Annotated in this window: 224 protein-coding genes, 2 tRNA genes, 2 pseudogenes and 1 riboswitch (1 of these 229 running past the window's edge); of the genes and pseudogenes, 103 read left to right on the plus strand and 125 right to left on the minus strand. The window is 69.4% G+C overall.

Annotated elements, in window-relative coordinates:
* Both E8A49_RS01945 and E8A49_RS01950 read right to left on the minus strand, forming a co-directional pair.
* A partial coding sequence (locus tag E8A49_RS01945) for a hypothetical protein (protein WP_293375798.1) occupies window positions 1-1,079 on the minus strand: 1,079 nt, incomplete at its 3' end.
* Window positions 1,080-1,158: 79 nt separating this feature from the next.
* Window positions 1,159-3,222 (minus strand): hypothetical protein, encoded by a 2,064-nt coding sequence (locus tag E8A49_RS01950; RefSeq protein ID WP_293375799.1) that lies wholly within the window; start codon window positions 3,220-3,222, stop codon window positions 1,159-1,161.
* A 237-nt stretch (window positions 3,223-3,459) separates the two neighbouring features.
* Between E8A49_RS01950 and E8A49_RS01955 the strand changes: the two genes are divergently transcribed.
* From E8A49_RS01955 to E8A49_RS01970, 4 genes are all read left to right on the plus strand, one after another.
* Complete coding sequence (locus E8A49_RS01955; RefSeq protein WP_293375800.1) at window positions 3,460-4,008, plus strand: TetR/AcrR family transcriptional regulator; 549 nt, start codon at window positions 3,460-3,462, stop codon at window positions 4,006-4,008.
* Between the two features lie 77 nt (window positions 4,009-4,085).
* The gene (locus tag E8A49_RS01960; RefSeq protein ID WP_293375802.1) at window positions 4,086-4,472 is read left to right on the plus strand and encodes a YciI family protein; all 387 of its coding nucleotides are present in this window, start codon (window positions 4,086-4,088) and stop codon (window positions 4,470-4,472) included.
* Entirely contained in the window at window positions 4,469-5,731 is a 1,263-nt protein-coding gene (locus tag E8A49_RS01965; RefSeq protein ID WP_293375804.1) for an RNA polymerase sigma factor, read from the plus strand. The genes E8A49_RS01960 and E8A49_RS01965 overlap by 4 nt, the downstream gene beginning before the upstream one ends.
* Window positions 5,732-5,770: 39 nt before the next feature.
* Window positions 5,771-7,000, plus strand: a complete 1,230-nt coding sequence (locus tag E8A49_RS01970; protein WP_293375806.1) for a pyridoxal-dependent decarboxylase — start codon at window positions 5,771-5,773, stop codon at window positions 6,998-7,000.
* Here E8A49_RS01970 and E8A49_RS01975 read toward each other — a convergent pair.
* From E8A49_RS01975 to E8A49_RS02000, 6 genes are all read right to left on the minus strand, one after another.
* Window positions 6,991-8,001: a PHB depolymerase family esterase gene (locus E8A49_RS01975; protein ID WP_293375808.1), complete on the minus strand. Its 1,011-nt coding sequence runs from the start codon at window positions 7,999-8,001 to the stop codon at window positions 6,991-6,993. The two genes, E8A49_RS01970 and E8A49_RS01975, sit on opposite strands and share 10 nt — an antisense overlap.
* Window positions 8,002-8,078: 77 nt before the next feature.
* Window positions 8,079-9,212: a helix-turn-helix transcriptional regulator gene (locus E8A49_RS01980; RefSeq protein ID WP_293375810.1), complete on the minus strand. Its 1,134-nt coding sequence runs from the start codon at window positions 9,210-9,212 to the stop codon at window positions 8,079-8,081.
* 98 nt (window positions 9,213-9,310) lie between these two features.
* The gene (locus tag E8A49_RS01985; RefSeq protein WP_293375812.1) at window positions 9,311-9,670 is read right to left on the minus strand and encodes a response regulator; all 360 of its coding nucleotides are present in this window, start codon (window positions 9,668-9,670) and stop codon (window positions 9,311-9,313) included.
* A 3-nt stretch (window positions 9,671-9,673) separates the two neighbouring features.
* Window positions 9,674-11,170, minus strand: a complete 1,497-nt coding sequence (locus E8A49_RS01990; RefSeq protein WP_293375814.1) for an HWE histidine kinase domain-containing protein — start codon at window positions 11,168-11,170, stop codon at window positions 9,674-9,676.
* Window positions 11,171-11,327: 157 nt separating this feature from the next.
* The gene (locus tag E8A49_RS01995; RefSeq protein ID WP_293375816.1) at window positions 11,328-13,295 is read right to left on the minus strand and encodes a CocE/NonD family hydrolase; all 1,968 of its coding nucleotides are present in this window, start codon (window positions 13,293-13,295) and stop codon (window positions 11,328-11,330) included.
* Between the two features lie 90 nt (window positions 13,296-13,385).
* Window positions 13,386-15,272 (minus strand): PQQ-binding-like beta-propeller repeat protein, encoded by a 1,887-nt coding sequence (locus tag E8A49_RS02000; protein WP_293375818.1) that lies wholly within the window; start codon window positions 15,270-15,272, stop codon window positions 13,386-13,388.
* Between the two features lie 343 nt (window positions 15,273-15,615).
* On the opposite strand from E8A49_RS02000, the gene E8A49_RS02005 reads away from it, so the two are divergent.
* From E8A49_RS02005 to E8A49_RS02020, 4 genes are read left to right on the plus strand one after another with little or no spacing between them, the layout of a single operon-like run.
* Window positions 15,616-17,538, plus strand: a complete 1,923-nt coding sequence (locus tag E8A49_RS02005; protein WP_293375820.1) for an efflux RND transporter periplasmic adaptor subunit — start codon at window positions 15,616-15,618, stop codon at window positions 17,536-17,538.
* 54 nt (window positions 17,539-17,592) lie between these two features.
* Window positions 17,593-20,673: an efflux RND transporter permease subunit gene (locus tag E8A49_RS02010; protein WP_293375822.1), complete on the plus strand. Its 3,081-nt coding sequence runs from the start codon at window positions 17,593-17,595 to the stop codon at window positions 20,671-20,673.
* A complete protein-coding gene (locus E8A49_RS02015) occupies window positions 20,670-23,996 on the plus strand; it encodes an efflux RND transporter permease subunit (protein WP_293375824.1) in 3,327 nt (1,108 codons plus the stop codon). The genes E8A49_RS02010 and E8A49_RS02015 overlap by 4 nt, the downstream gene beginning before the upstream one ends.
* Before the next feature lie 32 nt (window positions 23,997-24,028).
* On the plus strand, window positions 24,029-25,468 hold the full coding sequence (locus E8A49_RS02020; RefSeq protein ID WP_293376255.1) for an efflux transporter outer membrane subunit: 1,440 nt from the start codon (window positions 24,029-24,031) through the stop codon (window positions 25,466-25,468).
* 7 nt (window positions 25,469-25,475) lie between these two features.
* Here E8A49_RS02020 and E8A49_RS02025 read toward each other — a convergent pair whose 3' ends face one another.
* The 3 genes from E8A49_RS02025 to E8A49_RS02035 are packed head-to-tail and all read right to left on the minus strand — an operon-like array spanning window position 25,476 to window position 27,161.
* Window positions 25,476-26,057: a demethoxyubiquinone hydroxylase family protein gene (locus E8A49_RS02025; protein WP_293375826.1), complete on the minus strand. Its 582-nt coding sequence runs from the start codon at window positions 26,055-26,057 to the stop codon at window positions 25,476-25,478.
* Complete coding sequence (locus E8A49_RS02030) at window positions 26,054-26,566, minus strand: disulfide bond formation protein B (RefSeq protein ID WP_293375828.1); 513 nt, start codon at window positions 26,564-26,566, stop codon at window positions 26,054-26,056. The genes E8A49_RS02025 and E8A49_RS02030 overlap by 4 nt, the downstream gene beginning before the upstream one ends.
* Before the next feature lie 34 nt (window positions 26,567-26,600).
* Window positions 26,601-27,161 carry a DedA family protein gene (locus E8A49_RS02035; RefSeq protein ID WP_293375830.1) on the minus strand — a complete coding sequence of 187 codons (561 nt, stop codon included), beginning with the start codon at window positions 27,159-27,161 and terminating at the stop codon, window positions 26,601-26,603.
* 114 nt (window positions 27,162-27,275) lie between these two features.
* Between E8A49_RS02035 and hppD the strand changes: the two genes are divergently transcribed.
* Genes hppD through E8A49_RS02065 form a run of 6 tightly spaced genes read left to right on the plus strand, consistent with a single transcriptional unit; the run spans window position 27,276 to window position 32,308 of the window.
* Window positions 27,276-28,382: a 4-hydroxyphenylpyruvate dioxygenase gene (hppD, locus tag E8A49_RS02040; RefSeq protein ID WP_293375832.1), complete on the plus strand. Its 1,107-nt coding sequence runs from the start codon at window positions 27,276-27,278 to the stop codon at window positions 28,380-28,382.
* A 5-nt stretch (window positions 28,383-28,387) separates the two neighbouring features.
* Window positions 28,388-29,371 (plus strand): isoaspartyl peptidase/L-asparaginase family protein, encoded by a 984-nt coding sequence (locus E8A49_RS02045; RefSeq protein WP_293375834.1) that lies wholly within the window; start codon window positions 28,388-28,390, stop codon window positions 29,369-29,371.
* Window positions 29,371-30,501 (plus strand): homogentisate 1,2-dioxygenase, encoded by a 1,131-nt coding sequence (locus tag E8A49_RS02050; protein ID WP_293375836.1) that lies wholly within the window; start codon window positions 29,371-29,373, stop codon window positions 30,499-30,501. Before E8A49_RS02045 ends, E8A49_RS02050 begins: the two co-directional genes overlap by 1 nt.
* Window position 30,502: 1 nt before the next feature.
* Entirely contained in the window at window positions 30,503-30,787 is a 285-nt protein-coding gene (locus tag E8A49_RS02055; RefSeq protein ID WP_293375838.1) for a hypothetical protein, read from the plus strand.
* Window positions 30,788-30,797: 10 nt separating this feature from the next.
* Window positions 30,798-31,802 carry a fumarylacetoacetate hydrolase family protein gene (locus E8A49_RS02060; RefSeq protein ID WP_293375840.1) on the plus strand — a complete coding sequence of 335 codons (1,005 nt, stop codon included), beginning with the start codon at window positions 30,798-30,800 and terminating at the stop codon, window positions 31,800-31,802.
* Window positions 31,799-32,308: a MarR family winged helix-turn-helix transcriptional regulator gene (locus E8A49_RS02065; protein ID WP_293375842.1), complete on the plus strand. Its 510-nt coding sequence runs from the start codon at window positions 31,799-31,801 to the stop codon at window positions 32,306-32,308. Before E8A49_RS02060 ends, E8A49_RS02065 begins: the two co-directional genes overlap by 4 nt.
* A 4-nt stretch (window positions 32,309-32,312) precedes the next feature.
* Here the strand turns inward: E8A49_RS02065 and E8A49_RS02070 are convergent, their stop codons facing one another.
* From E8A49_RS02070 to E8A49_RS02085, 4 genes are all read right to left on the minus strand, one after another.
* A complete protein-coding gene (locus E8A49_RS02070) occupies window positions 32,313-32,807 on the minus strand; it encodes a DoxX family protein (RefSeq protein ID WP_293375844.1) in 495 nt (164 codons plus the stop codon).
* Between the two features lie 57 nt (window positions 32,808-32,864).
* Entirely contained in the window at window positions 32,865-33,170 is a 306-nt protein-coding gene (locus E8A49_RS02075) for a hypothetical protein (RefSeq protein ID WP_293375846.1), read from the minus strand.
* Between the two features lie 112 nt (window positions 33,171-33,282).
* The gene (locus tag E8A49_RS02080; RefSeq protein ID WP_293375848.1) at window positions 33,283-35,187 is read right to left on the minus strand and encodes a ferrous iron transporter B; all 1,905 of its coding nucleotides are present in this window, start codon (window positions 35,185-35,187) and stop codon (window positions 33,283-33,285) included.
* Complete coding sequence (locus E8A49_RS02085; RefSeq protein WP_293375850.1) at window positions 35,184-35,522, minus strand: FeoA family protein; 339 nt, start codon at window positions 35,520-35,522, stop codon at window positions 35,184-35,186. The genes E8A49_RS02080 and E8A49_RS02085 overlap by 4 nt, the downstream gene beginning before the upstream one ends.
* A gap of 141 nt (window positions 35,523-35,663) precedes the next feature.
* Between E8A49_RS02085 and E8A49_RS02090 the strand changes: the two genes are divergently transcribed.
* A tRNA-Leu gene (locus E8A49_RS02090) sits at window positions 35,664-35,747 on the plus strand.
* Window positions 35,748-35,959: 212 nt separating this feature from the next.
* Window positions 35,960-36,784, plus strand: a complete 825-nt coding sequence (locus E8A49_RS02095; protein ID WP_293375852.1) for an alpha/beta hydrolase — start codon at window positions 35,960-35,962, stop codon at window positions 36,782-36,784.
* 48 nt (window positions 36,785-36,832) lie between these two features.
* Here E8A49_RS02095 and E8A49_RS02100 read toward each other — a convergent pair whose 3' ends face one another.
* Window positions 36,833-37,717: a helix-turn-helix transcriptional regulator gene (locus E8A49_RS02100; RefSeq protein ID WP_293375854.1), complete on the minus strand. Its 885-nt coding sequence runs from the start codon at window positions 37,715-37,717 to the stop codon at window positions 36,833-36,835.
* A gap of 89 nt (window positions 37,718-37,806) precedes the next feature.
* Here E8A49_RS02100 and E8A49_RS02105 point away from each other — a divergent pair, with 89 nt between their 5' ends.
* From E8A49_RS02105 to E8A49_RS02115, 3 genes are all read left to right on the plus strand, one after another.
* Entirely contained in the window at window positions 37,807-38,700 is an 894-nt protein-coding gene (locus E8A49_RS02105) for an SDR family oxidoreductase (RefSeq protein WP_293375856.1), read from the plus strand.
* Entirely contained in the window at window positions 38,701-39,636 is a 936-nt protein-coding gene (locus tag E8A49_RS02110; RefSeq protein WP_293375858.1) for a ketopantoate reductase family protein, read from the plus strand.
* 128 nt (window positions 39,637-39,764) lie between these two features.
* A complete protein-coding gene (locus tag E8A49_RS02115; protein ID WP_293375860.1) occupies window positions 39,765-39,959 on the plus strand; it encodes a hypothetical protein in 195 nt (64 codons plus the stop codon).
* Between the two features lies 1 nt (window position 39,960).
* Here E8A49_RS02115 and gcvA read toward each other — a convergent pair whose 3' ends face one another.
* On the minus strand, window positions 39,961-40,890 hold the full coding sequence (gene gcvA, locus E8A49_RS02120) for a transcriptional regulator GcvA (RefSeq protein ID WP_293375862.1): 930 nt from the start codon (window positions 40,888-40,890) through the stop codon (window positions 39,961-39,963).
* Between the two features lie 139 nt (window positions 40,891-41,029).
* Here gcvA and E8A49_RS02125 point away from each other — a divergent pair, with 139 nt between their 5' ends.
* Complete coding sequence (locus tag E8A49_RS02125) at window positions 41,030-41,611, plus strand: hypothetical protein (protein WP_293375864.1); 582 nt, start codon at window positions 41,030-41,032, stop codon at window positions 41,609-41,611.
* A gap of 26 nt (window positions 41,612-41,637) precedes the next feature.
* Window positions 41,638-42,237: a hypothetical protein gene (locus tag E8A49_RS02130; protein WP_293375866.1), complete on the plus strand. Its 600-nt coding sequence runs from the start codon at window positions 41,638-41,640 to the stop codon at window positions 42,235-42,237.
* Between the two features lie 210 nt (window positions 42,238-42,447).
* Here the strand turns inward: E8A49_RS02130 and E8A49_RS02135 are convergent, their stop codons facing one another.
* Together E8A49_RS02135 and E8A49_RS02140 are read right to left on the minus strand one after the other, a co-directional pair.
* Window positions 42,448-43,203 carry an acetoacetate decarboxylase gene (locus tag E8A49_RS02135; RefSeq protein WP_293375868.1) on the minus strand — a complete coding sequence of 252 codons (756 nt, stop codon included), beginning with the start codon at window positions 43,201-43,203 and terminating at the stop codon, window positions 42,448-42,450.
* 5 nt (window positions 43,204-43,208) lie between these two features.
* Window positions 43,209-43,991, minus strand: a complete 783-nt coding sequence (locus E8A49_RS02140) for a 3-hydroxybutyrate dehydrogenase (RefSeq protein WP_293375870.1) — start codon at window positions 43,989-43,991, stop codon at window positions 43,209-43,211.
* A 146-nt stretch (window positions 43,992-44,137) separates the two neighbouring features.
* Here E8A49_RS02140 and E8A49_RS02145 point away from each other — a divergent pair, with 146 nt between their 5' ends.
* Window positions 44,138-45,292, plus strand: a complete 1,155-nt coding sequence (locus E8A49_RS02145) for a patatin-like phospholipase family protein (RefSeq protein ID WP_293375872.1) — start codon at window positions 44,138-44,140, stop codon at window positions 45,290-45,292.
* A gap of 3 nt (window positions 45,293-45,295) precedes the next feature.
* On the opposite strand, the gene E8A49_RS02150 is transcribed toward E8A49_RS02145, so the two are convergent.
* The 4 genes from E8A49_RS02150 to E8A49_RS02165 form a co-directional block, all read right to left on the minus strand.
* Window positions 45,296-45,985, minus strand: coding sequence for a response regulator (locus tag E8A49_RS02150; protein ID WP_293375873.1), 690 nt, complete (start codon window positions 45,983-45,985; stop codon window positions 45,296-45,298).
* On the minus strand, window positions 45,982-48,651 hold the full coding sequence (locus tag E8A49_RS02155; RefSeq protein WP_293375875.1) for a sensor histidine kinase KdpD: 2,670 nt from the start codon (window positions 48,649-48,651) through the stop codon (window positions 45,982-45,984). Before E8A49_RS02155 ends, E8A49_RS02150 begins: the two co-directional genes overlap by 4 nt.
* Before the next feature lie 61 nt (window positions 48,652-48,712).
* Complete coding sequence (gene argS, locus E8A49_RS02160; RefSeq protein ID WP_293375877.1) at window positions 48,713-50,485, minus strand: arginine--tRNA ligase; 1,773 nt, start codon at window positions 50,483-50,485, stop codon at window positions 48,713-48,715.
* Window positions 50,482-51,204 carry a Tat pathway signal sequence domain protein gene (locus E8A49_RS02165; RefSeq protein ID WP_293375879.1) on the minus strand — a complete coding sequence of 241 codons (723 nt, stop codon included), beginning with the start codon at window positions 51,202-51,204 and terminating at the stop codon, window positions 50,482-50,484. Before E8A49_RS02165 ends, argS begins: the two co-directional genes overlap by 4 nt.
* A gap of 129 nt (window positions 51,205-51,333) precedes the next feature.
* Here E8A49_RS02165 and ispH point away from each other — a divergent pair, with 129 nt between their 5' ends.
* The 4 genes from ispH (at window position 51,334) to E8A49_RS02185 (ending at window position 54,303) form a co-directional block, all read left to right on the plus strand.
* Complete coding sequence (gene ispH / locus E8A49_RS02170; protein ID WP_293375881.1) at window positions 51,334-52,290, plus strand: 4-hydroxy-3-methylbut-2-enyl diphosphate reductase; 957 nt, start codon at window positions 51,334-51,336, stop codon at window positions 52,288-52,290.
* Between the two features lie 55 nt (window positions 52,291-52,345).
* A complete protein-coding gene (thrB, locus tag E8A49_RS02175) occupies window positions 52,346-53,311 on the plus strand; it encodes a homoserine kinase (RefSeq protein WP_293375883.1) in 966 nt (321 codons plus the stop codon).
* Complete coding sequence (gene rnhA, locus E8A49_RS02180; RefSeq protein WP_293375885.1) at window positions 53,308-53,775, plus strand: ribonuclease HI; 468 nt, start codon at window positions 53,308-53,310, stop codon at window positions 53,773-53,775. The genes thrB and rnhA overlap by 4 nt, the downstream gene beginning before the upstream one ends.
* 75 nt (window positions 53,776-53,850) lie before the next feature.
* Window positions 53,851-54,303: a MarR family winged helix-turn-helix transcriptional regulator gene (locus E8A49_RS02185; protein ID WP_293375887.1), complete on the plus strand. Its 453-nt coding sequence runs from the start codon at window positions 53,851-53,853 to the stop codon at window positions 54,301-54,303.
* Between the two features lie 6 nt (window positions 54,304-54,309).
* Here E8A49_RS02185 and E8A49_RS02190 read toward each other — a convergent pair whose 3' ends face one another.
* The gene (locus E8A49_RS02190; RefSeq protein ID WP_293375889.1) at window positions 54,310-55,215 is read right to left on the minus strand and encodes a LysR family transcriptional regulator; all 906 of its coding nucleotides are present in this window, start codon (window positions 55,213-55,215) and stop codon (window positions 54,310-54,312) included.
* 135 nt (window positions 55,216-55,350) lie between these two features.
* Between E8A49_RS02190 and E8A49_RS02195 the strand changes: the two genes are divergently transcribed.
* Window positions 55,351-56,292, plus strand: coding sequence for an alpha/beta hydrolase (locus E8A49_RS02195; protein WP_293375891.1), 942 nt, complete (start codon window positions 55,351-55,353; stop codon window positions 56,290-56,292).
* A gap of 3 nt (window positions 56,293-56,295) precedes the next feature.
* Here the strand turns inward: E8A49_RS02195 and E8A49_RS02200 are convergent, their stop codons facing one another.
* The 3 genes from E8A49_RS02200 to E8A49_RS02210 form a co-directional block, all read right to left on the minus strand.
* Complete coding sequence (locus E8A49_RS02200; protein WP_293375893.1) at window positions 56,296-57,741, minus strand: M20/M25/M40 family metallo-hydrolase; 1,446 nt, start codon at window positions 57,739-57,741, stop codon at window positions 56,296-56,298.
* A gap of 66 nt (window positions 57,742-57,807) precedes the next feature.
* Window positions 57,808-58,221 (minus strand): GFA family protein, encoded by a 414-nt coding sequence (locus tag E8A49_RS02205; protein WP_293375895.1) that lies wholly within the window; start codon window positions 58,219-58,221, stop codon window positions 57,808-57,810.
* Entirely contained in the window at window positions 58,218-58,769 is a 552-nt protein-coding gene (locus tag E8A49_RS02210) for a cysteine hydrolase family protein (RefSeq protein ID WP_293375897.1), read from the minus strand. The genes E8A49_RS02205 and E8A49_RS02210 overlap by 4 nt, the downstream gene beginning before the upstream one ends.
* A 145-nt stretch (window positions 58,770-58,914) precedes the next feature.
* Between E8A49_RS02210 and E8A49_RS02215 the strand changes: the two genes are divergently transcribed.
* From E8A49_RS02215 to E8A49_RS02235, 5 genes are all read left to right on the plus strand, one after another.
* Complete coding sequence (locus tag E8A49_RS02215) at window positions 58,915-59,205, plus strand: hypothetical protein (RefSeq protein WP_293375899.1); 291 nt, start codon at window positions 58,915-58,917, stop codon at window positions 59,203-59,205.
* Window positions 59,206-59,302: 97 nt separating this feature from the next.
* Window positions 59,303-60,370 carry an MBL fold metallo-hydrolase gene (locus tag E8A49_RS02220; protein WP_293375901.1) on the plus strand — a complete coding sequence of 356 codons (1,068 nt, stop codon included), beginning with the start codon at window positions 59,303-59,305 and terminating at the stop codon, window positions 60,368-60,370.
* A gap of 34 nt (window positions 60,371-60,404) precedes the next feature.
* Entirely contained in the window at window positions 60,405-61,370 is a 966-nt protein-coding gene (locus E8A49_RS02225) for an oxidoreductase (RefSeq protein WP_293375903.1), read from the plus strand.
* Complete coding sequence (locus E8A49_RS02230) at window positions 61,367-62,248, plus strand: NAD(P)-dependent oxidoreductase (RefSeq protein ID WP_293375905.1); 882 nt, start codon at window positions 61,367-61,369, stop codon at window positions 62,246-62,248. Before E8A49_RS02225 ends, E8A49_RS02230 begins: the two co-directional genes overlap by 4 nt.
* Window positions 62,241-62,738: a GNAT family N-acetyltransferase gene (locus tag E8A49_RS02235; RefSeq protein WP_293375907.1), complete on the plus strand. Its 498-nt coding sequence runs from the start codon at window positions 62,241-62,243 to the stop codon at window positions 62,736-62,738. Before E8A49_RS02230 ends, E8A49_RS02235 begins: the two co-directional genes overlap by 8 nt.
* 19 nt (window positions 62,739-62,757) lie before the next feature.
* On the opposite strand, the gene E8A49_RS02240 is transcribed toward E8A49_RS02235, so the two are convergent.
* Entirely contained in the window at window positions 62,758-63,138 is a 381-nt protein-coding gene (locus tag E8A49_RS02240) for a Rid family hydrolase (RefSeq protein ID WP_293375909.1), read from the minus strand.
* A 119-nt stretch (window positions 63,139-63,257) separates the two neighbouring features.
* On the opposite strand from E8A49_RS02240, the gene E8A49_RS02245 reads away from it, so the two are divergent.
* Genes E8A49_RS02245 through E8A49_RS02255 form a run of 3 tightly spaced genes read left to right on the plus strand, consistent with a single transcriptional unit; the run spans window position 63,258 to window position 64,839 of the window.
* Window positions 63,258-63,653: a metalloregulator ArsR/SmtB family transcription factor gene (locus E8A49_RS02245; protein ID WP_293375911.1), complete on the plus strand. Its 396-nt coding sequence runs from the start codon at window positions 63,258-63,260 to the stop codon at window positions 63,651-63,653.
* A complete protein-coding gene (locus tag E8A49_RS02250) occupies window positions 63,650-64,099 on the plus strand; it encodes an SRPBCC domain-containing protein (protein ID WP_293375913.1) in 450 nt (149 codons plus the stop codon). Before E8A49_RS02245 ends, E8A49_RS02250 begins: the two co-directional genes overlap by 4 nt.
* 17 nt (window positions 64,100-64,116) lie before the next feature.
* On the plus strand, window positions 64,117-64,839 hold the full coding sequence (locus E8A49_RS02255) for a hypothetical protein (RefSeq protein WP_293375915.1): 723 nt from the start codon (window positions 64,117-64,119) through the stop codon (window positions 64,837-64,839).
* Between the two features lie 39 nt (window positions 64,840-64,878).
* Here E8A49_RS02255 and E8A49_RS02260 read toward each other — a convergent pair whose 3' ends face one another.
* On the minus strand, window positions 64,879-65,814 hold the full coding sequence (locus E8A49_RS02260) for an SDR family NAD(P)-dependent oxidoreductase (protein ID WP_293375917.1): 936 nt from the start codon (window positions 65,812-65,814) through the stop codon (window positions 64,879-64,881).
* 33 nt (window positions 65,815-65,847) lie between these two features.
* Complete coding sequence (locus E8A49_RS02265) at window positions 65,848-67,101, minus strand: MFS transporter (RefSeq protein WP_293375919.1); 1,254 nt, start codon at window positions 67,099-67,101, stop codon at window positions 65,848-65,850.
* Between the two features lie 263 nt (window positions 67,102-67,364).
* Between E8A49_RS02265 and E8A49_RS02270 the strand changes: the two genes are divergently transcribed.
* The 7 genes from E8A49_RS02270 to E8A49_RS02300 all read left to right on the plus strand — a co-directional run bounded on the left by E8A49_RS02270 (window position 67,365) and on the right by E8A49_RS02300 (window position 71,628).
* Window positions 67,365-67,877 carry a GNAT family N-acetyltransferase gene (locus E8A49_RS02270; RefSeq protein WP_293375921.1) on the plus strand — a complete coding sequence of 171 codons (513 nt, stop codon included), beginning with the start codon at window positions 67,365-67,367 and terminating at the stop codon, window positions 67,875-67,877.
* A gap of 41 nt (window positions 67,878-67,918) precedes the next feature.
* Complete coding sequence (locus E8A49_RS02275) at window positions 67,919-68,491, plus strand: DUF1285 domain-containing protein (protein ID WP_293375923.1); 573 nt, start codon at window positions 67,919-67,921, stop codon at window positions 68,489-68,491.
* Window positions 68,488-69,141 (plus strand): CoA pyrophosphatase, encoded by a 654-nt coding sequence (locus E8A49_RS02280; protein ID WP_366928773.1) that lies wholly within the window; start codon window positions 68,488-68,490, stop codon window positions 69,139-69,141. Before E8A49_RS02275 ends, E8A49_RS02280 begins: the two co-directional genes overlap by 4 nt.
* Window positions 69,134-69,424, plus strand: a complete 291-nt coding sequence (locus E8A49_RS02285; protein ID WP_293375925.1) for a hypothetical protein — start codon at window positions 69,134-69,136, stop codon at window positions 69,422-69,424. Before E8A49_RS02280 ends, E8A49_RS02285 begins: the two co-directional genes overlap by 8 nt.
* The gene (locus E8A49_RS02290; protein WP_293375927.1) at window positions 69,421-70,671 is read left to right on the plus strand and encodes a CCA tRNA nucleotidyltransferase; all 1,251 of its coding nucleotides are present in this window, start codon (window positions 69,421-69,423) and stop codon (window positions 70,669-70,671) included. Before E8A49_RS02285 ends, E8A49_RS02290 begins: the two co-directional genes overlap by 4 nt.
* Entirely contained in the window at window positions 70,671-71,378 is a 708-nt protein-coding gene (locus E8A49_RS02295; protein WP_293375929.1) for a type 1 glutamine amidotransferase, read from the plus strand. The genes E8A49_RS02290 and E8A49_RS02295 overlap by 1 nt, the downstream gene beginning before the upstream one ends.
* A gap of 115 nt (window positions 71,379-71,493) precedes the next feature.
* Window positions 71,494-71,628 carry a hypothetical protein gene (locus tag E8A49_RS02300; protein WP_293375931.1) on the plus strand — a complete coding sequence of 45 codons (135 nt, stop codon included), beginning with the start codon at window positions 71,494-71,496 and terminating at the stop codon, window positions 71,626-71,628.
* Here E8A49_RS02300 and hemF read toward each other — a convergent pair.
* The gene (hemF, locus tag E8A49_RS02305; protein ID WP_293376259.1) at window positions 71,625-72,500 is read right to left on the minus strand and encodes an oxygen-dependent coproporphyrinogen oxidase; all 876 of its coding nucleotides are present in this window, start codon (window positions 72,498-72,500) and stop codon (window positions 71,625-71,627) included. The genes E8A49_RS02300 and hemF overlap by 4 nt on opposite strands.
* A gap of 24 nt (window positions 72,501-72,524) precedes the next feature.
* Complete coding sequence (locus E8A49_RS02310) at window positions 72,525-72,998, minus strand: tRNA (cytidine(34)-2'-O)-methyltransferase (RefSeq protein ID WP_293375933.1); 474 nt, start codon at window positions 72,996-72,998, stop codon at window positions 72,525-72,527.
* 215 nt (window positions 72,999-73,213) lie between these two features.
* Here E8A49_RS02310 and petA point away from each other — a divergent pair, with 215 nt between their 5' ends.
* The 3 genes from petA to E8A49_RS02325 are packed head-to-tail and all read left to right on the plus strand — an operon-like array spanning window position 73,214 to window position 75,954.
* Entirely contained in the window at window positions 73,214-73,768 is a 555-nt protein-coding gene (petA, locus tag E8A49_RS02315) for a ubiquinol-cytochrome c reductase iron-sulfur subunit (RefSeq protein WP_293375935.1), read from the plus strand.
* Between the two features lie 3 nt (window positions 73,769-73,771).
* Complete coding sequence (locus tag E8A49_RS02320; protein ID WP_293375937.1) at window positions 73,772-75,091, plus strand: cytochrome b/b6; 1,320 nt, start codon at window positions 73,772-73,774, stop codon at window positions 75,089-75,091.
* 5 nt (window positions 75,092-75,096) lie between these two features.
* Window positions 75,097-75,954 (plus strand): cytochrome c1, encoded by an 858-nt coding sequence (locus tag E8A49_RS02325; RefSeq protein ID WP_293375939.1) that lies wholly within the window; start codon window positions 75,097-75,099, stop codon window positions 75,952-75,954.
* Between the two features lie 119 nt (window positions 75,955-76,073).
* Here E8A49_RS02325 and E8A49_RS02330 read toward each other — a convergent pair whose 3' ends face one another.
* A complete protein-coding gene (locus E8A49_RS02330) occupies window positions 76,074-76,913 on the minus strand; it encodes a hypothetical protein (RefSeq protein WP_293375941.1) in 840 nt (279 codons plus the stop codon).
* A gap of 79 nt (window positions 76,914-76,992) precedes the next feature.
* On the opposite strand from E8A49_RS02330, the gene E8A49_RS02335 reads away from it, so the two are divergent.
* Both E8A49_RS02335 and E8A49_RS02340 read left to right on the plus strand, forming a co-directional pair.
* Window positions 76,993-77,466: a hypothetical protein gene (locus tag E8A49_RS02335; RefSeq protein WP_293375943.1), complete on the plus strand. Its 474-nt coding sequence runs from the start codon at window positions 76,993-76,995 to the stop codon at window positions 77,464-77,466.
* Window positions 77,467-77,649: 183 nt separating this feature from the next.
* On the plus strand, window positions 77,650-78,390 hold the full coding sequence (locus E8A49_RS02340; protein WP_293375945.1) for a PEPxxWA-CTERM sorting domain-containing protein: 741 nt from the start codon (window positions 77,650-77,652) through the stop codon (window positions 78,388-78,390).
* Between the two features lie 43 nt (window positions 78,391-78,433).
* Here the strand turns inward: E8A49_RS02340 and E8A49_RS02345 are convergent, their stop codons facing one another.
* Window positions 78,434-78,898 carry a hypothetical protein gene (locus E8A49_RS02345; RefSeq protein ID WP_293375947.1) on the minus strand — a complete coding sequence of 155 codons (465 nt, stop codon included), beginning with the start codon at window positions 78,896-78,898 and terminating at the stop codon, window positions 78,434-78,436.
* 287 nt (window positions 78,899-79,185) lie between these two features.
* On the opposite strand from E8A49_RS02345, the gene E8A49_RS02350 reads away from it, so the two are divergent.
* The gene (locus E8A49_RS02350; protein ID WP_293375949.1) at window positions 79,186-79,998 is read left to right on the plus strand and encodes a PEPxxWA-CTERM sorting domain-containing protein; all 813 of its coding nucleotides are present in this window, start codon (window positions 79,186-79,188) and stop codon (window positions 79,996-79,998) included.
* Between the two features lie 13 nt (window positions 79,999-80,011).
* Here the strand turns inward: E8A49_RS02350 and E8A49_RS02355 are convergent, their stop codons facing one another.
* The 3 genes from E8A49_RS02355 to ychF all read right to left on the minus strand — a co-directional run bounded on the left by E8A49_RS02355 (window position 80,012) and on the right by ychF (window position 82,749).
* Entirely contained in the window at window positions 80,012-80,707 is a 696-nt protein-coding gene (locus tag E8A49_RS02355; RefSeq protein WP_366928774.1) for a dienelactone hydrolase family protein, read from the minus strand.
* 7 nt (window positions 80,708-80,714) lie between these two features.
* A complete protein-coding gene (locus tag E8A49_RS02360) occupies window positions 80,715-81,386 on the minus strand; it encodes a dienelactone hydrolase family protein (RefSeq protein WP_293375951.1) in 672 nt (223 codons plus the stop codon).
* 265 nt (window positions 81,387-81,651) lie between these two features.
* Entirely contained in the window at window positions 81,652-82,749 is a 1,098-nt protein-coding gene (gene ychF, locus E8A49_RS02365; protein ID WP_293375953.1) for a redox-regulated ATPase YchF, read from the minus strand.
* A 143-nt stretch (window positions 82,750-82,892) separates the two neighbouring features.
* Between ychF and E8A49_RS02370 the strand changes: the two genes are divergently transcribed.
* Complete coding sequence (locus tag E8A49_RS02370) at window positions 82,893-84,389, plus strand: alpha/beta hydrolase domain-containing protein (RefSeq protein WP_293375955.1); 1,497 nt, start codon at window positions 82,893-82,895, stop codon at window positions 84,387-84,389.
* Between the two features lie 30 nt (window positions 84,390-84,419).
* Here E8A49_RS02370 and E8A49_RS02375 read toward each other — a convergent pair whose 3' ends face one another.
* The gene (locus E8A49_RS02375) at window positions 84,420-85,049 is read right to left on the minus strand and encodes an ABATE domain-containing protein (RefSeq protein ID WP_293375957.1); all 630 of its coding nucleotides are present in this window, start codon (window positions 85,047-85,049) and stop codon (window positions 84,420-84,422) included.
* A gap of 142 nt (window positions 85,050-85,191) precedes the next feature.
* Between E8A49_RS02375 and E8A49_RS02380 the strand changes: the two genes are divergently transcribed.
* The 4 genes from E8A49_RS02380 to E8A49_RS02395 all read left to right on the plus strand — a co-directional run bounded on the left by E8A49_RS02380 (window position 85,192) and on the right by E8A49_RS02395 (window position 88,088).
* Window positions 85,192-85,875 carry an alpha/beta hydrolase gene (locus E8A49_RS02380; RefSeq protein WP_293375959.1) on the plus strand — a complete coding sequence of 228 codons (684 nt, stop codon included), beginning with the start codon at window positions 85,192-85,194 and terminating at the stop codon, window positions 85,873-85,875.
* A 66-nt stretch (window positions 85,876-85,941) separates the two neighbouring features.
* Window positions 85,942-86,781: an alpha/beta hydrolase gene (locus tag E8A49_RS02385; RefSeq protein WP_293375961.1), complete on the plus strand. Its 840-nt coding sequence runs from the start codon at window positions 85,942-85,944 to the stop codon at window positions 86,779-86,781.
* 36 nt (window positions 86,782-86,817) lie between these two features.
* Window positions 86,818-87,588 (plus strand): SDR family oxidoreductase, encoded by a 771-nt coding sequence (locus E8A49_RS02390; RefSeq protein ID WP_293375963.1) that lies wholly within the window; start codon window positions 86,818-86,820, stop codon window positions 87,586-87,588.
* A gap of 77 nt (window positions 87,589-87,665) precedes the next feature.
* Window positions 87,666-88,088 carry a PPC domain-containing DNA-binding protein gene (locus E8A49_RS02395; protein ID WP_293375965.1) on the plus strand — a complete coding sequence of 141 codons (423 nt, stop codon included), beginning with the start codon at window positions 87,666-87,668 and terminating at the stop codon, window positions 88,086-88,088.
* Here E8A49_RS02395 and E8A49_RS02400 read toward each other — a convergent pair.
* The 10 genes from E8A49_RS02400 to lgt form a co-directional block, all read right to left on the minus strand.
* The gene (locus E8A49_RS02400; protein ID WP_293375967.1) at window positions 88,085-88,990 is read right to left on the minus strand and encodes an alpha/beta hydrolase; all 906 of its coding nucleotides are present in this window, start codon (window positions 88,988-88,990) and stop codon (window positions 88,085-88,087) included. The two genes, E8A49_RS02395 and E8A49_RS02400, sit on opposite strands and share 4 nt — an antisense overlap.
* 283 nt (window positions 88,991-89,273) lie before the next feature.
* Window positions 89,274-89,870 carry a lipid-binding SYLF domain-containing protein gene (locus tag E8A49_RS02405; protein ID WP_293375969.1) on the minus strand — a complete coding sequence of 199 codons (597 nt, stop codon included), beginning with the start codon at window positions 89,868-89,870 and terminating at the stop codon, window positions 89,274-89,276.
* 146 nt (window positions 89,871-90,016) lie between these two features.
* On the minus strand, window positions 90,017-90,754 hold the full coding sequence (locus E8A49_RS02410) for a hypothetical protein (protein WP_293375971.1): 738 nt from the start codon (window positions 90,752-90,754) through the stop codon (window positions 90,017-90,019).
* On the minus strand, window positions 90,751-91,377 hold the full coding sequence (pth, locus tag E8A49_RS02415; RefSeq protein ID WP_293375973.1) for an aminoacyl-tRNA hydrolase: 627 nt from the start codon (window positions 91,375-91,377) through the stop codon (window positions 90,751-90,753). Before pth ends, E8A49_RS02410 begins: the two co-directional genes overlap by 4 nt.
* A gap of 35 nt (window positions 91,378-91,412) precedes the next feature.
* Window positions 91,413-92,060 (minus strand): 50S ribosomal protein L25/general stress protein Ctc, encoded by a 648-nt coding sequence (locus E8A49_RS02420; RefSeq protein ID WP_293375975.1) that lies wholly within the window; start codon window positions 92,058-92,060, stop codon window positions 91,413-91,415.
* A 131-nt stretch (window positions 92,061-92,191) separates the two neighbouring features.
* Window positions 92,192-93,256 (minus strand): hypothetical protein, encoded by a 1,065-nt coding sequence (locus E8A49_RS02425; protein WP_293375977.1) that lies wholly within the window; start codon window positions 93,254-93,256, stop codon window positions 92,192-92,194.
* Between the two features lie 116 nt (window positions 93,257-93,372).
* A complete protein-coding gene (locus tag E8A49_RS02430) occupies window positions 93,373-94,308 on the minus strand; it encodes a ribose-phosphate pyrophosphokinase (RefSeq protein WP_293375979.1) in 936 nt (311 codons plus the stop codon).
* A gap of 57 nt (window positions 94,309-94,365) precedes the next feature.
* A complete protein-coding gene (gene pgeF, locus E8A49_RS02435; protein WP_293375981.1) occupies window positions 94,366-95,136 on the minus strand; it encodes a peptidoglycan editing factor PgeF in 771 nt (256 codons plus the stop codon).
* Complete coding sequence (locus tag E8A49_RS02440) at window positions 95,133-96,203, minus strand: SAM-dependent methyltransferase (RefSeq protein WP_293375983.1); 1,071 nt, start codon at window positions 96,201-96,203, stop codon at window positions 95,133-95,135. Before E8A49_RS02440 ends, pgeF begins: the two co-directional genes overlap by 4 nt.
* Entirely contained in the window at window positions 96,190-97,062 is an 873-nt protein-coding gene (lgt, locus tag E8A49_RS02445) for a prolipoprotein diacylglyceryl transferase (RefSeq protein ID WP_293376263.1), read from the minus strand. Before lgt ends, E8A49_RS02440 begins: the two co-directional genes overlap by 14 nt.
* Before the next feature lie 121 nt (window positions 97,063-97,183).
* On the opposite strand from lgt, the gene E8A49_RS02450 reads away from it, so the two are divergent.
* From E8A49_RS02450 to E8A49_RS02465, 4 genes are all read left to right on the plus strand, one after another.
* Window positions 97,184-97,468: an accessory factor UbiK family protein gene (locus tag E8A49_RS02450; protein ID WP_293375985.1), complete on the plus strand. Its 285-nt coding sequence runs from the start codon at window positions 97,184-97,186 to the stop codon at window positions 97,466-97,468.
* 140 nt (window positions 97,469-97,608) lie between these two features.
* Window positions 97,609-98,115, plus strand: coding sequence for a YbjN domain-containing protein (locus E8A49_RS02455; protein ID WP_293375987.1), 507 nt, complete (start codon window positions 97,609-97,611; stop codon window positions 98,113-98,115).
* A 174-nt stretch (window positions 98,116-98,289) separates the two neighbouring features.
* Window positions 98,290-99,084, plus strand: a complete 795-nt coding sequence (gene proC, locus E8A49_RS02460) for a pyrroline-5-carboxylate reductase (RefSeq protein ID WP_293376265.1) — start codon at window positions 98,290-98,292, stop codon at window positions 99,082-99,084.
* A gap of 3 nt (window positions 99,085-99,087) precedes the next feature.
* A complete protein-coding gene (locus E8A49_RS02465) occupies window positions 99,088-99,777 on the plus strand; it encodes a hypothetical protein (RefSeq protein ID WP_293375989.1) in 690 nt (229 codons plus the stop codon).
* Here E8A49_RS02465 and E8A49_RS02470 read toward each other — a convergent pair.
* The 3 genes from E8A49_RS02470 to E8A49_RS02480 all read right to left on the minus strand — a co-directional run bounded on the left by E8A49_RS02470 (window position 99,774) and on the right by E8A49_RS02480 (window position 102,523).
* Window positions 99,774-100,385, minus strand: coding sequence for a class I SAM-dependent methyltransferase (locus tag E8A49_RS02470; protein ID WP_293375991.1), 612 nt, complete (start codon window positions 100,383-100,385; stop codon window positions 99,774-99,776). The two genes, E8A49_RS02465 and E8A49_RS02470, sit on opposite strands and share 4 nt — an antisense overlap.
* Before the next feature lie 66 nt (window positions 100,386-100,451).
* Window positions 100,452-101,810: an ATP-binding protein gene (locus tag E8A49_RS02475; protein ID WP_293375993.1), complete on the minus strand. Its 1,359-nt coding sequence runs from the start codon at window positions 101,808-101,810 to the stop codon at window positions 100,452-100,454.
* Window positions 101,810-102,523, minus strand: a complete 714-nt coding sequence (locus E8A49_RS02480; protein ID WP_293375995.1) for a response regulator transcription factor — start codon at window positions 102,521-102,523, stop codon at window positions 101,810-101,812. Before E8A49_RS02480 ends, E8A49_RS02475 begins: the two co-directional genes overlap by 1 nt.
* 92 nt (window positions 102,524-102,615) lie before the next feature.
* On the opposite strand from E8A49_RS02480, the gene E8A49_RS02485 reads away from it, so the two are divergent.
* A complete protein-coding gene (locus E8A49_RS02485) occupies window positions 102,616-103,503 on the plus strand; it encodes a branched-chain amino acid aminotransferase (RefSeq protein WP_293375997.1) in 888 nt (295 codons plus the stop codon).
* Between the two features lie 4 nt (window positions 103,504-103,507).
* Here E8A49_RS02485 and E8A49_RS02490 read toward each other — a convergent pair whose 3' ends face one another.
* The 7 genes from E8A49_RS02490 to E8A49_RS02520 all read right to left on the minus strand — a co-directional run bounded on the left by E8A49_RS02490 (window position 103,508) and on the right by E8A49_RS02520 (window position 107,501).
* Window positions 103,508-104,194, minus strand: coding sequence for an isoprenylcysteine carboxylmethyltransferase family protein (locus E8A49_RS02490; protein WP_293375999.1), 687 nt, complete (start codon window positions 104,192-104,194; stop codon window positions 103,508-103,510).
* 16 nt (window positions 104,195-104,210) lie between these two features.
* Window positions 104,211-104,621: a hypothetical protein gene (locus tag E8A49_RS02495; protein WP_293376001.1), complete on the minus strand. Its 411-nt coding sequence runs from the start codon at window positions 104,619-104,621 to the stop codon at window positions 104,211-104,213.
* 66 nt (window positions 104,622-104,687) lie between these two features.
* Window positions 104,688-105,053, minus strand: coding sequence for a dihydroneopterin aldolase (gene folB, locus E8A49_RS02500; RefSeq protein WP_293376003.1), 366 nt, complete (start codon window positions 105,051-105,053; stop codon window positions 104,688-104,690).
* A 12-nt stretch (window positions 105,054-105,065) separates the two neighbouring features.
* Complete coding sequence (locus E8A49_RS02505; protein ID WP_293376005.1) at window positions 105,066-105,596, minus strand: 6-carboxytetrahydropterin synthase; 531 nt, start codon at window positions 105,594-105,596, stop codon at window positions 105,066-105,068.
* 11 nt (window positions 105,597-105,607) lie between these two features.
* The gene (locus E8A49_RS02510; RefSeq protein ID WP_293376007.1) at window positions 105,608-106,369 is read right to left on the minus strand and encodes an SDR family NAD(P)-dependent oxidoreductase; all 762 of its coding nucleotides are present in this window, start codon (window positions 106,367-106,369) and stop codon (window positions 105,608-105,610) included.
* Entirely contained in the window at window positions 106,366-106,746 is a 381-nt protein-coding gene (locus E8A49_RS02515) for a dihydroneopterin aldolase (RefSeq protein WP_293376009.1), read from the minus strand. The genes E8A49_RS02510 and E8A49_RS02515 overlap by 4 nt, the downstream gene beginning before the upstream one ends.
* 101 nt (window positions 106,747-106,847) lie before the next feature.
* Window positions 106,848-107,501: an SDR family NAD(P)-dependent oxidoreductase gene (locus E8A49_RS02520; RefSeq protein ID WP_293376011.1), complete on the minus strand. Its 654-nt coding sequence runs from the start codon at window positions 107,499-107,501 to the stop codon at window positions 106,848-106,850.
* Window positions 107,502-107,804: 303 nt separating this feature from the next.
* Between E8A49_RS02520 and E8A49_RS02525 the strand changes: the two genes are divergently transcribed.
* Both E8A49_RS02525 and E8A49_RS02530 read left to right on the plus strand, forming a co-directional pair.
* A complete protein-coding gene (locus E8A49_RS02525) occupies window positions 107,805-109,244 on the plus strand; it encodes an aldehyde dehydrogenase family protein (RefSeq protein ID WP_293376013.1) in 1,440 nt (479 codons plus the stop codon).
* 65 nt (window positions 109,245-109,309) lie between these two features.
* Window positions 109,310-110,242: an alpha/beta hydrolase gene (locus E8A49_RS02530; RefSeq protein ID WP_293376015.1), complete on the plus strand. Its 933-nt coding sequence runs from the start codon at window positions 109,310-109,312 to the stop codon at window positions 110,240-110,242.
* Here the strand turns inward: E8A49_RS02530 and nhaA are convergent.
* Window positions 110,239-111,432: a Na+/H+ antiporter NhaA gene (nhaA, locus tag E8A49_RS02535; RefSeq protein ID WP_293376017.1), complete on the minus strand. Its 1,194-nt coding sequence runs from the start codon at window positions 111,430-111,432 to the stop codon at window positions 110,239-110,241. The two genes, E8A49_RS02530 and nhaA, sit on opposite strands and share 4 nt — an antisense overlap.
* A gap of 78 nt (window positions 111,433-111,510) precedes the next feature.
* Here nhaA and E8A49_RS02540 point away from each other — a divergent pair, with 78 nt between their 5' ends.
* From E8A49_RS02540 to E8A49_RS02555, 4 genes are all read left to right on the plus strand, one after another.
* A complete protein-coding gene (locus tag E8A49_RS02540; protein WP_293376019.1) occupies window positions 111,511-112,074 on the plus strand; it encodes a carboxymuconolactone decarboxylase family protein in 564 nt (187 codons plus the stop codon).
* A 1-nt stretch (window position 112,075) separates the two neighbouring features.
* Window positions 112,076-112,876, plus strand: coding sequence for an SDR family NAD(P)-dependent oxidoreductase (locus E8A49_RS02545; protein WP_293376021.1), 801 nt, complete (start codon window positions 112,076-112,078; stop codon window positions 112,874-112,876).
* Between the two features lie 184 nt (window positions 112,877-113,060).
* Entirely contained in the window at window positions 113,061-114,500 is a 1,440-nt protein-coding gene (locus tag E8A49_RS02550) for a protein adenylyltransferase SelO (protein ID WP_293376023.1), read from the plus strand.
* Between the two features lie 57 nt (window positions 114,501-114,557).
* Window positions 114,558-115,130: a YbhB/YbcL family Raf kinase inhibitor-like protein gene (locus E8A49_RS02555; protein ID WP_293376025.1), complete on the plus strand. Its 573-nt coding sequence runs from the start codon at window positions 114,558-114,560 to the stop codon at window positions 115,128-115,130.
* Here the strand turns inward: E8A49_RS02555 and E8A49_RS02560 are convergent.
* The 3 genes from E8A49_RS02560 to E8A49_RS02570 are packed head-to-tail and all read right to left on the minus strand — an operon-like array spanning window position 115,117 to window position 117,533.
* Complete coding sequence (locus tag E8A49_RS02560; protein ID WP_293376027.1) at window positions 115,117-116,034, minus strand: EamA family transporter; 918 nt, start codon at window positions 116,032-116,034, stop codon at window positions 115,117-115,119. The genes E8A49_RS02555 and E8A49_RS02560 overlap by 14 nt on opposite strands.
* Entirely contained in the window at window positions 116,027-116,893 is an 867-nt protein-coding gene (gluQRS, locus tag E8A49_RS02565) for a tRNA glutamyl-Q(34) synthetase GluQRS (RefSeq protein WP_293376029.1), read from the minus strand. Before gluQRS ends, E8A49_RS02560 begins: the two co-directional genes overlap by 8 nt.
* A 10-nt stretch (window positions 116,894-116,903) precedes the next feature.
* Complete coding sequence (locus tag E8A49_RS02570; protein ID WP_293376031.1) at window positions 116,904-117,533, minus strand: TetR/AcrR family transcriptional regulator; 630 nt, start codon at window positions 117,531-117,533, stop codon at window positions 116,904-116,906.
* 822 nt (window positions 117,534-118,355) lie between these two features.
* Here E8A49_RS02570 and E8A49_RS02575 point away from each other — a divergent pair.
* The 3 genes from E8A49_RS02575 to E8A49_RS02585 all read left to right on the plus strand — a co-directional run bounded on the left by E8A49_RS02575 (window position 118,356) and on the right by E8A49_RS02585 (window position 121,699).
* Window positions 118,356-118,916 (plus strand): HNH endonuclease, encoded by a 561-nt coding sequence (locus tag E8A49_RS02575; RefSeq protein ID WP_293376033.1) that lies wholly within the window; start codon window positions 118,356-118,358, stop codon window positions 118,914-118,916.
* A 395-nt stretch (window positions 118,917-119,311) separates the two neighbouring features.
* Window positions 119,312-120,376 (plus strand): alkene reductase, encoded by a 1,065-nt coding sequence (locus tag E8A49_RS02580; protein ID WP_293376035.1) that lies wholly within the window; start codon window positions 119,312-119,314, stop codon window positions 120,374-120,376.
* Between the two features lie 147 nt (window positions 120,377-120,523).
* The gene (locus E8A49_RS02585) at window positions 120,524-121,699 is read left to right on the plus strand and encodes a glycoside hydrolase family 27 protein (protein ID WP_293376037.1); all 1,176 of its coding nucleotides are present in this window, start codon (window positions 120,524-120,526) and stop codon (window positions 121,697-121,699) included.
* A 3-nt stretch (window positions 121,700-121,702) separates the two neighbouring features.
* Here E8A49_RS02585 and E8A49_RS02590 read toward each other — a convergent pair whose 3' ends face one another.
* The 3 genes from E8A49_RS02590 to E8A49_RS02600 form a co-directional block, all read right to left on the minus strand.
* A complete protein-coding gene (locus tag E8A49_RS02590; RefSeq protein WP_293376039.1) occupies window positions 121,703-121,903 on the minus strand; it encodes a hypothetical protein in 201 nt (66 codons plus the stop codon).
* A 12-nt stretch (window positions 121,904-121,915) separates the two neighbouring features.
* Window positions 121,916-123,718, minus strand: a complete 1,803-nt coding sequence (locus E8A49_RS02595) for a sodium:solute symporter family protein (RefSeq protein WP_293376041.1) — start codon at window positions 123,716-123,718, stop codon at window positions 121,916-121,918.
* Between the two features lie 98 nt (window positions 123,719-123,816).
* Window positions 123,817-124,230 carry an OsmC family protein gene (locus E8A49_RS02600; RefSeq protein ID WP_293376043.1) on the minus strand — a complete coding sequence of 138 codons (414 nt, stop codon included), beginning with the start codon at window positions 124,228-124,230 and terminating at the stop codon, window positions 123,817-123,819.
* A gap of 365 nt (window positions 124,231-124,595) precedes the next feature.
* Between E8A49_RS02600 and E8A49_RS02605 the strand changes: the two genes are divergently transcribed.
* Window positions 124,596-124,787: a hypothetical protein gene (locus E8A49_RS02605; RefSeq protein WP_293376045.1), complete on the plus strand. Its 192-nt coding sequence runs from the start codon at window positions 124,596-124,598 to the stop codon at window positions 124,785-124,787.
* Window positions 124,788-124,946: 159 nt separating this feature from the next.
* Here the strand turns inward: E8A49_RS02605 and E8A49_RS02610 are convergent, their stop codons facing one another.
* Window positions 124,947-125,591 (minus strand): sulfotransferase family protein, encoded by a 645-nt coding sequence (locus E8A49_RS02610; protein WP_293376047.1) that lies wholly within the window; start codon window positions 125,589-125,591, stop codon window positions 124,947-124,949.
* A 152-nt stretch (window positions 125,592-125,743) separates the two neighbouring features.
* Between E8A49_RS02610 and E8A49_RS02615 the strand changes: the two genes are divergently transcribed.
* The 3 genes from E8A49_RS02615 to E8A49_RS02625 all read left to right on the plus strand — a co-directional run bounded on the left by E8A49_RS02615 (window position 125,744) and on the right by E8A49_RS02625 (window position 129,682).
* Window positions 125,744-126,796: a PLP-dependent cysteine synthase family protein gene (locus E8A49_RS02615; RefSeq protein WP_293376049.1), complete on the plus strand. Its 1,053-nt coding sequence runs from the start codon at window positions 125,744-125,746 to the stop codon at window positions 126,794-126,796.
* Between the two features lie 17 nt (window positions 126,797-126,813).
* Complete coding sequence (locus E8A49_RS02620) at window positions 126,814-127,296, plus strand: GNAT family N-acetyltransferase (RefSeq protein ID WP_293376051.1); 483 nt, start codon at window positions 126,814-126,816, stop codon at window positions 127,294-127,296.
* A gap of 139 nt (window positions 127,297-127,435) precedes the next feature.
* Window positions 127,436-129,682, plus strand: a complete 2,247-nt coding sequence (locus E8A49_RS02625; RefSeq protein WP_293376053.1) for an ATP-binding protein — start codon at window positions 127,436-127,438, stop codon at window positions 129,680-129,682.
* Here E8A49_RS02625 and E8A49_RS02630 read toward each other — a convergent pair.
* Both E8A49_RS02630 and E8A49_RS02635 read right to left on the minus strand, forming a co-directional pair.
* A complete protein-coding gene (locus E8A49_RS02630) occupies window positions 129,679-130,311 on the minus strand; it encodes a response regulator (protein ID WP_293376055.1) in 633 nt (210 codons plus the stop codon). The two genes, E8A49_RS02625 and E8A49_RS02630, sit on opposite strands and share 4 nt — an antisense overlap.
* Complete coding sequence (locus tag E8A49_RS02635; protein ID WP_293376057.1) at window positions 130,304-132,637, minus strand: PAS domain-containing sensor histidine kinase; 2,334 nt, start codon at window positions 132,635-132,637, stop codon at window positions 130,304-130,306. Before E8A49_RS02635 ends, E8A49_RS02630 begins: the two co-directional genes overlap by 8 nt.
* A 377-nt stretch (window positions 132,638-133,014) precedes the next feature.
* Between E8A49_RS02635 and E8A49_RS02640 the strand changes: the two genes are divergently transcribed.
* On the plus strand, window positions 133,015-133,377 hold the full coding sequence (locus E8A49_RS02640) for a hypothetical protein (RefSeq protein ID WP_293376059.1): 363 nt from the start codon (window positions 133,015-133,017) through the stop codon (window positions 133,375-133,377).
* 7 nt (window positions 133,378-133,384) lie between these two features.
* Here the strand turns inward: E8A49_RS02640 and E8A49_RS02645 are convergent, their stop codons facing one another.
* Complete coding sequence (locus E8A49_RS02645; protein ID WP_293376061.1) at window positions 133,385-134,152, minus strand: SDR family oxidoreductase; 768 nt, start codon at window positions 134,150-134,152, stop codon at window positions 133,385-133,387.
* Between the two features lie 104 nt (window positions 134,153-134,256).
* Between E8A49_RS02645 and E8A49_RS02650 the strand changes: the two genes are divergently transcribed.
* Window positions 134,257-135,147 (plus strand): LysR family transcriptional regulator, encoded by an 891-nt coding sequence (locus E8A49_RS02650; RefSeq protein WP_293376063.1) that lies wholly within the window; start codon window positions 134,257-134,259, stop codon window positions 135,145-135,147.
* Between the two features lie 182 nt (window positions 135,148-135,329).
* Window positions 135,330-135,422 (plus strand): PEPxxWA-CTERM sorting domain-containing protein, encoded by a 93-nt coding sequence (locus E8A49_RS23110; protein WP_366928777.1) that lies wholly within the window; start codon window positions 135,330-135,332, stop codon window positions 135,420-135,422.
* Between the two features lie 102 nt (window positions 135,423-135,524).
* On the opposite strand, the gene E8A49_RS02655 is transcribed toward E8A49_RS23110, so the two are convergent.
* Window positions 135,525-136,118 (minus strand): LysR substrate-binding domain-containing protein, encoded by a 594-nt coding sequence (locus E8A49_RS02655; protein WP_293376065.1) that lies wholly within the window; start codon window positions 136,116-136,118, stop codon window positions 135,525-135,527.
* Between the two features lie 127 nt (window positions 136,119-136,245).
* Window positions 136,246-136,377 (minus strand): annotated as a pseudogene (locus E8A49_RS02660) (LysR family transcriptional regulator); the annotation flags it as partial.
* Between the two features lie 99 nt (window positions 136,378-136,476).
* Between E8A49_RS02660 and E8A49_RS02665 the strand changes: the two are divergent.
* A complete protein-coding gene (locus E8A49_RS02665) occupies window positions 136,477-137,892 on the plus strand; it encodes an aldehyde dehydrogenase family protein (protein ID WP_293376067.1) in 1,416 nt (471 codons plus the stop codon).
* 120 nt (window positions 137,893-138,012) lie between these two features.
* Here E8A49_RS02665 and E8A49_RS02670 read toward each other — a convergent pair whose 3' ends face one another.
* From E8A49_RS02670 to E8A49_RS02685, 4 genes are all read right to left on the minus strand, one after another.
* Window positions 138,013-138,411: a DUF6632 domain-containing protein gene (locus E8A49_RS02670; RefSeq protein ID WP_293376069.1), complete on the minus strand. Its 399-nt coding sequence runs from the start codon at window positions 138,409-138,411 to the stop codon at window positions 138,013-138,015.
* 243 nt (window positions 138,412-138,654) lie between these two features.
* Window positions 138,655-140,694 (minus strand): sulfotransferase, encoded by a 2,040-nt coding sequence (locus tag E8A49_RS02675; protein WP_293376071.1) that lies wholly within the window; start codon window positions 140,692-140,694, stop codon window positions 138,655-138,657.
* 41 nt (window positions 140,695-140,735) lie between these two features.
* Window positions 140,736-143,429, minus strand: a complete 2,694-nt coding sequence (locus tag E8A49_RS02680; RefSeq protein WP_293376073.1) for a TonB-dependent receptor — start codon at window positions 143,427-143,429, stop codon at window positions 140,736-140,738.
* Between the two features lie 267 nt (window positions 143,430-143,696).
* Window positions 143,697-144,653, minus strand: coding sequence for a TraB/GumN family protein (locus E8A49_RS02685; RefSeq protein WP_293376075.1), 957 nt, complete (start codon window positions 144,651-144,653; stop codon window positions 143,697-143,699).
* 164 nt (window positions 144,654-144,817) lie between these two features.
* Here E8A49_RS02685 and E8A49_RS02690 point away from each other — a divergent pair, with 164 nt between their 5' ends.
* The gene (locus tag E8A49_RS02690; protein ID WP_293376077.1) at window positions 144,818-145,264 is read left to right on the plus strand and encodes a hypothetical protein; all 447 of its coding nucleotides are present in this window, start codon (window positions 144,818-144,820) and stop codon (window positions 145,262-145,264) included.
* A gap of 3 nt (window positions 145,265-145,267) precedes the next feature.
* Here the strand turns inward: E8A49_RS02690 and E8A49_RS02695 are convergent, their stop codons facing one another.
* From E8A49_RS02695 to E8A49_RS02705, 3 genes are all read right to left on the minus strand, one after another.
* Window positions 145,268-146,005 carry a dienelactone hydrolase family protein gene (locus E8A49_RS02695; RefSeq protein ID WP_293376079.1) on the minus strand — a complete coding sequence of 246 codons (738 nt, stop codon included), beginning with the start codon at window positions 146,003-146,005 and terminating at the stop codon, window positions 145,268-145,270.
* Window positions 146,006-146,095: 90 nt separating this feature from the next.
* The gene (locus tag E8A49_RS02700; RefSeq protein ID WP_293376081.1) at window positions 146,096-146,485 is read right to left on the minus strand and encodes a DUF4440 domain-containing protein; all 390 of its coding nucleotides are present in this window, start codon (window positions 146,483-146,485) and stop codon (window positions 146,096-146,098) included.
* Window positions 146,486-146,676: 191 nt separating this feature from the next.
* Window positions 146,677-147,141, minus strand: a complete 465-nt coding sequence (locus E8A49_RS02705) for a hypothetical protein (RefSeq protein ID WP_293376083.1) — start codon at window positions 147,139-147,141, stop codon at window positions 146,677-146,679.
* 386 nt (window positions 147,142-147,527) lie between these two features.
* Here E8A49_RS02705 and E8A49_RS02710 point away from each other — a divergent pair, with 386 nt between their 5' ends.
* From E8A49_RS02710 to E8A49_RS02750, 9 genes are all read left to right on the plus strand, one after another.
* On the plus strand, window positions 147,528-148,457 hold the full coding sequence (locus E8A49_RS02710; RefSeq protein ID WP_293376085.1) for a hypothetical protein: 930 nt from the start codon (window positions 147,528-147,530) through the stop codon (window positions 148,455-148,457).
* Window positions 148,457-149,101, plus strand: a complete 645-nt coding sequence (locus E8A49_RS02715; protein ID WP_293376087.1) for a hypothetical protein — start codon at window positions 148,457-148,459, stop codon at window positions 149,099-149,101. Before E8A49_RS02710 ends, E8A49_RS02715 begins: the two co-directional genes overlap by 1 nt.
* Window positions 149,102-149,149: 48 nt before the next feature.
* Window positions 149,150-150,361, plus strand: coding sequence for a CocE/NonD family hydrolase (locus E8A49_RS02720; RefSeq protein ID WP_293376089.1), 1,212 nt, complete (start codon window positions 149,150-149,152; stop codon window positions 150,359-150,361).
* Between the two features lie 107 nt (window positions 150,362-150,468).
* The gene (locus tag E8A49_RS02725) at window positions 150,469-150,660 is read left to right on the plus strand and encodes a hypothetical protein (RefSeq protein ID WP_293376091.1); all 192 of its coding nucleotides are present in this window, start codon (window positions 150,469-150,471) and stop codon (window positions 150,658-150,660) included.
* A gap of 329 nt (window positions 150,661-150,989) precedes the next feature.
* Window positions 150,990-151,098: riboswitch (glycine riboswitch) on the plus strand.
* A gap of 174 nt (window positions 151,099-151,272) precedes the next feature.
* Entirely contained in the window at window positions 151,273-152,421 is a 1,149-nt protein-coding gene (gcvT, locus tag E8A49_RS02730; protein WP_293376093.1) for a glycine cleavage system aminomethyltransferase GcvT, read from the plus strand.
* Between the two features lie 16 nt (window positions 152,422-152,437).
* Window positions 152,438-152,806 carry a glycine cleavage system protein GcvH gene (gene gcvH / locus E8A49_RS02735; RefSeq protein WP_293376095.1) on the plus strand — a complete coding sequence of 123 codons (369 nt, stop codon included), beginning with the start codon at window positions 152,438-152,440 and terminating at the stop codon, window positions 152,804-152,806.
* Between the two features lie 186 nt (window positions 152,807-152,992).
* Complete coding sequence (gene gcvPA, locus E8A49_RS02740; protein ID WP_293376097.1) at window positions 152,993-154,327, plus strand: aminomethyl-transferring glycine dehydrogenase subunit GcvPA; 1,335 nt, start codon at window positions 152,993-152,995, stop codon at window positions 154,325-154,327.
* Window positions 154,327-155,895, plus strand: a complete 1,569-nt coding sequence (gcvPB, locus tag E8A49_RS02745; protein ID WP_293376099.1) for an aminomethyl-transferring glycine dehydrogenase subunit GcvPB — start codon at window positions 154,327-154,329, stop codon at window positions 155,893-155,895. The genes gcvPA and gcvPB overlap by 1 nt, the downstream gene beginning before the upstream one ends.
* Before the next feature lie 233 nt (window positions 155,896-156,128).
* Window positions 156,129-156,530 (plus strand): hypothetical protein, encoded by a 402-nt coding sequence (locus tag E8A49_RS02750; RefSeq protein WP_293376101.1) that lies wholly within the window; start codon window positions 156,129-156,131, stop codon window positions 156,528-156,530.
* Between the two features lie 174 nt (window positions 156,531-156,704).
* Here the strand turns inward: E8A49_RS02750 and E8A49_RS02755 are convergent, their stop codons facing one another.
* The 9 genes from E8A49_RS02755 to E8A49_RS02795 all read right to left on the minus strand — a co-directional run bounded on the left by E8A49_RS02755 (window position 156,705) and on the right by E8A49_RS02795 (window position 164,737).
* Window positions 156,705-157,196: an ATP F0F1 synthase subunit B gene (locus E8A49_RS02755; protein ID WP_293376103.1), complete on the minus strand. Its 492-nt coding sequence runs from the start codon at window positions 157,194-157,196 to the stop codon at window positions 156,705-156,707.
* A gap of 10 nt (window positions 157,197-157,206) precedes the next feature.
* Entirely contained in the window at window positions 157,207-157,749 is a 543-nt protein-coding gene (locus E8A49_RS02760) for a hypothetical protein (RefSeq protein ID WP_293376105.1), read from the minus strand.
* Window positions 157,750-157,756: 7 nt separating this feature from the next.
* Window positions 157,757-157,990, minus strand: a complete 234-nt coding sequence (locus E8A49_RS02765) for a F0F1 ATP synthase subunit C (protein WP_293376107.1) — start codon at window positions 157,988-157,990, stop codon at window positions 157,757-157,759.
* A gap of 34 nt (window positions 157,991-158,024) precedes the next feature.
* Window positions 158,025-158,852: a F0F1 ATP synthase subunit A gene (locus E8A49_RS02770; protein WP_293376109.1), complete on the minus strand. Its 828-nt coding sequence runs from the start codon at window positions 158,850-158,852 to the stop codon at window positions 158,025-158,027.
* A gap of 13 nt (window positions 158,853-158,865) precedes the next feature.
* Window positions 158,866-159,213 (minus strand): AtpZ/AtpI family protein, encoded by a 348-nt coding sequence (locus E8A49_RS02775; protein ID WP_293376111.1) that lies wholly within the window; start codon window positions 159,211-159,213, stop codon window positions 158,866-158,868.
* Window positions 159,214-159,380: 167 nt separating this feature from the next.
* Window positions 159,381-162,827, minus strand: a complete 3,447-nt coding sequence (smc, locus tag E8A49_RS02780) for a chromosome segregation protein SMC (protein ID WP_293376113.1) — start codon at window positions 162,825-162,827, stop codon at window positions 159,381-159,383.
* Between the two features lie 7 nt (window positions 162,828-162,834).
* Entirely contained in the window at window positions 162,835-163,455 is a 621-nt protein-coding gene (locus E8A49_RS02785; RefSeq protein WP_293376115.1) for a DsbA family protein, read from the minus strand.
* Between the two features lie 9 nt (window positions 163,456-163,464).
* Window positions 163,465-164,085: a DsbA family protein gene (locus E8A49_RS02790; protein ID WP_293376117.1), complete on the minus strand. Its 621-nt coding sequence runs from the start codon at window positions 164,083-164,085 to the stop codon at window positions 163,465-163,467.
* Window positions 164,086-164,176: 91 nt separating this feature from the next.
* Window positions 164,177-164,737 carry a DciA family protein gene (locus E8A49_RS02795; RefSeq protein WP_293376119.1) on the minus strand — a complete coding sequence of 187 codons (561 nt, stop codon included), beginning with the start codon at window positions 164,735-164,737 and terminating at the stop codon, window positions 164,177-164,179.
* Window positions 164,738-164,798: 61 nt separating this feature from the next.
* Between E8A49_RS02795 and mutY the strand changes: the two genes are divergently transcribed.
* Window positions 164,799-165,857, plus strand: a complete 1,059-nt coding sequence (gene mutY, locus E8A49_RS02800) for an A/G-specific adenine glycosylase (protein WP_293376121.1) — start codon at window positions 164,799-164,801, stop codon at window positions 165,855-165,857.
* Here mutY and E8A49_RS02805 read toward each other — a convergent pair.
* Complete coding sequence (locus tag E8A49_RS02805) at window positions 165,854-166,156, minus strand: helix-turn-helix domain-containing protein (RefSeq protein ID WP_293376123.1); 303 nt, start codon at window positions 166,154-166,156, stop codon at window positions 165,854-165,856. The genes mutY and E8A49_RS02805 overlap by 4 nt on opposite strands.
* Window positions 166,157-166,239: 83 nt before the next feature.
* On the opposite strand from E8A49_RS02805, the gene E8A49_RS02810 reads away from it, so the two are divergent.
* Entirely contained in the window at window positions 166,240-166,602 is a 363-nt protein-coding gene (locus E8A49_RS02810) for a VOC family protein (protein ID WP_293376125.1), read from the plus strand.
* Window positions 166,603-166,653: 51 nt separating this feature from the next.
* Here the strand turns inward: E8A49_RS02810 and E8A49_RS02815 are convergent, their stop codons facing one another.
* The 3 genes and pseudogenes from E8A49_RS02815 to E8A49_RS02825 form a co-directional block, all read right to left on the minus strand.
* Window positions 166,654-167,136, minus strand: a complete 483-nt coding sequence (locus E8A49_RS02815; protein ID WP_293376127.1) for an SRPBCC family protein — start codon at window positions 167,134-167,136, stop codon at window positions 166,654-166,656.
* Window positions 167,129-167,478, minus strand: a pseudogene (locus E8A49_RS02820) (metalloregulator ArsR/SmtB family transcription factor). The gene E8A49_RS02815 and the pseudogene E8A49_RS02820 overlap by 8 nt, the downstream one beginning before the upstream one ends.
* A gap of 149 nt (window positions 167,479-167,627) precedes the next feature.
* Window positions 167,628-168,707, minus strand: a complete 1,080-nt coding sequence (locus E8A49_RS02825; protein ID WP_293376129.1) for a site-specific DNA-methyltransferase — start codon at window positions 168,705-168,707, stop codon at window positions 167,628-167,630.
* Window positions 168,708-168,949: 242 nt separating this feature from the next.
* Here E8A49_RS02825 and E8A49_RS02830 point away from each other — a divergent pair, with 242 nt between their 5' ends.
* Entirely contained in the window at window positions 168,950-169,789 is an 840-nt protein-coding gene (locus E8A49_RS02830; RefSeq protein WP_293376131.1) for a PEP-CTERM sorting domain-containing protein, read from the plus strand.
* Here the strand turns inward: E8A49_RS02830 and sthA are convergent.
* The 5 genes from sthA to E8A49_RS02855 all read right to left on the minus strand — a co-directional run bounded on the left by sthA (window position 169,750) and on the right by E8A49_RS02855 (window position 173,977).
* Window positions 169,750-171,210, minus strand: a complete 1,461-nt coding sequence (gene sthA, locus E8A49_RS02835; RefSeq protein ID WP_293376133.1) for a Si-specific NAD(P)(+) transhydrogenase — start codon at window positions 171,208-171,210, stop codon at window positions 169,750-169,752. The genes E8A49_RS02830 and sthA overlap by 40 nt on opposite strands.
* Before the next feature lie 96 nt (window positions 171,211-171,306).
* Window positions 171,307-172,380 carry a DUF2332 family protein gene (locus E8A49_RS02840; RefSeq protein ID WP_293376135.1) on the minus strand — a complete coding sequence of 358 codons (1,074 nt, stop codon included), beginning with the start codon at window positions 172,378-172,380 and terminating at the stop codon, window positions 171,307-171,309.
* Window positions 172,381-172,431: 51 nt separating this feature from the next.
* Window positions 172,432-173,076, minus strand: coding sequence for a ribonuclease HII (locus E8A49_RS02845; protein ID WP_293376137.1), 645 nt, complete (start codon window positions 173,074-173,076; stop codon window positions 172,432-172,434).
* A gap of 2 nt (window positions 173,077-173,078) precedes the next feature.
* A complete protein-coding gene (locus E8A49_RS02850; RefSeq protein ID WP_293376139.1) occupies window positions 173,079-173,390 on the minus strand; it encodes a hypothetical protein in 312 nt (103 codons plus the stop codon).
* On the minus strand, window positions 173,387-173,977 hold the full coding sequence (locus E8A49_RS02855; RefSeq protein ID WP_293376141.1) for a DNA-3-methyladenine glycosylase I: 591 nt from the start codon (window positions 173,975-173,977) through the stop codon (window positions 173,387-173,389). Before E8A49_RS02855 ends, E8A49_RS02850 begins: the two co-directional genes overlap by 4 nt.
* Before the next feature lie 51 nt (window positions 173,978-174,028).
* On the opposite strand from E8A49_RS02855, the gene E8A49_RS02860 reads away from it, so the two are divergent.
* Window positions 174,029-174,910 (plus strand): alpha/beta hydrolase, encoded by an 882-nt coding sequence (locus E8A49_RS02860; RefSeq protein ID WP_293376143.1) that lies wholly within the window; start codon window positions 174,029-174,031, stop codon window positions 174,908-174,910.
* On the opposite strand, the gene E8A49_RS02865 is transcribed toward E8A49_RS02860, so the two are convergent.
* A complete protein-coding gene (locus E8A49_RS02865) occupies window positions 174,881-175,777 on the minus strand; it encodes a folate-binding protein YgfZ (protein ID WP_293376145.1) in 897 nt (298 codons plus the stop codon). The two genes, E8A49_RS02860 and E8A49_RS02865, sit on opposite strands and share 30 nt — an antisense overlap.
* 61 nt (window positions 175,778-175,838) lie before the next feature.
* On the opposite strand from E8A49_RS02865, the gene E8A49_RS02870 reads away from it, so the two are divergent.
* Window positions 175,839-176,834 carry a glycosyltransferase family 9 protein gene (locus tag E8A49_RS02870; protein ID WP_293376147.1) on the plus strand — a complete coding sequence of 332 codons (996 nt, stop codon included), beginning with the start codon at window positions 175,839-175,841 and terminating at the stop codon, window positions 176,832-176,834.
* Entirely contained in the window at window positions 176,827-178,161 is a 1,335-nt protein-coding gene (locus E8A49_RS02875; protein WP_293376149.1) for a dihydroorotase, read from the plus strand. The genes E8A49_RS02870 and E8A49_RS02875 overlap by 8 nt, the downstream gene beginning before the upstream one ends.
* A 447-nt stretch (window positions 178,162-178,608) precedes the next feature.
* Here E8A49_RS02875 and E8A49_RS02880 read toward each other — a convergent pair whose 3' ends face one another.
* Window positions 178,609-179,193, minus strand: coding sequence for a hypothetical protein (locus tag E8A49_RS02880; protein ID WP_293376151.1), 585 nt, complete (start codon window positions 179,191-179,193; stop codon window positions 178,609-178,611).
* A gap of 336 nt (window positions 179,194-179,529) precedes the next feature.
* Here E8A49_RS02880 and E8A49_RS02885 point away from each other — a divergent pair, with 336 nt between their 5' ends.
* Window positions 179,530-180,081 (plus strand): hypothetical protein, encoded by a 552-nt coding sequence (locus E8A49_RS02885; protein WP_293376153.1) that lies wholly within the window; start codon window positions 179,530-179,532, stop codon window positions 180,079-180,081.
* 220 nt (window positions 180,082-180,301) lie between these two features.
* Here E8A49_RS02885 and E8A49_RS02890 read toward each other — a convergent pair whose 3' ends face one another.
* Complete coding sequence (locus E8A49_RS02890) at window positions 180,302-180,679, minus strand: MmcQ/YjbR family DNA-binding protein (RefSeq protein WP_293376155.1); 378 nt, start codon at window positions 180,677-180,679, stop codon at window positions 180,302-180,304.
* A 9-nt stretch (window positions 180,680-180,688) separates the two neighbouring features.
* Entirely contained in the window at window positions 180,689-181,339 is a 651-nt protein-coding gene (msrA, locus tag E8A49_RS02895; protein WP_293376157.1) for a peptide-methionine (S)-S-oxide reductase MsrA, read from the minus strand.
* Window positions 181,340-181,466: 127 nt separating this feature from the next.
* On the opposite strand from msrA, the gene E8A49_RS02900 reads away from it, so the two are divergent.
* The 3 genes from E8A49_RS02900 to E8A49_RS02910 all read left to right on the plus strand — a co-directional run bounded on the left by E8A49_RS02900 (window position 181,467) and on the right by E8A49_RS02910 (window position 183,533).
* On the plus strand, window positions 181,467-182,423 hold the full coding sequence (locus E8A49_RS02900) for a tetratricopeptide repeat protein (RefSeq protein ID WP_293376159.1): 957 nt from the start codon (window positions 181,467-181,469) through the stop codon (window positions 182,421-182,423).
* Complete coding sequence (locus tag E8A49_RS02905) at window positions 182,387-183,388, plus strand: hypothetical protein (RefSeq protein ID WP_293376161.1); 1,002 nt, start codon at window positions 182,387-182,389, stop codon at window positions 183,386-183,388. The genes E8A49_RS02900 and E8A49_RS02905 overlap by 37 nt, the downstream gene beginning before the upstream one ends.
* A gap of 55 nt (window positions 183,389-183,443) precedes the next feature.
* Window positions 183,444-183,533 (plus strand) — tRNA-Ser (locus E8A49_RS02910).
* A gap of 336 nt (window positions 183,534-183,869) precedes the next feature.
* Here E8A49_RS02910 and E8A49_RS02915 read toward each other — a convergent pair.
* The 8 genes from E8A49_RS02915 to E8A49_RS02950 form a co-directional block, all read right to left on the minus strand.
* On the minus strand, window positions 183,870-185,516 hold the full coding sequence (locus E8A49_RS02915) for a recombinase family protein (protein WP_293376163.1): 1,647 nt from the start codon (window positions 185,514-185,516) through the stop codon (window positions 183,870-183,872).
* Complete coding sequence (locus E8A49_RS02920) at window positions 185,516-185,932, minus strand: DUF2924 domain-containing protein (protein WP_366928775.1); 417 nt, start codon at window positions 185,930-185,932, stop codon at window positions 185,516-185,518. Before E8A49_RS02920 ends, E8A49_RS02915 begins: the two co-directional genes overlap by 1 nt.
* Complete coding sequence (locus E8A49_RS02925) at window positions 185,932-186,255, minus strand: DUF3489 domain-containing protein (RefSeq protein WP_293376165.1); 324 nt, start codon at window positions 186,253-186,255, stop codon at window positions 185,932-185,934. The genes E8A49_RS02920 and E8A49_RS02925 overlap by 1 nt, the downstream gene beginning before the upstream one ends.
* 148 nt (window positions 186,256-186,403) lie before the next feature.
* Window positions 186,404-186,847 carry a DUF5681 domain-containing protein gene (locus E8A49_RS02930; RefSeq protein ID WP_293376167.1) on the minus strand — a complete coding sequence of 148 codons (444 nt, stop codon included), beginning with the start codon at window positions 186,845-186,847 and terminating at the stop codon, window positions 186,404-186,406.
* Window positions 186,840-188,135: a DNA methyltransferase gene (locus E8A49_RS02935; protein WP_293376169.1), complete on the minus strand. Its 1,296-nt coding sequence runs from the start codon at window positions 188,133-188,135 to the stop codon at window positions 186,840-186,842. The genes E8A49_RS02930 and E8A49_RS02935 overlap by 8 nt, the downstream gene beginning before the upstream one ends.
* Before the next feature lie 140 nt (window positions 188,136-188,275).
* Window positions 188,276-188,473, minus strand: a complete 198-nt coding sequence (locus tag E8A49_RS02940) for a hypothetical protein (protein ID WP_293376171.1) — start codon at window positions 188,471-188,473, stop codon at window positions 188,276-188,278.
* Window positions 188,470-188,838, minus strand: coding sequence for a restriction endonuclease (locus tag E8A49_RS02945; protein WP_366928778.1), 369 nt, complete (start codon window positions 188,836-188,838; stop codon window positions 188,470-188,472). The genes E8A49_RS02940 and E8A49_RS02945 overlap by 4 nt, the downstream gene beginning before the upstream one ends.
* Window positions 188,835-189,392: a hypothetical protein gene (locus E8A49_RS02950; RefSeq protein WP_293376173.1), complete on the minus strand. Its 558-nt coding sequence runs from the start codon at window positions 189,390-189,392 to the stop codon at window positions 188,835-188,837. The genes E8A49_RS02945 and E8A49_RS02950 overlap by 4 nt, the downstream gene beginning before the upstream one ends.
* A gap of 121 nt (window positions 189,393-189,513) precedes the next feature.
* Between E8A49_RS02950 and E8A49_RS02955 the strand changes: the two genes are divergently transcribed.
* Window positions 189,514-189,717: a helix-turn-helix transcriptional regulator gene (locus E8A49_RS02955; protein WP_293376175.1), complete on the plus strand. Its 204-nt coding sequence runs from the start codon at window positions 189,514-189,516 to the stop codon at window positions 189,715-189,717.
* Between the two features lie 134 nt (window positions 189,718-189,851).
* Here E8A49_RS02955 and E8A49_RS02960 read toward each other — a convergent pair whose 3' ends face one another.
* Together E8A49_RS02960 and E8A49_RS02965 are read right to left on the minus strand one after the other, a co-directional pair.
* Window positions 189,852-190,424: a TIR domain-containing protein gene (locus E8A49_RS02960; RefSeq protein WP_293376177.1), complete on the minus strand. Its 573-nt coding sequence runs from the start codon at window positions 190,422-190,424 to the stop codon at window positions 189,852-189,854.
* Window positions 190,409-191,332, minus strand: coding sequence for a macro domain-containing protein (locus E8A49_RS02965; protein WP_293376179.1), 924 nt, complete (start codon window positions 191,330-191,332; stop codon window positions 190,409-190,411). Before E8A49_RS02965 ends, E8A49_RS02960 begins: the two co-directional genes overlap by 16 nt.
* 341 nt (window positions 191,333-191,673) lie before the next feature.
* Here E8A49_RS02965 and E8A49_RS02970 point away from each other — a divergent pair, with 341 nt between their 5' ends.
* On the plus strand, window positions 191,674-197,613 hold the full coding sequence (locus tag E8A49_RS02970) for a hypothetical protein (protein WP_293376181.1): 5,940 nt from the start codon (window positions 191,674-191,676) through the stop codon (window positions 197,611-197,613).
* 173 nt (window positions 197,614-197,786) lie between these two features.
* Here E8A49_RS02970 and E8A49_RS02975 read toward each other — a convergent pair whose 3' ends face one another.
* The 6 genes from E8A49_RS02975 to E8A49_RS03000 all read right to left on the minus strand — a co-directional run bounded on the left by E8A49_RS02975 (window position 197,787) and on the right by E8A49_RS03000 (window position 204,729).
* Window positions 197,787-198,827 carry an alpha/beta hydrolase gene (locus E8A49_RS02975; RefSeq protein ID WP_293376183.1) on the minus strand — a complete coding sequence of 347 codons (1,041 nt, stop codon included), beginning with the start codon at window positions 198,825-198,827 and terminating at the stop codon, window positions 197,787-197,789.
* A 32-nt stretch (window positions 198,828-198,859) separates the two neighbouring features.
* Window positions 198,860-199,501, minus strand: coding sequence for an alpha/beta hydrolase (locus E8A49_RS02980; RefSeq protein WP_293376185.1), 642 nt, complete (start codon window positions 199,499-199,501; stop codon window positions 198,860-198,862).
* Window positions 199,502-199,869: 368 nt separating this feature from the next.
* Window positions 199,870-201,099, minus strand: a complete 1,230-nt coding sequence (locus tag E8A49_RS02985; RefSeq protein WP_293376187.1) for a redoxin domain-containing protein — start codon at window positions 201,097-201,099, stop codon at window positions 199,870-199,872.
* Between the two features lie 126 nt (window positions 201,100-201,225).
* Window positions 201,226-201,912 (minus strand): response regulator, encoded by a 687-nt coding sequence (locus E8A49_RS02990; RefSeq protein WP_293376189.1) that lies wholly within the window; start codon window positions 201,910-201,912, stop codon window positions 201,226-201,228.
* Window positions 201,913-201,922: 10 nt separating this feature from the next.
* Window positions 201,923-202,297 carry a response regulator gene (locus E8A49_RS02995; RefSeq protein WP_293376191.1) on the minus strand — a complete coding sequence of 125 codons (375 nt, stop codon included), beginning with the start codon at window positions 202,295-202,297 and terminating at the stop codon, window positions 201,923-201,925.
* Window positions 202,294-204,729: a PAS domain-containing protein gene (locus E8A49_RS03000; RefSeq protein ID WP_293376193.1), complete on the minus strand. Its 2,436-nt coding sequence runs from the start codon at window positions 204,727-204,729 to the stop codon at window positions 202,294-202,296. Before E8A49_RS03000 ends, E8A49_RS02995 begins: the two co-directional genes overlap by 4 nt.
* Before the next feature lie 227 nt (window positions 204,730-204,956).
* Between E8A49_RS03000 and E8A49_RS03005 the strand changes: the two genes are divergently transcribed.
* The 3 genes from E8A49_RS03005 to E8A49_RS03015 all read left to right on the plus strand — a co-directional run bounded on the left by E8A49_RS03005 (window position 204,957) and on the right by E8A49_RS03015 (window position 208,185).
* Window positions 204,957-206,273: an epoxide hydrolase family protein gene (locus E8A49_RS03005; RefSeq protein ID WP_293376195.1), complete on the plus strand. Its 1,317-nt coding sequence runs from the start codon at window positions 204,957-204,959 to the stop codon at window positions 206,271-206,273.
* A 140-nt stretch (window positions 206,274-206,413) separates the two neighbouring features.
* Window positions 206,414-207,175: an ATP-binding protein gene (locus tag E8A49_RS03010; RefSeq protein WP_293376197.1), complete on the plus strand. Its 762-nt coding sequence runs from the start codon at window positions 206,414-206,416 to the stop codon at window positions 207,173-207,175.
* Window positions 207,176-207,342: 167 nt separating this feature from the next.
* Entirely contained in the window at window positions 207,343-208,185 is an 843-nt protein-coding gene (locus tag E8A49_RS03015) for an alpha/beta hydrolase (protein ID WP_293376199.1), read from the plus strand.
* Between the two features lie 204 nt (window positions 208,186-208,389).
* On the opposite strand, the gene E8A49_RS03020 is transcribed toward E8A49_RS03015, so the two are convergent.
* Window positions 208,390-208,851, minus strand: a complete 462-nt coding sequence (locus E8A49_RS03020; RefSeq protein ID WP_293376201.1) for an Lrp/AsnC family transcriptional regulator — start codon at window positions 208,849-208,851, stop codon at window positions 208,390-208,392.
* 111 nt (window positions 208,852-208,962) lie between these two features.
* Here E8A49_RS03020 and ald point away from each other — a divergent pair, with 111 nt between their 5' ends.
* The 3 genes from ald (at window position 208,963) to E8A49_RS03035 (ending at window position 213,186) form a co-directional block, all read left to right on the plus strand.
* Window positions 208,963-210,066 carry an alanine dehydrogenase gene (ald, locus tag E8A49_RS03025; protein ID WP_293376203.1) on the plus strand — a complete coding sequence of 368 codons (1,104 nt, stop codon included), beginning with the start codon at window positions 208,963-208,965 and terminating at the stop codon, window positions 210,064-210,066.
* Window positions 210,067-210,076: 10 nt separating this feature from the next.
* Window positions 210,077-211,225: an aminotransferase class I/II-fold pyridoxal phosphate-dependent enzyme gene (locus E8A49_RS03030; RefSeq protein ID WP_293376205.1), complete on the plus strand. Its 1,149-nt coding sequence runs from the start codon at window positions 210,077-210,079 to the stop codon at window positions 211,223-211,225.
* 119 nt (window positions 211,226-211,344) lie between these two features.
* Window positions 211,345-213,186: a CocE/NonD family hydrolase gene (locus tag E8A49_RS03035; RefSeq protein WP_293376207.1), complete on the plus strand. Its 1,842-nt coding sequence runs from the start codon at window positions 211,345-211,347 to the stop codon at window positions 213,184-213,186.
* Here the strand turns inward: E8A49_RS03035 and E8A49_RS03040 are convergent.
* The 8 genes from E8A49_RS03040 to E8A49_RS03075 all read right to left on the minus strand — a co-directional run.
* The gene (locus tag E8A49_RS03040; RefSeq protein WP_293376209.1) at window positions 213,183-214,187 is read right to left on the minus strand and encodes a dipeptide epimerase; all 1,005 of its coding nucleotides are present in this window, start codon (window positions 214,185-214,187) and stop codon (window positions 213,183-213,185) included. The two genes, E8A49_RS03035 and E8A49_RS03040, sit on opposite strands and share 4 nt — an antisense overlap.
* A gap of 148 nt (window positions 214,188-214,335) precedes the next feature.
* On the minus strand, window positions 214,336-215,310 hold the full coding sequence (locus E8A49_RS03045) for a LysR family transcriptional regulator (protein ID WP_293376211.1): 975 nt from the start codon (window positions 215,308-215,310) through the stop codon (window positions 214,336-214,338).
* A gap of 66 nt (window positions 215,311-215,376) precedes the next feature.
* Window positions 215,377-216,429 (minus strand): DUF1611 domain-containing protein, encoded by a 1,053-nt coding sequence (locus E8A49_RS03050; protein WP_293376213.1) that lies wholly within the window; start codon window positions 216,427-216,429, stop codon window positions 215,377-215,379.
* A gap of 262 nt (window positions 216,430-216,691) precedes the next feature.
* Window positions 216,692-218,284, minus strand: coding sequence for a tannase/feruloyl esterase family alpha/beta hydrolase (locus E8A49_RS03055; protein ID WP_293376215.1), 1,593 nt, complete (start codon window positions 218,282-218,284; stop codon window positions 216,692-216,694).
* 326 nt (window positions 218,285-218,610) lie between these two features.
* Window positions 218,611-220,188, minus strand: a complete 1,578-nt coding sequence (locus E8A49_RS03060) for a carboxylesterase/lipase family protein (RefSeq protein ID WP_293376217.1) — start codon at window positions 220,186-220,188, stop codon at window positions 218,611-218,613.
* 149 nt (window positions 220,189-220,337) lie between these two features.
* Window positions 220,338-221,204, minus strand: a complete 867-nt coding sequence (locus E8A49_RS03065) for an ABC transporter permease (RefSeq protein ID WP_293376219.1) — start codon at window positions 221,202-221,204, stop codon at window positions 220,338-220,340.
* A gap of 22 nt (window positions 221,205-221,226) precedes the next feature.
* Window positions 221,227-222,273, minus strand: a complete 1,047-nt coding sequence (locus E8A49_RS03070; protein WP_293376221.1) for an extracellular solute-binding protein — start codon at window positions 222,271-222,273, stop codon at window positions 221,227-221,229.
* Between the two features lie 22 nt (window positions 222,274-222,295).
* A protein-coding gene (locus E8A49_RS03075; RefSeq protein WP_293376223.1) for an ABC transporter ATP-binding protein crosses the window boundary here: on the minus strand, window positions 222,296-222,350 show its end. The gene runs 1,010 nt beyond the window's last position; the window shows 55 of its 1,065 coding nt (coding positions 1,011-1,065); the start codon falls outside the window, past its right edge; it ends in the stop codon at window positions 222,296-222,298.

Below are 222,350 nucleotides of genomic sequence, written 5' to 3' on the forward strand. Positions count from 1 at the left end.
GCGCCGGCCAGGATGGCCGGCAGGGCGTAGTTGCCCTCGTGGCAGGCGTATTCGTAGACGATGCCCTGCAGCGGCGCGAAGTCGTACTCGCCGCCCCAGGGCGCGTCCCAGGTGTCCGGGTCTTCGACCTGGAAGCGGTAGTTGACCCGGGTCGGCGAGACGCGGGTGAACCACTCGGTCACCTTCAGGTTCTTCCAGGATCCCATGAAGGCCTGGCCCTGCGGGATGTTGGTGGTCTCCACGACCAGGGTGTTCCCCTCGAAGTGGCCGATCGAGTCGCCCATCCACTGGCGGACGCCGTCGGTGCGGTGGCCGCCCTTCAGCCGGATGATCCGCACGTCATGGATCAGCTCGACCTGGATCACCACGGCGTCCGGGGACTGCTGGATGTAGTAGTTGTTGTTGTAATAGCCGTTGGGGAGCATCGGCGGGCCGGCGTTCTGGCCGAAGCCCATGATGCAGCGCTCACCCAGCGAGCGGTATTCATAGCTGTCGTAGACGTCGCGGTAGGCGCCGCGGGCGGGCGCGGGCCCCTTGCGCGCCGGCGGCAGGCCATTGGGCGTGGTGATGATCGAGGAGCGGTATTCGCCGTTCACCGCCATCATGTGGTTGCCGGGATCGATCCAGAAGGTGTTGTAGCCGCCCACGTCGCCGCCGCCGGAGGCCAGGTCGGGACGGATGGCGATAAGCTTCGATTCCGGGGAGTTCTTGTCGGTGACCGCGCCGGGCCCCTTTACCTGATCGGTGGGCGCGTCAGCGGCGGCGATGGCCTCGGCGAACACCTTCTCCATGGCCGCGGCCTTGGCCTTCGGAACGATCAGCGAGTCCGACACCTTCGGATTGCGCACCAGCGGCGTCATGGTGGCGTTGGACCAGTAGCCGGAAATGTCCGGCTGCCCCATGGCGTTCTTCGGCGTCCTCCAGCCTGGCGGCGAAACGGTCGGGTCGATGGCGGGCGCCGCGGCGGCGGCCTTCGCCGCAGGGGCTTGGGCCCCCGCGGTCTGAGCCATCGCACCTGGGCCGGAGGCAAGCAGGCCCGCGCCGGCGGACAGGACAAGCGTCCGCATCATCTTGGCCATCTCTTCCTCCCGCCCCCTCCGGGCCGCTCCCTTACTCGGAGCTTTTTGGTGGTTTCCGCGCCGCGGCGCGGCGAGCGCCTTAGCGCCCGCCGGCCGCCGGTGTCGACGCCGGCATCGGAGCCGGCGACTGCGCCGGGGCGCTGTCAGCCGACTTCGCGCGGGCCGGACGCATCTTGGCCATCATGGTTTGGGCCGCAGCCAGTTCCTTGGCGTCGATCGCACCATCATGGTTGGTGTCGATCATGTCGAAGTACTTCAGCAGCATCTTGGCCGGGCTTTGCGGCCCGCCCTTCAGCTCGGCCTTCTCGATCTTGCCGTCCATGTTGTCGTCCAGCACGCCCATCATCAGGTTGGCCTGGAGCATCTTTTCATACTCCGGCGTCTGGTGGGCCACGGTCTCGTCTGTCCAGCGGTAGTGCAGATAGGTGGCCATCATCTCTTCGCTGGTCTGCTCGCCCCAGTAGACCGTCTTGTTCGGGTCCGGGTTGCCGGGGTTGCGGGCCGAGTTGTCGTAGGTCCACTTGGCGATGATCTTCGAGCCCGCCGGCACCTTCAGCGGGTCCTTCAGGAAGTACTCGTACTGCCAGTTGAAGTCGTAGCGCGGCAGGGCCAGCAGCTTCTGTTCCTTGCCGTCCGGATAGAGGATGGAGACCTGGGTCGAGCCGCCGCGCACGTGGGCGTGCGGGGTGATCCCGTAGAGGATCGCGTCCTTCGGGAACTCGATGTAGCTGGTCTCGTGGTGGAATTCCTCGTGCGCCGGGATCTCGATCGAGAAGTCGAAGATGCCGAAGGTGCGCAGGATGTACTTCGGCTCCTGCCCCTTCGGGTAGAAGTAGATGCCCATCTCGGTGTTCTCGGTCGTGGCCTTGCCGTAGGGCGTGTAGTGGTTCTGGAAGCCCACCCCGCCGGAGGGCGGCACCCACACGCCGGTGTCGACCGGCTGGATGTTGGAGCCGCGTCCCGGGCCGTAGCCGCCCAGCGAAGCGCCCCACGAGCTTTCCGAGAAGGTCTCGCCCTGGTGGTCGGTGGCGACCACGCCGGTCAGGATGTGGTGCACCACCTGGCGGTCGGAGACGCGGAAGGTGGTGGCCTTCATCCAGCGGCCCTCGGCCATGGCGTTCGCCACCACCGGGTGCTGGTAGTCCATGACGCCGGTGGCCGGGATCTGCACCGCCGGCACCTTCAGCACCACGTCGGGCTTGCCGAGCGGCCATTCGGGGGCCTGGAAGTTGATCTTCTTCAGCGGGTCCTCGCCCTCGCCGCGCGGCGCGCCGGCGTCGATCCAGTGGACCAGGGTCTTCATCTGGTCGGGGGTCAGGCGGTCGTCGTCCTTGAAGGCGCCCACGGTCTCGTCGGCCAGGTAGGGCGGCATACGGTGGGTGCGGATCACCTCGCGGATCATCGGCGAGAAGCCCTTGATCTGCTCATAGGTGTTCAGCGGCATCGGCCCGATCCCGCCCGGCTGGTGGCAGGTGGCGCACTTGGCCTGGATGATCGGGGCGACGGTGTGGGCGTAGGAGATCTGGGCGAAGGTCGCGGCCTTGGCCCGTTCCGGGAAGGCGATCAGCTCGCCCTTGGCTTCGCGGGTGGTCAGCGCGACCTTCTGGCCGGCGACCAGGGCGTCGACGGCGGCCTTGGCCCCGTCCACCGGGCCGCGGTAGGCCACGGTCCAGCCGCGCGGGTCGATGACGATCACTTCGTCGGCGCGGGTGATGCCCAGTTCTTCGCCCACCAGCTGCTCGTAGTCGAACAGGATCGGCATCTCGAGGCCAGCCGCCTTGGCGTCAGCGATCACCGGATCGCGCTTGTCGCCAATGCGGCTGTCGACCGCCAGCATGTCGACCTTCTGGCCGGCGTAGGCGGCCTTCAGCGCCATCAACGCCTTGGCGTCGGCGTGGATCTGCTTGTCGGCGGAGGCGTAGGTCACCAGCACGACGGCCTTGTCGTCGGCCATGTGGTAAAGCTGGCGGCCAAGCAGGTCCTGGTCGGCCAGGATGAAGTCATCCACCCGCGCCGGACCCGCGACCTTGGTCGCCTCGGCCTTGGCCTGGCTGACGCCGTGCGGCGAGGCCGCGAACGCCAGCGCGCCGGTCGCGGCCGCCGTGGCGCCCAGCGCCAGCATCGTCTTGCCTGAAAGCTTCATCGCCTGTCTCCGTCCCTGCACCAGCGCGCGGATCCCGGGATGTCCGCGCTACTGCCCGCCGTTTTTCCTTACGCCCGCCACATTACCAAGCAATGTCCGGGCCGCCCTCGCCCCTTGACCTCGCGGAACCGATCACGCAGTCCACAAGGGCGCAGAGCGCACTTACGATACACAGTGGATCATAACGGAAAACCCCAGCCGATGGCAACCGTTTCGGACGTTTCGGATGCCCGTGTTGTGCGCACCCGCGACGCTTTACGGCAGGCCATGACCGAGCTGGCCGCCGAAAGCCCGTTGGACGCCATCACCGCACGCGCCATCGCCGCGCGCGCCGGGGTCGGCTACGCCACCTTCTTCCGCCACTACGCCGACAAGGACGCCCTGTTGTCCGAGGTCGCGGACCGGCTGATTCGCCAGTTCCTGGAGCAGGTCCGCCCGATGCTGCTGCAGCACAATCGCCGGGCGGCGGCCCGCACCATGTGCCAGTTCGTCCTCGACCACCTGGCTATCTACCAGGCGCTGATCGCCGGCGGCGCCGGCGTCACCGTGCGCGAGCAAATGCTGCGCCAGACCCTGATCACCATGAGCGAGACCCGCCGGCGCAAGCCTGAAGGGCCGATGGACGACTTCGTCCTGTTCCACATCGTCTCGGCGGTGCTCAACCAGCTCGCCTGGTGGCTGCGCAACCTCGACACCGTCGATGTGGACGCCATGGCCGAGATCATCGAGCGCACGGTGCTGACCCCGATCAGCGAGTTGCGCCGCACCCCGCCGGAAGGGCTCTGAGGCCCGACAAATTTTGCGCCGCCCTGTCGGGGCCGGGTAGGGTCGGGCGTCCTAAGCACGCCCCAAGGAACCCGGCCATGCTCTACGCCCTGCTCTGCTACAACTCCGAAGAGGTCGTCTTCTCCTGGAGCAAGGCGCACGACGATGCGGTCATGGCCAAGCTGAACCTGGTGCACGAAAAGCTGGCGGCGCAGAACAAGCTCGGCCCGTCCTTGCGCCTGGTGCCCACCACCGCGGCCACCACCCTGCGCAAGACCAGCGAGCCGCCGCTGGTGATCGACGGCCCCTTCGCCGAGACCAAGGAGCAGCTCCTCGGCTTCTACGTCATCGACTGCGAAGACCTGGAGGGGGCCCTGGGCGTGGCGCGTGAACTGGCGGTGGCCAACCCCGGCGGCGCCTATGAGATCCGCCCCGTCCACTTCTTCCAGCCGGGAACCCTGCCGCAAGGGACCGTGGCGGGATGAGCGAGGACCTCGCCTGGATCGACGCGGCGCTGACCTCGGCGCGGCCCCAGGCGGTGGGCGCGCTCCTGCGCTATTTCCGCGATCTCGACACCGCCGAGGAAGCCTTCCAGGAAGCCTGCCTGCGCGCGCTCAGGACCTGGCCGCAGAAGGGGCCGCCGCGCGATCCCGCCGCCTGGCTGATCATGGTCGGGCGCAACGCCGCCCTCGACCACGTGCGCAAGACCGCGCGTCAGACGGAGCTGCCGCCGGAGGACGTCATCTCCGATGTGGACGATGTCGAGACGCCCATGGCCGAGCGGCTCGACGGGGCGCACTACCGCGACGACATCCTGCGGCTGATGTTCATCTGCTGCCATCCGGAGCTGCCGGCCACCCAGCAGATCGCGCTCGCCCTGCGCATCGTCTCGGGCCTGTCGGTCCGGCAGATCGCCCGCGCCTTCCTGGTCTCCGAGGCGGCCATGGAACAGCGGATCACCCGCGCGAAGGCCCGCATCGCCAGGGCCGAGGTGACCTTCGAGGCGCCGGGCCCGGCGGAGCGCGCCGAGCGGCTCGCGGCGGTGGCGGCCATGGTCTACCTGGTGTTCAACGAGGGCTACACCGCCGGCGCCGAGGCGCCCGACGCCCGCGCCGGCCTGGCGGGCGAAGCGATCCGCCTGGCGCGCCTGCTGCTGCGCCTCTTCCAGACCGAGCCGGAGATCATGGGCCTGACCGCGCTCGTCATGCTGCAACAGGCCCGCGCCGCCGCCCGCTTTGATCCCGAGGGCGCGGCCATCCTGCTGGAGGACCAGGACCGCGGCCTCTGGGACCGCAAGCTGATCTCCGAGGGCCTGGCGCTGATCGACAAGGCCCTGCGCCATCGCCGGCCCGGCCCCTACCAGGTGCAGGCCGCCATCGCCGCCCTGCACGACCGCGCCCAATCCTTCGAGGACACCGACTGGGTGCAGATCGAGGCGCTCTACGCGACGCTCGAAGTCATGACGCCCTCGCCGGTGGTGACGCTCAACCGCGCCGTGGCCGCCAGCAAGGCGCGCGGACCCGCCGCGGCCCTGGAGCTGATCGAGACCTTGGCCGAGCCGCTGGCCGGCTATTTCTACTTCCACGGCGCGCGCGGGGCCTTCCTGCTGCAGCTCGGCCTTTCCGCCGAGGCGCGGGAGGCCTTCGACCGGGCCATCGCTCTGGCCAACACCGCCGCCGAGGCCGCCCATATCCGCGGCCAGATCGACCGGCTGACGGCGGACGCCGCCGCCAAGGCGAGCTAGGATCGCGGCTCAAGACCGCCGACGACCGGAGCGCCTCCCATGCCTGACCCCTTGCCGCCGCGCGGGACCGACTGGGCCACGCTCAAGGCCCGCATGGCGGACTACGCCACGGGCGACGTGCGCTGGCGCGAGGGCAAGACCGCCGTCTACGTCTTCAACGCCGGCCCCGAGGTCGAGCAGGTGCAGAAGGAGGCCTACGCCCTCTTCCAGTCGGAGAACGGCCTTGGCCCCGCGGCCTTTCCCAGCCTGAAGCGGATGGAGGCCGAGGTGGTGGGCTTTGGCCTGTCGCTGCTGCACGGCCCGGAGGGCGCGGCCGGCGTCATCACCTCGGGCGGCACGGACTCCATCACCATGGCGCTGAAGGCCGCCCGCGACTTCGCGCGGAAGGAAAAGGGCGTCGAAGGCCCGCTCAACATCGTCCTGCCGCGCTCCGCCCATCCGGCCTTCGACAAGGCCTGCGCGGTGATGGAGATCGAGGTCCGGCGCGTGGGCCTGCGGGACTACCTGGCCGACCCTGAAGCCATGGCCGCCGCGGCCGACGCCGCGACCGTGATGATCGTGGGCTCGGCGCCCAACTTCCCCTACGGGCTGATCGACCCGATCGAGGCCCTGTCGGAACTGGCGGTCGCCCGCGACCTCTGGCTGCACGTCGACGCCTGCGTTGGCGGCTATATCGCCCCCTTTGTGCGGATGAACGGCGGCGACGTCCCGACCTTCGACTTCGCGCTGCCCGGCGTGCGGTCGATGTCGGCGGACCTGCACAAGTACGGCTACTGCGCCAAGGGCGCCTCGACGGTGTTCTTCCGCTCCGAAGCCCTGATGAAGTTCATGATCTTCGACTTCAAGGACTGGCCCGGCGGGCGGATGGTGACGCCGACGCTGGCCGGCACCCGGCCGGGCGGGGCGATCTCGGCGGCCTGGGCAGTGATGAACTTCCTGGGCGTCGAGGGCTACCGCGCCAAGCACGCCCTGGTGACCGAGGCCCGGGAAAAGATCGCGGCGGGCGCCGAGGCCCTGGGCTTCCGCGTCCTGGGCCGGCCGCAGCTCGGCCTCCTGGCCTTCAGCCGCGACGACATCGATTGCGTGGCCGTCTGGGGCAAGCTGCGCGAGCGCGGCTGGTTCTCCGGCGTCACCACCGAGCCCAAGAGCCTGCACCTGATGCTCTCGCCGGTGCATGCGCAGGTCGCCGACCAATACCTCGCCGATCTCGCCTGGGCGGCCGAGGCCGTGGGCGGCGTGGCGGCGAAGGCGGAGGCGCGCTACTCCTGAGCCGGCGCCGCCAGCCGGGCGGACAGGTCCAGGATGCGCGGCGCGGCCAGGCCGCCATAGCGATGGTTGATCCGCTCCAGATCGCCGCGGGTCCGCGCGGCGTCGAGGGCGGCGTCGACTTCGCCGGTCAGCTTCGTCCAGCAGGCCTGCGCCTTGGGCGACGGCGGGCCAGGCGGCGCTTCAAGGGCCGTCAGCGCCTCGGCCAGGTCAGACGGCGGCGCGGGCTCATGGCTGAGCCCGCCCACCGGGTGCGAGACGACGCCGGCGACGCACCGGCGGCCGAGCGAGACACGGCTCGCCGCCTCCTGCTGCAGGTGAAGCTCGTCACGCGCGCCGGTGACGAACACCAGCCGTGAACCTGCCCGGAACCGGTCGAAGAGGTCGCGGGGCGGCAGCGGCGTCTCGGCGCCGCCAATCGGGTCGGCGCCGGCGTCCAGCAGCGCGCCCCGGAAAAGGTCCGGGTAGGCAAGCGCCACGCGCAGCGCCACCCGCGCGCCGCCGGAGAACCCGGCCACGTAGACCCGCCGCGGGTCAACCTTGTAACGCTGGATGACGTTGAAGGCGGCCAGCACCGCCAGCGGCTCGCGCCGGCCAAGCGGGCTGTCGGCGTTCCCGGAGCGCGCGGCGCTCACGAAGATCAGGCCACGGTCGGCGAGGATCGGACCCCAGCCGTCAGGCGCGTGGTTGTCTTCCCACGGGGGAATGAAGACGAGCACGCCATAGCCGGCCGGCGGCGGCGGCGCGCCCGGGACCTGCACCCGGAACCGCTCGGCGGCCAAGTCCACCGGCTGGTCGGCGATCGTCTTGCCCGCCGCCGTCAGCCGCCCTGGCAGTTCAGCCGCGGTGAGCGGGCTCAGGAACCGCCGCGCCAGCTCCAGATTGCCGGACAGCGGCGTCGTGCGGTCGAAGAGCGTGTCCTCGGATGCGGGCTGGGCCGCGGCGGGACCGGCCACGGCCGCGAGGGCGCCGAGCGCAAGGGCGAGACCGCGGAGGCAGGACATCCGCCCATTCTGGCTCCGTCCGGCCGCGCGACGTTTCGATGCCGGCCGCACAGTCCGGAACCGGCGCCGGTTGCCAGCTACCCCACCTCGAGGCCGGCGGCGCGCATCATCAGCCGCATCAGCTCGGCCTGGCGTTTGACGCCGGTCTTCTCGAACACGCGGGCGAGCTGGACGTGCACGGTGTTCAGGCTGAGGCTGAACCGCTCCGCCGCCTCGCGTTGCGTCAGGCCCTCGAACATGGCCAGCGCCAGGCGCGTCTCGGCTGCGGTGAGGCCGAAGAGGTCGCGCAGCTTCTGTTCCGGCAGGCGGACGCCGGCCTCCAGGTCGGTGACGCAGACCAGGATCGACGGCCCCGTGTCGCCGACCGCGAGATGCTCGCCGCGGATCGGCGCCACGGTGATCGACAGCGGCGACCGGCGGCCGGGCGTCGCCAGCGCCATGGACCCACCGCAACGCCGCCCGGGGTCGTTGGCGCCGGCGGTGGCGATCAGGGCGTGCAGGCGGCGCGCCTCCGTCAGGTTGCGCGCCGTCAGCCGCTGGTCGGCCACGCGCAGGCCCTCCGGCTCGCCCGCAAGCCGCTCGCCGACGTCGTTGGCCCGCCGCACGCGCCCGTCGGTGTCGAGCAGGAATAGGCCATGGGTCGACCGCTCGAAGACGGTCGCCAGTTCGTCGTTCTCGCGCCGCACCGCGCTCAGTTTGCGGGTGATGTTGAAGGCGCGGATCAGGTGCGGATGCAGGCGTCGGGCGATCTCCAGGTCGGAGTCGCCGAACTGCTCCTTGTGCGGCGGACGGGTGATGTTGAGCGTCGACTGCACGCCGCCGCGCCGCGCCAGGCGAATGGTGACAAACGAGTGGATGTCCTGGGGCAGCAGGAAGTCGTTGTAGTACTCCAGGGCGGTGAACTGCGCCTTGGACATCAGGTCCTCGTCGGTGGCGATGTTCAACGGCCACGGCTCGGTCAAGGTCGCCCCGCCGATCGGCACGAACGGATTGGTCGCGTAATAGTACTGGAAGTAGGAATCCTGTGCGGTCTGCTCGAGCCGCGCGATGACGCCCTGGCCCCCGCCGCTATAGAGGTTGAGGGACGGCATCCACGCCTTGGCGCCGCCGATCAGGTCGGCGAAACGCGCGATGGTGGGCTCCCAATCGGCAGGCTCGACCGCCGTGCCGTAGAGCAGGTCCAGATACGCGCCGAACTCAGCCTCGCTCACCAACGGGCGATCTCCCCCAGAGACCCTTGATCTCTTAGCGGAAAAACGGCCCTGACGGCGCCCCAAAACGACAGCGACGGCGCAGAGACCTTTCGCCCTTATGGTCGCAGCGTCCGATCGATCGCCGCCTGCAGGTCCTGAAGGCGGAACGGCTTGCGCACCACTGGCGCCCGGCCGCGGTAGTGCTCGTCGATCCCGGCCGAGCCGTAGCCCGTCGCGAACACGAAGGGCACGCCGCGGGCGCTCAGGAGGTCGGCGACGGGAAAGGACATGCGGCCGTCGAGGTTCACGTCGAGGATGGCCAGGTCGATGCTTGCCTCGGAGGCCAGCTCCAATGCCTGCGGCAGCCGCATGGCCAGGCCCACCACCTCATGGCCCAGGTCGGTGAGCATGTCCTCGATCAGCAAGGCGATGGTCATCTCGTCCTCGACGACCAGGATCCGCTTGCGGTCCGCCACGCCTCAGGCCTTTTCGTCGGGGTGAAGCGGCGCGTCGACGCGGCAGATCAGACCGGCCGGATCGAAGACCAGACGCACCTCGCCGCTCAGCTCGGCGGCCAGCCCGCGCTCGATCAGCCGGGAGCCGAAGCCCCGGGCTGTCGGCGCGGCCACCGGCGGGCCGCCGGTCTCCCGCCATTCCAGATGCAGCCGCTCGCCCTCCGCCCGGCTCCAGGCGATGACGACGCGCCCGGCCGCCACGGACCAGGCGCCGTATTTGAGCGCATTGGTGGCCAGTTCGTGCAGCGCGATCGCCAGCGACAGCGCGGTCTTCGAACTCAATTCGACGCGCGGGCCTTCGATATCGTAGCGGCCTGCGTCGCGGGCGAAGTAGCCCTCCATCGCCCGCTCGATCACGTCGCGCAGCGCAGCACCGACGCCGCGTTCGCCAGTGAGCAGGTCGCTGGCGCGCGCCAGGGCGGTGATCCGGCCGGTGAACTTGTCCTGCGCCTGCTCGAGGTCGTCGGCGTTGCGGAAGGTCTGCGCGCCCAGCGCCTGCATCATCGCCAGCGTGTTCTTCACCCGGTGGTTCAGCTCGTTGACCACCAGGCGCAGGTGTTCCTCGGCCTGCTTGCGCGCCGTGACATCGCTGGCCGCGCCGAACCATTCGAGGATGGCCCCGTCGTCGGCGAACAGCGGCACGGCGCGCGAGGAGGTCCAGCCGACCGAGCCGTCGCTGCTGCGCACCCGGTGTTCCAGATGGAAGGGCCGCCGCTCCCGGATCGCCTCGTCGATGGCCGCCAGGATGTGCGGCTGGTCCTCCGGCAACAGGTATTCGTCGATCCAGGCGATCGATGGGCTTTCGGTGTCGGCGAGGAAACCGCGGCCATCGAGCTGGCGCATCTCGCGCCAGTTGGGGCTCATCCGGTAGACCACGTCGGAGGTGGCGTTCACCAGGGCGCGGAACCGCTCTTCGCTGGCGCGGACCCGCGCCTCGGCTTCTTCGCGCTCCCGCTCCGCCCGCACCTGCCCTGTCGTCTCCACGACGATGGCGAGCACGCCGGCGGGCGTCTGGTCGTCGCCCAGCACCGGGCCATAGTTCAGGTCCATCCAGACCTGCTCGGCGACGTCGTTGCGGTAGAGGGTGAGGTTCTGGTCCTTGAACGACAGCGTCCCGCCGGCCAGGCCGACCTCCAGGACGCGGGCGTTGAAGTCCGCCACCTCGGCCCACCCTTCCAGCACCTTCGAGCCGAGCAGGCGCGGGTGGCGTTGGCCGGCGAACACCGAATAGGCGTCATTGTAGATCATCACGCCGTCCGGGCCCCACAGCATGACCAGGGGCAGCGGCGACTGCAGGACGATGTTGGTCGCGGTGCGCAGCGCCGGCGGCCAGCCGGAAATGGGGCCGAGGCTCGTCTGGCTCCAGTCGAACCGGCGGATCAGCTCGCCGAGCTCGCCGCCCCCTGCGGGGAAGGCGGCGTCACTGCCCCTGCTCCCTGACGCGTCAACCTGTTCCCGCAAATGGAGGCTCCATGCGTGCGGTCACAACGACGCGTCGCCCCGCGCGCCGAGACCGGTCTAATCTTGTGCGATCAAGCCCCCCGCCTGATCCCGCTTCCGAAACGCCCCAAGGGCTTGATAGTCGCCTCACTCGGGAAATGACAAGGCGCGGCGGGGCCTAGGTCCGCCGCGGAATGACCGGCAGCATCACCCGGCTGGGCCGGCCGGCGTCGACGAAGACCGTGTTCCGCGCCACCCGCCGCGTCAGGCCGGTCCCTTCCGGCGCGCCGGTGTTCGGGTTGACGTCGAAGTGCGGGAAGTTGCTGGACGAGACGTCGAGCCGGATGCGGTGTCCGGCCTTGAACAGGTTGGCGGTCGGGAAGGCCGCGACCTTGATCCGATAGGGCTGCCCCGGCGTCATCATGGCGGGATGCTCCCAGCTGTCGCGGTAGCGGCAGCGCAGGATGCCGTCGGTGAGGTTCAGCGCGTAGCCGTCGGGATAGTCGGCGCTGGGCGGATAGACGTCGATCAGCTTGATGGTGAAGTCGGTGTCGGGGCCGTCGGAGGCGATCCACAGCTCGGCCTCGACGGCGCCGGTGACCTCCACGTCGGCCGCCAGCGGCGGGGTTTGGAACACCAGCACGTCGGGCCGGGCCTCGAGCGGCAGGTAGGGCTGGCGCGAGCCGTAGACGCTTGGGCCCTCGCGCTGGTCGTAGCCGCCGCCGCGCATCAGCGGCTCGCCCGAGGTGATGGTGCCGCCGATGCTGGGGACCGGATGGGCCGGGTCGAAGTCATAGAGGATCGCCGCGGCGTCGGCCTTCGGCGCGTCGATCGCCAGGAGGCCGTCCGCATGCAGATGATAGGCGGTGAGCCGGGCGTCGGGGATCGGCCAGGCGCTCTCCGTGCGCCAGCGGCCGCCGTGCATCAGCCGGCCCTCCGGCGTCTTGGCGCCGAGACCCTTGCCGTCCTGGCCGCCGCCCATGACGAAGAGGCGCACCGGCGGGTCGGGATCGGTCTTGCTGGAGCCCTTCAGGTGGCGGTCGAACCAAGCCAGGCGCTGGGCGTCGTAGTCGGCGTGGCCCAGGCTATCGAGCGTCGCCCCCGGCCCGAACTCGATGTCGCCGGAATAGGTGGTCGAGCGCGCGCCGTGCGTCCACGGCCCCATGATCAGCCGCACCGGCTGCGACTTCAGCTTCGACAGCGCCACATAGTTGTCGGTCGTCGAGCGCGAATAGGCGTCGTACCAGCCGGAAATGTGGATCATCGCCGCGTCGGCGTATTGGGCGTAGGAGCCCTCGGCGTAGATGCCGACCTGCTTCCAGTAGGCGTCGAAATTCCCGTGCCGCCACTGGTCCAGGACATAGGCCTCGTAGTCGGGGATCAGCGAGAGCGGCGTATGGCCGGGCTTCCAGGGCATGGAGGCGAACCAGGCCTTCAGGTCGACGCCCTTCAGCGCCGCCATCAGCCTGGGGTCCTTCTGCGCCTCGGGGCTTTCGAGGCCGAGGTTATAGGCCCAGGTCACCTGCTTCAGCTCGAAGGCGCCGCCCTGGCGGATGCCGTCCTGGTAGGCGTTGGCGAAGCCGCCGCAGTCCAGCACCATGGCCTTCAGCCCCGGCGGATTCAGGCAAGCGAGCGCGCCCTGGGTGTGAGCGGCGTAGGAGAGGCCCATGGTGCCGATCCGCCCGTCGCTCCAGGGCTGTCCAACCAGCCAACGGCAGGTGTCGAAGCCGTCGTTCCCCTCGTTCAGGTATTTGACGAACTCCCCCTCGGAATCGTAGCGGCCGCGGCAGTCCTGGAAGACCACCACATAGCCCTGGCGCACGTAGATGGCGGCCACCTCGGCGCGGGTCTTCGGCGTCTTGGGATTGGCCTGGGTGATGTCGCGGAAGCTGGTGACGTTGCGGCCGTAAGGCGTGCGCTCCATCACCGCCGGGAAGCGGCCGGGCGCCGGCTTGCCGCCGCGCGCCGGGCGGTAGACGTCGGTGGCGAGCTTCACCCCGTCGCGCATGGAGACGCGGACGTTGCTCTCCAGCAGCACCTCATAAGGACCTTCGGCCGCCGTGGCGGCGGCGGGCGCAGCGGCGGCCAGGCCGGCGGCGGCCAGCAGGCGGTTCAGGCCGCGGCGGGTGAGGTCTGTCACAGGCATGGACTCGGATCATCTCCAGCTTCGCCGAAAGCGTGGCACGCGCCGCCGGGGCCGCCTAGGGACGTTCCGAACCTGCGTCGCCTGAGCGGCCTATTTGCCCTCCACGGAGAAGGCCAGCAGCACATTGTCCGGCCCGGTGGCCGCGGAGACGCCGTTGAATCCGGCCATCACGAAGGCCATCGGCCCGGCGAAGGTCATGCCGGTGGCGTCGAGGTTGCCGCCGCGCTGGTTCTTCACCCCGTTGACCGTGTCGTAGTGGCGGCCTGCCGTGTCGTAGTCCCAGACCGGCTCCCCCGTCTTGGCCAGGAAGGCGCGGACGTGGCCGTCCTGGTTGACGGCGTAGACCACGCCGTTGGCGATGCTGGAGGGCCCGGAATAGCCATTGCCGCAGCGGCCCGGGAAGCTGCACTTCGGATCGGGCGCGCGCCGCCGCCAGACCAGGGCGCCGTCGGTGAGCCTGAGCGCCGACAGCGACGGCAGGCTGCGGTCGGCGATGCCGACGTAGAGGTTGTCGTTGTCGGCCGACATGCCCCACTCGACCCCGCCCAGCGCGCTGCCCTTGCCGATGCGCGTCTGCCAGATCATCGCGCCGTCGTCGGGGTTGAGGGCGTAGACCTGGCCGGACTTCTGCCCGGCGAACAGCATGTCCTTGCCGCCTTTGAGGTGCTTCAGGATCGGCGAGGAGCCGAAGTCGAAGTCGGGGCCGTTCGGCGTCGGGCAGTTGACCCCTTCATGCCCCGGCGGGCAGCCGACCAGGAAGTGGTCTTCCTGGGTCATCTGGTGGGCCCATTTGATCTTGCCCGTCTTGAGGTCCATCGCCTCCACGGCGTCGGAATAGGTTTCCTCGACGTTGGTGTAGCTGTCGCCGGTGGCCACGTAGAGCACGCCGCGCTTGGGGTCGACGGTGGGCGAGGACCAGATCGCCGCGCCCGCCGGGCCGTACATCTGGGCGCCCGCCGCGTTCTTCTTGAACGGCGCGGGCGCGGCCGGGATCGCGTAGGTCTTCCAGAGCATCTTGCCGGTGGCGACATCGATGGCCGCCACCGCCCCGCGCTGCTTGCAGCACTCATAGGCCGCGAGGCCCGCCACGAATTCCTCGAAGGAGGACAGCGGCACATAGAGCACGCCGTTCCAGAGCGTCGGGGCGCCGGTCAGGATGCCGCGCGGGCCCGCATCGATGCTGACACTCCACAGCTCCTTGCCGCTGTTGGCGTCCACGGCGACCTGGTTGCGGTTCATGTCGCCGAAATAGGCCGCCCAGCCGGAGGGCGCGGCGGTGTTCTTGCCGACTGAGACCGTCACCCGCACCGGGCCGCGGGCGTGATAGGCCCAGGCCACGCAGCCGGTCTGCTTGTCCAGCGCATAGGCCTGGCCGGACGAGCTGGTGACGAACACGCGGTTGCCCACCACCGTCGGCTGGCCGTAGCGCCCGCCCTGGTAGGCGAAGGCCCACTTCACCGCCAGCTTGGGCGCGTTGGCCACGGTGATGGTGGTCGAGGCCGCGACGCGGGTGTTCTGCTTGTCCGGGCTCCAGCCGTTCCAGGCCGGGCCGGCGGGGTTGAACTTCGCACCGGCCGGGCAGGCGTTCCTGGCCTCGGCGGCGACGTCGAACTTGGCGTCCGGCGACTGGCCGGTGAGGAAGGCCGCCACCGAGGCGATGTCGTCATCCGACAGGCCTGCGGCCATTGGCTGCATCTTGCCGGTCTTCAGGGCTGAAACGATCACGTCCGGAAACTGGGCGGCCAGATCGGACCGCGACGGGGCCCGTTCCACGGCCGGCATGTGGCACTGCTTGCAGCGTTGGTCGAAGATGTCGGAGCCGTGCGTCTGCATCTTGGCCAGGGCCGCGGTCTGGCGCGCGGCGAGGGCGTTGGCCGGCGCGGCCGCCGGCGGCGGCGCCTCCTGGGCGATCGCCAGACCCGCGCCCGCAACGGCCGTCGCTACGGCTAAGACGGCCGCCCCCCAGATCGATCTCATGCTCGCCCCTCGTTTCCGTTTCCCCGGCGCCGACTTGCGCGACGTTCCCGTTCCGCAGCATACGTCGCATCGGATTTCAGCGACATTTCGCCGTTCGGGCGCATTGCGGTCCCGTCACCCAATTGCAGCGCCGGAAGGTTCCGACGCAGGGCGGAAAGACGCTTGTCATCGGGAGGCCTTAGTAAGGCGCGAGTTAGCTTGGCAAACGTCCCCCGTCCGCTATGAGCGGGGGAACGGCGTTCGCTGCGCGATCGTTGGTATAGTGAAGCTTGCGCCGAAGCGCGCCCGGTCCGCAGGTGACCTCGGAGGAATGATGGTAGACGGCGCCCGCGCCAAAGGGTTCTTGGCGAAGACTGAAGGCCAACCGCTGCGGCGGGCCCTGATCATCCTGCTGGTGCTGGTGGCCCTGGGCGGGCTGGTCTGGTTCGCCGTCTCGTTGTCGCACAGCAGCAAGGCCGGCGGCCCGGGTGGGCCCGGCGGCGCGGGCGGCTTCGGCGGCCCCGGCGGGCGCAATCGCCGGCCCTCCACCACTGTGGGCGTGGCCACGGCCAGCATCTCGGACGTGCCGATCACCCTCGACGGCCTGGGCACGGTGACGCCGGCGGCGACCGTGACCATCACCCCGCAGGTCAGCGGCGTGATCACCCAGATCCTGTTCAAGGAAGGCCAACTGGTGAAGAAGGGCCAGGCGGTCGCGGTGGTCGATCCCAGGCCGTTCCAGATGGCGCTGCTGCAGGCGCAGGGCAACGAACTGCGTGACCAGGCCCAGCTCGACAACGCCAAGATCCTGCTCGACCGCGACCAGACCCTCCTGAAGCAAGACTCCATCGCCCGTCAGGACGTGGACACCCAGGCGGCCCTGGTGAAGCAGCTGCAAGGCACGGTGGAGACCGACAAGGCGGCCACAGGCACGGCGCGGCTGAACCTCGGTTTCACGCGCGTGATCTCGCCGGTGGCCGGCCGCATCGGCCTGCGCACCGTCGACCTTGGCAACTATGTCACCGCCGGCGGCACGACCGGTTTCGCGGTGGTGACTGAGATCACCCCCATCGACGTTGAGTTCACCATCGCCCAGGACAGCGTGCCGTTCGTCGCGGCGCAGGCGGCGGCGAGCAAGCTGGCGGTCACCGCCTACGACCGCACCAAGACCACGGTGCTGGATCAGGGCGTGTTCTCGACCCTCGACAACCAGATCGACCCGACCACCGGCACAGTGAAGGCCAAGGCGCGTTTCCCCAACGCCCACGGCGCCCTGTTCCCAAGCCAGTTCGTCAACGTCCGTATCGCGCTGCAGACCCTGCACAATGTGACGACGGTGCCGGTGACGTCGGTGCGCACAGGCCCGCAGGGCGACTTCGTCTGGATCCTGCGTCCCGACAAGACGGTGACCAAGCGCAACGTGACCCGCGGCCCGGGCACCCCGCTGGTGACCAGCATCACTCAGGGCCTCACCCCCGGTGAGAAGGTGATCACCGAGGGCGGCGACCGCCTCACCGAAGGCGGCAAGGTCACGCTCCCCACCGACCGAAGCCCGCTGATCGCCTGCGCGGCCGACATGAAGAAGCTGTGCGACGGCAAGCAAGGGCGCGACGCCTTCATGTGCCTGCGCCAGAACCAGGCCAAGGCCAGCGCCGGCTGTAAGTCGGCCATGGCCGAAGCGGCCGCGGCGCGCGCCGCCGGCGGCGGAAGCGGTGGCGGTGGCGGTGGCGGCGGCGGTGGCGGTGGCGGTGGCGGCCAGGCCAGCGGCTACGGCGCCGCGGGCGGCGACCAGAGCGGCGGTGGCGGCTTCACGCCGTCGCCGGAGATGCAGGCGGCGCGTGCGGCCATGCACCAGGCCTGCGACCCCGACATGAAGAAGCTGTGCCCCGGACAGGAAGGCCGCGAAGCCTTCATGTGCCTGCGCCAGAACCAGACCAAGGCCACGGCGGCCTGCCAGGCGGCGATGGCCAAGATGCCCAGCCGCCCAGGCGGCGGCCAAGGCGGCGGCGGTCAGGGCGGCGCTCCTGTGGGCGGCGGCGCTCAGGCGTCCGGCGCTCAGGCTGGCGGCGGCGCGGGTGGCGGCGGCTTCACGCCCTCGCCCGAGATGCGCACGGCCTTCGCGGCGGTGCGTCAGGCCTGCCAGGCCGACAACCAGAAGCTCTGCCCGAACATGGAGGGCCAGGACCTGCGCGCCTGCATCCACCAGAACGAGAGCAAACTCAGCAGCGGCTGCCAGGCCGCCCGCGCCAAGATGCGGGCCGGCATGGGCGGCGGCGGCGGTCAGTAAGCGTAGAGTCCCAGAGCCGGTTTTGAACGGATGAACCCGTCACGCCCCTTTATCATGCGACCTGTCGCGACCGCCCTCCTGATGGTGGCGATCGTGCTGGCGGGGCTTGTGGGCTTCAAGCTCCTGCCGCTGTCGGCTCTGCCGGAGGTCGACTATCCCACCATCCAGGTCACCACCCTCTATCCGGGCGGCAGCCCGGAGGTGATGGCCCAGACGGTCACGGGCCCGCTGGAAAAGAACTTCGGCCAGATGTCGGGCCTGGAGCGGATGACCTCGGTCTCCTCCGCCGGCGCCTCGGTGATCACCCTGCAGTTCGACCTGAAGCAGACCCTCGACGTGGCCGAGCAAGAGGTCCAGGCGGCGATCAACGGCGCGACCGCGCTGCTCCCCGCCGACCTGCCGGCTCCGCCGATCTACGCCAAGGTGAACCCGGCCGACGCCCCAGTGCTGACGCTCGCGGCCACCTCGAACACCATGCCGCTCACCGACGTGCAGAACGTCGTCTACACACGGCTGGCGCAGAAGATCAGCCAGGTCTCGGGCGTGGGCCTGGTGACGCTCTCCGGCGGCCAGCGGCCGGCCGTACGCGTCCAGATCAACACCGACGCCCTGGCCGCCTACGGCCTGACGCTCACCACGGTGCGCAGCGCCATCAGTGCGGCCAACGCCAACGCGCCGAAGGGCAGCTTCGAGGGCCCGACCCGCAGCTACACCATCAACGCCGACGACCAGCTGGCCGACGTCGACGACTACAAGAACCTGATCATCGCCACCCGCAACGGCGCCTCGGTGCGCATGTCCGACGTGGCGAACGTCATCCAGGGGCCCGAGAACAACCAGCTCGGCGCCTGGTCCGGCAAGACCCCGGCGATCATCGTCAACGTCCAGCGCCAGCCTGGCGCCAACGTCATCAAGACCGTCGACGCCATCAAGAGCCAGCTGCCTGAGCTCACCGCCGCCCTGCCGCCGGGGATCAATGTCACGGTGCTGTCCGACCGCACCACCGGCATTCGCGCCTCCGTCAGCGATGTGGAGATGGAGCTGCTGCTGGCCATCGTGCTGGTGGTGCTGGTGATCTTCTTCTTCCTGCACTCGATCCGCGCCACGATCATCGCCGGCCTGGCGGTGCCCATCTCGCTGATCGGCACCTGCGGGGTGACCTACCTGCTGGGCTTCAGCCTCAACAACCTGAGCCTCATGGCGCTGACCATCGCCACCGGCTTCGTCGTCGACGACGCCATCGTGATGCTGGAGAACATCTCCCGCCACGTGGAGGACGGCGAGCCGCCGTTCGAGGCGGCGCTGAACGGCGCCAAGCAGATCGGCTTCACGATCATCAGCCTGACGGTCTCGTTGCTGGCCGTGCTGATCCCGCTCTTGTTCATGGGCGACGTGGTGGGCCGCCTGTTCCGCGAGTTCGCCATCACGCTCGCCATCACCATCCTGATCTCAGCGGTGGTCTCGCTGACCCTCACGCCGATGATGGCGGCCCGCTGGATGAAGGGCGACGAGCACCACGCCAAGCCCGGCAGCTTCGGCGAGAAGACCCAGGCCTGGTTCGACCGGGTGATCGACCGCTACGACGGGGGCCTCAAGTGGGTCCTGGACCATCAGGCCGCGACCCTGATCGTCGCGGTCGCCACCTTCCTGCTGACGGTCGTGCTCTACATCGTCATCCCCAAGGGGCTGTTCCCCGTGCAGGACACCGGCCAGCTGCAGGCGCGCATCCAGGCGTCGGAAACCGTGTCCTACCAAAAGATGGTGCAGTTGCAGGGCCAGGTGGTGAGCCTGGTGATGCAGGATCCGGCGGTGGAGAACGTCTCGTCCTTCGTGGGCGTCGACGGCGCCACCAACGCGACGCTGAACTCGGGCGAACTGCTGATCAACCTGAAGGAAAGCCACGGCTCGCAAGCCAAGGTCATGCAGCGCCTGCGCGACGCCGCCGCCAAGGTGCCCGGCGTGCAGCTCTACATGCAGCCGACGCAGGACCTGACCGTCGACGCCGAGTCCGGCCCGACCCAGTACCGCGTCTCCATCGAGGGCGCGAACACCCAGGAGGTCGACGACTGGTCGGTGAAGCTCACCCAGGCGCTGGCTTCGGAAAAGGAGCTGGCGCACGTCACCACCGACGCCGCCGACAAGGGTCTGTCCGCCTACGTCGACGTGGACCGCGACACCGCCGCGCGGTTGGGCATCACGCCGGCCGCCGTGGACGATTCCCTCTACTCGGCCTTCGGCCAGCGGATCGTCTCGAACATCTACACCGAGACCAACCAGTACCGGGTGATCCTGGAAGCTCAGCAGAGCGACTCCACGCCCCAGGGCCTGGCGGGGGTCCAGCTGCAATCCACCGGCGGCTCGACGCCGCTCTCGGCCGTCGCCAGCATCAAGCAGACCACCGCGCCTCTGCAAGTGCGCCACGTGGCCCAGTTCCCGGCCGCCAACGTCGGCTTCGATACCGCCGGCGGGAGCTCGCTGGGCAGCGCCGTCGCCGACATCCGCAAGGTGGCCGACAAGATCGGCAAGCCGGCCGGCATCACCATGACCTTCCTGGGCGCGGCGGGCGCTTACGAGAACTCGTTGAACAACGAGCTGTGGCTGATCCTGGCCGCGGTGGTCTGCGTCTACATCGTTCTGGGTGTGCTCTATGAGAGCTACATCCACCCGCTGACCATCCTGTCGACCCTGCCCTCGGCCGGCGTCGGCGCCCTCCTGGCGCTGATGTTCACCGGCAGCGACCTGGGCGTGATCGGCATCATCGGCATCATCCTGCTGATCGGCATCGTGAAGAAGAACGCGATCATGATGATCGACTTCGCCCTCGACGCCGAACGCGAGCAGGGGATGAGCCCGCGCGACGCCATCCACCAGGCCGCCCTGCTCCGCTTCCGCCCGATCCTGATGACCACCATGGCGGCCCTGTTCGCCGCGGTGCCGCTGATGCTGGGCCTGGGCGAAGGCGCGGAGCTGCGCCGGCCGCTGGGCGTCGCCATCTTCGGTGGCCTGATCGTCAGCCAGCTGCTGACCATCTTCACCACGCCGGTGGTCTACCTGGCCTTCGACCGACTGGCGCCGAAGAAGACCAAGACCGGCGCCGCCGAGGGTGAGCCGCCGCTGCCAGAGCCGGCCGAATGAACCTCTCGGCCCCGTTCATCAAGCGGCCGATCGCCACGATCCTGCTGACCATCGGCCTGGCGCTCTCAGGCGTGGCCGGATTCCTGGTGCTGCCGGTGGCGCCGCTGCCGATGGTCGACCTGCCGGTGATCAGCGTCTCGGCCAGCCTGCCCGGCGCCAGCCCGGTCACCATGGCCGCGGACGTCGCCACGCCGCTGGAACGGCGCCTCGGCAGCATCGCTGGCGTCAACGAGATCACCTCGCAGAGCTCGGTCGGCCGCACGCAGATCGTCCTGCAGTTCGACATCTCCAAGAACATCGACGCCGCCGCCCGCGCGGTGCAGGCGGGCATCAACGCCGCCCGCGGCGATCTGCAGGTGCCGCTGCCGCAGAACCCGACCTACAACAAGGTCAACCCTGCCGGCCAGCCGGTGATGATCCTGGCGCTGACCTCCGAGACCCGGACCCCCGGCCAGATCTACGACACGGTGAACAACATCGTGGCGCAGCGGCTGAGCCAGGTGACCGGCGTCGGCCAGGTGGAGATCGGCGGCAGCTCGCAGCCGGCGGTGCGGGTAGAACTCTCGCCCTTCGCCCTGAACAAGTTCGGGATCAGCCTCGAGGACGTGCGCACCGCCATCCAGTCGGCCAACGCCAACCGGCCCAAGGGCATGTTGCAGGATGAGGACGGCCAGAGGTTCGAGATCTACACCTCCACCGGCGGGGTCAAGGCGTCCGACTACGCGCCCCTGATCATCGCCTACCGCAACGGCGATCCGGTGCGGCTGTCTGACGTCGCGAGCGTGGTCGACAGCGTGCAGACCCTGCGCACGCTCGGCCTCTACAACGGCAAGCCGGCGATCGTCGTCCTGATCACCCAGCAGCCGTCGGCCAATGTCATCGCCGTGGTGGATTCCGTGCGGAAGGTCCTGCCCCTGCTGCAGGCCCAGCTGCCGGCCGACGTGAAGGTCCAGGTGGCCTCGGATTCCACCACCAGCATCCGCGCCTCGTTGCGGGAAATCGAGATCACGCTCGCCATCGCCATCGCCCTGGTGGTGCTGGTGGTCAGCATCTTCCTGCGGCGGTGGAAGGCCACCCTCATCCCGGCGGTGGCCACCGTGGTGTCTCTCCTGGGCACCTTCGGGATCATGTACCTGCTGGGCTTCTCGCTGAACAACATCAGCCTGATGGCGCTGACCGTGGCCTCGGGCTTCGTGGTCGACGACGCCATCGTGGTGCTGGAGAACACCAACCGGCTGATCGAAGGCGGCATGGGCCGTCTCGAAGCCGCCCTCGCCGGCGCGCAGCAGGTGGGCTTCACGGTTTTGTCCATGAGCATCTCGCTGGTGGCGGTGTTCATCCCGCTGCTGTTCATGGGCGGCCAGGTTGGCGCGCTGTTCAAGGAGTTCGCCGTGACGCTCTCGGGCGCGGTGCTGATCTCCCTGGTGATCTCGCTGACCACCACGCCGATGATGTGCGCCTATCTGCTTCGGTCCAAGGACGAGGAGAAGCCGGAGGGCCGGGTCGGCCGCTTCCTGCGCGATGGCGTGGCCTGGCTGCACAGGAGCTATGAGCACAGCCTGGACTTCGCCCTGTCGGCCAAGCCGCTGATGATGCTGATCCTGGCGGTGATCGTCTGCCTGAACGTCTACCTCTACATGGCCATCCCCAAGGGCTTCTTCCCTGTCCAGGACTCCGGGCGGCTCAACGGCGGCCTCCGCGCCGACCAGTCGATCTCGTCCGACCAGATGGGCAACAAGATGAAGCAGGTGGTCGCGATCCTCATGAAGGACCCGGCGGTGCAGACCGTGGTGGGCTTCACCAACAGCGGACGCGCCGGCGGCGGCTTCCTGTCAGTGGACCTGAAGCCCCGCGGCCAGCGCAAGGACGGCGGCGCCGCGGTGGTCGCCCGCCTGCGGCCCCAGCTCGCCAAGGTGACCGGCCTGACGGTCTTCCTGAACCCGCAGCAGGACTTCCGGGCGGGCGGGCGTCAGTCCAACGCCACCTACCAGTACACGCTGAAGGCGGACAACGCGAAGGACCTGAAGGAGTGGGCGCAGAAGCTGAATGACGCCATGGCGGTGCGCACCGACGTCATGACCGACGTCAACACCGACCAGCAGGACAACGGCGTCGAGGCCTATGTGGACGTCGACCACGACACGGCCTCGCGTCTGGGCGTCAACCTGACCGACGTGGACAACGCCCTCTACGACAGCTTCGGCGAGCGCCAGGTGGCCAACATCTACGAGGACCTCAACACCTACACCGTGGTGATGGAGAACGCTCCGCAATACACCCTGAGCCCGGAGGCGCTGGACTACATCTATGTGCCGGCCAGCTCGCCGGTGGTCGTGGCCAAGCCCGCGGCCGCCACCGCGACACTGACCGCCGCCCAGGTGGCCGCCGCCAACGCCGCCGCCACCCAGGCCAGCGCCAGCACCACCGGCTTTGCGTCCGCCTCGGGCGGCTCCAGCGGGGCCAACGGCGCGGCCCAGACGCAGGCCGCCAACCCGGGCGTCCGCAACCCCGGCACCGGCAGCGCGCTGAACACCGCGGTGCGCACCATGGTGCCGTTGTCGGCCATCGCCCATTTCCGCAACCGCGCGACGCCGGCGGCGATCAACCACCAGGACACGGAGCTGGCGACCACCGTCTCGTTCAACCAGCCCGACGGCGTCTCGCTCAGCGACGCCCAGGCCGCCATCGCCCAGGCCGAGGCCGACATCCACATGCCGGTGAACGTGCGCGGCGCCTTCGCCGGCACCGCCAAGGGCTTCACCGACACGCTGAAGCAGGAGCCGGTGCTGATCCTGGCCGCCCTGATCGCGATCTACATCGTGCTCGGCATCCTCTACGAGAGCCTGATCCACCCGCTGACCGTGCTTTCCACCCTGCCGTCGGCGGGCTTCGGCGCGCTGCTGATGCTGATGATCTGCAAGATGGAGTTCTCGATCATCGCCCTCATCGGCATCTTCCTGCTGATCGGCCTGGTGAAGAAGAACGCCATCATGATCATCGACTTCGCGCTGGACGGTCAGCGCAGCCGCGGGCTCTCCGCCACCGAGGCGGTACGCGAGGCCTGCCTGCTGCGCTTCCGCCCGATCCTGATGACCACCCTGGCGGCCGGCCTCGGCGCCCTGCCCCTGGCCATCGGCTTCGGCGAAGGCTCCGAACTGCGCCAGCCGCTGGGCGTCGCCATCATCGGCGGCCTGATCGCCAGCCAACTGCTCACCCTCCTGACCACTCCGGTGGTCTTCGTCTACATTGACCGGTTGCGGCGTCATCGCGACGAACGCCACCTCAGCCGCACTGGCGGCGAAGGCCAGGTCCAGCCCGTATGATCAACACCCGTATCCGTCTTTCCCTCGTCCTCATGACGTCAGCCGCGCTTGCCGGCTGTGCGGTGGGGCCTAACTATGTGCGGCCCACGGCCCCGCTGTCGCAGACCTTCAAGGAGGGCGAAGGCGGCTGGTCGCCGGCTGCGCCCGCCGACACCCTCGATCGGGGCGACTGGTGGAGCGTGTTCGGCGACCCCGTGCTCAACGAGCTGGAATCCAAGATCCAGATCTCCAACCAGAACGTCGTGGCCGCCGAGGCCGCCTACCGCGAGGCGCGCGCGGCGGTGGCCGAGCAGAAGTCGCAGCTGTTCCCGACCGTCGCCATCGACGGCAGCGGCACCCGCTCCGGGACTGGCGGCGGCGGCGGCGCCGGCACGGTGATCACCGGGGCCGGCGGCAGCACGGTCATCGCCGGCGGCTCCAACAAAGCCACCACCCAGTACCGGGTGAGCGGCGACGCCAGCTGGACGCCGGATGTCTGGGGGAAAATCCGCCGTTCGATCGAAAGCGCCAAGTCCACCGCCCAGGCGACCGGCGCGGACCTGGAGGCCGCCAAGCTGTCGGCCCAGGGCGAACTCGCCACCGACTACTTCGGCCTGCGTTCCGCCGACGAAGAGCTGAATATCGACCGCGCCACCGTGGTCGCCTATGCGCGCTCGCTGACCATCACCCAGAACCGCTACACCGTGGGCACCACGGTGCGCAGCGACGTCTACCAGGCCCAGACCCAGCTCAAGAACGCCGAGTCCGCCCTGGCCGGCGTCGAACAGCAGCGGGCCACCTTCGAGCACGCCATCGCCGTCCTGACCGGCGCGCCGCCGGGAGACTTCACGATCAAGCCCGACAAGTGGGTCGAGACTGTGCCTCCGGTGCCCGCCGTGGTGCCCTCGGCGATCCTGCAGCGGCGCCCGGACATCGCCGGCGCGGAGCGGCGCGTGCAGGCGGCCAACGCCCAGATCGGCGTTCAGGTGGCGGCCTACTATCCGGACATCAGCCTGACCGGCTCCTACGGCTTCGCCGCCTCCGAGCTGGGCAGCCTGTTCAACAGCGCCAACTCGCTGTGGAGCTATGGCGCCTCCTTCGCCGAGACGGTGTTCGACGCAGGTTCGCGCCGCGCCCTGGTCAACGAGGCCAAGGCCACCCACGACCAGACCGTGGCCCAGTACCGCGAGACAGTGCTGGAGGCGCTGCAGAACGTCGAAGACGAGCTGGCCGCGACCCGGGTGCTGGCCAAGCAGGCCGACCTGCTGCACGAGGCGTCGGCGGCCGCCGACGCCGCCGAGAAGATCTTCCTGAACCAGTACCAGTCCGGGACCGTCGACTACACCGACGTCGTCACCGCCGAGACCGCGGCCTACACCGCCCGCATCGCCGTGGTGCAGAACGCGGCGCAGCGGCAGACGACGGCGGTGGCGCTGATCCAGGCTCTGGGCGGCGGCTGGAAGACCACCACCGACCCGAAGCTCAGCAAGTAGGTTCGCGCTAGAGCTTCTCGCTGATCTTGATCGCCGCGCGGCAGCCCGCGCCGATCACCGCCGAGAGCAGGCCATAGGCGGGCGCCTCGCGCGCGCCCTCCTCCACGGCCAGGTCGCGGTGCGCCAGCTCTTCGTCGCGGAACTTGGCGAGTTCGGCGGCCAGCGTCGGGTCGCGCTCGGCCAGTTCGGCGATCTGGCCGGCGTAGTGGTCCTCGATCACCGTCTCGACCGCCTCGGTGCAGGCGTGCGCGGCCTTGTCGCCCATCAGCGCCGTGCCGGCGCCCAGGGCGAAGGCCGCCAGCCGCCAGACCGGCGCCAGCGCCGTGGGCCGCACCTGGCGTTCGGTCAGCAGCTTGTCGAAGCGCGCCAGATGCTCGGCCTCCTGCGCCTCCATGTGGGCGAGCTGGCCGGCGATGCGCTCATGGCCCGCCGCCTCGCCCAGCACCGCGCGCTGGCCGCGGTAGATGGCGACGGCGGCCATCTCGCCGGCATGGTCGACGCGCAGGATCTCCGCCAGCCGCGCCGCGCCGGCCCCGCGCCCAGGCTTCGGCGGAATGGGCTTGGGCGGAATGGGCTCTTCCCCGCTCACGCCTTGCGCCGTTCGCCGAGCGCCGCCGCGGCGCTGAGCCCCGTCAGGACCAGCGAGGCGATGGTGTTCCAGCCCCCCATGGAGAGGCCCAGGAAGATCCAGGCCGGATGGTCGCAGGCGGGCATCTTCACCGGCCCGCCGGCCAGCAGGTCCTTGAGCGCCGACATATCGACCTTGCCGACGCCGGTGCAGCTCTCCGGCCCCGGCCACCACTTCCACTCGACGCCGGCGTGGTAGCCGGCGATCCCGGCGCCGGCCAGGAAGATCAGGGCGAGCAGCCAGCAGCTGGCTTCCCGCCAGCGCGGTCCGCCCGGCAGGCGCACCAGCACCATGGCGATCGCGGCCACTCCGATGGCCACCCAGTAGACGGTCCGCTGCTTCAGGCAGAGCTCACACGGGTTCATGCCGCCGAAGGTCTGGAAGGCGTGCGCCACGCCCAGCATGGCGGCTGAAGCCAGGAGGGCGACGAGGCGCCAGCGGTCGAGGAAGGGTCGCAGCAGGGTCTGCATCCGCCGATCTATAGCGCGGCTGTCCCGCGCGGGCCTAGTGGGCGAACTTCAGCAGCATGATGAGCGCCACCACGGCCACGGCCGCGGCGCTGGCCACCAGGGCCAGGCGCTTTTCGACAAAGGCGCGGATCGGCTCGCCGTAGATCTTCAGCAGCAGGGCCTCGCCGCCGAACCGCAGGCCCCGCACCAGCACCGAGACCGCCAGGAAGACCCCGAAGTTCAGGTTCATCATCCCTGACGCGATGGCCGTCAGCTTGTAGGGGATCGGCACCGCGATCAGCAGGGCGCCCCAGTGGGAATACCAGGCCGCGAACCGGTCGAAGTCCCCGCCGGTCAGCGACAGGATCCAGCGGCCCACCGGCTGCAGGAAGTGGCCCACCGCATAGCCGCACGACCCGCCGGCCAGGGAGCAGATGAGCGTGATCGCCGCATAGCGCATCGCCCGGTCGCGCCGGCCCAGCACCACCGGCATCAAGAGCACGTCAGGCGGGATCGGGAAGAACAGGCCCTCGCAGAAGGCCAGGAGCCCCAGCGCCAGCGGCGCCTGCGGCCGGGCGGCCAGCGACATCACCCAGTCATAGGTTTTACGGAGCATGCGGGTCCCGAGCGGCGGCCTGTCGCGTTCAGCTATCAGGCGTCACGAGTCTTGTCTTCCGCTTCCCCGAAACTAGTTACATATGATACGAACTGGCCGACAGGAGACTTCACCATGACCGTGCAATCGAAGCCCCAGGACGCCACCCACACCGGCGACCTCTTCGACAACCCGCTGGGCACCGACGGATTCGAGTTCGTCGAGTTCACCTCGCCGGAGCCGGAGCGGCTGAAGGACCTGTTCGAGAAGATGGGCTTCACCGCGGTCTCGAAGCACCGCTCGAAGAACGTGCTGCGCTTACGCCAGGGCGACATCAACTTCATCCTGAACATGGAGCCGTCCGGCCAGGCCGCCGACTTCCGCGCCGTCCACGGCCCCTCGGCCAACGCCATGGCCTTCCGGGTGCGCGATGCGGCCAAGGCGCTGAAGCTGGCGGTCGAGCGCGGCGCCAGGGCCGTCGCCGGCCCGGTCGGTCCGATGGAGCTGAACATCCCGGCCATCGAGGGGATCGGCGGCTCGAACCTCTACCTTGTCGACCGCTATGGCGCGCAGGAGATCTATGACGTCGACTTCGTCCCCATCGAAGGCGCCGCCGAGGCGGAGGCCGCCAACGCCGTCGGCCTCACCTACCTCGACCACCTGACCCATAACGTCCACCGCGGCCAGATGGGAACCTGGGCGGAATTCTACGAGCGCATTTTCAATTTCCGCGAGATCCGCTACTTCGACATCGAGGGCAAGCAGACCGCCCTGGTCTCCAAGGCCATGACCAGCCCGGACGGCAAGATCCGCATCCCGCTGAACGAGAGCCAGGACGAGCACTCGCAGATCGAGGAGTTCCTCAAGGATTACAAGGGCGAGGGCATCCAGCACGTGGCCCTGGGCACGGGCGACATCTACGAGTCGGTCGAGACCATGCGCGACCGTGGCGTGCGCTTCCAGGACACCATCGACGCCTATTTCGAGGGGATCGAGGCCCGCGTCCCCGGCCACGGCGAGGACGTCCAGCGCCTGCAGGCCGACAAGATCCTGGTCGACGGCGCGCCCACCGAGGGTCAGGGCCTGCTGTTGCAGATCTTCACCGAGAACATGATCGGCCCGATCTTCTTCGAGCTGATCCAGCGCAAGGGCAACGAGGGGTTCGGCGAGGGCAACTTCAAGGCGCTCTTCGAATCCATCGAACTGGACCAGATGCGCCGCGGCGTGCTTCCGCCTAAGTAAGGGGCATGACCCAAACGAACTGGTCCCTGGTTGTCCACGGCGGCTCCGGCGTGATCGACCGCGCCGACCTGACGCCCGAGCAGGACCGGGCCTATCGCGGCGTGTTGGCCCAGGCGGCCGAGGCCGGCGCGGCGGTGCTGCGGGCCGGCGGCGCAGCGCTGGATGCCGTTGAGGCCGCCATCCACGTCCTGGAAGATGACCCGCTGTTCAACGCCGGGCGCGGAGCGGTCTTCACCGCCGAGGGCTGCAATGAGCTCGACGCGGCGATCATGGACGGGGCGACGCTGGAGGCCGGCGCGGTGGCCGGCGTCACCCACGTGCGCAACCCGATCTCGGCGGCGCGCAAGGTGATGGAGCGCTCGCCGCACGTCCTCCTGATCGGCCGCGGCGCCGACGCCTTCGCCGAGGCGCAAGGGCTGACGCCGGTCGACTCGTCCTACTTCTTCGTCGAGACCCGCTGGCGCGCGCTGGAGACCCAGCTCCGCCGCGAGGGCCGCCCGGTCCCGCAACGCCCCGCCGGCGCCGACCGCGACGAACGCCACGCCGCCCTGGCCCACGACGAAGGCAAGCGCGGCACCGTCGGCTGCGTCGCCCGCGATAGCCGCGGCCATGTGGCGGCGGGCACCTCCACCGGCGGGGTCACCGCCAAGTCCTGGGGCCGGGTGGGCGACTCGCCGCTGATCGGCGCCGGCACCTATGCGTCCGACGCCTCGGCCGCCATCTCCGGCACCGGCGAGGGCGAGTACTTCATCCGCCTTTCCGTCGCGCGCGCCATCGCCGCCCTGGTGGAGCTGAAGGGCCTCGGCCTGCAGGCGGCGGTGGACCAGGTGGTGCAGACCGAGCTCACTGGCCTGGGCGGCGTCGGCGGGGTGATCGCGGTCGCCCCGGACGGCCAGACGGCCTGGGGCTTCAACACTTCCGGCATGTACCGTGCGCGGCTCGCCAGCGACCAGCCGCTGGAGGTGGCGATCTATAAGGACGAACCCTGATGGCCAACCGCAACTGGATCCCCGTCCGTGGCGCGCAGGGCGACCACTCGCGCCAGGCCCACGCCGACATGCCGGCCGGCACCTATGAGCGGGAGATCTCCAAGGAAGGCTTCTTCGGCCCGGCGGCCTTCATCCACCACAAGCGCCCGCCCACCAGCTGGAGCCATTTCGAAGGCCCGCTGCGCCCGCGCGCCTTCGACCTGGCCGCGCTGAACGCCGCCGAGCCCAGCCCCTGGGCGGCGGGCAAGGTGCTCTACAACTCCGCCGTCGAGATCCGTTTCTGGAAGCTCGCCCAGGCCATGCCGGCGCTCGCCCGCAACGCCGACGGCGACCAGCTTCTGTTCGTCCACCAGGGGACCGGCGACCTCTTCTGCGACTATGGCCATCTGGCCTATCGGGCGGGCGACTACCTCTACCTGCCGCGCGGGACCATGTGGCGGCTCACCCCCGCCGAGCCCACCGCCATCCTGATGATCCAGGCGACCAACACCCACTTCGGCCTGCCGGACAAGGGCCTCCTGGGCGGTCACGCCCTGTTCGACCCGGCCATGCTGGAGACGCCATCGATCGACGACGCCTTCCAGGCCCACCAGAACGAGGCCGGCGAGTTCCGGGTGGAGATCAAGAAGCGCGGCGCGGTCTCCACCGTCACCTACGGCTACAATCCGCTGGATGCGGTGGGCTGGCACGGCGATCTTGCGCCCGTGCGGCTGAACGTGGCGGACCTCAGGCCCGTCTCCAGTCACCGCTACCACCTGCCGCCCAGCGTCCACACCACCTTCCTGAGCGACCGCTTCGTGGTCTGCACCTTCGCGCCGCGGCCCTTCGAGACCGACCCGGGCGCGCTGAAGGTGCCCTTCTTCCACAACAACGACGACTTCGACGAAGTCCTCTTCTACCATGCCGGAAACTTCTTCAGCCGCGACCATATCGAGGCCGGGATGATGACCTTCCACCCGAGCGGTTTCACTCACGGGCCGCACCCCAAGGCGCTGAAGAACATGCTGAGCCAGCCTAAGCCCGCCACCGACGAATACGCCGTGATGATCGACTCACGCGATCCGCTGGAGGTGGGCGAGGCCGCGGCCAGCGTCGAGAACCCCGCCTACGTCGACAGCTGGAAAAGCTAGGTTGAGCTACGAGGCCGACCTCGAAGCGGCGGCGCGCGAGGAGCTGGAGCGGGCCTGCACGCTTGGCTGGACCCAGCTCTCGGCCCTGACCCCCTGGGGCGACACCTATGAAGGCTTCACGCCCGAGGGCCGCGCGGTGACCTTCGAACGCGGCTACCTGTGGGCTCGGGAACCGGGCGGCGATATCCATGTGGAGATCAGCGTCTACGAGCCGCACGACTACGAAGAGGGCGTGACCGTCGGCCACACCCTCGCCAAAGAGACCGCCGCCGGAACGGGCGCATGAGGAGGACCGCGTGAAGCTCGCATCCCTGAAAGGCGGCCGCGACGGGCGGCTGGTGGTGGTCTCCAACGACCTCGCCTGGTTCACCGAGGCGCACCACATCGCGCCCACCCTGCAGGCGGCCATGGACCACTGGGCCGGCGTCGAGCCCGTGCTGCGCGGCCTGGCCGAGAGCCTGGAGCTGGGCGCCGTGCCGCGCGACCGCTTCCATGAGCACGCGGCGGCGAGCCCCTTGCCGCGCGCCTATCAGTGGGCGGACGGTTCGGCCTATGTGAACCACGTGGCCTTGGTGCGCCAGGCGCGCGGGGCAGAGATGCCCGACAGCTTCTGGACCGATCCCCTGATGTACCAGGGCGGCTCCGACGGCTTCCTGGGCCCCCGCGACCCCATCCCGCTCGCCGACCCCGCCTGGGGGTGCGACCTGGAGGGCGAGGTCGCGGTGATCACCGGCGACGTGCCGCAGGGCGCGAGCCGCGAGCAGGCGCTCTCCGCCATCCGCCTCGTCATGCTGTGCAATGACGTTTCCCTGCGCAACCTGATCCCCGGCGAACTGGCCAAGAGCTTCGGCTTCTTCCAGTCCAAGCCGGCGTCGGCCTTCTCGCCCGTCGCGGTGACGCCCGACGCCCTGCCCGGCTGGTCGGACGGCAAGCTGCACGGGGCGCTGTCGGTGGAGCTGAACGGTCAGCCGCTGGGCGAGGCCGACGCCGGCGTCGACATGACCTTCGACTTCGCGGCCCTGATCGCCCACGCCGCCAAGACCCGCAGCCTGGCCGCCGGCTCCATCGTGGGCTCCGGCACCGTCTCCAACCGCGGCCCCGACGGCGGCCCCGGCAAACCGATCGCCGAGGGCGGCGTCGGTTACAGCTGCCTGGCCGAGGTGCGCACCGTCGAGACCCTCAGCCTCGGCGCGCCCAAGACCCCGTTCCTGGCGGCCGGTGACGTCGTCCGTATCGAGATGCGCGACGCCAAGCGCCACTCGATCTTCGGCGCCATCGAGCAGACGGTGGCCGCCGAATGACCCCGGAAGGCGGCGAGCGGGGCCCGGCGGACGAGGCCGACGAGCTGAAACTCGACGCCTACCTGCCCTACCGCCTGTCGGTGGCGTCCAACGCCGTCTCGGGCCTGATCGCCCGGGCCTACCAGGACCGCTTCGGCCTGACGGTGCCGCAATGGCGGCTGATCTGCGTCCTGGCCGAGGACGGCGGCCTGACCCAGGGCCAGATCGTCGCGCGCACGGTGATGGACAAGGTGACGGTGAGCCGCGCGGCCCAGGGCCTTCTGAACCGGCATCTGATCGCGCGCTCCGACCACCACGCCGACGGCCGCAGCCACGTGCTGGCGCTCACCAAAGAGGGCGCGGGACTGCATGCGGAGATCTCGCCCCTGGCGCTGGCCTATGAGGCGGCGCTGATCTCGGGCCTGACCCCGGAGGACGTGGCCCTGCTGAAACGGCTCCTGACTCGGTTGCAGCAGGCGGCCGGCCAGCTCGCCGGCGAAGAGCCCGCCTCAGCCAGCCTGCGCTAGGGTGTCAAACGGTCGGCGAACGCCGACGCACCAGGCCTCGCCCGAGGGATAGCGGGCCCGGCCCGCCCAGGACCAGAGCGGCGATCGCCGCCAGATAGAGCAAGTCGGTCTCGTAGCCCGGCTGCCCGAAGTGCGCGCCCGCGGCGGTGACGGACTGAAGCTTGATGGAGCTGAAGCCGTTCGGCAGGTGGACCGTGACAATGGCCACCAGGAGGACCGCGGCCATGGGAACGGCCGCCAACGGAATGAAGGCGCCTATCAGCACCAGGAGGCCTCCGACCAGCTCCACGAGGATCGTCAGCCAACCCATCAACGCCGGCGCCGGAACACCGAGGGCGTGCAGGATGTCGGCGAAATGCTCCGGGCCGTGCGCAAGCTTGGCGTAGCCATGCTCCATGAACCCATAGCCGACGATGAGCCGCAGCGGGATCGTCCACCATCGCGAGACGGGCTGCTGGGAAAAGCCGGCGTCGGCAAGGCGGAGAAGCGGAAAACCCATGCTCCCCATTCGGCGCGCCGGCGCCGGACGTTACAGGCCCGGCGGCTTTCCGTCGGTCTAGTGGGCGTATTCCGGCTGGCGCACGCCCCAGCGGTGCGAGCCTTCGCCGAACGGCAGGTGGAAGCCGTAGGTCGCCCGGCGGCGCTCGTCGCGCCAGTTCTGCTCGAAGGACAGGATCACCGCCTCCTGCAGGTCCTCGGGGATCTGGCGGGCGTCGTGACCCATGTGCTTGGCGATCTGTTCGATGACGACGGCGCGGTGCGCCTCGCCGCCCAGCGAGAGCAGGGCTTCGCGCACCCGCTTGGCCAGGGTCTGGTTGCCACGCACCGGCTTTTTGCCTGCGTCTGCGGTTTCAATGGTCATCGTGATCGCCCCATGCGGATTCTGCACCCGCATACCGTGCGTCCACTGCGTTTAGCGCCGGGTTAAGGGCCAGGTTGAATGGCCGGTTAAAACGCAAGGCTAGGTTTAGCCCCTAGCCCAGCCCGCAGACGCGGGCGACCTGGTAGACGATCAGGGCGGCCAGATAGGCCAGGCCGGTCATGTAGACCAGCATCACCGCCGGCCAGAGCCAGGAGTTGGTCTCGCGCTTCACCACCCCGATGGTAGAGGCGCACTGCGGGGCGAAGACGTACCAGGCCAGGAACGCCAGGCCCGTGGCGATCGACCAGTGGTGCTGCAGCGTCGTGGCCAGCGCGCCCGGCGAGGCGTCGGCGTTGCCGATGGCGTAGACGGTGCCCAGCGCCGCCACCGCCACCTCCCGCGCCGCGAAGCCGGGGATCAGGGCCACGGTCATCTGCCAGTTGAAGCCGATGGGCGCGAGCAAGGGCTGCAAGAGGTGACCGATCCGCCCGGCAAGGCTGTAGTTGATCGCCGGGTCCGTCGCCCCCGCCGGCGCGCCGGGGAAGGACGACAGGAACCAGACCAGGATCATCATCGGGAAAATGATCGTGCCCGCGCGGGTCAGGAAGATCTTGCCGCGCAGGTAGAGGCTGCGGAGCACGTTCACCGGATCGGGCGTCTTGTAGGCCGGCAGCTCCATCAGGAAGGGCTCGACCGCTCCGCGCCAAAAGATCCGCCGCGTCACGAACGAGACCGCCAGCGCGCTCAGGATCCCCGCCGCATAGAGGCCGAACATGACGAGGCCCGGCAGGCTCAGCACGCCGAGCACGGAGCGGTTCGGGATGAAGGCCGAGATGATCAGGGTGTAGACCGGGATGCGCGCCGAGCAGGTCATCAAGGGCGCCACCATGATGGTGGTCAGCCGGTCGCGTTTGTTGTCGATCACCCGGGCCGACATGATCCCCGGGATGGCGCAGGCGAAGCTGGACAGCAGCGGGATGAAGGCGCGGCCATGCAGGCCGGCGCCGCCCATGATCCGGTCCATCAGGAAGGCCGCGCGGGCCATGTAGCCGAAGTCCTCGAGCAGGATGATGAAGAAGAACAGCACCAGGATCTGCGGCAGGAAGACGATCACCGAGCCCACGCCGGAGATCAGGCCATCGGTCAGGAAGCTGGTCAAAAGCCCCGCCGGCAGGTGGTGCGCCACGAAGGCGCCCAAGAGGGTGAAGCCGTCGGTCATGGCGTCGCCGGCCGCCTTCGACCAGGTGAACACCGCCTGGAACATCACGAACAGCAGGGTGAGCAGGATGGCCAGGCCCGCCACCGGATGCAGCAACACGCTATCCACCTTGCCGGTGAAGGTGTCGGGGAACTCCGGCGCGCGGACGTGGGCCTTTAGGATGCGCTGGGCCTCGCGGTGGGCGTCGCGGATCTCGCCGGCGTCCGGCTCATGCCAGGTGTTGTCCCCCGCCAGCGCGCCCTTGGCGATCAGGCCGTCCACCTGGGCCAGCAAGTCGTCGATGCCGCGCTTGCGGGTGGCGACCGTGGCGACGATCGGGCAGCCGATGTCGCGGGCGAGGCCGTCCAGGTCGATCCGCAGGCCCTGCCGCTGGGCGATGTCGTACATGTTCAGCGCCAGGACCATCGGCCGGCCCACCGCCTTCAGCTCCAGGATCAGCCGCAGCACCAGGCGCAGGTTGGTGGCGTCGGCCACGCAGATCAGCACATCGGGCGCGCTTTCGCCGGCCAGCTTGCCCAGCACGGCGTCGCGGGTGACCACCTCGTCGGGGCTGCGGGCGCGCAGGGAGTAAGTGCCCGGCAGGTCGAGGACCGACAGGCTGCGCCCCGAGGCGGTGGCGACGCGGCCCTCCTTCCGCTCGACGGTGACGCCGGCGTAGTTGGCCACCTTCTGGCGGCTGCCGGTCAGCGCGTTGAACAGCGCCGTCTTGCCGGAGTTGGGATTGCCGACCAGGGCCACGCGGGACATGGGCAGGGCGGCGCCGGAGTCCACCCCTTGGAGCATCGCGACGTCGTTCATCGCGGGTCCAGCAAGACCCAGATGTCCGCCGCGTCGCGCCGGCGAAGACCGATGCGCATGTCGTCCAGCCGCACCGCGATGGGATCGCGCCAGATCGCGCCCTCGTGCAGCACCGCGACGCGCGCGCCCTCCACGAAGCCGAATTCCAGCAGGCGGCGCTGCAGCTCGTCGACATCGACCCCGTGGTCGCCCGACAGGCCGGCCGCGCGCACCTCGACGATGATCCCCTTGTCGCCCGGCCGCGCGCCGCTCAAGCGCACCGCCCCCGCCAGCGACGGGGCCGCGGCGCCCTGAACAGCGTCAGGCCCCTGCGGCTCGGCGAGCATGTCGTGCATGGGCGGGGTTTCCGTGGACGCGAACTTACTTGCGACTGATTATCAGTTTGGGTCGCAACTGTCGATGCGCAAGGACGCGGGCCGCCTGGAGCCTGCGCGGCTTGCGGGTAAGGGCTGGCGATTGCTATTCAGGCCCCCGCTGCCCCAGTGGCGAAATGGTAGACGCGGTAGACTCAAAATCTATTGCCGAGAGGCGTGCTGGTTCGAGTCCGGCCTGGGGCACCACTTGAAGCCGCGCTGGGCGCAGCTGTTGAAGGCGCCATCGCTGTCGACCCGCCGCGAAGGATGCGTGGCGCCGCGAGGCCGCATAGCGGTACAAGCCTCCAACCTGGGCGTCCAAGACCCGAAGCGTCACACGCGGCAGGTTAAACTCGGTTGGCCGTTGGAGGCTGGCGACCTCCAACCCATCCCAAGCCACCCCGGCAGGAGCGAGAGACATGAGCACCATCACCACCAAGGACGGCGTGCAGATCTTCTACAAGGATTGGGGCGAGGGGCAGCCGATCGTCTTCAGCCATGGCTGGCCGCTCAGCGCGGACGACTGGGACACCCAGATGATGTTCTTCCTGCTGCACGGCTACCGGGTCATCGCTCATGACCGGCGCGGCCACGGCCGCTCGAGCCAGGTCGCCGACGGGCACGACATGGACCACTACGCCGACGACTTGGCGGCGGTCACCGCGCATCTGGACCTGAAGGATGCGGTCCACGTCGGCCACTCCACCGGCGGCGGCGAGGTTGTCCGCTACATCGCCCGCCACGGCGAGAGCCGGGTGGCGAAGGCCGTGCTGATCAGCTCGGTCCCGCCGCTGATGCTCAAGACCGGCGCCAACCCGGGCGGCCTGCCGAAGGAGGTGTTCGACGGCCTTCAGGAACAGGTGGCCACCAACCGCGCCCAGTTCTACCGCGACCTGCCGGCCGGCCCCTTCTACGGCTTCAACCGGCCCGGCGCGGCGGCTGAGGAAGGCGTCATCCAGAACTGGTGGCGCCAGGGGATGATGGGCGGCGCCAAGGCCCACTACGACGGCATCGTCGCCTTCTCGCAGACCGACTTCACCGAGGATCTGAAGAAGATCACCGTGCCGGTCCTGGTGATGCACGGCGACGACGACCAGATCGTGCCATACGCCGACTCCGGCCCGCTCTCGGCCAAGCTCGTGCAGAACGGCACGCTGAAGACCTACAAGGGCTTCCCGCACGGCATGCCGACCACGGAAGCCGCGACCATCAACGCCGACCTCCTGGCCTTCATCCAAAGCTGACCGGCCGCCGGCCGCCCTCGCCGTCTGCCGGAGGCGGCCGGTTCCGCGTCAGGCCGTCGCCGGCGCGTCCTCGAGGACGCGGGATGGCGCTTCCGCCGTCGCCGGCTCCGGCTTGATCAGGGACTGGATCTTCGCCGCGTCGGCCGGGGTCGCGGGGTTGTAGACCACCATGCTGAGGTCCGGCCGGCCGTCGACCGCGAAGGCGGAATATTCGAAGGCCAAGGGGCCCAGCAGCGGGTGGCGGATCTGCTTGACGCCTTCGCCGTGGCTGCGGACGTCGTTGTCGCGCCACATGGCCTTGAACTCCGGGCTGAGCCGGCTGAGCTCCTCGACCAGGGGCTCGACCTCCGCCGCCGCCCCCGCCCGCGCCGCGTCCACCCGGAAGGCGCTGACCACGAACCGCGCGGTGCGCTCCCAGTCGTACTGCACCTCGCGGGTGCGCGGATCGAGGAAGATGAAGCGCAGGATGTTGCGCTGGTCCGGGGGCAACGATCCGTAGTCGACGAGCATCACCGTCGAGGCGCGGTTCCAGGCGACCACGTCCCAGGTCGCGGTGCGGATCAGCGCCGGCGTCGGCTCCAGCGCGTCGAGCACCCGTTGCAGCCTGGGCGTGACGCCCTCGTCCCGGGAGTAGCGCGCCTCGGGCGGCCGGCCGAGGCCGAGCAGGAAGAGATGCTCCCGCTCGAGCTCCGTGAGCATCAGGGCCGCGGCGATGCGGTCGAGCACGTCGGCGGAGGGCGAGCCGCCGCGCCCCTGCTCGAGCCAGGTGTACCAGGTCGGGCTGATGTTGGCGCGCTGGGCGACCTCCTCGCGGCGCAGGCCGGCGGTGCGGCGGCGCTGCGGCGGAAAGCCGAAGGCGGCGGGATCTAGTCTCGCCCGGCGGTCCTTCAGATAGGTCCCGAGCGGGTTTTCCGGCGCGAGGTCTTCGCTCATCCTGTTACCCATTATACCCCGATACGATCACTACTTTACCACGATGATACCTGGGAGGACACTGGCTTCAACAGCCTTGGAGATTTGTGATGCGTGTATTTGTGACCGGCGCCACCGGCTGGGTGGGCGCGGCGGTGGTGGACGAGCTGATCGCCGGCGGCCATCAGGTGGTGGGCCTCGCCCGCTCGGACGAAGGCGCCAAGGCCCTGGCCGCAGCGGGCGCCGAGGTGCAGCGCGGCGACATCGCGGACCTGGACGGCCTGCGGCGCGGCGCCGACAAGGCCGACGGCGTGATCCACCTGGCCTTCAACCACGACTTCTCCCGGTTCGTGGAGAACTGCGCCGAGGACGAGCGCGCCATCGAGGCGATCGGCGCGGTGCTCGAGGGCTCCGAGCGGCCGTTGCTGGTCACCTCCGGCGTGGCGCGCCTCGCCCCCGGCCGCACGGCGACCGAAGCCGATACGCCGCCCGGCGATGCGTCGAGCTACCCCCGCAAGTCGGAGTCGGCGGCGGCGGCGCTCGCGGCGCGCGGCGTCCGGGCGACCGCCGTGCGGCTGGCGCCCTCGGTGCACGGCCATGGCGACCATGGCTTCGTTCCGCGCGTCGTCCAGCTGGCGCGCGAGAAGGGCGTGTCGGCCTATATCGGCGACGGGCAGAACCGCTGGCCTGGCGTCCATCGGCTCGACGCCGCCCGCCTTTACCGGCTCGCCCTGGAGCGCGGGGCGCAAGGCGGCCCATTCCACGCGATCGCCGAGGAGGGCGTTCCGTTCAAGGCGATCGCCGAGGTGATCGGCCGGCGGCTGGACATCCCGGTGGTCTCGCGCTCGCTGGAGGAGGCGGCCGACCACTTCGGCTGGTTCACCATGTTCGCGGCCATGGACGCCCCGACCGCCAACGAACGGACGCGCGCGACGCTGAACTGGACGCCGGAAGGGCCGGGGCTGCTCGCCGACCTCGACCATCCGGCCTATTTCACGGCCTAGATGGCGGCGGCCTCGCCTCCGTCGATCGCCCCCCTGTCGATCGCTGTCGTCGGCCTGGGCGGCATCGGCAGCACCTTCGCCTTCCATCTGGCGCGCGCCGGCCATGACGTGACCGCCGTGGCGCGGCCAGGGTCGGCGCGGCTGCGGCAGTTGCAGCGCGACGGGGGCGTCGTCCGCACGACCGGCGAGCGGGCGCAGATGGCCGTCGCCGACAGTCTGGACGAGGCGGCCGTCTACGACCTGGTGGTGGTGACGGTGCTCGCCCACCAGGTCGAGGCCCTGCTGCCCGTCCTGTCGCGCAGCCAGGCCCGGTGCGTCCAGTTCATGTTCAACACCTTCGACCCCGAGCGCCTGGGCGCGGCGGTGGGCGCGGCGCGATGCAGCTTTGGCATGCCGTTCGTGATGGCCACCGTGGACGGCGAGGGCCGGCTCGCCGCGACGGTCAGCGGCGGCCGCCGGACGCTGCACGGCGATGCGCACTGGGCGGCGCTGTTCCAGGCGGCGGGCGTTCCCTCGGCGTCCGAGGCGGACATGCCGCTCTGGCTGCGCTGCCACGCCCCGCTCTGCGTCGCCATGGAGAGCATATCGGTGGCGGGGGAGCGGAGCGGCGATGGCGCGTCCTGGGCGCAGGCGATGACGGTGGCGCGCGGCGTCGGCGGCGGCTTTGCGATCATCAGGGGGCTGGGCTACCGCCTGCATCCCTCGAAGGCGGCGATCGCCGCCGCGCCAACGGCCCTGGTCGCCGGTCTCCTGTGGGGCGCCTCGCGCCTCAAGACCTTCCGGAAATTGCTGGCGACCGGCGAGGGCGAATGCCGCGCGCTCGCCGATGTCATGGCCGAAGCCGGGGCTGCGGCGACGCCGGCCCTTCCCGCGGCCGTGGCGGCGGTCAGGGCGATGAAGCCCTCGGAAGCGAGCCCCTCGCCGCCCCCCGGATAGCCCCGCCGTCAGGCGCGCCCGCCGCAGCGTCCCCGGTGGTGCGGTGCAACATGGAGCCTTCCCAGGCGTCCGGCGATCCCGTAGGAAGAGCGCGAGATCGTCCGAAGGCTGACACGGAGGGCAGGATCATGAGCGAACAGGACATGACGCCGCAGACGGCTGGGACTCCGCTCGACGGCCTGCGGCAGGCCAAGGCCGAAAGCCTCAAGGCCCTGATGAAGAAGAAGCCGGGGCAGAAGCACTACAAGCGCACCCTGCGCGCCTTCCTGGAAGCCGATCAGAAGCTGACCGACGCCATCGAGACCCAGCTCGAAGTGCAGTAGGTCACGCCGCGCCGCTCCGGGCCCTCTCGGCCTGGGCCTCGGCCTGCGCCCGCACCCAGCCGTGGAACGCCGCGATCTTCGGCTCGCCGAGCCGGTCCGCGCGGCAGACGAACCAGAAGCCGAACGGGCTCGCCAGCTCGACGTCGAAAGGCTTCACCAGCCGCCCCGCCGCCAAGTCCTCGTCCACCAGGGGCGACAGGCCGAGCGCGAAGCCCTGCCCCGCGACCGCCGCCGACAGCGCCATGTGGCTGTTGCTGAACAGCGGGCCGGCGCCTTCGGCGCGGCGGCTCACCCCGGCCTTCGCGAACCAGGCGCTCCAGGTGGGCAGGCCCGGCGCCACCAGGGCGGACTCGTCGTGCAGCAGCCGCCCCGCCTCGATCGCCGCGGGATCGCCGGCCACCTCGGCGGCCAGGGCCGGGCTGCAGACCGGAAAGGCGACGGCCGGGGCGATCAGCTCGGCGTGCAGCTCCGGATAGTCGCCGTCGCCATAGCGCAGCCCGATGTCGATCCCGTCGCGGTCGAAGTCCGAGCGAGGGTCCGAGGCGATGATCCGGACCTGGATCTCCGGATGCGCCGCGGCGAAGCTCGCCAAGCGCGGCGCCACCCACTTCGAGGCGAAGCTCGGCATGGCGCTGATCTGCAGCGAAGTGGCGTCGAGGTCGGCCACCTGCGCCACCAGCCGCTCCATGGCGGTGAACAGGCTGGTCAGCTGCGGCGCCAGCCGCTTGCCCGCCACCGACAGGCTGATCGCGCGATGGCCGCGCACGAACAGCGGCGAGCCGACCCATTCCTCCAGCCGCCGGACCTGGACGCTGACCGCCGACGGCGTGACCCCGAGCTCGGCCGCGGCGGCGGCGAAGCTGAGGTGGCGCGCGGCGGCGTCGAAGCTGCGAAGGGCGTTGAGCGGAAGCATGCGAAGCGGCGTCGCCATATCAGGTTCCCGGCCGTCGGACTGAACGACAAATCCTTGGGCATGCGGCGCGATTTTGTCGTTTGCGGCAAGCCGGGCCGCGCGGCCATTCCTTGCGCCCAACACGGCCCCGCGCCGAGCTGTCCACGGAGCGACTTCCATGATCCCGTCCTTGCGCACCGCGAGCGCCGCCGTACTGGCCTTCACGGCGTTCGCGGCGGCCCCAGCGGCCTTTGCCGCCGAGGCTGCGCCCACCCCGGCCGCCATCGCCCGCGACGGCAGCCATGACTTCGACTTCGATTTCGGCGTCTGGAAGACCGAGATCACCCGCCGCCTGCATCCGCTCTCCGGTTCCACGGAGTCCATGAAGCTCACCGGAACCGTCACGATCCGCAAGATCTGGGGCGGCAAGGCCTCCATCGAGGAGATCGAGGCTGACGGACCCAAAGGGCGCTGGGAGGGCATGAGCCTGTTCCTCTACGACCCCGTGGCGCACCAGTGGAGCCAGAGCTTCATCGGCAGCGCCGGCGGGACCTTCGGCGGCGGCATGGTCGGGTCCTTCCACGATGGCAAGGGCGAGCTCTTCCAGCAGGACACCCTGGACGGCCGCGCCATCCTGGTGCGCGCCACCTGGTCGGAGATCACGCCCACCTCCCATAAGTACGAGGAAGACTACTCCGCGGACGGCGGCAAGACCTGGGCGGTCTCGTTCGTGGCGCACAAGACCAAGATCCACTCGTGACCCGCCGGACCGCTGAAGGAAACCCCATGACCAGACACGCCGCCCTCCGCTTCGCCGCGCTCGGCCTCGCCGTTACCGTCGCCCTGCCGCTTCCCGCCGCCGCCCAAGCCTCCGCACAGGCCGCGGCCCCGCGCGACGGCAGCCACGACTTCGACTTCACCTTCGGGACCTGGACCGAGCACTCGAAGCGGCTGATGCACCCGCTCGCCGGCGCCAACGACTGGGTGGAGTGGGACGGCCACACGGTGGTGCGGAAGATCTGGGGCGGCCGCGCCAACATGGCCGAACTCAGGGCCGCCACCCCGGCCGGCCCGCTCGAGCTGATCGCCCTGCGGGTCTACAACCCGGCCACCGGCCAGTGGAGCATCAACTTCGCCACCTCTGCGGTCGGCAAGCTGAACGACATCCCGGGCGTCGGTGAGTTCAAGGACGGCCGCATCGACTTCTACGACCAGGAGCCGTTCAACGGCCGCGCGATCCTGGTGCGCTTCTCGGTCTACAGCACCAGCCCCACCACCCACGTCAGCGAGCAGGCCTTCTCCGCCGACGGCGGCAAGACCTGGGAGGTGAATTGGATCAACCGCTACACCCTTGTGAACCGCAACACCGAGCCGGAGGGCGGCTGAGATCGATAAACACTTGGGCCAGCGCCTCAACGTCCTCCTCCCCTTGTGGGAGGAGGTGGCCCGCGGAGCGGGTCGGAGGTGGGGTTTCTCGGTCTCTCGGCGCTATCCGAGGCTCAGTATCGCGCGGAGAGCGGAGCGCGACCCCCTCCGTCAGCCTTCGGCCGACACCTCCCCCCACAAGGGGAGGAGGATCGCCAATTGGCGCTTCGCCTAAACCGCCGGCGGGTCCAGGTAGTCGTAGAGCACCCGGCCGTAGGGCAGGGTCAGGTCGGCGATGAAGTGGTGCGCCTCGACCACCCGGCGCACGGGCAGGTCGGCGACCGGCGCGTTCACGTGCGGGACGAGGTGAAGCCGACCCGGCCCGCGCCAGGAGCCCTTCACCTCGACGTCGGTGAGATTCAACGCCACCAGCTGGCAGATCGCCGGACAGCCGTCGATCCCGGGGATGAGCTTCAGGTTGATCTGGGTCTTGGCCACCTTGGCGGCGGTGGCCACCCCGTTGCCGGCCATGTTCTCGTGCTTGTAGCCCATGGTGCCCACGGCCACCTGCTGGCCGGCGTACTCCAGGGTGCCGGTCAGCGTGTCCTTGATGATCTCCAGCTTCGGATGGGCGTACTTCTTGGGGAAGCCCCAGATCTCGCGGCCCGCGGCGATCGGCGGATCGTCGTCCAGGTACATCTGCGAGACGAAGTTCACCGCCTCGCCCTTGTACTGGCAGGGGATGACGATGCCGCTTTCGGTGTAGTCGCCGAAGCCGGTGGAGTCCGGCATGCGGATCCATTCATAGGCCACCAGCGGCTGGTCGATGGGCTCCAGCGGCTCGGGCAGCTGGGCGCGGATCGCCTCGGGATCGCTCTCGTAGGTGATGACCATGTATTCGCGGTCGACGAAGCGGTAGGGCCCGGCGGGATAGCTCGGGCCGGCCATCGGCATGGACGGCAGCTTGAGGATGTCGGCGGCGTTCATGACGATTATTCCGCGGTCCAGCCGCCGTCGATGGGCAGGATCGCGCCGGTGATCGAGCGCGCGCTGTCGGAGGCCAGGTAGAGGGCCAGGTCGGCGATCTCCTCCACCGTCACGAACTGCTTGGTGGGCTGGGCGGTGAGCAGGACGTCGTTGATCACCTGCTCGCGCGTCATGTGCCGCGCTTCCATGGTCTCGGGGATCTGGTGCTCGACCAGCGGGGTCCAGACATAGCCCGGGCAGATGGCGTTGGCGGTGATCCCGAAGGTCGCCGTTTCCAGCGCCACGGTCTTGGTGAGGCCCGCGATCCCGTGCTTGGCCGAGACGTAGGCCGACTTGAACGGCGAGGCGACCAGGGCGTGGGCCGAGGCGGTGTTGATGATCCGGCCCCACTTGCGGGCCTTCATCCCCGGCACGGCGGCGCGGATGGCGTGGAAGGCGGCTGACAGGTTGATGGCGATGATCTGGTCCCACTTGGCCGGCGGGAACTCCTCGATCGGCGAGACGAACTGGATGCCGGCGTTGTTCACCAGCACGTCCAGGCGGCCCAGCTTTTCCTCGGCCTCGGCGACCATGGCGGCGATCTGGTCGCCCTGGCTCATGTCGGCGCCGGAGTAGAGCGCCTTGACGCCGAACTCGGCCTCGATGCCGGCGCGCTCCTTCTCGATGGCGCCGGCCTCGCCGAAGCCGTTGATCATCACGTCGGCCCCGGCCTTGGCGTAGGCCCGGGCGACCGCCAGGCCGATGCCGCTGGTCGAGCCGGTGACCAGGGCGACTTTTCCGTTGAGCATGAGCTTCCTTCCCAATTCCGGGCCGAGGCGCGCGGGCCTCTAGTGATCGGCGGGAAGTCTGATGTTTACATCAAGTATTCATGACAGATTTGCGCAAACGGCGGCTTGTCACGGCGTTGTCGCAAGCTCTCGCCTAAATGTTGACCATGGACGCGCGCACGAAGACTGCCCCTCTCGCCGCCGGCTGGCGACCGGACCGCTGCGGCCGGGTGGCCCTGGTGCTGCAGGGCGGGGGCGCGCTCGGCGCCTATCAGGCCGGCGTCTACCAGGCCATGCACGAGGCCGGCATCGAGCCGGACTGGGTTTCCGGCGTCTCCATCGGGGCGATCAACTCGGCGATCATCGCCGGCAACGCGCCGGACGAGCGGCTCGACAAACTCAAGACCTTCTGGGAGCGGATCACCTCGCGGACCATCTGGGCCTACACCCCGGACGGCGACGTCTACCGCAACGCCCGCAACGCCACGAGTTCGCTGTTCACCCTGATGATGGGCCAGCCGGGCTTCTTCGAGCCCAATCCGGTGAGCCCCTGGCTGACCCCGGCCGGCGCCCGCGCCGCCACCGCCTACTATAACAACGGCCAGCTACGCGAGACCCTGCTGGAGCTGGTCGACTTCGACCGGATCAACAGCGGCGCGGTGCGTTTCTCGGTGGGCGCGGTCAATGTGGTTAGCGGCAACTTCATCTTCTTCGACAACGCCACCACCGAGATCGGGCCGGAGCATGTGATGGCGTCAGGCGCCCTGCCACCCGCCCTGCCCGCGGTGCAGATCGGCACCGACTGGTTCTGGGACGGCGGCATCGTCTCCAACACCCCGCTGCAGCACCTCTTGGCCCAGGACGACGACATCAACTCCCTGGTCTTCCAGGTGGACCTGTTCAACGCCCACGGACTGATGCCGCGCACCATGCAGGACGTGATGGGCCGGCATAAGGACATCATGTACTCGTCGCGCACCCGCCAGGTGACCGACATGTTCCAGCGGCTGCAACGCTGGAAGACCCGCGCCTACAACGCCCTGCTGAAGGTGCCGGACGCCGACCTGACGGACGAGGAGCGGGCCATGCGCGACAAGCTCGCGACGCTCCCGGCGCTCACCGTCCTGCAGCTGATCTACCAACAGCAGGCCTATGAGGGGAACGCCAAGGACTACGAGTTCTCCGGCACCTCCATGCGCGAGCATTGGGCCAGCGGCCTCCTGGACACCGAGCGCACGCTGACGCGCAAGGACTGGCTGCAGATGCCGCCCCCCAACGCCGGCATCCTGACCCACGACATCCACCGCGAGACCGAGGGCTAGGGCTCAGCCCATCCAGCGGTAGCCGACGGCGGGCTCGGTGAGGATCAGGCTGGGCTGGCCGGGGTCGGGCTCGATCTTCTGGCGCAGCTGGCCAACGAAGACCCGCAGGTACTGCACGTCCTCCTCGTGCGCCGGCCCCCAGACGGCGGTCAGCAGATGGCGGTGGGTGACCACCTTGCCGGCGCCCTCCACCAGCTGGGCCAGCAGGTCGTACTCCCGGGGCGACAGCCGGACCGCCACGCCGGCGCGGGTCACCAGGCGCTTGACGAGATCGACGGTGAGGTCGCCCGCGGTGACCACGGTGGGCGCGCCCGCGTCCTGCAGCCTGTGGCGCAGCGCCGCCCGGATGCGGGCCAGAAGCTCGCCCACCCCGAACGGCTTTTCCACATAGTCGTCGGCGCCCAGGTCCAGGGCGTCGATCTTCTCGGTCTCGCGGTCGCGGGCCGACAGGATGATGATCGGGCCCTTGTAGAAGGCCCGGGCCTTCTCCAGCGCCTGCTTGCCGTCCATGTCCGGCAGGCCGAGGTCGAGCACCACCACGTCGGGCGCCTTGCGGGCGATTTCGCGCAAGCCGGCCGCGGCGGTGTCGGCCCGCACCGCCTCATAGCCGGCCGCGTCCAGGGCCGGACCCAGGAAGCGGTGGATCTGCGGCTCGTCGTCGATGACCAGGATGCGGGGCTTGTGCGCGCTCAAAGCAGGTGCCCGGGGGTCGCCCGTTCCTTGGGCAAGCTGATCAGGATGCGGGTGCCGCGCCCGTCATGGATCGGGCTGGCCGCGGCGATGCGGCCGCCCATGGCCTCGACAAATCCCTTGGAGATGGCCAGGCCCAGGCCCGCGCCCTTGCCGCGGTCGGTCGCCTCCTCCATGCGCCGGAAGCGTTCGAACACCCGCTCCAGCTCCGTCGTCGGGATCCCGCGGCCCTCGTCCTCGATGGAGATCACCACATTGCCACGGTCCTCATAGGCCGCGACCTCGATGGCCGTGCCGTCGGGGCTGTAGGCGATGGCGTTCTCCAGGATGTTGACCAGGGCCTGCTCCAGCAGGGAGGCATCGGCCATGACCATCGAGAGCTGGGCCGGAAAGTCGCGGTCGAGCTTGCGGTTCTCCAGCCGCCGCTTCACCCGGTCCACCGCCGCGCGCAGCACGTCGCGCACGTCGACCCATTCCCGGCGGGTGGAAAGGCCGCCGCCCTCCAGCCGGGTCATGTCCAAGAGGTCGCCGACATAGCGGTTCAGCCGCTCGGCCTCCTCGCGGATGGAGATCAGCAGGTCGGCGCGCACCTTGGGCGTCAGCGACTTGCCGAAGTCGATCAGGGTGGTGGCCGCCCCCAGCACGGTCGATAGCGGCGTGCGCAGGTCGTGGCTGATGGAGTTGAACAGGGCCGAGCGCAGCCGGTCGGAGCGGCGGAGCGCCTCGGCGCTGGCGGCCTCGGCGGCGAACTCGGCCCGCTCCAGGGCGACGGCGCCCTGGTCCAGCAGGGCGCTCACGAACCGCTCGCCGTCCTCGGTGGCCACCGCCTTGGGTTCGACCCCGACCACCCCAGCACGGGACTTCACCCCCTGCAGCGGCCGGAAGGTCCAGGCGGCGTTGGGCAGGGTGCCGGTGCCGGCGCCGGCCGGCTCACCCTTCTCCCAGGCCCAGCGGGCGGCGGCCATGTCGCCCGCCGAGAGCGTCGGCGACGGCGGCGAGGCGGCGGTGACGGCGATGTCCTCGCCCTCCGGCGTCAGCACCACGGCCGCGGCGCTGGTGGCGGCGGCCAGTTGTTCGGCGAGCGCCACGGCCGCGTCCTGGGCGCGGGCGGCGGACGAGAGCCGGCGCGTGGCCGACAGCACCGCCGCCACGCCGGAGGCCCGGCGGCTGACCGCCATCGCCTGATCGCGCACCCGGCCGGTCAGCCAGCCGGTGGTCAGGGCCGCGGCGAAGAACACCGCGAAGGTGAACACGTCGGCGGCGTGGCCGATGAAGAAGCTGAGCCGCGGCTCCAGGAAGAAGAAGTTGTAGACCAGCGCCGAGGCGGCCGCCGCGGTGACCGCTGGCCAGAGGCCAAAGGCCAGGCCAGAGACCAGCACGCTCAACATGAACACCATGGCGAGGTTGGCGCTTTGGGCGTAGCGGTCGACCAGGAAGGACACCCCGCCGGCCACCGCGACGGCGGCCAGGGCGCCCAGGTGCCCCAGCCAGGGGAACGAGATCGCCCGGCGCGGCGCGGGCGCGGGCGTCTCCTCGCCCTCGGCGGCTTCGGTGATCACATGCAGGGCCGCGCCCGAGCTCTCGCTCAGCAGGGACTCGATCAGGTTGCGCTGGAAGGGCCGGCGCCGGTGGCGGGTCTTGCCGACCACGATCTGGGTCTGGTTGTTGCGCCGCGCGTAATCCAGCACGCAGTCCACCAGGTCGTCGCCGGTGAGCACCACGGTCGCCCCGCCGAGCTGTTCGGCCAGCTTCAGCGCCTCGCGCAGCTTCTGGGCGGCGGCCGGGGTCGGCGGCGACATATTCGGCCGCTCCACGTGCGCCACCGTCCACGGCGCATCCATCATCATGTCCGAGAGCCGGCGGCCCGCGCGCACCAGCGAAGCGGCCATGGCGTCTGGGCCGACCAGCACCAGGATCCGTTCGCCCGCCGCCCAGGGGCCCTCGACGCCGGCCCGCTTCATCGCCCCGATGAGCTGGCCGTCGACCGTCTGGGCCGCCCGGCGCAGGGCCAGTTCGCGCAGCGCCGTCAGGTTCTCGGTCTTGAAGAACCGCTCGGCGGCCAGCCGGGCGGTCTCGCCCAGGTAGACCTTGCCCTCGGCCATCCGCTCGCGCAGCTCGGCCGGGGTGATGTCGATCAGCTCGATCTCGTCGGCGCGGGAGAGCGCGCTGTCGGGCACGGTCTCGCGCTGGCGCACCCCGGTGATCTTCCAGACCACGTCGACCAGGCTCTCCAGGTGCTGGACGTTCAGCGTCGTCCAGACGTCGAGGCCGGCGGCCAGCAGCTCCTCCACATCCTGCCAGCGCTTGGGATGGCGCGAGCTGGGGGCGTTGGAGTGGGCGTATTCGTCGATCAGCAGGAGGCCCGGCCGCCGGGCCAGCGCCGCATCTAGGTCGAACTCCAGGAGCGTCCCGCCGCGATGCTCGATGGGCTTGCGCGGCATGACGTCCAGGCCGCGCAGCAGGGCCTGGGTGTCGCGGCGGCCATGGGTCTCCACCACGCCCACCACCACGTCGACGCCCTCGGCCTTTCGCCGGCGTGCAGCGCGCAGCATCTCGTAGGTCTTGCCGACGCCCGGCGACATGCCGAGGAAGACCTTCAGCCGCCCGCGTCCGGGACGGTCCACCGCCGCCAGCAGGGCATCCGGATCGGGTCGGCGCGGTTCAGCCATCGCCGCCTAAGGTGCGCCAGCGGCCGGTCGGCGTCGAGTGCGAGGTTGACGTCGCGGCCGCCTACATCCGCTCGGGGACGGCGATCCCCAGCAGGTCCAGGGCGCGCTCGAGTTGAGCGAGCGTGGTCGAGGCGAGCGCCAGCCGCGAGCCGCGCACCGCCGGCTCCGCCTGCAGGATCGGACAGGCGGCGTAGAACTTGGAGAAGGCCTGTGACAGCCGGTAGGCGTGCTCGGCCACCGCATTGGGCGCCTGGCGGTCATAGGCCTCGGCCAGGGCCGCGTCGAAGGCGTCGAGGGTCAGGGCCAGCTCCCGCTCCGCCGGCTCGGCGATGGCGATGGGGCCGGCCTCGGCGCCCGCCTCCACGGCCCGGCGCAGCAGGGATTTCACCCGCACCGCCTGGTAGAGCAGATAGGGCCCGGTCTTGCCCTCGAAGCTGGTGAAGCGGTCGAGGTCGAAGACGTAGGAGGTGCCGCGGAAGTTCTGCAGGTCGGCGAACTTCAGCGCCGCCACGGCGACCTTGCCGGCGATATCCTCGAACTCGTCGGCGGGCAGGTCTTCGCCCAGGCCCGCCTCGTGCAGCCGCTCGCGCGCCTTCTCCCGGGTCATCTCGATCATGTCGGCCAGCTTCAGCACCCCGCCCTCGCGGGTCTTGAAGGGCTTGCCGTCGGTCCCGTTCATGGTGCCGAAGCCGACGTGCTGCAGCTCGCCCTCCGCCGCGTAGCCGGCCAGGTAGGCGGCGCGGAACACGATCTCGAAGTGGTCGGCTTGGCGCTGGTCGACGCAATAGATCACCAGCTGCGGATCGAAGCTCTTCTTGCGGTCGAGGATGGTGGCGAGGTCGGTGGTGCCGTACATGGCCGAGCCTTCCGACGACACCACGAGCAACGGCGGCAGCTCGCGCTTGTCGCCCTCCCGCGAGACCCGGATGATCCGCGCGCCCTGGTCGTCGACCAGGAGGTCCTTGGCGGCGAGCTCGTCCACCATGGGGTCGATCAGGTCCTCGACGTCGCTCTCGCCCTTCCACAGGTCGAAGTCGACGCCGAGCGCATGGAAGTCGCGCTCGAGGGCGATCTGGGTCACGTTCCGGAACCGCTTCCAGAGCTGGAAGTAGCCAGGCTGGCGGTCCTGCAGGCCGGCGGTGATCTTCCGCGCCCGGTCGCGGTAGTCGGTGTCGGTCTTCCCCTTGGCGGCGGCTTCCGGATAGAGCCGGTCGAGATCGGACAGGCTGACCGCTTCGAAGGCCGCAGTGTCGGCGGTCTCGCCGGCGTTCAGCGCGTCCACCGCCGCGGCGACCGCCGGCGCCTCGTCCATCACCGCCCCGATCAGGAGGCCCATCTGGTAGCCCCAGTCGCCGAAGTGGGCGTCGCCCAGCACGGTGTCGCCGCGGAAGCGGTAGAGGCGCTTGATGGATTCCCCGATGATCGAGGCGCGCAGGTGGCCCACGTGCATGGGCTTGGCGACATTGGGGCCGCCGTAGTCCACCAGCACGCGCCGGGGCTCGGCCACGCTGGCCGCGCCGACCCGCGGATCGGCGGCGATGGCCTGCGCCCGCTGGCTTAAGGCGGCGTCGGAGAGCTTCAGGTTGATGAAGCCGGGTCCCGCGATCTCCACGCCGGCCAGGCGCGGATCGCCGGCCAGCCGCTCGGCCACGCCCAAGGCGATCTCGCGCGGCGGCTTGCCCACCCGCTTGGCGGCGGCCAAGGCGCCATTCGACTGGAAGTCGGCGAGGTCGGGTCGGTCGGAGGCGGTCACCCGGCCCAGTTCGGGCGGCAAGCCAAGGCTCGCGAAGGCGGCCTCGACCGCTTCGCTCAGGACCCCTTTGAGGTCGCTCATCGGGTCGGCGGCGCGGTCCCGTTGGCCGCCACGGTCGGCCCGCCCACGTTCACGCGGAAGCGCTTACCCTGGCGGTTGAAGTCCGCCATCTGCGGCGTCACGTCGAAGCCGATCAGCACCTCGAAATTGGCTCCCGAGGTGGTCTGGGTGCCGCGCGGGATGAGGATGTTGGCCAGGCTGTCGGTCATGTAGACCCGGTCCTTGCCGGCCGGGAAGGTCACCGGCAGGTCGAAGCTTTGCTTGGCGATCACCTCGCGGTTCCGGTCGGTGACGGCCACCCAGTAATGATAGGTCTTGGTCGTGGCGGTGGCCTGCGGGCCTTTGCCGAGCTCGAACAGGATGTCCATCTGCACCTGGATCGGCTCGGCGTCCTTGTATTGGCAACCGGCCGAGATGCCCTGGATCTCGCCCGAATAGCCGACTTCGGCCGAGGCCTCGCGGCCGTCCTTGAACTCGATGTAGCGGCTGGCGTCGTAGAGGGCCTTCACGAACGGGCAGGGGCCGGAGTTGCGCAGCGCCTGCAGGGGCGCCTTCGAGTCGCCCCACTCCTTGTCGCGCTTCTTCTTCTTGGCGTCGTCTTCCTGGTCCTGCTTGGACGGGCCGGCGCCGCCCGCGCCGCCCATGCCGCCGCCCCCGCCGCCCGGTCCGTACTGGGCGTGCGCGCAGAAGGGCGTCGCGATGAGGAAGGCCGAGGCGGCGAGGAGGACGTAGCGGCGCATGGGAGGCGTCCGTGCTTTCGGGCAAATAGCGGCGCGGACTTTCGCGCCTGTTGGCGCCTAAGTACAACTTGCAGAATGCGGCGGCAACGCGGCTGGCGGCCACGGCCTTGGAGCCTTACCCTAGGCGCGATGTCGCAGTCCCCCGTTTCCCGCCCGCCGCTTACCGTTCTCTTGGCCACGCCCAGGGGGTTCTGCGCCGGCGTCGACCGGGCGATCCAGATCGTCGAGCGGGCGATCGCGAAATATGGCGCGCCGGTCTATGTGCGCCACGAGATCGTCCACAACCGCCATGTGGTCGAGCGGCTGAAGGCGCTGGGGGCGATCTTCGTCGAGGAACTCGACGAATGTCCCGACGACCGGCCGGTGGTGTTCTCCGCCCATGGGGTGCCCAAGGCGGTGCCGGCCGAGGCCCGTTCGCGGCGGATGCTGTTCCTCGACGCCACCTGCCCGTTGGTCTCCAAGGTCCACGTCGACGCGCGCCGCCACTTCGAGGCCGGCCGCGAGATCGTGCTGATCGGCCACGCCGGCCATCCGGAGGTGGTGGGCACGCTCGGCCAGTTGCCGCCCGGCGCCGTGGCCCTGGTGGAGACCTTGGAGGACGCCCACGCCTTCGTCCCGCGCGACCCGGCCAACGTCGCCTTCGTCACCCAGACGACCTTGTCGGTCGACGACACGGCCGAGGTGGTGGCCGCCCTGCAGGCGCGCTTCCCGCAGATCGCCGCGCCGCACAAGGAAGACATCTGCTACGCCACCACCAACCGGCAGGACGCGGTGAAGGCGGTGGCCGCGCGCTGCGACGTCCTGCTGGTGCTGGGCAGCGCCAACTCCTCCAATTCGGTGCGCCTGGCCGAGGTGGCGCGCAAGGCCGGCGCCCAGGCCCACCTGTTCGACGACGCCGCGGGCCTGGACCTGAGCTGGTTGGCGGGAGCCGCCGTGGTCGGCGTCACCGCCGGAGCCTCGGCCCCGGAGATCCTGGTGCAGGGGGTGATCGAACGCCTGTCGCAGAGCTTCGACCTGCTGATCGAGGAAATCGAGGCGCAGCGCGAAACGGTGACGTTCAAGCTGCCGCGGCAGTTGGTGAGCTGAGAAGACCTCCGGGCGTCGCTTGACGACTCCGCGCACCTCGCCCATCCGGGGAGTCATGGCGGTCTACACCGATATCACCGACGAGGAGCTGGCAGCCCTGTTGGCCGACTACGACCTGGGCCAGGCGGTCAGCCTGAAGGGCGTCGCCGAGGGGATCGAGAACTCCAACTTCCTGCTGGAGACCGAGGCCGGCCGGTTCTTCCTGACCATCTACGAGCGCCGGGTGAAGGCCGCCGACCTGCCGTTCTTCCTGGAGCTGCTGCGCTGGATCGCGGCCCACGGCTTCCCGAGCGCCACGCCCATCGCCGACCGCGAGGGCCGGATCCTCAGGAGCGTGCGCGGCAAGCCCTGCGCCATCGTCTCTTTCCTGCCGGGGCTGGCGGCCCGCCGGCCGACCGCCGCCCATTGCCGCGAGGCGGGCGCGGGCCTGGCGGCCCTGCACCTGGCCGCCGAGGGCTTCCCGCTCACCCGCGCCAACGACCTCGGCCAGGCGGCCTGGGCGCCGATGTTCGCGTCGCTCGAACTGGCCGCGGAGGCGTTGAAGCCGGGGCTGGCCAAGACCATATCGTTCGATCTCGAACAGCTCGCGGCGCGCTGGCCAAAGGATCTGCCGCAGGGCGTCATCCACGCCGACTTCTTCCCCGATAACGTCTTCTTCGCCCAAGGGAAATTCGCCGGCGCCATCGATTTCTACTTCGCCTGTGTCGACGCTTTCGCCTACGACATCGCCGTGGCGCTCAACGCCTGGTGCTTCGAGCCGGACGGCAGTTTCAACATCACCTGCGCCCGCGCCCTGGTGGCCGGCTATGAGAGCCGGCGCAGATTGTCCGATCTCGAACGGTCGGCCCTGCCGATCCTGGCGCACGGGGCGGCCATCCGCTTCTTCCTGACTCGGCTGCACGACTGGGGCGCGACCCCGGCCGGCGCTCTGGTCCGGCCGAAGGACCCGCTGGAGTACGAGCGCAAGCTGGCCGTACACAGAGCTTCGCCCGACCTCGTCCTTTTCGGAGCGCCCGCATGACCCCGCAGGTGGTGATCCACACCGACGGCGCCTGCTCCGGCAATCCGGGGCCTGGCGGCTGGGGCGCGGTGCTGCACTATGGCGACCCCAAAACCCAGCTCGCCGAGAAGGAGCTGTGGGGCGGCGAACTTCAGACCACAAACAATCGCATGGAGCTCATGGCGGCGATCCAGGCCCTGGAGGCGCTGAAGCGTCCCTGCCGGGTAGAGCTGCATACGGACAGCCAGTACGTCCGCAATGGCATCCGCGAATGGATCCACGGCTGGAAGGCGCGCGGCTGGAAAACCGCCGACAAGAAGCCGGTGAAGAACGACGACCTCTGGAAACGGCTCGACGCGGCGCGCCAGCGCCACGAGGTCGACTGGCGCTGGATCAAGGGCCACGCCGGCCACGAGTTCAACGAGCGGGCCGACGAGCTGGCGCGCCGCGGCCTGACCGAGACCCTTGACGCGCGCGTCAAGTAGTTCGACCTCGAACTTGCCGTTCGGTTTCGAACAGCGTAAGCTGTACGGAATTCAAAGCCGACGCAGGAGGCCGCCATGGCCGCCGAACCGGAAGACCACGCCGACGTCCAGGTCTTCGACGAGATCCGCTACATCGAGCACCTGGCGCGCACCGCCATCGCCCGCAAGCTGCCGGTCGGGCTGACCTATCCGCAGTTCGAGGTGATGAACCTGCTCTCGCGGCGCGGCGACGGCATCACCCCGCTCAGCGTCGCCCAGGCCCTGCAGATGACCAAGAGCGGCCTCACCAACACCCTGCAGCGGCTGGCCGCGCGCAGGCTGGTGCTGGTGGAGAACTGCCAGAGCGACGGGCGGCGCAAGCGCATCTGGCTGACGCCCGCGGGCCGCACCGCCTACAGCCAGGCGATGTTCTCTCTGCGCCCGAAGATGGAAAGCCTGCGCGACGGCTTCACCCAGAAGGAGTTCCGCGAGGCCCTGCCCTTCCTGCGCGCGCTGCGCACCTGGCTCGGCGAACGCGGCGACGACTGAGCGGGCTCAGGCCGCGGCCAGTCCCGGCGCGCCGGCGAAAGCCTCGGCCAGGAAGTCGATGAGCACCCGCAACTTGGTGGGCAGCCGCCGGCCCGCCGGATGGACGGCGCTCACCGCCAGCGGCCCGGGCGCATAGGCGCCCAGCACCACACGCACCTCGCCCGACGCGATCTCCGGCGCGAAGAGCCAGATCGGTCCGTGGCTCAGCCCCAGGCCGGCGAGCACAGCGGCGCGGATCTGCTCGGCGTCGCCCGTCCGGAAGTTCGCCGCCGGGTGATGCAGCACGACGCCCGCGCCGTCGCGGAATTCCCACGGCCGCACCTCGCGATGCGGCGCGAAGATCAGGCAGGCGTGGCCTTGCAGCTCGGTGGGCGTCGCCGGAACGCCCCGCGCGGCGAGATAAGCCGGGCTCGCGACGGTGGCGAAGGGCGCGTTGGCCAACTTGCGGACGATCAGCGCGGAGTCGGCCAGCACGCCATGGCGGATCGCCAGGTCGACGCCCTCCTCGATCAGGTTCACGGCGCGCTCCGACGCGGAGAGTTCGATGGAGATGTCCGGATAGCGCGCGAAGAAGGCCGGCAGCCTGGGGACGACGTAGAGCCGCCCGAACACCGGCGCGGTGGTCACCCGCACCAGGCCTGAGGGCGCCGACTGGCCGCGGCCAATCAGGGATTCCGCGGCCTCGAACTCGTCCACCAGCCGCACCGCCGATTCGTAGAACCCCTGGCCCGCGTCGGTCAGGCTCATGCTGCGCGAGGTGCGGCGCACCAGTTGCGCGCCGAGACGCGCCTCGAGCGCGGCGATCTGCTTGCTGACCGCCGACTGGCCGACCCCCGCCTCGCGCGCCGCCGCCGAGAAGCTGCCGCTCTCCACGACCCGGACGAAGAGGCGCAGGGCGTCCAAACGATCCATGGCCAACTCCTGAAGTCTCGTTTGGAATGGATAGTAGTCCGCTTCCATCACTTCTGGGAGGATTTGGAATGGACATCTCTGTCGTCAGACTGCGGGCCGGACTGTCCGGGGCCGCTCCGAAGAGGTGAAAGCCCCATGACCCACTCAACCATGACCCACGCCAAGAAGACGGGCCTCGTCGAGACCCGGCGCGCCCTGCCGCCAGATGAGCGCCAGACCGAACAAGACGTCCTGGCCGGCATCGGCCGCCTGTTCTCGGACTTCGTCGGGACCCGGCGCCAGGCCTACGACGCCATGACGTCCGAGACCCCGATCGCCGAGGGCGTCGAGATGCAGGCCATCGACCGCGACGGCGTGCGGGGCTGGTGGGTGCGGCGCGCCGGCGCGCCGGCCGACCGTGCGATCCTGTTCCTGCACGGGGGCGCCTACATGCTGGGCTCCGCGCAGGCCTACCGCGGCTTCGCCAGCCAGATCGCCGTGCGCGCCGGCGTCGCGGCCTTCATCCCCGACTACCCCCTTGCGCCGGAACATCCGTTCCCCGCCGCGCCGCAGGCCGCGGTCGCCGCGCTGCGCTGGCTGGCGGATGAGGGCGTCTCGCAGGCCGCCCTGGTCGGCGATTCCGCCGGCGGCGCCCTGGCCCTGGCCGCCCTGGCCGGCGCGGGCGAGCCGTCGCCGGCCGTGGCGTCGGTCGTGGCCTTCTCGCCCTGGATCGACCTGGCGCTGAGCGGGCCCTCGTTCGCCAGCCCCGACACCCACGACCCGATCTTCCAGCCGGAACTGCTGGCCGGGGCGGCGGCGGCCTACCTCGCCAGCGCCGATCCGAAGGACGGCCGCGCTTCGCCGCTCTACGCCGTTCCCGACGCCCTGCCGCCGCTGCTCATCCAGGTGGGCGAGGACGAGCTCCTGCTCGACGATGCCCGGCGCTACGCGGCTGCGGCGGCGGAGAAGGGCGGCGAGGTGCGCCTCGACATCTTCGAGGGCCTGCACCACGTCTTCCAGCGGTCCACACGTGAACTGCCGAGCGCGCGGCGCGCCCTCGACGAAGCGGCCGCATTCCTCTCCGGGCGCTGGGCTTGAGGCTCAGGCCCCCGGCTGGTCGGCGTAGAGCTTGACCAGCCGGTAGAGGAACTCGCGGCCCTCGTAGAGCGACTGCACCCCGATCCGCTCGTTCAGGCCGTGGATGCGGCCCAGGTCCGGCTCGAAGAACAGGCCCGAGACGCCGTAGGTCGGGATGCCGCCGGCGGTCAGCGCCTTGCCGTCCGTGGCGCCCGCCTGGAGGATCGGTATCACCGGGATGCCGGGCCACATCTCCGCGGAGACCTTTTCGATCGGCCCCATGACCTGCGGCGTCAGCGGCGGGGCTGGCGCCTCGCCCTCGCGGGCGACACGGACCTGGGAGACCTGGACTTGCGGATCGCCGATCACCTCCATCAGCTTGTTGCGCACCTCGTCGCGGCTGACGCCCGGGAAGATGCGGCAGTTGATGTTGGCGGTGGCCCGCTGCGGCAGGGCGTTCTGGGCGTGGCCGCCGCTCAGCATGGTCGCCACGCAGGTGGTGCGCAGCATCGTGTGCAGGCCGGGGTCCTTGGACAGCAGCGCGTCCGCTTGGGCGTCCTTCGGGTTGGCCACCAGCGCGGTCATGGCCTGGCCGCGCGCGCCGCCCTCGATCTTGGCCATGCCGCTCAGGTAGGCGCGGTTGGCGTCGTTGATCATCACCGGGAACTCATAGGCGCGGATCTTCTCCAGCGCGTCGGCCAGCCGGTAGATCGCGTTGTCCGGCACCGGCCGCGAGGAGTGGCCGCCGGGGTTGGTGACCTCCAGGGTGAAGCTCTGCGAGGTCTTCTCGCCCGCCTCGATGGTGTGGGCCATGCGCTTGCCGTGATCGTCGAGCTGGCCGCCGGCGCCCTCGTTGAGCGCGAATTCCGCGTCGATCAGATCCTTGCGGTTCTTCACCAGCCAGGAGGCGCCGTTGAACGGCCCGCCGCCCTCCTCGCCGCAGGTCAGCGCCATCTTGATCGTGCGCCGGGGCTTGAAGCCCTCGGTCTTGTAGCGGACCAGGTTGTCGACCCAGATCGCCGCCTGGGCTTTGTCGTCCGACGAGCCACGGGCGTAGAAATAGCCGCCCTCTTCCACCAGGGTGAACGGGTCGCGGGTCCAGTCCTCGCGCTTGGCCTCGACCACGTCCAGGTGGGCCAGCATCAGCACCGCCTTGGCCTTGGGGTCCTTGCCCGGCAGCACCGCCACCAGGCCGCCGTTCTTGGGATACTCCGGCACGGAGAAGATGGTCAGGTCGCTGTCGGGGAAGCCGGCGGCCTTCAGGTGGGCCGCCATCCGCTCGGCGGCCAGCGTGCAGGACCCCACCGAGGCGGTGGTGTTGGTCTCCACCAGCTCCTTGTAGAGGGCGCGGAAGCTCTCGCGGCCGGGGTCCGTCTTCGGCATCGCCGCACTGGGCGGTGTCTGCTGGGCGAACGCCGCGGTGGCGAACAGCAGGGCGACGCCGGCCAAGGCGCGAGCGAGTGTTTTCATTGGTGAACCCCGATCAGTCGCCGGGGACTATTCCAGGGGCGGCGGCGCCCGGCAAGGGCGAGCCGCTCAGGCCGCGCCTTCCTCGAACCGCGGGGCGTCGTCGCAGATCGCGACCCACGCCGGCTTTGAGCCCAGGTGGATGTGGCCGGCGATGTCGAGGGCCGGGTCGCCATCCAGGGCGCCGGCGGGCACGAACATCCGCCCGCCGTCGGGCGTCGGCTGCGGCGCCGGACAGCCGCAGTCGGCGCAGAAGACTGTGCTCCAGCCGCTGGGCAGGGCGTAGCGCTTGAGGTTGTCCTCGCCGGACAGCCAGGCGAAGCGGTCCCTGCGGACGTTCAACACCGCGTTCGAGCCGGTCCCGGAAACCCGCCGGCATTTCGAGCAATGGCAGAAGCCCACCGGCGCCAGCTTCCCGGTCAGGCCGAACCGCACCGCCCCGCAGAGGCAGCCGCCGGTGGCGACGAAATCCGCGCCGCTCATGCCAGCTCGACCTCGGCCGCCTTCGCCACCCCAGCCGTGCGGCCCGGCGCGCGCTGGTAGGTCCAGTAGAGGTTGGTGTGGGCGATAACCTGGCCGGGCGGCGGCGCGCCCCACTGGCTGAGGTCCTCGGTGGTGTGGGCGTCGGCGGCCAGGGTTACGTCGTAGCCGCGCGCCAGGGCGCCGTGCAGGGTCGAGCGAATGCAGGCGTCGGTCTGGGCGCCGGCGACGACCAGGCGCCCAACGCCGCGCTCGGCCAGGACCGCCTCCAGACCCGTATCCTCGAAGGCGTCGCCATAGAGTTTGGCGATCAGCGGCTCATCGGCGCGTGGATCGAGCTCGGGGACGAACCGCCAGGCGTCCTCATCCTTCACCAGCTGTTCGTTCTCGTGCTGCACCCATACGACCGGAACGCCGGCCGTCCGGGCGCGGGCGATCAGGGCCACGATGTTGGCCGTCACCGCCTCACGGTCGTGGGCGGTCTTCATCACGCCGTTCTGCACGTCGATGACCAGCAGGGCGGTGTTCGGGCGGTCGGCCAGGGTAGTCATGCGGCGGTCTCCTGGCGGCGACCATAGACCCGTGACGCCCGGCGAAAAACCGCCCGGACACGTCAGGCTAAGGCGATCGCCGGCGCCTTGACCTTAGACGGCGCCCGGGCGTTCCTTATGCCGTTGTTATGCAAGGAGACCGACGATGCGCCTCCGCATCCTCGCGCTTGCCGCCACGGTCCTCGCCGCCCCGGCCTCCGCCCAGATGAGCATGGGGACGCCGGGCAACTACGCCCCCACGCAGTACCTTCCGGACGATCGGACGCCACCTCCAGCCTATACGAAGGCATTCACCGCCCTGGCGGAGAAGGTGGTTCACACACGGGCCGCGGACGGCGGCAAACTGACCCCGGAACATTTCGCCAGCCTGCAGCAGGAGTTGGTCGCGCTGAACCGCAAGTACCGCGCGCACCCCGGCGTCGAGGTCCAGCCTTAGCCCGGACGCCCGGCTCGCGGACGCCGCCCAAGCGAAGACGTTTGCCCTGGCGGCTCCGGCGGTCGAAAATGGCCAACCAGTCGCAGGGAGCGGGCTTTTGCGGGACGGCGTTGAGGAGACCTATCCGGATCATCCGCGGCCGAAGCTCGCCTATCCGTTCGAGCAGGGGCCCAAGACCGGCGAAGCCATCGAGGCCGCGCCGGGGGTGAAGTGGCTGCGCATGCCGCTGGGCGGGGCGCTGGCCTTCATCAACGTCTGGGCCATCGACGACGGCGACGGGCGGGTCGCCATCGTCGACACCGGCCTGGGCGGCGAGGCGACGCAGGGCGCTTGGCGCAAGGCCTTCGCGGGGCCGCTGGCCGGCAAGATCGTCAGCCGGGTCTTTGTCACCCACATGCACCCCGACCACATCGGCATGGCCGGCTGGCTGACCCGCAAGTTCCAGTGCCGGCTCTGGATCAGCCGGCTGGAGTTCCTGATGTGCCGCTCGCTGGCCGCCGACACCGGCCGCGAGGCGCCGGCCGATGCGCTCTCCTTCTTCCGGGCCGCCGGCTGGGACGACGAGGCGCTGGAGACCTACAAGGCCCGCTTCGGCGGCTTCGGCCGCGCCCTGCACGCCCTGCCGGACAGCTTCCAGCGGCTGTCCGACGGCGACGAGGTGCGGATCGGCGACCACCTCTGGCGCGTGGTGATCGGCTCGGGCCACAGCCCCGAGCACGCCTGCCTCTGGAGCCCGGACCTCAAGACCATCATCACCGGCGACCAGGTGCTGCCGCGGATCTCCTCCAACGTTTCGGTCTTCCCGACCGAGCCCAACGGCGACCCGCTGACCGACTGGCTGACCTCGCTGGCGCGGATCAAGACGCAGGTGCCGGACGACGTCCTGGTTCTGCCGGCGCACAACGATCCGTTCCGCGGCCTGCACGCGCGCATCGATCACCTGATCGGCGGCCACGAGCGGGGCCTCACCCGCCTCCACGCCCTGATCGCCGAGCCCAAGCGGGCGGTGGATGTGTTTCGCGCCCTCTTCCGCCGGCAGATCGATTCCAACCTTCTCGGCCTCGCCACCGGCGAGAGCCTGGCGCACCTGAACTGCCTGATCGCCCGCGGCCACGCCTCCCGCACCCGCGACGCCAGCGGCGTCGACTGGTACCAAGCCGCGTGAGGCCCTACGTCGTGAGGCTTCGAGGGAGCCGTCCATGACCGAGCGCATCACCTCGCCCTTCGGGGCCAAGACCGCCGCCCGCGAGGTGGTGGTGGGCCACGACCTCTCGGGCCGCACGGCGGTGGTCACCGGCGGCGCGTCGGGGATCGGCGTCGAAACCGCCCGCGCCCTGGCCGAGGCGGGCGCCGACGTCATGCTGGCGGTGCGCGACACCGCGGCCGGCGAGACGGTCGCCGCCGACATCCACCGTACCGCCCCCGGCAAGGTCAGCGTCGGCAAGCTCGACCTCTCCGACCTCAACGCCGTCGCGGCCTTCGCCGGGACCTGGGGGGAACGGCCGCTGAACCTCCTGATCAATAACGCCGGGGTCATGGCCTGCCCGCTCAGCTACACGGCCCAGGACCTGGAGATGCAGGTCGGGACCAACCACTTCGGCCACTACCTGCTGTCGATCCTCTTGGCCCGCGCCCTGCTGAACGCCGCCGAGACCGGCCACGCCAGCCGCCTGGTCGCGCTCTCATCGATCGGCCACCGCCGCAGCCCGATCCACTTCGAGGACATCCACTACCGCCATCGCCCCTACGACAAGTGGGAGGCCTACGGCCAATCGAAGACCGCCAATTCCCTGTTCACCGTCGGCTTCAACGCCCGCTTCGCCGAGCACGGCGTCAACGCCAATGCGGTGATGCCCGGCGGTATCATGACCCCACTGCAGCGCCATCTCAGCCGCGAGGAGATGATCGGCTTCGGCTGGATGGACGAGAGCGGCAAACTCAACGACCGCTTCAAGACCACCGAGCAGGGCGCCTCGACCAGCGTCTGGGCCGCGGTCGGGGATGAGTTGGAAGGCAAGGGCGGTCTCTATCTGGAGAATTGCGCCCAGGCGGTCGCCTGGAACCAGGACAACCCCTTCGAGGGCGTCCTGCCCCATGCGCTGGACCCCGAAGCCGCCGAACGGCTCTGGGCCGTCTCGGAAGACACTGTGGGAGTGAAAGCATGAGCCTTTCCGGCAAGACCCTCTTCATCACCGGCGCCAGCCGCGGCATCGGCCTGGCCATCGCCCTGCGCGCCGCGCGCGACGGCGCCAACATCGCCATCGCCGCCAAGACCGCCGAACCGCACCCGAAGCTGCCCGGCACCATCTACACCGCCGCCCACGACATCGAGACGGCCGGCGGCAAGGCCCTGCCGCTGGTGGTCGACGTGCGCGACGAGACCTCGGTGATGGCCGCCGTCGAGCAGACCGTCCGGCACTTCGGCGGCATCGACATCTGCGTGAACAATGCCTCGGCCATTCAGCTCACCGGCGTGCTCGCCACCGACATGAAGCGCTACGACCTTATGAACCAGGTGAACGCGCGCGGGACCTACCTGACCTCCAAGGCCTGCATCCCGCACCTCAAGCAGGCGGCCAATCCGCACGTCCTGATGCTGTCGCCGCCGCTCGACATGAACCCACGCTGGTTCGCCGGGCACACCGCCTACACCATGGCCAAGTTCGGCATGAGCATGTGCGTGCTGGGCATGGCCGCGGAGTTCAAGCCCGACGGGATCGCCTTCAATGCGCTCTGGCCGCGCACCGGCATCGCCACCGCCGCCATCCAGTTCGCGCTCAGCGGCGAGGAGGGCCTGCGCCATTGCCGGACCGTGGAGATCATGGCCGACGCCGCCCACGCCATCTTCGAGAAGCCCGCCCGCGAGTTCAGCGGCAACTTCCTGATTGATGACAGCTTCCTCTACGGCGAGGGCGTTCGAGATTTCGATCGGTACCGGGTCGATCCCACCGCGACCCTGATGCCGGACTTCTTCGTGCCGGAAGACAGTAAGCCGCCGCCGGGCGTGGTGATCGGCGAAGGGAGCCTCAGTCCGCATGAGTGAAACCATTTCCACCCGCGTCCAGGTGCGCGTCGCCACCCTGGCCGACGTCTCGCTGATCCTGGAGTTCATCAAGGCCCTGGCCGAGTACGAACGCCTTGGCCACGACGTGGAAGCCACCGAGGCCGACATCCGCCGCGACCTGTTCGGCGAGAACCCACGCTGCTTCTGCGACATCGTCGAGGCCGACCACCAGCCGGTGGGCTTCGCGCTGTGGTTCTATAACTACTCCACCTTCCGCGGCCGGGCCGGGATCTATCTGGAGGACCTGTTCGTGAAGCCGGAAGCCCGCGGCCTGGGCGCCGGCAAGGCCCTGCTGCGCCGCCTGGCCCAGCGCTGCGTCGACGCCGACCTCGGCCGGCTGGAATGGTCGGTGCTCAACTGGAACACGCCGGCCATCGAGTTCTACGACAGCCTCGACGCCGCGGCGATGGAGGAGTGGACCGTCCGCCGGCTCTACGGCGAGGCCCTGCTGAGGCTGGCGGCCTCGTAGGCGCCGCCGTTGTGAATGGCTAAGCCTCGGCGATCATGGCGATCGAGACCTTCAGGCCGGGGATGCGCACCGGCAGCTTCGCCCCTTGGCGCGCCGGCGGGTCGGAGGGAAACCACCTCAGCCACTCCGCATTCACCGCTGCGAAATCCTCCTCGTCGGCGAGGATGACGGTGGCGCTCACCGCCTTGTCGAGACTGGAGCCCGCCGCCTCCAGGATCGCCTGGATGTTGCGCAGGCACTGGGCCGTCTGGGCGCCCGCGTCGCCTTCGACCAATTCGCCGGTGGCTGGATCGGCCGGCGCCGTTCCTGACACGAACACCAGGCCGGCGGCCTTTACGGCCTGGCTGTAGGTGGGCGGCGGCTTGGCGGCCTTGAGCGTGTAGACGATGTCGCGCGGCATGGTCGCTTCCCTCGCTGCGAAGCGATTACGCGGCTCTGGCGCCTGACCGTCAAGCAAGGGCGCGAGGCCGCCAGCATCGGCGGTTGACATCCAGCGCCGCCCGCCCAATAGTTCACCACATGGTGAACTATGAAACGCCCAACCTCGACCGCGTCTTCGCCGCCCTCGTCGACCCGACGCGCCGTGCGATCCTGGCGCGGCTGGAGCAGGCCGAGAGCCTGTCGATCAGCGCGCTCGCCGAGCCGTTCGCGATCAAGCTGCCGGCGGTGATGAAGCACCTGGACGTGCTGGGCGACGCCGGCCTGATCACCCGCGCCAAACACGGCCGCACGGTGGACGTGCGCCTCTCGCCCGCGCCGCTGCGCGAGGCGATGGCCTGGCTGGAGCGCTATGAGCGGTTCTGGTCGCCGGCCCTCGACCGCATGGCCGCCTACGCCGAGGCCAGAGAAGCCGAGGCCAGACAGGCCGAAGCTCAGCACGCCGAGGCGCGCGACGCCGAAAGCGGGGACCAATGACCAGCCTGACCCTCGTGCGCCGGATCGCGGCGCGGCCCGCCATCGTCTTCGACGCGGTCTCCACCGCCGAAGGGATCGCCGCCTGGTGGGGCCCGGAAGGCTCGTCGATGATCGCCGCGGAGTCCGACGCCCGCGTGGGCGGCGCCTACCGCGTGCGCTTCCGCAACGACGACGGGCAGGAGCACGAGGCCAGCGGCGAATACCTAGAAGTGGCGCCGCCGGAACGCCTGGTGATGAGCTGGCGCTGGACCCACGGCGGCGAACCCGACGAGCTCGGCCGGACCTCGCGCGTCGAGATCGATCTTCGCCCCGTCGCGGGCGGAACCGAGCTCACCTTCACCCACGCCGACCTCTGCAACGCCGCCTCCCAGGCGAGCCACGAATGGGGCTGGGGCGGCGCCCTGGACAAGCTCGTCCAGCGCTTCGCCGACGCGCCCGAAAGCTGAGAAGGGACCTACAGACGATGCCGGACTTCCTGACGACCAAGCCGCCGCGGCGGGCCCTGGCGGGACTTGGCCTCGCCGCGCTGACCCTGGCGGCCGGCGCGGCCTGGGCCCAGACGACGACGGCCGCCGCGCCCTATCCGGAACGGGCGCCACTCGCGCAGTACCGCATGGCCCCGGCCGACGAGATCGCGCTGGCCCGCAGCGCCGCCCCGCCAGCGATCGCCAGCCACGCCGAGGTGATGATCCTGGGGGACCGGGGCTATGAAACCGCCGTGAAGGGCGACAACGGCTTCGTCTGCCTGGTGGAGCGGGCCTGGGCCAGCGGCTTCGCCGATCCGGGGTTCTGGAACCCGAAGATGCGCGGCCCGATCTGCTACAACGCCGCCGCGGCGCGCACTGTGCTGCCCACCGATTTCCTGCGCACGGGATGGGTGCTGGCCGGCGTGTCCCGCACGGAGATGGCCGAGCGCACCAAGGCCGCCGTCGCCGCCCATAAGATCGCCGCCCCGGAGCCCGGCGCCATGAGCTACATGCTGTCCAAGCAGGGCTACCTGAACGACCGCGCCGGCCACTGGCATCCGCACCTGATGTTCTTCCTGCCCCGGATGGCCACGGCGCAGTGGGGCGTCGACCAGGCCGGCGACGTGGTTTCCGGCGACGACAGCAGCCTGGAGCCGCTCACCGTCTTCTACGTCCCGGTGCCCAAGTGGTCCGACGGCACGCCGGCGATGGAGATGTAACTGAGGAACCTCACCCGCGAGCGGGGGAGGTTCCTTGGTCTACGCCGGCTGCTTCGCCGGTTGTTGCGAGCCCGCCATGGGTGCGCGGTTCAGGTCGAAGAACTTCGGGGCCATCTTCGGCACGGCTTCCGACAGGATCGTCGCCACCGTCCAGCTTTCGCCCTCCGGCTTGGTGCAGGTCTCGATCGGCCGGGGCTGCGAGTAGAGGATGATGTTCTCGCCCGACGAGCCGAAAATCTGGCCGGAGACGCTGGCCGCGGCGGGGCTGACCATGGCCACCGAGAAGCGGGCCGGCTGGTCGGCGCGGATCTTCTCGGCCATCACCGCGCGCCGCGCCGCCGCCGCCTCGTCCTTGATCGGCACGGACTGGGTCATCCGCGTCCAGGCCACCGGCGCCAGGCAGTTGGAGCGCACGTTGTTGCGCGCGCCTTCCATGGCGATGATCCGCGAGAGGCCGGCGATGCCCATCTTGGCCGCGCCGTAGTTGGCCTGGCCGATGTTGCCGAACAGGCCGCTGGTCGAGGTGAAGAACATGTAGGCGCCGTCGTTCTGCTCGCGGAACAGCTCGATGGTGGCGCGCGCCACGTTGAAGCTGCCGCGCATGTGCACGTCGATGACCCGGTCCCAGTCGTCCTCGCTCATCTTGTGGAACATCACGTCGCGCAGGATGCCGGCCGGATTGATCACCGCATGCAGGCCGCCGAAGGTGTCGCGCGCCTGCTCGACCATGCCCTGCACGGCCTTCAGGCTGGTGACGCTCTCGGAGTTGGAGACCGCCTCGCCGCCCGCGGCGCGGATCTCGGCGGCGACCGTCTCGGCCGGGCCCGCGGAGCCTTCGTCGTCACCCTTGAGGCCGGCGCCCAGGTCGTTGACCACCACCTTCGCGCCCTCCTGGGCCGCGATCAGGGCGCAGTCGCGTCCGATGCCGTTGCCGCCGCCTGTAACCAGGACAACTTTTCCATCCAATGCGCCCATGACGTATCTCCCTTATTTTCAATGGGCCGACAGTTATTCGAGGCGGTCGGCCTTGCGCAAGGCGGGAAACAGCGCCGCCCAGAGGCCGGTGACGGCCAGGGCGCCGACCCCGCCGAACAGGGCCGCGCCGATGGGCCCCAGGAACCGCGCCACCACCCCGCTCTCGAACTCGCCGAGCTCGTTGGAGGCGCCGATGAACACCGAGGAGACCGCCGCCACCCGCCCGCGCATCGGGTCGGGCGTCACCAGCTGCACCAGGGTCTGGCGGACGTAGACACTCAGCATGTCGGCGCCGCCCAGCACGGCCAGCGCCGCCACCGACAGCCACAGGACCTTGGAGAGGGCGAAGACGCAGGTGGCCGCCCCGAAGGTCGCCACGCCCGCGAACATGAAGAGCCCGGCCTTCTTGCGGATCGGCCGCGCGGCCAGCAGCAGGGCCACCACCGTCGCCCCGATCGCCGGGCCGGAACGCAGCACGCCGAAGCCTTGCGCCCCGATGTGCAGGACGTCGCGGGCGAACACCGGCAGGAGCGCGGTCGCCCCGCCCAGCAGCACGGCGAAGAGGTCCAGGCTGATCGCCCCGAAGACGATCTTCTGGTTCCAGACGTAGGCCAGGCCCTCCTTCACCAGCTGCCAGCGCGACCCCGGATTGACCACCGGCTGGCCGCTCTTGCGGATGATGACCGTGCAGAAGGCCGCGACGCCGTAGAGGACGAAGGTGGTGAAGTAGGCGTAGGCCGGCGACCGGGCCACCAGGAGGCCACCCGCCGCCGGGCCGATGATCGAGGCGGTCTGCCACGCCAACGAATTCCAGGCGATGGCGCGGGGCAGCAGCGGGCGTGGCACCAGCATGGGACCAAGCGCCGTGTTGGCCGGGTTGAAGAAGGCCCTCGCCGCCCCGAACAACGCGCCCACGATCAACAGCATCGGGACCGAGGCGCGGCCCTGCCAGGTTGCGACCGCCAGGGTCAGCACCGTGGCGATCTCGCCGGCGTAGCAGAACAGGAGGACCTTCTTGCGGTCGTAGCGGTCGGCGGTCTCGCCCGCCGGCAGGGTCAACAGGAAAACCGGGATGAAGGCCGAGAGCCCGATCATCCCCACGAGGAAGGCGCTTTCGGAGACCGAATGGGTCTGGCGGGCGATGGCGTACATCTGCCAGCCCATGGCCACGCTCTGGATCTGGGCGGCGAAGGCCCCGGTCCAGCGCGACACCCAGAAGGCCAGGTAGTCGCGCTCCTTCAGAAGCGCGCGGGCCGAGGGCACGGTGTCGGGCGAGGGCTCGGCCATGCGGGCTTCCTGCCCAAACTCCCGCCCGCCCGCAACGCCGCAATGGACATGAGGCGCGCCGCTGTGACCGCCTCGGCGTTGACCTGGGGACGTTGAGGCCCTATTTGCGCCGGCCTCGACCCTGGGTGGGTCTCATTGAGCTGATCTCCGATGCGACGCTTTCGACGACCCCAGCGCCCGCAAGGCGCCCGTTGATCCGCCGCCGGACGCGCCGCCGCGCGTTCGGGCTTTCGCCGTCCCATCAGTCGAAGCCCTAACCCCCGATGATCCTCCAAGCCTCCGCGCCGGCCCCGGCGCTCGCCCTGCAGCCTGAACGGCCGGAAGACCGGCCCCTGGTCGACGCCCTTATCGCGCGCGCCTTCGGCCCCGGCCGTTACGCCAAGTCCTCCGAGCGGGTGCGCGAGTTCGCCGCCTTCGCCCCGGAGCTGTCGGTCTGCGCCTGGAGCGGCACGCGGCTCCTCGGCTGCGCGCGGATGTGGCGGGTGCGGGTGGGCGAGACCCCGGTCACCTTCCTCGGCCCCTTCGCCGTGGAGCAGGGCGAGCGCAACGCCGGCTTCGGCGCGCGCCTGGTCGCCCGGGCCAGCGAGGCCGCCGCCGCGGCGGGCGAGACCCACGTGGTGCTGGTGGGCGACGAGGCCTACTTCAGCCGGGTCGGCTTCTCCCGCGCCGCCGGCAGCGCGGTGACCCTGCCGGGCCCGGTGGATCCCCGGCGCGTGCTGGTCCGCGCGCTGACCCCCGGCGCCGTCGCGCTCGCAGGCCCGATCCGCCCGCTCTGAGTTCGCTTGAGGCGGCCGGCGGGCGCGCCTACCTTCCTGGCATGGCGGATCAGCCGAAGACGGCCGGGCTCGAAGGCGTGATCGCGGCGGCGAAGCAGGCGCCGGGCCGTGGCCTGCCGCCCGTCCACCTTTGGAACCCGCCCCACTGCGGCGAGATCGACATCGTTATCCGCAAGGACGGCGTCTGGTTCCACGAGGGCACGCCCATCGGCCGCGAGGCCCTGGTGCGGCTGTTCTCCACCGTCCTGCGCAAGGACCCAGACGGCATCCATCTGATCACCCCCGTCGAGAAGATGAAGATCACGGTGGAGGACGCCCCCTTCATCGCCGTCCGCGTCGACCGGGTGGGCGAGGCCCTGCGCTTCCTGACCAATGTCGGCGACGCGGTGGAAGCCGGCCCGGACAACGCCATCCGCGTGGAGATGGGCGAGGGCGGCGAGCCCCGGCCCTATCTGCACGTCCGCCGCGGCCTCGAAGCCCTGATCGCCCGGCCGGTGTTCTACGAGCTGGTGGAGTTGGCCGAGGAGCGCGAGACGCCAGACGGCCCGACCCTGGGCGTCGCCTCCAACGGCGCCTGGTATCCGGTGGGACCGGCCCGGGCGCACCGGTTGTGAGCTTGAAGGGCGGGCGCGGCGACCTGCGCGACTGGATCGCCCAGCGGCTGGACCCGCTGGAGGCGCACGATCCAGCCGGCCCGCGCGAGGTCCGCTCCGACTTCGACCTCTCCAAGGCCTATGGCCCCGACGAGGTCGACCTGCCGCTGACGCCCGCCGCCGTGCTGATCGGCCTGGTCGAGCGCGACGCAGGCCTGTCGGTGATCCTGACCCGCCGCGCCGACACGCTTCGCCGTCACACCGGCCAGATCGCCCTGCCCGGCGGCCGGCGCGAGCCCGGCGAGACGCCCTGGCGCACGGCGCTGCGCGAAGCCCACGAGGAGATCGGCCTGGAGCCGGCGTTCGTCCAGCCGGTGGGCCTGTCGACGCCCTACCGCACCGGCACCGGCTTCCTGATCACGCCGGTGGTGGGCTTCGTCCGCCATGGCTTTGTGCTGGAGGCCAATCCTGAAGAGGTGGCGGAGATCTTCGAGACGCCCTTCGGCTTCCTGATGGACCCCGCTAACCTGGAGGAACACGAGCGCGCCCTGCCGAACGGCGAGCTGCGCCGCTTCTACGCCTACACCCACGAGGACCGGTTCATCTGGGGCGCCACGGCCGGCATGCTGCGGGCGCTCTACGACCGGCTCTATGGCGCCGCCGTTGCCTGAGAGCGCGCTTGCCCGCCTGGCCCTGATGGCCGTCCCCTTCATCGTCTGGTTCGCCTGGCGGGCCTGGGCGAGGCATACGGGCCGCGAGATGGGGGCCACGCCCTGGCCCTGGCTGTTCGCCGCCGGCGCGGCCCTGGCCGGCCTGTCGCTGATCGCCGCCGCCGTCCTGCACCCCGACAACCGGCGCGAGACCTATGTCCCGGCCCAGGCCGCGCCGGACGGCTCGGTGCATGAGGGCTACTTCGCGCCGCACCCGGCTTCGCCTAAGACACCGCCGAGATGAGCGAGACCCTAGGCCTGCGTCCCTGGATGACCGCCCCCGCCACGGCGGCGGTGCTCGACGCCCTGGAGGCGGCGGGCGGGGCCGACTGCGCCCGCTTCGTCGGCGGCTGCGTGCGCAACAGCCTGATCGGCCAGCCGATCAGCGACATCGACATCGCCACGCGCCTGACGCCCGACGAGGTGACCCGCGCCCTGGACGCCGCCGGCCTGCGCGCCGTGCCCACCGGCGTCGAGCACGGCACCGTCACCGCCCTCAGCGGCGGCAAGCCCTTCGAGGTCACCACCCTGCGCCGCGACGTGAGCACCGACGGCCGCCGCGCCGTAGTGGCCTTCACCGACGATTGGGCCGAGGACGCCCAGCGGCGCGACTTCACCCTCAACAGCCTCTACGCCCGGCGCGACGGGACGCTCTACGACCCCACCGGCCACGGCATCGCCGACGCGCGGGCCGGCCGCATCGTCTTCGTGGGCGAGGCCGAGCAGCGCGTGCGGGAGGACTTCCTGCGCATCCTGCGCTTCTTCCGCTTCTTCGCCTGGTACGGCGCCGGCCCCGCCGACGCCGCGGCCCTGGCCGCCTGCGAGGACCTGCGCGGCCACCTGAAGGCCCTCTCCGCTGAACGCGTCTCCAAGGAGCTCCTGAAGCTGCTGGCCGCCCCCGATCCGCGCGCGTCCGTCGCCCTGATGGCCCGCGCCGGCGTCCTGGGCGAGGTCATGCCCGCGCCCATCGACCTGGCGCGCTTCGAGGGGCTGGTGGCCATCGAGGAGGACCAGCTCTTCGAGACCGAGCCCTTGCTGCGCCTGGCCGCCCTGCTGCCCGACGACCAGGTCGGCGCCGTCAAGTTCGCCGAGGCCCTGCGCCTCTCCAACGCCGACCGCGACCGCCTGGCCGCGGCGCTGGCGCCCAGCCCCGCCCTCAAGAGCTGGATGAGCCCGCGCGAGATCCGCCGGATGGTCTACCGCCTGGGCGCCCAGCCGTTCCGCGACCGCGCCAAGCTGGCCTGGGCGCGGGCCAACCGCACCGCGACCACGCCCCAGTGGCGCGGGATGATCGCCCTGGGCGAAGGCTGGAGCCCGCCTGCCTTCCCGCTCACCGGCGAGGACGTCATCGCCGCCGGCGCGCCCAAGGGCCCGATTGTCGGCCAGGTGCTGCGCGAGGTGGAGGACTGGTGGGTCGACCATGACTTCCTCGACGACAAGATGTCGACCATCGAGAAGCTGAAATCCGTGGTGCAGGGGATGGCGTTCTGATGAAGCTCGGCATCCTGGAAACCGGCCGCCCGCCCCGGCCCTGCATCCCGACCTATGGCACCTATGCGGACATGTTCCGCGGCCTGCTCGGCCCGGACGCCTACGACTGGCGGGTCTTCAACGCCGAGGCGGGCGAACTGCCCGACAGCCCCGCGGCCTGCGACGCCTATCTGATCACCGGCGGGGCGGCGGGCGCCTACGATCCCCTGCCCTGGATCGCGCCCTTCGAGGACTTCCTGCGCGCGGCGAAGGGCCAGGCGGCGCTGGTCGGCGTCTGCCTTGGCCACCAGCTCATGGCCCAGGCCTTCGGCGGCAAGGTGATCAAGTCGCCTAAGGGCTGGGGCGTCGGCGAGAACGAATACCGGGTGGAACGCCGCGAGCCATGGATGGGCGCGGACGTCCCCGCCACGATCCGCCTGCCCGCCTCGCACCAGGACCAGGTGGTGGAGAAGCCGCCGGGCGCCGAGGTCTGGGCCGCCAGCGACTTCACGCCCTTTGCGGGCCTCGTCTGGCCGGACGACCGCGCCCTCTCCGTCCAGCCGCACCCGGAGTTCGCTCCGGCCTACGCCATCGATCTGATCGAGCACCGCCGCGAGGCGGTCTATCCCGCTGAGCAGGCCGACCGCGCCATCGCGAGCTATTCCGCCGCCGACGACCGCGCGCGGGTGGGCGGCTGGATCAAGGCGTTCCTGACGGGGGCGGCTTAGCACCCCTCAACGTCCTCCTCCCACAAGGGGAGGAGGAACACGAAATCGTAGCCGCGCCGCCCGCAACCCAAAGCCCCCTCCAACGGTTTCCCGGCGACAGCCCCCGGGTATCGCCATGGCGCCTTTAAAACTTCTGATCGTGCTGAGCAGCGGCGCGGCCGCGCTCGCCCTGGGCCTGGGCGCCCAGTTTCAGGCGCAGGGCCCCGGCCTCATGGCCCTGATCGCCAACGCCTGGAGCGCTTTGACCTAGCTCCACGCCACCAGCGGCGGCATGGAAGACAGGATCGTCTCGATGTTGCCGCCGGCCTTCAGGCCGAACATGGTGCCGCGGTCGTAGAGCAGGTTGAACTCCACATAGCGCCCGCGGCGGACCAGCTGTTCGGCCCGCTCGTCCTCGCCCCAGGGCTCGTCCATTCGGTGGCGCACGATCTTCGGATAGACCGCCAGGAAAGCTTCGCCCACCGCGCGGGTGAACGCGAAGTCGCGCTCGAAATCGCCGGTGTCGAGCCGGTCGTAGAAGATGCCGCCCACCCCGCGCGTCTCGCCCCGGTGCGGCAGGTAGAAGTACTCGTCGCACCAGGCCTTGAACTTCAGATACCAATCCGGGTCGAAGGGGTCGCAGGCGTCCTGCATGGCCTTGTGGAACAGGACCGCGTCGTCGGCTTCCTGGCTGCGCTGCTCGGCCAGCATGGGCGTCAGGTCCGCACCGCCGCCGAACCAGCTCTCCGCCGTCGACAGGAAGCGGGTGTTCATGTGCACGGTGGGCACGCGCGGGCTGCGCGGATGGACGATCAGGCTGATCGAGGCCGAGACGTAGGAGGGGTCCTGCTCCGCGCCCGGCATGGTCTTGGCCATCTCCGGCGAGAAACGCGCCATGGCCGCCGAGGTGTGGACGCCGGCCTTCTCGAACAGCCGGCCGCGGAAATGCCCGCCGATCCCGCCGCCGACCCCGGTCTCCCGCGTCCAGGGGCGCAGGTCGAAGCGGCCGGGCGGATCGGGATAGAGCTCCTCCGGCGCCTCGTCCTCCAGCCGCTCCAACTCGGCGATGATGCGGGTCTGCAGGCCCTCGAACCAGGCCTTGGCGCGGTCGCGGCGGGCGAGGATTTCGGGCGGCAGGGTGATGGGCTCGGTCGACATGGCTGTTTGCTAGACTGAGGGCGCCCCCGTTGGAAAGGCATTGATCTGGCGCAAAGCCTCGGACAGCGCGATCGCGGCGCTCACCGTGAGGTTCAGGGAGCGGGCGCCGGGCGCCAGGGGAATGAACAGCCGCCGATCGGCCGCCGCATGCACCTCGCTCGGCGCGCCGGCGCTTTCGCGGCCGAACAGGAGGGTGTCGCCGGGCAAAAATTCGAAGCCGTGCAGGGGCTCCGCGCCCCTGGTGGTGAAGAGGATCAGCCGGCCCTCCGCCCGCTGTGGCGCGGCCAGGAATTCCGACCACGACGCATGGCGGGTGAGGTCGGCGAGGGCGCCGTAATCCATGGCCGCGCGGCGCACGCCGGCGTCCGACAAGGGGAAGCCGCAGGGCTCGATCACGTCCACCGGAGTCGCCAGACAAGCCCCCAGCCTAAGTGCGGCGCCGAGGTTTTGCGGAATGTCCGGTTGAAAAAGGGCCAAACGCATTCTAAGCGATCCGCGACGGGTTTAGGCCGGGCTGAGCGACGAATCACGAAAGCGACCTTGCGCCTCCTCGGGGGCGTTTCTGGCGAGCGTTTCGGATAGGTGCGTTCTCTGCTGGCCTGCCGTGATTTTTAGGCCCTTACCAGAGCCTCTGGTTGGGTCCAAAGACGACGAAGGTCCTGATGTCCTCAGGACCTCGCAACGAAGGGTAGCTTTAGGTGGCCGACACCGTCGCGGGCGCAAGTCCCGATCCGCATGTTTCGGGTGATGATCCGAACCGTCGCGACTTTATCCACATCGCCGCCGGCGTGGCCGCGGTGGGCCTGGTCGGCGGTCTCGCCTGGCCGTTCATCGACCAGATGAACCCGGCCGGCGACACGCTCGCGCTGGCCTCCATCGAGTTCGACCTCTCCAAGGTCGTCGAGGGCCAGCAGGTGGTGGTGAAGTGGCGCGGCAAGCCGCTGTTCGTCCGCTACCGCACGGCCAAGGAAATCGAGGCGGCGATCAAGGACGACCACGCCGACCTGCGCGACCCGGCCACCGACGAGAGCCGCCACAAGCCCGGCAAGGCCCAGTACCTGGTCCTGATCGGCGTCTGCACCCATCTGGGCTGCGTGCCGAACTTCCGCCAGGGCGAGTACGGCGGCTGGCTCTGCCCGTGCCACGGCTCGGTCTACGACACCTCGGGCCGCATTCGTAAGGGCCCCGCCCCGCTGAACCTGGCGGTGCCAGACTACAGCTTCCTCTCCGACACCAAGATCAAGGTGGGCTGACGGATGAGCGGACATTCGACCTACGAGCCGAAAACCGGCTTCGAGCGCTGGCTCGACACGCGGCTGCCGATCATCCGGTTCGCCAACGACACCATCGTCACCTTCCCGACCCCGAAGAACCTCAACTACTGGTGGACCTTCGGCGGCGTGCTGGCGATGATGCTGGGCGTGCAGATCGTCACGGGCATCATCCTGGCGATGCATTACGTCCCGCATGTGGATTACGCCTTCAACTCCGTCGAGCGGATCATGCGCGACGTGAACTACGGCTGGCTGATCCGCTACACCCACGCCAACGGCGCCTCGATGTTCTTCCTGGCGGTCTACATCCACATGTTCCGCAACCTCTACTACGGCTCCTACAAGGCGCCGCGCGAGGTGCTGTGGATCCTGGGCTGCGTCATCTACCTCCTGATGGTGATGACCGGCTTCTTTGGCTACGTCCTGCCCTGGGGCCAGATGAGCTTCCACGGGGCGGTGGTGATCACCAACCTCCTGGGCGCCTTCCCGGTGGTCGGCAACGCCATCACCACCTGGCTGTGGGGCGGCTTCGCGGTGGACGATCCCACGCTGAACCGCTTCTTCTCGCTGCACTACCTGCTGCCGTTCGTGATCGCCGGCGTCGTCGGCCTGCACATCTGGGCGCTGCACGTGCCGGGGAACAACAACCCGACCGGCGTGAACGTGAAGTCCGAGACGGACACCGTGCCCTTCCACCCGTACTACACGGTGAAGGACGGCTTCGCGATGTCGCTGTTCCTGATCATGTACGCGGTGTTCGTGTTCTATATGCCCAACGTGCTGGGCGACGCGATCAACTACGTGCCAGCCAACCCGCTGCAGACGCCGCAGCACATCGTGCCCGAATGGTACCTCCTGCCGTTCTACGCGATCCTGCGGGCGCTCCCGAACAAGCTGATGGGCGTGCTGGCGATGTTCGGCGCCATCGCGACCCTGTTTGTGCTGCCGTGGCTGGACACCTCGAAGGTGCGCTCCATGCGCTACCGCCCGACCGCCCGGCTCTACTATTTCATCTTCATCTTCGCCTGCCTGGTGCTGGGCCTCTGCGGCGCCCACGCCCCGGACGACATGGTGATCCCGCGGGTCTCGGGCCTGCAGCTGCTGGACTCCAACATCAACAGCTACACTTGGCTGTCGCGGATCGGCGCTCTCTACTACTTCGCCTACTTCTGGGTGATCACGCCCTTGCTGGGGCTGACTGAGACGCCCCTGCCGGTGCCGGAGTCGATCTCCTCGCCGGTCCTGTCGCATCCCGCCTCCGCGCCGGCCGGCGCGACGGCGTCGCCTGAAAAGAGGGGTTGAGCTTGATGCTGCGCAAAGGTTTCGCGGTCGCGGCGCTCGGGCTCGCTGTCCTGGCCGGCTCCCTGGCGGGCCAGGCGTCCGCCGCCACCACCAACGCCGAACCGAAGGAGCTCGCCTGGAGCTTCGACGGCCCGTTCGGCAAGTTCGACAAAGCCCAGCTGCAACGGGGCTACAAGGTCTATCGGGAGGTCTGTTCGGCCTGCCACTCGATGAACCTGATGTACTTCCGCAACCTGGGCCAGAAGGGCGGGCCGTTCTACGACCCGAAGTACCCGAACCCGAACGACAACCCGGTGGTGAAGTCCCTGGCCCATGACATCCAGGTCAAGGACATCGACACCGACACGGGCGATCCGATCTCCCGGCCCGCCATGCCGGCCGATAAGTTCCCGGCGCCGTTCCCCAACGAATACGCCGCCCGCGCCTCCAACGGCGGCAGCCTGCCGCCCGACTTGTCGGTGATGGCCAAGGCCCGCGAAGGCGGCCCGAACTACATCTATTCGCTGCTGAGCGGCTTCAAGACCCCGCCGGCCGGCCTGACGATGCCGGCGGGCAAATACTACAACCCCTACTATCCGGGGGACCTGACGGGGAACTGGAGCGGCCCGGCGGACAAGGTTCCGGAAGGCGGCTCCATCGGCATGCCGCCGCCGCTCACCGACGGCAAGGTCACCTTCGACGACGGCTCGCCCAACAAGATCGCCGACGAGGCCCGCGACGTCGCCGCCTTCCTGACCTGGGCCTCCGAGCCCAAGATGGAGGAGCGCAAGTCCTTCGGCTTCGGCGCCATGATCTACCTGCTGATCTTCTCCGGCCTGCTCTATGCGAGCTACCGCAAGATCTGGAAGAACGTCGCCCACTAGGCGGCCTCCTCTCCCCGGAGCGTAAGCGACAGAGGGGGAGGATCAAGGAGAGGGTAGGCCGCGCCGCTGGTCCTCTCCCTGCCCTCTCCCTCTCGCTTCGCGAGGGAGAGGAAATCAGATCAGGGCCTCGGCTTACGCCGGGGCCCTTCTCGTTTGGGGGTGTCCGCCGCGGGCGCCATCAGGAGTTCGCCGCGCGGGAAGTCGAAGCGCAGGCGGTAGCGGGCCAGGACCGGCGTGCCGATCTGGCCAGCGAGGCCGGGATCCTCGGCCTTCACCAGGCCCGCCGGCAGGTTCTCCCAGAGCACGCCCGCCAACGACAGCGCCCGCAGCTTCGGCCTGAGCACGCCGTAGGGGTAGAGCTCCTTTGGCTTGGCCGCGCCCGGCGCGTGGGCGAGCGTGTCGCTAAACCGGATCGCTGTGTCGGCCCCGATGGCTGGGGCGAAGGCGCCGGAGAAGGCGCGCGGCCCGTCGGCGACGCTGGCGCCGACCACCGGCCGCCCGGCGACCCAGGTCATGGGCAGGCGCGCCCTGGCCCGGAATGGCGGGGCCTTGCCGGGCGCGCTCAGCCGGATGCGGCAGGGCTGGAAGCTCACATCCAGCACATAGTCCTTCAGCACGTCGGCCCCGATGACGCCCGAGACCACGGTCGGCAGGGCCCCGGTCCTGAGGTCGAGGGTCTCGACCGTCGCGGTCTTGCGCCGGGCCAGCACGCCCGCCAGCCAGACCTCGCCCGAGAGCCTGGTGTCCCAGATGCCCACGGCTTGCGCCTCGCTGTCGGCGAGCACGGTCTGCGGCGTGGCGGTGTCCAGCACGAAGTCGCCGATGACCCCCATCACCTCGCCGCTCACCACCACGACATTGTTCTCGAACCAGCACGGCGCGGCGCCCGCCTGGGCCGCGCCGGCGGTCGCGGCGAGGGCCGCTGCAGTCAGGGCGAGGCGAGTCGCGGGACGGATCACGGCCCAGCATAGCCTCAAGCCCCGGCCCTCGGCGACGCCGCGCCTTACGCCTGCCCCATGCCGCGCCTAACATTGCCCCATGGGCTTCATCCCCGCCTGGCGGAACTTCAAACGGATGCAGGATCTGACGGTCGCGGCCGCCTGCCTGATCTATGCCGCCGCCGCCATCAATGCGCTGGGCCGCCTGCCGGGCGGGCCGGCCATGGTCGCCCGCTGGACCCTGCTCTGGCCCGCCGCCTACCTCGGCTTCTCGCTCGCCCTGCCGCTCTTGATCGCCCCGGTGAAGCGCTGGCTCGCCAAGTATGTCTGGATGAGCTTCCAGGCGGGGTTCGGCCAGACGCCGGCCTCGGTGGTGGTGGGCGTGGCCCTGCTGCTCGGCGCGGGCCTGTTCATCTGGGAAGAGGTCAACCGCGCCGCCCGCGCCGGCCAGGTGGGCGCCAATGTCTTCTCCGCCTATGCCGCCGGCATCGGCATCCTGGCCGCCCAGGCCATCCTGGTCCGCTTCCTGGAGCAGACGCCGGAGGTGCGCGACCGGATCGTCGAGCGGACCTGATCCCGCGGCCCGGCGCTCGACGACCGCCGGCCATTCGCCTGGGAAGCGAGTAAATCTCCAATAAAATCAGATACATTGCCTATATAGGCAATAGCCGGCCCCGCTCGTCGACGCCTAGGGTTGCGAACGATCATCGGATGCCGGGGCAGAACCGCCGCGGCGAGACGCTGCTGGGGAACGACCATGAAGCCATTGACCAAGCTGATGTCCGGCGTCGCCGTGACGATGTCCTTGATGAGCGCCCAGGCGGCGCACGCCCTGACCGCGACGCTGTCGGCGCAGTATTTCGAACTCGCGGTCACCGACGTCGACACCGGCGCCTTCACCACGCCCACCGGGATCGGAAACACGCTGGGGTTCGATGGCATGCCCACCGCCACCGGCGGCGTGAACGACATCAGTCACGGGGTCCTCACCTGGTGGGACCCGTCGCTCAACAGCGACGTGCATTCCACCGGCGGCGGCACGATCTCGCTGCCCTATTCCAGCAACATGTATGCGCCGAACAGCACCGGCTCGAACGACTCCGCCGTCTACGAAACAGCCATCTTCAAGGGGAACTTCAGTCTCGCCTCGGCGGGCACGGTGGACTTCGAGCTGGGCTCGGACGACGACTCCTTCATCTACGTGGATGGGACGCTGTTCGGCGACAATCCCGGCGTCCACGGCGTGACCAACGTCGATTTCACCTCGCCGATGCTGTCCGCCGGCTCCCACACCATCGAGGTGTTCTATGCCGACCGCGACCACACCGGGGCCTTCCTGTCCTTGACCCTCGGAGCGGACTCGACGGGCGTGGTGATCGCGCCGCCGCCGGCCGGCGGGGTGCCGGAGCCCGCGACCTGGGCCCTGATGATCGTTGGCTTCGGCGGCGTGGGCGCGCTCCTGCGCTCGCGGCGGAGGCTTACGGCGGTCGCCGCCTGAAGGGACGGCGCCGGAGGTAGACGCGGCGGCCGCCTTCGGGCGGCTAGACCTTGATCGACTGCGTCGAGGTCGGTGACGAACCGGGCTCACCGCCGCCCGCCGGGTCAAGGGAAAAGCTCGTGTTGAAGTAGGCGGACACCAAGCCGTTGTCCCCGGTGAACTGCTGCTGATCGGAGTAGGAGGACGCGGCGACCTGGCCGTTCGGGCTGCCCGCCTGGGCCAGCGTCAGGAAGTTCTGCAGGGAGTCGGCGAAGGAGGCCTGGCCCATGTTGGCGACCATGTTCTCTTCGCTCTGGACCTGAGCCGGAGAGAACGGGTCCATCTGGCCGTTGGGCGATATCGTGCCGACCGCGATCAGCGAGCCGGACTGGGTGTTTCCCGAAAGCTGGTCGCCGCCGCCGTCGTCGACGGTGAAGCTGAAGTCGCCGCCGCTCTGATACTTGTTCAGCGCGGCGCTTCCGAGCGCCTGCAGCTGCGGCGACATGCCGGCCGACGATCCCACCTGCATATGACTCTCCCCCACGATTCCGGGGTGGCGCTGCAAGAGCTGCGCCACCAAAAAAGCCAGCTGGGCCAAAGCCTTGGATTGTCCAGACGGCAGGATTTGCCGGACCCCCGCGGAAGACTTTGCCGGCGGCCCGACCCATGGCTCAGCTTCGCATGAGACGCACGTTCCTCGCATCCTCCGCACGTTCCTCGCAGCCTGGGTGCAAGCGTTTGCGGCTGTTCCACAATCAGCGCTCCTTCCCGGCCACACCGGGTCCCCAGGGGGCTCGAGACCTGGGAGCCACCGGAATGCGCGTTACCTCCGCCACCCTTCTTCTCGCCGCGGCCTCTGCGTCGGCCGCGGCGCTCGTCGCTCAGCCCGCGGCCGCTACGACCGCGATCAGTGGCGACCTCAACATCGTCGCCAACGCCTACACCCACAGCGGCCCGACTGTGACCAGCATGGACAGCCAGAGCTGGACGAGCCTGCCGGCGACCCTCAACGTCGCCGCCAACGCCGTGGCCAACGCCGGCATTTACGAAGACCACAACGAGCGGGTGTCGGCCTTCGGGACCGCCCAGGCGACCTGGGCGTCGGCCAATTCGGGGGCGGTGAACTTCACCAACTACGGCTGGAACTTCAACGTGAAGGACGACGCACCGCTCAGCAGCGGGGCCGACGTCGACTACAACCGTCCGGGCAGCGGCTCCGACTGGACCTACGCCTTCCAGGCCACCGCCAACGGCGTGTTCCAGATGACCTATAACGTCACCGCGACGGGAACGACGGAAGGCCTGTTCGGCTGGGCTATCGACTTCAACGGCGTCTCCGTCGGTCCGGACCTCACCACCTCGCAGTTCGCCGGCGACCCGACGACCTCCGGCGTGGTGACCGAGACCCTGACGAAGGGCCAATTCTACTACGTCGCCCTCGACGGCAATCCCAACATCGAGGGCTGCTGTTCCCGAGAATTCTCAGGCTCGATGGACGGGGCTTTCGACTGGCAGATCACCAGCGGCGGTGTGCCGGAGCCGGCGAGCTGGGCCCTGATGATCGTGGGTTTCGGCGGCCTGGGCGCGGTCCTGCGCGCGCGCAGGACTCTGGCGGCGGTCGCGGCCTGAGGGGACGGTCCGCCTAGCTCTCCCCGCGCACCCCGCTGTTCCGGCTGAAATGCGCCAGGGTCCGCAGCTTCGCCAGCCGCGCCGAGTCCTCGTGGAAGCCGTTCGGCGCCACGAAGGCGTGGCCGGCCTCGTACATGTAGACGGGCAGCTCCGGGTGCGCCGCGCGGATCGCCTCGACCGCGTCCGGCGGGATCAGTTCGTCCGTCTTGCCCAGGTGTAGGATGGTCGGGACCGCGGGCGCGGGCTGCAGGTGGTCGACGATCTGGCCGCCGTAGAAGGACGCCACCGCCGCGATCCCGTGGCAGCGCTGGGCCGCCAGCCAGGCCGTCGTGCCGCCGAAGCAGAAGCCCATGACGAACACCGGCCCCTCCAGCGCGTCGATGGCCGCCTGAACCGCATCCAGCACATCGGCGCCCCAGTGCGTCGCCTCGGCGAAGCCCATCTGCCGCGCCATCAGCGCCGGTTCGGAATTGGCGTCGGCGAACCCGCGCTGGAAGCGACCGAACAGGCTGGGGACCAGGACCTCGTAACCGATGTCCGCATAGTCGCCGGCCAGTTCGCGCAGGTGCGGCGTCACCCCCCAGATGGCGTGCAGGACGACCAGCCCGCCGCGCCGCGCCTCGCGCGCCGGCTCGTGGAAGGCCTCGTACGCGAAGCGGTCCCCATCCCCTTCAAGGGGCGCGCTCGTCAGGCGAAGGATCTCGCCCACCTGCGGCTCAAGCCTTGTCGAACAGCTCGAGGGTCCGGTGGCGCGCCAGGTCGGCGGCCTCGGCGTTGTAGCGCTCGGGGCTCTCGTTGTTGAAGCCGTGGCCGGCGCCCTCGTAGATATAGACCGGGACCTTCGGATGGTGCTGCGCCACTGCGGCGGCGACCTCGTCGGCGGGGATGTGGCCGTCGGTGCGGCCCAGGTGGACGATGGCCGGGCACTTCAGCGGCAGCGCCGCATTGGCCTGCACCATGCTGCCGTAATAGCTCGACGCCGCCGCCAGGCCCTCCACCTTGGCGGCCGCCAGCCAGGCCAGCGATCCGCCGTAGCAATAGCCCACCACGCAGACCTTCGAGCCCCGCGTGCGCAGGAAGGCCGCGCAGGCGGCGATGTCGCCCAGGGCCTGCTCCATCGGCGTGGCCATCAGGTGGGCGACGCCGGCCTTCATGCCCGCCTCGTCGTGAAGGGCGATGAAGCCCGGATCGCGGCGGTCGAACATCGAGGGCGCGATGGCCTCATAGCCCATCTTGGCCCAGCGATCGACGTCGGCGCGGACGTGCTGGTCGATGCCGAAGATCTCCTGGATCACGATCACCCCGCCCTTGCGCGGCGTGAACGACGGCTCGTGATAGGCTGAGAACTCGAAGCCATCCGCGCCCGCGATCTTGATCGTCTCGGCCACCTGCAATCTCCCCTGGTAAGCTGCCGGCGCTGGCGTTCGCCCAGCGCCGGCCGGTTGTCAATATGCGGGAGACATACAACCTATAAGTGCCGATTCGACCATCTGATAGTTGTGCAAAAGCGGTGCTGCGTCAGGTCCTTCAGGCCGCCTGGTGCGCAACCTTGGCCCCGACCAGCTGCCGGGCGGTGAGTGGCTGTTGCAGTCGCCCCTGGCCCGCTCGCTGGCGCGCAGCCTGACGCCCCGCATCCGGGTCTAGCGGGCGCGCCTAGACGTTGAAGCGGAAGTTCATCACGTCGCCGTCGCGGACGACGTACTCCTTGCCTTCCTGGCGCAGCTTGCCAGCGTCGCGGGCGCCCGCCTCGCCCTTCAGGCGGACGTAGTCGTCATAGGCGATCGTCTCGGCACGGATGAAACCCTTCTCGAAGTCGGTGTGGATGACTCCAGCGGCCTGCGGGGCGGTGTCGCCCTTGTGGATCGTCCAGGCCCGCGCCTCCTTCGGCCCGGCGGTGAAATAGGTCTGCAGGCCCAAGAGGTGATAGGCCTCGCGGATCAGTTTGTTCAGGCCGGGTTCGGCGAGGCCCAGGGTCTCCAGGAACTCCTGCCGCTCGCCGGCGTCGAGCATGGCGATCTCGCTCTCGATCTGGGCGGAGATCGCCACCGTGTCGGCGCCGTCGCGCTTGGCCCGCTCGGCCACGGCGCGGGACATGTCGTTGCCCTCCGCCGCCGAGGCCTCGTCGACATTGGCCACATAGAGCGCGGGCTTGGAGGTCAGCAGCTGCAGCATCCGCCAGGCCTTCTCGTCCTCCGCGGCGACGACAGCCTTGCGGGCCGGGCGGCCCTCCTTCAGCTCGGCCAGCGCCAGGTTGACCAGCTTGAGCGTCAGCGCGCTCTCCTTATCGCCGGCCTTGGCGCGCTTCTCCAGGTTGACCACCCGCTTTTCCAGGCTTTCGAGGTCGGCCAGCATCAGCTCGATCTCGATGGTCTCCAGGTCGGCGATCGGGTCGACCTTGCCTTCCACGTGGGTGATGTCGTCGTCCTCGAAGCAGCGGGCGACGAAGGCCACCGCGTCGCAGTCGCGGATGTTGGCCAGGAACTGGTTGCCAAGGCCCTCGCCCTTCGAGGCGCCGCGCACCAGGCCGGCCACGTCCACGAAGTTGATCCGCGCCGGGATGATCTCCTTGGAGCCGGCGATCTCCGCCAGCTTATCCAGACGCGGCTCCGGCACGGCCACGTCGCCGGTGTTCGGCTCGATGGTGCAGAACGGATAGTTCGCGGCCTGGGCCGACGCAGTCTGGGTCAGCGCGTTGAACAGGGTCGACTTGCCCACGTTGGGCAGGCCGACGATGGCGACTTTCAGGGCCATGGCGTCTTTCGGAGGTCGTTCGGATCGAAGAGGCGGACGGTCGGGCGACCTAGCACAGCGCGCGGGTCGGGCCTAGGCTCGTGGGCAAGAGCCGCGTCGGCGATCCGCCGCGCGCCAGGCTCAAAGAAACGGGCGGGGACGACATGAGCAAGGGATGGAAGGCGGCCGTCGCGGCTGTGCTGGCGGGCTTGAGCCTGGGGCTGGCGCAGCCCGCGCTGGCCGCGGCGGCGCAACCGCAGACGAAGCTGATCACCGGCCCGGGCTCGCCCTTCCTGGGGCTGGGCGCCTTCGACCTGAAGGCGCTGGGCTATGTGGTCGAGGAGTACATCGTCTCCGGGACCGCGACGTCCTACAAGCTGACCGGCGAGCCCACCGCCGACGGCGCCTGGACCGCCAGGCCTGCCGACACCGCGCCCTACGCCACCCGCATCGTGGTGGTCCGCCCGGCGGATCCGAAAAGGTTCAGCGGCACGGTCGCGGTCGAATGGCTGAACGTCACCGGCGGCCTCGATGCCGGCCCGGACTGGACCTACAGCCACCGCGAGATGCTGCGCGCCGGCATGGCCTACGTCGGCGTCTCGGCCCAGAAGGTGGGCGTCGAGGGCGGCCAGGGCATCGCCGGGCCCGGCATGCCGCTGAAGAAGGTCAACCCGACGCGCTATGGCGGGCTCGTCCACCCCGGCGACAACTTCTCCTTCGACATCTTCTCCCAGGCCGGCCAGGCGGTGAAGACCGGCCAGGTGATGGGCCCGCTGAAGCCGCTGCACGTGCTCGCCACCGGCGAATCCCAGTCGGCGGTGTTCATGACCACCTACGTCGACGCCATCGACCCCATCGCCCGCGTCTACGACGGCTTCTACATCCACTCCCGTTTCGGAGGCGCGCCGCCGCCGGAGACCGCCTCCATGCGGACGGGGCCGAACACCCGCGGGGCGCAGGGCGTCAAGATGCGGCCCGACCTGCGCGTGCCGGTCATGACGCTGATCTCCGAGACCGACCTGATCGGCTCGGGCCTATCGGGCTTCTGGGCGGCCCAACAGCCGGACAACGACAAGCTCCGCATCTGGGAGATGCCGGGGACGTCCCACGTGGACAACTACATGTTCTTCGTCGGCAACTACGACGACGGCTCCGCGCCCATCGCCAAGCTCGCCGAGGCCTGGAAGCCGAACGACGCCCTGTTCGGCGCCAAGATGGCCCACCCGATCAATTCCGGGCCGCAGCACCACTATGTGGCCATGGCCGCGCTCGCGGGGCTCGACCGCTGGGTGCGCACCGGCCGCGCCCCGCCCAAGGCCCCGCGCCTGGAGCTCGCCATGTCCGACACCGCCGGCCAGGCGCCCAAGCTGGTGTTGGACGAGGAGGGCGAGGCCAAGGGCGGCATCCGCACCCCCTGGGTGGACGCCCCCACCGCCAAGCTCTCCGGCGCCGGCAACTCGGGCGGCCCGTACGGCTTCCTGGTCGGCTCGACGATACCGTTCGACGCGCCAACGCTGGCCAGGCTCTATCCGGGCGGCAAGGCCGACTATCTGAAGAGGTTCGACGCCTCGCTGTCGAACGCCGTGAAGGGCGGCTTCATCCTGCCCGCCGACCAGGCGGAGATCCGCGCCCTCGCCGCGGCGGGCTGGCCGGGGGCCTGAGGCGCGGGCGGGCTGGGCTATCGCGGCCGCCTAGCCCGCCGCCTTGCGGCTGCGGTGGGCCGCGACCTTGGCGCGGTTGCCGCACACGCCCATGCTGCACCAGCGCCGCGCGCGGCCGCGCGTGTGGTCGGCGAAGATCAGCGTGCAGTTGTGGCCCTCGCACGCCTTCACCTGGGCGAAGTCCTCCTCGACCACCACCCGGGCCATCGCCTCGCCGATCGGCAGCAGCAGGGCCTCCGGCGACCGCCAGCGGCGGGTCGTCTCGAAGACGAGGTGGCCATCGTCGTGATCATGGCCGTGGCCGTGCAGCACGAGCCGGCCGTAGGCCTCGTCGCGCGCCAGCAACCGGTTGAGCGGGCCGAGCTCGGCCAGCGCCTGCGCCCCAAGCGGACGGCCCATGTGGCCGCGCACGAAGCCCCGGAACCATTCGCGCAGGTCGCGCGCCTGGTCGGCCACGCGGTCCAGCTCGCCGGGCAGCGCCCGCGGAACGATCTCGTCCAGCGCCTCGACCGGCGCAAGACTGGCCTGCTTCAGCCAGTCCACGAGGCCGCGGCCATCATCGATCCAGTCGACGGGCGTGTCGACCGGCGTGGCGATCGAGTTCAGGAAATCGAGGCCCCGCGTGTCGGCGATGAACATGGCGGGCGGGTTCGATGGCACAGCGGTTCGCTCCAGGCAGCTTCACAATCATCAAGTAACCCCTAAAATGCCAGTTGACAAGTTACACACCGAGGCGTAACCCCTCCGGACAACGCAGACAGGTTTCCGAAAAGACGAAACCCGGACGACGGAGGACCGCGATATGGACACCGAACCTCTCACAGTCGTGCTCGCCCACGGGGCCTGGGCCGATGGCTCGAGCTGGGCGCGGGTGATCGAGCGGCTGCGCGAGAAGGGCCAACGGGCCGTCGCCGCGCCCCTGCCCCTGACCACCTTCGCCGACGACGTCGCCGCGCTCGACCGCACGGTCGCGCGGGCCGCGGGTCCGGTCGTTCTGGTGGGCCACGCCTATGCCGGCGCCGTCGTCGGCGCGAGCCGCTCGGAGCGCATCAAGGCGCTGGTCTATGTAGCGGCCCTGGCGCCCGACGAGGGTGAGACGGTCGCCGACGTCTTCTACCGCGGCGCGCCGCATCCCCTGGCGCCGAAGCTGGCGCCCGACGCCGACGGCCTGATCTGGCTCCCCGAAGAGGCGTTCGCGGGCGCCTTCGCCCCGCAGGCCTCGGAGAGCGACCAAGCCGTCTTCGCCGCCGTGCAGCGGCCGGTCTCGCCTGCCTGCATCACGGTTCCGATCGGCCGGCCGCGCTGGCGGGACACGCCGAGCTGGTTCCTGGTGGCCGAGGAGGACCGGATGATCCTCGCGGCGAACCAGAGGTTCATGGCCGAGCGCATGGGCGCGCGGACTGTCGCCCATCCCGTCGACCACACCCCGCTGGCGGCGCATCCCGACCTGGTGGCGCAGGTGATCCTCGACGCCGTCCACGCCTGACCGCCCGACACCCTACAGTACAGCTTATTCCGGTTACGACCGGTCCACCCTCAAAGGAGAAACATCATGGTTTCGATCGCTTACCGCACCGCCGACGTCGACGGCCTGAAGGTCTTCTACCGCGAGGCCGGCGCGCCCGGCGCGCCGAAGCTCCTGCTGCTGCACGGCTTCCCCAGCTCCAGCCACATGTTCCGGGACCTCATCCCCCTCCTGGCCGACCGCTTCCACATCGTGGCCCCCGACCTGCCGGGCTTCGGCCAGTCGGACGGCCCCAAGGCCAACACCTTCGACTCCATCGCCGACACCATCGAGCGCTTGACCGAGATCGTCGGCTTCGACCGCTTCACCGTCTATGTGTTCGACTACGGCGCGCCCACGGGCTTCCGCCTGGCCATCCGCCATCCCGAGCGGATCACCGGCATCGTCTCCCAGAACGGCAACGCCTACGTCGAGGGCTTGAGCGACGGCTGGAACCCGATTCGCGCCTATTGGCAGGATCCGTCGCCCGCCAACCGCGAGGCGCTGCGCAGCATGCTGACCCTGGACACCACCCGCTGGCAGTACACCCACGGCGTGGTGGACCCGGCCGCGGTGTCGCCGGACGGCTACACGCTTGACGTCCACTACCTCGGCCGGCCCGGCGCCGACGACGTCCAGCTGGACCTGTTCGGGGACTACAAGAGCAACGTCGCGCTCTACCCGGCCTTCCAGGCCTACTTCCGCACCCACAAGCCACGCGTCCTGGCGGTGTGGGGCCGCAACGACCCGTTCTTCCTGCCGCCGGGCGCCGAGGCCTTCAAGCGCGACCTCCCCGACGCCCAGGTGCGTTTCTTCGACACCGGCCACTTCGCGCTGGAGACCCATGCGGCGGACATCGCCGAGGCGATCCGCGGCGTGTTCGGCTGACCCTCGCCGGCCTCACCTGAGACGAAGGAGATGGAGATGACCAAGACCGTGGCGATCGTGACCGGGGCCAGCCAGGGCATCGGGCGCGCGACAGCGGTGCGGCTGGCCCGGGATTTCTCCGCCCTGGTCCTCGTGGCGCGCGGCCGCGAGAACCTCGACGAGACGGCCCAGCTGGTCCGTGAGGCCGGCGCCGAGGCGCTGGTCATCGCCGCCGACCTGGGCGAGCCGGCGGCGGCGCAGCGGGTGGTCGATGAGACGGTCTCGGCGTTCGGCCGCATCGACGCCCTGCTCAACATCGCCGGCGCCGTGCCGCAGATCGACCTCTTCGAGATGACCGACGCCCAGTGGGACGGCGGCTTGGCGCTGAAGCTGCACGGCGCCCGCCGCCTGACCGTCGCCGCTTGGCCATTGCTGAAGGCGGCCAAGGGCTCGGTGGTGCTGATGTCCGGCAACTCCGCGGTCTTCCCCAAGGCGCCCTATGCGGCGGTCGGCACGATCAATGCGGCGATCGTGGCCCTGGCCAAGGCCTTCTCCGACCGCGGGATCGCCGACGGCGTCCAGGTCAACAGCGTGCTGCCCGGCCCGGTCATGACCGGGCGCCGCCAGTCCTATCTGGAGCACTGGGCCCCGCTGCACGGCATGACGGTGGAAGAGGCCGCCGCCAAGTTCCCCGAGGAAGCCGGCATCGCCCGCTACGGCGCGCCGGAGGAGATCGCCGAACTGATGGCCTTCCTGGTCTCGCCGGGCGCGAAGTGGATGACCGGCTCGGCCCTACGGATGGATGGCGGCGAGGTGAAGTCGATCTAAGTGGGCCTCTCAGCGACGGCTGGCCGTCCCCAGCCCAAGCTTCCTTCGCCGCCCGCCTGGCGCCATAGGTCGAAGCCATGCGCACGCACGCCGTCCGCCTAACGCCCGGGGCCGACCTGAAGCAGGCGCTGCAGCGCCTCACCGAGGCGCACGCGCTTCGCGCCGGCTGCATCCTGTCCGGTGTCGGAAGCCTGTCCCGCGCGCGCCTGCGGATGCCCGGCGCGGCCGGAGAGCCGGAGCGCTTCGCGACGTTCGACGAGCCCACGGAGATCGTGTCCCTGGCCGGCACCCTCAGCGCGGACGGCCTGCACATCCACATCAGCCTCGCCCGGCGCGACGGCGCCTGCGTCGGCGGACACCTGGTCTCCGGCTGCATCGTGCACACCACCGCGGAGCTGGTTATCGGCGAGCTGACCGAGGTCGAGTTCCGCCGGCCCGTGGACCCGGCCACAGGCTACGGCGAGCTCAGCATTCAGCCACGGTCGTTCGACGGGGACTAGGCCGGGGGTTTTCGCCTCGCAGCCTCAAGCACCTCGCGTACGGCTTCGATGACCGGCTCCGGCTGGCTGAGTTGGACGAAGTGATCCGAGTTGGAGACAAGCCGCCACTGGCCCACGGCGGAGCGCGCGGCAAGCGCCCGGTGGCCAGCCTGCCAGTCCTCGCGCTGCTGATCCTGCGCCGGCTGGCTGTTCCAGGGCCGCGTCGGCGGGTCAGAGGCCGAGAGCACAATCATCGGCAGGTCGCCGAAATCGCGGCGCACCTTCCACTCCTCGAGCGTGTCGAAGCTCGGCCCCCGGTCGGCGACGAAGTAGTGCCGCGACTGGTCGTATTCGGCTTCATACCAATAGGGATGGGTGACGATGTAGGTCAGGTAGGCGGTCTCCGCCGCCGTGTGCGGCGGCGGATATTCCATGCAGCCATTGTCTTTGAACGGCAGCTTGCCGGCCCGGGCCTGGCCCGCGCACGCCAGCTCGCGGGCGTCGCCCGCGCGGATATGCGCCTTGTCGATCTCCAGGCTCTCAGGCGGACGCGGATTCACCTGATTGGAGAAGCCAGGCTCGATCAGCACCAAGCCGGCGACGCGCTTCGGAAAGCGGTCGGTGAACACCGTGGCGTAGAAGCCGCCGATGGAATGGCCGACGATCACCACGGGCCCCTTCACGCGGAGCTTTCCGAGGACGGCCCGCATCTCGTCCGTGACGTTGACCGCGGTGATCGGCTTGGTCGGCGGATCGCTGAAGCCCATGCCGGCCCGATCGTAGAAGCAGGTGCGGGTCAGGCCGGTGATCGCCGGCTGCACCTTCTGCCAACTCAGCATCGAGCCCTCTCCGCCCGGCTCGAACAGCACGGTGGGGGAGCCGCGCCCCAGGCAAAGGGCGTGGATCCGACGCCCGCCGCCCATGTCGATGAAGGTCTTCCGCAGCAGTCGCGGGTCGAGTGTGGCGGCGCTGGACGCGGTTGCGGCGATGGCGAACGCCAGGAGGGCCGCCCCAGCCAGCCCGGCCGCTCGCCCAAGGTTTAGCCCGCTTCGGCCGCAGCGACGAGTCGACAGCCAGCCCATTGCGCCCCCAGCGACACCACAGCTTACCCCGGCTAGGAGATTACACTTGTAGTTCGCAAGTCAACGAGCTTTTCCGGCCGGCGGTCGCACGCACGGCCCGCCGAAAGGGCGGGCGGCTGAACTGCTACTTCGGGTGGATGCGCGAGATCTTGGTGCCTTGCAGCGTCAAGTCGGCCATCAGGCCCTTGCCGTTGAAGGGGAAGGCGTAGACGTCATGTGTCAGGGTGGTGCTGTCGGCCTCGGCCGCGCCGCTCTTGTTGATGACCGTGACGCTCGGGCCCGTGCCGGCGGACCAGCCGTCGCTCTTCCGCAGATAGTCCAGCGACTTCGGGGTCATGAAGAACAGGGCGTAGGCGAAGTCCTGGCCGCCGATCTGCAGCCCCCAGGAACCGCCCGTCAGATTGTAGAAGCCCGTGGGCTTGCCGCCTTCGAACAGGACGCCGTTGCCGGTCTCGCCGCCGAACACGAAGCCGGCCTTGAGGATCGACGGGAACACCAGCGTGGCCTTGGCGTCGCGGGCGAAGCGGCGCGAGCGCGGCTCGCTGCTGGCCAGTTCCTGCAGGGACGCACGGCCCCGCGCGACGAGCTTTTCGCGGTCGTCCGCATAGGCGGCGGTCAGGCCCAGAGGACCGACGGTCCCGGCGAGCGCCAGGCTGGTGACGGTGAAGGTGCGGCGGGTGAAGTGCATGGTGGCCCCTGTCCAGGATATCTGAATGCTCAAGCTGAACGCCGGGGCGCGACGTCCGTTGCATGCCAGCCGGGGCTTTTTCGTTTTGCGTTTGCTTCACGCGTTCATCGGACGCCGGCAGATCGGACTGGCTAGGCCTGCTCCTCTCCTGGAACTCGAAGCCTCGCCCCCGACGCTCCCTACCGCAGCGCCCCCGCCGCGAAGTCCCGCCACATCTGAGCCTCCTTGCGGAACGGCCCTTTCAGCTTCACCAGGCGCTTATCCATCTCGACCACAAGCTCGCGGGCCTCGTCCCTCCGGCCGTGGCGGGCCATGAACGCGGCGTAGCGGCCCAGCGCCTCGAAGCCCGGCATCCGCTCGGCGGCCCACTGATAGGCGCGGTCGGCCTCGTCGAGCCGGCCCAGGGCCTCGTAGGCGCGGCCGAGCGACAGGGCCGAGGGCGGCGTGCGCCCGTGCGCCTCGTCCTCGCCCAGCTTCTCGAGCACCGTCAGCGCGTCGGCGGGCCGGTTGAGCTCCAGGAGCGCATTGGCCAAACCCAGCAGCAGCACCGGATCGTCGGCATGCACGCCATGGGCGGCGGCGCGCCAGAGCGCCTCGGCCTCGGCGTGGTGGCCCAGGCTCGCGGCGGCGGCGGCCAGGCGCGACTGGTTGCGCACCGTGGGCGTCTCCTGGCAGGCGATCTTGGCCTCGCGGTACTCGCGGTGCGGGTCCAGCGTCTCGCGGGCGACCTTGGCGACATTGCGGGCCGTTTTGCCGCGGAAGAGGTCCGGGATCACGAACATCGCGATGTAGATCACGCTGCCGATCCCCGGGGCCATCAGCACGATCCAGATCCAGAAGGTGTCGCGCCCGGTGCGCACCACGTGCCAGCACAGCAGCAGGGCCACGCCGTAGGTCAGGATGAGGCTGAGGATCACGGGCGGTCGCCCTCGCGGGCCGCCTTGCGCGGATCGACCTTCTCGGCGGGCGCGAGGCGCATGACCTCGGTCTGGTACTTCTCATCCTCGCCGGCCGCCAGCAGGGGCGCGGCGTCAGCGCAGGCGGCGATCAGCGGCTCGACCCACTTCAGCTCGGCCTTATGGAACTCCGAGAGCACATGGCCGTGCACCAGCTCCTTGTCGCCCGGATGGCCGGTGCCCAGCCGCGCGCGGCGGAAGTAGGGGCCGACCTGGCTCACGATCGAGCGCACGCCGTTGTTGCCGGCCGCCCCGCCGCCCGCCTTCATCCGGAAACGGCCGGGGGCCAGGTCGATCTCGTCGTAGAAGACCACCAGGTTCTCGGGCTCGGTCTTGAAGAACTTCAGCGCCTCGCCCACCGCGCGGCCGCTCTCGTTGTAGAAGGTCTGCGGCTTGAGGATCAGGGTCTTCACAGACCCCGCCGGCGTCTCGATGGCGCCCTCGGCGGCGAAGCCGGAGAAGCGCGAGCGGAACGGCCCGAAGCCCCAGCGGCGCGCGATCTCGTCCACGGCCATGAAGCCGATGTTGTGGCGCGTCTTGGCGTAGGTCGGCCCCGGATTGCCGAGGCCCGCGATCAGCAGCATCTGGCCCCCCGAACCGCCGGGGCGGCGGGCGAAGCTTAAGCCTCGCCGCCTTCTTCCGCCGCGGATTCAGCGGCGGCGACCTCGGCGACCGCGGCGTCGGCCGCTTCATCTTCCTCGGTCTGCGACGACACGCCGGAGATGGTGGCGAGCACCGTCTCGGCCGGGATCGCCGCTTCGACGTTGGCCGGCAGCTTCAGGTCGGAGACGCGGATCGAGTCGCCGATCTCGAGGCCGGTCAGGTCGAACACCAGCTCTTCGGGGATGTGGTCGGCGGCGCAGGCCACCTGCACCGAGTGGAACACCACGTTGAGCGCGCCGCCGCGCTTGATGCCGGGCGAGGCTTCCTGGTTCTGGAAGTGCAGCGGCACCTCGATCTTGATCTGCTGGTGCGCGTCGACGCGGTAGAGGTCGAAGTGCCAGGGCGTGTCGCTGACCGGGTGCATGTCCACGGCCTTGGCGATCACCGGCTGGGTCTCTTCGCCGTACTTCAGGGTCACCAGGTGGCCCAAGAGCTTGCCGGTGTAGAGCGCCTTCTTGAACTCGTTCATCTTGACCGAGATCGCGACGGGATCCTTGTCGCCGCCGTAGAGGACGCCGGGGACCAGACCCGCGCGGCGGACCTCGCGCGTGGCGCCGGTGCCGGTCTTTTCGCGCACTTCAACGTTCAGAACGATATCGGCCATGGCCTTGCCTCAGAAACGAAACCGCCGCGCGAACGGCGCGCGGCGACGCTAGTTGCGACCCAAAGCGGGTCGAAAGGGTGCGCGTAGATACACAAAAGCCCCCGGCCGCGCAACGGGCCCGGGCGCGAAACCTACTGCGTCTTGTGCTTGGCGCGCGCCGCCGGGGTGGCGGCCGCCTTGGTCAGGCTGGCGTCGGCGACGGCCGCGGCGCGCGGATCCGGCGGCTCGGCCACGCCCACGCCCTTCATCAGGCAGTGACCGGTGTCCTCCAGCACGTGCTGGCCCAGGCAGAAGACGTCCTCGTAGTGCGGCCGGGCCACCGCCAGGCACTGGTAGAGGTTGAGCTTACTCATGTTGAGGCAGATGGCGTCGTTGGGGTCGGCCAGGATCGGCATCACCGAGCCCAGGCTGGCGTCGTCGGCGTAGCCCAGGGCCGCCAGGGCCGCGACCGCCAGGCTGTGGATCACCTCGGGCGTATAGGGCGGGTCCAGGCTCTGCGGCGTCAGGCCCATCTGGCCGCCGCCGCCCACCGCGCTCTGCAGGCGGGCGGTCTCGGCGGTCTCGCCCAGGCCCGGCGTGCTGGAAAGCTCCTTGGCCAGCGACAGGCGCGCATCGCGGCCGGGCACGTCGCCCTTCGACCAGGCCTGGTGCTGCACCTCATAGGCCGACTGGCGCACGTTGCGGCCGAGCGTGATCAGCTTGCGGCCGTCCTCGCCCAGCGCGCTGGTCACCAGGCCCGCGGCGCTGGCCGAGCCTGAGAAGCCCACGGCGTAGGCCGGATCCTTCATGATCTCATAGGCCACCTGGCGGCGCTGGTCGGCGTCGGCGGCGAACTTGCGCACCCCGGCCACGAAGGCCGGGTCCTGCAGGGCGACCACCGCGCCATAGGCGATGGCCCCGCGCAGCAGGGCGGTGGGCTCATAGGCCTCGCCGGTCTTCAGGCTCTGGGCCACGTCGGGGCCGCCGGCGAAAGCGGGCGAGATGGCGGTGGCGTGGATGACATAGGCCCGGTAGGCGCTGGCCTGCTCGATCACCCGCGGCGACAGGCTGACGGGCGGCGGGGCGGCGGCCACCGGAGCCGGCGGCGGCGGGGCCGGCGGCGGCGGCGCGGGGCTGGAGCAGCCGGCCAGGAGGGCGGCCAGCACGACGGACGCCAGGGCGGCAAGTTGGAAGCGGGCGGCGGCTGTGAAGCTCATCAGGAAGCCTTCCCCACGGACGCGCACGGCGTCGTTCTTAGAATCGTCCCCCGACGCGAGTGGACTCGCACAGACCGCGCCCTATGGGCAAGCGTGGCTGTGACGGTTCCCCCGGCTCAATCGAACAGTTTCGACACCGATTCCTCATTGGCGATGCGGCGGATCGCCTCGCCGATCAGCCGGTCGCAGCTGACATAGCGGATCTTGCCGCCGTCGCGGGCGCGTTCCGGCGGGGCGATGGAGTCGGTCATCACCAGCTCCTTCAGGATGGAATCGTTCACCCGCTCGACCGCCGCGCCCGACATGACGCCGTGGGTGACATAGGCCGAGACCTCGGACGCGCCGTGGTCGACCAGGGCCTGGGCGGCGTTGGTCAGCGTGCCGCCGCCGTCGATCATGTCGTCGAACAGGATGCAGCGCCGGCCGGAGACGTCGCCGATGATATTGGCCACCTCGCTCTTGCCGGGGCCGGAGCGGCGCTTGTCGACGATGGAGAGTTCGGCGTTCAGCCGCGTGGCCACCGCCAGCGCCCGCACCACCCCGCCCACGTCGGGCGAGACGATCATCAGCTCCGAGCACCGGGCGTGGTTGTCCTTGATGTCGGCGGCCAGGATCGGGGCCGAGAGCAGGTTGTCGGTGGGGATGTCGAAGAAGCCTTGGATCTGGCCGGAGTGCAGATCCATGGTCAGGACCCGGTCGGCGCCGGCCCGGGTGATCAGGTTGGCCACCAGCTTGGCCGAGATCGGCGTGCGGCCGCCGGTCTTACGGTCCTGCCGGGCATAGCCGAAGTAGGGCATCACCGCGGTGATCCGCTTGGCCGAGGCGCGTTTCAGCGCGTCGATGCAGATCAACAGCTCCATCAGGTTGTCGTTGGCCGGGTAGCTGGTCGACTGGATCACGAAGACGTCCTCGCCCCGGACGTTCTCGTCGATGGTCACCCAGACCTCGTTGTCGGCGAAACGCTTCACCTGGGCCTTGGTGAGCGGGAGGTCCAGATGGGAGGCCACGGCCTCGGCGAGCGGACGATTGGAGTTGCCGGCCAGCAGCTTCATCGGGTCCCCACGACTGACGCTTGATGGCCGGGCTTGTAGCAGCCGAAGACAGGGAGTCTATCCCTCCAGCACAATCGCCGACATGAGCCGCCCATAGTCGCCCTCGCCCCGCTTGAAGGCCCGGCGGTTGGAGAAGAAATCGTCCGCCTCCGCACAGGTGTCGCGGCCGATCCACTCACACGCGCTGACACTGGCGGCGGCCAGGCGGCCCAGCACGAAGGCCGGCAGGTCGAACATCCGCTTGTCCGGGGTCACACCGGCGCGGAAGCAGCGCGCGTAGTCTCGGTCGAAGTGGACGAACCGCTCCAGGAAATCCACGCCCACCTCGTAGGAGTCCGGCCCGATGCAGGGCCCGACCGCCGCGCGCAGGCGGTTGCGGTCGGCGCCCAGGCTCTCCATCCGCGCCACCGTGGCCTCGACGACGCCGGTCAGCGCGCCCTTCCAGCCGGCATGGGCGGCGGCCACGATCCGGGCCTGCGGGTCGGCGAGCAGGATCGGCGCGCAGTCGGCGGCCAGCGCCCCGCAGACCACGCCGGGCGTGGCGCTCACCACCGCGTCGGCCTGCGGCGGCCCGGCCGGCCAGTCGCCGTCGGCCACCAGGGCGGTCGCGGAGTGGACCTGATAGGCGGTGACGATGCTCTCCGCGCCGAAGTGGGCGGCGCAGCGCCTGCGGTTCTCGACGACGGCCTCCGGATCGTCCTTCGAGCCCAGGCCGACGTTCAGGCTGGCGTAGATCCCGCCCGACACCCCGCCGTTCCGGGTGAAGAAGGCGTGGCGCACGCCGGCCGCCTCCAGCAGCTTCGAGGTCAGCACCGCGGGCCCGCTCATGCCGCCTCATCCTCCACGTCCTCGAAGGCCGGCGGCGCCCAGCCGGGGGAATGGATCGCGCAGGCCTTGAACAGCTCGCCCATCTCGTCGGCGCCGATCAGCCGGGTGAGCTGGCGGCCGATCACCCCGCTGCGGCCCGGCGCGGCGCGCACCAGGGCCTCGGCCCGCGCGCCGATCCCCAGCCGCGAGAGGAAGGCCTGCTGGGTCTGGATCGCTGCTTCCGCGCCCTGCCCTCTCGCCGCCGCCATCACCGCGGGAAAGTCGGCGTGGACGGTCAGGTCCGCCTCGCCGGGGCTCTCCAGCGGGTCGACCTTCCGGTGCCGCCACAGCGCCTGCAGGGTGTCGCCGAAGCCCGGCTCGGCGCGGCCGTAGTCGATCAGCAGCGCCGCGCCGCCATCCGCCGCGATCCGCGCGCCCAGCGCCGCGCCAAGCGCCGCCTGCGCCGCAGACTGCTCGAAGACCTGCCCCGGCGCGGCGTCGGGCAGGAGCCCGGCGACCGGCGTGGAGGCCAGGCCGAAGGCGAGCTCGCCGTCCGCGTCCAGCCCCACCACCTGCTCGGCCCAGCCGATGGCGGTGCGCACGAACTGGCGGGCCGGCAGGCAGTCCAGCAACTCGTTGGCCACCAGCAGCAGCGGCGCGCCGTCCGGGACCTCGCCCAGGGTCCTGGTCCAGCGCACGCGGCCGGCCAGCCGCCCGGACTGCAGGGCGATCAGCGGCGCGGAGGTCTCCACCAGCCAGACGTCGGCGGCCTCCAGGGCGCCGGGCGCATGGCGCAGGGTCTTCAGGATGTCGCCCATCAGGGTCCCGTCGCCCGGCCCCATCTCCACCAGCCGGAACGGCGCGGGCCGGGCCAGCATCTCCCAGGCCGCGGCGATCCAGACGCCCACCAGCTCGCCGAACATCTGGCTGACCAGGGGCGCGGTGACGAAGTCGCCGCCCGCGCCCAGCGCCGGGCGCGTGGCGTAGTAGCCGAACCTCGGGTCGTGCAGGCAGGCGGTCATGTACTGGGCGACGCTGATCGGCCCGCCGGCGGCGATCTCCGCCGCCAGCCTGTCACGCAGGCCCATCGGAGGCCGCGATGGCGTCGGGAGCCAGGTGCTCTTCCTCCTCGGCGAAGGCCGGCGGCAGGGGCTCCTTCAGGCCGCGCCAGATCAGCCAGGCGCCGATCAGAACCATGGGCGTCGACAGCATCATCCCCATGGTCAGGCCGAAGGGGAAGCTGGGCATCCAGCTGTCCGGCGCGCGCACGTTCTCCAGGCTGATGCGGATCAGGCCGTATCCCACCAGGAACAGGCCCAGCACCACGCCGCGCCGGTTCAGCCAGTGGCGGCGGTGGGTGGCCCAGCGCAGCAGGCAGAACAGCACAACGCCCTCCAGCCCCGCCTCGTAGAGCTGGCTCGGATGGCGCGGCAGCGGGCCGGCGTCGGGGAACACCATGCCCCACGGCACGGTCGTAGGCCGGCCCCACAGCTCGCCGTTGATGAAGTTGGCGATACGGACCAGGAAGCCGCCGATCGGCTCGGCCGCCACGATCAGGTCGCCCAGCCTGAGCGCGTCGATCTTCTTCACGCGGGCGAAGATCAGGCCTGTGACAAAAACGCCTATCGCCCCGCCATGGAAGCTCATGCCGCCGTGCCAGGTCTTCAGGATCTCCACCGGGTCGGTCCAGATCAGCGCGGTGCGGTAGAACAGGACGTCGCCCAGCCGTCCGCCGACGATCACCCCCAGCGTCAGCCACAGCACCAGGTCGTCGATCTCGATCGGCGTCGCCGTCGGCGGCCGGTAGGCCCAGAGCTTCTCATTGCGGACCATGCTCACGACATAGCGCCAGCCCAGCAGGATGGTGGCCACATAGGCCAGGGCGTACCAGCGGATCGCAAAGGGTCCGATCTGGACCAGCACCGGATTGATGTCGGGGAAATGCAGCAGGACCCGGCTCCGCGTTAGGGTTGACTGTCGCTTTAGAGGAGAACCTCTTCGCTTTCACCCCTTTAGCCCCATATAAGGGGTCTCCGGCAGGCCTGTCGTCCGCCGGCCCGAGTACCCGATGCAGACGCAGAATCCCTTCCTCGACGAAATGGCCAAACTCTCCACCGCCGCCATGGGCCTGGCCCAGGCGGCCGGCGAGGAGGCGCGCGCCGCCGTCCGCGCCCAGGCCGACCGCATGGTCGCCGAGATGGACCTGATCCGCCGCGACGACCTGGACGCGCTGAAGGCCGAAGTGGCCGCCCTGCGGGCCGAGGTCGAGGCCCTGCGCGCGGCGGCCCAGACATCTACGGCGGCGGCGGCGAAGACTACGAAGACAAAGCCGAAGGCAGGCGGCGCAGCCTGACCTCGCACTTGCACACAGGAATGTGGCCTGCGTCCGCTAAGAACCGGATGACGCGCCGGCCGCGAAGCAGCTTAGGTTCAGTATCGCAGGCGAATCGGGGGCGGCCGTCTGCTCCCCGCCCGCTGCGAAAGGGGTCTTGAATGGACACCACCAGCCCTTCCGACGACAGCGTCCAGCTGGGCGCCGATCCCCTAGATGTGGTCGAGCATGTGCTCGCCGCCGAAAACCTCCCCTTCGACCGCACCGAGGACGGCGACCTCGCCTTCTCCCTGGCCGGCGACTGGAAGGACTATGAGCTTTGGTTCGCCTGGCGGCCGGAGGGCGACTGCCTGCAGCTTTGCCTCTCCATGGACCTGACCATCCCCACCGAACAGCGCGCCCACGCCATGGACCTGATCGCCCAGGTCAACCCGCGTGTCTGGCTCGGCCACTTCGAGCTGTGGGAAGACGGCGAGGTGATCTTCCGTCACGGCATGGCCCTGATGACCGGCGAACAGCCGAGCCTGGCCCAGGCCGCAGCCATGATCGACGTGGCCGTCGAAGGCGCCGACCGCTTCTATCCGGCCTTCGACTTCCTGGTGCAGGGCTCCAAGTCCCCCGCCGAAGCCATCGCCGCCTGCATGTTCGAGACCGTCGGCGAGGCCTGAGCCGAGTTCCTCATGGGCTGTCATCCCGGAAAGCTGCGCCAGCAGCTTGTCCGGGACCCATAGACACCGAGCTTCCAGGCTAACGTCGGCCCATCTGCGCGTATGGGTCCCGGCCTTCCGCTACGCGCAAGCCGGGATGACACCTCGGGGGCCGGCGGCTAGCTTGCCCCCATGATCACCCCGATCCTGATGCTGGGCGCGGGCCGCATGGGCGGCGCCATCCTCGAAGGCTGGGACAGGGCCGGCGCCTTCGACGCCCGCGACATCCTGATCCTCGACCCGAACCCCTCCGACGCCGCGCGGCGCGCGCAGGGCCGGGGCGCCCGGCTGAACCCGCCGGACGCTGACCTCGCCGCCGCCCAGACCGTCATCCTGGCGGTGAAGCCGCAGAAGTGGCTGGAGGCAGCCGGCCAGTACGCCGCGGTGCTGTCTCCCGAGGCGGTGATCGTCTCCATCGCCGCGGGCGTGCCCTCGCAGGCCATCGCCCGCGCGTTCGGCGGCCGCGCCGTGGCCCGCGCCATGCCCAACACCGCCGCCGCCATCAACCGCGGCGTCACCAGCCTCTACGCCGACGACCCGGCGGCCCGCGCCCGGGCGCGGACCCTGTTCGAGCCGCTGGGGACAGCGGTCGACCTCGGCGACGAGGCCCTGATCCACGCCGCCACCGCCATCTCCGGCTCGGGCCCGGCCTATCTCTACGCCTTCATCGAGGCCCTGGAGGCGGCGGGCGCGGGCATCGGCCTGCCGCGCGCGGACGCCGAGCGCCTGGCCCGCGCCACCGCCATCGGCGCCGCGGCCCTGCTGGAAGCCACCGGCGAGGAGCCGGCGGAACTGCGCCGCCAGGTCACCTCGCCCGCCGGCACCACCGAGGCGGCGCTGAACGTCCTCCTGGGCGAGCACGGCCTGCCCTCCCTGCTGCGCGAAGCCGCCGCCGCCGCCCAGCGCCGCTCGAAGGAACTCGGCGGCTAGGCCATGCCCATGCGCCCGGCCGGCGAGCTGACCCAGGTGCTGGAGATGCTGAAACGCCACACGGCGGTCGCCCCGGTCCCGACCGAGCCGCTGGCGATGATCCTCTGGGAGAACATCGGCTACCTGATCGACGACGACCGGCGGCGCAGCCTGTTCGACGCCTTCGCCGCCGAAATCGGGATCAGCGCTCCGGCCATCCTGGCGGCGGACGACGCCACGCTCCTGCCCCTGGCGACGCGCGGCGGCATGCGGCCTGAGGTGCGGGTGCGACGCTGGCGCGACATCGCCGCCCTGGTGCGCGACCGCTGCGGCGGCGACCTCGACGGGGCGCTCCGCGCCCTGCCGCTCGCCAAGGCCCGCGCCCTGCTGCGGGCCTTTCCGATGATCGGCGGGCCGGGCGGGGACAAGATCCTGCTGTTCAGCGGGATCGCGCCGACGCCCAGCCTGGAGTCCAACGGCCTGCGCGTCCTGGGCCGGCTGGGCTTCTTCGCCGAGCAGCCCAGCTACGCCGCCTCTTACAAGGACGCCCTCGCGGTGCTGGCGACGGCTGGCCTAAGGGCGTGCGAGGAGCTGGTCGACGCCCACCAACTGCTGCGCGAGCACGGCAAGACCCTGTGCCGGCGCGGCGAGCCGCTGTGCATGGCCTGCCCGCTGTCCGAGACCTGCCCCCGCGCGCCGGTCAGCGCCCTCTAGCCGTCCGCCCGCCCGCACTTTCGGCCGCGCACCAGGAGAGTCGCGCGGGAGGGCGAGTGGACGATCTCGCGCTGGCGCACCTGCAGGCCGAGGTCGCGCATCGTTTCCACGGCGGCCTTGGCGCTCGCCTGGCCCTTGCCCGGCGCCTCGAAACGCCCGCCGTTCCGGACATCGCGGATCGAGAGCAACAGGTCGCCGCCCGGCTTCAACACCCCGGCCATCTCGGCCAGGGCGCGCTCGGGGTCCGGCCACAGGTGGAAGCTGTTGACCGCGAAGGCCACGTCGAACTTCTCGTCCGGGAACGGCAGGTCGCCGGCCTCGCCCAGCCGCAGGTCGAGCGCCGCGTCGCCCCGGTGGCCGTTCAGCCGCCGCCGCGCGCGGGCCACCATCAACTCGGAATGGTCGATGCCCGCCACCAGTCCCAGCGGGACCTTGTTGGCCAGCATCTCGAGCGCCCGGCCCGGCCCGAAGCCGATCTCCAGCACCGCCCCGCCGGGCGGCGGATCCAGCGCGTCCACCGTCGCGCGGTTCTGCGCGGCGTTGAGGCCGCCCATCAGCCAGCCCATGACGACACCGAAGGCGCCCTGCGGCCGCACAGCCTGCTGCATGAGAGGTCTCATCGTCTCGCTCATGCCCCCTAGTCGCCACGGGGCCGCGAAACGGATGCGGAGGATCTATCCCGGCAGGCGCACCACCGCGCGCAGGCCGCCGAGCGGCGAACGGGCGAGGGTGATGTCGCCGCCGTGCCCGCGGGCCACGTCGCGGGCGATGGCCAGGCCCAGGCCCACGCCCTTGGTGTTCTGGTTGCGCGCCTCGTCCAGCCGCCCGAAGGCCTTGAAGGCCTCCTCGTATTGCGCCTCGGGGATGCCCGGCCCGTCGTCGTCCACCAGAATCTCGACGCCGCCCTGCTCGCGCACCCGGGCGGCGACCTCGACGTGCTCGCCGTGCACCGCGGCGTTCATCACCAGGTTGGAGAGCGCCCGCTTCAGCGCATTGGGCCGCACCGCCGCGGTCAGCGCGGGATCGGCGGCGATGGCCACCTGCGCGCCGGCGCGCCGCGCGCCCTCGCTGACCTGTTCCAGGAGTTCGCGCACGTCGACGGTCTCGATGGCTTCGCCCCCCTCGCCGCGGGCGAAGGCCAGGTACTCGTCGATCATGTGCTCCATCTCGGCGAGGTCGGCCTTCATGGCGGCGTTGCGTTTGGAGGGCTCGGCCAGGGCCAGCGCCAGCTTGAGGCGCGTGAGCGGCGTGCGCAGGTCGTGGCTGACCGAGGCCAGCAGCGTCGTGCGCTGTTCGATGTGGCGCTGGATACGGCCGCGCATGTCGAGGAAGGCCCGCGCCGCGCGGCGCACCTCCCGCGCCCCGTGCGGCTTGAACGCCTCGACGTCGGCGCCGCGCCCGAAGGCCTCCGCGGCGTTGGCCAGCCGCTCGATGGCGCGCACCTGGTTGCGGATGAACAGGATGGCGATGGCGGTCAGCAGCACCGTGGCCACCGTCATCCACAGGACGAAGATGTGGCCCTGGGTCGCGAAGGCGCGGTCGCGGGGCGCGATGATCCGCATCACCCCGCCGGGCACGGCGACGCGGATGTCGACGAAGGCCGGATAGCGCGTGGTGTCGAACCAGAACGGCTGGTCCAGCCGCTCCGACAGCGCCCGCTGCAGCGACTGGTCGATGGGCGCCAGGAACGGCTCGATCAGCACCGGCTCGTCGCGCCGCGAGGCCGGCAGCTTCTGGCCGGGCTTCAGCGCGATGGACAGGCTCATGGACTCCTCGGCGCGCTTCGAAAGCTTGTCGAAGGCCGCGGGGCTGGGATCGTCGAGGTAGCTTTCCACGGCCCAAGCGATGTCGCCGGCCAGGCCTTCGGAGAGGCGGCTGGTCACCGTCTGCCAGTGGGCGTCGAAGAAGACGTAGGTCACCGCGATCTGCATGATCGCCACCGGCAGGACGATGATCAGCAGGGAGCGGCCGAACAGGGTCTTCGGCATCTGCCGCTTGATCCAGCGGCCGATCACGCGCGGGCTACGGGCCATCAATCCGGCGCCAGGCGGTAGCCGACGCCGCGCACCGTCTGCAGATAGCGCGGCGCCTTGGGATCGGCCTCGATCTTGCGCCGCAGCCGGGTCACCTGCACGTCCACCGCGCGGCCGGAGGGATCGACCGTGCCGCGCGCCAGCTCCAACCGCTCCACCGCCTCGTCCGGCGTGCGCGCCAGCTGGCGCAGCAGGGCCACCTCGGCCTCGGTCAGCTTCACTGGCTCGCCGTCGGAGGTGAGTTCGCCGCGATCGGGATCGAAGCGGCAGCGGCCCAGCGACAGCGCCGTCCCCTGCGCCGGGCGGTCCGAGGCGCGGCGCAGGATCGCCTCGATGCGCAGCAACAGCTCCTCCGGCTCGAAGGGCTTGGCCAGATAGTCGTCGGCGCCCAGCTTCAGCCCCTCGATGCGGCTGCCCGCCTCGCCCATGGCGGTCAGCATCAGCACCGGCGTCTTGCCGGCCGGGCCCTTCTGCTCGCGCAGCCAGCGGGTCAGCGAAAAGCCATCCTCGCCGGGCATCATCACGTCCAGCACCGCCAGGTCGAAGTCCAGTGCCCCGATCAGCTTGCGCGCGCCGGCCCCGCCCGACGCCGCGGTCACCCGGAAGCCGGCGCGGGCCAGGTACTCCTTCAAGAGCTCGCGGATGCGGTCGTCGTCGTCCACCACCAGGAGGTGGCGCGCCCGTCCGCCGGCGGCTTTCGGGGCGCCGCTCACCGGCCGCCCCGCAGGAAGGCCGGGCCATTTTGTTTGACGTCGGAGGCGCAGGAGGGTTCTAGAGGAAGCTTGTGGAAGGAGGTCATCCCCTCATGTCTATCGTGCCCTTCGACGATCGCGACGGTTGGATCTGGCTGGACGGCCAGTTCGTGCCCTGGCGCGAGGCGACGGTGCACGTACTGACGCATGGCCTGCATTACGCCTCCGCCGTGTTCGAGGGCGAGCGGATGTACGGGGGCGTGATCTACGAGCTGACGGCGCACACCGAGCGTCTCTTCAAGTCCGCCGAGATCCTCGACTTCCAGATCCCATTCACGGTGGCCCAGATCGATCAGGCCTGCAAGGACACCTGCGCCAAGAACGGCCTGACCGACGCCTACGTCCGCCCGATCGCCTGGCGCGGCTCGGAGATGATCGGGGTCTCGGCCCAGATGACCAAGATCCATGTGGCGATCGCCTGCTGGGAATGGCCGAGCTATTTCAAGCCCGAGGAGAAGGCCAAGGGCATCCGCATGTGCTGGGCCAAGTACAAGCGCCCTTCGCCGGAGACCGAGCCGGTCCACGCCAAGGCCAGCGGCCTCTACATGATCTGCACCATCTCCAAGCACGCCGCGGAGAAGGACGGCTACACCGACGCCATGATGCTCGACTACCGCGGCTATGTGGCGGAGAGCACCGGGTCCAACGTCTTCTTCATCAAGGACGGGGTGATCCACACGCCGGTGGCGGACTGTTTCCTGAACGGCATCACCCGCCAGTCGGTGATCAAGCTGGCCCAGGCCAAGGGCTTCGAGGTCATCGAGCGGCACATCCGGCCCGAGGAGCTGTCGGAGTTCTCCGAGTGCTTCGTCACCGGCAGCGCCGCCGAGGTGACCCCGGTGGCGGAGATCGGCGAGTACCGCTTCACCCCCGGCAACATTTCGCTCAGCCTGGCGGACGACTATTCCAAGCTGGTCCGGCGCGAGCTGGTCGAGGCCTGATCGGCTACCAGATCCCCGGCGCGTACCGCCAGCGGACGCGCCGGGCGTAGTCGTCATAGCCCGGCAGCTCGGCGCGCAGCATCCTCTCCTCGCCGAGGGTGCGTAAGGCCAGGCCGGCCAGGGCCAGCGGCGCGATCGCCAGACCCCACCACGACCCCAGCATCAGCGGGCCGCCCACGAACTGCCACAGGGCGAAGGCGTACATCGGGTGGCGCACGACCGCATAGGGGCCGGTGTCGATCACCGTCTGGCCGCGTTCGGCCTGCAGCTTGATCACCGGGGCGGCGAAGCTGTTGGTCGCGAAGACCCAGGCCACGCCCAGGTAGCTCAGCACGATCAGGACCGCGCCCAGGCCCTGCGCCCAGACCGGGACGTGCGACCAGCCAAGCCGCCGCGCGTCGAGGCCCATCAGCGCGGTCCAGCCGGCGTAGACGATGATCACCAGGGTCATGAACACCCGGTCCCAGGGCTTCTGGTCCTTCTGATAGGCGGACTTCAGCCGCTCCTCCAGCAGGGCCGGATCGGCCTTGGCCAGCCACAGGCTGACGCCCAGGCTCGCCGCCAGGTAGAGGCTGAGATAGGCCCAGCCGCTGGGCCAGGCGAGCGTCCCCGCGCCGCCGAACAAGAGGCCCGCCAACACCGCCATCATGGCGGCGATCTCGGCGAGCAGCAGGGCGATCAGGCGGCCCACGGGGCGAGCCGCCCGGCTAGAACGCCCAGCCGTAGGGTTGCACGATGGGCGCGCCCTGGGCCAGGCGCACCACGCCCACGACGGAGCGCACGATGGCCCACAGCCAGGCCAGGAAGCAGATCGCGCCGCCCGCCCACATGAAGGGGATGCCGATCAGGATGAAGCTGAAGGGGAAGCTGACCAGGGCCAGCGCCCCGCCCAACAGGCAGACGATCAGCGACGTCCAGAAGGTGCGGATGATGTAGGTGTAGTGGCTGGCGTTGGCGGGACCGGAGGCGCCGCGCAGCACATAGGCCATGATCACCCCGATGATCAGGGTCAGGCCGTGGAACAGGCCCAGGATGATCAAAGCATAGACCACCGCCGGCATGGTGCGGTCTTCAAAGGCGCCGCTCTGGGCGCGGTCGTAGTCGTATTGGGAGCTCATGGGAGTCCTCCTGGCCCCGATCATGCCGCAAACCACGGTTCGCGCTAGATAAGGTTTCGTAAGGATTCAGTCGCGGACGACTGTGATCTCCACACCCGCGCCCACCGCGTCGGGGGCGAGCGCCAGGGGCTTCTCCACCCGCACGCGGGCCTTGGTCACCCGCGCATCCTCCAGGCAGGCCGCGGCCAGCCGCTCGGCGAAGGTCTCCACCAGCTCGATGTGGCCCTGGCCGGCGATGTCGCGGGCGGCGGCCAGGATGGTCTCGTAGTTCAAGGTGTCGGACAGCCGCTCCGACCCGGCGCTCGGCACGTCCAGCTCCACGTCGACCACCAGCGGCTGCACCCGGCCGATCTCGTGGCGATAGACGCCGATCTGCGCCTGCACCTTCAGGCCGGTGACGAACACCCGGGTCATGGCGGTGCGCAGGGTCATCGGCGGGGCGCGCTATCCCAGCTCGAGGTCGTTGATCGAAAGGTCGGCCCGGCTCGCCCAGTCGCCCGGCCGCCAGGCCGCGCCCGAGGCCGCCCAATCCTCAGCCGTTACGCTGACCCGGTTGGTGGGCGTCTCCTCGATGGCCACCGCGACCGCCTCGAACGGCAGGCCGTCGGCGGCGAGGAAGGCCGAGAGCTTCAGCAGGAAGGCGATGGCCAGGGCCTCGGTGGTCGGGTCGCCCCGCATCACCATCAGCCGGGACAGACGCTCCGGCTCATGGGCGCGGAAATAGTCGATCAGCGGGTCCTCGGCGTTGACCTGGAAGGCGTGGTCGACCGCCTCGTCGATCCAGGCGTGCCAGCGCCGCTTCAGGTCGGCGAACGAGGCGGCCATGTTCGAGGCGCCGAAGTCCATGTCGCGCTTTGGGCGCAGGGTCACCGTCACCACCTCGTTGTGGCCATGCGGCGTCAGGCACTTGCCGTCGGCGTCGTGCAGCAGGCGGTGCGCCATCGAATAGCGCCGCGAGAACTCCAGTTGGACCATGCCTGCCTCTACTACCTCGCGTTCACGTCGAAGGCGACGTCGCGCGGGCGCCGCAGCAGGGACTCGCCGCCGTCGACCGTCAGGTTCTGGCCCGTGAAGCTGGGGGTCTCGACGATGAACCGCAACGCCCGGCGCAGGTCCTCCAGGGTGCAGGAAAGCCCCAGCGGCGTGTCGGCGACGGCGGCGTGGAAGTCCGCCTCGGTCTGGGCGCCGCTGGGCAGGGCGAGGCCCGGGGACAGGCCGCACACCCGCACCCGGGGCGCCAGCGCCAGCGCCAGGGTCGGCGTCAGGTTGGCCAGCGCCACCTTGCCGACCGTGTAGGCGAAGAAATCCGGGTTCGGGAAATTGACCTTCTGGTCCAGCACATTGACCACCAGGCCGCGTTCGGCTCGCAGGCCCTCGGCGAACCCCTGGCAGAGCAGCAAGGGGGCGGCGAGGTTCGAGGCCAGGGTCTCGATCAGCGCCGGCTTCCGGACGGTGGCGACCTCGTCGTAGCTGAAGGTCGAGGCGCTGTTGACCAGGACGTCCAGGTCCGGGAAGGCGGCGAAGGCCTCGGCGATCAGCCGGGCGCAGTCGGCCTCGTCGTTCAGGTCGGCGTTGAGGGCCAGCGCCCGGCCGCCGGCGGCCTCGATCTCGGCGGCCAGGGCGGCCGCGTCCTCGTGGTGGGCGCGGTGGTGGATGACCACGGCGCGGCCCATGGCGGCCAGCTCCCGGACGAACGCGGCGCCGACGCGGCGGGCGGCGCCCGTGACGAGCGCGGCGCCCAGGGTCACGTCTGGCGTTTCTGGAACCACTCGACGCCCGCGGCCCGCGTCTCGTTGAAGATGTCGGGCTTGCGGATGCTGATCCGCGCGGCGTCAACCAGCGGGTCCTCGAAGACGAAGTCCGTCAGATCGGCCAGCAGGGTCTCGAGCAGGGGCGTGTGGCCGCGCTTGGGCCACCGCAGGATCTCGTCGCGCACCCGGTCGTAGTCAAGGTAGCCGTGACCGGACTCCGCGTCGAACACCGTCGCCGTATAGAGCTCGACGGAGACCAACAGCCGGTTCGGCCGTTCAGGATGTTGTTCCCAGGGATGCAGGCCGCAGCGGACGCTCACCTCGACGTCTTCGAGGATCGCCGCCTGATAATCCGCCTGATTACGCCAATCCATGCCGCGCCGGGGTTCCCGTTCCGGCCTCGCCATAACAGTCGGGCCTTGCGGCGGCAACGTGGGGTCGGGCCGTACTCACCACCGCTCATCCCGGCGAAGGCCTAGCCGACCCCCAGCCAATCGCCCGCCGCCTGCCCCGCGATCAGCCGGCCAAGCCCGCCGGCCAGGGCGGCCGGATCGGCGTCCGCCAGCCGCCCGCTCGCAGGGCCCAGGGCGGCGGCGCGGACCCGCGGCCCGAGCGCCGAGGCCAGGAGCAGGGTCGCCTCCCGCAAGGCCGCGTGGCTGAGCGCGTAGGAGAAGGGCGCCTGGGGGGCGCCGTCCGTCCGGTCCAGAAGGTTGACGATCAGTCCCTCACGGCCGGGTGGCAGGCGCCGCGCAAACGCCTGGGCCAGCACCAGCGGCGCGCGCAGGTTGGTCTCCATGTGCGCGTCCCAGGTGGCGCGGTTCATGTCGGCGAAGGCGTCCTCGTCGAAGACGCTGGCGCTGTTGACTAGCAGGGTGATGGGCCCGAGCTCCGCCTCGGCCTGGCCGACCAGGGCCACGGTGGCGGCCTCCTGGCGCAGTTCACAGGCCAGGATCACCGCCTTGCGGCCGCGGGCGCGGACGTCCGCCGCGGCGGCTTCGGCCTCGGCCTCGTCGTCCGCCGCGCGGACCTGGATGGCGACGTCGTAGCCGGCCTCGGCGGCGGCCGACGCCAGGGCGCGGCCTATGCGCCGCGCGCCGCCGGTGACCAGGGCCGCGCCGCGCTCACCCATGGAAGCTTGGGGCGAGGCTCAGGGCGCGGCTCAGTCGAACCGGCCGAACTCGACGCGGTTGAAGACCGCGATCACCGCGATGAAGATGACGATGACGTAGATGCCGGCCATGAGGGGCTCCGAAACTGCTGACCGGGCTTTACAGCCCTTCCCCGCGATGGGGAAGAGTTCAGCGGAAGCGGGCCCTTTTCGGCAATCTGCCCTTCACCGAGTTACCGCCGATCACTAAGATAAGGGGTGAAGCCCGACGGCCCATGGCCTAATCAGGCGATCCGCTGAAAAACGAAGCTCCCGGAGGACGTCATGCGCGAGTACCTCAAGTTCTACATCGACGGCGAATGGGTCGACCCGGTCGAGCTGAAGACGCTCGACGTCGAGAACCCGGCCACCGAAACCGTCGCAGGCAAGATCGCGGTCGGCTCCGCCGCCGACGTCGACAAGGCCGTCAAGGCCGCGCGCAAGGCCTTCGCCTCCTGGTCGCAGACCACCCGCGAGGAGCGCATCGAGGTCCTGGGCCGCATCCTGGCCGAGTACCAGAAGCGCTTCGGCGACCTGGCCACCGCGGTCACCGAGGAGATGGGCGCGCCGTCCTCCCTCGCGCAACGGGCGCAGGTGCCGATCGGCATGGGGCATCTCTCCACCGCCATCGAGATCCTCAAGACCTTCAAGTTCGAGGAAGACCGCGGCCCGACGATGATCGTCAAGGAGCCGATCGGGGTCTGCGCCTTCATCACGCCCTGGAACTGGCCGCTGAACCAGATCGTCTGCAAGGTCGCCCCGGCCATCGCCACGGGCTGCACCATGGTGCTGAAGCCCTCGGAAGTGGCCCCGTTCACCGGCCAGATCTTCGCCGAGATCATGCACGCCGCCGGCGTGCCGAAGGGGGTCTTCAACCTCGTCCAGGGCGACGGCCCGACCGTGGGCGCGGCGATGTCCAGCCATCCGGAAGTGGACATGGTCTCCTTCACCGGCTCGACCCGCGCCGGGATCGAGGTGGCCAAGGCGGCCGCCCCGACCGTCAAGCGCGTGGCCCAGGAGCTGGGCGGCAAGAGCCCGAACATCGTCCTCGACGACGACGCGTTCGCCAAGGGCGTCGGCCGCGGCGTGGCCACCATGATGACCAACTCCGGCCAGTCCTGTAACGCGCCCACCCGCATGCTCGTCCCGACCCAGCGGATGGACGAGGCGATCGCGGTCGCCAAGGAAACCGCCTCCGGCGTCACCGTCGGCGACCCGAACGGCAATTCCCAGCTGGGCCCGGTGGTCAACAAGACCCAGTTCGACAAGATCCAGAAGCTGATCCAGGCCGGCATCGACGAGGGCGCGACCCTGGTCATCGGCGGCGTGGGCCGGCCGGACGGCCTCGACAAGGGCTACTATGTGAAGCCCACCGTCTTCGCCAACGTCACCAACGACATGACCATCGCGCGCGAGGAGATCTTCGGACCGGTGCTGTCGATCCTGGGCTACGAGAGCGTCGACCAGGCCGTTCAGATCGGCAACGACACCGAGTACGGCCTGGCCGCCTACGTGCAGTCCGGCGACCTCGCCAAGGCCCGTGAAGTGGCGTCCAAGCTGCGGGCCGGCCAGGTGTCGATCAACGGCGGCGGCGGCGACCTGACCGCCCCCTTCGGCGGCTACAAGATGAGCGGCAACGGGCGCGAGTGGGGCGACTTCGCCTTCCACGAGTTCCTCGAGATCAAGGCCGTGCTGGGCTACGCGCCCAAACAGGCCGCGGAGTAAGCCTCGCTCACACCGATCAGGGGGCCGCTCGCAAGGCGGCCCCTTTTTCGTTTCAGGACCCCGCCATGACCGTGATGGATTCCGACTTCGCCGCCATGCTCGAGCAGCAGGCGGAGGCCGCCAAGGCCCAGCCGCAGCCGGCGCTCGACGCCCTGCCGCCGGACCTGGTGCGCGCCGGCTACCGCATGCAGCGCCAGGCCCAGGACCAGAACGCCCCCAAGGACGTCGAGGCCCGTGACCTGATGGTGGCGGGCGCGATCCCCGCCCGGCTCTACACCCCGCCCGGCGCGCCGACGCCTTCGGCGCTGCTGGTCTATTTCCACGGCGGCGGCTTCGTGATCGGCGACCTGGAAACCCACGACGGCCATTGCCGCCGCCTGGCGGCCGGCGCCGGCTGCCGCGTGCTGGCGGTGGATTACCGCCTGGCGCCGGAGCATCCGTTCCCCGCCGGCCACGACGACGCGCTGGCGGCGACCGCCTGGGCCTTCGACCACGCCGGCGAGATCGGCGCCGACCCGGCCCGCATCGCCGTGGGCGGCGACAGCGCCGGCGGCAATCTGGCGGCCTCGGTGGCGCTGGACCTGAAGGACGATGCCGAGCGGCGCATCAAGTTCCAGCTCCTGCTCTACCCCGGCATCTGGCCGGACGAGGAGACCGCCTCGCGCAAGGCTCTGGACGGCCCGGTGCTGACGCGGGCCGCCCTCGACTGGTTCGAGAAGCTCTTGGCCGCGGCCGGCCACCCGCACGCCCACCGCGCCATGCTGGGCGCGCGGGACCTCGCCGGCGCGCCGCCCGCCCTGGTGGTCACCGCCGGCTTCGACCCCCTGAAGGACGAGGGCCGCGACTACGCCGAGCGCCTGAGGGCCGCGGGCGTCTCCGCGATCCACGTGGAATACCCGGCGCTGGTCCACGACTTCTACATCATGGCCGACGTCTCTCCCGCCGTGGCCAAGGCCGCGGCGGACACGGCGGCGGCGCTGAAAGCGGAGCTGGCCTAGTCCAGATCCTCGCCCGCCCGCCGGCGCTGGGCCCAGGCCAGCACCGCCATGCCGGCGGCGGTGGAGAGCAGCGAGCCCACCACCACCCCGATCCGCACCTGGCCCTGCGCCACCGCGTCGGTCGAGGGGAAGGCGAGCTGGCCGATGAACAGGCTCATGGTGAAGCCGATGCCGCAGAGCAGCGACAAGCCGTAGAGCTCGACCCACTTCGCCCCGGTGGGCCGCCGCGCCAGCTTGAGCGCGATCACCAGGAAGGCCGCCCCGAACACCCCGATCTGCTTGCCGAGGAAGAGGCCCGCCGCCACGCCCAGCGCCACCGGGCCGAACAGGTCGGAGAGGCCGATGCCGCGCGCGCTGAACCCCGCCGCGCAGAAGGCGAACAGCGGCAGGATCAGGAAGGCCACATAGGGGTGCAGGCCCTCCATGAAGTCCTCCAGCACGCCGGGCCGGCCGGGCTTGCGCGCCTCCAGCGGGATGGTCGCCGCCGCCGCGACGCCGGCCAGCGAGGTCGAGATCCCCGACTTCAGCATGAAGCCCCAGACGATCACGAAGCCCACCGCGTAGAGCAGGTAGGGCGCGCGCCGCCAGCGGCCGAGCAGGCCCATGCCGGCCAGCGCCACCAGCGCCCCGGCCAACTCCAGGATCCGGAAGTGGTCGGTGAACAGGAGGCCGATCAGGCCCACCGCGCCCAGGTCGTCGACGATGGCCAGCGTCAGCAGGAAGACCCGCAGGTTCGGCGGCAGCTTCGGCCCGGCCACCGCCAGGGCGGCGATGGCGAAGGCGATGTCGGTGGCCACCGGCGTCGGCCAGCCCTGCGGCGCCGCGCCTGGGCCGCTCATGTTCAGCGCCAGGTAGATCAACGCCGGCCCGACCATGCCGCCCAGCGCCGCGATCACCGGCAGGGCCAGGCGGCGCGGGTTGGCGAGCTCGCCGCGCACGATCTCGTATTTGATCTCCAGCCCGACCACGAAGAAGAAGACCGCCATCAGGCCTTCCTTCACCCAGTCGATGATTGACAGCGTCTCGGTGAAGGCCCCCAGCTGGACGGTGAACGGCGCGCCGATGAAGCCGAAATAGAGGTGCGCCCAGGGCGAGTTGGCGAGCACGATGGCCCCCACCGCCGCGATCGCCAGGATCAGGCCCGAGGCGCTTTCGGTCTTCAGGAAGTCGAGCGTGATCCGCTTGGCCATGACGCCCGGTTAGCATGGCCTTGCGCCCACGCCTAAGGTATCCGAACGGCTGACAGACCCCACCCTGGAGGGACCCGTATGCGGCTCGCGAAACCCCGATTTGCGCCGCTCAGCGACGCCGAGCTCTCCCCCGAACAGGCCGAGGCGCTGGAGGCGTTCCGGCCCGGTCCGGTGCTGAACATCTTCCGCACCCTCGCCCGCGCGCCCAAGGCGCTGGCGCGCTTCAACGCCTGGGGCGGCTATGTGCTCTCCAAGCGCAACGACCTGCCGCCGCGCGAGCGGGAGATCGTCATCCTGCGCACCGGCTTCCTCTGCAAGTCGGGCTACGAGTGGACCCAGCACCACCGCATCGGCCTGCGCGAGGGCCTCACCGGCGAGGAGATCCAGCGGATCAAGGGCGGCGCCGGCGCGGGCTGGAGCGCGGCCGACGCGGCGCTGATCAAGGCCACAGACGAGCTGCATGCCGACCAGTTCATCGGGGACGCGACCTGGGCCGAGCTCGGCGCCCACTTCACGCCGAAGCAGTGCATGGACGTGGTGTTCACCGCCGGCCAGTACACCCAGGTCTCCATGATGCTGAACAGCTTCGGCGTGCAGCTCGATGAAGGCCAGACCCTCGATCCCGACCTGAAGGGGTTCTGACATGGCCGGCCGGCTGGAAGGCAAGATCGCGGTGGTGGCGGGCGCCGGCCAGACGCCGGGCGAGACCATCGGCAATGGCCGCGCCATGGCCATGCTGTTCGCCCGCGAGGGCGCGAGGGTCCTCTGCGTCGACCGCGTGGCCGAGCGCGCCGAGGAGACCGTCGCCATGATCGCCGAGGAGGGCGGGACCGCCTCGTCCCTGGCCGCCGACGTGGCCAAGGCCGCCGACTGCGCCGCCATCGTCGAGGCGGCCAAGGCCCGCTATGGCCGGCTCGACATCCTGATCAACAACGTCGGCATCGGCGGCGGCGACGGCCCGGCTCACCGGCTGGAGGGAGCCGCCTTCGACCGCATCCTGGCGGTGAACCTGAAGGGCATGTGGCTGACCATCAAGGCGGCCCTGCCGGTGATGCGCGACCAGGGCGCGGGCGCCATCGTCAACATCTCCTCCCTGGCCGCGCGGGCCGGCGGCATCCAGCTCGCCTACGAGGTCTCCAAGGCCGGCGTGAACCGGCTGACCACCAGCGTCGCCCAGTCCAACGCCCGCTATGGCGTGCGCTGCAACGCCATCATGATGGGCTACATGGACACGCCCATGGCGGTCAGCGGCATCGCCCGCGCCACCGGCCGCCCCACCGCCGAGGTCCGCGCCGAACGCGACGCCCGCGTGCCCCTGGGCGGCAAGATGGGCATGGGCTGGGACACCGCCTACGCCGCCCTGTTCCTGGCCAGCGACGAAGCCAAGTTCATCTCCGGCGCCATCCTGCCCGTCGACGGCGGCATGGGTTTGCAGATGGCTTAGGAACGAACCGCTTCAACAAGCCCCGTCATCCTCCGGTCAGCCGCAGGCTGATCCGGGGGACCCAAACTGAGGTACGGAATTGGGCCATGCCGCTTGGCTCCCCCGGATCGCCTCTTCGGGCGACCGGAGGATGACGGTCTAAGGGTGGCTTGTCGCGAGTACCCAAAGCGTCCATCTGCGAGGGATGCCGGTCTCGCCCGCCTATCGCCCCGATCCGGTCTATGCCGAGCTCGGCCCAGAGTTCGCCGATCCGGTGCGGGCCGAAGCCTTCCCACAGACGATCCTGCGGTTCCGCAACGACCGCGCGGCGGCGACCGTCGGCCTCGACACCCTGACGAACGCCGAGTGGATCGCCCACTTCGGCCGGTTCGAGCCCTTGCCCGGCAACCTCGATCCGCCGCTCGCCCAGCGCTACCACGGCCACCAGTTCCAGGTTTACAACCCCGAACTCGGCGACGGCCGCGGCTTCACCTTCGCCCAGATGCGCGAGGCCGGGACTCCTGGGGATCCAACCGGCCGCCTGCTGGACCTCGGGACCAAGGGCTCGGGCCGCACGCCCTGGTCGCGGTCCGGCGACGGGCGGCTGACCCTCAAGGGCGGGGTGCGCGAGGTGCTGGCCACCGCCATGCTGGAGGCCCTGGGCGTGCCGACCTCGCGGTCCTTTTCCCTGGTTGAGACCGGCGAGGGGCTGGAGCGCGGCGATGAGCCCAGCCCCACCCGCTCGGCGGTGCTGACCCGTCTCAGCCACAGCCACATCCGTTTCGGCTCGTTCCAGCGCCACGCCTTCTTCGAGCGGCCGGACCGGATCACCGCGCTCGTGGACCACGTGATCGCCCACTACTACCCGGAGATCGAAGGCGCCAACGACCGCCCGACCGCGCTCCTGGAGGTGGTGGTGAGCGCCGCCGCCCGGCTGACCGCGCGTTGGATGGCCGCGGGCTTCGTCCATGGGGTGCTCAACACCGACAACATGAACATCACCGGCGAGAGCTTCGACTACGGGCCCTATCGCTTCCTGCCGTACAACGACCCGAACTTCACCGCCGCCTACTTCGATCACAACGGCCTCTACGCCTTCGGCCGCCAGCCGGCCGCGGTGTTCTGGAACCTGCAGCAGTTGGCCGGGGCGTTGAGCCCAGTCACCGGGGCCGACGGCCTGGTGGCGGCGCTGAACGCCTTCGGCTTCGCCTACCGGGCCGAGCTGACCGCCGCCGTGCTGGCGCGGCTCGGGGTCAGGTCTAGGGGATCGGACGAGGACGCGGCGCTGACCCAGGCGGTGTTCGCCGCCTTCGCCGAAGGCGGCGAGCCCCTGCGCTGGGAGCCCTTCTTCTTCGACTGGTTCTGCGGGAGCGAAGCCCGCGCGATGGACGGCCCGCGCGCCGCCCTCTACGGCCGCGAGGGCTTCGCGGACTTCCGCCGCCTGCTGGCCGCCTTCGAGCCCGACCGGCCAGAACGCCTGGGCGACCCGTATTTCACGGGGCCCGAGCCGGAGGAGCTGCTCTACGACCAGATCGAGGCGCTCTGGGCGCCCATCGCCGAGGGCGACGACTGGTCCGCCTTCCACGCCAAGCTGGCCGGGATCGAAGCCGCCCGCCGCGCCTGGGGCCTCTCCGCCCAGGCTTGATCCGTGCAACCTTCACCGCACGCTAGGCGTTTCCTCCGCGTAGACGGAGACGCCCCCATGAAACCAGCGATGAGACTGGCCCTGATCGCCGCGAGCGCGGCGCTGGCCGCCGCCCCCGCCTTCGCCGGCGGGGTGATCTCCTACGACCGCTCGGAGACCCAGACGAACGGCGATATCAAGGTCACCAGCTCCGCTTTCAAGGACGGCGACGCGATCCCGCTGAAGTACAGCGCGTTCGGCCAGAGCGTCTCGCCGCAGCTCTCCTGGACCGCCGCACCCAATGCCAAGTCCTATGTGGTGCTGGTGGACGATCCCGATGGCGGAGGCGCCCAGCCGGTGTCGCACTGGGTCGACTGGAACATCCCCACCGATACGACCACGCTGCCGGAGGGCGCGAAGGCCGGCGTCCAGGGGACCAACAGCCACCAGAGCGTTGGCTATGTCGGGCCGCATCCGCCGACCAAGGACGACGCCCATCACTACCACTTCCAGGTCCTGGCGGTGGACCGGACCATCGATCTGCCCGCCGGCGCCGACCGCGAGGCGGTGCTGACCGCCATCCAGGGCCATGTCATCGCCAAGGGCGAGGTCGTCGGCGCCTTCCGGGCCCCGCAGCCTAAGTCGGACTGACCGCCGCGGCCTTCACCGCCGCGGGCCGCGAGACCCACTGGGCCAGGACCACCCCGCCCAGGGCCACCACCGCGCCGGCCGCCTGCAAGGGCCCGAGCGCCTCGCCGAACAAGAGCCAGCCGGCGTAGGTCGCCACCACCGGCTGCACCAGCACCACCACCGAGGCGAGCTGCGTGGGCAGGCGGCCCATGGCCCAGGCGATGGAGCCCTGCCCCGCGATGTGCACCACGCCCAGGCCGATGCAGGCCGCCAGGCCCGCCAGCGTGGTCGGCGCGATCTGCTCGCGCAGCAGGAAAGCGGTGATCAGCAGCAGGGGCGCGCCGGTGACGCTGGACCAGAACATGATCCGGCTCGCCGCCTCGGTCTTGCGCCCCTCGCTCAGCGCCAGGAAATAGAGCGCGTACCAGAAGGCCGTGGTCAGCGAGAGGATGTCGCCCAGCTTCGCGTCGAGCACCGGAGCGCCGCCGCCCTTGCCCGCCCCCATCATCCAGGCGCCGCTTACCGCCACGGCGAGCGCCAGCAGGAACAGCTTGCGGGGCGGCTGCTTCAGGAACGCCCAGGCGAACGCCGTCACAACCACCGGCGTCAGGTTCGACAGCACCGTCGAGGCCGCCACCGAGGTGTACTTGATCCCGTAGTGCCAGAAGCCCAGGTCGAGGGCGAACATCAGCCCGGTCAGCAGCACGATGGGCCTGGGCCGCCCCAACGGCCCGCTCATCGCCCGGGTCATGATCGCCAACAGCGGCAGGGCGAAGGTCAGCCGCCAGAAGCCCGCCGCCGCCGGCCCCGTGCCGGTCAGCCGCACCAGGGCGCCGGAAAAGCCGATCACGCAGGCGCCGAACACCAGCATGGCCACCGCCGGCCAGCGCTTGGGCGCGCTCCCCTCGATCACCGCCTCAGCCAAAGCCCAACGCCTCCCGCAATTCGCGCGCTGTCATACCCGAAGCCCTGAGCTCGCGCAGCGTCTGGGCGCGGTCACGCTTGGCGTAGCGCCGGCCGTCGGGCCCGGCGAGCAGGCGGTGATGGCGATAGGCCGGCGTGGGCAAGGCCAGCAGCGCCTGCAGCAGGCGCTGCACATGGGTCGCCTCGAAGAGGTCGCGGCCGCGGATCACCTCCGTGATCCCCTGCAGGGCGTCGTCGACCACCACCGCCAGGTGGTAGGCCACGCCGACCTCCTTGCGCGCCAGCACCACGTCGCCGCCGAGCTGCGGGCGGGCCTGGATGACGCCATGCTCGCCGTCCGGCCCCTCGCCGTCCTCGACGAAGGTCAGGCCGCCGAACCCGCCCAGCGCCCGCTCGGCGGCGGCCAGCGACAGGCGCCAGGCGTAGGCTTCGCCGGCCTCAACCCGCGCCGCCTCCTCGGCCGGCGGCAGGGGCGCGCCGCGGAACGCCTCCAGGGTGCCATGCGGCGCGCTCTCGATGGCCTCCGCCACCTCGCGCCGGGTGCGGAAGCAGCGGTAGGTCAGGCCGCGTTCGGAAAGCTCGCGCAGGGCTGCGCCGTAGTCGGCCATGTGCTGCGACTGGCGGCGCACCGGCGCTTCCCATTCGAGCCCCAGCCACGCCAGATCCTCAAGGATCGCGGCGTCGTACTCCGGGCGGCAGCGGGTGCGGTCGATATCCTCGATGCGCAGGATGAAGCGCCCGCCCGCCGCCCGGGCCGCCTCGAAGGCCGTCAGCGCCGAAAACGCGTGGCCCCGATGCAGCAAGCCCGTGGGCGACGGCGCGAAGCGGGTGACGAAGGCTGTGTTGGAAAGGCCGGACACCCGGCCGGTCCTAGTCCTGGGCGCGGATCGCGGCCAGTCCCAGGCGCTTGAAGACCGCGCGGAAGAAGGCGGTCTCGCCGCCCAGGGCGTCCTTCAGGTGCTGGAACTGCTTGAAGTTGGCCATCTCCGCCAGGCCGTGCGCCGAGCACCAGGCCGCAGTGGTGGACAGCTCCAGCTCCTGCACCTCGTTGGGATTGGCGCCGGCGTCGATGAAGGTGTCGCGCACCTTGCAATAGGCGCTGTCCTCATTGCCTTCCATGCCGTCCGGGAAGGCTTCCTTGTCGCGGGCGGTGTCGTACATCACCCGGTAGATCGCCGGGTTCTCGCGGGCGAAGCAGACGTAGGCCACGCCGATCTCGTCCAGGGCGTCGGCGGGGGTGGCGGCCTCGGCGCGGGCCTTGGCGATCGCGCCGTCCAGCAGGGTCCAGCCCTCGCCGGCCACCGCTTCCAGCAGTTCGCCCTTGTCCTTGAAGTGGTGATAGGGCGCCGCCGGGCTGACGCCCGCCTCCCGCGCCACGGCGCGCAAGCTGAGCGCGCTCGGACCCTCGGCCTCCAGCAATCGGCTGGCGGCGTCGATCAGGGCGCGGCGCAGATCGCCGTGGTGATAGGGCCGGGCTTCGGCAGCTTGAGAGTCTCTCATCGCCTCCTACCTTAGAGGTCAATCTGGGCGCCGTAAAGATATCTTGACAGCGCTTAGATATGAGCTATCTTAGCGTCGTTCAGATAACAAATGGCCGCGGGGTCTCGCGGTTCCAACTCAAAGGTTGTGTGTCATGTCGTTCTCTCGCCTGCCGCGGTTCTTCGACCGCATCGCGCCCGCCCTGATCCTGGCGCTCGGCGCGCCGGTCGCCGCCGCGTTCGCCGTTGTCGGCGGCTGATCGCTCCCTACTCCCCGAAGGTTGAGCGATCCGAAGGGGCCCCTGGCGACAGGGGCCCCTTTCTCGTCGCCGCGGGCCCGGCCGTCGGATGCATGCAAATTTGCATAGCTGCACTGCACAAATATCTATCTATACACCGCTCAGATAAGTGCTATCTAAGCATCGTTCGGATCGAAGAGCCTCTTCGGTCCGGCGCAACCAAAAGGAACTCTCTCATGTCGATCCAACTGAACCGCGCCCTGGACGTCCTCGTGTCCTTCGCGATCGTGGCCCTGGGCCTGACGATCGCCGGCGCCACCGCCATCGTCTCGATCTAAGTCCGATGGGACGCCGTTAGGCCTCGCCGTTTCCGAAAGACGCGGCGAGGCTCCGGCTTCCGGAGCCCCCAATCTGCGTCTCCGTCTCCGTCATGGAGATGTCTCCGAATCTTCCATATAAGGGTCCCAAGAGCGGGACAGCCTGGGCTTCCTGACCCGGCCCGTCGCCGCTTCAAGCCGCGCGAACAGGGGTCTTCGTCTTCAGTTCATCCGCGTACCACACCGGCGCCCGGCGCCACCCGGCGGCTCCCAGCGTGGAGGTCCGCCATGCAGGTGCTTAGCCGCCCGCCCTCCGGTTGGCCCGCCCTGGTGCTGAACGCTGACTTCCGCCCCTTGAGCTATTATCCCCTGTCGCTGTGGCCCTGGCAGGACGTCATCAAGGCGGTGTTCCTCGACCGCGTCGACGTGGTCTCCACCTACGACCAGGTGGTCCACTCGCCCTCCTTCGAGATGAAGCTGCCCAGCGTGGTCTCGCTGAAGCAGTACGTGACCCAGGACCGGCCGCCGGCCTTCACCCGGTTCAACCTGTTCCTGCGCGACGCCTTCACCTGCCAGTACTGCACGGCCGGCGAAGAGCTGACCTTCGACCATGTGATCCCCCGTTCGCGCGGCGGGCGCACCACCTGGGAGAACATCGTCACCGCCTGCGCCCGCTGCAACCTGACCAAGGGCGGGCGCACCCCCCGCGAGGCGCACATGCACCCCCTGCACGCCCCGCACCGGCCCACCGCCTTCGAGCTGCAGGAACACGGCCGCCGGTTCCCGCCGCACCACCTGCACGAAAGCTGGCTCGACTACCTCTACTGGGACATCGAGCTGGAGGCGTAGGGCGCGGCCTCGCCCCCGAAGCTCGTCATCCCCGGCCCGGCGCCGGGGACCCATCCAGCCGGCTTTCGAAGCGAGTTCGGGGAAGCCGCCGCGAAATGGGGATGCGGGTCGGTGGGTGACCGAGGCTGGCCCGGCCATGACGATTCCGTTGACGGGCTAGGCCTGCGCCAAGATCAGTCGCCGCTGCCGCAGCATGGCGCCCGCATTCATTTATCACCCGGGAACGGGCCGCGGTATCGGCCCTAAGGCCTAGGTCCAAAGGCTGAGGTTCGCTTTGCGGGCGAGGTCCCGGCCCGGGCGCTTGGCGGATTCTCAAAACGGCTGCAGTTATTCTCGGCTCGCGAAATCGCGCCGCGCGCCTATTTGAGGCGCTGTCCCGCCATCCAGGATTCCGTATGCCTTCGCTTTTCGACCCGCTGAAGCTCGGCGACCTCACGCTCCCGAACCGCATCCTCATGGCGCCGCTCACCCGCTCTCGCTCCGGCGAGGAACGGATCCCCGGCCCGCTGGTGGCGGAATATTACGCCCAGCGCGCCTCGGCCGGCCTGATCCTCAGCGAGGCGACCTCGGTGACGCCGCTGGGCGTGGGCTACGCCGACACGCCTGGCATCTGGTCCGACGAGCAGGTCGAGGGCTGGAAGCTGACCACCAAGGCCGTGCACGACGCCGGCGGCCTGATCTTCCTGCAGCTCTGGCACGTGGGCCGCATCTCCGACCCGATCTTCCTGGACGGCCAGCCGCCGGTCTCCGCCAGCCCACTCGCCGCCAAGGGTGACGTCAGCCTCCTGCGTCCCAAGCGCCCCTATCCGACGCCGCGCCCGCTGCCGCTGGACGAGATCGCCGGCGTCGTCGAGGCCTACCGCCTGGGCGCGGAGAACGCCAAGCGCGCCGGCTTCGACGGGGTCGAGCTGCACGGCGCCAATGGCTACCTGCTCGACCAGTTCCTGCAGGACGGCTCGAACCAGCGCACCGACGCCTACGGCGGCCCGCTCGAGAACCGCGCCCGGCTGATGCTGGAGGCGGTGGACGCGGCGATCTCGGTGTGGGGTCCCGACCGCGTTGGTCTGCACCTCGCCCCGCGCGGCGACGCCCACGACATGGGCGACAGCGATCTGCCCGCCACCTTCGGCTACGTGGCCCATGCGATGCGCAAGCGGGGCCTGGCCTTCCTGATGGCCCGCGAGCGGCTGGGCGACGACCGCATCGGCCCGGCGTTGAAGGCGGCGTTCGGCGGCGTCTTCGTCGCCAACGAGGGCTTCGACCGGGCGAGCGCCCAGGCCGTCCTCGACGCCGGCGAGGCCGACGCCGTGGGCTTCGGCAAACTGTTCATCGCCAACCCCGACCTGCCCGCCCGCTTCAAGTCCGGCGCGCCGCTCAATCCCTGGCGGATGGAGACCTTCTACGCCGGCGGTGCGGAAGGCTACGTCGACTACCCGGCCCTGGAAGCCGTCGAGGCCTGACCGGCGGCAGCGTCCTCCTCTCCTTGTGGGAGGAGGATCGAGATGGCGCAGCCTCATGCGCGTCTATCGGCCAATGCGAAATCCCCTGGCGCCGCTTCCCCCTAACATGGCTATGCTGCGGAAAAACCGGGGGGAGACGAACGCACGATGCCCAGGATCCAAAGCCGCTTGGCCATGGCCGCCACAGCCGCCCTGATCGCCCTGCCCGCGGCGGCCTCGCCGCCGTCGGCCGCGCCGACGCCGCCCATGGGCTGGAACAGCTGGAACCACTTCGCGGCCAAGGTCGACGACGCCACCGTGCGCGCCCAGGCCGACGCCATGGCGGCCAACGGCATGCGCGACGCCGGCTACCGCTACATCAACATCGACGACACCTGGGAAGGCGAGCGCGACGCCCAGGGCGTGATCCACGCCAATTCCAAGTTCCCGGACATGAAGGCGCTGGCCGACTACGTCCACGCCAAGGGGCTGAAGCTCGGCATCTATTCCTCACCCGGCCCCAAGACCTGCGCCGGTTATGAGGGCAGCTATGGCCATGAGGCGCAGGACGCCAAGACCTACGCCGCCTGGGGCATCGACTACCTGAAGTACGACCTCTGCAGCCTGGGCGACCAGATGAAGGCCACCGGCTCGCTGGACAAGGCCCAGGAGATCGAGCTCACGGCCTACCGCAAGATGGACGCCGCGCTCAAGGCCACCGGCCGGCCGATCGTCTACAGCCTCTGCCAGTACGGCGTGGCCCAGGTCTGGCGCTGGGGCGGCTCGGTGGGCGGCAACCTCTGGCGCACCACCGGCGACATCACCGACCGCTTCTCGCGCATGACCCAGATCGGCTTCGGCCAGGCAGGTCTGTCGAAGTACGCCAAGCCCGGGAACTGGAACGACCCCGACATGCTCGAGGTCGGCAACGGCGGCATGACGCCTATCGAGTACCGCACCCACATGAGCCTGTGGGCCCTGCTGGCCGCCCCGCTGCTGGCCGGCAACGACCTTTCAAAGATGACGCCCGACACCCTGGCGATCCTGACCAACCGCGAGGTCATCGCCATCGACCAGGACCCCGCCGGCCATCAGGGCGACCGCGTCCACGCCGAGGGGCCGCTGGAGGTCTGGGCCAAGCCGCTCTCCGGCGGCGCCAAGGCCGTCGGCCTCTTCAACCTCTCCGACCAGCCGTCCTACGTCGAGGTCAGCTACGCCGCCGTGGGCTTCAAGACGCCGGTCAAGACCCGCGACGTCTGGGCCGCCAAGGACCTCGGCGCCAAGACCTCCTACCGCGCCCTGGTCCCCGGCCACGGGGTGGTGCTGCTGCGGTTGGGGGCGTAGGCCCTACGCCCCCGGCTTCTTGCGGCTCACCACCGCCAAAAGCAGCATGGCCGCGCCGAAGACGGCCATGCCGGCGCCCCAGATGAGGTCGATGTTGAGGCCGCCCCGGTCCACCGCGGGCCCGCCGGTCAGGCCCGCGCCGGCCACCAGCAGGCCCATCACCAGGAACAACAGGCCGATGGGCAGGCGCACGTCGAAGGTCATGGTCGCCGCCTCCTAGCGGAAGATGATGTTGAGCACGACGACGGCGGCGAGGATCACCACCCCCAGCACCGCCGGCCGGCCATACCAGGGCCCGTGCGCCTCGCTGATCTTCGGGCTGAGCGAGTAGGTCAGGCCCGCGAGCTGGGCTTCCGGCGAGGGCTTGGTCACCAGGCTGACGGCGACGGTGACCACGAAGCAGGCGCTCCAGGCCCAGATGGCGGTCCAGAAGTTCTGCGCCATCTCGCTCGGATAGGTGTGGACCACCGTGATCCAGCCCCCCTTCAGGCCGGGGATGTTGTCCAGCGGGAGGGTCAGGCCGTGGTGGACCGCCGCCGTCAGGATGCCGACCGCGAGCCCTGTGAAGGCGCCATGGCCGGTCGTCCGCTTCCAGAACATGCCGAGCAGGAAGGTCGCGAACACCGGGGCGTTCACGAAGGCCATGGTGAGCTGCAGGAAGTCCTGGATGTTGTTGAACTGGCCCACGACATAGGCCGCGGCGATGGAGGCCGCGATGCCGAAGGCCGTGGCCAGGCGCCCGACGTGCAGATAGTGCGCGTCGTCGGCGTCCTTGCGGATGTAGGCCTGGTAGATGTCGTAGGTGAAGACCGTGTTGAACGCGGTGACGTTGCCGGCCATCCCTGACATGAAGCTGGCGAGCAGCGCGGTCAGGCCCACGCCCAGCATGCCGGTCGGGAAATAGCGCAGCAGCAGGTTGGGCGTGGCCAGGTCGTAGTCGAGCTGCGGATTGCCCTTGGCGTCCAGCATGGGCTTGCCGGTGGCCGCGTCGATCTTGATCGGGATCACCCCGGGATCGTGCTGCTGGACGTGGCCCGCGGCAGCGGTCGGGTGGGCCGTGGCGCCGGCCTTATCGGGCGCGGCGGTCAGCGCGATGGCGATCAGCCCGGGCAGGATCACGATGAACGGGATGAACATCTTCACGCCGGCGGCGATCAGCGGCGTGCGCCGGGCCGCCGTCATGGAATCCGCCGCCAGCGCCCGCTGCACCACCAGGAAGTCGGTGCACCAGTACCCAAAGGATAGGACGAAGCCGAGGCCCATGCTGAGGCCGAACCAGTCGACCCCCAGCCGGTTGGTGGCCGCGTGCGCCATGCCGTGCCAGGCCTGGGTGTAGCTGGGTCCAAGAGTGGTCTCCAGGCCCGGCCAGCCGCCCACCTGCTTCAATCCCAGCCAAACCAATGGCGCGAAGCCGGCCACGATCAGGAAGAACTGCAGGACCTCGTTGTAGATCGCCCCCCGAAGGCCGCCCAGGTAGATGTAGACCAGCACCACCACGGCTGAGACCCCGATCGCGGTGTGGAAGATCCAGGCCTGCGGCAGGCCCAGCCGCTCGAACGGGATGTCGAGGACGTGCAGGGTCTGGATCAGCTTGGCCAGCGCGTACATCGACACGCCGGAGCTCAGGATGGTCATGATCGCGAAGGCCACGGCGTTCAGCGCCCGGGTCTTCTCGTCGAACCGCCGGCGCAGGTACTCCGGCACCGAGCGGACCTTGGAGCCGTAGTAGAAGGGCATCATGAAGACGCCGATGAACACCATCGCCGGGATGGCGCCGATCCAATAGAAGTGCGCCGTGGAGATGCCGTACTTGGCGCCCGAGGCGCCCATGCCGATCACCTCCTGCGCGCCCAGGTTCGCCGAGATGAAGGCCAGGCCCGCGACCCAGGCCGGGATCGACCGGCCAGCCAGGAAGAAGTCGCTCCCGCTCTTGGCGCGCCGCGAGGCGACGATGCCGATCCCCAGCACGAACACCAGGTAGAGGCCGAGCACCCCCCAGTCGACGCCGCCCAGCTTCATTCGTTCCGTCCCCCTCAGCGCCCCCGTTCAGCGGGAGTCGGCTTGGCCCAGTGGCGGTCTTCCGCGCTTCGCCGTCAAGCCGCCTGCGCGCGGCGCCGCTAGGCGAGCGTCGTGGCGATCCGCGCCCCGGCGACCAGCATCCGATGCACCGGGCAGTTGTCGGCGATCTGGCCCAGGCGCGCGATCTGCTCGGCGGAGAGCTCGCCGGCGACCGAGACTGCGACCTGGAAGGTGTCGTGCGGCGCGAGGTCTGGATCGACCGCGTGGGTCACCGCCACGTCCACGGCGCCCACCGGCCAGCCCTTGCGCGCCGCATAGAGGCGCAGCGTCTGGGCCACGCAGGCGGCCAGGCCCGCCGAGACCAGCTCGTGCGGCGTGGGGCCCAGATCGAGGCCGCCGCTCTCCAGCGGCTGGTCGGCGACGAACCGCGCCGGCCCGGCGCCGATCAGCATCTGCATTCCGCCCTGGCCCGGATCATACGCTGTGGCGGCGCGCGCGGCGGGTTCGGTCATGTGGCGATCTCCTCAAACGGCAGGGATAAGGTGGCGGCGGCGCAATCGCGGTTACGCGGCGTTTCAGCGTGCCTCTGCTTCGGTGCGGTTTGGAGACGAACCGGATACGAACCGGCCCTACTCACGCCCCGGACGCCCTCGAGTTTGGCATTGTTCGGCGCGGCGTCCTTCCTCCCCCCAAGCCCGTCCCGCCGCACACCAAGGAAAGGCTCCGCAAGCCAGAACCCCCAAGGTCCTGCGGCGCCACCAGCGGCCCCTCCGTCCCCACGGGGGGGCCGTTTTCCGTTTTGCGGCCCAGGGAACGCGAGGTGAGCCCGCCCCGTTGTCGCTGTCTCGCGTGTGTCGCGTATCCAGGAGGACCCGAGATGACCGGCCAGCCGCATCCTCAATCCGATCCCATCAAGCCGAACCCGGAGGCGCCGCGTCCGCCGCAGCAGGGCAAGGACATAGGCCCCAAGCTCGGCCGCGACCAGCCCGGCCGAGGCCTCGACACCGGTGTCGACATCGGTTCCATCCAGCCCGGCGCCAGCGGCGACTCCGCCGCCCTCGACGACTAGGCCACACCCATACCGCTCGTCCCGGCGAAGGCCGGGACCCAGATGGAATGGCGCAGTTGTGGGCTCTACGAATTCGGAGCCCATTCCCGTCAGTTGCTCAGCTTTGAGATCTGGATTCCGGCCTTCGCGGAATGAGCGGGGAGAGGCCAAATTTGCGCCCTACGCCGGCTCGCCCGCGCGCATATGCGGCGGGCCGCCGGCGGCGACCATGGCGGCGAACTCCTCGCGGGAGTTGACCTTGGGCATGGACGTGTCCGGGACCGCCACGCCCAGGAAGCCGCAGAGCGGCGCCCAGCCGTCGCTGACCCGATAGACCAGCAACCGATCGGCCGGGATGGTCTCGCGCACCGTGCGGTTATGCGCCAGGTAGACCGAGATCACGTGGTCGCGGTCGTGCATGCGAACGTCGAACAGCTCGTAGATCACCTTGCGCAGCATGCGCAGGAACGGCGCCTCGACGTCGGCCGGGATGTCGTTCTTGAAGATCGTCGCTTGGGTGGACTCGAACCAGTCGTCCGGATCGCGTTCGGTCAGGATCACCTTGGCCTCGGGATAGGCCGCCGCCAGCTCCCGGTAGAAGGTGGCGCTCGGCCAGTCGACGGTCGCGCTGTAGCCGGCGAAGATCTTCGCCCAGTCGGCCCGCGCCGGATCGAGCGCGGCCTCGTACCACCAGTCCGGGGCGGCCGGGTTCTTGAAAACCTCGATCATGTGGTAGCAGGGCCCGAGACCCAGCGCCTCGAGCGCCAGCTTCAGGGACATGGTCCCCGTGCGGCCGAAACCGGCCCCGATCACCTTCAATGTCATGCGCCCCAAGCCCCCGACGGGCTGCCGTGTCCAAAGCCCGCTGCAAGCTTGGCCTGAAGTTCTGCGCCTCACAAGAACAGCGTTCGATTGACTTCCGAAACAGGCGCGGCCTTGAGTCCCGCCACCTGAAGCGCAACGGACGGACGCGGAAGATGGCCAGACACGACAGCATCCTGGGCACGGTTGGAAACACCCCTGTGGTCCGGATCAACCGCCTCGCGCCGCAGGGCGTGAACCTCTACGTCAAGCTCGAGGCCTTCAACCCGCTGGGCTCGGTCAAGGACCGCCTGGCCCTGGGCGTCATCGAGGCGGCCGAGAAGTCCGGCGCGCTGAAGCCCGGCCAGACGGTGATCGAGGCCACCAGCGGCAACACCGGCATCGGCCTCGCCATGGTCTGCGCCGCCAAGGGCTATCCCCTCGTCGTCACCATGGCCGAGAGCTTCTCCATCGAGCGGCGCCGGCTGATGCGCTTCCTGGGCGCCAAGGTGGTGCTCACCCCCGCCGCCCACCGCGCCACCGGCATGCTCTTGAAGACCGAGGAGCTGGCGGAGACGCACGGCTGGTTCATGACCCGCCAGTTCTCCAACGAGGCCAACGCCGACTTCCACTCCAAGACCACGGCGGTGGAGATCCTTGACGACTTCGCGGGCGAGCAGCTCGACTACTGGGTCACCGGCTACGGCACCGGCGGCACCCTGAAGGGCGTCGGCCGCGTGCTCCGCGAAAAGAGCCCCGCCACCAAGATCGTGGTCTGCGAACCGGCCGACGCGGCCCTGATCGCCAGCGGCGAGCCGCAGGCCCAGAACCCCGACGGCTCCCCCGCCGCCGGCCATCCGGCCTGGAAGCCGCACCCCATGCAGGGCTGGACCCCGGACTTCATCGCCAAGCTGGCCGGCGACGCGGTGAGCGGCCACCTGATCGACCGCCTGGAGCAGATCGCCGGCCCCGAGGCCATGCGCCTCAGCCAGGAGCTCGCCAAGCAGGAAGGCATCTTCTGCGGCATCACCTCCGGCGCCACCTTCGCCGGCGCGCTGAAGGTCGCCGCCGAGGCGCCCAAGGGAACGACCATCCTGGCGATGCTGCCCGACACCGGCGAGCGCTATCTCTCCACCCCGCTCTTCGCCGACGTCCCCGTCGACATGACCGAGGAGGAAGCCGCCATCTTCCGCTCCACCCCGATGTTCGCCGACCAGCCGGCGACCTAGCGGACGACCCTGCCCCCATGCCGTCCGCCCTCGACATCGCGGTCCGCCGGGCGCGCGCGGACGACGATCCGGTGCTCCGGGCGATCCTGCACGACACCTATGAGAGCACCTGGCGGCCGCAGCTGACCCCCGCCGCGGCGCAGGCCTTCCGCGACGAGGACCGGCCGGCAGCCTATGTCGCGGCGCGCGGCGGCCAGTTCTGGATCGCCGAGCGGGACGGCGAGGTCATCGCCTTCGTGGATTGGGAGGCCGACTTCGTGAATGCCCTGCACGTCCGCTCGGCCGCCGCGCGGACCGGCGCCGGCCGCCGCCTGATGGACCAGGCCGAGGCCGGGATCGCGGCCGCCGGCTTTGCCGCCGCGCGCCTGGAGACCGACACCTTCAACACCCGCGCCCGCGCCTTCTACGCCGCCCGCGGCTACCGCGAAGCCGACCGCTATCCCGACACCGAATGGGACAGCGGCCTCACCACCCTCCTGCTGGTGAAGGCGCTGCGCTAGGGCGCGCGACCGCTAGGTAGAATCCACGGATCGCCCGGCGCCGGGGGCTTCGATATGTTCGACCCCAGCAGTCACCAGGGCGGCTCCAGTCGGCGTCACAGAGCCCCCCACTGCCAGCGACCGCCAGTAGGAGCCGTCCATGTTCACGGTCTTGACCTGCATCGCAGATCAACATGACCCGAGACTGCTCCTGGTCGCCCTGGTGATCTGCGTCCTGTCGGCGGCCACGGGCCTGTCCATCTACGCCCGGGCCGCGGCGACCCGCGGGGTCGCACGCACAGCCTGGTGCGCGTTCGCCGGCTTCGTCACGGGTTGCGGCGTGTGGGCGACCCACTTCCTGTCGATGCTGGCCTACCAGGCCCGCCTGCGGATCGCCTATGACTTCGACCTGACCGCGATCTCCCTCGCCGCGGCGATCGCCATCCTGTCCTGCGGTTTCTTCATCGCCGCGCGCAGCCGGAAAACCCCGGGCCGGATGCTGGGCGGCGCCACCCTCGGCGCCGGCGTTGTGGCCATGCATCTGGTGGGCGAGGCCGCCGCGCGCGGACCGGTCATCCTGCAGTTCGACAGAGGCCTCTTCGCCGCCGCGTTGGTGATCGGGCCGATCCTGGGCGCCGCCGCCATGGCGGTCGTCGGGCGAGGCGCGCTGGTGCGGCGGATCTGGGCCGGCGCCGGCCTGCTGGTCCTGGCGATCTGCAGCCTGCATTTCGCCGCCACGGCCGCGATTACGCTCGCGCCGGATGCGGTGCTGGCGGGGCCGGACGCGGCCTCGGCCCGCATGTCCCTGGCCTTCGACGCCGGCGCGGTCGCCAGCTTGGTCCTGATCACTGCGATCGCCATGCTGGCCGTGTCGCGGCTGAGCGCCCTGGCTGCGCTGTCCAGCCTCCACTCGGCCCTGGACGAAGCGCCAAGCGCCATCGGTTTCTTCGACAGCAAGCAGCGGCTGACCTTCTGGAACCAACCCTATGCGGAGCTCTTCGAGGTCTTTGGCCTGGAGCCGGCCGTCGGCCTGCGTTTCGACACCATACTGGCCGCCGCGATGGCGGCGGGCGTGCCCTACAGGGCCGGCCATGAGGCGGCGCAGGCCGGCGCCTTCTCCTGGGACAATCCCCCCGACGAGCTCGAACTTCCCGACGGCCGGGCGATCCATGCAAAACTGGGCCCGACCCGTGATGGGGGCATGGTCGCCGTGCTGGTGGACGTGACCCAGGCGCGCCAGGCCGAACGGCTCGCCAATGAGGCGCGCGAACGCGCCGAGGCGGCCAACCGGCTGAAGAGCGACTTCCTGGCCACCATGGGCCATGAGATCCGCACCCCGCTGAACGGGGTCCTGGGCATGGCCCATGTGATGGAGGCCAGTCCCCTCGAACCCGCGCAACGCGAGCGGCTGCAGGTCATCAAGACGTCAGGGGAAAGCCTGCTCGGCCTGCTCAACGACATGCTGGACCTCGCCAAGATTGAGGCCGGCTACATGAAGCTGGATGACTCGGCGTTCGACTTGGAGGCGACGCTGCGGCAGGCCTGCGAAAGCTTCGCCACCATGGCTGCGGAGAAGGGTGTGGCATTCGACTTCTGCCTCGCCCCGGCCGCCGCCGGACAATGGCGCGGCGATCCCAAGCGGATGCGCCAGGTGGTCGCCAATCTGGTCGCCAATGCCGTGAAATTCACCGCTACCGGCGCGGTTGGCGTCGTCGTGGACACCACGGAAACGGGCCTGCGCATCGTCGTGCGGGACACCGGCATCGGCATGAAGCCCGAGCAGATCCCGCAACTCTTCGAGAAATTCACCCAGGCGGACAGCTCCAGCACCCGGCAGTTCGGGGGCACCGGGCTGGGCCTGGCGATCTGCCGTGAATTGACCGAGCTGATGGGCGGGACCCTGACGGCGGACAGCATTGAGGGCCAAGGCTCGATCTTCACCTTCGAAGCCCCGCTCGTCATCTTGGCGCCGGCCGACGCCCCGCGGCCTGAGCCCGCGAACAAGCCACAGCCCGGCGGACGGCTGCGCGTCCTGGCGGCGGAGGATAATCTCATCAACCAGAAGGTCCTGGCCGGCCTGTTGGAATCCGTGGACGCCGATCTTGTGATGGTCGCCGATGGCGAGGAAGCCGTGGCGGCCTATCGCCAGGGCGGCTTCGACGTGGTGCTGATGGATATCCGGATGCCGAAGATGAGCGGCATCGAGGCGACCAGGGCCATCCGCGCCTGGGAAGCTCAGCACGGCCTGCCGCAAGTCCCGATCCTGGCGGTCACCGCCAATATGATGACCCACCATGTCGCAGGCTATCTGGCCGCGGGCATGGACGGGGTGATCGCCAAACCGATCGAGCTGAAAAAGCTCCTGGCCGCCCTGGCGGAGATCTCACCCCTGGCGCGCGCCGCCTAGCGGCCGCCGGCGACCAACGGCTCGACCCCCGCTGACAGCGCGATCCGCACCGCCGCCGAGAGGCTCCTGGCGTCCAGCTTGTCCATCACATTGGCCCGGTAGATTTCGACGGTCCGGACGCTGATATCGAGCTCATAGGCTATCAGCTTGTTGGGCAGGCCCGCCAGGAGACCCCGGAGGACCTCAGACTCGCGGCGGGTGAGCTTGGCGACTCCGGCCTTGGCCTGGGCGGTCATCGCCCGGTCCTCCGTGGTCGCCTCCAGCTTGACGAAGGCGTCATGGACCGCCTCGAGCAGCTGGTCGTTCAGGTAAGGCTTTTCGAGGAACTCGAAGGCTCCGTGCTTCATGGCGCGGACCGCGATCGAGATGTCGCCCTGGCCGGTGAGCACGATGACCGGGAAATTGATCCCGCGGTCGGCCATCCGGCGCTGCACCTCCAGGCCGTCCATCTGCGGCATGTGGATGTCGAGCAGGACGCAGGCGGGAATGGCGGGGTCGACCTTGGCCAGGAATTCGACGCCGGACGCATAGGCGGTGACGTTGTAGCCGGAGGCCCCGAGCAGCAGATCGGCCGATTCCCGGACGTCGTCGTCATCGTCCACGATGTGAAGCGTCCGCCGGCTAGGCATGCTGCAGCTCCTTTGTCGCCAAGGGGATCGTAAAACGGAAATCGGCGCCGCCGCCCCTTGGGCAGGGCTCCTCCAGCCACATCCGTCCGCCATGGGCCTCGACGATGCGCCGGCAGATCGACAGGCCGACGCCCATGCCGTCGTTCTTGGTCGAGACGAAGGGCGAGAAGAGCCGCGTGGAAAGGTCGGGCGCGACGCCTGGACCGCTGTCACGGACCGAGACCTCGACCATGCCGCGCTTGGCCGCAGTGCTGATGGTCAGGATGTGGGGCTTGGGCTGGTCGCGCATGGCCTCATTGGCGTTGCGCACCAGGTTGACCAGGATCTGCTGGATCTGGATGCGGTCGGCCAGGATGCGGGCGGCCTTGGGCGAGAAGTCGAAGCACACCTCGATCCCGTCGGCCTTGGCGTTGGGCGCGCCCAGGGCCACGGCGTCCTCGATCAGCCGGTCGAGCTGTTCGATGCGGGCGTCGGCCTCGCCACGGGCGATGAAGTCTCGCAGCCGCCGGACGATCTCACCGGCCCGCACCGCCTGGCCCTCGGCTTGGTTGGCGGCGCGGACGATACGCCCGCGCGCGGTCTCGTCGAGTTCGCGGCCGCCATCGCTCAGCATGATCTTCAAAGCGCCCACCGAGTTACCGATCGCGGTCAGGGGCTGGTTGAGCTCGTGCGCCAGGGCCGCGGCCATCTCGCCCATGGCGCTGAGCCGGGACACATGGGCCAGTTCGGAGCGCAATTGCGCCAGGTGATCGCCGCGCAGCGCCAGCTCGGCTTGGGCCTGCCATTCCTCGGTTACGTCGCGGTAAACGGTGATCGTGCGCTCGTGAACCCCCGCCGCCGAGTAGAAAAACCGCCGCACGCCGTGCAGGCGTCGGACCTCGCCGTCTGGGCGCCGGATGGTCACGTCGTCGACGACGTAGGGGCGTCGTTCCGCGACCGCGGCGTCGGCCAGGCGAAGGACCTCATCGAGGTTCTCAACGACCATCCGGCCACGGATGCCGGACAAGGACCCGTTCATCTCCCCTGGGCCGACGCCGAAGATGCGCTCCAGTCCTTCATCGGCGATGAGCCGGTCGGCCAGGACATCGCTGTCGCCGATGCCGAGGTCGTACCCGCTGATGGCGAGGGTCAGGCGCTCCTGGCTCTCGCGCAGCGAGGCCTCGGCGAGCTTCAGATCGGTGATGTCGCTGATGGTGCCGACGACGCGATCCTCTTCATCCGAGGCGCCTTTCTGGAGCACCCATTGCAGGGCCACCCAGCGAACGGCTCCGGTCTTGGTCCAATGCTGAATCTCGCCACGCCATTCGCCATGGTCCCGGATGGCGGCGCGGGTCGCCTCGCGGACAGACGCGCCTTCGACATTGAGGAATTCGCCGGGCCGGCGGCCCAGCACCTCGGCGGCGGTCCAGCCGTAAAGCGCCTCGCACGCGGCCGGCCAGTGCCGGAGCTTTCCGTGGCCATCGACGATCATCACGGTCGACCGTTCCAGCGCCTTGGCGAGGCTGTCCCGCTGGGTCCGCTCCCGGCCCAGCATCTGCGCCGCCCAGAAGGCCAGGAACAGCAGGGCCACCGCGCTTAGCACGATGATCAGCAGCATCCGCACATCCGGCCCGTAGAGATCGGTGCGCACGCCGATATTGGCGAGCGTCCCGAAGGCGATCGGGATGAGAGCCACCGGCGTCAGCAGGCGCGCCATGCGGCCCTGCTCGCCACCGCTGGCGACCAGCCGCACCCAGCCGGCGTCGCGCTTCAGGATCAGGGCGCCGGCGCAAAGCGCGCCGACCCCGACGGAGGTGTTGAGCGCGATGCGCAGGCTCTGGTGCAGGATCGTCAGCTGCGAGGGATCCTGTAGCAGGAATGGCAGGATCGACAGGCTGGCGAGCAGGGCGCCGAGGCTGGCGGCGCTAAGGGCCAGGAGCTTCAGCCACCGCTGGCGCACTCCCACGCCCAGCAGCGAGGCGGCGTAGAGCGCGATCACCGCGCAGGTGATGAGGCTGGGCCGCCCCGGCCACAACGGCGACGGCCGCTGGGCGAGCACCGCGCGGCGGTAGAGCATCAGGTCGATCGGGACCGCGTGGGGCGAAGCGTAGGCCGCGAGCCAGATGGCGCAGGCCGCCAGAAGCACCACGCCGGCGATGCGGGCGAGCCAGCGCCGGCCGACCGCTGCGCCAACGAGGCCCGTCGCACCGATGATCAAGGCGACGGCGGTGGTCGGCTGCAGCGCGATAGCGCCCACCACCACCGAGGTCAGCACAACATTGCCAGTCTGCCAGCCGAGGAGAGCGGCGAGCGCGATGGTCACGACACCGATCGCGATGAAGACCACGAATCGCTCCGGCCGCCGCAACCGCTGCGCGACTCTTAGGTCCATAAATACCCCGAACGACGTTATATTTCGATCAGAAGGACATAGGCCGACGATCTATGCCAGTCGCTTTCTTGTCGCAGCGCCTTCTTGTGCCGGAGAGCAGAACGAATTCTGTCAGTGACTCCAAGGTTTAGACTGTTTCAATCTGAAATCTTACCAAGCACTGGGCCGAGGATAACGCGTTTTGCGAACTCCGGCCTCTGTAGTTTCCCTGGGTTGGGGCGTTTCCGAGCGCCTTCTAGACTCCCGGCGTCGCCTGGTTTTCCGCATTCCGCGGCCGGGCGGTGGGACCCAGCAGCGTGCCGGCAGCGTCGAAGCCACAGGCGAGCGCGATCGTGGTTGTCCGCGACCAGGTCTTGGCGGCCTCGCTGGAACTCGCCCTGCTGGCCGGCGGCCTGAACGCGGTCCTCTTCGACCCGGCGCAAGGCCTGGCCGGCTTGCCGCTCAACATCGCCATGACTCTGATCGTCGACCACCAGGTGCTGACGCCGGACCCGGCCGCCTTCGTCGCCGGCCTGCGGGCGCGGCCCTGGGACGGCCTGGTCGTCCTGGTCACCGGCGACGCCGAGACCTTGCGGACGGCCTTCGAACGCTCGCAGCGGGTGGCCATCCTGGAAATGCCCTTCGTGGGCGCCGACCTCATCGGCGCCATCCGGGCGGTCTGGCCACCCGAGATCCCGCCCCGCGCGCCGCCATAGGCGGCGATCAGGCGTTCCAACCTCCGTCGACGGTGAGGTTTTCGCCGTTCGTGAACGAGGCCTCGGGGCTGGCCAGGTAGGCCACGGCGGCGGCGATCTCCTCCACCTTGCCGAACCGCCCCACGCTGGTGAGCTTGACCATGGCGGCATGCTCGTCCGTCCCTTCGTTCGGGCTGAGATCGGTGTCGATGGGGCCGGGCTGCACGCCGTTCACCGTCACGCCGAACGGGCCGAGCTCCCGGGAAAGGCCGCGGGTGAAGCCATGCAGGGCGAACTTGGTCGCGACATAGAGCGTCACCCCACCCATCGGCGCAGCTTCCCCGAAGGCCGAGCCGATATTGACGATGCGGCCCCAACCCGCCTTCGCCATGCGCCGGCCGGTTTCCTTCGCGAGCGCGATGGGGGCGCGGACGTTGACGTTGAAATGCTTGTCGTAGGCGTCGTCCGGCTGGTCCAGGAACGGGCCGTAGCCCACCGTGCCGGCGTTGTTGACCAGGATGTCGAGCCGCCCGCCGAACCGGCCGCCGAAGGCGCCGTCGATCGAGGCGATCAGGGTCTTCACGCCGTCCGGGCTGCCGAGATCGGCGCCGACGGCTTCGGCCTCACCGCCTTCGCGCCGGATGTCCACGACGACCGCCTCGGCGCGCTCGGCGCTCGACGCATAGGTCACGATGACGGCGGCGCCTTCCCGCGCGAGGCGGGCCGCGACGGCGGCGCCGATGCCGCGCGAGGAGCCGGTGACGAGGGCGAGCTTGTTTTCCAGAGGTCTGGACATGTCGGTGATCCTTGCTGGCGACGCCGTGTCGCTGGGGAGAAGGTGGATCATGCCGAAAGGGGACGGTATCCGTACGAACGGAACAAGATATATACGTTCTGGGTATGAGTGACCGATTCCAGGAGCTCGCAATCTTCGTCCGCGCCGCGGAGACCGGGAGCTTCTCCCGCACGGCCCGGGAGCTCGGCGCCACCCAGCCCTCGATCTCCCGGACGATCGCGGCCCTGGAGGCCCGGCTCGGCGTGAAGCTGTTCCTGCGGACCACGCGGCGCATCACCCCGACCGACGCGGGATCGGTCCTTCTGGAGCGCGCACGGCACATCCTGCCGGAACTCGAGGACGCCGAGGACGCCGCGCGGGGGACCGACAGCCTCCGGGGCCTGGTCCGACTGGCGATGCCCGTGGCGTTCGGGATCCGGGAGGTGATCCCGCGCCTGCCGGCCTTCCTCTCCAGCCATCCCCAGCTGAGGATCGATTTCGCCATGGCGGATGGCGCGGACGACCTTGTCGCCGAGGGCGTCGACCTGGCGCTGAGGCTGGGGCCGCTCGCGGATTCCGGGTTCGGAACCCGCAAGCTCGCCTCAGCGCCCCGGCGCCTGGTCGCGTCGCCCGCCTATCTCGAAAGACGCGGCGCGCCGGCCGCGCTGGCCGACCTCGCCGGGCACGACGGTATCTTCGGCCCCGGGGGGTCCGGACGCAGAGGCTGGGCGGCCCTTGAAGATTGGCGCGGACAGGCCGCCCCCGTGACGGAACGATTCAACGTCACCTCGGCGGAAGGCGTCGTCGCGCTGGCCAAGGCCGGCCTTGGCATCGCGATCGCGTCGCTGTGGATGTGCCGCGCCGAACTCGACGCCGGCGACCTGATCCCGATCCTCCCGGACCTCCCCTTGAGTCCCGCCGAGGCGCACGCCGTCTTCCCGGCGGGACGCCAGCCGTCGCGCAAGGTGAGGGTTCTGACCGACTACCTCGCCATGGCGCTGCGAGATGCCCCATAGCGCCCACGCCACGCACCGGCCCCGGGACCTATTCCCTTCCGACGCTGGTCGATCCGACTGACACCAACTACGTTCATTACACCGGCGTCTTCACCGGGTCGGGGTCCGACACCATCACCTTTTCGGACGAGGATCTCTTCGGCTACTGGAGCCTGGACAATGTTTCGGTGACGCTGGCCTCCGTGCCGGAACCCGCGGCCTGGGCGATAATGCTCCTGGGTTTCGGCTTCGCCGGCAGCGCCCTTCGCCGCCGCCGGACGCTCGCCGCGGCCTGAGCGCGGTCCTGGGGGCGCTCTCCGCAGGGGCCTATTCGTGCCTGCCGGCGCTTCGTCACGGGGAGCGGGCATGGCCGCCGAAGGCGCGCGCGGCCTTGGAGGTCATTTCGCTTCCCGAACCAGATCGATGAACGCCCGCAACCGCGCCGGCATGTTGCGGCGGCTGGGATAGTAGAGACAAAGGCCCGGATAGGCCGGCGACCAGTCCTCCAGCACCGCGGCCAGCCGCCCGGCGGCGATGTGCTCGGCGGTGGCGGAATCAGAAAGGTAGGCCAGCCCCTGGCCGGCCAGGGCGGCTTGCAGCATGAGGTCGCTCTCATCCAGGGTGAGGTCGCCGGGCACGTCGAGCTCCAGGCTCTGCCCGCGCTTCTCGAACTCCCAGCGGTAGATCGCCCCGCTTGCCATGCGCGCACGGATGCAGCGGTGTGTCATCAGGTCCTGCGGCGCCTTCGGCCGCGCGCGGCCTTCGAAATAGGCCGGGGAGCCGACGACGATCGAGCGCATCGTCCGCGTGATGGGCACGGCGATCATGTCCGGCGGCACGAATTCCGCGAGCCGCACGCCGGCGTCGAAGCCCTGGCCCACGACGTCGACCAGGGCGCCTTCGGTGACGACCTCGACGCTCACCTGCGGGTAGAGCCGCATGTACTCGAAGATCAAAGGCGCCAGGATCATGCGCGCGGCGCCCGGCGCCATGTTCCTCGATCCGCGCGATGGCCGCGCCGATCGCCGCCAACGCCGGCGCGACGTCAGCGACGAACTGCTCGCCTTCCGCCGACAGGGCGACGCTGCGGGTCGTGCGGTTGAACAGGCGCACGCCCAACCGCGTCTCAAGCGCCGCCACCGCGTGGCTGAGCGCCGAAGACGCCATCCCCAGTTCGCGCGCCGCCGCTCGGAAGCCGCCGCTGCGCGCCACCGTCACCACCGCTTCGAGCTCGATCTGGCTGGCTCTCATTGCGCGATTTTCTGTATCAGTCTGTGCCGACTTGATCGGCTTATCAGATCATCCGCGCGGGGTCACCTTCCTGGGCATCGGACAAGGAAGGAGCCCCCTATGCACACCCTCGACAGGATCTACATCGACGGCCAGTTCGTCACGCCGCACGGCGAGGAGCTGTTCGACCTCTTCAACCCCGCCACCGAGGCGCTGATCGGCCAGGTCCGCCTGGGCGATGCGCAGGACGCCCGGGCGGCGGTCGCCGCGGCCAAGCGGGCTTTCCCCGCCTTCTCGCGCACGACCAAGGCGGAGCGGATCGCGATGCTGCATCGCCTGCACGACGCGGTCGCTCCGCACGCCGAGGCCTTGGCCGCGGCCATGGTCGCGGAATATGGCGCGCCGGCCTATTTCGTGGACTTCTCCGCGCGGCGTTCGGCCAGCGTCTTCCTCGACATGGCCAAGACGCTGGAGGACTTCGACTTCAGCCAGACCATCGGCCGGGCCGAGGTCACCCTGCAGCCGCTGGGCGTGGTGGCCGCGATCACCCCCTGGAACAGCAACTACGGCTTCATCTGCGGCAAGCTCGCCGGCGCGATCGCCGCCGGCTGCACCATCGTCGTCAAACCCAGCGAGATGAGCGCCACCCAGACCGACGTCCTGATGCGGGCCCTGCACGAGGCCGGCCTGCCGCCGGGGGTCTTCAACATCGTCAACGGCCGCGGTGAGGTGGTCGGCGCCGAACTCACCTCGCACCCCAACGTCGCCAAGGTCACCTTCACCGGCTCGACCCCGGTGGGCCGCGCCATCCTGCGCGCCGCCTCGGAGACCATGAAGCGGGTGACCCTGGAGCTGGGCGGCAAGGGCCCGAACATCATCCTGGAGGACGCCGACCTGGAGACCGCGATCCCGACCGTGGCGATGATGGGCTTCGGCAACAGCGGACAGGCCTGCGTGGCGGGCACGCGGATCCTGGCGCCGAGATCGCGCCTGCCGGAGATCCTGGAACGGCTGAAGACCGCGGTCGCGGCCCTGAAGGTCGGCGAGGCCACCGATCCGTCGGTGATGATCGGCCCGATGGTCAGCCAAAAGCAGTGGGACCGCGTGCAGAGCTATATCCGCCTGGGCCAGGAGGAAGGCGCCCAACTGCTGGTCGGCGGCGAGGGTCGGCCGGACGGGTTGGATCGCGGCTGGTTCGTGCGGCCGACGGTCTTCGTCGGCGTCAACAACGACATGCGCATCGCCCGCGAGGAGATCTTCGGCCCGGTGCTCAGCGTCATCCCCTACGAGGACGAGGACGAGGCGATCGCCATCGCCAACGACACCACCTACGGCCTGCAGGCCTATGTGGCGAGCTCCGACCTGGACCACGCCCGCGCCGTGGCCGATCGGCTGGAAAGCGGCCGGGTGGTGATCAACGGCGCGCCGCACGAGCCGCTCGCGCCCTTCGGCGGCTTCAAGCAGTCCGGCATCGGCCGCGAGTACGGCCGGTTCGGGCTGGAGGCCCACCTGGAACCCCGCGCAGTTCTTGCGTGACCCCGAAGCGGCGGGCCCGAGGGGGATCCTCGGGCCCGGACCGGCTTGGAGGTTCGGGACAGCCTCGAGCGAACGTCGGCCGGGCGCCGAAAGGCCCGCCAAGCGTGGGCCATCAAGCGGTCAATGAGCACCAACGGACCTGCCGGCGTTCCAGAGTAGGCCGCCGAGGATCACGGCGATGGCGAAGAGCGCCGGAACGTCGCCCATCAGATGCCCCATGTGATTCATGCCGTCCGTCATGCCGAAGGACTGCTGCGCCATGATTGCGCCATGCACGAGACTGGACGCAGCCGTGAACCAGATCAGGCTGCGATTGCTGAGTGGATCGCGGGCGGCGAGGATGAGGAAGATCCCCAGCACGGCGTAAACGCCGACGATCATCATGTAGTAGTCGTTCGAGAAGGGGGCGCCTTGATGCCAGGCCCAGCCCGATGGCCAGACGATCGAGAGCGGATAGATCAAAAGGAAGGCAACACCAAAAACGACAAGCATAATCCTGAGAAGTGACAATGTGTTCATGGCGCAACCTCCCAATCTGTGGAAATAACATGCCCGCGTGGATGCTACGGTGACGACTCCCATACCATAACCGAACATTGCAAACGCACCCGATCCCGCAAATTTCGATCGGCCGCCTTCTCTTTCACCCGAACGTTCACGCAGACTGGAACCCAGTCACTGGCGCCCGACCGCCAAGCAGACCGCTTGAACGTCCACAAAGAGCCACTCGCCGAAGCTCGTGGGCGTCCCTGTGAACAGCCCTCAGTCCCGATACCGCGTGACGGCATCGCCCAGCGCCGCCTTCAGGGGGGCCAGCCAAGGCTCGTAGTGGGTCCACTGGTCGAGGCCGTCGCGGAAGATCGGCTGGCGGACCTGTTCGGAGCTGGGGGTGCGCACGCTGCGCCGGGTCTTGTGGAAGTCGACGCAGGCCTGCTCGAACGGCAGGCCGCAGTGGTCGAGAAGGCGGCGCACGCTGCCCTCCAGGTCGTCGATGACGTCCTCGTGCTGCACGCGCAGCACCCGGCCCGGCAGCACCGCGTCCCAGTGGGCCATCAGCTCCAGATAGGTGCGGTAGTAGCGGGCGATGTCGTCCGCGCCGTAGGTGAACTCCTGGCCGTTGGCGAACAGCTGCTTGAGGTTGGAGAAGCAGCAGCTCATCGGGTCGCGCCGGGCGTCGATGATCCTGGCGTTCGGCAGGATCAGCGCGATCAGGCCGATGTGCCGGAAATTGTTCGGCATCTTGTCGATGAAGAAGGCCCGTCCGGTGCGGTAGACGGCCGTATCGGCCAGGTAGCGCGCGCCCATCTCGCGCACCTGTTCGGCGCTGAGGTCGGCGAGCGCCGCCGGATAGCGCGGCTGGTCGGGGTCCGGATTGAGCCCCTGCACCTCCAGCACCAGGCGCTGGATGTCCGACAGCTCCTGGGTGCCCTCCACCTGAGAGTGCGAGGCCAGGATCTGTTCGATCAGGGTCGAGCCCGCGCGGGGCAGCCCCAGGACAAAGATCGGGTCGGGCCGCGGATCGCCCCATCCACTCCGTATACGGAAGAACTCGCTCGCGCAGGTCTGGATCTGCATCCGCGTGTTGGCTTCAATGACCTCCGGCGCGTAGCGGCTTTCGGAGCGCCGGAGCGCATTGCCGCGCTCGTAGTAGAGCCAGGATTCGGCGAACTCCCCGCGGTCCTCCAGCGCCTTCCCCAACGCGAAACAGAGGTGGTAGCGGTCGATAAGCCCGGTGGTCTCCACCGCCTCCTCTCCGCGCATCCGGGCGATCTCTTCGTCCGTAAACCGATAGGTCTTGAGGTTCGCCAGGCTCCAGTAGGCGTCGCCGAAGTTTGGCCGCGCGGCCGCTGCGGCGCGGTAGGAGGCGATCGCCTCGGGCAGGCGGCCGATGGTCTTCAGCGCATGGCCGGCCCACAGGGGCACGTCCCACGACCCCGGCGCGTCGGCCAGCATGCCGCGGTAGATCTCGATGGCGTCCTCGTGGCGTCCCAGGCCGATGGCGGCGGTGGCCGACAGCGTCCGGTAGTCGAGGTTCTCCGGCGCCTGCGCCAGCAACCGGTCGATCTCGATGACCGCGGCGGCGTACCTCTGCCGTTTGATCAGGGTCTGGGCGTAGTCGTAGCGGGCGGCCTGGTAGTCGGGGGCCAGCGTCAGCACCGCCGCCAGCAGCAAGTCCGCCTCGTCCAGCACATCGTGCGCCAGGGCGATGCGGGCGAGTAGGCGCATGGCCTCCGGGTGGTCGCCGTGGCGCAGCAGGAAGGCGCGGACGATCTGCTCGGCCGGCGCCAGGTCGCCGTCGGAGAACAGGCTGGTGGCGGTCACGATCTCGGGCGGCAGGGCGGCCAGGGTCGCCACATGCTGGGCGGCGGTGGCGGCGTTGGCCGGCTCCCCCACCATGCCGTAGAGACCCTGCAGCATCTTCCAGCTCGCCGGCAGGGCGGGGTTGATGTTCACCGCGATCAAGAGGGCCTCGATCGCCCCGGGCGCGTCCTTCAGCTGCACCCGGCAGAGGCCGCGTTCCTGGTGCAGGCGGCTGAAGGCGGGCTGCAGCCGCTCCAGGCGCGCCAGCACCGCCAGCGCGTCCTCCACCCGGCGCAGGTGGCGCAGGCTGACCGCCGAGATCAGCAGGAGGTCGCGGTTTTCCGGCCGGTCGGCCACGCGGGCCTCGGCGCGCGCCAGGGCCTCCTCGTGGCGGCCATCGGCCTGCAGCCGCCGCAGGTGCGCGACCTCGTCCTCGACGGACATCTCGGGCGCGGGGTCGACGGTGACGGACATGGACGGCCAGATGAAAAGGGGTGGCATTGCCTGCCACCCCTCTCCAACAGTTCTGTGACAGTCAGCCTTTAGAAGGCCTCGGTGAACCGCACCGTCACCGTCCGCGGCCGCAGCGGCACGTCGGAACGGATGAACTGCGCGGTGCTCGAGAAGGTTGAGGCGTGGCTGTCGCCGAGGTTCTCGCCGATCAGGCGCACCGACCACTTGTCGTGGCTGACGCCGACCGAGGCCCCAAATTCGGCGTAGGCCGGCAGCACGAAGCGCAGGTAGGTGGTGTCCGGGATCGGGTTCTCGTTCGGCGCGGTGGTGGGCGTGTAGTTGGCCGGCTGGGTGAACATCTTGCCCACATAGTTCACGTCGGCCTGCGCGAAGACCTTGTACTCGTCGACCGGCGCCCACTCGTAGCGGGCGACGAAGTTGCCCTGGAACTTCGGCGCGTAGGCGGACACGCCGCCCTTGACGCCGTACGGGTTCACGAACGGCTGGCCCTTCACCTCGGTGATGCACTGGCCGAAGGTGGGCGAGGCCGGTTCGTTGTCGGTGAGGCAGGGCGAGTTCGACTGGGTGTTGTCGTTGTAGGTCGCCGAGCCTTGTAGGGTGAGTTCCTCGACCGGGCGCGCCACGAACTGCAGCTCTGCGCCCTTGATCGTGTAGCTGGGGCCGTTGACCAGGAAGGTCGTGTTGCCCAGGCAGCACGGCTGGTAGAGCGCGATCTGAACGTTGTCCCATTCCATGTAGTAGGCGGACAGGTTCACCTGCAGGCGGTGGTCGAGGAGCTCCTTCTTGAGGCCGACTTCGTAGTTGGTCAGGGTGTCGGGGGCGTAGGACACCGGCGAGGCGAACTGCGGGACGCCGTTCTCGTCGTCGGCGGTGTTGCGGCCGAAGCGGCTGAAGCCGCCCGGACGGAAGCCCTCCGAATAGGTGAAGTAGACCAGGGTGTCGGTCATCGGCTTCCAGGTGACGTTGCCCCGGCTCTTGAAGCCGCTGAACCTGGATTTCAGATGCTCGGCGTTGATGTTGACGTCCGGCGCGCAGACCAGGACGTCGAGGCAGCCGCTGTTGGTGTGGTAGACCGAACCGGTCTCGTCCTCGTCGTAGTTGAAGTAGCGGGTCCCCGCCGTGACGGTCAGGACGTTCGGGATGATGTCGAAGTCGAGCGAAGCGAAGAAGGCGTACTGGGAGTAGCCGCGCTGCACCTCTTCACCGAAGCCGGTGTTGTCGGGGCGGACGCCCGGGGCGTTCGTTGTCGAGCCCGGGAAGGGCGCATCGTTGCCGAGGCAGGGCAGGCCGCCGCCGAGCGCGTTGGCCAGGTTGTTGCCCTCGCCGCAGGCCGGCACGGTCTTGTAGTTGAAGTCCATCGTGTCTTCGATGCGGAAGTTCTCGTAGTAGGCCCCGACCAGGCCGCGAAGGCGCCAGGTGTCCGGCGTGCTGGCCCGGACTTCCTCGCTGAAGTGGGTGTTTTGAACCTGGTCGTGCCAGCTGGTGATCGGCGAGTAGCAGGTCAGCGGGGTGCCCTTGCCCAGCAGGCCCGAGGTGCCGCCGGTGCACTCGTAGTACTGGCCGTAGAGCGTCCGTGAATAGTTGGTGTAGTCCATCTGCTGGTTAATGTGCCGGGACATATAGCCCCCGGTGTAGACCAGCTTGAAGTCGCCCAGCTTGCCGTTCACGGTCCAGGCCGTGTTGTTGAAGCTGTCCTTGTCGTAGGTCGGCGTGAAGGCGGTGATCTCCAGCGGCTTCAGGGGCTGGAAATCGGACCCGACGGGGTAGGTGCTCGAAAGCCCTTCCGCGTCCATGGTCTGCAGGCTCTCGGTGATGAGGGCGTTCCAGTCGTTGTTGAAGTCGTAAAGCACCTCGACCCGGCCGCCCACGTGCGTGACCGGGTTCCAGTCCTTCTTCGCCACGGCGTTGTTGTTGACCTGCTCCTGGGACGCGTTCGGGATCGTGCACCCGCCGTGCTGGGTCCCGGCCGGCAGGCCGTTGGGGCAGATGCCGTTGGTCGGCTTGATGCCGAAGTAGGAGTTGTTGTCCTGGTTCGACCGGGTGAAGGTCGAGGGCACGTTGTCGATGTAGCCGCCCTGCCGGTCGTTGTAGATCACCGCGCGGACGCCGAGCACGTCCTTGATGATCGGGATGTTCAGGACCGCGGTCAGGCTGGTGTTCGGATCGCCGCTGTGGGCCATGACGCCGTAGCTGGCGTCCACGCTGCCCGCGAAGTCGTCGAGCTTGGGCTTGTTGGTGATGTAGCGCACCACGCCGGCCTGGGCGCCGCCGCCGAACAGGGTGCCTTGCGGACCCTCCAGGATCTCCACCCGCTCCATGTCGGCCAGGAACAGGTCCAGGTTGCGCGACGGGAACTGCATGGACTGTTCGTCCAGGTAGAGGCCGACGTTCGGGAAGTTGCCGACCGTGGCGCTGGACTGGCCGCCGGCGAAACCGGCCGAGAGGCCGCGCATGAAGATGTTGCCCTGGCCGGGGCCGTTCTTGGCGAACTCGACGTTGGGCGTGAAGCGGAACAGGTCCTCGACCGTGTCGATGTTGTTGTTCTGCAGGGTCTTCGTCGAGAAGGCCTGGATGGTCATCGGGACGGTCTGGATGGTCTCCTCGCGGTGCTGCGCGGTGACGACCAGCTCTTCGATGGTGGCGTTGTTGTCCGACGACGCCGCAGCCGCCGCAGCAGCAGCGGCGTCCGCCGCCGCGGCCGATCCAGCCGCGCCAGCCAGGATCGCGGCCACGGCGCAGGAAACTAGGTACCTGGTCTTCATGTTGAGCCCCCGAGACATCGCCGCGCAGAACCGTCCGTATGCGCGGCCTATGATGGAGCTGGGCTATGGGCGACCGGCGTGACGGCTCGGTGATGCCGACGCGTCAGGGATTTGACTGTTCTCCGACAGTCGCGTGACATCGTTCCGCGGAAATGCGCGCCCACCGAGGGGAAACCGCTCCGGCAGGTGATCCTTCTACGGACGACCCATTTCCGAAGGCGATTTTCGGGACGCCTTCCGGAGTGTGGCTTCAGGGAGACTATGGCCTCAGGGTTCGCCCGGTCCCGCCACCTTCAGCCCCCGCGCCTCCAGGCGCGCGACCACGCCGTTCTCGGCCAGCAGGCGGCGCAGGCCCACCACGGCCACCGCCTTGCCCGGCGTCTGCAGGGCGGCGGCGATGTCGGCGGCCTGGTCCTCCGCCTCGCGGGCCCAGAGCTCCGCCCCGCCGGCCAGGATCAGCAGGCAGCGGTCGAAGCCGCGCGGCGCGGCGAGCGCGCCCGCCACATCGCCCCGCGCCCAGGCCTCCGCCGCCCGCCGCGCCGGCGCCTCGCCCGCCTCCACGTCATCCAGGGCATAGCCCAGGCACTCGGCCTGCACGGCGGGCGTCATCCCGGCCATGGCCTTCTGGACGAGCGGCATGGCCGGATAGCGCGCCGAGCTCTGGGGCTTGAGGCCCTGGCGGCGCGCCAGCCCCCAGACCTGCGGCTCGACGGAGCGCCAGCCGTCGCGCGATTCGCGCAGCAGGAACGCCCCGGCCGCCATCGGCTGCCAATGGGAATAGCGGTCGGCCGCCTTTCCGCCCCGCGCCACATCCGCCGCCCAGCGCCCGGCCAGCGCCGGCGGCAGGCCGGCCTCCATAGGCGTCTTGGACTTCAGTTGCGCGCGCAGGCGCAAGGCCGCCGGGATGTCGCGCAGGCCCGCCTGGAAGCTGGGCGACCCGACCACGGCCTTGGCTCCGGTCAGCCGCCGCTCCAGCACCGTGCGGTCCCAGCCCACCTTCGGCGGGACCGCCCCGTCGGGAACGCCCAGGATGTAGACGACCGACCCCTTGCCCTCGACCCGCCACCAGGGCGGCCCGGGCTCGCGCGCCTGCACCACCAGTTCGCTGACCACCGTCCCTTCCGGGTCGGCCACCGACGAAGGCGGCGCGGGCGCGGCCGGCCACGCCAGGCTCAAGGCCACAGCCACCAAGATCCCGCCGGTGCGGCCACGCCTGACGCCCATTGCCCAGTCTTGCCCGCCGACTGAGGCGGCTCAAGGGCGGGCCGGGGCAGGCGGCTCGGGATAGATGCGGCCCGGACTTAAGGCTGGGATAGCGCGCTTTTTCCTGAGACCATCGGGATTGCCAGGGGCGACCGTTCCAGTTCGCCGCAGCGAAGGGGGCCAGCTTGACGACGTCGAGAACGGTCAAGGACCTGGGAAACCCGGTCGCCAACGCCGCCCTCCTGGCCTGGGAGAGCATCACCCACCCCCTGACCGCGACGGACTTCGCCGTCGAGGAGGAGGAGCAGGAGGACCCTTTCCATTTCGACCCCGGGGCGGTCAGGGGCCTCGTCGGGTTCACCCAGACGACTCCGCCAAAGCGGCCCGCCCGCGAGCCCAAGAAGGCCGCCGGTTCCAAGAGCCCGTCGCCCAGCGGCCCCTACTTCAAGCTGGTGTTCTGCGCCGTGCTGGCGCTCACCGCGCTGGCGATGGTGGGCTATTTCGTGATGGCGATGCTGCTCCCCGACCAGATCGGCGAGACCAGGAAGTCGGCCCTCGAGTTCGCCAAGACCATCGGCCAGACGGGCTTCGGCGCCATGGTCGGCCTGCTCGGCGGCAAGGTGGTGAAGTAGCGGCTAGGTCAGGGCGCGGCCGTAGAGCGCGAACAGTTCGCGCCAGCCCCGCTCGGCGGCCGGGGCGTCGTAGACGGGCATGTCCGGCTTCATCCAGCCGTGCAGCTTGCCCTCGTAGAATTCGCTTCTGTACCTCACGCCCGCCGCGGCCAGGGCGGCCTCGAAGCGTTCCGCCATCTCCGGCGGATAGCTGTGATCCTTGTCGGCGATGGCGATGTAGACCTCGGCCTTGATCTTGCCCAGCAGCAGGTGCGGGCTGGTGGCCTGGTCGGTGGCGAGGTTGCCGCCATGGAAACTGGCCGCCGCCCCGATCCGGTCCGGATAGTAGGCGGCCGCGGTCAGGGCCATCCCGCCGCCCATGCAGAACCCGACCGTGCCGATCTTGGTCTTCGCCACGTCCGTCCGGCTGTCGAGGTAGGCGATGAAGGACGCCGTATCCTCCGCGGCCTTGTGGTTGTCCGTGCTGCCCATCAGCGGGCCGACGATGGCGCGGAAGTCGCCCTTCAGGACCTCCTTGGGATCGAGCGGGCCGTAGGGGCCATGGCGATAATAGAGATCGGGCAGCAGGACGACGTAGCCCTGGTTCGCCACATGGGTCGCCATCTCGACCATTCCGGGCCGGATGCCGAAGCCGTCCATGTAGAAGATCACGCCAGGCCAGGGCCCCGCGCCCTCCGGGGTCAGGACATGGGCCCTGCAAGGGCCATCCGTGGCCTGAAGGGTGACCTGTTCCTGGCTCATGCGGCGCTCCTCGGGATGTCCGTGTTCAGGCGGCTAGCCCGCTTTTATCTCCCGCTGATGTCACCCGTGCGGCCAAAAGCAGGGACAGGCCTAAGGCCTCCACTGCCCCGTGCTCAGGTGTTCGTGCGCGATCCGCCAGCCGGCGCCGGGCGTCTTGCGGAAGACCCGCGTGCCCCGCCCGCCGCCGCCGACCTCGGCCTCGCCGACCCGGCCGGACCAGGCGAAGCTGTAGATCGCCGCCGCGGCGTCTTCGGTCTCGGACACCCAGGCCTGGTCCAGGGTCGAATAGCTGTAGTCCGCGACCACCTTCCAGCTCGCCGTCATGAGCGCCGCGAAGGCCTCCTTCCCCACGACGGCTGTCCCGTTGCTGTAGAAGAACACCACGTCGTCGGTGAGCAGGGCGAGCGCGCCCTCGATGTCCCGCCGGATCAGGGCCGCCGTGAACACGGCCGTGCAGGCCTGGGCAGAGTCTGCGGACATGGGCGGCTTCCTTGTTCGATATGCGCAAAACGTCGGGGCGCCCTTAATTCCGCTCATCTCGGCGGAAGCAGGGACCCAGGTGTTTTCGTGCTTCCGAGGCTCCGCGACTACAGCGTCGCCAGGCCGATGGCCGCAATGAAAAACCTCGGTCCCCGCGTTCGCGGGGAAAGCGGATGAAGGAGAGCTGTGGACTAGCTTCGCAATTGCGCGAGGTCCGCCGCCAGCAGCCGGCGATCCTCGGCGTCGGAGACCTGGTCCGCCAGGGCTTCGGCGCGCGCGAGGTGGTCGGCCAGGCCCGGGCGGCCGGGCTCCAGGCTCACCGCCCGCGCCAAGGCCTCATAGGCGTAGCCCCGATGGAACGGTCCGAGGTCGGCGCTGTAGCCCAGACAGGTCTCGGCGTGGCGCATAGCCTCCGCGGCGTTGCCCAGCAGCGCCTGGATTCGCGAGGCCTGCCAGTATCCGACCGAGAGGTTCTTGTCGGTGCAGTCTGGCCGGTTCATCCAATGGTAGATCGACGCCTGGTTCAGCGCGACCATCAGGCGGTCGTCGGCCTCCGTGCGATCCGGCTTGTCGATCAGGTCCCAGGCCTGGTTGAAGCACGCGGCGGAGAAGTGCTTGTGCGCCGCCGCGACGTCGATGACCGCTTTTCCGACCATTGAGATCCCTTTCAGAAGCGCCGACGCGCGGCGGTTCCCTATGGACCGCCGAGGCCCCGCGTTTATTCGCGATGTCTCCGCCAGCTTCGCTGACAGCTTTCCCGATGGGGAGCGATTTGCCCCGCATCGCCCCCGCCGGGGACACATCCTGCCTTCAATCCCACGGTTGAGGCGAGCCTTGGCGTTGAGGCCGGGACTAGCTGCTTTTGAATCGTTGCGGACGTTCACAAGGAACACCTCGGGCCACGGGCCCAGGTCCGCCTTCGACCCGTTGCGAACGTCGGGCGGGTCTGCTTTGAAGGCGAAGGCGGCGGCGGGGCTATCCAGCTTTCCTGCGCCAAGCCATCTGCCACAGCGGCAGTTTATGGGGCGATGGGGGAATATTCGTGCGTATAGCTGAGATATTTGCGTCCAGTTCGTTTCTGTTTTTCTATTCCGGGTTGCTGGTGTTGCTGACGGGCGTCGCGATCCTCCGCAATCATATGTCGCTGATCGCCGAGGCCAAGGTCACGCGCGAAATCATCGGGATCGTCGACGCCGCTCACGCGCGTGACCCCTCCGGCAAGGTCGAGCAGCTGGTTCTGCTGAACGACTCCACCGGCGCCCGCATCCTGACGAACGACGCGTGCCGCAGCGACGACCTTGGGGAGCGCAAGGTCTGGCGGAACCCGAAATCCGCGACCGCGAGGGCGACCGCCAGCTACCTGGGCGCGATGGCCGCCCTGCCTGCGGAGCGCCACAGCCTCGAAGGATTGCGTCCGGCAAGGACCATGATCGAGGACGAGTACCGGCGGCTTCACCGGGGCCTGAGCGGTTTTGGCGACTTCATCATCCGTCTGTCGCTCCTCGGCACGTTCATGGGCCTCATCGCCGCGCTATCCATCGCCAGCGCGAACATCGGCGCCGCGCAAGGATCGGCCGACGTTCAAAGCGCTCACATGCGGGACTTCATCCAGGTCCTGCTGGCGACGGCGGCCAACAAATTCTGGATATCGGCGGTGGGCGTCGGGTGCGCTCTGGTCGTGCAGATCTACCGCGCGAGCGTGGAGCGGGCGGCGCACATCGCGCGGCTTGGAGACGCGTTCGACCATGCGCTGACCGATCCCGAGATCGCCGCGGCCTGGTGCCCGCCGATGGCCGCCGACGGGGATGTCGACCTCAGGTTCGTGAAGGCCGCCGTCCTCGACCGGATATCGAAATTGGATCTTGAGCCCCTCAACGAGGCGCTCGCCGAGACAGCCGCCGCCATCAAGGCGAACGCCGGGCGCTCTGTCATCACCTTTGGGCCCGAGCTGTCGCGGCGGAGCGGCGAGTGATGCCTGTTCGATTGCGGCGAGGCTCAAGCTCCAGGGCGCCGGCGGCCGATGAAGGACCGTTCGCGTCCTTCACGGACCTGTTCATCGGGATCCTGTTTCTATTCCTGATCCTGGTGGCCGCCCTCATGCTGATGCACCAGGAAGCCGTTCAACGGGAAAAGGTTGACGTGCAGTTGATGTCTCAGCGGATCCAGCAGATGCAGGCCAAGCTCGACGCGGTCCCCAAACCATTGCCCGAGCAGCCGGCGTTCCGCCTGGGGATCGTCTTCAACATCTACCAGAGGCCGGCCGTCTTTGATGGTCAGGGTTGGACCTATTCGCGCACGGTTCGGGTGTTCCGCGCGCCGACCGGGGACTGCATCAACACCGTCTGGCTGCGCAGCAACCTGAGCACGGCCTGGATGCCGCCCCTCGAAGCCGAGAAGATTCCCACGCCCGATCAGCGGGATATTCTCCAGAAATTCCAGCCCTGCGGAATTTCCGCCTCGGGCGATCATTGGGATTCGGCGACGGAGACCGGCGACCTGAAGCGAATAACGCCGGTTCTCTATAGTGGAACCGTCACCCTGCATGAGAAGGAGGGCGATGTTAAACTTGAGATACAGTATAGAGTCTTGGGCATCTACGATGACTATTTCCGTTGATCCCAGCCCCGCAAGGCCGCCCGTCCAGCCGGCGCCGCTGAGGAACCTATGAAATCCGGTTTCGCACGCTGGGCCTGCGGTGGCGTGCTCGCGCTCGCGCTGCCCGCCCTCGCGCTGGCGCAGGCCCGGATATCGCTGAGCGGCGGCAGCCCCGCCAAGGCGCCGGCCGTCGACCCGGCCACGGTGCAGGGCCTGCCCTCGGCAAGCGACTACCGCCCGCCCGGGGGGATCGGCTTCAAGGCCGCCGGCTTCATCAGCGAGAACGTGCGGCTGACGGCCCAATGGTTCTGGGCCGCCGGGAACGAGGGCCGCAAGCTGCCCACGGTCGTCATCGCGCCCGGCTGGGGCGCTACGGCCGCGACCCTCCGCCAGGACGCCGTCGACCTGGCGCGCGCCGGCTACTTGGTCATGCTGTTCGACTACCGCGGGTGGGGCGACAGCGACGGCCGGGTGATGCTCGCGGGCCAGCAGCCGGCCGCGGGCGGGACGTTCACGGCGCAGGTGCGCGAGCTGCGCGGCTATATCGATCCCTGGGAGCAGGCCGAGGACTGGTTCAACGCCATCAGCTATGCGGCGGCCGATCCGATGGTCGACGCCGGCCGCATCGGCGTGCTCGGCTCCGATCTGGCCGGGGGCCATGTCATCTACGCCGCGGCCCAGGACCCCCGGGTCAAGGCGCTGGTCAGCGAGGTGACCAGCGCGGACACCCGCCCCTACAAGCCCTACCAGCCGGACCCGGCCAGGGCGATCGCCGAGGCCGGCGCCGCGGCCTCGCGCCTGGCCGCCGGCCAGGCGCAGTATCCGCCCGACCGCGCCCGCGCCGTCAGCGCCGCGGGCGGCGCCCTGGTCGGCGCGCCGGTGGGCGCCAAGGTTGTGCGCTGGGCGCCGGTGGAACAGGCGAACCAGGTGGCCGCGCCGGCGCTGTTCGTCCTGGCCCAGAAGGAGGAGCTGTTCTCCAACACCAACAACGGCCAGCTGGCCTGCGAGCGGGTGCAGGGGCCGCGCAAGCTGGTGATGCTCTCCGACATCACCCACTACGACATCTACGGCGACGAGCGGGATGAGGCGGTCACGGCCGCCATCGACTGGTTCGACCGCTACCTGAAGCCCCCCGGCGCGCCCACCAGGGTGCGCGTCAACCCCAAGGAACCCGAGCGCGGGGAGTGCAACCCGCCGCCCGTGCCTCCGAAGGGCGAAGAGGACAAGAGCGGCAGCGGGGAAGGGCATCGCGCCCAGCCCACATCGGGCCGCTTCAACTGACGCGCGCCGCCTCGCGGCTGGGCCTGCCCGGTGCTCGAGACGCCGAGGCCCCAAGGCAAACTGGCCGCCCCCTCGTCAAACAACCGCAACCGTGCGATCGATCAGCCATGCCATCGCTGCGTGAAGAACTGAAAGCCGCCTGTGCCGACGTGCGCCGCCAGATCGAGGTCCAGAAGGGCTCGTGGAGCTTCAAGGCCGTCAACGACGCCCACCGGCGTGAAGCCATCCTCGCCGAACTGGAGGCTGAGCTGGCCGAGTTGGAGGCCGCCCTGGCCAACCTCGACAACAGCGAAACCTAGCGCCCCAATGGCGAAGCGGCCTCCCGGCGGCGACTGGAGCTGCGTCCACGACAGCCCGATGGATCCCCGCTTTCGCGGGGATGAGCGGAAGAGGGAAACGCGAGTCAGTCCCACATCCCCGAAGGGGACACACCCCGCCTTAAATCCCATGGATGATGCGAGCCTTGGGGCCTCGGCGTGTCAAGGACGCGCCAAGGGCGCGCCGCCCCGCGGCCGGGCTCCGCCCGGTCCTTGAGACGCCGAGGCCCCAAGGCAAACTGGCCGCCATGGCGTTAGGCTGAGACTATCCCCCGCCTTGACTCCCCCGCCCTCATCCCGCATCCCTCGCCTCGACTCTCGCGGGAGAGATCGGGACTCGGCGCGCCTCAGCGCCGACACCCCGGAGCCGAAGGCGCAACCGCCCCGGAAACGCTCAGGCAAACGGACCGCGATGGGCTGATGCACGCTGGAAAGTTCCCTCCCTAGCCTCGGGCGACGGAGGGGCGCCGAAGGAGCAGGGGACCGCGCAAGGCTCGCACGGTCCGAAATCTCTCAGGCCCAAGGACAGCGGGGGCGCGGGAGGCCGGGTGGCAACCTCGGCTGACCGCCCCATTGTCAGCCGGAGTCTCCCCCATGGCCGAAGATCGCACGTCCGACGCCGCCGCCCTCAAGACCACCCCGCTGCACGCCGCGCACATCGCGCTCGGCGCGCGCATGGTGCCGTTCGCGGGCTATGAGATGCCGGTGCAGTACGCCGAGGGCGTCCTGAAGGAGCACCTCTGGACGCGGGAGCACGCGGGCCTCTTCGACGTCTCCCACATGGGCCAGGCGCGCTTGCGCGGCGTGGCGCCGCTGTCGGCCTTCGAGGAGCTGGTCCCCGGCGACTTCATCGGGCTGAAGCCCGGCCGGCAGAAGTACTCCGTCCTGCTGAACCGCACCGGCGGGATCGTCGACGATCTGATGGCCAGCCGCCCGGTCAACTCCGTGGGCACCGGCGACGACGGCCTGTTCGTCATCGTCAACGGCGCCTGCAAGGACAACGACTTCAAGGTCATCGACGCCGAGCTGGCCGGCCAGGTGACCATCGAGCGGCTGGAGGAGCGCGCGCTGATCGCCATCCAGGGGCCCGAGGCCGCCGCCGTCTTCCAGCACTATGCGCCGGAGGCCGCCGAGCTGGCCTTCATGGACGTGCGCCTGATGACCGCCTTCGGGGTCGACCTGATCGTCTCGCGTTCCGGCTACACCGGCGAGGACGGCTATGAGATCTCGGTCCCCGGCGACGCCGCCGACGACGTCTGGAACAAGCTGCTCTCCGACCACCGGGTGAAGCCCATCGGCCTGGGCGCGCGGGACAGCCTGCGCCTGGAGGCCGGCCTGCCGCTCTACGGCCACGACCTGGACGAGACGGTCTCGCCGGTGGAGGCGGACCTGGCCTTCGCCATCAACAAGAACCGCCGCGAACAGCGCGACTTCCCGGGCGCGACGCGGATCGTGAAAGAGCTGGCCGAGGGCCCGCCGCGCGTGCGCGTGGCCCTGAAGGTGCTGGAAGGCGCGCCCGCCCGCGAAGGCGCCGAGATTTCTGATGAGGCCGGCGCCATCGTTGGAACCGTGACCTCCGGCGGCTTCTCCCCCGTCCTGAAGCAGGGCATCGCCATCGGCTTCGTGAAGCCCGGCCACGCCGAAGTCGGCACCCGCCTCAACGTCATCGTCCGCGGCAAGTCCCAGCCCTGCGAGGTCGTGAAGGCCCCCTTCGTGCCGCACCGCTACGTCCGCAAACTCTAAAGCCAGGAACCCTCCCATGCGCTTCACCAAGGATCACGAATGGGTCGAGGTCGACTCGAACGGTATCGCGACCGTTGGCGTCACCGCCTACGCCGCCGAACAGCTGGGCGACGTGGTGTTCGTCGAGACGCCGGCGGTCGGCAAGGCGGTCAAGGCCGGCGACGGCTTCGCCGTGGTCGAGAGCGTCAAGGCGGCCTCCGACGTCTACGCCCCGATCTCCGGCGAGGTGGTCGAGGCCAACGCCGCCCTGGGCGATGCGCCCGAGACCGTCAACGCCGCCCCGGAAGCCGCCGGCTGGTTCGCCAAGGTCAAGCTCGCCAACCCGGCCGAAGTCGACGCCCTGATGGACCGCCACGCCTACGAGCAATACCTGCAGACGCTTTGAAACTCGCGACGCCCCAGATCCTCCCCCGCAGGGGGAGGTGGATCGCGGCGCAGCCGCGAGACGGAGGGGGTTTCATCCCCGGCGGATGGGCGCGTGGGCTTGAACCCCCTCAGTCAGCTTCGCTGACAGCTCCCCCTCATCGGGCTTCGCCTGGGGGAGCATCTTGGACACCAGTGGATTGACCCCATGAGATATCTCCCCCTGACCCCCGACGACCGCGCCCAGATGCTGGGGACGATCGGCGCGGCCGACGTCGAGGCGCTGTTCGCCGACGTGCCGGCGGCGGCGCGCAAGGCGGCCCTGTTCGACCTGCCGAACCACGCCGGCGAGCTGGAGGTGGAGCGCGAGCTTTCCGGCCTGGCGGCCAGGAACCGCCCGGCCGGGGCGGGGCCGTTCTTCTGCGGCGCGGGCGCCTATCGCCACCATGTGCCGGCCAGCGTCGACCACATCATCCAGCGGTCCGAGTTCCTGACCAGCTACACGCCCTACCAGCCGGAGATCGCCCAGGGCACGCTGCAGGTGCTGTTCGAGTTCCAGACCCAGGTGGCCGCGCTGACCGGCCTCGAGGTCGCCAACGCCTCGATGTACGATGGGTCCACGGCCTGCGCCGAGGCGGTCATGATGGCGCAACGCGTCACGCGCCGGGAGAAGGCCATCCTCTCGGGCGGCCTGCACCCGCACTACGCCGCCGTCACCCAGACCATCGCCCACGCCGAGGGCATGGAGATCCTGCGGCAGAAGGCGGCGATCGACGCGGAAGCCGCCGTGATCGACGCCATCGACTCGACAGTCGCCTGCGTCGTCGTCCAGACCCCCAACGTCTTCGGCGTGGTCACCGACGTGACGAAGATCGCCGAAGCCGCCCACGCCGCCGGGGCTCTCCTGATCGTCGTCACCACCGAGGCGGTGTCCTTCGGCCTCTTGAAGTCCCCCGGCGAGATGGGCGCGGACATCGCCGTGGCCGAGGGCCAGTCGATCGGCAATGCGCTGAACTTCGGCGGCCCCTACGTCGGCCTCTTCGCCTGCCGCGAGAAGCTGGTGCGGCAGATGCCGGGGCGCCTGTGCGGCGAGACCCTCGATGCCGAGGGCCGGCGCGGCTACGTGCTCACGCTGTCGACCCGCGAGCAGCACATCCGCCGCGAGAAGGCGACGAGCAACATCTGCACCAACTCCGGCCTCTGCGCTCTGGCCTTCACCATCCACCTGTCGCTGCTGGGCGAGACGGGCCTGCGCCAGCTCGCGGCCCTGAACCACAGCCGCGCGCGGGAACTGGCCGGCGCGCTGAACGGCGTCGCCGAGGTGCTGACGCCGCGGGTCTTCAACGAGATCGCCGTGCGCATGCCCAACGCCGCCAAGGTCGTCGAGGACCTGCTGGCCGAGGGGATCGTCGCCGGCGTGCCCTATTCGCGGCTCGACCCGCACGCCGGGATGGACGACGTCCTGCTGCTGGCGGCGACCGAAACCACGACCACCGAGGATATCGCGGCCCTGTCTGCCGCCCTGAAGGGGAGGATCGGCTGATGGCCATGTCCAACGTGGGCCGCCCCACCCAGCCGGGCGCCGCAACCTCCGAAGGTCACGCCAGCCTGACCGGCGGCCGCGGCCTGTTGCAGGACGAGCCGCTGATCTTCGAACTCGGCGGCTGGGACAAGACCGGCGTCGACATCGACGCCCCCGAGCACGACGCCTCCGACCTCGGCGGCCTGGTGCGCGCCGGCCCCATCGGCCTGCCGGGCCTCTCCGAGCCCGAGACGATGCGCCACTACGTGCGCCTCTCCCAGAAGAACCACGCCATCGACCTGGCGATCTATCCGCTGGGCTCGTGCACCATGAAGCACAACCCGCGGCTCAACGAGAAGATGGCCCGCCTCGCCGGCTTCGCCGACCTGCACCCGCTGCAGCCGGTCTCCACGACGCAGGGCGCGCTCGAGCTCATCGACCGCCTGGCCCACTGGCTGAAGACGCTGACCGCCATGCCGGCGGTGGCCATGACGCCCAAGGCCGGGGCCAACGGCGAGCTCTGCGGCCTGCTCTGCATCCGCGCCGCCCACGAGGCCGCGGGCCAGGGCCACCGCCGCACCGTGCTGGTGCCGACCTCGGCCCACGGCACCAATCCGGCCACCGCCGCCTTCGTCGGCTATTCGGTCACCGAGATCGCCCAGACCGCCGACGGCCGCGTCGACCTGGTCGACCTGGCCGCCAAGCTGGGGCCGGACGTCGCCGCGATCATGGTGACCAATCCCAACACCTGCGGCCTGTTCGAGCGCGACATCATCGAGATCGCGCGCCTGACCCACGAGGCGGGCGCCTACTTCTACTGCGATGGGGCCAACTTCAACGCCATCGTCGGCCGGGTGCGGCCCGGCGACCTGGGCGTCGACGCCATGCACATCAACCTGCACAAGACCTTCTCCACCCCGCACGGCGGCGGCGGGCCGGGCGCGGGCCCGGTGGTGCTGTCGAAGGCGCTCGCGCCCTTCGCGCCGGCGCCCTGGTTCGTGCACGGCGCGGACGGGCTGGAGCTGGTCGAGGAGGCCATTGGCGAGGCCGCCCAGGCCTTCGGCCGCATGTGCGCCTTCCACGGCCAGATGGGCATGTACGTCCGCGCCTACGCCTATATGCGCAGCCACGGCGCCGACGGCCTGCGCCAGGTTGCGGAGGACGCGGTCCTGAACGCCAACTACATCAAGGCCCGCCTAGGCGGCGTGATGACGCCGGCCTTCCCCGACGGCCCCTGCATGCACGAGGCGCTGTTCGACGATGCCTGGCTGGAGGGCACCGGCGTCACCACCCTCGACTTCGCCAAGGCGATGATCGACGAGGGCTTCCACCCGATGACCATGTACTTCCCGCTGGTGGTGCACGGCGCGATGCTGATCGAACCCACGGAGACGGAGTCCAAGCGCGAGCTCGACCGTTTCTGCGACGCCCTGCTGGCGCTCGCCCAGGCGGCCAAGGCCGGCGATGTCGAACGCTTCACTGGCGCGCCGTACCTCGCGCCGCTGCGCCGGCTCGACGAGACCCAGGCCGCCCGCAAGCCCAAGCTGGCGTGGCGTCCAGAGCCCGCGACGCCCCTCGCCGCCGAGTAGTTTCCCTCGCGGAGGGCTGGAATTCGCCTCTGACGCGAGGAACTTGTGTCGGAGGCGCATCGGGGTGTGTCTTGGGCGCCATCGGCGGCCGAATATCCAACCTGAGCGAAATTTAACCCGGACGGCGCCTTTACGTCGCCAAGGTCGGTTCGCATATCAGGTTGGCGCAGCGGCGGTTCGACCTCCCCTTGAGTCGTGCGCGCGCCCCCAGGCTAGATCCAGTGACTTTCGCCATGCCCTCATTGCGCGTGCAGCGCGCGTCCGACGACTTCGCCCGCGACCTGGTCGCGCGCGTGGCGCGTTGGCTGCTGCTCGGCGTCGGCGGCCTGGTGATGATCGCCGGCCTGATCCTGGCGCCCCTGCCCGGCCACATCGGCTTGCCGCTCCTGGTGGTGGGTCTGATGATCGTGCTGCGCAACTCGTTTAAGGCCAAGCGCCAGTTCCTGCGCATGCAGCAGGCGCACCCCAAGATGGTGTTCCCGATCCGCCGCCTGATGCGCCGCGACCCGGAGATCATCCCGGTCTTCTGGCAGCAGTACCTGCGGCTGGAGCGCCTGGTCCTGCCCAAGCGCGCCCGCTTCGCCGGCCGCACCCGCCGCGCGCTTGGCCGGCGGCTGCGGCGCAAGGCGGCCTAGAGGCCCACCCACGATCCCGAGTGTCATCCCGGTTTCCGCGCCAGCGGAAGACCGGGACCTATGAACGCAAACGGCCGCGGATCTGACCGCGGCGTCGACGTCAGGATGGTCTTGAATCTCGGTGTCCATAGATCCCGGTCTTCGGCGGAGCCGAAACCGGGATGACACTGTGAGCTACTGCAGCTTGCCGGCCAGTTGGCCGATGGCGGCATCGATCAGCGGATCCGACTTGGCGCCGGCCAGGCGGGCGGTCAGGACCTGCTCGGCCATCTGGGCGGCCAGGTCGACGGCGGCGGCCTTCACCTCGGCGGCGGCCTGGGCCTCGGCGGTGGCGATGCGGCGCTCGGCCAGCTGGCCGCGGCGCTCGATCTGTTCGGCCAGGCGCTCCTGGGCCTCGGCCTGCATGCGCGTGGCCTGCTCCTGGGCGTTGGCCAGGATTTCCTTGGAGAGCGCGTCGCTGGCTTCCCGGTCAGCCTGGATGCGGCTGAGCAGCGCCTGGGCCTCTTCGCGCAGGCGCGTGGCCTCTTCGAGCTGCTCCTGCACCTTCTTGCCCCGCGCATCCAGGGCCTGCATGGCGAGCTTCGGCACGCCGACGAAGACCAGGATCGCCAGGAAGACGATCAGGGCGACGCCGACCCAGAAGTGCGCGTCGGTCAGGATATCCATGGGTCGATCCTCAAGCCCGGCCGGCGGAGACGAGTTCGGCCGCCGTCGCGGCCTTGCCGGTCAGTTTGTCGACGATGGCCTTGGCGGCGTCCGAGGCGATGGAGCCGACGGCGCCCATCGCCGCCGTGCGCGCCGCCGCGATGCGGGCTTCCGCCGCCGCGCCGGCTTCGGCGAGCTTGGCTTCCTCCGCCGCCAGACGGGCGGCGAGTTCCGCCTGCGCCTTGGACCGCGCGTCCTGGGCGACCTTCATCGCCTGGGCGCGGGTCTGGGCCATGTCCGCCTTGGCCTGGGCGGCCTGGGCGTCGGCCTCGTCCTTCAGCCGCCGCGCCTCGGCCACGTCGCCCTCGATCTTGCCTTCGCGGTCATCGATGGCGCCGCCGATGCGCGGGACGATGACCCGCGACATGACGACCAGCACGATGACGAAAAAGATCAGCAGCCAGGCCATCTGGCCTGGCCACATGGCGAGGTCGAACTGCGGAAGGCCGCCGGCGCCGCCGTCGGGGGCGGGCGCGGCCGTGCCTTCTTGAGTGGCCGGCGTGGGCGCTTGCATCGGGAGCTTAGCCGACCTTCACGAACAGGATGATGAAGCCCATCACCAGGGCGAAGATGCCCAGGGCTTCGGTCAACGCCATGCCGAGGAACAGCATCGGCTGCTGGCTGGCGGCGGCCGACGGGTTGCGGATGGCCGAGGCCAGGTAGTTGCCGAACAGCGTGCCCAGGCCGATGCCGGCGCCGATGAGGCCCGACGTGGCGAGGCCCGCGCCGATGTATTTCGCGGAAACAGGATCCATAGTTCTTAACCCCTTTGGAGAATTCAGTTGCTGACTAGTGGCCGTGACCGAGGTTCACGACGTCGTTGAGATAGACGGTGGCCAGCGCGGCGAACACGAAGGCCTGCAGGAAGGCCACGATGAACTCCAGCGCCGTGAGCGCCACCACCATGGCGAAGGAGATGCCCGACCCGGCGAAGCCGAGGGAGGCGACGCCGCCCTGCAAGGCGAAGACGCCGAGGCCCACCACGAAGCTGGCGAACATGTACATGACCACGTGGCCGCCCAGCATGTTGCCGAACAGTCGCATGGAGAGCGTCACCGGCCGGATCATGAAGGACAGGAATTCCAGGGGCGCGATGAACAGCAGCACGTACCAGGGCAGGCCCGAGGGCGTGAACAGCTTGAAGAAGCCCAGGCCGTTCTTGATGAAGCCGATGGCCACCACCGTCAGGAAGGTGATCAGCGCAAGCGCGACGGTGACGGCGAGCTGCGCCGTCGCCGTGAAGGTCCATTCCTGGTGCGCCAGGTTGCCGAAGCTCAGCAGCAGGCCCATCAGGTTCATGGTCAGCACGAGCATGAAGATCGTGAAGACGAACGGCACGTAGGGCCGTCCGGCGTGGCCCATGATCGGGCCGACCAGGGTCCGGTCGATCAGTTCGAACAGGCTCTCGCCCAGCGATTGCAGGCGGCCCGGCACCAGCTCGCGCTTGCCCGCGGCGAGCAGCAGGCTGCAGGCCACCAGGGCCGCGAAGCCCATGGCGAGCGTCGCGTTGGTCACCGACATGTCCAGCACGAGGCCGCCGATGTGGAACGGCGGAATCTTCACGATGGGATGGATCAGGAACTGTTCCATCGGGGCGATCGGGGGCGCTTTGGCCATTCGTCCTACCGTCTCAATCCTCTTCGTCGTCGGCGACACTGGGGAGATTCCCCGCCTTCGCCGACTCCGCCTTGGCCCACGTTCCGGCGCCGCGCACAGCGGCGAAGGTGGAGACCCCGACACCGATCAGCAGACCGCCGACCAGGCCGAACGGGGCCGTATGCGCGAACCGATCGAAGAGCCAGCCTAAGCCAAGACCTCCGAGCACCCCGCCCACCACTTCACCGAGGAAGCGGTACCCTTGGCCCATCGCCCGCGAGGCCGCTCCGCCCGAGGGCGGCTGGCGCTTGGCTTCAAACGCAGCCAAGCGCGCGTCGAGGTCGTGCATCGCCTCGTCGCGCGGTTCGTCCGTCTGGGGCATGCGTCGGGAGGCTTTGATACCGCGACGTCGCCGCCACGGCGGGGGCTTCAAGTCGCGCGGAACCTATAGACGGCGCCGCGGTGCGTCAAGGTTATGTGGGTAGCGAATAAGTCTCTGTATTTGTTACTTTTCATCCGGTCGCGACATTCCGCCCGGGGGGCGTGGCCCTATTGCGCCGCCATGGCCTCGGCCTGGCGCAGGTCCACCGACACCAGCTGGGAAACGCCGCGTTCGCCCATGGTGACGCCGAACAGCCGATCCATCCGCGCCATGGTCACCGGATTGTGGGTGATGGCGATGAACCGGGTCTCGGTGCGCCGGCGCATCTCGTCCAGCATGTTGCAGAAGCGGTCGACGTTGGCGTCGTCCAGCGGGGCGTCCACCTCGTCCAGCACGCAGATCGGCGCGGGCTGGGCCAGGAAGACGGCGAAGATCAGCGCCGTCGCGGTCAGGGCCTGCTCGCCGCCGCTCATCAGGCTCATGGTCGCCATCCGCTTGCCCGGCGGGCAGGCGTAGATTTCCAGGCCGGCCTCCAGCGGGTCCTCCGACTCCACCAGCCGCAGCTCGGCCTGGCCGCCCTGGAACAGGGCCTGGAAGAGGGTCTTGAAGTGGTCGTTGATCACCTCGAAGGCGGCGACCAGACGATCGCGCCCCTCGCTGTTGAGCTCGTCGATCCCCTGGCGCAGGCGCGCGATGGCGCCGGTGAGGTCCGCGCGTTCGGACTGCATGGTCTCCAGCCGCGTGGCGTGCTCGGCGGCCTCCTCCTCGGCGCGCAGGTTGACCGGGCCGATGCCGTCGCGCTGGCGCTCCAGGTTGTAGAGGTGGGCCTCCGTGCCGCCGGCGTCGGCCGGGATGGCGACGGCCTCGTCGGCCAGCTTGCGGGCCAGCGCCTCGGGCTCGATGCGGGCGGTCTCGCGGATCTGGGCGGAGACCTCGGCCAGGCGCGCGGTCGCGGCCTCGGCGTGGGCGGCCAGGCTGGCGCGCACCTCGCGGGCCTCGGACGCCGCGGCCTCGGCGGCCCGCAGGCCCCGGTCGGCCTCGGCCCGCTCGTGCTCGGCGCCGGCCAGCGCGTCGGAGGACTTGGCGCGGCGCGCCTCGGCCACGGCGAGCTCGTCCAGCAGGGTCGCGCGGCGGGTCTCCAGCGTTTCCGGCGCCGCCTTGGCCTTGATGAGTTCGGCCTGAGCCTTGGCGCGGGCGGCGGCCAGCGCCTCCAGCCGCTTGGCGGCGGCCTGGCTGCGGCGGCCCCAGTCGTCGCGGTCGGTGGTGAGCTGCTCCAGCCGACGCGCCCGGCCGCCCTTCTCGCGCGCCTCGACGTCGAGGGCCGCGCGCGCGGCGGCGGCGGCCTCGCGGGCGGGGCCGGCGGCGGCGCGGGCGGCGGCCAGGCGCTGGGCGAGATCTTCGCCGTCGTCCTCTGGCGCCGCGGCGGCCTCGGCCTCCGCCAGCGCCTGCTCCAGCTCGGCCAGTTCGGCGGCGAAGCGGGCGATGACGTCGTCGAGGGAGGCGGCGTGGGCCTCCTTACGGGCGGCCTCGCGGTCGAAGCGCTCCAAGGCCGTGCGCGCGGCCAGGACCTTCTGCTCGGCCGCAGGCGTCTCGCGGCGCGCCGCGCGCAGGGCCTCCTCGATGCCGGCCAGGCGGGCGGCGGCGGCCTTGGCCGCGGCGCGGGCGGCCTCGGCCTTGGGCGTCAGGGTCTCGATGTCGCGCTCGACCTCGGCCAGGCGGGTCTTCTGCTCCAGGCGGACGGCGGCGGGCTTGGGCGCCTCGGCCCGCGCGGTGAAGCCGTCCCACCGCCAGAGGTCGCCCTCCTTGGAGACCAACCGGCAGCCGGGCGGCAGGCCCGCGGCCTGCAGGGCGTCGCCAGCCGCGCGGTCGACCAGGGCGGTGAAGGCCAGGCGCGCGGCCAGAACCGGCGGCGCCTTCACCAGGCCGATCAGCGGCGTCGCGCCCGCGGGCCAGGCCGGCGCCTCGGCCTCGCGTCCGCCCCAGAACGAGGGCGCCGAGCGGTCGAGGGCGGCGTCGAGGTCGTCGCCCAGGGCGGCGGCCAGCGCCTTCTCGTAGCCGCGGTCCGGCGAGACGGCGTCCAGGGCCGGGGCGAAGCCGCCGCGCTTGGCCTGGGCGACCAGGGCGGCCAGCGCCCGCGCCTCGGCGGTCAGCCGGCCGAGCTGGTCCTCGACCTTGCGGGCGGCGTCGCGGGCGGCGAGCTCGGCGGCCTGGGCGGCGGTGCGGTCCTCTTCCGACTTTTCCAGCGCGGCGCGCGCGGCGGCCAGGGCGGCCTCGGCGGCCTCCAGCTCGGCCTTGGCCTGGGCGGCCTGCGGGTCGGCGATGACGCCCAGCGCCGCACGCTCGCCCTTAGCCTGGTCGAGGGCGCGGCGGCTGCGCGACAGGCGCGTCTGGGCTTCCTCCACGCGGCGGACGGCGGCGCGGCGCACAGCCTCTCCGGCCGCGGCCTGGGCGGCCAGGCCTTCGACCTCGGCGTCGGAGGCGGCGCGGGCCGCCTCGGCGGCCTGGGCGGCGGCCTGCAGTTCGGGGATGCGTTCCGGCGCACCGGCGATGGCGGCCTCCAGCGCGGCGAGATCGTCGGCCAGGCGGGCCAGGGCCGAGGCGGCGTCCTCGACGATGTGCTCCTCGCGGGCGCGGTCGGCGTCGATACGGGCCAGGTCGCCGTTCAGGCGGTCGAGTTCGGCGGCGTGCGCCTCGTGCTCGCGGTCCAGCCGGTCCTTGTCGATGGCCAGCTTGTGCAGGATGGCCGCGGCGATGGTCTCGGCCTCGCGCAGCGGCTTGATCGCCTCGTCGGCGGCGGCGGCGCGGGTGGTGGCCTCGGCGGCGGCGCGGGCGGTCGCCTCCACGGCGCGCACGGCGGCGGCGGCCTCCTCGTTCAGCCGCTCGGCGGCCGACGCGGCCTCGGCCCAGCGGGCGTAGAGCACCGCGCCCTGCAGCGAACGGATCTCGGCCGACAGCCTCTTGTAGCGCTCCGCCTGCCGCGCATCGCGCTTCAGCCGCCCGAGCGTGGTCTCCAGCTCACGGGCCACGTCGTCCAGGCGCGCCAGGTTGGCCTCGGCGGCGCGCAGGCGCAGCTCGGCCTCGTGGCGGCGGGAGTGTAGGCCGCTGACCCCGGCGGCCTCTTCCAGGATCATCCGCCGGTTCTGCGGCTTGGCGGCGATCAGCTCGCTGATCTGCCCCTGGCGCACCAGGGCCGGCGAGTTGGAGCCGGTCGAGGCGTCGGCGAACAACAGCTGCACGTCGCGGGCGCGCACCTCGCGGCCGTTGATCCGGTAGGTCGAGCCCTCGCCGCGGTCGATGCGGCGGACCACCTCCAGCACCGGGTTGTCGTTGAAAGCCGCCGGGGCGCGGCGGTCGGCGTTGTCGATGGTCAGCGCCACCTCGGCGTGGTTGCGCGAGGGCCGGTTGGCGGCGCCGGCGAAGATCACGTCGTCCATACCGCCGGCCCGCATGGCCTTGGCGGAATTGGCGCCCATCACCCAGCGCAGGGCTTCCAGGAGGTTCGACTTGCCGCAGCCGTTCGGGCCGACGATCCCCGTGACGCCGGGCTCGATCCGGAACTCGGTGGGGTCGACGAAGGACTTGAAGCCCGAAAGGCGCAGCCGCTGGAAGTGCACGGGAGGTCTAGCGCCCTCCCTTCAGGGCCGCGGCGATGGCGGCGTCCATCTCGGCCGGCGTCTGCGGGAGGTTGTCCAGCTTCTTGCCGTTGATGAAGATGGTGGGGGTCGAGTTCACGCCGTCCTGGTCGCTGGCGTTCTGGGCGCGCTTGGCGATCGCCTCAGCGGCGGTCTGGTCGGACAGGCAGGCGTTGAAACGCGCCTCGTCCAGGCCGTTGGCGGCGGCGATCTCCTGGAAGATCGGCTTGATGTTGCCCTGCACCCAGCGCGACTGGCTGCGGAACACCTGGTCGACCACGGTGAAGTATTTGTCCGGCCCGGCGCAGCGGGCGATCATGAAGCCGGCCGCCGCCACCTGCACCGGCTCGGTCAGCATCTCCTTCAAGGTGTAGTGCGCCTTGCCGGTGTCGATCCATTTGGCCTTGAACGGGGCGAAGATCGCCTCGTTGAAATGGCCGCAGTGCGGGCAGGCCATGGAGGCGTACTCCACCACCTGCACCTTGGCCTTCGGATTGCCGAGGCTCATGTCGTCCGGCGAGATGGTCGGCGCGGCCTGGGCCGCCCCCAGGCCGACGCCGCCGGCCGCTAGGACGGCGGAAAGGATCACGAGGGCGCGGCGGGTCGGCATCGGCAAATCCTACTTCGCCGCCCGGGCGATGGCGGCGTCCAGCTCGGCCAGGGTCATCTCGCCCTCGGTGCGCTGGCCGTTGATGATGAAGGTGGGGGTGGAGTCGATCTTGTCCACATGCACATGGCGGTCGACGCGGGCGGCCAGGGCCTTTTCGGCGGCGGTGTCGCGCATGCAGGCGTCGAACTGGGCGTCGGTCAGGCCGCCGGGATCCTTGGCGATCCGCGCCAGGACCGTGCGCGGGTCCTTGGTCGCCACCATCTGCTCCTGGCCCTTGAACACCGCGTCAAGCACCGGGAAGTAGCGGTCGGTCCCGGCGCAGCGGGCTAGCAGGAAGCCGGCGGCGGCCAGGGCCTCGGGATCGGTCAGATATTCCTTCAGCGTGTAACGGACCTGGCCGGTGTCGATGTACTTGGCCTTGAAGGCCGGGAAGACCTCCATGTCCCAGCGCGCGCAGTGCGGGCAGCTGGCCGAGGCGTACTCCACCACCTTCACCTTGGCGGCCGGGCTGCCCAGGCTCATGTCGCCCGGCTGCTCGACGCCCGCGGGATCGTTGGCGTGCTTGGCGCAGCCGGCCAACGCGAGCGCGGCCAGGACGGCGACGACGGCTGGGGCGCGGCGGGCGGACATACGGCCGGAGTCTCCTAGGAACAGCGGAGTAGAGCCCGATTCCCATCGAGCCCAAGACCGCCCCGGCCCTTGGGCGCGAGACTCCTGTGAGTCAATTCCCCTCGGCGCGGGCGCGGCTTTGCCGCAGGACCCCGCGGCCGAGCGCCAAGAGCGCGGCCTTGAGCTTGCCGTCGGGCGCGGCGGCCAGGTCCTGCGCCAGACCGGCCTCGGCGGCGGCGTCCAAGGGCGGCAGGCGCCGGGCGGCCTTGGCGGGCCGCTCGTGCTTGTGCTGCAGCGGGCCCTGGACGATGCGCAGTTTCTGCACCGCCTCGGCGCCCAGGAAGAGGTTCACCCGCGCCAGGATCTCATGCGCCTGATGCTGGATGATCGCCGCCGCGGGCCCGGCCACGCGGATATCCAGGGACGATGGCCCGCCGTTGCGCCCCTTGGTCAGCTTCACCGGCTCGGTGCGCTTGGCGATCTCCGGCCCGACGACCTCGCGCCAGCGGGCCTCCAGCGCGCCGGAGCCCTGGCCGAAGCGGGCGTCGAATTCGCGCAGGGTCTTGTTCAGCGCCCGGCCCATCGGCGGCGGCGGGCGGCGCTGCGGACGCGTGCGCTTGGCCGCCAGGATCCGGGCGGCCTCCTGAGCGCTGGGCAAGTCGCGGCGGGGCATGGGCCATCTTAGCGTCATCCTCCTCTCGCGCGCGAGAGGAGGATGACGCTAAGGGTGAGGTGTGAGCCCCGAGACCCTCCGCGCCCAGATCCTTGCCTGGTACGACGCCAACGCCCGCGACCTGCCTTGGCGCGTGGGGCCGAAGGCGCGCGCGGCCGGCGTGCGGGCCGATCCCTACCGGGTCTGGCTGTCGGAGGTGATGTTGCAGCAGACCACCGTGCCGCACGCCATCCCCTACTTCCTGAAGTTCACCGCCCGCTGGCCGACGGTCGCGGACCTGGCCCGCGAGGACGACGGCGAGGTGATGGCCGCCTGGGCGGGGCTCGGCTACTACGCCCGCGCCCGCAACCTCCTGGCCTGCGCCCGCGCGGTGGCGCGCGATCACGGCGGCGTCTTCCCTGATACCGAGGAGGCCCTGCGGGCGCTTCCGGGCCTCGGCGCCTACACCGCCGCCGCGGTGGCCGCGATCGCCTTCGACGCGCCGGCCAATGTGGTCGACGGCAATGTGGAGCGGGTGACGGCGCGGCTGTTCGCCGTGGAGGCGCCCCTGCCCGACGCCAAGCCGGAGCTGAAGCGCCTGGCCGCCGCGCTGGTGCGCGACGAGCGGCCGGGCGACTGGGCCCAGGCGCTGATGGACCTGGGCGCCACCGTCTGCCGGCCCAAGGCGCCGCTCTGCGGCCGCTGCCCGATCGCCGGCCACTGCGCGGGTCTGGCGACCGGCGCGCCGGAGACCTATCCGCGCAAGACCGCCAAGGCCGAGCGGCCGCACCGCCATGGCGTGGCCTATGTCCTGACCCGCGGCGACGCGGTGGCCCTGGTGCGCCGCCCGCCCAAAGGCCTGTTGGGCGGCATGCTGGCGCTTCCCACCAGCGACTGGCGCGCGGGCCGCTGGAGCGAGGCCGAGGCCCTGGCCGCCGCGCCGGCCCAACTCCAGACGGGGGCCGCCTGGCGCGCCGTCGGCGAGGTGGAGCACGGCTTCACCCACTTCACGCTCACCCTGCAGCTCTACCGCGCCGAGGGCGAGGCGTCCGGCGTGATCTGGACGCCCCGGGCCGGCCTCGACGCCCTGCCCAGCGTCTTCCTGAAAGCCGCCCGCGCCGGCCTGTCCAACCTGCTCTAGGCGCGCACCCAGGGCTTCAGCACTTCATAGACCGGCGGCGTGGTGGGCCCGTCGTGGGTGACGGCCAGGAGCTGGCGGCGGCGGGTGAGCTGGCGCACCGCGTTCTGCACCGAGGACTTGGAGAGGCCGGTCTCCAGGGCGATCCCCGCCAGGCTGGCGGCGAAGCGGCGTCGCCCGCCATCCGTCTTCCCCCACAGCCACAGATAGACCAGGAAGGCGGACGGGGCGTGGTCGTGCCCCACCAGGTCGCGCATCAGGACGTCCAGGACGTAGGGGTCCAGCTCGGTCTTTCGCGACATGATTGTTGCTATAGCAATCATTGGACGGATTGTCGCCGCCCCTCCAGGTCCGGCAAACCTCATGCGAGCAACCGGAGGCCGCCATGATCACCCACCTGAAGTTTGCCGGCATCCCCTGCCGCGACCAGGACCTGCAGCTGAAGTTCTGGACCGAGAAGATGGGCTTCCGCGTCGTCACCGACCAGCCGATGGGGCCACAGCGCTGGATCGAGCTGGCGGTCGGCGCCAGCCCGACCGGCGTCGTCCTCTTCACCCCCGAGGGTCATGAGGACCGGGTCGGGACCTTCTTCAACGGCTCCTTCGCCTGCGACGACGTGGAGGCGACCTACCGGCAGCTGTCCGAGCGCGGCGTGGAATTCCGCGGGCCGCCGGAGAAACAGCCCTGGGGGACCTTCGCCGCCTTCAAGGACCCCGAAGGCAACGAGTTCATCCTGAGCTCGCGCTAGGCGGCGCTAGGTCGCGTCCTCATGGAGTGGCTTGAGCGGCGCTCATGAGCGTCACACGCTCGCGCCCAGGGTGGTGAGAAGGTCGTCCAACGCGTCGAACTGCTCGGGCCACGCACCCGTGCTTTCGGAGGCGATGGCGCCGTCGAGCGCTTCCGTCGAGGGATAGAGGGCGTGCACGACGACCAGCGTCTTGCCGCCTTTTTCCTCGAAGGTCACCGTGGTCACGTGCCCGTCCTCATCTTCCTCATCGGTCCAGACGAGGCGGGAGGGCGGCGTGACTTCGATGTACCGGCCGAAGAAGGCCATGGGCTGTTCCGAGGCCGGGTGGCCGAACACGAAACGGTACGAGCCCCCCGTGCGGACGTCGATCTCGCAGGACAGGAAGGTCATGCCGAACGACTCGGGCGCCCACCACTGCATGAACAGCTCGGGCTTCGTCCATGCCTCGAACACGAGGCGCGCCGGCCCATCGAAGGTTCGCGTCGCGACGAGCTCTCGGTCCGACGTCCGTTCGACCGTTGTACGGCTATTCATCGACCTTCTCCTTCCGTTTCAAATCCTCGACAACCTTGTCCAAGGCGTCGAAGCGTGCGTCCCAAAGCTGGCGGCGCCCCTCGATCCAGCCGCCGCCTCGTCGAGCCCGCGCGACCCCAGCCTGCAGGTCCGCACGCGCCCAACCTTCTCCGTCGTGACGAGCCCGGCCTGCTCCAAGACACCCACGTGCTTCTTCATGCCCGTGAGGGTCATGTGGAACTTGTCGGCAAGCTCCGTGATCGAAGCATTCGAACGCCCGAGCTGCTCCAGAACCCCGCGCCGGGTGGCGTCGGAGAGCGCAGCGAACGAAGCGTCGAGGCGTGCTGTCGTATACTGTACCATCTGGTTCAGTGTTTAGCCGCAGACCAGCAACATTCAAGGGGGCGGTGAGCCCGCGCTGGAGGCGGACTTCCGAACGGAAGGAACGGGTCGAATGTGGACTTTCGCGCCGCGGCCGATAGCTGACCCGGCCGGACCTATGCGTACAGCCCCTAGGCGATCGCCTGGCTGCGGACCTTGGCGCGCAGGACGTCGATGGGGGCTAGGCCCTTGTCGGTCTGGAAGTGCCAGTAGGTCCAGCCGTTGCAGGCCGGCTGCGACTGCACCATGGCGCCGACCTTGTGGATCGACCCGGAGAGGTCGCCCACCACCAGGCTGCCGTCGGCGCGCACGCGCGCGGCATGGCGGCCCTTGTCGTCATAGAGCACGTCGCCGGCGCGCAGCAGGCCCGCCTCGACGATCTGGCCGAAGGGGATGCGCGGCTCCGACTTCTTGGAGCCGGTGACCGCCATCTCCTCGGCGGTCGCCGGAACCACCTTGGCGATGCGGTCCCTGGCGAGCTCGGCGTAGCCGGCCTCGCGCTCGATGCCGATGAACCGGCGGCCCAGGCGTTTGGCGGCCGCGCCGGTCGTGCCCGTGCCGAAGAACGGGTCGAGGATCACGTCGCCCGGCCGGGTCGAAGCCAGGATCACCCGGTGCAGCAGGGCCTCGGGCTTTTGGGTCGGGTGCGCCTTGACGCCGGCGGCGTCCTTCAGCCGCTCCTCGCCGGTGCACAGCGGCAGGTTCCAGTCCGAGCGCATCTGCAGCTCGTCGTTGGCCATCTTCATGGCGTCGTAGTTGAAGGTGTAGCGCTTGCCGCCGCGCGACTTGGCCGCCCAGATCAGGGTCTCATGGGCGTTGGTGAAGCGCGTGCCCTTGAAGTTCGGCATCGGGTTGGACTTGCGCCAGACGATGTCGTTGAGGATCCAGAAGCCCAGGTCCTGCAGGGTCGCGCCCACGCGGAAGATGTTGTGGTAGCTGCCGATCACCCACAGCGCCCCATCGTCCTTCAGCACCCGGCGGCATTCGGCCAGCCAGCCCTTGGTGAAGGCGTCATAGGTCTCGAAGCTGTCGAAGCGGTCCCAGTCATCGTCGACGGCGTCGACCTTGGAATTGTCGGGTCGCAGGAGATCGCCGCCCAGTTGCAGGTTGTACGGCGGGTCGGCGAAGACCAGGTCGACCGACCGGTCCGGCAGCTTCTTAAGCTCTGCCAGGCAATCGCCCACGATAATGTTGTCGATGGCGACACCCATGCCAGCCTCACACTCCAAGAGACCTGAATCCTGAGGCCCCTATGGTGAAGGCCAGGTTTCCGGACGTGGTGAACGAGAGCTTAACGCCGTCCCGGTCCGGCGGCCGGAAAGCTTTGAACTGAAGGTCGAATTGACGCAGGGGCGCGGCGCCGCACGCCTTTTGCCCGCGATACAGTGTAGGTGAGAAATTCGCCTGGTGGGGGAATCTGCGCCGGGCGGCCTCCTGACGCCAAAAAGCCTCGATGACCGACACGCCCGACGCCTCGGCCGAGCCCTTAACCCTAACGCCCGCCCAACGGCGGCGGCGGCGCTGGGCGCGCGTGCTCGCCCTGGCGGTGGGGACGCTCGCGGTCTGGCCTACGGTGCTGCAGATCGAGCCGCAGCGGCTGCTGGCGGAGAGCCTGGGCGTCGCGGGCGCGCCAGGCGGCGGCGGACCGGGCGGCGGCGCGCGGCGCGCTCACGCCCCGCGGCCCGTGCGGACGGCCCAGGCGCGCACGCCGGCCCCGGCGCCGACCTATGGCGCCCTGCGCGAGGCGCCGCCCAGCGAACTTGAGACCCTGGCGAACCTTCGCCAGAGCGGCGAGCAGAGCCCCTTTGCGTCGAACGTCCAGCTGGCCTCGCTGGAGCCCAGCCCCGACGAGGCCACGCCGCCGGCCGGCGGACTGCCGAGCGGAGATACGCCGCCGCTTAACCCGCCCCCGGCCAGTCCCAACCCCGCGGTCGGCTCGCCCCTGGTGGGCGGAGGCGTTCCACCGGTGACCGTCCCGCCGGTCGTGGTCATCCCGCCGATCACGCCGCCGCCGGTGACCACGCCCCCCGTGACGACGCCTCCGGACACCACACCGCCGGACACGACGCCACCGGTCGTGACCCCACCGGACGGTCCGCCGGGCGTGATCCCGCCGCCGGACGGTCCGCCTGTCATCGATCCGATCGGGCCGAGCGGCCCGGGCTTGCCGTCGGCGGCCCCGGAGCCGGCGACCTGGCTCTATCTGCTGCTGGGCGCGGGCCTCACCGGCGCGGCCCTAAGGACGCGGCGGGCTCAGCCGGCGACGGCCTTGCGGACCATCTCCAGGGCCTGATCGCGCGCCTCGCGGCTCGGCTGCTGCTTCGGCATCCGGTTCCAGGCGTCCAGGGCGGCCACCTTGTAGGCCTCCGCCAGCGTCGGATAGTTGAAGGTGTTCTCGACGAAGTAGTCGAGCGTGCCCTCCAGGTTCAGCACCGCCTGGCCGATGTGGATCAGCTCGGTCGCGCCTTCGCCCACGATGTGGACGCCCAGGAGGCGGCGGGTCTCCAGCGCGAACAGCATCTTCAGGAAGCCGGACGAGATGCCCATGATGTGGCCGCGGCTGGTCTCGCGGAACCGCGCCACGCCGCACTCGTAGGGGATGCCGCGCTCCTTGGCCTGCTCCTCGTTCATGCCGATGGTCGAGATCTCCGGCACCGAATAGATGCCATAGGGGAAGAACTCCGGCGCCCGGTGCGCCGGCTCGCCGAAGGCGTGGCAGGCGGCGATGCGGCCCTGCTCCATGGAGGTCGAGGCCAGGCTCGGGAAGCCGATGATGTCGCCCGCCGCATAGATGTGCGGGACGGCGGTCTGGAAGCTGTCCTTGTCGACGCTGAGCCGGCCGCGCGCGTCGGTCTCCAGGCCGCAGGCGGCGAGGTCGAGCGAGTCGGTGGCCCCTTCGCGGCCAGCGGAGAACAGCACCATGTCGGCGTGGATCTCGCGGTCGTCGGAGAGCTTCAGGTGGCAGTGCTGTGCGCCTACCACGTCGGCGGAGACCACCTTGGCCCCGAAGCGGACGATGACGCCGCGCTCGCGCAGATCGTGCAGGAACTCGTCGGCCAGCTCCCGGTCCAGGAACGGCATCAGGACGCTGTTGGGCTCGATCAGGGTGACCTTCACGTCCAGCGCCGAGAAGATCGAGGCGTACTCGACGCCGATCACGCTCGCGCCCACCACCACCAGCTGGCGCGGGATGCGCTCGATTTCGAGGATCTCGTCGCTATCGACGATGTTCTCGCCGTCGAAGCCGATGTGGACAGGGCGGAACGGCCGGGTGCCCACCGCCAGCAGGATCTTCTCGGCGGTGTAGTCGGCCACGCCGCCCGCCCCGAGGACGGCGATCGAGTGGGGCCCGGTGAAGCGCGCGACGCCTTCCACCGTATCCACGCCATTGCGGGCGAACTGGTGCTCCAGCACGTCGACCTCGTGGTCGAGGGTGATGTCGAGCCGCCGGCGCAGGTCCTCCGCGCCGATGTGCTGCTTGGCCCGGTAGGCGCGGCCATAGAAGCCGCGCTCGCGCCAGCCGGTGAGGTTCAGCACGGTCTCGCGCAGGGTCTTGGACGGGATGGTGCCGGTGTGCACCGAGACGCCGCCCACCCGGCGGCCGCGCTCGACGACCAGCACCCGCTTGTTGAGCTTGGCGGCCTGGATCGCGCCGCGGCGCCCGGCCGGCCCTGAACCGATGACGATCAGGTCGTAGTGATTGGTCTTGTCCAAGGCGTCCCCTCCCGGCGTTCTGCGGGCGGCGGAAACCATATCGCTCGGGTGTTAAGGTAAGCTTTGCCCCCGTAGAACAGCGTTGGGGAACGCCGTTCAGCCGCCCAGCCAGCGCACCTGCGCCCCGTGCGGATGGACCTCGGCCAAGAGGCGGTCTTCACCGCCGGGCCACAGCGTGAGGCGGACCTCCATGCCGGGGTTCGGCATCGGCGGCTCCATCCGCAGCCAGGCGAAGGGCGCTTGCGGCGTGGCGCGGGCGCCGATCTCTGCGATCAGGGCGCCCAGGGCCGCCCGGCTTTCCGGCGGCATGTATTGCCAGAAGACCGAGTGGTAGAGGACGCTCAGCGATCCCGGCTTCGGCGCGACCCGCGCGCGGACCCAGTCGACCGCGTCGGCCTCGTCCACCTTCACATCGTTGGCCAGCGCCAGCTGGATGGCGGCCCGCAGGCGCGCCAGGCGGTCGGCCTGGTCGGCCCAGACATAGGCCATCAACCGCCGTTGCCGGGCGGGATCGCGCAGGTCCGTGCGCCGCCGGTCGCAGGCGGCGCGCTCGGCGACCTCGATCCGGGCGTCCAGGGGCGGCAGGCCGCCTTGCCAGTCGGTGTCGATCTCGACCTCGGCGGCGGGATCGCCCCAGGCCGCCTCGCCCATATCCGCTTGATTGAGGCGATAGCGGTAACGGTCCCAGGAGAGGTTGAGGCCCGCGCTGGCGGCGATCTCGAAACAGCGCAGCGGCAGGCCGGTCGCCTTGGCCGCCTCCAGGAAGCCGCCGAGCAGGCAGGCCGAGCGGCGCACCTCGTTGGTCTGCGGCTCATGGGCCATGAAGGCCGCCAGCCGGTCATGGCGCTCGGCCATGGCTGCGCGGACCGCCGCCCAGATGGCCTCAGCGTCGAGAGCCGCATAGGCCCGGGCGGTGGCGGGATCGTCGCCGGAGAGCGCCAGCTCGTGCCACGACCCGATCAGCCGCAGGGGCGTGGCGGCGTCGAACTGGCCGCGCAGGTCGAGGCCGCTCCACGGCGCCAGCAGCGGCTTGACCGGCCCGTCCGCCAGCCAATCCTCCGCCGCCCGCTCCAGGAGGCCGCCGTTCAGTGGCGAGCCCAGCTGGCGGCAGATCCCGGCCTGCAGGCGCAGGGCGTTGACGACATCGGGGACAGGCGCGGTCTCGCTCATGGCCCCATCGCGCCGCCGCGCGGAGCCGTGGGTCAAGCTTGATTCAGCCGGTCAATCCTCGAAGGCGAGCTCGTCCTGCACGACCATCTCGCCCATCAGCGCCAGCTTCACCGGCGCCCAGCCGCGGCGGTGGATCTCGCAAGGCCCCAGGGTGCGCAGGGCCTCCACATGGATCTCGGCGTGGTAGCCCTTGTGGCGGGCGAAGCCGTAGCCGGGGTAAAGCCCGTCCATCTCCACCATCAGCCGGTCGCGGGCCACCTTGGCCAGGATCGAGGCCGCGGCGATGGACTTCGACTTGCCGTCGCCGCCGACCACCGTCTTCACCTCGCAGGGCAGGTTGAAGCGGTAGTTGCCATCCACCAGGGCGAAGGCCGGCGCCACCGAGAGGCCCTCGACCGCGCGGCGCATGGCCAGGCCGGCGGCGTGCAGGATGTTCAGCGTGGCGATCTCCTCCACGCTGGCGAAGGCCACGCACCAGGCCACGGCCTTGGCCTTGATCTCCGCCTCCAGCGCCTCGCGGGTCTTGGCCGACAGCTTCTTGGAGTCGTCGAGGCCTTTGGGGATCTTCTTGGGATTGAGGATCACCGCGGCGGCGCTGACCGGGCCGGCCCAGGGCCCGCGGCCGGCCTCGTCGACCCCGCAGACCGGGCCGCCGATGAAGGCCTTCTCCAGCAGGAAGGAAGGACCGCGCGCCATGGCTAGTCGGCGGTGTCCACGGCCACCACCTGCTGGGTGTGCTTGTTGAAGCTCACCCGCACCAAGGACGGCCCGTCGGTCTTGTCGGACGGGCGGTAGTAGGTGACGACCCAGACCTTGTCGTAGTCGGTGATCTGGGCCCGCCAGCCGGCGTAGGCGTCCATATGGCGGCGCACCAGCTCGGCGCGGGCCAGTTGGAAGGCCTTCTGCTGGTTGATCTCGCCGATATGCACCGGCCCCACGGTCTGCATGGACTCGCAGGCGCCGAGGCCGGCGCAGATGACGGCCGCCGCCAGGATCGTACGAACGCTCATCGGATCAACGCCTTCACTTGGTCATGGCGGAAGCAGCCGGTCAGGTGGTCGTTGACCATGCCCACCGCCTGCATCCAGGCGTAGACGATCACCGGGCCCACGAACTTGAAGCCCTTGGCCTTCAGCGCCTTGGAGACCTCGACGGCGAGCGGCGTCTGGGCCGGCACGTCGCCGATGCCGACCGCGCCGGTCTGCACCGGCTTGCCGTCCACGAAGCCCCAGCAGAACTGGGAGAAGTCCTCGCCGGCGTCCCTCATAGAGAGATAGATCTTGGCGGACTGGATCGCGGCGTCGATCTTGGCGTTGGAGCGGACGATCCCGGCGTCGGCCATCAGCCGCTCGCGGTCCGCCGCGCCATAGGCCGCCACCTTCTCCGGATCGAAGTTGTCGAAGGCCGCGCGGAAGGCCTCGCGCTTGCGCAGGATGGTGATCCAGGCCAGCCCCGCCTGGAAGCCGTCCAGCACCAGCTTTTCCCACAGAGCGCGGGGATCGTATTCCGGCACGCCCCATTCGGTGTCGTGATAGGCCTCGTAGAGCGGGTCGCCGGCCATGCCGCGCCAGCCGCATCGGATCGGGGTGTCGCTCATGGGCGCACTCTTCTCCTGGCCGCCGCGCCGAGACAAGGGCGAGATCGTACGATGAGCTTCGAAGGCTTCGAACTGTCACAGATCGCTGTGGATGGGGTGAGCCTGCGGGTGCGCCGCGGCGGATCCGGCCCGCCGATCCTGCTGCTGCACGGCTATCCGCAGACCCACATGATGTGGGGCCGGGTCGCCGACGGGCTCGCCAAGGACTTCACCGTGGTGGCCTGCGACCTGCGCGGCTATGGCGGCTCGACCCCGCCCGCCGACAGCGACGACCACGCGACCTATTCCAAGCGGGCCATGGCCAAGGATGCGGTCGCGCTCATGCAGGCGCTGGGCTTCGACCGCTTCGACTTGGCCGGCCATGACCGCGGCGGCCGCGTCGCCTACCGCCTGGCGCTGGACCACCCGCAGGCGGTGCGGCGGTTGTCCGTCCTCGACATCATCCCCACCGGCGAGGTCTGGAGCCGCGCCGACGCCCGCTTCGCCCTCGGCTATTGGCACTGGCCGTTCCTGGCCCAGCGGGCGCCGGGGCCCGAAACCATCATCGGGCGCGATGCCGAGCACTTCTTCTTCGAATTCCAGTACCGCGCCGCGCTCGCCGCCTTCGCCCCCGATGCGCTCGCCGACTATCGCGCGGCGCTGGCCAGGCCCAGCGTCATCCACGCCATCTGCGAGGACTACCGCGCCGGCGCGACCTTCGACCGGCGGCTGGACGAGGAGGACCGCAAGGCCGGGCGCAGGATCGCGGCGCCCACCCAGGTGCTGTGGGGCGCCAAGGGCGCGCTGGCCGCCTGGTACGACACCCTCGCCATCTGGCGCGACTGGGCCGACGACCTGCGCGGCGAGGCCATCGACTGCGGCCACTTCATCCCGGAGGAGAAGCCCGCCGAGACGCTGGCCGCCCTAAGCCGCTTCCACGCCGAGGGCCGCTAGGAACCAGGCCGGCCGTTCCAGGGTCACGGGCCGTCCGTCGACAGTGAGGCTCGCGCCCTCCGCCCGGTCCAGCCGCATCAGGGCGATGGCGCGGCCCTCGCCCGCCGAGGTCACCACGCCGGCGCGCAGCTCGCCCGACAGCACCTCGGCGCCGACGGCCGGCGGCGGGCCGGCGAAGGCGATGGGCAGCATGCGGCTCTTCACCTGGCCCCGGCGCTTCATCCGCGAGGTGGTCTCCTGGCCGACGAAACAGCCCTTCTGGAAGGCGATCCCGTTCAGCAGGTCGAAGTTGGCCTCGATCGGATAGGTCTTGTCCGAGCCCCAGTCCGCCGGGCCGGGGACGCCGAGCGTGAGCTTGGCCGCGTCGCGGGCGGATTCGTCGGCGAGGATCGCGCCGGGCGGCGGCTCCGCGCCATAGCCGCGCCAGCCGAGGGCGGGGAGGCGCGGGTCCCTCACAAACCCGCTCGTTCCCGCGAAGGCGGGAACCCTAGCTGAGTCGAGGGCGGCCGAGGCGCCGCTTGGATCCCCGCCTGCGCGGGGATGAGCGGCGTAAAGAATGCTCACCGCCGTCTCGTCCGCCGCGATCTCCACCTTCGCCCGCAGGCGGTACATCGCGAGCCGCTGGAGGATCGCCGCGCGGTGCTCGGCCAGGACGTCCAGCCAGCACCCGTCCTCGCGCCCCACCACGAAGAGGTCGTAGAGCAGCCGCCCCTGCGGCGTCAGCAGCGCCCCGAACCGGGCCTCGCCGGGGGCGAGCGTCTCGACGTCCTGGGTGATCAGCCCCTGCAGGAAACCGCGCCAATCGGGGCCGGAGACGGCGATCAGGGCGCGGCTTTTCAGCGGGGCGTAGGTCAGGGACTCGGTCATCACACTTAATTTGGGGCGTCCGGCGGTGGAGCGCCAGCGGCGGGCGGCCTATAGAGGGTCGATGGCCCGCGGCGCGTTTCCGATCCTCTTCATCACGTCCAACCGCATCGGCGACGCGGTTCTGTCCTCGGGCCTCGTCAAACGGCTGTCCGACGAGATCCCCAACGCCCGCTTCACTATCGTCGCGGGTCCTGCCGCGGCCCCGCTCTTCGAAGAGGTCCCGGCGCTGGAGCGGATCATCATCCTGACCAAGGCCAAGGGCCGCACCCACTGGTTCGAACTCTGGCGGGAGGTGCGCGGCGCGCGCTGGGGCCTGGTGGTCGACCTGCGCGGTTCAGGCCTGTCGCGGTTCATCTCGACGAAGCGCCGGGCGATCTGGCGCAAGGGCTCCGGCCCGCCTGCGCACAAGGTGCTGGAGGCCGCGCGCATCCTGAAGATCGAGGACGACCCCGCGCCGCCCTACATCTTCACCTCCCCAGAAACCGAGGCCCGCGCCGATGAACTCACCGCCGGCGTCGGGCCGATCCTGGCCCTGGCGCCCGCCGCCAACTGGCTGGGCAAGACCTGGCCGCTGGAGCGCTTCAGCCGGGTGGCCATGCGCTTGCTCAACGACGGCGGGGCCATGCAGGGCGGGCGGCTGATGGTGCTGGGCGGGCCGGAGGACGCCAAGCTGGCCAAGGGCCTGCGCGACGTGGTCGGCCGCCACCAGTTCATCAACCTGACCGAGGACATCGACCTCCTGACCGCCTACGCCTGCCTGAAGCGGGCGCGGCTGTTCATCGGCAACGATTCGGGGACCATGCACCTGGCCGCCGCGGCGGGGATCCCGACCCTCGGCCTGTTCGGCCCCTCCGACGAGCAGCTCTACGCCCCCTGGGGCGAGGCCACCCGGGTGGCGCGCGGCCCGCGCACCTACGAGCAGATCCGCGCCGTTGACCCGGGCTTCGGCCAGGCGCTCTGTCACATGATGGACCTCACCGTCGAGACGGTGGGCGACGCGGCTGAAGAGCTGCTGGCGGCAACCCAGGAAGAGATGGCAGAGACCCCAGATGCCTGAGACTTACGACCTGATCGTGCGCGGCGGCGAGGTGGTCAACCACGCCGGCCGCGGCCTGGCCGACGTCGGCGTGCGCGGCGGCAAGATCGCCGCGGTGGGCGACCTTGGCCAGGCCTCCGCCGGCGAGGTGTTCGACGCCTCGGGCCTGACGGTGATGCCCGGCGTCATCGACACCCAGGTCCACTTCCGCGAACCGGGCCTCGAGTGGAAGGAAGACCTGGAGACCGGCTCCCGCGCCGCGGTGCTGGGCGGCGTCGTCGCGGTGTTCGAGATGCCGAACACCGAGCCCACCACCACCGACCCTGACGCGCTGGCCGACAAGCTCAGCCGCGCCAAGGACCGCATGCACTGCGACCACGCCTTCTATGTCGGCGGCACGCACGAGAACGCCGCCTGGCTGGGCGAGCTGGAACGCCTGCCCGGCTGCTGCGGGATCAAGGTGTTCATGGGCGCCTCCACCGGAACCTTGCTGGTGCAGGACGACGAGGGCATCGAGCAGGTGCTGCGCCACGTGAACCGCCGCGCGGCCTTCCACTCCGAGGACGAATACCGCCTGGCCGACCGCCGGCCCCTGGCCCGCCAGGGCGACTGGACCAGCCACTATGAGGTGCGCGACGCCCAGTCGGCCATCCAGTCCACCGAGCGGCTGGTGCGCATCGCCACGGCCCTCGGCAAGCGCATCCACGTGCTGCACGTCACCACCAAGGATGAGGTCGCCTTCCTCGCCGCCCACAAGGACGTCGCCAGCGTCGAGTTCACCCCGCAGCACCTGACCCTGGAAGGCCCCGAGGCCTACGAGCGGCTGAAGGGCTACGCCCAGATGAACCCGCCGATCCGCACCGCCGAGCACCGCGCCGCGCTCTGGGCTGGCCTGGCCAGCGGGGTCGCCGACGTGCTGGGCTCCGACCACGCCCCGCACACCAGCGAGGAGAAGGCCCGGCCCTACCCGGCCTCGCCCTCCGGCATGCCCGGCGTGCAGACCCTGCTGCCGGTGATGCTGACCCACGTCGCCGAGGGCCGGCTGACCCTGGAGCGCCTGGTCGACCTCACCAGCCACGGCGCCAACCGCCTGTTCCAGCTCGCCGACAAGGGGCGCCTGGCCGAGGGCTACGACGCCGACCTGACCATCGTCGACCTCAAGGCCCGCCGCACCATCCGCCACGACATGATGGCCAGCCGCGTCGGCTGGACCCCCTTCGACGGCATGGAAGCCAAGGGCTGGCCCATGGCCACCATCATCCGCGGGACCGTGGTCATGCGCGACGGCGAAGTGACGGCCCCGCACCTGGGCCAGCCGTGCCGGTTCCAGGAGACCTTGGTGAGCTGAGGGGGCGTGGGTTGGATCTGCATCTGACTCACTGTTGGCTTCGGACCGGTCCGCTTCCGGTAACCTTGCCGGACGCCCGATGTACTGGTGCGATTTCGCTCCCTCCGCGATCAGGCTGAAATCACAAAGTGAGCCGCGCAGTTGACTTTCTGGCGATCTAGAACATATGGGGAACGGTTGTTGTCATGCTAGCATCCGGCTGCCGTTGATTCTGGATCGAGGTAACGCTTGGGCGAGGAGGAAGGGAAGGAAGTCCGGCCGTGGGGTCGCTTGCTGTTGCTGGGAGCGTGCATCGGCATCCTGACCACTGTTGTTGCGCTCGTTTTCTATGTGAACGTCTGGCCCCACCAGCTGAGGGCGAACGGCATGTCCTACGCCGAACTCGTCACGGTCATCCTCACTGCGCTTGGCGTCATGCTCGCAGTCCTCGCGTTGTTCGTCGCGGCGCTAGCTGTCTGGGGGATCACGGCTTTTCAGCGAATGGTCCGTGACGGGGTGCTGTTCGTCCTCGACTACGAGCGTCAGAACGCGGACCTGTTGCTTCACCAAGCGGTGATCGAACGCCGCGCGGAAAGCCGCACCTCCGTTGTCGGTCAGAAAACGGCGACGCTCCACCTGCGTCATCAAGTCAGCCCAGCAGGGCTCTTCAGATGGTCCGACACCCCCACTTTGCAGCGTCCTGAGGCTGCCGTCGGCCGCGCTTTCCCAGACTTCCACACCGTCGAGATTGAGACTTGGCACGGCGGCCAGATGGCGCGTCGCTAGGACAAGCACTGTGCAATCGAAGTGGGCGCGGTAGACGGCCAACTGCACCGGCAGGCGGCGGAGCGTGTCCAACTCACTCTTGATCTCGACACCAATCAGCCGATCAGACAGCGCGGCCAGATCGGTGCGAACGCCGGTGCGGCCTAGGCAAAACTCACTCGCCAGCGTCGACCGTCGGTCAATTCGACCCTGCAGTTTCAGCCTATTGAGAACGGCCGCCTTGATCTCGGCTTCACCGATCCGCTGTTTTTTCAGTGACTTGGTCAACTTTTGGTCGTCTGCAGGTTTGGATGGAGAGGGAATTGCTCGAACACCGCTGCCTCACTCCGCAAATGCCGCGCCGGGAGAAGCACAAGGCCCAAGGAGCGCGCATCGACAACAGCGGCCAGCCTGGACGTGAACGGAAATCGGAGTCTTATCCACGGCTTTTGACGGCTAGAGGGTGGCGCGTCCCCAAGGTCCACTTTCCCGACGTCATGCCGATGGCCGCTGTTGGCGCATCGCGGACCTCCACCACCTCCAAAATCCTTGACATTGGCCTTGATCTATGTTCCCTTTTTGTTCATGTCGGACGCAGCGGCCAGGCAGGAACGGGCGGAGCAGATGTTGGGCGAGCTCGCCGAGCTTGGCCTGATGCTGGCCCGCGACCTGGCGGTGGCCGCGCGGGCGGCGGAGGCGCCGGAGGAGAAGGCGGCGCTGGTGGGCGCGTTCCAGAAGACCTCGCGCACCGTGCGCCTGACGCTGGCCCTCGACTTCAAGCTGGCGCGGGACGCTGAGGCCCAGGCCGCCGAGGCGCGCTTACGCGAAAGTCAGATCCTGCAGGCCGCCGAGGCGGCGCGCCGCCCTCTGACTGAGCCCACGCCCACCGAAAACCAGAAGCGCCGGGTGCGCAATGTGCTGAACCGCCTGCTCTGGACCGAATCCGAGGGCGACCAGGAGGAGTACGAGGTGCTGGTCGAAGACCTCGACGCCCGCCTCTACGAAGCTGAGGACACGCCCGGCTTCGCCGAGATGCCCATCGAGGTCCTGGCGGGCAAGCTGGCCGCCGACATGCGCCTCTCCGGCGAGTTGGTGGTCACCACCGCCCAAACCTTGGCCGAGGGGACCTTCACCCCGGCCAACGCGTCGGCCCCGCCCCTCGCCGACACGGGCTGACGCGCCGCTCATCCCGGCGAAGGCCGTGCCCCAAGCTGACTCGCCATCCAATTCGGTTCCTCCTCCCCTTGTGGGAGGAGGTGGCCTGCGGAGCAGGTCGGAGGTGGGGTCCCTCCAACCTCTCGGGGACGAATTGAACCGCCGTATCGCGCGGATGGCGGGGTGCAACCCCACCTCCGTCAGCCTCCGGCTGACACCTCCTCCCACAGGGGGAGGAGGATCACCCTGCCGCCGGCTTGGCCGTGAATGTCGATGGCCCCTGCGCCAACCCCAACTCCGCCCGCAGCTTCTTGGTCAGCTTGGCCGCGATCAGCGAATGCGCCGTGCGGATCCAGTCCTGGAGGTCCTCATCCGGCGCGCCGTCGAGATCGACGTTCACCCACTGGCCCTTGGCGCAGTAGGGCGCCTGGCGGCCGGGGCCGTCCTCGGTCAGCACCACGAAGCCGATCTCGGTGACCTTGAAGGAGATCCCACCGGTCAGGCCGCAGATGGCGAACACCTTGCCGCCCACCTTGTAGACGTCGGAGCCGCCCCACTGGACCACCTTGGTGGCCGCCGGCAGGGCCATGGCGAAGGCCTCGATCTCCTCGCGGCTCACGGGCGCGCCTTAAACCTCGACGCCCACGCCGGCCGGGCAGGCCACGCCGGTGCCGCCGACGCCGCAATAGCCGTCCGGGGTCTTGGCCAGGTACTGCTGGTGGTAGTCCTCGGCGAAGTAGAACTCGCCGCCCGGCGCGATCTCGGTGGTCACCCTGCCGAAGCCCTGGGCGGCCAGCGCCTGCTGGTAGGCGTCCTTCGAGGCCTTGGCGGCCATCTCCTGGGCGTCGTTCTGCGGATAGAGCCCCGAGCGGTACTGGGCGCCGATGTCGCCGCCCTGGCGCATGCCCTGGGTCGGGTCGTGGTTCTCCCAGAACACTTTCAAGAGGTCGTGATAGCTGACCACCCGCGGGTCGTAGACCACCAGGACCGCCTCGGTATGGCCGGTGCGGCCGGTGCAAACCTCCTCGTAGGTCGGATTGGGGGTCAGCCCGTTCACATAGCCCGCCGCCGTCGTCCACGCGCCGGGGACCTGCCAGAACAGCCGCTCGACGCCCCAGAAGCAGCCCATGGCGAAGACCGCTGTCTCCAGGCCGTCCGGGTATGGCCCCTTCAGCGGATGGCCGTTCACGAAGTGGACCCGGGCCGTCGGGATCGGGTGCGCCCGGCCCGGCAGGGCGGTGGCCTCCGTGGGCATTTCCAGGGTCTTGCGTCCGAACATGGGGCCTCCTTGCGGTCGCGCTGCAAGATAGGACCCGGCCGCGCGTTTTGCACGGGCGCGAGTGGGTGACGTTGGGTCAATTCCGTGCCAGGGTGACGTAGAGGGAAGGCGCTCAGGAGACGAGCCTATGCGACGTGCGTTGAAAGCAATCCTGGCCGGTGCAAGCCTGGCGGTGCTGGCGGGCGGAGCCGCCCTGGCGAGCGGCGGCGGCGGCGGCGGCATGCCCGCGGGCGGCGGGTCCGGCATGCCCGGCGCCTCGGCGCCCAGCTACGATCCGGCCGCCGAATACGCCAAGGCGATCACCGCGCTGAAGGCCAACAACTACAAGGACGCCGACCGCGCCGCGGGCCACGTCACCGAGGCCGTGCCGACCAATCCCGACGGCTGGCGCCTGCTGGGCGCGGCCAAGGCCGGCGAGAACGACTGGAAGGGCTCGCGCCGGGCCTATGAGAAGGCCGTGAAGCTGACGCCGGACGATCCTGGCTCGCACGCGGGCCTGGGCCTGGCGCTGGCCAACCTGAAGGACCCCAAGGCGCAGGCCGAGGCCGACTGGCTGAAGGCCAAGGCCCAGGCCTGCGGCGACAGCTGTCCCGACGCGGCGCGCCTGAAGACCTTCTCCAGCGCGGTGGAAAGCGCCATGAACCCGGCCGCGGCCGGCGCGCCCAAGCCCAGCGCCATGCTCGACCGCTCGCTGCTGTTCGGCGGGGCCAAGGTCGGCGACGCGGCCTACGTCCAGGCGGTCAGCCTGATCAACGAGCGGCGCTACGACGAGGCCTTGGCCTCGCTGGCCAGCGCCCAGGCGGCCTTCGGCCCGCACCCGGACATCCTGACCTACGAGGGTTACGCCTGGCGCAAGAAGGGCGACTACGCCCGGGCCGAGGCCTTCTACCGCCAGGCCCTGGCCATCGCGCCCAACCACATCGGCGCCACCGAATACTATGGCGAGCTGAAGGTGGCCCGCGGCGACATCGCCGGCGCGCGGCTGATGCTCGCCAGGCTGGACAGGATCTGCGTCTACGGCTGCGCCGACGCTGAGGAGCTGCGCCGTTGGATCGACGCCGGCGGCGACCCGCAAAAGAACTAGCCGGGCCGCTGCTCGCCGGCCTGCTGCTGGCGGGCGGCGCGATCCCGGCCGCGCTGGCCGCCCTCGGTGACGCGCCCCTGAAGGCGATGCTGTGGGTGGCGAAGGGCGCCGATCCTGCTCGTGCGCTCGGCACGGTCCCGACGGAGTGCCTGAAGGTCCCGGCCGACCGGGCGCTCGCCGCCAGCGTCGAGATCGGCCGCGCCGCCTTCCGCACCCAGGTGCTGCTGGGGGGCCAGGCGGCGCGGGCGGGGATCACCTGCGAGACCTGCCACCGGGGCGGCCGGGCCAATCCGGACTTCCAGTTCCCGGGCGTCTCCGGCGCGCCGGGCACGGCTGACGTGACCAACTCGCTGTTCTCGACCCATCGGGGCGACGGCGTCGACAATCCCAAGCCCATCCCTGACCTCGCCGGGCCGAAGGCGGCGCTGAAGGTCGACCAGGACCCGGCCGCGGGGAAGCTGCAGCCCTTCATCCACGGCCTGGTGACGGAGGAGTTCGACGGCCCGGAGCCGACGCCGGCGGTGATGGCGGGCCTGACGGCCTACGTCCGCGCCCTCGACCCCGCCGCCTGCCCCGCCCAGCCGCGCGAGCCGATGAGCGTGGCGCTCCTTATGTCCGACGCCCGCCGCGCGCTGACGGCGGCTGAGGGCGCGGCGGCCGAGGGCGACGCGCCCACGGCCATGCTGATGGTCGCCGCCGCCCGCAGCCGCCTGGGCCTGATCGACGAGCGCTACGCCGCGCCCGCGCTCGCCCAGCCCCGCGCCGACCTGCGCGCCGCCGACCGCCGGCTGGCCGGCGTCCAGGCGGCCCTGCACGAGCGCCGCGTCGATGAGGCCCGGGACGGCCTCGCCGCCTGGCTCGCGGGCTCCCGGCGGCTGCAGGCGGCGCTCACGGCGCATCAGGCGGCCTCGCTGTTCGATCCAGGACGCCTCGCCCAGGCGGCCAAGCGCCGCTTGCCCGGCTAGGTCCCCTCTCGTATATGACGCCCCTTCCGCCGCGGGCGCGCCCACGGACGGATAAGGTGAGGTGGCCGAGTGGCTGAAGGCGCACGCTTGGAAAGCGTGTTTACGGGAAACCGTAACGAGGGTTCGAATCCCTCTCTCACCGCCACTCCTTTTGGCTCAACCGTCTCTCGCAAGTGCGTCACGCCAGAAGCCGCGGATTTGTCGGCCTAATTTCCCACGACGCCGGAATCCTCAATCCCCTTTCAGCGGCCACAACCCGGCGGACCTGGGCTTTCATAGGGCCGCGTCTCCACTCGCCACAGATGCACTCCGGATTCCCGCGAACAGGGAAATTAACCGGGAATGTTTTCGCGAAATCCGCCTGGGTGCGCCGGCGCGTGCGCGGAAGTTTTGAATATCCAACAAGTTACTGGAGCACCCCCGGGGTCGGGCACGAAAATAACCGGGAAATTTTATGATGGGATCAGGGATTTATTGCGCCCTAACCGCGAATGGACGGCCCATCATCGAAGCCGAGCGCGCGGCGCTGATCGACCCAAGCCAGGGGGATCTTCATGTTGATGAGCTGCTGCAGGACGAGTCCCGCGGGCTGCGTTCCAAGGATTATCGCCCGTTGTATGTCAGGTGCGAGAAACGCAAGCGGGGTTAGGCGCCGGATGTAGGAATCGGCGGCCGCGCGCGCCGATCGAAGCGCGTCAACGTGGGTCGTAGGGGCGGCGTTGTGTTTGAGCTGCCAAGTGTGCGCCAGGCGCAGCGCCTTCACCATCGCCGCATCCGGTCGGGCGGGAGCGCCGACGGTGCTGCCGGATGGGGAGACCATCCATGTTCTCCCTCCACGAAAGACAGGTCGCACGGCGATCCTGAGCACCCATTCGTCGGCGTGTTCGTCATTCGGGTCGAGCCTATCCCCGCGGGGTAGCTGCGCGCGCCTAAAGTCGATTTCGCCGATGGCTCCTGAGACAACGACCTTCAGCGCAGCGCTAAGCATCTCGACCCGGATGACGTGGTCAAGGGGGTCGCGCGACGCAGCGTCGAGGATGCGCTGGATACGATCCCGCAAGAGGGCTTCAATGGGCTTAGCTGCCACCCTGTGGAGGTTGGGCTGGGGATCAGCGTCGCCGGCGCGCGGCCCGCTCGACACGTAGTAGCGGTAGACCCGATTGCGCTTGGCGTAGGTGAACGTCGGCGTCATCGGCCCACCGCTCGCATCAAAAATCCGGCCGCGCAGAGGCGACGCGCCCGCTCGAGTGGATCGCGACGTCCGCGCGACGGCGTTGTCGCTCAGCCGCTGCTGGACGGCGTGGAAGGTGGCTTCGTCGATGATCGCCGAGTGCAGCCCTGGATGGGAGGTCTCCTTGTGGGGGATCCTGCCGACGTAGGTCTGATTGCGAAGAAGATGAAACAGCGCGCCGCGGCTAAAGCTATGGCCCCCGATGACCCTGCCCTTCCGCGTCGTCCACGATTTTGACCGGCGTCCATCGCGGTCTAGCTCCGTCTTCAATTCGTCGACCGAGCCAAGTTCGAGATAGCGCTGGAAGATGTGCCGCACGCGCTCAGCTTCGTCGGTGTTGACCACCAGCTGTCGGTCTTTCACGTCGTAGCCGAGTGGAAGACAACCGCCCATCCACATACCCTTGGCCTTGGATGCGGCGATCTTGTCCCTGATGCGCTCGCCCGTGACCTCCCGCTCGAATTGGGCAAACGAGAGCAGCACATTGAGGGTAAGACGGCCCATGGACGTGGTGGTGTTGAACGCCTGGGTGACCGAAACGAACGAGACCCCGCGAGCGTCGAAGGCCTCTACGATCTTCGCGAAATCGGCCAGCGAACGGGTGAGGCGGTCGACCTTGTAGACGACCACCACATCCACCAAACCTCGATCGATATCGGCGAGCAGCGACTTCAGGCCGGGCCGGTCCATCGACCCTCCCGAAAAGCCGCCGTCGTCATACGGCCGTTTGCTGGCCGACCAGCCCTCCCCGGCCTGGGAGAGCACGTAGGCTTCACAGGCTTCCCGCTGGGCATGGAGGGAGTTGAAGGATTGGTCCAGGCCTTCCTCGGAGCTCTTGCGCGTGTAGATGGCGCAGCGGAGGCGCTGAGGTCTCACGTGGGCAGGGGCGCCGACCATCAATCAGTCCCCGATACGCGCAGGCCAAAAAATCGCGGGCCATTCCATCGGGAGCCAGAGATCTGGCGAGCTACTGCTGAGAGGCTCCGGTACCGCTTCCCTTCGTATAGGAAACCGTCAGGCAGAACTTCGGCCACATGGGCGCGCCCCTGCCACTCGCGCGTGAGGCAGGCGCCCACCTGCAGAACCGGCCGTGTCGCCACGCGGGTTGAGCGGAGCGCCCGGCGTGTTTCGGCATCGAGTCCGCCGCACATCTCGGCCTGAATCCGCCACGCCAGAATTCGCCGCAGGAGATCGACGGAGCGAACCTTCGGGGGCGGTCCGATCCGCCGCCGCCACTCGTCCCGCAGGGCCTCGAGATCCATGACTTCCAGGGCTCGGGCGTCCAGCGTGGCCCGCTCCATCGGTCCCTGCATTAGGAAGCCGCCGGGGCGCTGATGCGGTAGGTGCGCGCACCATCGGTCTTCAGTGAAACGACCTCGAGACCCAGCTTCCGTTTGACGGCCCCGGCGATGACGCCGCGCACGGAGTGGGCCTGCCACCCGCTGGCGGTCATCATCTCCGTCAGCGTTGCGCCCTGCGGGCGGGCCATCAGCGTCACCAGTTGGCCGAGCTTACCCTTCGGGATCTCGATGGCGGGCGCCGGCGCGGGGTTTGCAGCCCGCGGCTTGCGGGCGCGGGCCTTGGCTTCAGGGGTATTGGGCATGGACTTGTCCTTCGTCTTCGCGGCCAGCGCCAATCGCCGCCGCTACCGAAGCGAGCCCGGCTTGGCCGGGCGTAGGGACAAGCCACTGACGCTCTCTTGCGGGCTGAAGTCCAGTCTGTACCGGGCAAGAAAAAGGGGCGGCCGAAGCCGCCCCTGGAGACTGTTGGAAAACGTGATGCCGCTACGTGCTTTCAGGGGGCTTTCGCGGGCGCTCCGGCTTCCCGCGCGCAGCCTCCTCTTCAAGCAAATCGGTGAGCTTCGCCGCTAGCTCTAGGCGCTCCTTCTTTTCGGCTTCCTGCTTCCTGATCTCCGCAGCGGTCAAGGGGCGCTCGCCGAGTGCGCGTTCGGCATCGTTTCGAAGCTTAAAGACCGTTACTGCTGCCTTGTGGTCACCCGCCAACGCGTTCTTCACCAAATTAACCAGGATGCCGTCCTCGACCGTCATCCGCTTGCCCTCGTCGTTCCTAGTGTTGAGCTTGCGGTTCAGGATCTTGATAACGGGATGGACCTTCGGCTTCTTTGGTCGGCCATAAGGGTTGCGGGAGGGCTCCCCCTTTTTGAATCGCGTGTGCTTCGGCGGATGCCGATAGCCCACATAGTCTCCGTCGTCGTCACCATCACGCATCTGCGGCTAGCCGCGCGCGGCCCCTCTCCAGCTGGGTCTGGGTGAAACTCTGGCCAGTCTCGGCGTGTAGCGCCAAGCCGCCGGTGAGATCCTGCCAGCGGCTGATCGCGAGGTCGACGTAAAGGGGGTCGATGTCGACGCCACGGAATACGCGGCGTGTCCGCTCGGCGGCAATCAGGCTGGTGCCGGAACCCAGAAAGGCGTCCAGGACTACCTCGCCCGGCCTGGTGACGTCCTTGATGGCGTCGGCGACCAGGCCCACCGGCTTTACCGTCGGGTGGAGCGCCAGGTCCTGGGCACGGGCCCCGAAGGCGTTGACCGAAGCGTACTCCCACACGTTGGTGCGATTGCGGCCATGCTTGCCCAACTCGACGTTGTTGCGGTGAGGCGCCTCGCCCACCCGGTAGACAAAGACCAGCTCATGCTGAGACCGGTAAAGTCCGCCCATGCCAGCGTTGGACTTCACCCAGACGCAAAGGGTGAGGCGCTGGCCGTAGATCGAATTGCAGGCCTGCGTCAGCTCCTCGATGTGCGGATGGTCCATGCAGACGAAGTGGACGGCGCCGTCGCGGGAAACCGCGACGCAGGCGCCCAGCGTGGCCTTCAGGAAGGCCATGAACTCACTTGAACTCATCTCGCCGGAGGCTAAGGCGAACTCCCGGTGCTTGATCGCGCCCTTGCCGCCAGCGTGGCCGTTCACCTTGACGTTGTAGGGCGGGTCCAGGAAGGCCGCGTCCGCCGTCACGCCCGCCATCAGCTTGGCCATAAGCTCGCGATCTCGGACATCGCCGCAGGCCAGCCGGTGTTGATTAAGGCGCCAGATGTCGCCCGGCCTGGATATCGCCATTTCCGAGACCTCGGGGATCTGGTCGTCGTCCGGGTCGTCGTCCATGCGTAGGATGTCGATCTCGCCGGTCGAGAAGCCGGTGAGCTCGAGGTCCAGGCCCTCTAGCTCGATGGTCTCCAGCTCCAGGCGCAGCAGATCTGGATCCCAGGCCGAGTTCTGGGCGATCTTATTGTCCGCGACCCTGAGCGCCGCCTTTTGGGCCTCGCTAAGACCGCGCAGCTGAATCGCCGGCACTGTCTCGATCTTTAGCTGCTTGGCGGCCAAGAGCCGGCCGTGGCCAGCGATGATGACGTCGTTCTCATCGTGCAGGATCGGGTTTGCGAAGCCCGCCTCGCTGATGCTGGCGACAATTTGCGCGACCTGCTTCTTCGAATGGACGCGCGCGTTGTTGGGGTGGGGTTTTAGCTCCTCCACCCGCCTATAGATTAGCTCAAGAGCCACGCCGTACTCCCTCCAGGTCACGACCCCGACGGGGTCAGGTGAAGGCCTCGAAATGAGGCCGAGAAACTTGACCCCTCGCGGGGTCCTCCTCCTTGGCAGGGTGATTTCAATGTAGGCGACAGAACGCCGATTTGGAATGGCTAGGCTTGGCGCGACGCAAGGATTTCCATGGCCTGGGCGAGCGCCATAATGTCGCTACCGGCTTCATGGAGACGCCGGGCGAGCCCTGAATATCCGTCGGCGGGCGGCGCCGCTGCGACGGCGCTCTCGTCCTCCATGATCCCGGCGATGGCGACGGAAATCACTTCGAGCGCGTGATCAAGGTCGCCCTGGCTCATCGCACCTTCTCGATCAGCCAGGCGAAGAGACCGGCCTTGATCGCCTGCTCGGTGAGGGTCTCACCCAGCCAAAGATGGACGCCGGGCTGCTGGGCTTCGAGCCGGCCTTTCGGCGAATGGCAGACGAAGAACATCCGGTCGAGGCCGGAGGCGGCGAAGCGGTCGAGGTAGTCGTGCAGCACCACTGGTGTGGCGGCCGACTTCACCTGGACAAAGGCGCGCTCGCCGGTGGCCGCCTGTTCAAGGATGAGGTCGCTGTCGGCCTGCTCGCTGCCGCCGACGGCGGACACGCGCCGCCAGCCGCTGGCGGCGAAGATCAAGTCGACCATCAGCTCGAAGTCTCGCCAGTCCAGAGCTTGGATCAGGCCACGGGCTGCGGCGTCAGCTCTTTGGCCGCGGCCTGGCCTCGTGCGACCAGCGGATCCTCGACGCCGTTCAGGCGACGCAGGAGATAGTCAGCCTCGCCGACCTGGCAGATGGTCTGCTGATAGGCGGCGACCTTGGTGAGGCGCGTCGAGAGCCGCGCTAAATCCAGTCGCTCACCCGTTAGGCTCTTGTCACTCCAGCCGCCGATGGTGCGGCGCTGACGAGACCCTCGGCCTGCCTGGTCGAGCGCCGTCACCTCAGGCTCGGCGAAAGCCCACCACAGCCGGCCCTGGCCGATCGTCACCCAGAGGCAATCGGCGCCTTGCGCATAGAAGTCTCGGACCTCCCGGATGAAGCTTTTGGCCTTGCCGGGCGAGCGGCCTTCCGCAACCAGCGACTGCTCGGCAAGGTCCCAGCGACCAGCCGTCGCAAGCTCGTGCGGAACATTTTCGTAGCCCAGCTCGACCAATCCTTCGGCCAGGCAGCGCTCCAACCAAGCCCCACCGGGACCAAGCTTTATGTAGCGCACCGCCGAGGGCTGGAGGATCTGCACTGATCCGCATCCTATGAGTCTCGTCCTCACGACCTCAGCCATGCGGGTCGCGATGCAGTCAACTCGCAATGAGACTCATCGTCTGTAGATCGATCGGCTGCAGCGCCGCCCTCTCCTGGTCATGGAGATCCGTGCGCGCGTCGGACGCGCCGTTCAGCGCCTTAGGAGCGAGAAGGGCTGGTCGCAGGAGGCCCTGGCCGACGAGGCGGGCCTGCACCGGACATACATCTCAGGGATTGAGCGCGGGGTGCGGAACCCGACGCTGACGGTGTTGGAGAAGCTGGCCAACGCGCTTGGAGTGGGGATAGGAGTGTTGACCGACTAGGTCGGCTTCGCGCCAGTTGCGGACGTTGGCTTCTGGCCCAAAAGCAGGCGTCACTGACGGGTCACGTCTGGGATGCCTGCGCCAGCGCCGTGGGTTTTAGTAGTTGGAGTTTGTCGGGTTTAAAGAAGACCGATTTAAAGAAGACCGAACTCTCGGTAGGCGGCATCGCTATAGATACCCAACCCGCCGCCCAACGGGAGCGAGTTGTGGCTGAACTGCCCGATGGCGCAGTCAATGGCGGCTTGCTTGAAGGGAATGTGGATGACACTGGCGGTCCCGTTCGCAATCCGGCTGCTGAGAGCTGCGGGCCACCAAGCTGATAGCGCCTTAGGCTCGCGAATGACTGTGTAACCAGTGGAGGTGTACGTCGCGATGATCGGGATGCCGCATCGATCGACAGCATAGGCGATCTCGTACGGCACAAAATCAGTGTCCAACTTGGTGGTTGGGCCGATAATCAGCACCATGTTCTTTGAGTTATCGAGCCGCTCTCTCAGGCTACGCTTGATCGTCTCAGCCTTGCTACCGTCTCGGACCGCAGCAACCTTGTCGTGGCTGTTCACGAACTTGAAGTCGGTGCCGTCACTGGCGTGCCACATCTTCAACGTCCGATAGTACTTGATGTCGGACGCGGTCGGGTCGGTCTTTCCCTCAGCGTGAAACGCGATGTAGGTGCCGTTCCGGTAAGCCATCAGTGCTTCATCCAATCACGTCTGATCTCTCGCAGGTCGAGGGCGTCGAAACATGCCTCAGGCACCACGATAGTCACCTGCTTGGGCAGGCCCACCTTGCGGCCGAAGTCCACCAGGGCGAGGACGATCAGCCTCAGTAGGTGCTGGGGCTCGACGTTGACGCTGGACAGCCCGTTGCCGATCAGCGGCATAGCCAGCGGCTGGCCGTTGCCGTGGTTTTGGACGGCCTGGAGGGCGCCCCTCATCGCATCCCACATCATAGGTACCGTGGAGCCCGCCTTATGAGTCACATGGTCGGTGTGCGACATGGCGACAAGGAACGCCTTGTGAGGCCCGTTCGCTAGCACGGCCGTGGTCCCTATTGCGTAGGCGTCAGAGGGCTGGCTGGACCGCGTGGTAGTTGTGAAAAGGACGCCTTTCAGGGCCGTGGTCACGGCCCTCCGAAAGGCGTTCTCGTCGCCGTTGAACACCCTGCTGATGAACTGTCCGTGGACCGAAGTCGGCGCGATAACTTGCCCAAGGCGGCCATCGAAAAACTCATTTACTCCGATCAACCAGTCAGTCGGCTCATCAAACATGTTGCCGAACTTGATGGTGATGTAGCTGCTGGTGGTCGGCACTTGGAACGTCACCTTGCGACGCTCGTAACTGTAGGCCAGGAACCAAGCCGCGCCCGCGATCAGGACGCCCATCAGGTAGGTGTCACCATTGTTGGTGAGCCAGGTATTCGCCGTCGTGGAGACTCGGGTGACAATCTCCGTTACGAGCCAGATTGCACCCGCGACGCCAAACGCCTGCGTCAGCCCTGCACGCCATCGACGGGCTAGCCCGACCGACAGCGACTTCCACATCTGATTCGCCATAGTGCCGGCCAGCTTGGCTGTTAGCGACAATGTCGGCAATGCGGCGGTGCGGCCGTCCACAGCCTTCGCTCATTTCGCGTGGCCGTCGTGGCTCGACGAAACGCGTTAGGCAAACGACGCGCCACTAACGGGAATTGGACCCGCTCGAGGTCCGCGACGTTCATTATCGCGCCTAGCATTGACTTCGAGCCCCAGGTTCTGCTGGACGAACAATTCGGCTAGCTTCACGTCATGATCGAAGGACGCGCGGTGAGGAGCAGTCTTGTCGGCTGCCGCGCAGCCCTTGCGACCGTCGCAGGCCGCACCGGACCGCTTGCGACGGTGACGGACTCGTATGCCGTGTGAGCCGCTCGACTGTCACCCCCAGCGTTGACCGGACTCACCCCCCAGACTTCCACCAGATGTCGTCGACGGCGTTCGAGTCGCTTACGTGCGCGCTGCTCGACAAGGAGCCCGGGGTCGGAAGGGCGGATCTATATGGCACCCCGCGCCAAAAGCAGTTCGGAGTGGATGCGTTTGGCGAGACGGTGACGGGCCTGATCGTTGCCTCCTGCAAATGCTACGGGAAGGTTAAAAAGGGCGACCTTAAGACGTGGTCGGACGACTTCCTGAGCCATCTGGACAGTCACTGGCGGCCGCGCAACGTCCGCAAGTTCATCCTCGCCGTCGCTGCGCCCATGAATTCCGCACAGAGACTGGCGGACATCGACGCCGAGCGAGCGCGCTTTAAGGCCGTTGGCCTGGAATACGACTGTTGGGCACCGCGCCAACTGCAGGAGCTGCTGCGCGAACAGCCCGGCATCGTCAGCCAGCACCTTGGAGCGGAGTGGGAGCCGCGCATCTGCGGCCGTATCAACGGTACCATCCAGCCACCGAGCCAGACCGCCACGGCGTCTATGGACGACTTGCAGGCGCAGATCGAGGCGCTGAAGCAGGCCGTCTCCGGGGGCGTCGAGCAGCAAATCGACGCCGCCGCCCTTGAGCTCGAGAACGGCGCCGCCGCTGAAATCGAAGCGGTCATCGCCGGCATCCGCTCAGTGCCGACCTGGCCCAACCTCTCGCCGCGCGCCCAAGCGCGCACCTTGCGGCTTGAAGCCTCGCTGCTCATCAATCGCGGCGACCTGGACGGCGCCGAAGCACTCAGCCTTCAGGCCGACGCCATCCAACCGCAGGAAGAGCCGCGGCTGAGGGCCCTGATCGCCATGAACCGGCAGGGACCGGATGAGGCGCTTGCGATCCTGGGCGCGCCGACGACGACCCAAGGCCGCACGCTCCGGATCGGCCTGCTGTTGAACTCAGGGAATCTCGCCGACGCCGAGACTGATCTCTCAGCCATGCCGGCGGACGATGCGGAAAGCCTCCGGCTGCGCGCCCATCTACAGCTGATGCGCGGTGATGCGGCCGGAGCCTTCGCGTCGGCCTCCGCGGCCGAAGCGCACGCGCCGGGCCGCGCGGCGGTGCGCCGCGTTGGAGCCATAGCGCGGTATGCCGTGGCGCTTTCGGCGTCCGCGCCCGCGGAGTCGATGAGCTTTCCCCAGCCGGTGCCTCGCAACCTCGTCCGACAGGACGATGAAAGCCAAGGCCACCTGCAAGCGGCCTACGACGTCTTCCATCAGCTTGCACAGGCGGCCGGCCCGGAGTTTGGGCAAGCGGATCGGGTCTGGGCCCTGGCGTGTTTGTGCAACTCGGTGGGACGCACCGCCGAAGCCGCCACGCTTTGCGGTGAAATCCTGGACGGCGCGCCCGCCTCGCCGATCGCTATTGGCTGGGCTTTGGCGCGCGGGTTGGACTTCGACCGCACCCGCACGCTCGCGGCGGTCAGGGCGGAGATCGAAAGCGGCGCGGCCGATCTAAATGTGCTGCGCGCGTTTGAATGGCTGGCCCAGGACTTGGAGCCTGCCGATGCCGAGGCGTGGCTTCGCGGTCTGCGTGTCGATCACATGGCCGCCGACTTCGCAGCGGAGATGTCAGCCGTCGCTGAACGGATCGCAGCGCGTCGCACTGGACTTGAACCGGGCGAACCGACTGTGGCGGCCCTGGATGCGGCGCATCGCAGTGGAGATTGGTCGGCGGTCGAAACCGAGCTGGCGCAGCTGGCCGCGCAAGATCCGCCGCCGCCGATCCTCCTGGCGGTCGCCGACGAGTTGGCGGGCGCTGGCCGGTGGCCAGCCCTGCAGCCGCACATCAAGCTGATCGCCAGCTTTGCGACCGCCGATTCGATCCGGGTGGCGGCGTTCGTCGCCTACAACACCGGCGCGGCCCAGACGGCCGTCGACCTCCTTGGGCAAAATCTCTCTGCCTTTGCGGGCGGGCGCCTGCCCTTCGACCTTCGCCGCCTAGAGGCGCGGGCGCTCGTCCAGGCCGGCGATTTGCCCGAGGCCTTGCGCCGGGCGGCGGCGCTGGCTGGGGAATCCGGATCGATTTCCGACCAGATCCTTCAGGCGGAGGTCAAGTTCGCCATCGGCGACCTAGCCGGCGCGGCGCCGGCACTTCGGGCGGCCCTGAACGAGGGCGCCATGCCGGCACCCGATGCACTCCGGTGGTCCGGACGGTTTGTCGGGGAGGACCCCGACCTGGCCCGCACTCTGTGGCGCGCCGCCACAGCCAACGACCTCAGCGACGAGCTGTTGCTCGGCGCCGTCGACCTAGCTTTCCGGCTGAACCTTGCTCGGGAGCGGCCGGATCTTATGGCGTCCTTCCAGCGCCTGGCATCCGAGCGGCCGGACCTTGTTCAGACCCCCACGCTGGACGAGGTCGTGTCCATGATGCGCCAGCGCATGGAAGTCGCGGGCGAGATAGAAGCGGCCTGGACGCGCGGTGAGTTGCCCGTCCACCTGGCCTTCTCGTCGCTTCGCGGCAACTTGGCCGACGCCTATTTCCTTGAGCAGCCCCTCCGCTCAAGACGCCGTCCGATGTTCATCCGCCATGGGGGGCGCGGCGATCATTTCGAGGTGGGTCTGCCGTTCCAGTCCTGGCGGCTGAGCTTGGACATGACCGGCCTGCTCCTCGCCGAGCAGCTGGGCGTCCTTGCGCTCGCCGACGAGCTGAATATCCCAATCCGCGTCAGCCCGGCGATGCCAGCGGCGTTGATGATCCTGGAGGAGCGATCTCGGCCGCACCAGCCTGAGCGCATCGTCGCTACGCGCACCGTCGCCGCCGCCTTGGCCGCGGGCCGGATCAACGTCGGCGGCGGGCCGGCCGGGGCGATCACCATTGTCCACGAACCCGCGGAGGGACAGGGCATCGGACTGAACGCGTTCCCGGCGGCCCTGCGTCGGATCGGAGGGGTCGATCCTGGGCTTCTCGATCGGGCCCAGGCGGCCCTCGGGGGCGCCGGCGCCGATGAAGCTAGTCTGGATGCTGGCGTTTCCCTGAGCTGCCAGATGGGCGTGCTGAACGAGCTCGCCGGGGCCGGGCTACTCGACGCCGTTCTGGCGCGTTTCAACGTCTGGATCGAGGTCGCCACCGCGCAAAACCTGCGCGGCGAAATCGAGAGCGCCGATCGGGGCGAAGCCCTCGCCAACTGGCTGGCCAGGGTCCGCCGGTTAGTGCGCGACCGAATTGAGTCCGGTCGCTACGGCGTCCTGCCGTCCGCTCAAGTCCAGGCCGTGAACGAGCCCGACGAATCCGCGACGATCGAAGACCCGGTCGTGCAAACCCTGCTCGACGCCATCAAGGGGGCCGACATCCCAGGCGAAATCCTGTGGGTCGATGACCGCCACCTGAGCGGCTATCCGCGCGCCGGCCAAGCCATCATCGTCGGCGCCTTCGACGTCCTCGATCAGCTGAACCTGGACGGCCTTCTGTCCGATCAACTCTACTACGACGCCCTGCGCCGGTTGCGCGAGGCCGGCGCCCTGTTCCTGCCCGTGACCTTGGCGGAGGTCCTGCACCACCTCCGCGCCGCGGCGGTCGTCAATGGCGACGTCGTCGAGTCGCCTGGCCTGACCGGGATCCGCCGGAATGTTGCCCTGGCGCTCATCCATGAGGGCAGCCTCAAGACGCTCGAACAACCTGGCCCGCTCGAAGGCCGACCCAACGAATTTCCATTCATCCTGGGGCTCCGTCGATTGGCGGAGACTTCCATCGTCGCCGTCTGGTCCGATGGCGCGGGCGTCAGCGCCGCGCGGGCACGATCGGACTGGCTTTGGTCTGCCCTACGGGCCGAGCACCTGCGGGGGAACGATGGCCCGGCATTCGATCCTCGATTGTTCCCCGCGCTGAACATCGCGGGCCTGGCGGCCAGTTCGATCCAGATCGTCCCGAACGGTCCCGAGACGCCTGGCGAGACCCGAAAGGCTTTTTCGGCCTGGCTGGAAGAGGAAGTGGTGGGCTCACGGCTAAGGCTCGATCCCAGCCTGGCTGACGAGGCGGTCCGGATGACCGCGATGCTCATCCAATCGTCGGCGCGGCCCGAAGGCCGTGAACCGCGAGACCCGCAATATGCCGCCGCGATGCAGAGGCTGCTTCGGCTGGGTATCGCCCTGCTTCCGGAGTCCCTCCGCGACCGCGTGGCGGGAGACCCAGACGTCCGGCGCGCGGTCCGCTTGACCAACGCCCTGGCGATCCAAATTCGCGGGTCGGCCCTGGACGTCAACCGCTTCTGGAAGGCTGTGCGAACCGCCCTCTGTTATGGCGAAGCCCGGCTTCGGGACACGTCGGGCAAGCGCGTCCGGGTGAAGAGGGTCTCTTCGGAAGCCGTCCGCCTGTCGGGCGCCGTTCGCACGACCTTGGCTGATCCGGCCCTCGGCGTCCTTGCCGCGGAGGCCGGCGTTCGGCAACTGGCGGTGGAGAGTCTGCTGGACGAGGTCGATACCCCAGCCGCAAAGCGACCGGCCGCCCGGGCGAGATTGGCGAATGCGGTCACGCCAGCCGAGCGCATGAAGGTTGTCGAGGAGCTGCGGTCGAGCTCGATCTTGACCTTTGGGCGACGCCTGACCGAAGCGCTCAACCGAAATCAAACCATCGCCATGGCCCTCTTCGATCCGCCCCTAGCCACGGCTTGGCTCGACTATCTGAGGTGGCCCACCGATCCCGGTGCAGACGCTGTCGCGGAGGCTGCGAACACCCTCAGCGAGGACCTAGATGGTTGGACCGCGTTTGACCGGCTCGCCGCACTCCCGGTTCGGCTGCCCGGCCACGTCTATGAGGCCGCCGCCGGGGCGCCGCAGCGCGCCGAGTTTCCGGCGGGCTACGTGCGCACGCCGATGTTCGGTTTCCATCGCCTCCACGTGGAGGCGCGAGACTTGGCATTCGATGATCAGCAGCTCGGCGAGGCGGTAGACGCCATGTTGGCGGACTACCGCGGCCCAGCCTCCCTTTTTACGATCCTCTTGCGGTGGGCCGAGCGAAGGTTTGGCCAGCAAACCGGATGGGGGGATGTGGCACCGATGGCCCGCGTCGCGATCGTCTGGACCTACGCCGACTGCGTCACCGACATTCTCTGCAGCTTACCGCTCAATTTTGTCGCCACCGCAGAGTTGCTGCGCGATCGGCTACCGCCCCGCCGCCTAAGGGAAAAACTAACCCTGCTCACCGGGCTCGACGACAGCGTCTACGATCCGGAGGCAATCCACGCTGAGCCATTGCTCATGGCGGGACTGGAGTTCTGCCTCGGCAAACGCTTTGCCGGCCTTGAACCAACTGAGGCCCGATCGGAGGCCTTTACGGCCTATTTCGGCGCCCGGCTGGAGGACGGTAGCACGGTCAGCCGGCCCATGCGGGCGATGGAGGACATCGCCAATCCCTATCCCACCTGGCTTTCGCGTTCACCGGCCGACCACGGTCCGTTCGGTTCGACCCTGCTCGGCGACAGCTTTGTCGTCAGCGCGGTGGAGGCGCTGGCCAGTGACCCGACCGACATCAATTCCTGGCTCTACCTCGTCGCATGGGGCCCTCCCAGCCTCCCGGAAAGCGCGACGGAAGCCCTCCGCGCCGTCCTTGCGGACTTTGACTTGGGCGCTTTTGTCGACACGCGGGGTGTTCCGCTCGTGCGCGCCGTTGCGGAGGTCGCCGCGCGTCTGGCGGGCGAAGAGGCCTGCTCAGGGCTGTTGGAGAAGTTTCTCGCCTTTGCCGACTGGCAGTCGCAGAGAGATCGCGCAGCTGGCCAGTCAAATTCGGGGTGGTTGTCATCGCTTCTCGAAGCGGGAGCGACGGCGTCTCGAAGCTATGAGCCTGGACGCGGAATGCAGCGCTTCAGCCAGTTCGCCATAGGCCTGATGTCGTTGGCACCGGATACGGCCTCTACACTGCTTCGTGCATTCGACGCGGCCGTGGATCAGATCCCTACGGCCGCTTCACTGGAGCTTTGGCGGGCGCTGCTGGTGGCCCGCGCCACGTAGTGCGCGGAACCTCTGGGGCGTGAGCCGGCACCCTGGTCGACTTAAGCCGCGAGCGGCATCCAGCGCCCTAGTGCGGACCTTCCGAAGTTCGGCAATGAGTCAGTATCGGTCAAAGTGCCAACGTCTCGGATCCGCCAACAGCGGAACGTTGGCGTCAGGGCGCAAAGCTGGCCTTACCGTGTGGCCAAGTCGACGACCGCCTGGGCAAAGGCTTGCGGGTCTTCCTGAGGCAGGTTGTGACCGATGCCGCCGGTCACGGTGCGATGGGCGTAAGGGCCGATGAACTTCCGCGCGTAGGCGCCGGGCTCGAGATGCGGCGCGCCGTTGGCGTCGCCTTCCAGCGTGATCGACGGGACGATGATCGCCGGCGCCGACGCGAGCTTCTGCTCGAACGGGTCATACTTGGCCTCGCCCTCTACTAAGCCCTGTCGCCAACGGTAGTTGTGGATGACGACCGCGACGTGATCGGGATTGTCTAAGGCCACGGCTGAGCGGTCGAAGGTTGCGGCGTCAAAGCCCCACTTCGGCGACGCCAGCTTCCAGATCAGCCCAGCGAAGTCGCGGCGATATTTCTCATAGCCGGCTCGCCCTCGCTCGGTGGCGAAGTAGAACTGATACCACCACTGGAATTCGGCCTCTGGCGGCAACGGCGCCCGCCCCGCCGCCTGGCTGCTGATCAGGTAGCCGCTCACCGAGACCAGGCCCACGCAGCGCTCAGGCCAGAGCGCAGCCAGGATGTCGGCCGTTCGCGCGCCCCAGTCGCAGCCGGCAACGATCGCTTTCGGGATCTTGAGCGCATCCAGCAAGGCGATGGCGTCCACGGCGAGGGCCGCAGGTTGTCCGTTGCGGACCGTGTCGCTCGAGATGAATTGCGTCGTACCGAAGCCGCGGAGGAACGGCACGATCACCCGATAGCCTTTCGACGCCAGCCAGGGCGCGACGTCCACGTAGGTGTGGATGTCGTAGGGCCAGCCGTGGAGGAGCAAAACCGCGGGGCCGCCGGCAGGACCAAGCTCCGCATATCCTACATTCAATACACCCGCGTGGATTTGCTTCAGCGGGCCGAGGGACGTGTCGCCCGGCCGAACGTCGCCAAGCCGCGCCGCACTGGCCCGCGCATGTGCCAGCCCGCTAATCGCCAACTCCGCCGCAGCGACTGTCATGACTGAGGCGCCGAGCACGCGGCGGCGGTTTGGATGGATCAGATCGAGCATCGGATGTCCCTCGGGTCAAAGGTCACGCCCGATCAGGACGCCTTGGCGGCGGCTTCGATCAAGGCGGCCACCTCGTGCGGGTGGGTGACCATGACCACGTGCGACGCCCCGCGCACCACGACGACTTTCCGGGCATGGGCGCGGGCGGCCATGAACGCGAGCGCTGCCGGCGGAATGTTGCGATCCGCCGTGCCATAAATCGACCAGGACGGAATGGTCTTCCAAGCCGCGGTGACCGCGGGCTCGGTGAGCGCTCGCTGATCGACGGGTCGCTGTGCCGCTGCCATGAGACTGGCCTGAGGGGCGGGGACATCTGCGGCGAACTGGGCGCGGTAGCGGTCCTGCAGGATGTAGAGGTCCTTTCCGCCGCCGGGCAGATTGACCGGAGGGGCGAGAGTCGGGCCCAAGGTGCTGCCGGGGAACTTGCCGGTCAGGCCGAGACTGGTCTCCCCTGGTGCAGGCGCGAAAGCGTCCACAAAGACAAGGCCCTTCACGTTGGGCGCACTGCTGGCCGCGACCGACACAACCGTGCCGCCGTAGGAATGTCCGACAAGGATGACAGGACCCTTCACCGTGCGGACGACCGAGGCGACGTAGGCCGCATCACCGGCCACGCTGCGCAGGGGGTTGGCTACGGCCACCACCGGATAGCCGTCTCGCGTGAGGTCGGTCATCACCCCATTCCAGCTCGAAGACTCCGCGAAAGCGCCATGGACGAGAATGATCTCGGCTTGGTGGCGGGCTGAGTGACGGCCGGCGTCGCGACCGCCAGGGCGCCGGTCAGAACCGCGGCGTTCGCCAGAATGAGGCCAAGGAGCCCACGCGCCGGATGAACCGCACGCGCTGTGCAGGAGGTGGGTCGCGGCAACTTCACGATGTGGGGATGGGTCATGGGATCGTCCTGATGAAGGTGGAGTGCCGGCCCTCCCATTGGGAAGACCCTGGCCTTAGGCGCCCATCAGAGCAGTGGCGCCGCCTCGCGGATATTTGGACGATGGTGTCGTAGACACCTTGGCGCCCATCCGAATACAGCCGTCCGAGCTCATCCGAAGGTGAAGTCGTAGGCGCGGACGCCGGCGTCCAGGAACTCGATTTCGAAGGTCCTCGCCACCACTGGGCGCGCCTGGCGGACTAGCTGATACATGCGCGGTTCCACGACCCGTCCGAGGCCACCGGCGTCCACATCGACGCCGTGATCGGCGCCCGGAGCCTTGCCGTCGATCGTGATGCGGAAGCGCACGGGACGACCGTCCGCGGACGGCCCCAGGATCAGGTGGAGGTCGCGGGCATGGAAGCGGTAGGCGATCCGACCGGACGCTTGATCCAGCGTCGCGAATTCGTCCCCGGCGGTCCAGAGCCCGGCAAGGCTCCACCGGTTCAGCCCCAACGAGATGTCACCGCGGTAGGTTCGTCTCTCGTCATGCTTCAGCCCCCCGGGCGAAGCAAAGCCGCTCGCTCGGCCATAGCCGATGTAGGTCTCGGGCGAGCCCAGATCGCGCTCATCGGGAGCGGCTTCCGCGCCCTCCCCGGTGACGAGGGTGATCGCGCCGCCGACCGGCCTGCCGTTCGCTTCTGAGAGCAGCTTCTGGATCAGACGCTCGGACTGATCGTAGCTGCCCTCCCCGAGCACCTGACGGCGGACGCGGCCGTCGGATCCGAGGAAATAGAGCGCCGGCCAGGCCTCGTTGTTGAACGCCCGCCAGACATGGAAATGGCTGTCGAGCACGACCGGATAGTCCACGCCATAGGACGCCGAGGCGCGCCGGACGTTGGCGAGGTCCTTCTCGAACTCGAATTCGGGTGTGTGAACGCCCACAACCACTAGGCCTTCGGCCCGATATTTCTCGGCCCAGGCCCGCACATACGGGAGCACGCGCAGGCTGTTGATGCAGGAGTAGGTCCAGAAGTTCACCAGCACGACCTTACCCCTCAGGTCCTGGGCCCGAAGCGGCGGCGTGTTCAGCCAGGGTCCCGCCGCCAACACTGCGCGTTGCTGCGCCGAGAGCGCCGCACCGGGTCCCGCAAGAGCCGCGGTCCCAAGACCCAGCGCGGCGGTGCGCCCTTGGCCTTCTGCGCCCGTGGCGAGAGCCAGCGCGGCCATGCCGAGAACGCCCAGGGCCGCGAACGCGAGGCCGATGCGAAGGCGCTCTGCGCCGCCGCCACGCGCCCAGATCTCCATCAATCTGGGCAGGGCGAGCGGCAGGACGCACACCGTGCTCGCCACGGCGAGGGCGAGCACGCCGGCCCAAAGGCCGAGACTGGTGAGGGACATTGGGAAACCCTTCGGCGGCGTTGAGGCCTGCCGACATCAAACCAGTACGGGGGGCGCCGATCTATTTGGACGAAGGTATCCAGGACACCATGGTGTCGCTCGAGTGCCGCGACGCAGGCGCGGCTTTCAGCCCTTCTGGGGCGTCCCGATTCCCAGCCGCTCGCCCATCTTGACCAGGTCCGCAAAGGTCGCGGCCTTCATCTTGCGCACCATGCGGCCGCGGTGGGCCTTGACGGTGATCTCGCTGATGCCGAGGTCGGCGGCGACCTGCTTGTTCAGGAGCCCCTCGACTACCATCGCCAGTATCTCCCGCTCCCGCGGGGTGAGCCGTTCATATCGAGCCCGTAACATCCGGCTCTCGGCGCCATGGTCGGCGGCAGCCTGACTTCGCTCGATGGCGTCTCCAACGGCGGCCAGCAAGGCGTGCTTGTCGATCGGCTTGGTCAGGAACTCCATCGCTCCGGCCTTCATGGCCCGCACCGTCATCGGCACGTCGCCGTAACCGGTGATGAAGATGATCGGCATCTCCGTCTGATCGGCGCCGACCTTGTCCTGGAGATCGAGCCCGTTGAGATCCGGCAGGTTGACGTCGAGAACGAGGCAGCTCGGACCAGCGGCCGGCGCCCGCGCCAGGAACGCCTGCGCCGAGGCGAACGTCTCGGGGCGCCAGCCGGCGGCAGCGACAAGATGTTCGAGGGATTCCCGCACGGAAATATCATCGTCGACGATGAAGACAGTGGGGGCGTCGACAAGGTCGGACACCGACTCCTCGACTTCCGATTCCCTGAGCGGTTCTAGCGGGCTGGCGAGCATGACGGTCCTCTCAATTCTGCCCAAGGGCGGCGCGGACGGCTTCACGAAGCGCGGTGTGGCTGAACGGTTTGAACAGGCATTCCACGGCGCCGTCCTCCATCAGCCGCGGCCGCAGGGTCGCATCGGTGTCGGCGGTGATGAAGACGATGGGGATCGGCTGCCGACGGCGACGAAGTTCCTCCTGGAGATCCGGCCCGGACATCCCCGGCATGGCGACGTCCAGGAGGAGGCAACGGGTCTGGCCGATGTAGCCAGAGGCGAGAAATCCCTCCGCGGATGAGAACACCTGCACGGCAAACCCAAACTGCCGCAGCATGTCCGGCAGCGCCTCGCGGACAGATTGATCGTCGTCGACAACCGAGACGAGGGACTTCGAGGCGATCATCGTTTGCTCACGCTGTTACTGAAGCTCCGCCCAGGATCCGATGCGGCCGGGGTAGCCGTGACGCCTTGCCGGCCGGCGTCCACCGCCCCTTTGGGACGCGGGGGAATTGAAAACGAGAAGGTGGCGCCTGGCCCGTCGTTAGGGATCGCCCAGAGGCGGCCGCGGTGGCTTGCGATGATCGAACGGCTGACCGAAAGGCCGATCCCCATGCCGCCGGTCTTGGTGGTGTAGAAGGCGTCGAAGAGCCGGTCGGCGACGTCTGGACCGAAACCCGCCCCCGCGTCCTCGACGGACAGGCGGACCGCATCTCCTGCGTCCCGCTCGGTCCTGACCACGATCTGCCGCGGCCTATCGTCGATCCCGCTCATGGCGTCCGACGCATTCAGCAGCAGGTTGAGGATGACCTGCTGTAGCTGCACGCGGTCGCCCGTGACCGACGGAAGATCGTTCGCGAACTCGTAGCGGACGACGACATGGTTGCGTTGTAGCTCGCTCATCGCCAGCGCGATCACCTCGCGCGCGACGGCGCTCAGATCCATCGTTTCGAGCTGGGCGTCCTTGTTCGTGAACAGCGCCCGCAGTCGGGCGATCACTTCGGCCGCCCGGTTGCCGTCCCGGATCGTACGCCGGACGGTTTCCCGAGCGCCGCGCACGTCGGGAGGGTCAGCATCCAGCATCATCATGCAGGTGTCGGCATTCGTGATGATGCCCGACAGCGGCTGGTTGACCTCGTGGGCGATGGAGGCGGTCAAGGCGCCAAGACTGGAGACGCGGGCCACCCGCGCGAGTTCGGACCTGGCCTTGGTGAGCGCCTCCTCCGACAACCGGCGCGGCGTCACGTCCTGCACGGCGGCGATGTACTCCAGCTCGCCGTCCTGATCACGGCCCGCACTCGCCACCACGTAGAGGTACTTCGTCGCGCCGTCCGGCATCAGCAGCCGGTACTCATGGATGTAGTCGTTCCCGAGCTGCTGGGCGTCCAGCATGTCCTTGAAGGTGAAGGCGTCGTCGGGATGCACGCGGGTCATGATCAGGTCGAGGGTCACCGGAACGCCCGGCTCGAATTCGAACATGCGGTAGATCTCGTCCGACCAAGTGATCTCGCCTGTGGACATGCGCTTGGAGAGGCCGCCGGTCGAACTTAGTCGCCGCGTCTCTGCGAGGAAGGCCTCGCTCCGCTTCAGCGCCGCGTCGCTCTGCGCGCGCTCAATGGCGATGCTGGCGATATGGACGATCTGCTCGATGACTGCCTGATCCGCAGCGGTCGGGGTCTTCGGCTGATCGTAGTAGATCGCGATGGCCCCCAGGACCCGTCCGGGGCACGCCGGGATCGGGATCGACCAACACGACCGAAGGCCGTGCGCCATGGCCATTGGGAGCCAGTCGTCCGCCCACCGGGCCTCCTTTGAGAGGTCGGGCGCGATCACCTGCCGGCCGTCGTGGACCGCCATCGCGCAAGGTCCGGACTCTACGGTCACCGGTCGCCCGACAATGGAGGTGATGAAGCTCTTGGGCAGACTTGGCGCCGCGCCGTGCTTCAGCCGCGCGGCGTGCGCGTCGATCAGGACGATGCTGCAATAGCCTCCGCTGATCGTGTCCTCGACCAGTCCACAGAGCGCGTCGAGGATGCCGGCCATCGGCTGCCCGGTGGCGACCATCTCCAACACAAGTTTTTCGCCGGCGAGCAGCACTTCGGCCTGCTTGCGGTCGTCGATGTTCATCTGGAGGAGATGCCACATGGCGATGCGGCCATCGTCTTCGCGCAGCGGCACGCCCAGGGTCCGGAACCAGTGATATTCGCCGTCCGCGCGGAGGAAGCGGGCTTCGGTGTCGCAGTCTTCGCCGGTTGCAATGGAATGCCCCCAGCGGCGCATGAGTTCGGGGCGGTCGTCGGGATGAATCTTGGCGTCGACCGGAAGCGCCCTGAGCTCCTCGAAGGGTGTTCCGAAGTACTCCATCATCTGCCGATTGCCGTCCGCGAACACACCCTCCGGCGTCATCAACATCAGGTTCGCCGGGAGGCCGTCGATGATCGACCGGAAGCGGTGCTCGCTGACACGGAGCTGTTCTTCGGCCTGCTTGCGGTCCTCGATCTCGGTGTTGATCCCGACCCATTTCGTCGCTCGTCCGTCGGCGTCCAACAGGGGGGCGGTGCTGAAACGGAACCAGCGACACACGCCGTCGTGGCGGCGCAGCCGGGCTTCCGCTTCACCGGGCTGGCCGGAGGCGACGCTTGCGCGCCATGTCGCCAGCAGGCCCTCAAGATCGTCCGGGTGGATGGCGGCGTACCAGCCGAAGTCACAGGCCTGGCTTAAGGTGAGGCCGGTGTAGTCGCACCATCTCTGGTTCAGATAGTCGGTCCGTCCGTCCGGAAGCGCCGTCCAGACCAACCCGGGCAAGGCATCGACGACGCGGCTGAGGTCGTGCTCCATCCTGTTCCCCTGGCGCCGTCCCAGCCGCCGTGCGCGTAGGATGCGCGGTGCTCGCCGCAGCGTCTATGAACACCATGGTGTCGGGTCGGCGAAGGCGCCCGAGCGCCTTGGACACGATAGTATATCAGACACCATGGTCCAAATATCGGGGCTCGAATTCTCCTGATCTCATGAATGGGTCGTCTGCGACCTGCAGCCAAATTCAAGATCACGTCAGGAGAACTTCCATGAGCTCAGTATCCGGCTCGCCGACCCGGCGCAACGTGCTCGCCACGTCTGCAGCAGGGGGTGTCGTTGGCGCCGCCATGTTCGCCTCGCAAGGCTTCGCCGAAAGCCTTCTGGAGAGCGGCGGCGGGGGCGCGGGCGGACCCGCAATCCGACCCTTTCACGTCAAGGTGCCGGAGGCGGCGTTGACCGACCTTCGCCGCCGGATCGCCATGACCCGCTGGCCGGACAAGGAGACCGTCACCGACCAGACCCAGGGCGTCCAGCTCGCCAAGCTCCAGCCGCTCGTCCAGTACTGGGGCTCCGGCTACGACTGGCGCAAGGCGGAAGCCAAGCTCAACGCCCTCCCGCAGTTCATCACCGAGATCGACGGCCTCGACATCCAGTTCATGCACATCCGCTCGCGCCACGCCGACGCGATGCCGATGATCATGACCCACGGCTGGCCGGGCTCGCCGCTGGAGCTCCTCAAGGTCATCGCGCCGCTCACCGACCCGACCGCGCACGGCGGCCGCGCCGAGGACGCCTTCCACCTCGTCCTGCCCACCATCCCCGGCTACGGCTTCTCGGGCAAACCTCGCGGGACCGAGTGGGGTCCGGAGCACATCTGCCGGGCTTGGGACACGCTGATGCAGCGCCTCGGCTACGCCAAGTATGTGTCGCAAGGCGGCGATTGGGGCGCAATCATCTCCGAGATCATGGCCGTCCAGGCGCCCCCGGGGCTGATGGGCATCCACATCAACATGCCCGGCACCACCCCGCCGAGCGTCCTTCGCCTGATCCAAAACCGCGACCCTGTCCCGGCGAACTTCTCGCCGGCGGAGAAGGCGGCCTTCGCCCGGCTCGAATACTTCTACCGCAAGGGCTTCGGCTACGCCGAGATGATGAACACCCGGCCGCAGACCCTGGGCTACAGCCTGGCGGACTCACCGGTGGGCATGCTGGCGTTCTTCTACGACAAGTTCGAGGAGTGGACGTTCACCGGCGGCCAGCCGGAGCGGGAACTGACCCGCGACGAGATGCTGGACGATGTCACCCTCTACTGGCTGACCAACACCGGCGCGTCCTCGTCGCGGTCCTACTGGGACGCAGCGCAAGGCGGGGGTGGGCCCTTCAACGCCTTCGACATCCCCAACGTGCCGGTGGCCGTGAGCATCTTCCCCGGCGAGATCTACCCGGCGCCAAAAGCCTGGGGCGAGAAGTGCTTCAAGAAGCTCATCTACTGGAACGAGGTCGACAATGGCGGCCACTTCGCCGCCTGGGAACAGCCAGAGATCTTCACCAAGGAGATCCGGGCCGCGTTCCGATCGCTGCGCTGATCGAGAGCCGGGTGGCGCGCGGGTCGCCGCGCGCCACCCTCTCTACCTCCCCGTCGATCGAATTCCGCTGCCCCGCGAGGGCGCGGGCAGCTCCATCCAGGACACAGACAATGGACCCTCGGCCCTTCGAAGACCTGTGCGTGCGCGAGCGTCAGGACCAAGCCACCGGCGGAGCCCAGCTCCGGCGCCTGGCCGCGGTCGGCCTGATGACCCCAAGCATCGCGCACGACGTCAACAACATGCTGCAGAGCGTCGGCGGCGTGCTCCATATGATCGACCGGCGGATCGCCCACGGTTCGCCGGAGGAGGTCGCGATGCTGACCGCCGAAGGTCTGCAGGCGATCGACAGGGCCACGGCGCTTTCCAAGCGGCTGATGGCCTTCGGGCGGCCCGGCGCGTCCATGCAGTCCCGGGTCGAGGTCAATGCCCTGCTGCGCGATCTCAAGCCGCTTCTTCAGTGGGCGCTGGGGTTCGAGATCGTGCTCGACATGTCGCTGACGGAACGCGAGCTCGAGACCTGGTGCGACCCGCAGGATCTGGAAAATGCGGTGATGAACCTCGCGGTCAACGCCCGCGACGCCATGCCGGAAGGTGGTGTGTTCTCGCTCAGGACCGTGCGCGCCGAACTTCCGCTCGACCTGCCCGGCTTGCTCAGCGGCAACTACGTCATCATCGTCGCCGGCGACACCGGCGAAGGTATGACGCCTGAGGTGATCACGCGCGCCTTCGACCCCTTCTTCACCACCAAAGGACCCAGTGAAGGCTTCGGCATGGGACTCCCGTCGGTAAAGGCGTTTGTCGACGCCAGCGGCGGCGTCGTCGACATTATCAGCCGTCCCGGACTGGGGGCGACGGTGCGGCTCTACCTGCCGCTCGCCCGCCCGAAAACGCCTCCGGATTGAACACCCACACCGCGGCGCTCAGCAACGCGCTGAGCCCGCGCGACCTCGGCCGCCCCACGCTCGCTCCCCCGCCCGTCGGCGGCCGCCCGGCGCTCCCACTCTGCCTTCCTCCCCCGCAGCCGTGGGGGCGCCGGACCCTCTCAACCCCACGCCCAGGAAGTCGTCACATGTCCAAGACCCACAACACTGCCCCGACGCAATTCATCGAAGCCGGAGGCGTCCGCTACGCCTACCGGCGCTTCGGATCGGGACCGGGACTGCCGCTGATCTGCCTGCAGCACTTCCGCGGCGGGCTCGACAATTGGGACCCTCAGGTCACCGACGGACTGGCCAAGGGGCGCTCCGTCATCCTGTTCAACAATGCCGGCGTCGCCAGCTCCAGCGGCGAGCCCGCCGACACGATCGACGGCATGGCGCGTCACGTCATCGCCTTCGCAGAGGCGCTCGGCTTGCAGCGCTTCGATCTTCTGGGGTTCTACACTGGGGGCTTCGTCGCCCAACGGCTCGCCCTGGATCGTCCGGACCTGCTCCGCCGGATGATCCTGGCCGGCACCGGCCCAGAAGGCGGCGAAGGGATGGTCGGCTATCCTGAGCTCGCGACATTCCACGCCACTCGTGAGGTCCCGATAGAAGAAGACTTCCTCTACCTCTTCTTCTCGCCGACCGAGACCAGCCAGGCCGCAGGCCGAGCCTTCTGGGAGCGCCGCCATGCGCGCGCTGACCAGGATCCAGCGTCGTCCCTGACGGCCATGGCCGCGCAAGCGAAGGCGATCAATACGTGGGGCGCAGTCACCGAGCACGCTCGCTACGCCAGCCTCAAGGACATCGAGCTCCCAGTGCTGGTGGTCAACGGCAAGACCGATGTCATGGTCCCAACCGTCAACTCGTTCATCCTGCAGCAACACCTGCCGAACGCCGAGCTCGTCCTCTATCCGGACTCCGGACACGGTGCGATCTTCCAGTTTCCGGACCAATTCGTTCGCGACGTTCGGCAATTTCTGGACGGCTAGCGGCCCTGATGCATCCTCGAAGCGGACTCCCCGAGCGTCCGCTTGGAGTCAGGAGCAGTCCGGGGGCCAACGTCGCCGATACGCCAGGAGCAGAACCGGCAGTCCAGGCCTCGCAGATGCAGCCTTCCACGAAGTTCCGACAGGGCTCGACGCGCGACGTTTCCAAGCGACCTTTCGTAGCGTCCCTACTAGCCGCCGCGCGCCCTAGGCGGTTTCAAACACCGTGCGGATGCTGAATTGCGAAACCAGGCGCTGTACCCCCGGCAGGCGCGCCAGGACCTCACGGTGGATCCGCTCGAAGCTATCCTCAGCGCTTACCGGCACTTCCAGCAGATAGTCAGACTCCCCGCTCATCAGGTGCGCCTGGGCGATGACGGCGCAGCCGCGCAGGGCGTCCTCGAAACAGACCAGGGTGGGCTGGGTCTGGTCCTTTAGGGTCACCGAGACGAACACCGTCGTCGGATTTCCCCGCGCTTCGCGCGAGAGGCGCGCGCGATAGCCGGCGATCAGTCCGGCCGCCTCCAGAAGCTTCACGCGGCGATGCGCGGCCGAGGCCGACAGGCCCACCAAGTCTCCCAGCGAACTACTGGTCAAAGCGCCATCGCGGCCCAGGGCGGAGAGAATCCGCCGATCGATGGGATCGATCTGGATATTCTCCGAATTCACGAGGCCTCCTCAGGATATTAATTCAATTTGCCCGTAAACTACGCCGACTTCGAGAGGAATTCCAGGGCGGACGCGCGCAAACTTCCCGCAAATCAGCGCGAGGAGACAGCGGTGCACGTCGGCGTTCCCAAAGAGATCAAGATTCACGAGTACCGCGTGGGGCTGACCCCCGAGACGGTGGGCGAACTCACCGCGCGAGGTCATACCGTCACCGTCGAAACCGGCGCAGGCGGCGGAATCGACTACTCGGATCAGGACTACCGTGACGCCGGCGCGGCGATCTCCAAGACCGCCGACTTCGTCTTCGAGCACGCCGACCTGATCGTGAAGGTCAAGGAACCGCAGCTGAAGGAATGCGCCAAGCTGCGGGCCGGGCAGACGCTGTTCACCTATCTCCACCTGGCGGCTGACAAGCCGCAGGCCGAAGCCCTGATGCGGTCGGGCGTGACGGCGATCGCTTATGAGACGGTCACCGACGGCCGCGGCGCGCTGCCCCTGCTGCGTCCAATGTCCGAGGTGGCGGGCCGCATGAGCGTCCAGGTTGGCGCCCACTATCTTGAGCGCGAGCCCGGGGGCCGCGGCATCCTCCTGGGCGGCGTCCCGGGTGTCGCGCCGGGCCAGGTGGCGATCCTGGGCGGCGGCGTCTCCGGCGTCCATGCCGCGGAAATGGCCCTCGGCTTGCGCGCTGAGGTGACCATCTACGACATCTCCAACGCCCGCCTGGCGGAACTGGATCAGATCTTCGAGGGCCGGGTGAAGACCGCCTACGCCTCGCGCGCGGCGATCGCAGCCGCGGTGAAAGCGGCGGACCTGGTGATCGGCGCGGTGCTGATCCCGGGCGCGGCGGCGCCGAAACTGGTGACCCGCGAGATGCTGCGCACCATGAAGCGCGGCGCGGTCCTGGTGGACATCGCCATCGATCAGGGCGGCTGCTTCGAGACCTCGCGCGCGACCACCCATGACGCGCCTGTGTTCTTAGAAGAAGGCGTCATCCACTACTGCGTCGCCAACATGCCGGGCGGCGTCGCCCGCACCAGCACCCAGGCCCTCAACAACGCCACCCTGCCCTTCGTCCTGGCCATCGCGGAGAATGGCGCGCAGGCCGCCATGGCGGCGGACCCACATCTCGCCCAAGGGCTCAATGTCGCCGACGGCGCGATCCGTCACCCCGCGGTGGCGACTGCGCTTGACCTCTCCTTCACCCCGCCCAGCTAGAGGCCTTCCCATGTCGAAGGACATCGAACCCTTCCGGGCGATCGCCATCAGCAGCTTGGCCCATCAGCTCAAGGCGCAGGGCCGCCCGGTGATCCACATGGAGTTCGGTCAGCCGTCGACCGGCGCGCCCGCCGCCGCCATCGCGGTGGCCCATCGCGTCCTGGACAGCGACGGGATGGGCTACTGGGAAAGCGCACCGCTAAAGGCGCGCCTGGCCCGGCACTACCACGACACGTACGGCGTGGAGGTGGAGCCCGACCAGTTCATCCTGACCTGCGGCGCTTCCCCGGCGCTGGTCCTGGCCCTGACGTCCTGTTTCGCGCCGGGCGACCACGTTGCCCTGGCGCGGCCGGGCTATGTCGCCTATCGCAACAGCCTGCGCGCCCTGCACATGGTCCCCGTGGAAATCCCCTGTGGACCGGAAGAACGCTTCCAGCTGACGGCGGCCCGTCTGGCGGCGCTCGATCCCGCGCCGGCCGGGGTGATCGTCGCGAGCCCGGCGAACCCCACCGGCACCATCATCGCGCCCGACGAATTGGCGGCCATCGCCGCGGTCAGCCGCGAACGCGGCATCCAGGTCATCTCAGACGAAATCTACCACGGCTTGAGCTACGTGGAGCCCGCTCGCTCGATGCTGGAATTCGAGCCCGGCGCCGTGGTGATCAGCAGCTTCTCGAAATACTTCAGCATGGTGGGCTGGCGCCTGGGCTGGCTGCTGGCGCCGAAATCGCACCTGCGCCGGGCGCGCACCTATGTCGGCAATCTCTTCCTGACCGCGCCCTCGCTCAGCCAGCACGCGGGCCTGGCCGCGCTCGACAGTCGCGATGAACTGGAGGGGCACCTGGCGGTCTACCGCGCCAACCGCCATCTGCTCCTGGACGCCCTGCCTCGCCTGGGCCTCAACGCCATCGCCCCGCCCGACGGCGCCTTCTACATCTACGCCGACGTCGGCCACCTGACGGACACCAGCCTGGCGTTCTGCAAGGCGCTGCTGCAGGAGACCGGCGTCGCCACCGCGCCGGGCGTCGATTTCGATCCGGTCAACGGCCACAGGTTCATCCGGTTTAGCTTTGCGGTATCGACCGTGGAGGTCGAGGACGCGATCGCCCGGATCACCCCCATCTTCACCGACCCTGCCCGGCGCCTCGCCACCGCCTGAGGCGCCCTTCGCGGCTAATGCCGCTATTAGGCCGTCAGGCCTTTGCCTCGCCGCCAATCGGCGGGACGCTGCCGGTTTGGCGACGCCGCGACGCGCGCGACAGGCCACGGGGAAACACCATGACTGAGGCGCCCTGCCCGAGCCGGTTCCGCGACGTTGCGGCGTCGTGGTTAGGCGCCGCGCTTGGACCGCTGTTCGCGATCGCACTCGACGCCACGCCCCTGGCCGCGATCGCCGCGCCGGACCCCAATCCGCCCAAGACGGTCCAGATGAAGACGCTGTTCGGGCTCATGACGCCGATGCGTGACGGCGTGAAGCTGGCGTCCGACGCCTTCATGCCGACGGAGGCCGTCCGCTATCCGATTATCCTGATCCGCACTCCCTACATCCGGATCGGCCACGACGATGCGCAGACGGAGCGGTTTTTCGTGGCGCACGGCTACGCCGTGGTGATCCAGGACACCCGCGGCCGCGGCGATTCCGAGGGGACCTTCGACTTCTTCTTCCCCGAAGCGCAGGATGGCTACGACACCATCGAATGGCTGGCGGCCCAGCCTTGGTCCAACGGACGGGTCTGCACCCTGGGCATTTCCTACATGGGGACGGTCCAGTGGCTCGCGGCCAAGGAGCGGCCGCCGCACCTGGTCTGCATGGCGCCCTCCTCGCCCGCCGGCGATTTCCTGCAGGAACTGCCCTCGGCAGGGGGCGCCTTCAAGATGGGCTGGGCGCTCAAGTTCCTCAGCGACCTCACCGGCCATCTGGCCGAGGGGCCGAGCCAGGGCGTGGTCGATTGGGAAAAGGTCTATGCCCATCGCCCGCTGATCACTGCCGACGAGGCGCTTGGACGGTCGGTGCCGCTCTACCGCACCTTCCTCCAGCACGACACCATGGACGCCTACTGGCGGCGCATCCAGCTCGGGCCCGACGATTTCGCCAAGATCGATATCCCGGTGCTCACCACCACGGGCTGGTTCGACGGCGACCAGATCGGCGCGCTTTACGACTGGCGCGGCTACACCGGCCGGCCTGGCGGCGTGCGCGACGCCTTCCTGGTGATCGGACCCTGGACCCACGCCCAAAGCTGGGACGGCGGCGCGGAGAGGCTTGGCGAGTTCGAGCTAGGCAAGGACTCCATCGTCGACAATATGGCGCTCCGGCTCGCCTTCTTCGACCGCTACCTCAAGCAGTCGGCCGACCGGTTCGACGCCCCGCCCGTCCGCGTCTTCATCACCGGCGCCAATGTTTGGCGGACCTTCCCCGCCTACCCCGTCCCGCAGGCGCGTGCGACACGGTACTTTCTCTCTAGCGCCGGCCGCGCCAACACCAGGGCCGGCGATGGGCAGTTGTCGACGGCGCCGACGAAGGGCGAAAACGCCGACGGCTTCGTCTATGACCCGAAGACGCCAGTTCCCTTCGTCACCGGCTCAGGCGACGGCCGCGGCGTCGACCGCAGCGCCATCGAAGGCCGCGACGATGTGCTGGTCTATTCCACGCCGCCGCTGACCCACTCAGTCCAGATCGTCGGCAACGTCGGCCTCGAGATCTATGCGGCGAGCGACGCGCCGGACACCGACTTCGTCGCCACGATCACCGACGTCGCCCCCAACGGTCACGCCTTGCTCTTGGGCCCGCGGGGCGTCGGGGTCATCCGCGCGCGTTACCGTCACGGCCCCAGCGGCAAGGTCGAACTCCTCACCCCCAACAAGCCGGAGGCCTTCCGCATCGACCTGGGCGATATCGGCCACGAGTTCCTGCCAGGGCACCGCATCCGCATCGACCTGACATCCAGCGCCGTCCCGAGCATCAATCCCAACCAAAACACCGGCGCGCCGATCGCCACCGACACGGAGTGGCGGATCGCCCACCAGAAGTTGCTGCACGGAAAGCTGCATCCGTCGGCGCTCGTTCTGCCGGTGGTCGAAGGATCCGCCGCGGCGGCCGGTCCGGGGCGCGCGCCCTAGCCGCCGCCCCAGACCTGCGGACCGCAATCGATGTAGCCGTCGACATAGTCGGCGGCGGGCGTGCGATCCCGCGCGAGCAAGAGGGGGCCATCGAGGTCCACCACGTCGCAGAGTTGGCCGACGATGAAGCCCGGGGCCATGCCGAGCGAGGTGCCGGTCATATTACCGACCATGACCTTCAGCCCGCGCGCTCGGGCGGCGCGAGCCATGAGCAGGGCTTCCGTCAATCCGCCGCTCTTGTCGAGCTTGAGATTCACGACCTGGCAGCGGGGGCTGACGCCTTCGATGTCATTGAGGGTCTGAATGCTTTCGTCGAGGGCGATCTCGATCGCGCCGTCGTAAGTCTCCAAGAGGTGGTCCAAACCTCGCGGGAACGGCTGTTCGATGAGCTGCACGCGGCAGGCCTCCAGGGTCTGCAGCAGCGCCGCGAGCGAGGCGGGCGTAAACCCCTGGTTCCCATCGACGCCCAGCCACACCTCTTCGCGCGCGGCGCGGACAGCGCAGATTCGTTCGGCGTCCAGGTCATCCCCCGAGAGCTTCACCTTGATCGCCCGCGCGCCCACGTAGTCTCGGGCCCGCTGCGCCATCATCTCTGGCGCGTCGATCCCGATGGTGCAGGTCGTCAGCAGCGGCCGCGGCGCGCCGACCCCCGCCAGGCTCCAGACCGGCACGCCGGCGCAGGCGGCGTCGAGGTCCCAGAATGCGCAGTCGAGCGCATTGCGCGCGCCCCCGACCGGCAAGAGCGCCTGCAACCCCTGGCGCGTCACCCCACGCTCGACCTCGCGGCGCACATCTTCAAGGTCCGCCAGGATCGTCTCGACGGTCTCGTGGAAATAGTAGACGCCGGAGGCCTCAGCGCGGCCGCGATGATCGCCCGACGACAGGGTGACGGTCACCACCGCGGAGTCTTCGAAGGTGTGCCCGCTGATCCGGAACGGGGTCTTCAAGGGGAAGCGCTCGATCACCGCATCGAGGCGCAGGGGTTCCGCGATCAAGGGCATGGGCGAGCACGGCTCCGACAGGGTTCGGCGCGGACCGTGCAAGCCGGGGGCTGAGCCGACAATCGGCCCCCTCCTATTGGCCCATTAGCGCTCCTAATGTTGAGACCGGCCGTGGGCGGGCACCGTCGTGCGCAGCTGCGGCACCGGGTCAGGGTTGCCGAGAGATCATTGCCAAAGTGTCGCGCTGCGTGCGCTCCAGCGCCTGGATCACCCAGTTCGCGAACCGCCGCACCGGCGAGCGCGCATTGCCGGGCCGCACGGCGAACACCCGATAGGTCGCCCCCGGCACCGGCGGCAGATCGCTGGCCGCCACCAGCTCGCCCCGCGCCATCAGCCGATTGATCAGCACGGAGCGACCCATGGCGACCCCCTGTTCGGACAGGGCGGCGTGATAGGCCAAGTGCGCGAGGTTAAAATGGCGCTCGCCCGAGATTTGATCGCGCCATGTTGGTTGGCCCGTCTCCCAGACACGCCATTCGGTGTCCTGCGGCCCGCCGAAGCAGGGCGCATCGTCATGCAGCCGGGTAAGTTCTGGAGGGCCCCCGCCGGCCATCATGGCCTCGCGGTAGGCCCGCGTGCAGACCGGCATGATCAGCTCGGGCAACCGGGCCAATTCATGCAGGTCACTCACGCCGTCTCTCGAATAGGACAGCAGCACATCGATGTTCTCATCTTCGAGGAATTCCGCTGAGGGCTGGAACATCTCCGAGCGGATGAACAGCTGGATGTCCGGGTTCTCCCGGTAGAACTCGTCGAGGGACGGCACCAGCCACTCGGTGGCGAGCGAGGGGATGCAGCTCACGACCACCGAGCGACGCTGGGACCGGTCGAAGCGGCTCAGCGTGCCGCTGAGCAGGACGGCCACCTGGTCCATCGAAGCCAGGACCGCCTCCCCCGATTGCGTGAGGACGAGCCGTCCACTCTTGCGTGAGAAGAGCGTCGTGCTGAGCCGGCCCTCCAGCCGGATGACCCTTTGGCTGACCGCCCCTTGCGTCACCCGCAGGCGTTGGGCGGCGCCGGTGAAGGAGCCCGCGCGCGCAGCGTGCCGGAACACCCACAGATCCGACAGCATCTGCGGGTCGAGCCGATAGGCGTCGAGATCGTCAGGCTTGGACAGGGCCACCACCATCTCCGATGCGCGGCGCAATCGCGGGTGCCTTCATTGGCTGATCCAATGGCGTTGAGCCGATCACCCTCGCGACACCTCGACCTCTCGCGCGCGAGCCGCAGAGGTCGCCGCGGTGGCCGAAAGCAGCCGGTCGACCGCCGGATTGAGATCCGAGCGAAGGGGGTCGAAACACGGCAGGCTGTGCTCGGCCTCGAGCGCCGACATCAGCGACTGCGCCGCATCGGGCCGCATGTGCGAGGTATTGAGGCTGATCCCCACGACGCAGACGTCGGGATTGGTGAGTTGCGCCGCCTCCAGATAGCGCGACATCGCCACCGGCAAGCTCGGCAGCGGATAGTCCGGATAGCCGTTCAAGGTCTCCCGCAGGGGATCGTGGCATACCACCAGCGCGTCCGGCTGCGAGCCGTGCAAAAGGCCCAGGCACACCCCGGCATAGGCCGGGTGGAACAGGGCGCCCTGCCCTTCAATGACATCCCAGTGATCAGGCGCGGCGTCCGGCGACAGGCATTCCGCCGCGCCGGCCACAAAATCGGCCACGACGGAATCGATCGGAATGCCTTCGCCCGCGATCATGATCCCGGTCTGGCCGGTCGCGCGAAACGTCGCTTTGACTCCGCGAGCGAGCATCGCGTTGGTCAGCGCCAAGGCGGTGTATTTCTTTCCGAGCGCGCAATCCGTGCCCACGGTCAGCAGCCGTTTGCCACTGCGGCGCCGGCCGTTTGCGACCGGAAAAGTCCCCCGCACATGTCGCACATCGTGCAGGGTCCTGCCCAGGCGCTCCGCGGCGCGCCGGACCGGAATGAGCTCGGCCAGTCGGGTGTGCAGTCCGCTTACCAGATCGAGCCCAGCTTCCAGCGCCGCAGCCAGGCTGGGAATCCAGCTGTCGGGAATGGCGCCGCCGATGGGGGCTATGCCTAAGAGCATGGACTTCGCGCCAGCGTCCCGGGCCTGGGTGGGTGAAAGATCCGGCAAGCCCAGATCGACCCCGCAGCCGGGCAGACGCAGTTGCCCAACCACGTCCCCGGGCAGCCAATCCCGAACGCCGAAGGCCGTCTTTGCTACCGGCTCACTGGGCGCATCGCCCACGAACAGCAAATATGGTTTTGAAATCACGCGACGCCTCGCTTCTGCACGCGCTCGCCTCAGCGACCTGGATCGGACGCGGCGAAGCCCAGAGCGCGCATGGCCAATTCCCGTAGGCCAGAAGCCAGCCGCGCCCCGATCCGACAAACCACAAGGCCTAATGGAGACATTAGCGTTGCGAATTTGCGGAACGTCGGCGTTAGCCGCCGGACCGCCACGGCGTCGGCATCATCAGCCCGCCGGGGAAGGCGCCTCAGGCCGGCGCATCAGCCGGCCGGAGGACCACCCCGGATCACTTGTCCAGGCGCAGCGGAGCGATGCTTAGCTTGCGCGCATTCCGCTCGCCCTGCTTCTCGGTGCCGATGACCGAGGCCGTGACCGCGCCCGGCGCGACCCCGTCTTCCACCCAGGCCATCAGCGGCGACAGGAAGTCGACGCGGTCCCGGCCAAAGCCCTTGTTGCCGCAGTGGTAGACGCCCGGGATCATGTAGACGCGCATGAACTCGTCCGTCGCCCTGGGCCCCATGGTCGCGCGCACCGACTGGTAATAGGCGACCGTGCTCATCGGCGGCACGCTCTCGTCCGCCCAGGGATGCCACATGATCAGCTTGCCGCCGCGGGCCTTGAAGGCGTCCATCTTCGGGTCGACCGAGTTCAACTCGCCGCCCAGTTCGCGAAGGTAGATCGCCTTCTGTTCTAGGGTCTGCGGCATGTCCCAGACGTTCAGGTCGTCCACCGGCTTGCGGGAGGTGAGGAAGGTGACAAGGCCTTTGACGAACAGGTCCGCGCCGTCGATCTGCGCGTTCCAGCCGAGTTCGGAGCCGTAGGGATAGGGGAAGTAGATTTCGTGCCCCGCCGCGTCGTGCGGGCCGCGATAGAGTTCCTTCATGTGCATGACCTGATCGGGCGTCAGGCACCCCGGGCCGGGCTTGCGGTCGCAGCCGACCTTAGCCGCATCGTAGTGGCAGGTCCGGGGATCCTCGATGAGCCCTTCGAACTGGCCGCTGCGCGCGGCGCACTCCTCCATCACGCCCTTGTGGAGGGTCGCGACCTGCTCGTCGGTCAGGAGCTTCGTGCCGTCCCGCTTCAGCAGATGCTGGACCCGCCAGGCGTCGAACTGGGCGTTCTGGGTGATCAGGTCGAGACCAGCCGAACCGGAGATCACGCCGTCGAAGTCTTCGGGATGGCGCTGCGGCGACATCATCGCTTCACGCCCGCCGTCCGAGCAGCCGCTGAAGTAGGAATAGGCCGGCGGGGCTCCGTAGTATTTCTTCATGATCGCCTTGGCGAAGACCGCGGTCACATGCACGGCCCGGTCGGCATAGTCTTTCAGGCCCGCCGGATTGTTCGCCGCGAAGATCCCATCGGACGAGGTCCACAGGGAGTTCTCCGAGCCGTAGGAGGTGTGCCCGAGGTCCGTCGACACCTGGGCGATCTGGCCATTCTCGATCTCCGGGCACCCCGTCGCGGCGACGGCGCGGACGCGGAGATAGCCGCAGAAACCGCCGCAGCCGTTGAAGAACATTCGCTGCGTCCAGGCCGTCATCGGCAGGTGCATCTCGAAGGCGACCTGGGGCGCGATATGGCCCTTGATCAGGCAGTAGGGGCTGGCGACCGCCACACCGGCGCTGCCGTCCCCGGCGTCGGCCGTCACCGGCTTGGCGTACATGACGCGGCCATAGTCGTCCCCCACCTTGAACAGCATGTTGCCCAGGGCCGTGCAGTCCATGACCGGCTTCATCACCGGCAGGTCCTTCGCCTGGGCCGGCGCTGCGCTCATCGCCGACAGGCCGGCGGCGACGGCGATCGCCAAGAGCCAAGCCAGCGCCCGTCGCGCGCGTGTCTTCATCGCGGTGAAGCTGAGCCGTCCTTCGACTACAGGCATGTGATTGTCTCCCTGCCAGGCGCGCCCAATGCGGCCTCGATCAGACTCGAGCTCTGGGCGGTCAAGGTTGTCGCGATCCTGACGGCGCGGGGGCTTTGCCAAGGGCGACACCCCGTGCGCCACCGGGACCGCGACGCGCCCCCTGTCACCGAACGCCTCGCCACCGCACCTCAGGTGCGCGGTCGCAGCGCTCTCCAACGCGGCGTTCGCCCCAAGACCTTCGTCCTGAAGGGTGACTGTCGGTCGTCCCGCAAGGGCGCACCACCGACGAAACCGGCTGCGCGGTATGAAGCTGGAACATATCCGGCGCCGCGGCGCAGGGGGTCTCAGGCCTGGGCGAAGATCAGGCGTTCCTCACGCCCGGGGTCATCGACGCTCCGCGAGGCGACGTCAAAGACCATGGTCGTCCGCGAGGACGGCGTGTAGGCCCGCCATCCCGGATCGCCGGTCTTGGCGAAGCGCAGCCAGGCGTCGCTCATGGCATCCGCGACCTTCTGGGCTTCCGGCGCCCCGTCCCCGACGAGCGAAGCCGCGCGGCCGACATTGTCGAACACCAACGGGACATCCAGCGAGTGCATGGCCCGAAATTTCCCACCCTCGGCGGGCGTCCCCCAGGCCTCCTGGTACATGAAGACCGGCGCCCCGCCCTGCGCCGCCTTGCGCTCGGCCTGGATGATGGCGTTGCGGCGCATGCCGACCTCCGTCGTGGCCGAGAAAAACACGTCCGTCGGCGTAAACTGCGGATGCGCCTGTCGGTAGGCGGCGACCACCGCCTCGGCCTGCAGACCCCTTGGGGTGAGGCTCGGCTGCAGGCGCGCCGGCAGGGCGTCCCAGGTGAGGGCAAAGAGCGATGGGTCGCTCTGTCCGACCAAGCCGCGCGTCTCATCCTTCATGGTGCCGACCAGCAGCGGCACGTCCTTGGACAACTCGGGCGCGCCGGGCGTCCAGGGCTGTCGGGCCAGCGACCGGCCATCCACCACGGGACCGCCGTTGGCGCCGGCACGATAGGTGGCCGCCAGCACCCGGTCGGTCGGCGCCGCAGCCAACGCCTCGACCTGGTCTGGCCGCAAATCGAGCGCCGCCATGAGTTTGCGCGTGGTCGCCAAGGCCTCGTCGGGAGTCCGGACCATCAGCGTCGACCCGCTCTGCACGATCGCCCGCCGGAACAGGCCTTGCGCCGCGGACATGGCCATCAACACGGAAATCTTGAAGCCGCCGCCGCTCTCGCCGAACAGGGTGACCCGGTTGGGGTCGCCGCCGAAGGCGGCGATGTTCTCCCGCACCCATTTGAGCGCGAGGACGATGTCCAGGTTGCCGACGTTGCCGGCGTCTGCATAGCGCGCGCCGCCAGCGTCGCCGAAATAGGTGTAGCCGAACGCGTTGAGCCGATGGTTCACGGTCACCACGACAACATCGCCCCGCGCCGCCAGCCGCGCCCCATCGTAGAGACCGTCTGAGCCGGAGCCGTGAGCGAAGCCGCCCCCGTGCAGCCAGACCATGACCGGCCGCTTTTCGCGGCGGTCCGGACTGCGTGTCCAGACATTCAGGAATAAGCAGTCTTCGCTGGTCGGCCAGGGAAAGGTCCAGGACGCCCAGATGCCTCCATCGGCGGTGCGATGCTGCGGCGCAGACCGGCCGAACTCGTGCGCGTCGCGAACCCCGGACCAGGGCGCGCCCGGCTCCGGCCGCTCGAAGCGGTGCGTCGGGGCGCCGTATCGCAGCCCCCTGAACACAGCCACGCCGGCGTCAATCACGCCGCGCACCTTGCCGGCCATGGTTTCGACGACAGGTTCGTGCGCGCCGCTGGCGGCGGAGCGCGCGGAGGTGGCGGCGCCCGCGAGCGCGGCCGCACCCAAGAGCAGCTGGCGGCGCGCCAGGGCGGGACTGCGATGCGAATGGGCCATCTCGACAATCCCGCGCCGCGCGGCGGCCGGAGTTCCGGACACCTGCCGAAGCGGCGATCCTGCGGGCACGCGGAGGGCCCCGCCAGTGACGAAAACGGCCGCTGGATATGCGACCGCGGCATACCCGCCGGAGTGGGTTCTGTAAGGTATCAGGCGGCCGCGAGCCGCCGGACGCGGCGCTGAACCACGCCGTTCAGCAGCGCGGTCAGCGCGAGGGTGACCACTATCAGGACGACCGCCAAAACGGCGCCGACCGGCCAGTTGTTCTCGACGATGATTTCGTCGGCGATCGCCGGCGCCATCATGCGAAAGCGCGGGCCGCCCAGCAGCACCGGCGTCGCATACGCGTTCATGGCGAGGATGAACGACAGCGTAGACGCCGCCAGGAGCCCCGGCGCCATCAATGGGAGGGTCACCAGCCACCAGGTCCGGAAGGGCGCGGCGCCGAGACTGCGCGAAGCTTCTTCGATCGACGGATCGATCTGCTCGATAACGCTCTGCAGGGTCAGGATGACATAGGGCAGGTTCACCGCCGTGCCGCCGACCAGCACGGCGGCGGTGGAATACATCAGATGGTCCGCACTATGCACGCCCACCTGAGAGGCCAGGCTGTCGACCACGCCACCCTTGCTGAAGGCCAACATCCAACCCAGAGCGCGCACGGCATTGCCGACGAACAGCGGCAGGATGATCGCCAGCCAGAACAGGCTCTTGAAACGCGACCGGCTGCGCGCCAGGAACTGAGCCGTGGGGAAGGCGAAGACCAGGGCAAGCGCGGTGGTGCCGGCCGCGATCTTCACGGTGTTCCACAGGGTGCCCATGTAGAACCCGTCGGTGAGAACGGCGGCGTAGTGACCAAGGGTGATCCCCTCGAAGTCATTGTCGAGCGGCGTCCCCTTATACAGGCTGAGCCCGGTCAGCAGGATCAGGGGGATCACCAGGAAGATCACGGTCACGGCCAGCGCCGGCCCCAGGAGGCCCGCTGCGGTGAGCGGGCTGCGGTTGTTCACGGCCATGTTGCGCTCGCCCCCTCCCTCGCTAGGCCTTGAAGGCCCGGTCCCACCAGGTCTTCAGGCTGGCGTCGTTTCGGTAGAGATAGTCCTCGTCCAGCGGCAAGATCTTCGCGGACGACGGAAGTTGCAGCTGACGGCGGATCGGCTCGGCGATGGCCGCCAGTCCGCTGGTCGTGGGCGGCGCCGACCACATGTGGGACGAGTAGCCGGCCTGCGCGCCATCGCTGAGCGCAGCGTTGAGGAATTCATAAGCCGCGCCCGGATTGCGGGCGTTCTTCGGAATCCCGAACCCCCACCAGTCCAGAACCGAGCCTTCCTCAGGATAGGCAATCTCGATCGGAACCCCGGCGTTTCGCCACATAAGGCCGCGCGACAGGGTCCCGACGCCGACCCAGCATTCTCCCGTCTGCAGCGCTTGGCCGAGGTTCGACCATTCCGGATAGATGCGGACGCCGGCGCGCTTCAGTTCGAGGAGTTTCGCCTTGCCCGGCTCGTAGTCGCTCAGGCTTCCGCCGCCCACCAGGGCCGCCATCGCGATCACCGCAGCATACTGCGGGTCGATGACCCCGATCTTGTTGCCGAAGGCCGGGTTCCACAGGTCCGCGTAAGACCGTGGCCGCCGGGCCACCTTTGCGGGATTGTAGAGGATGACCCGCGGCGTGCAGGTCATCGGGACGGCGTAGGTCGTCCTCAGCGCCGGGATGATGTCGCGGTAGAACCCCAGCCGCGCGAGGTCCAGCTCGGCCAGCAGGTGACGTTTCGACATCTCGTAGAGCACCGAGGCCTGATCGTGGACGACATCGTAGGTTCCGTGCGCCAGTCGCCGTTCCGCCAGAAGCTTCAGCTTCCGAGGTCCGTCGAAGGACGACTCAAAAGCCGTGCGGATCCCCTTCGGCTTCAGCAGGGGCTCGATGGCATAGGCCTCGAGATATTTCTTCGTGTCGCCGCCGTAGCTCGAGAGCACAAACCGGCGGCTGTCGTCGGCATTGCAGCCGCTTTCCCCGACGCCGGCCGCCAGGGCTGCGGCAAGCATCGCGCCGAACCCGCGCCGGCTGGGCGCTCCAGCCGTCAAGGCGCGCGCTCCTCGGCGCCCATCATCGGACGATCGCATAGGCGGCGTCACGGGCGATCTCGGCGAACACTCTGGAG

Origin of the sequence: Phenylobacterium sp., assembly GCF_004799515.1 — a bacterium.
Classification (GTDB): domain Bacteria; phylum Pseudomonadota; class Alphaproteobacteria; order Caulobacterales; family Caulobacteraceae; genus Phenylobacterium.

Coding starts and splice junctions, on each gene's coding strand:
- rnhA (WP_293375885.1), top strand. CDS start 53,308: ATGACCCCGCAGGTGGTGATCCACACCGACGGCGCCTGCTCCGGCAAT.
- E8A49_RS02210 (WP_293375897.1), bottom strand. CDS start 58,769: ATGACTACCCTGGCCGACCGCCCGAACACCGCCCTGCTGGTCATCGAC.
- E8A49_RS02930 (WP_293376167.1), bottom strand. CDS start 186,847: ATGCGTGATGGTGACGACGACGGAGACTATGTGGGCTATCGGCATCCG.
- ychF (WP_293375953.1), bottom strand. CDS start 82,749: ATGGCCCTGAAAGTCGCCATCGTCGGCCTGCCCAACGTGGGCAAGTCG.
- E8A49_RS02235 (WP_293375907.1), top strand. CDS start 62,241: ATGAGTGAAACCATTTCCACCCGCGTCCAGGTGCGCGTCGCCACCCTG.
- E8A49_RS03015 (WP_293376199.1), top strand. CDS start 207,343: ATGTCCAAGACCCACAACACTGCCCCGACGCAATTCATCGAAGCCGGA.
- E8A49_RS02865 (WP_293376145.1), bottom strand. CDS start 175,777: ATGACCGAGTCCCTGACCTACGCCCCGCTGAAAAGCCGCGCCCTGATC.
- E8A49_RS02470 (WP_293375991.1), bottom strand. CDS start 100,385: ATGCAGCAGGCTGTGCGGCCGCAGGGCGCCTTCGGTGTCGTCATGGGC.
- E8A49_RS02200 (WP_293375893.1), bottom strand. CDS start 57,741: ATGAAAACACTCGCTCGCGCCTTGGCCGGCGTCGCCCTGCTGTTCGCC.
- E8A49_RS02515 (WP_293376009.1), bottom strand. CDS start 106,746: ATGGATTGGCGTAATCAGGCGGATTATCAGGCGGCGATCCTCGAAGAC.
- argS (WP_293375877.1), bottom strand. CDS start 50,485: ATGAGCGACCTCAAAGGGGTCCTGAGCGAAGCGGTCGAGGCCGCCTTC.
- E8A49_RS02770 (WP_293376109.1), bottom strand. CDS start 158,852: ATGGCCAAAGCGCCCCCGATCGCCCCGATGGAACAGTTCCTGATCCAT.
- E8A49_RS02915 (WP_293376163.1), bottom strand. CDS start 185,516: ATGGTCGGCGCCCCTGCCCACGTGAGACCTCAGCGCCTCCGCTGCGCC.
- E8A49_RS02555 (WP_293376025.1), top strand. CDS start 114,558: ATGAAACCAGCGATGAGACTGGCCCTGATCGCCGCGAGCGCGGCGCTG.
- E8A49_RS02395 (WP_293375965.1), top strand. CDS start 87,666: ATGCGCACGCACGCCGTCCGCCTAACGCCCGGGGCCGACCTGAAGCAG.
- E8A49_RS02155 (WP_293375875.1), bottom strand. CDS start 48,651: ATGGCTGAACCGCGCCGACCCGATCCGGATGCCCTGCTGGCGGCGGTG.
- E8A49_RS02845 (WP_293376137.1), bottom strand. CDS start 173,076: ATGGCGCGCGGTCCTTCCTTCCTGCTGGAGAAGGCCTTCATCGGCGGC.
- E8A49_RS02385 (WP_293375961.1), top strand. CDS start 85,942: ATGGTTTCGATCGCTTACCGCACCGCCGACGTCGACGGCCTGAAGGTC.
- thrB (WP_293375883.1), top strand. CDS start 52,346: ATGGCGGTCTACACCGATATCACCGACGAGGAGCTGGCAGCCCTGTTG.
- E8A49_RS02715 (WP_293376087.1), top strand. CDS start 148,457: ATGCCTGTTCGATTGCGGCGAGGCTCAAGCTCCAGGGCGCCGGCGGCC.
- E8A49_RS02045 (WP_293375834.1), top strand. CDS start 28,388: ATGACCCAAACGAACTGGTCCCTGGTTGTCCACGGCGGCTCCGGCGTG.
- E8A49_RS01970 (WP_293375806.1), top strand. CDS start 5,771: ATGCCTGACCCCTTGCCGCCGCGCGGGACCGACTGGGCCACGCTCAAG.
- E8A49_RS02750 (WP_293376101.1), top strand. CDS start 156,129: ATGCCCTCATTGCGCGTGCAGCGCGCGTCCGACGACTTCGCCCGCGAC.
- E8A49_RS02720 (WP_293376089.1), top strand. CDS start 149,150: ATGAAATCCGGTTTCGCACGCTGGGCCTGCGGTGGCGTGCTCGCGCTC.
- E8A49_RS02130 (WP_293375866.1), top strand. CDS start 41,638: ATGACCAGACACGCCGCCCTCCGCTTCGCCGCGCTCGGCCTCGCCGTT.
- E8A49_RS02695 (WP_293376079.1), bottom strand. CDS start 146,005: ATGAGCCAGGAACAGGTCACCCTTCAGGCCACGGATGGCCCTTGCAGG.
- E8A49_RS02955 (WP_293376175.1), top strand. CDS start 189,514: ATGGAGATCCGTGCGCGCGTCGGACGCGCCGTTCAGCGCCTTAGGAGC.
- E8A49_RS02255 (WP_293375915.1), top strand. CDS start 64,117: ATGCCGGACTTCCTGACGACCAAGCCGCCGCGGCGGGCCCTGGCGGGA.
- gcvPB (WP_293376099.1), top strand. CDS start 154,327: ATGGCCATGTCCAACGTGGGCCGCCCCACCCAGCCGGGCGCCGCAACC.
- E8A49_RS02655 (WP_293376065.1), bottom strand. CDS start 136,118: ATGGCGCCGGGCGCCGCGCGCATGATCCTGGCGCCTTTGATCTTCGAG.
- E8A49_RS02630 (WP_293376055.1), bottom strand. CDS start 130,311: ATGCCTAGCCGGCGGACGCTTCACATCGTGGACGATGACGACGACGTC.
- E8A49_RS02100 (WP_293375854.1), bottom strand. CDS start 37,717: ATGAGCGAAGACCTCGCGCCGGAAAACCCGCTCGGGACCTATCTGAAG.
- pth (WP_293375973.1), bottom strand. CDS start 91,377: ATGCTGCTGATCGCGGGCCTCGGCAATCCGGGGCCGACCTACGCCAAG.
- E8A49_RS02125 (WP_293375864.1), top strand. CDS start 41,030: ATGATCCCGTCCTTGCGCACCGCGAGCGCCGCCGTACTGGCCTTCACG.
- gcvH (WP_293376095.1), top strand. CDS start 152,438: ATGCGCTTCACCAAGGATCACGAATGGGTCGAGGTCGACTCGAACGGT.
- E8A49_RS02605 (WP_293376045.1), top strand. CDS start 124,596: ATGACCGGCCAGCCGCATCCTCAATCCGATCCCATCAAGCCGAACCCG.
- E8A49_RS02345 (WP_293375947.1), bottom strand. CDS start 78,898: ATGCAGGTGGGATCGTCGGCCGGCATGTCGCCGCAGCTGCAGGCGCTC.
- E8A49_RS02570 (WP_293376031.1), bottom strand. CDS start 117,533: ATGAGAGACTCTCAAGCTGCCGAAGCCCGGCCCTATCACCACGGCGAT.
- E8A49_RS02620 (WP_293376051.1), top strand. CDS start 126,814: ATGCCGTCCGCCCTCGACATCGCGGTCCGCCGGGCGCGCGCGGACGAC.
- E8A49_RS02815 (WP_293376127.1), bottom strand. CDS start 167,136: ATGAATAGCCGTACAACGGTCGAACGGACGTCGGACCGAGAGCTCGTC.
- E8A49_RS01950 (WP_293375799.1), bottom strand. CDS start 3,222: ATGAAGCTTTCAGGCAAGACGATGCTGGCGCTGGGCGCCACGGCGGCC.
- E8A49_RS02485 (WP_293375997.1), top strand. CDS start 102,616: ATGTCTATCGTGCCCTTCGACGATCGCGACGGTTGGATCTGGCTGGAC.
- E8A49_RS02765 (WP_293376107.1), bottom strand. CDS start 157,990: ATGGATCCTGTTTCCGCGAAATACATCGGCGCGGGCCTCGCCACGTCG.
- E8A49_RS02860 (WP_293376143.1), top strand. CDS start 174,029: ATGAGCTTCGAAGGCTTCGAACTGTCACAGATCGCTGTGGATGGGGTG.
- E8A49_RS02205 (WP_293375895.1), bottom strand. CDS start 58,221: ATGAGCGGCGCGGATTTCGTCGCCACCGGCGGCTGCCTCTGCGGGGCG.
- E8A49_RS02760 (WP_293376105.1), bottom strand. CDS start 157,749: ATGCAAGCGCCCACGCCGGCCACTCAAGAAGGCACGGCCGCGCCCGCC.
- E8A49_RS02990 (WP_293376189.1), bottom strand. CDS start 201,912: ATGCTCGCCAGCCCGCTAGAACCGCTCAGGGAATCGGAAGTCGAGGAG.
- gcvPA (WP_293376097.1), top strand. CDS start 152,993: ATGAGATATCTCCCCCTGACCCCCGACGACCGCGCCCAGATGCTGGGG.
- E8A49_RS03065 (WP_293376219.1), bottom strand. CDS start 221,204: ATGGCCGTGAACAACCGCAGCCCGCTCACCGCAGCGGGCCTCCTGGGG.
- E8A49_RS02595 (WP_293376041.1), bottom strand. CDS start 123,718: ATGAAGCTGGGCGGCGTCGACTGGGGGGTGCTCGGCCTCTACCTGGTG.
- E8A49_RS02985 (WP_293376187.1), bottom strand. CDS start 201,099: ATGTCCCTCACCAGTCTCGGCCTTTGGGCCGGCGTGCTCGCCCTCGCC.
- E8A49_RS02885 (WP_293376153.1), top strand. CDS start 179,530: ATGTTGGGCGAGCTCGCCGAGCTTGGCCTGATGCTGGCCCGCGACCTG.
- E8A49_RS02350 (WP_293375949.1), top strand. CDS start 79,186: ATGCGCGTTACCTCCGCCACCCTTCTTCTCGCCGCGGCCTCTGCGTCG.
- E8A49_RS02185 (WP_293375887.1), top strand. CDS start 53,851: ATGGCCGCCGAACCGGAAGACCACGCCGACGTCCAGGTCTTCGACGAG.
- E8A49_RS02290 (WP_293375927.1), top strand. CDS start 69,421: ATGAGCGAGACCCTAGGCCTGCGTCCCTGGATGACCGCCCCCGCCACG.
- E8A49_RS02110 (WP_293375858.1), top strand. CDS start 38,701: ATGGCGGCGGCCTCGCCTCCGTCGATCGCCCCCCTGTCGATCGCTGTC.
- E8A49_RS02900 (WP_293376159.1), top strand. CDS start 181,467: ATGCGACGTGCGTTGAAAGCAATCCTGGCCGGTGCAAGCCTGGCGGTG.
- E8A49_RS03040 (WP_293376209.1), bottom strand. CDS start 214,187: ATGCCCTTGATCGCGGAACCCCTGCGCCTCGATGCGGTGATCGAGCGC.
- E8A49_RS02520 (WP_293376011.1), bottom strand. CDS start 107,501: ATGGGTGAGCGCGGCGCGGCCCTGGTCACCGGCGGCGCGCGGCGCATA.
- E8A49_RS02000 (WP_293375818.1), bottom strand. CDS start 15,272: ATGAGATCGATCTGGGGGGCGGCCGTCTTAGCCGTAGCGACGGCCGTT.
- E8A49_RS02755 (WP_293376103.1), bottom strand. CDS start 157,196: ATGGATATCCTGACCGACGCGCACTTCTGGGTCGGCGTCGCCCTGATC.
- E8A49_RS02425 (WP_293375977.1), bottom strand. CDS start 93,256: ATGAGCTTCACAGCCGCCGCCCGCTTCCAACTTGCCGCCCTGGCGTCC.
- E8A49_RS02725 (WP_293376091.1), top strand. CDS start 150,469: ATGCCATCGCTGCGTGAAGAACTGAAAGCCGCCTGTGCCGACGTGCGC.
- E8A49_RS02065 (WP_293375842.1), top strand. CDS start 31,799: ATGACCCCGGAAGGCGGCGAGCGGGGCCCGGCGGACGAGGCCGACGAG.
- E8A49_RS02775 (WP_293376111.1), bottom strand. CDS start 159,213: ATGCCCCAGACGGACGAACCGCGCGACGAGGCGATGCACGACCTCGAC.
- E8A49_RS02165 (WP_293375879.1), bottom strand. CDS start 51,204: ATGCGCCGCTACGTCCTCCTCGCCGCCTCGGCCTTCCTCATCGCGACG.
- E8A49_RS02325 (WP_293375939.1), top strand. CDS start 75,097: ATGCTGCGCAAAGGTTTCGCGGTCGCGGCGCTCGGGCTCGCTGTCCTG.
- E8A49_RS02295 (WP_293375929.1), top strand. CDS start 70,671: ATGAAGCTCGGCATCCTGGAAACCGGCCGCCCGCCCCGGCCCTGCATC.
- E8A49_RS03035 (WP_293376207.1), top strand. CDS start 211,345: ATGACTGAGGCGCCCTGCCCGAGCCGGTTCCGCGACGTTGCGGCGTCG.
- E8A49_RS02050 (WP_293375836.1), top strand. CDS start 29,371: ATGGCCAACCGCAACTGGATCCCCGTCCGTGGCGCGCAGGGCGACCAC.
- E8A49_RS02080 (WP_293375848.1), bottom strand. CDS start 35,187: ATGAACGACGTCGCGATGCTCCAAGGGGTGGACTCCGGCGCCGCCCTG.
- E8A49_RS02855 (WP_293376141.1), bottom strand. CDS start 173,977: ATGAGCGACACCCCGATCCGATGCGGCTGGCGCGGCATGGCCGGCGAC.
- E8A49_RS02790 (WP_293376117.1), bottom strand. CDS start 164,085: ATGTCCGCCCGCCGCGCCCCAGCCGTCGTCGCCGTCCTGGCCGCGCTC.
- E8A49_RS02250 (WP_293375913.1), top strand. CDS start 63,650: ATGACCAGCCTGACCCTCGTGCGCCGGATCGCGGCGCGGCCCGCCATC.
- E8A49_RS02465 (WP_293375989.1), top strand. CDS start 99,088: ATGCCCATGCGCCCGGCCGGCGAGCTGACCCAGGTGCTGGAGATGCTG.
- E8A49_RS02540 (WP_293376019.1), top strand. CDS start 111,511: ATGCGGCTCGCGAAACCCCGATTTGCGCCGCTCAGCGACGCCGAGCTC.
- E8A49_RS02430 (WP_293375979.1), bottom strand. CDS start 94,308: ATGAAGCTGCTGGCCGGCAACTCCAATCGTCCGCTCGCCGAGGCCGTG.
- pgeF (WP_293375981.1), bottom strand. CDS start 95,136: ATGAGCGGGCCCGCGGTGCTGACCTCGAAGCTGCTGGAGGCGGCCGGC.
- E8A49_RS02805 (WP_293376123.1), bottom strand. CDS start 166,156: ATGTCGCGAAAGACCGAGCTGGACCCCTACGTCCTGGACGTCCTGATG.
- E8A49_RS02230 (WP_293375905.1), top strand. CDS start 61,367: ATGAGCCTTTCCGGCAAGACCCTCTTCATCACCGGCGCCAGCCGCGGC.
- E8A49_RS02190 (WP_293375889.1), bottom strand. CDS start 55,215: ATGGATCGTTTGGACGCCCTGCGCCTCTTCGTCCGGGTCGTGGAGAGC.
- E8A49_RS02970 (WP_293376181.1), top strand. CDS start 191,674: ATGTCGTCGACGGCGTTCGAGTCGCTTACGTGCGCGCTGCTCGACAAG.
- E8A49_RS02575 (WP_293376033.1), top strand. CDS start 118,356: ATGCAGGTGCTTAGCCGCCCGCCCTCCGGTTGGCCCGCCCTGGTGCTG.
- E8A49_RS01975 (WP_293375808.1), bottom strand. CDS start 8,001: ATGTCCTGCCTCCGCGGTCTCGCCCTTGCGCTCGGCGCCCTCGCGGCC.
- E8A49_RS02135 (WP_293375868.1), bottom strand. CDS start 43,203: ATGAACGCCGCCGACATCCTCAAGCTGCCGTCCATGCCGATGGCCGGC.
- E8A49_RS03060 (WP_293376217.1), bottom strand. CDS start 220,188: ATGGCCCATTCGCATCGCAGTCCCGCCCTGGCGCGCCGCCAGCTGCTC.
- E8A49_RS02940 (WP_293376171.1), bottom strand. CDS start 188,473: ATGAGCCAGGGCGACCTTGATCACGCGCTCGAAGTGATTTCCGTCGCC.
- E8A49_RS03030 (WP_293376205.1), top strand. CDS start 210,077: ATGTCGAAGGACATCGAACCCTTCCGGGCGATCGCCATCAGCAGCTTG.
- ispH (WP_293375881.1), top strand. CDS start 51,334: ATGTCGCAGTCCCCCGTTTCCCGCCCGCCGCTTACCGTTCTCTTGGCC.
- E8A49_RS02105 (WP_293375856.1), top strand. CDS start 37,807: ATGCGTGTATTTGTGACCGGCGCCACCGGCTGGGTGGGCGCGGCGGTG.
- E8A49_RS03055 (WP_293376215.1), bottom strand. CDS start 218,284: ATGCCTGTAGTCGAAGGACGGCTCAGCTTCACCGCGATGAAGACACGC.
- E8A49_RS02840 (WP_293376135.1), bottom strand. CDS start 172,380: ATGAGCGAGACCGCGCCTGTCCCCGATGTCGTCAACGCCCTGCGCCTG.
- E8A49_RS02600 (WP_293376043.1), bottom strand. CDS start 124,230: ATGACCGAACCCGCCGCGCGCGCCGCCACAGCGTATGATCCGGGCCAG.
- E8A49_RS02675 (WP_293376071.1), bottom strand. CDS start 140,694: ATGCCACCCCTTTTCATCTGGCCGTCCATGTCCGTCACCGTCGACCCC.
- E8A49_RS02785 (WP_293376115.1), bottom strand. CDS start 163,455: ATGCCGACCCGCCGCGCCCTCGTGATCCTTTCCGCCGTCCTAGCGGCC.
- E8A49_RS02830 (WP_293376131.1), top strand. CDS start 168,950: ATGACCGACACGCCCGACGCCTCGGCCGAGCCCTTAACCCTAACGCCC.
- E8A49_RS02590 (WP_293376039.1), bottom strand. CDS start 121,903: ATGACCTTCGACGTGCGCCTGCCCATCGGCCTGTTGTTCCTGGTGATG.
- E8A49_RS02320 (WP_293375937.1), top strand. CDS start 73,772: ATGAGCGGACATTCGACCTACGAGCCGAAAACCGGCTTCGAGCGCTGG.
- E8A49_RS02260 (WP_293375917.1), bottom strand. CDS start 65,814: ATGGGCGCATTGGATGGAAAAGTTGTCCTGGTTACAGGCGGCGGCAAC.
- E8A49_RS02340 (WP_293375945.1), top strand. CDS start 77,650: ATGAAGCCATTGACCAAGCTGATGTCCGGCGTCGCCGTGACGATGTCC.
- folB (WP_293376003.1), bottom strand. CDS start 105,053: ATGACCCTGCGCACCGCCATGACCCGGGTGTTCGTCACCGGCCTGAAG.
- E8A49_RS02390 (WP_293375963.1), top strand. CDS start 86,818: ATGACCAAGACCGTGGCGATCGTGACCGGGGCCAGCCAGGGCATCGGG.
- E8A49_RS02420 (WP_293375975.1), bottom strand. CDS start 92,060: ATGGCCGATATCGTTCTGAACGTTGAAGTGCGCGAAAAGACCGGCACC.
- E8A49_RS02795 (WP_293376119.1), bottom strand. CDS start 164,737: ATGCCCCGCCGCGACTTGCCCAGCGCTCAGGAGGCCGCCCGGATCCTG.
- E8A49_RS02995 (WP_293376191.1), bottom strand. CDS start 202,297: ATGATCGCCTCGAAGTCCCTCGTCTCGGTTGTCGACGACGATCAATCT.
- E8A49_RS02550 (WP_293376023.1), top strand. CDS start 113,061: ATGCCGGTCTCGCCCGCCTATCGCCCCGATCCGGTCTATGCCGAGCTC.
- E8A49_RS02275 (WP_293375923.1), top strand. CDS start 67,919: ATGGCGGATCAGCCGAAGACGGCCGGGCTCGAAGGCGTGATCGCGGCG.
- E8A49_RS02665 (WP_293376067.1), top strand. CDS start 136,477: ATGCACACCCTCGACAGGATCTACATCGACGGCCAGTTCGTCACGCCG.
- E8A49_RS02035 (WP_293375830.1), bottom strand. CDS start 27,161: ATGCTCCGTAAAACCTATGACTGGGTGATGTCGCTGGCCGCCCGGCCG.
- hppD (WP_293375832.1), top strand. CDS start 27,276: ATGACCGTGCAATCGAAGCCCCAGGACGCCACCCACACCGGCGACCTC.
- E8A49_RS02310 (WP_293375933.1), bottom strand. CDS start 72,998: ATGCGTTTGGCCCTTTTTCAACCGGACATTCCGCAAAACCTCGGCGCC.
- E8A49_RS02610 (WP_293376047.1), bottom strand. CDS start 125,591: ATGACATTGAAGGTGATCGGGGCCGGTTTCGGCCGCACGGGGACCATG.
- E8A49_RS02700 (WP_293376081.1), bottom strand. CDS start 146,485: ATGTCCGCAGACTCTGCCCAGGCCTGCACGGCCGTGTTCACGGCGGCC.
- msrA (WP_293376157.1), bottom strand. CDS start 181,339: ATGTTCGGACGCAAGACCCTGGAAATGCCCACGGAGGCCACCGCCCTG.
- E8A49_RS02400 (WP_293375967.1), bottom strand. CDS start 88,990: ATGGGCGGCGGGCGTCGGATCCACGCCCTTTGCCTGGGGCGCGGCTCC.
- E8A49_RS02645 (WP_293376061.1), bottom strand. CDS start 134,152: ATGTCCAGACCTCTGGAAAACAAGCTCGCCCTCGTCACCGGCTCCTCG.
- gcvT (WP_293376093.1), top strand. CDS start 151,273: ATGGCCGAAGATCGCACGTCCGACGCCGCCGCCCTCAAGACCACCCCG.
- E8A49_RS02705 (WP_293376083.1), bottom strand. CDS start 147,141: ATGGTCGGAAAAGCGGTCATCGACGTCGCGGCGGCGCACAAGCACTTC.
- E8A49_RS02625 (WP_293376053.1), top strand. CDS start 127,436: ATGTTCACGGTCTTGACCTGCATCGCAGATCAACATGACCCGAGACTG.
- E8A49_RS02495 (WP_293376001.1), bottom strand. CDS start 104,621: ATGAGCTCCCAATACGACTACGACCGCGCCCAGAGCGGCGCCTTTGAA.
- E8A49_RS02440 (WP_293375983.1), bottom strand. CDS start 96,203: ATGGGCCTGCGTGACAGGCTGGCGGCGGAGATCGCCGCCGGCGGGCCG.
- E8A49_RS01965 (WP_293375804.1), top strand. CDS start 4,469: ATGAGCGAGGACCTCGCCTGGATCGACGCGGCGCTGACCTCGGCGCGG.
- E8A49_RS02545 (WP_293376021.1), top strand. CDS start 112,076: ATGGCCGGCCGGCTGGAAGGCAAGATCGCGGTGGTGGCGGGCGCCGGC.
- E8A49_RS02455 (WP_293375987.1), top strand. CDS start 97,609: ATGGACACCACCAGCCCTTCCGACGACAGCGTCCAGCTGGGCGCCGAT.
- E8A49_RS02270 (WP_293375921.1), top strand. CDS start 67,365: ATGATCCTCCAAGCCTCCGCGCCGGCCCCGGCGCTCGCCCTGCAGCCT.
- E8A49_RS02020 (WP_293376255.1), top strand. CDS start 24,029: ATGACGTCAGCCGCGCTTGCCGGCTGTGCGGTGGGGCCTAACTATGTG.
- E8A49_RS03005 (WP_293376195.1), top strand. CDS start 204,957: ATGAGCTCAGTATCCGGCTCGCCGACCCGGCGCAACGTGCTCGCCACG.
- E8A49_RS02825 (WP_293376129.1), bottom strand. CDS start 168,707: ATGGGTGTCGCCATCGACAACATTATCGTGGGCGATTGCCTGGCAGAG.
- E8A49_RS02450 (WP_293375985.1), top strand. CDS start 97,184: ATGCAGACGCAGAATCCCTTCCTCGACGAAATGGCCAAACTCTCCACC.
- E8A49_RS02215 (WP_293375899.1), top strand. CDS start 58,915: ATGCGCCTCCGCATCCTCGCGCTTGCCGCCACGGTCCTCGCCGCCCCG.
- E8A49_RS02195 (WP_293375891.1), top strand. CDS start 55,351: ATGACCCACTCAACCATGACCCACGCCAAGAAGACGGGCCTCGTCGAG.
- E8A49_RS01960 (WP_293375802.1), top strand. CDS start 4,086: ATGCTCTACGCCCTGCTCTGCTACAACTCCGAAGAGGTCGTCTTCTCC.
- E8A49_RS02010 (WP_293375822.1), top strand. CDS start 17,593: ATGCGACCTGTCGCGACCGCCCTCCTGATGGTGGCGATCGTGCTGGCG.
- E8A49_RS02380 (WP_293375959.1), top strand. CDS start 85,192: ATGGACACCGAACCTCTCACAGTCGTGCTCGCCCACGGGGCCTGGGCC.
- E8A49_RS02070 (WP_293375844.1), bottom strand. CDS start 32,807: ATGGGTTTTCCGCTTCTCCGCCTTGCCGACGCCGGCTTTTCCCAGCAG.
- E8A49_RS02615 (WP_293376049.1), top strand. CDS start 125,744: ATGGCCAGACACGACAGCATCCTGGGCACGGTTGGAAACACCCCTGTG.
- E8A49_RS02975 (WP_293376183.1), bottom strand. CDS start 198,827: ATGCTCGATCTGATCCATCCAAACCGCCGCCGCGTGCTCGGCGCCTCA.
- E8A49_RS02085 (WP_293375850.1), bottom strand. CDS start 35,522: ATGCACGACATGCTCGCCGAGCCGCAGGGGCCTGACGCTGTTCAGGGC.
- E8A49_RS02670 (WP_293376069.1), bottom strand. CDS start 138,411: ATGAACACATTGTCACTTCTCAGGATTATGCTTGTCGTTTTTGGTGTT.
- E8A49_RS02265 (WP_293375919.1), bottom strand. CDS start 67,101: ATGGCCGAGCCCTCGCCCGACACCGTGCCCTCGGCCCGCGCGCTTCTG.
- E8A49_RS02015 (WP_293375824.1), top strand. CDS start 20,670: ATGAACCTCTCGGCCCCGTTCATCAAGCGGCCGATCGCCACGATCCTG.
- E8A49_RS02240 (WP_293375909.1), bottom strand. CDS start 63,138: ATGCCGCGCGACATCGTCTACACGCTCAAGGCCGCCAAGCCGCCGCCC.
- E8A49_RS02920 (WP_366928775.1), bottom strand. CDS start 185,932: ATGCAGGGACCGATGGAGCGGGCCACGCTGGACGCCCGAGCCCTGGAA.
- E8A49_RS02030 (WP_293375828.1), bottom strand. CDS start 26,566: ATGCAGACCCTGCTGCGACCCTTCCTCGACCGCTGGCGCCTCGTCGCC.
- E8A49_RS02475 (WP_293375993.1), bottom strand. CDS start 101,810: ATGGCCCGTAGCCCGCGCGTGATCGGCCGCTGGATCAAGCGGCAGATG.
- E8A49_RS02095 (WP_293375852.1), top strand. CDS start 35,960: ATGAGCACCATCACCACCAAGGACGGCGTGCAGATCTTCTACAAGGAT.
- E8A49_RS02300 (WP_293375931.1), top strand. CDS start 71,494: ATGGCGCCTTTAAAACTTCTGATCGTGCTGAGCAGCGGCGCGGCCGCG.
- E8A49_RS02145 (WP_293375872.1), top strand. CDS start 44,138: ATGGACGCGCGCACGAAGACTGCCCCTCTCGCCGCCGGCTGGCGACCG.
- E8A49_RS02680 (WP_293376073.1), bottom strand. CDS start 143,429: ATGAAGACCAGGTACCTAGTTTCCTGCGCCGTGGCCGCGATCCTGGCT.
- E8A49_RS02140 (WP_293375870.1), bottom strand. CDS start 43,991: ATGCTCAACGGAAAAGTCGCCCTGGTCACCGGCTCGACCAGCGGCATC.
- E8A49_RS02075 (WP_293375846.1), bottom strand. CDS start 33,170: ATGACCATTGAAACCGCAGACGCAGGCAAAAAGCCGGTGCGTGGCAAC.
- E8A49_RS02810 (WP_293376125.1), top strand. CDS start 166,240: ATGATCACCCACCTGAAGTTTGCCGGCATCCCCTGCCGCGACCAGGAC.
- E8A49_RS02850 (WP_293376139.1), bottom strand. CDS start 173,390: ATGAGCGTTCGTACGATCCTGGCGGCGGCCGTCATCTGCGCCGGCCTC.
- nhaA (WP_293376017.1), bottom strand. CDS start 111,432: ATGGCCAAGCGGATCACGCTCGACTTCCTGAAGACCGAAAGCGCCTCG.
- E8A49_RS02685 (WP_293376075.1), bottom strand. CDS start 144,653: ATGGGCGTCAGGCGTGGCCGCACCGGCGGGATCTTGGTGGCTGTGGCC.
- E8A49_RS02580 (WP_293376035.1), top strand. CDS start 119,312: ATGCCTTCGCTTTTCGACCCGCTGAAGCTCGGCGACCTCACGCTCCCG.
- E8A49_RS02225 (WP_293375903.1), top strand. CDS start 60,405: ATGACCGAGCGCATCACCTCGCCCTTCGGGGCCAAGACCGCCGCCCGC.
- E8A49_RS02530 (WP_293376015.1), top strand. CDS start 109,310: ATGACCGTGATGGATTCCGACTTCGCCGCCATGCTCGAGCAGCAGGCG.
- E8A49_RS02585 (WP_293376037.1), top strand. CDS start 120,524: ATGCCCAGGATCCAAAGCCGCTTGGCCATGGCCGCCACAGCCGCCCTG.
- E8A49_RS02875 (WP_293376149.1), top strand. CDS start 176,827: ATGCCTGAGACTTACGACCTGATCGTGCGCGGCGGCGAGGTGGTCAAC.
- E8A49_RS02505 (WP_293376005.1), bottom strand. CDS start 105,596: ATGGTCCAACTGGAGTTCTCGCGGCGCTATTCGATGGCGCACCGCCTG.
- E8A49_RS03000 (WP_293376193.1), bottom strand. CDS start 204,729: ATGGAGCACGACCTCAGCCGCGTCGTCGATGCCTTGCCCGGGTTGGTC.
- E8A49_RS02980 (WP_293376185.1), bottom strand. CDS start 199,501: ATGACCGACCTCACGCGAGACGGCTATCCGGTGGTGGCCGTAGCCAAC.
- E8A49_RS02115 (WP_293375860.1), top strand. CDS start 39,765: ATGAGCGAACAGGACATGACGCCGCAGACGGCTGGGACTCCGCTCGAC.
- E8A49_RS02870 (WP_293376147.1), top strand. CDS start 175,839: ATGGCCCGCGGCGCGTTTCCGATCCTCTTCATCACGTCCAACCGCATC.
- E8A49_RS02525 (WP_293376013.1), top strand. CDS start 107,805: ATGCGCGAGTACCTCAAGTTCTACATCGACGGCGAATGGGTCGACCCG.
- gcvA (WP_293375862.1), bottom strand. CDS start 40,890: ATGGCGACGCCGCTTCGCATGCTTCCGCTCAACGCCCTTCGCAGCTTC.
- E8A49_RS02370 (WP_293375955.1), top strand. CDS start 82,893: ATGAGCAAGGGATGGAAGGCGGCCGTCGCGGCTGTGCTGGCGGGCTTG.
- E8A49_RS02650 (WP_293376063.1), top strand. CDS start 134,257: ATGAGTGACCGATTCCAGGAGCTCGCAATCTTCGTCCGCGCCGCGGAG.
- E8A49_RS02335 (WP_293375943.1), top strand. CDS start 76,993: ATGGGCTTCATCCCCGCCTGGCGGAACTTCAAACGGATGCAGGATCTG.
- E8A49_RS02245 (WP_293375911.1), top strand. CDS start 63,258: ATGGTGAACTATGAAACGCCCAACCTCGACCGCGTCTTCGCCGCCCTC.
- E8A49_RS01995 (WP_293375816.1), bottom strand. CDS start 13,295: ATGCCTGTGACAGACCTCACCCGCCGCGGCCTGAACCGCCTGCTGGCC.